Here is a 218,338-nt window from a genome sequence, read left to right as displayed (position 1 = left end):
GTGGTCGGCGATGCGTCCCTGCCGCCGACATTTGTTGGGAAAAGCTAAGGCGAAGCGCGCGCGCCAAGTCAACGTTAGAATCTACGCGCGAAGGCCCGATCCGGTTGCATCGAGCCGCGCTTCATCACCCAGCAAACGCCCGTAGAGCGTCACATAGGCGGCAATCATGTCGCGCTCTTCGAAAAGTTCGTGCGCGCGTCGGCGGTTCGCCTCGCCGACCGAGCGACGCAGGGCGGCATCGGAGCAGAGACGCGTCAGCGCGTCGCGCAAGGCCGCCTCGTCGCGTGCGATGAAGGGCAGGTTTTCGGGCGCGATCATTGCCGCCACGTCGCCGACATCGAGGCTCGCCACCGGCAAGCCCGCCGCCATCGCCTCGATCACCGCGATCGGTGCCTGTTCGCTCAGCGACGACAGGCCGAGAATATCGAAATGGCCGATCCAGCGGTGCGGTTTCTCCATGAAGCCGGGCAGGACGAAACGGTCGCCCCAACCGCAGGCGGCGGCTTGCGCGGCAATCGCCGAACGCTCCGGCCCTTCGCCGACGATGACCAGCCGTGCCTGCGCGCGGAGCGCGGCGGCTGCCGCGACCAGTGACGGCAGGTTCTTGACCTTGCGCAGGCCCGCGACGGTGCCGATCACGACATCGCCTTCGGTCGTTGCGAGGCCGGGAATCGCCTCGGTCGGCGCGCCGGTATAGGCGGCGACGGCGATCCCGTTGCGGATCATCCGCGTCCGCGACGCCGCGCCCCATTCGCGCGCGGCAATGCGTTCCAGCGTCCGCGACGGCACGACGAGCGCACTCGCGGTTTTGAGCGCAAGGCGGCGGAAGGCGTTGCGCTTCCAGTTGCGGCGAACGCTTTCGTCCTCGTTGAAACCGTCTTCGTGGTGGACCAGCGGCGGCAGGCCGCGCGCGGAGCGAAACAGCCGGTGCGCCATGACGACGTCCATCGCGCCCCAGTTGTACGTCAGGACAAGGTCGAAACCGCGCATGTAATCGGCCAGCGCGCGATACCGCCTGAGGCCGGGCTTGCCCTGGAGCGAGGGGGCATCGGTCGGGAAATCGACCGCGATGGCAGGATCGATCGCATCACGCGCGCCAAGCTCGCCGGGCATCGCCGAGAGGATCGTGTGCTGAGCGGTGGCGCCGAACGCGTTCATCAGCCGGACGGCGCGCGCCTCCTTGCCGCCCAATGAAAAGGTGCTGTGCGCGTGGAGGATGCGAACCGGTGTGCGCATCGCACCCGTCAACCCGGCGCTCCGCCATCGGCGGCGGCAAGCATCGCGTCGATCGCCGCGGCGGCTTCGGGCTCCTCGAGGCTCGGGGCATGGCCGGCATCGGCGACGGTGACGAGCGTCGCGCGGTTCATGTGCGCAAGCATCTTCGCAGCGGTGTCGGCCGAGAGGATATCCGAATTGGCGCCGCGCACGATGGCGACGGGAATATCGGCGAGCGCGTCGAGCGCGGGCCACAGATCGACGCCGGTCTCATTGCCCGGGACCGCGAAGGGCTCGGCGATCTTGGCGTCGTAATCGGCCGCGATCCGGCCTTCGCGCGTCAGGCTGTAGGCACGTTTGACGAGCCGCAACCAGTCGGCGATGCCGTTGTCGGGAAAGCGGTCGCGGCCCGCCTGGTCGGCAAACACGCGCGCTGCATGGACCCAGGTACGATAGGTGCCGCCCTGGCCGACATAGCCGCGGATCCGCTCGAGCCCGCCGGGTGCAACCTCGGGCCCGACATCGTTGAGGACGATGCCCGCGATGCGGCCGGGCAGCATCGCGGCAAGGATCATGCTGACGATGCCGCCGAGCGAGGTGCCGACGCAGGCGAAGCGCTCGAAGCCCAGCTCGTCGGCGAGCGTGACGACGTCCTGCGCATAGGTCAGCGGGACGTAGCTCATCGGGTCGGGCGAATAGGCGCTGTCACCGCGCCCGCGCAGGTCGAGCGCGACGACGCGTCGCCCGCCCGCCGCGATCCGCGCGGCGACATCCTCGAAATCGCGCGCGTTGCGGGTGAGACCGGGGATGCAGATGACGGGCACGCTTCCGGCTTCGTCTCCAGCGGCACGATAATCGCGATAGTGCAGGCGCAGCCCGTCGTTCGACCAGTAATAGCCGTCGCTGTAGGCAGCATCGCCGATCGGCGGGTCGATATCGGTTGCGGGAGCGTCCATGACCTGACCATATCGCCCGATGACCGCCGATAGACAAGCACAGACCTACGCGCCGCGCCGAACCATCCTCGAACTCGCCGAGATGATCGGCGAACCGGTGACCGCCGCCGCCTTTCCCGAGGCGACGCTGCGCTGGCGCAACGACCGCGCGGCGCACGGGGTTGGCCTCGAAAACCTGACCGATGCCAAGTGGTTGGCGCATTTCGGACGCTTCGAACCGTTGCCCGGAAGTCTCGAAGTGCCGCTCGCCCTGCGCTATCACGGGCACCAGTTCCGCGTGTACAATCCCGACATCGGCGACGGGCGCGGATTCCTTTTCGCGCAACTCACCGGCGACCGCTGCCGCCTGCTCGACCTCGGCACCAAGGGATCGGGCACGACGCCGTACAGCCGCAGCGGCGACGGCCGGCTGACGCTGAAGGGCGCGGTGCGCGAATTGCTCGCGAGCGAAATGCTCGAAGCGCTTGGCGTGACGACCAGCCGGACCTTCTCGATCGTCGAGACGCACGAGGAGCTGTGGCGCGGCGACGAACCGTCACCGACGCGATCGGCGGTGCTCGTGCGCCTCAGCCACGGCCATATCCGCATCGGCTCGTTCCAGCGGCTGGCGCACCAGGGCGACGCGGCGGGCATGCAGCGGCTGGCGCGCTATTGCCTCGTCCACCTGCACGGCCACGATGCCGACACGGTCGCGGGCCTCGACGACCAGGCGCTCGCCGGGGCGCTGCTGACCGAGCTGGTCGCGCGCGCCGCCGATCTCGTCGCGAGCTACATGGCGGCCGGCTTCGTCCACGGCGTGCTCAACACCGACAATATCGCGATCACCGGCGAGAGCTTCGATTACGGGCCGTGGCGCTTCGCGCCCAACTGGGCGCCCGCCTTCACCGCCGCCTATTTCGACCATAACGGTCTGTATTCGTTCGGACGCCAGCCCGAGGCGCTCCACTGGAATTGCGCGCAGCTCGCCATCGCGCTGCGGACGATCGCCGAGGCACCGCCGATGATCGCGATCCTCGAAGGCTTTGCCGATGCCTATCGCGCCGCGTTCGTCGCGCGTTTCCTGTGGCGGCTCGGCGTCGCGTCGCGCGGCTTCGACGACGATCTCGCGCTGGTCGCGGCCGCCGAGGCGATGATGGTCGCGACCGCGATGCCGATCGCCGATTTTTTCTTTGCCTATGCTGCCGGGCGCGGCGCGACGGGCGAGGCCGAGCGCGGTGAATTCGAGGGGATGCTGGCGGCCTATCGCCCGGCGCGCAATCTCGATGCGCCCTATTGGGCGTGCGCCACGTCGCAATCGATGCTGATCGACGAGGTCGAGGCGATCTGGGCAGCGATCGCCGAGCATGACGACTGGCAGCCGCTGATGGCCAAGGTCGCGGCGGTGCGCGACATGGGCGCGGCGATGGGTCGATTTGTTCCATCGGCCAGCGTCGGTCCTGAGTAGGCGCGAAAGCGCCCGGGCGGGCAGGGCCCTTCGATACGCGCCTTTGGCGCTACTCAGGGCAAACGGGCTTGGGGGAACGGGTAAGGATAATCGCGTCTGTGATGGCATCTTGGGTAACCTACGACCCAAACGCCTCCCACCAACCTCCGTTCGTCCTGAGTAGGCTCGCAGAGCCGTATCGAAGGACTGCGCGGCGCGCCTTTGCCGCTCCTCAGGGCGAACGGGTTTGGTGAGGGAATTGCGGCAGGACGTTGAACGCTACCGCGCGCGCACCTAATTGTCCTATTGGAACTACATCGCTCGGCCCGCTATGGAGGGGGCGGTCGCCTACCCGCCAGCTCACCAGCCCGCCCACCAGCCAGGATGCCGCATGACAGCCGAACTGATTTCGCACGAACCCGCAACGGGCGCCGAACTGTGGCGCGGGCCGATCGGTGATGTCGATGCCGAGGTGGCCGCGGCGCGCGGCGCATGGTCCGAATGGGCCGCGCAGCCATTCACCTATCGCGCCGAAACGATGCGCCGTTTTGCCAATGCGGTGAAGGCCGATGGCGACGAACTCGCCGACCTGATCGCGCGCGAAACCGGCAAGCCGTTATGGGAAGCGCAGACCGAGGTCGCATCGACCGCGAACAAGGTCGACATCTCGATCAAGGCGCATTCGGAACGCACCGGCCAACGCCGCGGCGAAGGCGCGATGAAGACGCGAACCGCGGTCCGGCACAAGCCGCACGGCGTGCTCGCCGTCCTCGGCCCGTATAATTTCCCCGCGCATCTGCCCAACGGCCACATCGTTCCCGCGCTGCTGGCGGGCAATACGGTGGTGTTCAAGCCATCGGAAAAGACCCCCGCGGTAGGCGAGAAACTCGTGTCGCTCTATCGCGCGGCGGGCGTTCCCGAAGGCGCGGTGCGGCTGATGATCGGCGGCCCCGCCGAGGGCAAGGCGCTCGCCAACCACGACGGGATCGACGGGCTGTTGTTCACCGGCTCGGCGCGCACCGGCCTCATTTTGAACCGTGCCTTTGCCGACAAGCCGGGCAAGATCCTCGCTCTCGAAATGGGCGGCAACAATCCGATCATCGTCTGGGACACGCCCGATATCGCGACCGCCGCGGTGCTCGTCGTCCAGTCGGCGTTCCTGTCGGCGGGCCAGCGCTGTTCGAACGCGCGCCGCCTGATCGTCCGCGACAGCATGTACGATGCGCTGATCAAGGAAGTGTCGGCGCTCGCCGGGCGGCTGATCATCGATCATCCGCACGCCGACCCCGCGCCGTTCATGGGGCCGGTGATCGACAACGAGACCGCCGAGGGGTTGATGGAAAGCTTCCTCTTCCTGCTGTCGAATGGTGGCAAGGCGATCCGCCACATGATCCGCCCCGACGAGACCAAGCCGTTCCTGACGCCGGGCATCATCGACGTCACCGAACTGGCCGAGCGCCCCGATATCGAGCTGTTCGGACCGCTGCTCCAGGTTGTCCGCGTCGAGACGTTCGAACAGGCGATCCTCGAGGCGAACGCCACGCGTTTCGGCCTGTCGGCGGCGCTGATCGGCGGCAGCCCGCAGCAATACGACCAGTTCTGGGCGAACATCCGCGCCGGCGTGGTCAACTGGAACCGCCCAACCAACGGCGCTTCGTCCGACGCGCCGTTCGGCGGCATCGGCCTTAGCGGCAATCACCGGCCGAGCGCCTATTATGCCGCCGATTATTGCGCCTTTCCCGTCGCCTCGAACGAGGCCGAGAGCCTGCGTGCATCGATCGGCGTCGGGCTGAAGCCGACCGAGGCCGAGGTGAAGGCGGCGGCGCAGGAATGAACTCCTGCCCTCTCCCCTTCAGGGGAGAGGAGCGAGACTTGTGAGCGGAGCGAATTAGTCGCAGCGGAGAGGGGCGAGGGCCGCGCCTCGATCACGCCGATGCGCCCCGCCAGCCCCTCTCCACTACGCTAGGGCAGCAAGCTGCCGAGCTTCGTTGCCTCTCCCCTGAAGGGGAGAGGGTGGATGGGTCAATCGTAGGTCACGCCCTGGTAGCCGTCGTCGACGAGGTCGCTGAAGCGCGTGATCTTGGGCTCGAACTTCATCTTTACCTTGCCGGTCGAGCCGTGGCGCTGTTTGGCGACGATCAGCTCGGCGAGGCCGAAGACGCGTTCCATTTCGAGCGCCCAGGCCTCGTGGTCGGCGTGGACCTTGACGTCGTCGCTGTCGATCGGCCGCTTGGGCTCGCGCGCGGCGACATAATAATCCTCGCGGAAGACGAACAGGACGATGTCGGCGTCCTGCTCGATCGAACCCGATTCGCGCAGATCCGAAAGCTGTGGGCGCTTGTCCTCGCGCTGCTCGACCGCGCGTGACAGCTGCGACAGTGCGAGCACCGGCACGCCCAATTCCTTGGCAAGCGTCTTCAATCCGCGCGAGATTTCCGAAATCTCGTTGACGCGGTTGTCGTTCGCCTTGCCCGAACCCTGGAGCAGCTGGAGGTAATCGACGACGATCAGGCCGATATCGTGCCGCCGCGACAGCCGCCGGGCGCGGGTGCGCAACGCGGCGATCGTCAGCGCTGGCGTATCGTCGATGAACAGCGGCAGTGTCTGGAGATCCTGTGACGCGCGGCTGAGCGACTGGAAGTCATCGCGGCTGATCTTGCCCATGCGCAGCGCTTCGCCCGAAATCCCCGATTGCTCGGCGAGGATACGCGTCGCGAGCTGGTCGGCCGACATTTCGAGACTGAAGAACGCGACCTTGGCGCCCATGTTCTTGTCGCGTTCGATCCCGTCGTCCTCGTCGCGGCGAAAACGCTGCGCAGCGTTGAACGCGATGTTGGTGGCGAGCGCGGTCTTGCCCATGCCGGGACGGCCGGCGAGGATGAGAAGGTCGGAGCCGTGCAGGCCGCCGATCTTCTGGTTGATGCTGGTCAGGCCGGTGGTGATGCCCGACAGGTGGCCGCCCGAATTGAGCGCGCGCTCGGCGATCTTGACCGCTTCGGTCGTCGCCTGCGCGAAGCTCTTGACCTTGCCGAGCTCCATGTCGCCGCCCGAGACGCGATAGAGCGCGCTTTCGGCCTCCTCGATCTGGCCGCGCGGATCGACCGATTCGCTCGTGTCCATCGCGTCGCTGACGAGCTGTCGCCCGACCGAGACGAGCTCGCGCAGCAGCGCGAGGTCGAAAATCTGCTGGGCGAAATCGCGCGCACCGATGAGGCCGGCGCCCGAGCCGGTCAATTGCGCCAGATAGCCCGTCCCGCCGACCGCCTTCATCGCCTCGTCGGCCTCGAAGAACGGCTTCAGCGTCACCGGCGTGACGGTCATGTTGCGGTCGAGCAGCGTCATCAGCTGGGTGAAGATGCGGCCATGGAGTGGCTCGAAGAAATGCACCGCGTTGAGCGGCACGGGCAGGTCCTCGGCAACGCGGTTGTCGATCAGGATCGCGCCGATCAGCGCGGCCTCGGCCTCGATATTGTGCGGCAGTTCGCGCACTTCGTCGCCCGAATCGGCGTGGCGTTCGGCGGCAAGGCGGACGATTTCTGGAACGGCGGTGCTCATCGCGATCTTATCGCGCGCCTCGCCTGCCCGATGCAAGGCTGGCGGCCCCCTGTGGAACGATTGTGGATAAGTTTGCACCCTTGCCCCCACCGCTGCGGCAAGGCATTGCCGCAAGCGTGAGCCAGCACCGCCTTATCGCCATCGATCTCGACGATGCATCGATCCTGCGCCGCAACGCCGATATCGAGCGCGAGCGCAGCGTTGCGATGTTCGATCTGCTCGAAAACAACAGCTTTGCGCCGTGCCGCAGCGTCGCACAGGGGCATGACGGTCCGTATCGCCTGCAGCTGTCGGTCCGCGAGGGGCGGCTGACGATGGCCATATCGCGCGAGGACGAGACGCCGCTCGAGACCGTCATCCTTGCGCTCGGCGGCTTCCAGCGGACGATCCGCGACTATTTCGCGATCTGCGAATCCTATTACCAGGCGATCGCGCAGGGCGGCGCCGCGCGCGTCGAGACGGTCGACATGGCGCGGCGCGGCATCCACGACAGCGCGGCGGAAAAGCTGCGCGAGCGGCTCGACGGCAAGATCGCTATCGACCATGCCACCGCGCGGCGGCTGTTCACGCTGATCTCTGTCCTGCACATCCGATGACGGGTCCCCTCGCATGACCGTATCGCGGCGCGCCCGGCGCTGGGCGATCGTCCTTGTCGTGCTGCTCGGTGCGGCGCTGGCGGCGGCGTATGTATATGCCCGGCAATGGCGGCCCGACCGTGCCGCCTATCCGGTCCAGGGCGCGACGCTGGGCGCGGCCAACGGCGATATCGCGATGGGGCGGCTGCATGCGGCGGGCGTTGATTTCGCCTATTTCGACGCGAGCGACGGGGCCAGGTTCCACGACGCGAATTACGATGCCAACCGCGCCAAGGCGCGCGCCGCCGGCATGCGCTACGGCGCCGTCCACCACTACGAGCTGTGCGCGATGGCGAGCGAACAGGCGGCCAATTTCGCTCGCTACGTGCCGCGCGACCAGGGCATGTTGCCGCCGATCTTGCGGCTCGATTTCGCCGGTTGTGCCCGCCGCCCGACGCGCGCGCTGGTGCTCAGCGAGCTGACCACCTTCCTCGCGCAGGTCGAGGCGCATGCCGGCCTGCCGATGATGCTGATGCCCGACGCCGATTTCGAGGAGGCCTATCACATCAGCGCCGCGTTCGAACGCAGCGTCGGGGTGATCGGCGATTTTCGCGAGCCCGATTACGCCGCGCGCCACTGGGCGCTGTGGCAGGCGAGCGACTGGGCGCGGCTCGACGGGGTGGATGGCGCGGTGCGCTGGAATGTGGTTTATCCCGGGCCATGAATCAGTCCGCCCCCCCGACCGACCCGCACGCCCATCGCGCCCGCCTGATCGACGCAGCGCGCGCCGCCGCGGCGCATGCGCACGCCCCCTATTCGCGCTTTGGCGTCGGCGCGGCGCTGTTGCTCGACGATGGCGAGATCGTCGCTGGCTGCAATTTCGAAAATGCCAGTTACGGCCTGACCTTGTGCGCCGAGACCGTCGCGCTCGCCAGCGCCAACGCGGCGGGCCAGCTGCGCCAGGTCGTCGAGATCGGCATCATCGGCGGCGTGCTTTCCGACGGCGCGATCAGCGGCAGCGCGCCCGTGCGCCCGTGCGGCCGCTGCCGCCAGGTGCTCAACGAGGCGGGCCAGCTCGCCGGTCGCGACCTCATCGTCCATTGCGCATCGGCCGACGGCAGCGCGATCGAGACGCACCGCCTGTCCGACCTCCTTCCCCTGCCCTTCGGCCCCGCCGACCTGGGCCTCGCCTGACCGGAGACGTTATCCCGCCATGAGCATTCTGTCCGACAAATGGATTCGCGAACAAGCGACCGAGCACGCGATGATCGAACCGTTCGTCGAGGCGCAGCGGCGCGACGGCTGTATCAGCTACGGCCTGTCCTCCTATGGCTATGACGCGCGCGTCGCCGACGAGTTCAAGATATTCACCAACGTCGATTCGTCGATCGTCGATCCGAAGAATTTCGATCCCAACAGCTTCGTCGACCGCAAGACCGATTGCTGCATCATCCCGCCGAACAGCTTTGCGCTGGCGCGGACGGTCGAATATTTCCGCGTGCCGCGCGACGTGCTCGTCATCTGCCTCGGCAAGTCGACCTATGCGCGCTGTGGGATCATCGTCAACGTAACGCCTCTGGAACCCGGTTGGGAGGGGCATGTAACGCTCGAATTTTCCAACACGACGCCGCTGCCGGCAAAAATCTATGCCAACGAAGGCGCCTGCCAGTTCCTGTTCCTCAAGGGCAACGAGCCGTGCGAGACGAGCTATGCCGACCGCGCGGGCAAATATATGGGCCAGCAGGGCGTGACGCTGCCCAAGCTCTAGCGCGGGCTCTAGCGCCACGACGCAACCGAATGCGAACCAAGTCGTTACACAGGCAGAAGGATCGCAACAGGGAGAGATAACGTGGCTGCACTGGGAACACTTTTCGCCTTTATCGGCCGGATCGGCCTGTCGCTGATCTTCATATTGTCGGGCGTCGGCAAGCTGATGAATCCCGAAGCGACCAACAGTTACATCGCGAGCAACCCCTATCTATCCTCGATGGGCTTCCTGCCGATGGCATGGGGCATCGGCCTGTTCGAACTGGTCGCGGGTGTGTTCATCCTGATCGGCTTCATGACGCGATTGACCTCGCTGCTGCTCGCCGGTTTCACGATCCTCGCCGCATTGTTCTTCCACAACGACTTCGGCGATCCGATGCAGCAGGCCAATTTCCTGAAGAACATCGCTATCGCGGGCGGCTTCCTTGTCCTGTTCGCCTATGGCAACACGCGTTCGAGCCTCGATTCCTATCGCGCGGCGCGCAAGGACCAGGCCGACCGCACGGTCGTCCACGAACGCGTCGTCCATGACGAGGCGCTCGGCAACGACCCCGTCGTCGTGACCGACCGCACAACGACGCGACACGACTGACTGGCGACCCTCCCACTGCTTGCATGAACGGTGCGCTGCCCCGTATAGGGCGGCGTTTCCGTATGGATAATTGACCCGATGATCGCGCGACTCTTCAAGTCGAAACGACCCCCTGCCCGCGCCCGCCCGAGCGTGCCCGATGGGCGGCGCGTGTACGCGATCGGCGACATCCACGGCCGCCACGACCTGCTCGTCGACCTGCTCGGCCAGATCGAGGACGACGACCGCAGCCGCGGCGCGGCGCAGACGACGATCGTCTTCCTCGGCGACCTGGTCGATCGCGGGCCCGACTCGCGCAGCGTCATCGAGACCGCCAAGGTGCTTGCCGAGAGCGAGATCGATGTTCGCTTCATCGCGGGCAACCACGAGGAAGTGTTTCTCCTGGCCGCGTCGGGCGATGCCAAGGCGACCAAGTTCTTCACCAAGATCGGCGGTCGCGAGACGATCCTGAGCTACCCGATTGCGGCCGAGGAATACGGCCTGCTCGAGCACAAGCAGCTCGCGCAGCGGCTGCTGACGCTGATCCCGCGCGATCATGTCGATTTCGTCGCCGGGTTCGAGGACATGGTGACGATCGGCGATTACCTGTTCGTCCATGCCGGCATCCAGCCCGGCCGCGCGCTCGACGATCAGCGCGGCGAGCACCTGCGCTGGATCCGCGACGAGTTCCTCGACGACGAGCGCGACCACGGCAAGGTCGTCGTCCACGGCCACACGATCTGCGAGGACGTCGAGATTTTCGACAACCGCATCGGCATCGATACCGGCGCCTATTGCAACGGCCGACTGACCGCGATCGGGCTCGAAGGCACTGAACGCTGGTTCCTCGGCGCGATCGGCGAAGAGCACCGCGAATGGCGCAGCGAAGGCGCCCGCGGCTAAGCGATCAGCGACTTCCGCCGGGCAGGTCTATCCGCGCGATCAATCCGCCGGCGTGCGCGTTCTCCAGCACCAGCCGCCCGCCTTCGTGTTCGACGATCGTCCGCGCGATGGCGAGGCCAAGGCCGGCGCCGCCGGTCTCGCGGTTGCGCGAGCTTTCGTCGCGCGCGAACGGCTCGACCAGCTCGGCGATCCGATCGGCGGGGATGCCCGGCCCGTCATCGGCGACGACGATCGCGACCTTGTCGGCGATTGTTTCGACCGAGAGCCGGGCCCGCGTGCCGTATTTGAGCGCATTGTCGACCAGGTTGCGGATCGCCCGCGCGAGCAGGTCGCGGCGCACCACGGCGATCGTCGCGGGACTGTCGCGGAAGGCGACGTCGCAATCCATGTCGCGATAATCCTGGGCGAGTGCATCGGCGAGCGCGGCAAGATCGGTCGCGGCGGGCTGTTCGAGCGAGCGGCCGGCGCGCGCCAGCGAGAGAATGTCGTCGAGCATCGCGGTGATCGATTCGATGCTGTCGATCATCCGCTGGCGCAGCGTATCGTCGGCGACGCTCTCGACGCGGACGCGCATCGACGCGAGCGGGGTGCGCAAATCATGGCCGATCGCGCCGAGCATCCGGTCCTTGTCGGCAAGCATCGCCGCGATCCGGTCGCGCATTGCGTTGAACCCGGCGATGAGATCGCGGACGTCGCCGGGGCCGCTGGTCGCAACGGGTTCGGGTCGGGCAAAGCCGACGGGTTCATCCATCGCGCGCGACAGCCGCTTGATCGGTTGCGACACGCGCCAGCCCATCCACAGGATCGGTCCAAGCAGCAGCAGGTAGATCAGCAGCGTCTGGACGACGAGGACGGTCGGGAAGCGGTGTTCGGGATACCAGACGAAGCTCCGCGCCACGACCCAGCGACCGTCGTCCATCCGCGCTGCGACGCGCACGACGCGCCCGACATGGCGGCTGTGCAGGACGATGCGCGCGGGTACATCGTCGATCTGCGTGACGCTGCGCACTTCGCCGAAGCTATAGGGCGAGGTGGCGAGGATCGCCGCGACGCGGCTCGACAAGGCGGGCCAGCGGTCGGTTTCAAGCCCCGGAGGGGGCGCGGGCAGGATCCGGACACGGCCGCGCGGTCCGTGGCCGGGCTGGCCATGCATCATGGTGGCACGATTGACGGGGCGCCGTGACGCCTGGCCGACGTCACTCGCATCGCGTTCGACCGCGCCGATGATCCGCGCCGCGCTGATCCCCGATATCTCGGAAATACGCGCCTCGTCGCGCGACGCCATCAGGAGGAACATGCTCAGCCCCTGAGCGATGAACAGCGCCAGTGCGGTGACGAGCAGCAACTGGCCGACCATGCTGCGCGGCCACAACGGCACGCGCCGTGTCGCCGCGCTCATGACGGATCGATCCGGGTGACCGAGGCGGCGAGCATATAGCCCCCGCCCCAGACGGTCTTGATCACCTGCGGTTCGCGCGGGTCGATCTCGAGCTTCTTGCGCAGGCGGCTGATGCGATTGTCGATCGCGCGGTCGAACGCTTCGCTTTCGTCGCCGCCGGTGAGGTCGAGCAGGCGGTCGCGGCTCATCACCTGGCGCGGATGGCGGACGAGCACTTCGAGCAATTCGAATTCGCCGCTCGACAGCGCGACGCTCACCCCCTGCTGGTCGATCAGGGCGCGTTCGCCGGGCTTGAGCACCCAGCGGTCGAAGGCAAAGCCGCCGCCGCCGACGTTCGTCGCCACACCGCCGCGCGCGACGCGGCGCAGGATGACGGCGATCCGCGCGACGAGTTCGCGCGGGCTGAAGGGTTTGCTGATGTAATCGTCGGCACCGAGTTCGAGGCCGAGCACGCGATCAACCTCTTCGGTCCGCGCGGTCAGCAGGATGACGGGAATGTCGAACGCTTCGCGGATATGGCGCGCGAGGCTGAGGCCGTCCTCGCCGGGCATCATGATGTCGCAGATCGCGATGTCGAAGCCGAGCGCGCCGAGCAGCGTGCGCGCCTCGCTCGCATCGGCGGCGGCGCTGACGCTAAAGCCGCGATCGGCGAGATAGTCGGCGAGCGGTTCGCGAATCGAGCGCTCGTCCTCGACGAGAAGCACGCGCACGGGTGACGGGCTGTCGGTCATGGCTGCGCAGCTATCATCGCGAACGGGTGGGTCATCGCTGTCCAATGGTCAAGAACGGGCATCATGATCGAGCGGCAGCGACCCCGTATGGGATCGCTGCCGTCGTCCTGTCCGGGCGGCTCGCAGGGGGACACAAGCCGCTCCGGGCAAATCGGGTTACTGGGCCGTACGCGCCTTGCGCTCTGCCATGTGCTTGGCGCGCATGGCGTCCATTTCGGCCTTGGTCACGACACCGTTCTTGTCGGTGTCGAGCATGTCGAAATGCTGGGCGGCTGCAGCGCGGGCCTCGGCCAGCGTCACGGCCTGGTCCTTGTTGGCGTCGGCCATGCCGAGCATGCCCATGCCGCCACCGCGATGGCCGCCCACCTTGCCGCCATGGCCGGCCATCATGCCGCGATGACCGCCGCGGCGTTTGCCCATGGCGTGTTCGCTATCATTGCCAGCCTCGGCGCGCATCTGTTCGCGCTTGGCCATGCGCGCGGCGTGCGCGGCATCCCATTCGGCGCGGCTGATGCTGCCGTCCTTGTTGGCGTCGAGTGCGTCCCACTTTTTCGCGCGCATCTGTGTCTGCATTGCCGCGCGGTCGGCCTTGTCGATCTTGCCGTCCTTGTTGACGTCGCCATGCGCAAACATCGTATCGACGCTGGCCATCATTTCGGCGCGAGTGATCTGGCCGTCATTATTGGCGTCGACCTTGGCCATATGGCCGCGTGCGCCGTCGCCGTGTCCGGCCTGCGCATAGGCGATGCCGCCACTGGCGAGGAGGGCTGCGGCGCCCAGTCCCATAACGATCTTTTTCATGTCGGATTCTCCAAATAAAGCGTGCGACTGCTCAATGGGGGCAGCCCTGATGCTGTCGGTTATGCCGATGGGGTGTTGCACCATTATGCCATATCGCCGGGCAAATGTCGCAAAGTGTGGCAGGCTGGCCCAGCCACGGGGGCCGAAGCGATGCGCATAATCGGGAGAAAATGGAGCGGGTAGCGGGAATCGAACCCGCCTAGCTAGCTTGGAAGGCTAGTGCATTACCACTATGCTATACCCGCTCGGTGCCAAGCCGCGCCCGATTGGCACGCGCGTCGCGATGAATCAAGCGGGTCATCGCCCGATCGGTGCGCCGTTGAGAACGAAACAGGAACGTGATAGCGCGCGACGATGGCCGAAAGCGACTCCCCCGATCCCCCGACGCCGGCGCCGCAACGCAAGATCATCCATGTCGACATGGACGCCTTCTTCGCCAGCGTCGAACAGCGCGACGATCCTTCGCTGCGCGGCAAGCCCGTCGCGGTCGGCGGGTCGAAGGCGCGCGGCGTCGTCGCGGCGGCGAGCTACGAGGCGCGCAAGTTCGGCGTGCGATCGGCGATGCCATCGGTGACCGCGCTGAGGAAATGTCCCGAGCTGATCTTCGTGCGCGGCCGGTTCGACGCCTATCGCGAGGTGTCGGCGCAGATCCGGGCGATCTTCGCCGATTATGCCGACGAGGTCGAACCGCTGAGCCTCGACGAGGCGTATCTCGACGTCACCTCGGACAAGGCGGGGGTCGGCACCGCGACCGCGATCGCCGAGGCGATCCGCGCGCGGATCAAGGCCGAGACGCAGCTCACCGCCTCGGCCGGGGTGAGCTATTGCAAGTTCATCGCCAAGATGGCGTCGGACCAGAACAAGCCCGATGGCATCTGCGTCATTCCGCCGCACAGGGGTGCGGCCTTCGTCGCCAGCCTGCCGATCGGGCGCTTCCACGGCGTCGGCCCCAAGACCGCGGCGCGGATGAACGCGCTCGGCATCTTCACCGGCGCCGATCTTGTCGCCAAGGACCTCGTTTTCCTCGCGCAGCATTTCGGCAGCAGCGCCGAATGGTACTGGCGGATCTCGCGCGGGATCGACGATCGCAGCGTCAAATCGAACCGCATCCGCAAGAGCTGGGGCACCGAGCGGACATTCGACAGCGACCTGACAACCCGAGAGGAACTGAGCGAGGCGCTCGACCGCATCATCGCGATCAACTGGGATGGCTCGAGCGCGCGCGGGGTGCGCGGGCGGACTATCGTGCTCAAGGTGAAATACGCCGATTTCCGGACAATCACCCGGTCGCACTCGCTGCCGCACCCGGTTCCCGACCGCGCCACCTTTGCCGCCACCGCGCACGGCCTGCTCGCAGCATTGCTGCCCGTCGAGAAAGGCGTCCGGCTGCTCGGCGTGACGCTGGCGGGGCTCGTCCATGACGAGACGGCCGATGACCCGGCAGCGTCGTCAGAACCGCGCCTGCCGCTGCTGTTCGACGACGAGGCGGAACCAAACGCGGCCTCAATGGCTATTTAGCCATGTTCGGATTGCTCGAAATCTGGGAGCCGGTCGCGCGCGGCGGCGTCCTGACGGTCGTCGCGCTGGCGTGGATCGTCGCGCTCGTGCGCATCATCGGCCTGCGGTCGTTCTCCAAGATGACCAGTTTCGATTTCGTCGCGACCGTCGCGGCGGGTTCGCTGCTTGCCACCGCCGCGACGTCGGACAGCTGGCGCGCCTATGTGCAGGCGCTGGTGGCGCTCGGCGCGCTGTTTGCGGCGCAATACATCATGGCGCGGCTGCGCCGGTCGTCGGAAGCTTTTGCCGCTGGGGTCGAGAACGAGCCGCTGCTGCTGATGCGCGACGGCGTGATGATCGAGGCCGCGCTGGCCAAGAGCCGCGTCGCGCGCAGCGACGTTATCGCCAAACTGCGCGAGGCCAATGCGCTCGACCTGGCGAAGGTCCGTGCGGTCGTGCTCGAAACGACGGGCGATATTTCGGTTCTGCACGGCGACCGCATCGATGCGATATTGTTAGAGGGCGTCCATGGCACCAAGGCCTAGCCGCTTGACGCACCTGCGGCGAACGCCCACGCTCGGCGTCTAACACAGGTCATCGACCTGTTCGCCAGCCGCGCCGCGTTCTTCGACCGGGAGAACCAGCGCTTGGCCGGCACCGCCTTGCCCCTGGAGGATTTATGCCGGTCACGCCGACCGTTCGGATTCAGCACAATGTGCTCGCACTCAACGAGCGACGTTTGCTCACCTGGCTCGCGGCACGCATGCCCGGCTGGGCCACCCCCGACAAGCTCACCGCGCTCGGGCTGACTGGCGCCGGGGTGGTCGGGGCCGGCTACGCGCTGTCGAGCGTCGATCCCATGTGGCTGTGGCTTTCGATCGTCGGCTTTTTCATCAACTGGTTCGGCGATTCGCTCGACGGCAGCCTGGCGCGCTTTCGCAAGATCGAGCGCCCCTTGTTCGGCTATTTCATCGATCACAGCAGCGACGCGCTGGGCAACATGATGATCATGGCGGGGATCGGGGCGAGCCCGTTCGTCCGGATGGACGTCGCGCTGTTCGGCCTCGGCGCCTACCTGCTGCTGTCGATTCACACCTTCCTCGCCGCGCGCGTGGTCGCCGAGTTCCGCCTGTCGTATCTCGCCGCGGGACCGACCGAGCTCCGGCTGGTGCTGATCACGATGAGCCTGGTGATGCTGGCGACCGCGCCGGTCGGCCCGGTGCTGGGCCCGTTGAGCGGCTTCGACCTGTTCATCGGCGGCCTTGGCATCGTGCTGTTCGTATTGTTCATCGTGCAGACGCTGGCGACCGCCAGGAAGCTGCTCAACCGCGACGCAAGCAACCGCGATTCGAGGGCGGGCTGAGCGCTCAGCCCGATTCGGCGATTCCGCTGGCATAGACGCTCGTGCGCGGGCGTTCGAACAGCTGCATCACGAGCGGTTCGAAAAACGACAGCGGGGCGTGGTCGTAATCGGGATCGAACGCGGTCTGGTCGTATTTCGCGCAGAATTCTGCCGTCGCCTCGAAATGTTCGTGGCCGCGAAACGCCTCGCGCGCATCGCTGTCGAGACCGATGTAATCGAAGAAATAAGTGCCCTGGAAAATGCCGTGGTGCGCGGTGATCCAGTGAAGCTCCTCGCTGACGAACGGCTTGACGATCGCCGCGGCGATATCGGGATGGTTGTACGCGCCGAGCGTGTCGCCGATATCGTGGAGCAGCGCCATGACGACATAGTCGTCGGGCCGGCCGTCGCGGTGCGCGCGCGTCGCGGTCTGCAGGCTGTGCGTCAGCCGGTCGACCGGAAAGCCGCCATAATCGCCGTCGAGCAGCTTGAGATGGTCGAGCACGCGCCGCCCGCCACCGGGCGCGAATTCCTTGTAATGGCCTGCGATGATATCCCAGTCGGCCTGCGTCCCTTCGTCCATCGAACGGAACTGCGCGCGGGAATGGGGATCGGCATCGGCCATCGGGATTCTCCTCTGGGCGGGAGGATAGCATCGTTCGACAAAAGGCGGCAGATTTTAACGCAGATGTCGTTGGGCGAACGCCCGTCCGGATCCCGATTTTAGATAACGTTCAAACGCGGCGGCCACGGCAGGCGATTCAAAATGGTGTTTCGAAACGAGCGTCCATGGCCTGAATTTCGATGTGTGGGGCGACTGGCCAGCATTGTGGGCCGCGAGCCGCTTGTCGGGATCGGCACATAGGCCGGTATAAAACTGATCGGGACATCGTTCGCTGCGCAGGATGTAGACCCAGTTCATCGCGACATTATGCCGCGCCAACCCGCCGTCGCCAAGGCTTTGGCGGGCAGCCTTCGCTCCCGGTGCATGGCGATCTTTGTGATATCCAGCCTCCTGGGCTGGCTTGCCAGCCGAAGCTCCCGCAGGGAGCGTCTGGTCGAGAGGGCCCGCCGTCGCCAAGGCTTTGGCGGGCAGCCTTCGCTCCCGGTGCATGGCGATCTTTGTGATATCCAGCCTCTTGGGCTGGCTTGCCAGCCGAAGCTCCCGCAGGGAGCGAAGGCTGGTGGAGCCGAGGGGGATCGAACCCCTGACCTCTACACTGCCAGCGAAGCCCACCAACGCAAAACTGCGCCAAATCGCGAATTACCGCCGAGCCAAAGCGCGAACGAGGCGAGAACGAAAGATGAAACGCGGTAACTTTTACCGCGTTTTTACCGCGTCGCCTATTACCGGCAGGTCAACCGGATGGACGGGGGCCGCTACTAGCAGGCTCCCATTCGGCCGCGGCAGCGCGACACGATAGCGACGCCACCGCCGTGTCGCGCAACAGCCGGCACGCGGAATCCAGCTTGCGCGCCACCGCCTTGCCCCAGTCGTCGCGGGCGTCGATCACCGCCTCGTATGCCGCCTCGCTTTCCAGCGCCGCGGCCGTCATCTCGGGACGATCGGCACGCTCGAACAGGTCAGCAGGCAGGCTCAGGCTTACCCTTGGCGCGGGCTTGCTGGCGCAGCTCGATACAAACGCGGCTGCGCTGGCGAGCACCAGGAGCCGCATCGGGAAGGTTCTCAGTCGCATTCTCCAGTTCCTTTCGCTGTTGATCGTCGATTGCCTGTCCGGCCTTCAGTTCCTCGCGTCGGCGATCGTCGGCTTTCCGCTCGCGATCGCGTTGCAAGGCATCGGCCTTCGCCTGGGCGACGGCCTGCTCGGTCAGGAGGTCGTTGCGGCCGTCGTTGTAGATCGCCGTATATGCCCACCACAGGCCCAGGATGACGGCGAGCGCGATCAACCCCCACGATGCCGCCTTGGCGACCTTCTCGCTGCAGCGCTTGACCAGCCATGGACCCAGAACAGGAATCAGGAACATCACACGTCTCCCTTGGTGTCGTCGGTAGGAACGGGCTGGTCGGGCCTGTTCACCACGTTCACGTCCTGCGTTCCCTCGTCGCTTTTCTTCGTGAACCATGCGGCCATAGCGAGGCCGACGAGCCCCTGAACGACGATGGCTTGGGCAAGCGTCTTGAACAGGTCCGCCTCGGCCAGCGTCCGGTCCCGGTAGAGCATCCAGAGGACAATCCCGGTGAGGATGAAGATGCCCGCACCAGCGGTCCCGCTTGGCGAGAGGCGGCTGATCTGCTTGTCGAGGAACTGCCAAAAATCCATCAGTCGGTCCTCATCATTTCCGCAATTCGGTTTGCTCGGGCCGGCGTCTGCTTCGCCCATTTCGACGCCAGCATGTTATTCGCCGCGTCTGCGAACCTGCCGTCTGCGACCATGCCCAGCGTATTCTTGAAACCGGCAAGGCCAGCCGCGCCAAGCTGGAAGCACATCGATGTGAGCGCTACCATTCGAGGCGTATTGCCCTGCACCTTCGCCCATGCTCGCTTAAGTCCGCTGTTCGTTTCCAGATCCTTGATCTTGTCCGCGATGTCGTTGGCGAGCAGCATGTTGACCTCGCTATCGGTCAGCACCCACTGGCGCACCGCTTGCCCCCTGCGGCCAGGATTGTTGGCGAGCAGCTTTTCTTGCTCGGCTGGCGTTATCCGCCCACCCTTGCGCTCATCGATCAGCCTTCCGACGCCGATGGTCCAATAGCCGAGATGGTCCTTATATGCCTCATGGCGGACCCCCTCTTCACGGCGCAGATGGTCTGTCGCTGCCAGGATGAAATCGGCAGGCGCGCAGATGGCGGTAGCCTCGGACTGCCCCACCTCAATGCCAGCCTTGGCGATGATCGCCGCCGCCGTCGCGGGTCCTGGCACACCATCATCGGTTACGCCCGCCCACCGCTGAATGACTTTCCAATCTTCGCTCATATCGTCCAGCCTTTCGAATATTGCTTCGCGCCCTCGAGCGCCGCTGCCCACGCATCGCCGCCGACGCGCGCGGCCTCGATCAGTGCGAGGAATTTGGTCCGCACATCGGTCAAATCGCGATCGAGCCCGTCGAGCGCAGAACTCGTCCGCGTCAGGTCATTCGACGTCTTCGCCAGCTGGCGCTTGCACTCGCGGCAGCTGCGACTGTGTGCGTCGATCAGGACTTGCGCCTCTGCCAATTCCTGCCGCATCCGCTCGATGTCTGAGTGCGCGAGCGTCAACGCGGTCCGCTGGCGATCGAAGGTATCGACATAGAACTTGGTCGCGATCTCGATCCGCTTGGTTTCGGCGTCGACGTCGACTTCGTGGCGCTTGGTGTCGGTGTCACGCAACGTGCGGTACATCGCCGCGACGAACACCAAAACAGCGCCGATCACGCTGACGACTTGCGCCCAGGGCGGCAAAATCCCATCCCACAGGCGCGTCATTTGCCCTGCGCCCGACGCTTGGCGAGTATGCTGATCGCGCGCTCGCGCATCATGTCGCTAAAAAATTGTGCCTCGCCTGTGCCCTCCACCGTGTCGAGGATGCAGAAATCGACCAGAGCGTCGATATGGTCCTCGTAAGGCAGCCATCGGCGCGCTTTTTGCGCGAAATACTGCAGTCGCTTGCGGACCATCAGGAACACGCCCACCGTGGAAATGAGGATGCACAGCGACACGAATGTCCAGATGCTCGAAAAGTCTCCCGTGCCGGTGATGAATGTCCGCAACTGGAACACCAGCCCGCCCGCGGCAAAACCGCCGACCAGGACGAGCGGCCAGTCGCCGATGACGAACCTTTGGGTCGCAACGCGGACAATCGAGGGGATGCACATGAATAGGGCGATCGCGGCGAGCAGGAGGTAGGTGACGCGCACGCCGATGATGAACTGGGCGAGCAGGGTGAGCGTGGGCGCGGAGGTCAACACGACCGGCTCCGGCCCATGCTCGGGCATGGGGGAGTGGAGAGCATCGGAAATTCCTTTCGTCGGGCGTTACGGTGCTGGCGCGGGCTCTGGCGCTGGGACCGGATCGGGTGCGTAAAGCTGCGATGGCGCCGGGTCGTCGCCAGCAACGGGCCATTCCGTCCCGCTCGGCGCTGCGAACCCGCCGACGCGCATCATCGCGCCGTAGATTGCCTCGAACCGCGCGCTGCCACCTTCGTTGGTTGACCAGCCCTGCCACTGGACATAGCGGGCCAGTTGCGCGGCCAGTATCTTCGCCGCCTGTGTCGCATCGCTTTTGCGCGCGAACACGATCTCGGCGATCGCGGGGAGCTTGTCGGTGAGGCCGATCTTGCCGCTCGCGGTCAGGATCATGTCGCGCAGTTCGACGGGCTGTTCGGCCAGTCCGCCGTCCGCGATGAACGACTGAATGACCATGTTGGCCTCTTCGTGGTTGGCTGGATAGTCCATCGTGTAATCCTTTCGCTTCTTCGATTTATGGGCGTGGCGTGGCATCGGTTGCCGCCATCAGGTTTTCGACTTTGGCTTCGAGTTCTTCGATGCGTGCCAGCATCGCGTCATGATCGCGGGCGGCGACGCGGCGCTCTCGAGCCGCGCGGCGCTTCGGGCATTTGGTCCACTTCTTTTTCACCGGATCGAGAACATGATCTTCGCTCGGCATGGTCTTGCCGCTGCAAATGACCGTCCAGCCCTCGTAACCGTCGAGATTCCCGACGACCTGAATCTCCCCGGTTTCGGGGCATTGGATCGTGTGGGTCATCCCTGCGCGCTCGCTTCGCCGGTGATGTTGATCGATTTGCTCGCCCCGCCGGTAATACGGGCCATCAGCCGGAACTTCTGCGATGTCCCGGCGGTCAGCCCGGTCTTGGTCGCGTTGCACGTCACCGATCCGGTGTTCCAGTTGGTGTACAACCCCGATCCGGCGTCGTAATCGACGGTCGGGTCAGGGCTGGAATTGACCTCGGTAGCGACATCGGCCCATGCGGTGCCGTTCCACCACTGCCACTTGAACGCGCAATCCCAGGTGCCGGATGGTGATGACTTGGCCCCCTTGAGCGTCAGGTTTGCGGCGGTCAGAGCAACCGATGTGCCGCCCGTCGTGACAGTCAGATCGCCGGTGACAGCCGCTGCCGTCGTGGTAGAAAACGTGATAAACGTCGTTGCGCTTGCGAGCGTGCCGCCAGTTCCGCCACCGCCAGGCGAACCTGCGCTGGCAGTTTTCTTGGCTACCTTGACTGTGAAAGGGTAGCTGCGCCCGCCATAGGCCGCCGTGATAAGCAGGACGGCCTCATTGCTCCCGAATGTCGGTATCGACAGCGCCCCGCTGCCCGTGCCGCTCATGCTCGCCGTGATAGTCCCGGTGATGACCGCAACTGCCCACGTGACGCCGCTGGTGTATGCCGACCCGTTCGATGGGGTCAGCTTGTATATCTGCGAAACCGGCAATTCGGTCGTCGAGCCGTCCGAGGCATACTGGACTTCGATCGCTGCCGGACCATCCGTAATCGTCTTGTTTACGTCGGCGTAGGTTTCTGGCTTGGTCGTGCCAGTGACCGCGGAAAAATCCGAACTGGTCGCGGTAGCGGCCTGGCCGTAGATCGTCGCGGCCTGACCCTGCGCGGTAACGAGGCCCGCGTTCGTGCCGCGCGTCACGCCGTCCTCGAGCAACAGATTGCCGCCCGCGCCGAGCCGCGCGCCGACCGTGGCGATCAGGCGCCGGAGATAGCCAGCCGGATCGTCTCCCTGCCAAACGACTGGACGCGTATATTCTGCGCGATGACCGTCAGTCGGATTCCAAGGAAAAAAGCGCATCCCTGCTTTTGTGGCGGCGGCGTCATGCTTAAACTCTGTGCCGGAGAGAAGTTTTGCTCCGGTCGCGGGGTCATAGATGCCAGTGACGCCCGAATAGCTGCCCGCATAAGCAGAGCCATGAACAAGCCCGATCCATAAATACCACTTATCGGCAACAACGCCCGAGCCGAACGACGATGCTCCATTGGGGAAGCGGATAGAGTCGAAGAAATACGGGTTGCCGTCAGTCACGCCGGCCAAGGTTTTAACGCCCGTTCCGACAGTATCTAATGCGGGTCCGAAATATCCATACGTCTCTTGACCAGCGTTATTGGCGGCGGGGTTCCGATAAAAGAAAGCCGATAGGAGCGGTTTCTTTGGGTCGAACCCGTCCTCGCCATCGACAAAGGCTCCGGTCGTTCCGCCCGCCGAGTAGGAGCCGCCGCTAACCTGGACACTACGCAATATGGTTTCGGTCGCGCCATCCGGCCCGATCGCGCTGACAAACGAGTTAAAGGATGCCCATGAGGGGTGATAAAATTGATCGCCGCTGGCCGCATGAGTCGCACCAATTCTCCAATTTGCCATATCGAGCAAGTTGTCGAACATTCGGGAGAGTGGGCGGCCGGTAATCTCGACGCCCCATGCGGCCGATGATTTCGTCGCGAACGTGCCTTGAGCGTATATCGTCGCGGCCTGGCCTTGAGACGTGACAACCGCCGCCTCGGTAACGGCAGTGGAGCCGTCGGCGCGAAACAGGAGGGTTAGCTTTCGATCGGTGATCCGCGATAGAGTGTCCAGGTTGCCCGACCCGTTGAGATATTGGGTGCGCGCGGTAACGGTTCCAGGCGTGATCGTCGTGTCTGTGACCCAGGGCGATTGCCCGAACACGGTCGCAGCCTGCCCAACCGATGTGACAACCAGCGCATCGGTCGCCCGCGTTGCCCCGTCGTCGCGATAGACCTGCCCCGTCGCGCCGAACTTGACCGAAACCGTAGCATCCACATCGGTCAGGCCCGCGCGCGTAAGCCGCACGACGCCGACGCCATTGGGTTGCAGGCCGATCCTGAAATTATCGAGTATCTTGCCGTTGCCGGTTCCGATGCCGGAAATCGCGCCGGTCGTGGTGGATACGCCGATGTTGGTGTTGATCAGCCCATCGTCCGCCTTGGCTGGGGGAAGCTTGCCGGTCACGCGACCGTCGGTGAGCGAGATATCACCCCCGATATCGTCAAAGGCGGGTGCCAACGCTCCGGTGGTCAATGGCCCGAGGATAAGCCGCGGCCCCGGCTCGCCGGCTACGACATAACTGACCGCAACCTGGTAATCCTCGCCGCTTGTCACGCCTGGAATTGTCCGCCGCGTCGTGCTGCGCGGAGATAGACCTGCATCGTTCCATTCGACGACGCCCACCTTGCGGTATTCGAACTTGATCGCGCTCGCGTAGAAATTGTCCGCTTCGCCAACTATGACCAGCGCGGGCTGGGTGACGCCGTTTGCGGACACCTCCCCGGCATTGAGTGCCCACGAACCCGGCGATGGCGCGGCAAGGACCGGAGGAACGGCATTGTCGTTCGCTACCGACCCGGGGTTGATCTCGTCGACCGCTGGATTCCAGTCGTAAATGCTGGACGAGATCTGGCGCAGCGCCAGCTTCATCTGCCACTTGTCGGTACGCGCATAGGAATCGATCCGGAACACGACGCGAGCGCCGCCGAAATGCCGTGCCGAGGTCCAGCCGATCCAGTCACCCTCTTCCAACCCGACGAAGCGGGCAGGGAGTGGTATCTTGCCCGTTTTCAGCAGCCGTCCCAGTCGTCTCGCGATTTCGCCGCAACGCTGCGCCTGTGTGTTCGAAGTCACGAGATCGAGCGGCAGCGGATACTCTCTTGGCCCGCCGTCTTCGATGACGTCCGCGTAAACCCGCCGGATCGGCGCGGTGTGCACCGCCCATTTCTGGTCTGCCTCGACATAGCGCGGAACCACCATGTTCTTCCATTCGGGGTCTGCCTCGCCCCGGAAATGCTCGACCTCGACCTCTTCCAGGTTGAGCAGGTCGCGATCGGTTATCTCTGCAACCACCGCCTGCGCATGACCCGGCACGACTTCGATCGAACCTTCGGGCTGCGCGATCACGCCGCCCATCGCCGCTGCGAACTTCTCCTCGGCATCGAGGAAGCTTTCCTCTGCCCCGATCGTGCCGTTGACCGTGTAGCGCTTCTCGGTCCCACCGTTCTTCAGCGTGACCGGCTCATCGCACAGCGCGGCCCAAACCATCGTCCGCTCGGATGGCGCCTCGATTTCGTTGAGGCCGCGCCCGATCAACAGCTGGTCGGGCTGGTCGACGCGATCGAGCGCATAGATCCCGCGCTGGTAATTGTACCGGCAGACCGCCGCGTTATCGTCCCATTCCCACGTCGACGGGACCGTCCAGCGATGCGCGCCCGCGCCGCCAGGCTGCGTGCTGTCCTTGGCGGGGTTGTAGAGCTTCTTGCCCTTCATCCGGAACAGGATGCGCGGACGCTGCCCCGACCAGGTCGGGTTCTCGACCTCTGCCTCATCCGCCTTGTACGCGACGACCGCACAGGAAACCCCGGCGCAATTGCTGGTGTTGGTCCACCCCGGCCCGTTCGCCGTGACGATGGAGGGCCACGTCTGCGTTTCCGTGCCCGGCAACCACCACACCGACAGCTGCCCGTTATAGCCGGCAACGGTCCCGTCACCCGCAAACGCCACATACTTGTCGTTGACGTAGATGCCCTCGAGCGACTCGCATTCGTGATCGGCCAGCGCATAGAGCACGACCTCCCAGTCGGTCCCGTATTGACCGCCATAGTTGAATGCATCGAGCAATCCGCCGCCGGTCGCCGCCTCGCCGAACAGGACCGTGCGCGGATGCTCGCCCAGCGACAGGCTGGTTTCCTGCGCCTGGCGTTCCTGTGTCTTTTGGGCGTTCCCCGACGGCTTGATCAGTGCCGATGCGGCCATCATCACGCCGTTGACGATCAGCGCCGGGTTGCCGGTTATTACGCCGACCACGATCATCGCCGCCGAAGCGACGAGCGTTAGGACCTTACTCATGGCGCGCCTCGGGCGCTGCGCGCCACGCCATCGTCATCATCGATCGCGGCACGCGGCGTGTTCCGCCCTCGCATGGCCCCGCCAGCGTCATCCCCTCGATCACCAGCAATGCAATGCCGAGATCCGGATCGGGGCAGCCGGCGATATCCCCGCGCATTGCCTGTCCCGGTGCGATCCGTTCGAATATCGCGTCTGTCGCCGCTTCAACGCCGCCAACGCGCTTCAGGACGCGCGCTGCGCCTCGCGCCGTCGACCATCGATGACCGATATCCGGCGCACGACCGAACTGCGCGCGGACTGCGCCCAGCGCGAAAAGGACACAGCAATTGCCGTCCCAGTCGAACGGCTTCGACTGTTCGAGATAGGCGCCCAGCGCCGCGAGGTCGCGCATCATAAGCGGTTGACGATCTTGCCCACGTCTCGAGCGAGCGACCCTGTTCCCGTTACGGCCCCGCCATTGACCACCCCCGATGCGGTGACCGGCCTCTTCCCGCCCCAATAGAGCTGCTTTTCGCCAGCATAGCTCACCAGCCGCATGCCCCCGTCGGTCGCCTTGATCAAACGCTGGTCGGCATCGGTGCGCATCCGGCCCGTGCGGCGCCCCAGCCCCCTGCCCGGGCTCTCCACCAACGCACTGATCGTCGCCTCGCCGCCCGACGTCTCGTTGACCGGCAAACGGTCCAGCCGCCCGCGCTGGTGCACCTTCGCATCGAGCAGCTGCGTCCCCGACCCGTCGAAGATCAGGGTCCAGAATGCCACGCCTGCCCCGCGCACCTCGTCCGCATCGAGCAGCTCGAGCACGTCTGGTTCTATCCCGCTCAGTGTCAGCGTCAAATTCTGCGCCGACCCGCCCAGCGACGCCCCGCCAACCAGCGCCAGCGCGCGGTCGCCCAGGGGCTGGTATGCATTGCCGTTCAGCGTCAGCACCCCGTGCCCGCCCCACACGCGGATTACCGGGCTGCACGCGATGTCCACCGCGCCGCTGACGATCGCCGTCCCGTCCTCGAGCGCGGCGATCGCCGCTGGGCTGTAAAGCTTCACGGCCTCAGGTCCTCGATCGCGCTGATCGTCCCGCCTTCGATCTTCATCATCGTTCCCAGCGCGCCAAGGCTGCTCTCGCCGCTCAGCAGCTTCATCCTGCACGCCGGTGTGTCGAGATAAGCGACCGCTCCGGCCGGCACGACCAACGTATCGATCGGGGGCTCGACGATCGCCGATGCCACCCCCGCGCCGCTGCCCACCGTGGCCACCACCACCCGCGCCAGCGCCCGGCGATCATACGACCCTGCGGACGATCCCGCCGCATCCCATTTCAGGCCGATATAATCGTTCAGTGACAGGGCAAAATTTGCTGGCAACCCCGATAGCGTGATCGCGGCATCGCCATTGGCGTCGATCGCCTGCGACCAACCCGAACATGCCCCCGTGAACGCGCCCCCGCCCGCCTTCACCATTCCGCCGAAACCGCCAGGATAGGCGGCCGGGAATGCGCGCGACCGGTCATGGGTCAGGAACGCGCGCTGCCCGCCCCGCAACCGTGCGAAGAACGCGCGAAGATTCTCTGCCGCTGCCGGCTCCAGGTTCGCGTTGAAACCCCATTTGGCCTTCCACAATGGCCGACCCAGCGTGACGCCCCCGACCCGGCCGCTGCGCTCTCCCGACATCGCGTCGAACCGTTCGGGTTCGAATTCCTGCGCCGTTGTTCCCGCGACTGGCATGGTCAGCAGCAACGCCATCAGCCCGCCCGCCCGTGCGTTCGCACCTGCATGTCGATTGCCCGCATCGCGCCCTGCTCGGCGATCCCCGGCGAGGCTGCCCTCACGACCCGCACCGATCCGCTTTCGATCCGCGCATCCAGCATCTCGTCCATCAGGCGGATCTCGACCACGCCGCCACCGCCATCGTTCGCTGGCTGGCCGCGCCGCACGTCCATGATCTCGCCCGAACTGACCGACGCGACCGGGTTGCCGTTCAGGCTCAGCGTATTGCGGTCGATCCCCGGAAATCCCTTGATCCGGAACGACCCGCCGCTGGCAAAGCCCGGCCGCGAGTTGTTCATTCCGGCCAATAGCGACGAGGGGTTGCTGCCTCCCGTGTTCATCCCCGCTCCACTGCTGGATACGGCACCGAAAATCGAGGTCGCAACTCCGAAGAGCGTACCGAGGATTCCGCCACCGCCCGAACTGCCGCTGGACGCTCGCGACAGCATCGATGCCAGGCCATCTGCCAACCGGTTCAACACGTTATTGAGTGCATTGAACATGCTTTCCTTCAGCCATGTCTTGAAAAAATCGCCCAGATTGCCGTCGAACGCCGCACGGAAACCGGCCTTTATGGTGTCGCGGAATGTTCCCTGGATGTAGGCCCGTTCCCGATCGAGGCCCTCTCGCGTCGCCTGGGCGACGGCATCGGACTCCGACAACTTGCCGTCGCGCATCAGCTCCGCGACGCGGTCCCTCCGGCGAAGGTCGGCCTCCATTGCTGCAATGCGGTTCGGATCGTCGCCACGCAGCCGGGCCAGTTCGATCTGGCGTTCACGCTCCTGATCGGCAAGCCGACGCGCGACAATCTCGGCACGGGCTTCTTCCAGGTGTGCCAGCGCGCTCTGCGCGAGCAATTGGGCGTCGACCAGGTCCTTGCCCTGTTGCTGGTAGAACAGGATCTTTTTCTCGATGAACTCTTCGTCCTCGAGCGCGCGCTGGTGAGCATAATCACCCCGCATCTCGGCCAGCTGGATGTCCAGGGCGCGCTCTTCCTGCGCGATCGCTTTGGCATTGGCCACTGCGCGCGCCTGGTCGATCTCGGCCATGTCCTTCTGCGCCGCCAGCCGTGCCTGGTCGAGGGCAAGCCCCGCGCGCTTGTACTGGTCGATCCGGCCATTGAGGTCCACCTGCCGCTGGATCGCCCGCTCGGCTTCGAACTCGCCACGCTCGCGCGCGACCGCGAGCGCTTGCGACAGGCGGATTTCCTCGCGCTGCGCCGCCAGTTCTGCTTGCGTTGGCCCCGTATGCGCGCGCCCTCGCGCCGTCCGCGATTTTTTGGGTGTTCCGGGCAGGGCATAGTCCTTTCCGTCCCCCGAGAACGCCCGCCCACCTTTTCCACCGGTGCGAGCCTTTATCTCAGCGAGGAATTCGGCTTGCGTTTGCGGTTTTTCGATGATGGGTTTACCCGCCTCGCCTTCATATCCGAGGAGCGCCCCGATCAGGCCGAGTGCATATGACAAGGTGGGCAACAGTCCCTTGATCTTGTTCGAAATCGAAATGACGGCCCGCGCGACAGCGTTCTTCGCCTTTTCCCAGGCGGTCTCCCACTTACCTTCGATCAGCAACGAAATGACATCGACGCTGTCCGCGACATAGTCGGTCAATATCCCCAGCAGATCGATGATCCCCTGGATCGCCGTGATGACCTCCAGCCCGCCGAGGCGGATCAACCAGTAGATCACGTCGCCGATCAGCCCGATCAGCTCGCCAAACAACTGCCCGATCTTGCTCGCCGCGAGCAGGTCGAAGGCGCGTCCGACCGATTCGAACAGTCGGCCCACCTTGCCCATCAACGCCTGCAGGGGAGGTCCGAGCGCCTTCTGCGCCTGCGCCCAGGCATCACCAAACGCCTTGACGATCTTGTCGCCGAATAGGGAAATCAACGTGATTGCCAGCCCGACAGGACCTAGAAAACGGAGGAACAGCGGCGCAATCCGCCCCAACACTGCTCCGATGACCTCCCAGCTCAACGCGAATTTGCTGAGCAGGACGAACGCCGTGCCGAGTGGGTTGAGCACCGCGCTTATAGCCAGGAACACGCCCCCCATCCTTACCAGCAACAGCGGTAGGACGAGTTTCGCCAGCGTCGAAAGCACCAGCATCGCAGGCCCTACCGCCACCGCCATGACTGCAAAATTGAATGCCAGATCCTTGACCGGCTGGGGCAGCTGCGACAGCCACTGGACCGCGCCCTGTGCCCAGCCGACGAAACGCTCTGCGATCGGCAATAGCTTCTGCCCGATTTCTTCGGTGAGCTCTTGGACGTTCGAACGGAGGGCACGTACGCGGTTGGCGAAACTGTCCGACGTCCGCTCGACATCGCCTTGCGCCACCGACAGCCCGTCGGCGATCAACGCGGCGCGCGACATGATCTTGCCTTGCTCGTTGAGCTCCTGCCCAACCTTGATCAGCCCCAGCTCGAGCCCCTTCGCCTTCACCTCTGCTTCCGATAGGAACACGCCAAACCGCCGCAACGGCTCCGCCTCGCCCGTCAGGCCAGCGCGAATTCGCTCCATCGCCTCATCCGGGCTGACATTGAAGAACGACGATGCATCCTGCGCAAGCTGCGCGAAGCTTTGCGACATGCTCGCCGCGGCTTCCTCTGTCGGTGCGGCCTGCTGCAGCAAGGGCCCGAACGCGAGCGCGAACTGCTTCATCTCCGTCGTTGACCGACCCAGCGTGTCACCGGTGGTCACGGCCCAGGCATTCATCGAATCCGCCATTCGGCCGAACGTGTAATCGTACGCCGACTGCAATTCCTGCGCATCCGAAGCAGCCTTGATGCTGAAGCCCCCCAGCGCCGCCAGCGGTGCGCTGATCCCCAGCGTCATTCGCTGGCCTGCCGATACCCAGGCATCCGCTACCCCGCCCGCGAACGCGCGCAACTTGCCGAATGCACCCTCGACATGCGCCGTCCCGCGGTCGAAATCGGTCAGGTCCCAACGTAGCGCGGCGTTGAGCGTGGCGATGCTGCCGGCCATTGCGAATTCCTGTCCTATTTCTGGTTTGCGTTGACCTGGTTGAGCGCCAAGCCCCACATCCGCGCATTGCGCGATGCCTCCGCCGGATCGTCGGCAGGCTGCTCGACAGCCTGCTTGTCTCCCGTCAGGCTATCGAGTGTCGGATAGTGATTGGGGTCGATCTGCGACAACAGCCCGGCGAACCATGCGCCCGTCAGGTGGAACCGTATTTCCCCTTCGATCCGCGCATTGACCCCGCGCAGCGCTAGGATCGTCGATCGCGGCGTCGCTATCCAGAACGCGTCTGGCGCGAACCCGCCCTGGCACCAGCGTTCGAAGATTTCTTCCCAGTCCCACCCGGCGCTTTCCGCTTCTGCGCGTTTCCCACCGCGCTCGCCGTTGCCGCGCCGCTCGTCGGCATTTGCGCGCCCTGCATCGCCTCGAGCACCGCGTTGCGAAAGCCCGCATCGCCGCTGAAGAACATGCCCAGAACGTCGTCTTCGCTGATATCAGGATGGTTCTGGCGCAGGCCACCGCACACCACCGCCGCCATGTGCGCCAGCTTGGGATTGCGCCCATTTTCCAGCGCCACGCGAAGCTCCTCGACGACATCGAGGATCGAATAGCCGAGGATGTTCTCCGCCTCGATCCAGACGCGGTTATTGAGGACCAGGAGATAATCCTGGCCCTCGTAAGTAAACCGCGCGCTGCCTTCCAACGCGTTGCCCATTATACGCTCGCCGCCTGGCTAAGCGGACCGGGCTGGCCGGTCAGCGTCGCCTTGCGGATACCGCCGAGCGGAGCATCGTCGGGCTCGTAGGACGTCAGGAACATCGATGCGGTGTTGTCCTGCGTCGTCCCGTCTTCCTCGACCGTCACAATCTTGAACGGACGCTTCTCGCGGCTGGCCAGATGCTCGAGGATCAGCGTGTCGGTCGCGCTGCCGGGCTCATACTTGATCGTTGCCTTGAGCTCGCCGACATCGCCGTGGCCGGGAATATAGGTCTTGACCTTGCCACTGTCGTGATCGGTCGATTCCTCCTTCGCGATCGACAGATTGGGCCGGTTGACGCTCATCAGCCCCTTGAGCTTGGTCAGCAGGGGCGTCGGTGCGCCGCTCGTGAGCCACAGCTCGGTTCCGTCCGCCAGGACGCCATCGCCTTCAGCCATGATAATTCTCCTTTATTGTGTTGGGGTAGTGGGCACGAAGAAATCGAGAACGGTGCGAAATACCTTGATGTTGCCGCCGATGTCCTCGGGCGGCATGTCGCGTTCGAACTGCAGCTTGCCGCGGTGGAAGCGCGTCGCGCCGACAACCTGCGCCATCTCGATGACCCCGATGATCGCGCGCGACATCCGCTTCGCCGAACCGTAGCTTAATCCAAAGCACTCGAACCGCACGCGCCGCTGCTGCAGGCCGCTCGGGCCCGCCTGGTCGTAGTCGCGCCCCGGTGAGACGATCGACAGGACGCATGCCGGAAACGAAGCGTTGGCATCCGATCGCCGCTCGATCCAGTCGACCGTCGGGCGCCCGTCATATTCCCCCGCCACCGCGGCTATCGCCGGGGCTGCGCGCAGTCGTGCAATCAGGTCCTCTTCCATGTCAGACCGCGGTCATGATCGTCTGGCCGACGCCTGCGCCGAGCACTTCGAACACCAGCGCCTCGTTGGCATCGATCGCCGGCAGCAGGAACGGCTCGGCACGCATCTTGACTGTCCCCATCTCCACGAACCAGGCATAGAACTGGCTCGATGTCAGCGGACCGACGAACGCCGCCCTGCCGTCGAAATACGCCTCGCCACCATCCGGCAGCGTCAGGCTGACCACGATGCTGTCGCGCAAGTCACCGCTTTCGACGGGCGCCAGGCTCCGGGCATCCTCTGCGACGGGCTCTAACGCCGCCAGCGCGCTTTCACCGACGCTGTCGTCGTTCACCGCCGCGCCGACGGTCCTGATATTGGCGATCGCCTCCTCGATCCCGCTCAGCGAGAAATCGAGCATCAGCCTGCCTGCTGAACCCCAAGGGTCGCTTCGATCGTCGCAATCATGTCGGCCTTGATGACCCGGCCATCCTTGCCCGTGCCTTCTCCCTCGGAAGGGAGGAGGATCGTGCGCTTGGCCGCGAATTCCTGGAGCTCGGCGACATCCATCTTGGCAAGATCGACCGGCGACGTCGCGTCCTCGACATAGCCGAACGCGATGTCGGCTTCGGGCTGCGGATGCTCATATTCGTCGCCCACCGCCTTCGCGTAGCGGGCGCCGAAAACATTGCCGTGCGGCTTCAATGTCCGGACCTTCATAAAGCTCTCCTCTGTGCGGTAAAATCCATGTCTTCGCGCTTCCACGGTACCGCGCTGGTGATGTCCCAGACCGCGCCGTCGAAATAGATGACGTGTTTCGTCGTGATGGATCTCGTCATCGCGTTCTGCAGCGTGCGGAATGTCGCTGGCAGGTCATTGCCCTCGATACCCGCCTCGCGCCTTTCCGAACCCGTGCCATAGGTGATCTTGGCCCATTCGCGCCCGACCTCGGCAAATCCAGTCCCCACGGGCTCGCCGAAGTCGTTCTCTGCGCTTGTCACCGCCTGGAACACGATCAGTCGGTCCCGCTCTCCCGCATCCATGGCGTCAGCCGATCACCGGCGTGCGAAACGCCGCCAACAGGGCCGTGACGCCGAACGGCACCTCGGTCACCACCTGCCCCGAAATCGTCGCCTCGCGCTGCTTGAACAAATGCCCCGTCAACAGCTTCACTGCCGACAGTATCGCGGGCGGAATGTCGGCCGCGCTGGCGTATCCCGCCGTGAACGTCACCGTCACCGAACCGGCGCCGTTCAGGACCGACGGCCAGCTGCTCCCGATCGCCGGGTAAAGGTGCCCGGCCCTGAACTGCCAGTCGGCCGGATCCATCGCGACAGCCGCCCCGCTGGTGTCGAACGTCGTGATCGCCGTCACGTCGGTCGCGGGAGCATACGGCAACCGGAACCGCGCCGGGAACCCGTCACCCGAATAGGTGAACGCCCGCGCCGACAGCGAGATCGCGCAGTACCGCTCGACCCAGTCGATCGCCGCATCGCGCAACGCCGCGATCAACGCGTCCTCGTCACCGTTGAGGACACGCAGATGCGCCTTCGCATCGTCCAGCGGCAGGACGGCCTCACCGTCGAACGGCTCGCTCTGGAGAGTGAACGTCATGTCGTGACCGGCGCTGCCGCCTTAGACCGCCTTGTTGTCGGGCGTCGGGGCCTTCTTGTTGCCCGGCGTTTTCGCCTTCTTGGCGGCAGCAGGCTTCTTCTTTCCGCTGTCGACCGGCGCGAGAATACCAGCATCGACCAGGTGCGCGACCACGCTCGGCTCGGCCGTGCGGGTGTCGCCCTCGGAATACTGCTTGTCGCCGCGGTGTTCGCGCAGCACCTTGAATTTCGCCATGATCAATCTCCCTTCTCGAACCGGCGCGACCGCGCGAGTTCGAGAAAAGGCGGGGCCGAAGCCCCGCCCGATCGAGTTAGCTATGTCGTTTAGACAATGCGGCCGAAGTCGCCGTAGATCAGCGCAGCCGGCGTGCGCGCGGCCAGCGCAAGGCGCTCTTCGGCGCGCATCGTGTACATGTTCTTCTCGAAGTCGTCTGCATTTTCGCTGGCGATCAGCACCTCGATGTCCATGCGATCGTACAGCCGCTGACGCTTGAAACCGCCAGAGAGGAACTTGTCCTCGGTCATCGCCGGAGTCGCAACCACCGGCTTGCCCCACAGCGTCGGACCGGCAAGACCCGTCGGGTTCGCGAAGATGTACGCGCCCTCGGTCGTCTTGGTCAGCTCGATGATCGCCCAGTCGATCGGGTTGAGCACGAAGCCGTCCGACGGATAGAGCGACAGCTCCGCCTGCAGTGCTGCCAACCGAAGCGTATCGATCTGCGTTTCCGCGGTAATCGCTCCGCCGGTCGGATCGGCATAGGCGGTCGCCTGCGGCACCAGGCCGTTCAGGTTTTCGCCCGTATTGTCGCCGAACAACAGCTGCGCTTCTTCGGTCAGCCTCAGGCCGAACCGCATTTCGCTGTCGACTTCGCCCTGCAGCTGGACGTCGTCGTCCACCGCCTGGCGTGTCAGCTTGGCGAGGTGAGCGATCGTCCGCACCGCAACCGACACCTTTTCCCAGGCGTAGTTCGAATACGGCTTGGCGGCGCTCTCGGCGACCGGCGCCGACTGGTTGTCGCGCACCGACTGGCGCATGTAATCGATCGACGACGAGCTGGTCGGAACGACATCGAGCAGGTCGCGAACGAAAAGGCCGCGGCGCGGCATCTGCACCGTCTCGCGATCGCGCATCGGCTCGACATCGGTGCTGGCCGACGTGATCGCCTTCATCAACAGCTTCATGCGACCGCCGCTGCCGCCCGATTTCATCGCCTTGTACTCGTCCGAACCGACGATCTGCTCGCCGTACGACTTCTGCCGCTCGGGCGTGCCGGGGCTGCGCGAAAGCTTCTGCTCGAGCGCATCATGCGTCGCGCGGATCGCTTCGACTTCGGTCAGCAACTTGTCGGCAGCGGCCTTGGCTTCCTTCGACAAATCCTCGCCGGCCTTCAGCCGTGCCTCAGCGCGGGTGGCGAATTCCTTGACGTCGTCGGTCGCCTTTTTCAGCGTGTCAGCCGCGGTCTTGAGATCCGCTTCGGTGGTCGGTGACGCGTCGCCGCCATCGTTCTTGCGGCCGAATTCACGAGCCGCGGGAAGGGCGAGGCCCGCCATCGCAAGCGACTTGAATCCGAGGCCTCCGACTGCTGCTGCGCCGGTCGCTGCCATCGCAACGTCGGGCGTGAAGATCATCGCGGCGACCGCGATGATCGCGATGATCATGTAACTGAGGTGTTTCATTTTACGCTCCAATTTCAGAGGGAAGGCAGCTGGAAATCAGCTACCGCACTGGTGAAGGCTTTCGCCGCACCACTGGCTGCCGCGCCCTCGGACTCGCTCCGGAGCAGGTGACCCAGGCCGCGATTGGCAACCGCTGCGGCCTGGGATTTGGAAAAGCCTGCCTCGCGCAGGTACTTTTCGAATTCGGGAAGTTCGGGCAGCTGGCCATGCGCCAGCTTCATCTTGACCGCTTCGATCCGCGCGTCGTCGCATGCGGGAAAGGTCACGAGCGATATCTCGACCAGGTCGAGCCGCTCGAGCGTGCGGATTTTCGTCTTTTCGTCGAAGCTCGATTCGCGGACCCAGTATCCGATCGACAGGCCGCTCACGATGCCGGCCTGCATCAGCTGCTGCGCTTCCTTGGCGCGGGCGACGCCGTCGATCAGCAGCCGTCCCGCGACCTTCAATCCGTGCCCGTCCTCGACGACTTCATCATAGGCGCCGATCGGCTCGCGCTCCATGTGCTGCCACAGGACCGGGATCTTGCGCCCCTTCGCCTGAAGCTCCTTCAAGCTGTCCGCAAACGCGCCTGGCGCCACGACCTCGTTATAGCTGTCGACGACACCGAAAACCGAACCGTATCCGGTGAAGGTGCCGTCCTCGGCCACGCCGTCCGCCTTCAGGTCGAGATCGAAGTCCCGCACTTTCAGCCTGCGCTTGGTGTCAAACATTGGTCGTCACTCCCTTGCCGGCATCGGTCAGTGGTACATTTTGCATCTGGATCCGCGCGACTTCGCCGCCTTCGATGGGGGGCAGGTTTTCCTTGGCGCGCACCTCGTTGACCGTCATCGCGCCGATGCCCGTCATTTCCTTGTAGAAAGTCGATCGCGCGGCCGTGTCGGCGCGCAGCAGCGACTCCAGGTTGAACTCCGCGAAGAACCGCTTGCGTTCCTCCGGCTTGAGCAATTGCCGCCCGATCGCCTTCTCGATGCGTTTCAGCCAGGGCCCGAGCGTGAACTTCTGAAACCCGAGCAGCTGCTGCTCGATCCCCGTCCCCCAGCTGGTCGACTTCTCGCTGTGCCCGATCATGAACGGAGGCACGCCGAAGAACCGGCAGATTTCCTCGATCGAGAATTTCCGGCTTTCCAGAAGCTGGGCGTCGTCCGCGTTCATCTGGACGGCCCCCCATTTGAATCCGCCTTCGAGAATGAACGGCCGGCCATGGTTGTCCGCGCCGGTGAAATGATCGGCGATGCGCTGCTTGACACTCTCGTACTGTTCCTCGTCGAGGAACTTGTCGTAATTGATCGTTCCGCTCGGACGCATCCCGTTGCGGAACATGCCCGCGGCAGATCGGTCTGCAGCGATGCCCAGGCCCAACGTCTCGCGTGCCGCTCCGAGCACCGACAATCCGCGCAGCGGTCCCCCGCCGAAACCCATGACATGGAACACGTCGTCTTCGGTTTTTTCGACCTCGGAACTCCCCTCGTGCCAGCGATACAGTCGCTGCCCGCGATCGCCACGGCCAACGGTGACGCGGCCCTTGATCGGTTCCAGCGCGACCAGTTGCCCCGAGGTCCCTCGATGCTTGAGCGCAAAGTGATCGCCAGCCAGCAACAGGCCGAGGACCATCTGTTCGAAATAGTCGACCGTAGTCTGGTCGGCATTCGGCGCATCGTGCAACACCGCATAGAGCGGATGCTCGCTTGCCGTGCGCCGCGTCCCGCCTTCGATCCGCTCGTACAGCGGCAAAGATAGCGACGCGATCGACGAGGCGAGGATGCGCGCGCAGGCGAAGAATGCCGCGAAGCGCATCGCCGTTTCCGCATCGACGCAAATATTCGCGCGCGACATGTCGCTCCCCATGCGCCCGGAGGCCGAAGCCACTTCGAACCCCGTGTCGGGGTATATACCTGTGAAGGCGAGCATGCGCCGGACAATTCCCATATCAGGCGCTCAACCGCTCCAGGTACCTGTCGAGTCCGCCATTATTGTCCCCTTCCGCAACCGGGTTCCGGCCCATCAGCGACACCGCGTTGAACATCGCGATCAACGGATCGATCTTGGCCTTTCCGGCCGTCTGTTTCGTGATCAGCACCGCATTGCCCCTTTGCTCCGTTTTCGCGTTGCCGACGCACCAGTTCATCAGCGCCTGGGGCGCATGGACGAATGTCCCGTCCTTCAACTTGCGCTCGAGGCCCCACACCGCGGAGGAGAGCCGAAACCCTTGTGCGATGCCGATCATCTGCGCTTCGGCTATGCCGCGACCGCTCAGCTCGTCGATCAGGGCGCCGACCCCTTGCGGGTCCAGCCCGACCGCGTTCTCCGCCGGCAACAATCCCAGCGTGTTCAATTCCTCGATGATATCCGCCAGGCCACGAATGTCCTCGGTCGGATCCTCGCACACCGTCAGGTCGCCTTCGTCGGCGAAGTCCTGTAGCCGCGCCGCGATTTCCTTGCGCTTGTCGAATACTTCCGGCTGCGCCCAGGCGTGTCCCCAGCCCAGCCAGTTCTTCGTTTCCCGGCACCGGCCGATCAGGCCGAGGCCCATAAGGTCGTCCAGCCCGCCCCCGTCGATGCCCGCGACGATGACCTCGCTCCGCGCGATCAGCTCCGCATAGCTCAGCGTCACGTCGACCGCGCGTGGCCACAGGTCGGCACCGATCCAGCGATCGCTGTGCAGTGCCAGCCCGATCTCGATGTTCAGGTGCTGCGATGCCCAGCGCCGTTCCTCGGCCTCGCCCTTTTCGCGCGCGGCCCTGAATTCCTTCTTCAGCCGGTCGACCGTAATCGAACGCCCCAGGTTGGGCAGCACCATCGGCCAGCATGCCGGGTCGCGCCACGGCTTTTCCTCGGCGATCTGCATCGCCTCGGGAAACTCGTACAGCATCGGCAGGACGCGGCCCTGCGGAATGCGGCCGTCGCGCACAGCCCTCGCATAGTCGAGCTCGGCCTTGAACGCCCCGGCAGGCGGCTCGTCCGACTGCGTCGTGATGAAGATCAGGAACGCTTCCGGGTTGGCGATCATGCCACCCCGCAATTGCCCGATCACGCGCGCCGCATGCGGCATGCCCGCCATCAGGTGCAGCTCGTCGATCAGCACGCCCGCGGGCTTCGCGCCCGTCGCCACCTTCAGGTCGAACGTCTTGACCTTCAGCCGCGCGTTGTTCGTCCGGTCGACGATCGTCTTGACGTGCTCCTGCACCTGGAACCGCTTCTGCAGATACCCGTCGGGATCCGCATCGATGATTCCCGACGCTTGCTGGAACGCCAGGTCGGCGATCTCCTGCGTCGGGCCAACCAGGACGAACTCCGCCCTCGGTCTCAAATTCATCAGCAGCGCGACGACCATGATCGCTGCGCCGTTTGTCGTCTTCGCGTTCTTCTTCGGCACGAGCTCGAACAGCTCGGGGACCATCCGCTCGCCATCGACCAGCGACCCGAAGATCGCCCGGACCATGTCGCGCGCCCAGTCGCCTGCAGCATCGGCGAACGCCGGTTGCCCCGGAACGTCCGGCAGGCGCAGCCGGTCGAAGATCGAGACCGCGCGTGACGCTTCGACTTCATCGAGCGGCAGATCGGGCAGCAGCGAGCGCTGATCGCGCAACCGCTGCTCCCAATCGGGGCACGAGAAGTCCCACTCTAGTGGATCAGGGGACCCCATCCGCTATCGCTTGCGCCCTCGCGGGCATCAATGATCGACTGCTCTTTCTTGCCGAGCTTCTTCGCCTTCGCCGGCACCGGCCGTTTCGCCGGCAGCGCCAGGTCATGCCGGTCGAGCCGCTTCCACAGCTTATCGATCGCCGACACGTTGCCCGCCTCGACCTGCTGGACCAGCGCGAGCAGCAGCTTCCCCTCGAGCCGCTGGCGCGACTCCAGCCGGAACTTCAGCTCGCGAAAATAATGTTTCCTCAGCGTAGGCGGCGTGATCGAAAGCGCCGCGGCAATCTGTTCCTCGTTCTTGTCGAACGCCGCCAACAGTATGACTTTCTGCCGGTTTTCGTCACTCGGCACATGCGGGGGCCGACCGCGCCGACCGAACCCCTCCGGGATCCGATCACCAAGCAGGTCAAAATCCCAATCACTCAAAAAAAATTCCCTGCGTTGGAGGGACGGAGGTCTAGGCGCTCCGGCCCTGTGGACTTTTCACCCCCCCCTATCGTCGCTGGGCAGCGCGCTCTTCGCGCTGCTTCACGCTGTCGTGACAAGGCGTCTTGCACAGCGTCCAGACGTTCTCTTCGTCGAAGAACAGCCGCTCGTCGCCCTTGTGAGGTCGGCGATGATCGGCGACCATCTCGGGGCTCGGCCCGACATGCCCGCACATCTGGCAGGTGAACGCATCGCGGATCAGCGCGCGCCATCGCAGCGCCTGCCATCGCGCAGTCTTGTACCATCGCCGCCAGGGCAGTTTGTCGCGAGCCGCGTCGATCTCGGCGCGCCCGGTCGGTGACTTGATCTTGGAGGAGGCGAGCGTTCCGATCCGAGAAGGCAACCGGGTCAGCCGTCCCATCGGCCTTGCCCCTTCGCGTTCGTACGTCACCGCCAGTGTGACTTCGTATAGCCCCATTCGGACCGATTAGTGAACACCACCCCTAGAAACCCTAGAAGCATTTTGGGGGGTTGACAGCTTCTACCCGCGTTTATCTGCGCGTTTTGGCTTTCCACCACCCGACTGATGGTCGGTTACCTGTTCACCCTTGCGTACGTTTTTAAATCAGGCAGACTGCGATGGTGAGTTTCCGCGAGGGACCTCACGTGAACGGACCGGCCGACGCAGCAACGCCGACCGGTCCATGGCAAGAATGCTCGGGTTGAGCGCTCAATCGGTGCCGATGTGCAAAATGCGCTTTTCGGTCGCGGCGGTCAACCTGGCACAACAAAGGAAGACGACGATGGCAAAACGCGCCAGAATACGCTGCATAAACAAGACGCCCCGCGACAACCGGTACGAGGCGATTACTCATTTCGGCTTCGAGGCCAACGGGATGTTCTACCGCTTCACGCTGGAGGATATGCTTAACCTGATCGATGACGGCTGGACCTTCTACACCGAAGAGGGCGGTCACGTCCGCGAAGTGCGGGCCTATCACTACCGCGGCAGCACGACCCGCTTCCTGCGGACCGATCCCGACAAGGACACGACCGACAACCTGCTCAGCCTCGACGAGTGTCCGATCGGTTGAGTGCCGCGACCCCGGGCGCGCGTCGCGTCCGGGGTCACCCCGCGTTCACCGCCATCGCCAGCCGCCCGATCGCCCGCGTGTAGCGCATGCGCAGCGCGTCGGCACCATGCGCGCGGCCCATCGGCGCGAGCAGCTTGCGCCACGGCACCCGCTTCGCCCCGCGCGCCAGCTCGGCGATCGCCAGGCACACTATACGCCGGTCGCCCTCGTCGGGGATCATCGACAGCCACTCGCTCGCCACGTCGCGCTCGCTGACCTCTCCGCGCGACAGCGGCATCGGCCGCACCGCGACGTCGCTCGATGCGCCGTCGCCTCCGCGCGCATCGTAATCGCCCGCGCGGACGTCACCAGTCGCCAGGTGCCAAGGCCCGTCACCGGCGAAGGGCCAGCGCCCGCCACCCGGCGATCGCCGCCACAGCTGCCACGCCTCGACCAGCGCCGCCTCGACATCGTCATAGGTCAGGAAGGCGCACTCGCCATCGACCGCGGTACCAGCGACGACGCTCATGCTGCCACCCGCGCAGCTGGCGTCAGCCGATCAGGCCCAGCGCCGTCAGCAACGGCCAGCCGACCAGCACCGCGATCGCTGCCCAGCCGAGCCAGCCGATCCACGCGCGCTCCGAAACGGGCTCTCGATCCGCGTCCATGCCCCGATGCTATCACCGGAAGGGTGGCGGAAGGAAGATGGAACCTTTGCCGGAACCATCGCCGATCCGCCAACCCCATAAGAATTAAAGGATAATGACTCTCTTCATATCCCTTTGGAAGGATTGGAAGGGTTATCATGTTTATTGTCTCGCGCATGCCTGAGCATGCGCGCGCACATATGAGGGAAAACATATCGCAAATCCTTCCAACCATTCCACACCCGCACGAAACCGCGCCCCGTCCCTTCCCGCAAAGCTTCCGCCACCCTTCCGGATGGAACCTTCCCTCAATCATCGAAGCCTCCACCATCGCGGGGGTCGGGGGCCGCGGGCGCATCGTCGGGCGGCGCGCGAGGCGCATCGATCGCGTCGATCTCGTCCTCCTCGATGCGCCGCACATTGCCCTCGTGGTCGAGGAAGTCGTCGGCCTGCCGGACCAGCTTCAATCCCATCCACTGGATCCCGTTCGACGCCTTCTTGATGAAGCCCTTGGCCTGCATCGCCTGCGAAAAACCCTTGTTCTTCCACTCATATTCGCCCGCGGCCTTCGCCCAGGCGACGAACACGCCATAGAGCACGCTGCTCTGCACGCGGCTGTCGGGGTCCATCTCGGTGCACATGCGCAGGAAGCGGGCCAACGGGTCGCTATCGTCGCGATATGCGGCCGTCGCGGCCTTCACCGCGTCGGGCTCGGTCAATCCATGGTCCATCCAGTCGATCAAACCCTCGACCAGCCGGTTGAGGATCCCTGCCCGCTCCAGCTTCAGCTTCCCGGGCAGGTCCTTGTCGCGCTCGCCGACCGGCAGATGCTGGTCCCACGGGACGAGCTTCAGGCGGCGCCAGATGCCCTCGTCGGTGCCCGGCACGTCGGGCCGGTAATTGCCCCCGATGGTCAGCTTGAACAGCGGGTTGAGGTCGAAAAACCCCTTGTGCAGCGCGCGCACGCTCATTGGCTCGCCGCCCGTCGCCGCCTTGACCAGCGCCTCGTTCAGCTTCGCCCCGCGCTCGGGCTCCGACGCGCGCAGCATGCGCACGCCTCCCAGTTTCGCCAAGTCGGGCGTCGCCTGGTCGCCGCGTTTCTTGATCCCCTGGTCGAGGAAGGTCTCGATGCCGATCGTGCCGGCATAATCGCCCACCGTGCCCGCCCATGCGTCGATGATCGTCGACTTGCCGTTCGCCCCGCGCCCGTACCAGAACTGCAGCTGCTGCTCGCCGACATGGCCGCACGCCGAATATCCGCCCCACTGGTGGAGGTATCGCCGCATCGCCGCGTCGGGCTGCGCCCACTCGATCACCGCGTCGTAAAGGGGACATTCGGCGTGCGGATCGTATTCGACCGGCGCCAGCTTGGTATTCAGGTCCTCGCGCCGATGCTCGCGCAACCGCACGATCGCCCGGAACTTGCCGTCGTCGTCGCGTATCCTCTCAAATCGAAGAGTTCCGTTGAGTGCGTTCACCGTGAAAGGATCGGTGTCGAATTCCTCAATCGCGACCGTCAGCCAGCGCTTGGCGAGGTTGGCGATACAGCCCAGCTTGCCCGCGCTCTCGCTCGACCGGCCCCATGCGCCCAATATCGTGTCGAATGGCTCGACCTTGCGACCCTTGTGGACCAGCCGGTTCATGCCGAGGTCGGCCGCTTCGGTGCGCCCATGCCCCTTGGCCTTTTCGATCCAGTAGATCAGGTCGGTATCGTCGCCCCAGCCCGTCTCGCGAATGCAGCGCGCCTCGTGCTGGATCGACCGGATCGTGTCGAACACCGCCGCCTGCACCTCGGCCGGCGTCGAATCCTGCTCCTGGTCGAGCACGCGCCAGCGCCGCCCGTCCCAGCCGAGCCAGCCCTTGGCCGTCGTGAAGCGGAAATCGTCCAGATACCGGTCGCGAAACCGCTCGGCATTGCCCAGGTCGGTCATCGGATGCGCGGCACAGCGCAATGATACGACAACCTGCCACGGATCGAAACCCTTGCGCTGCCCCGCCGCGAACGATCGCGCAATCTCGCGCGGCAGCTCCTCGAGCTCGAGCTTCGCGAGGAGCGCGGCGATAGCCGCCTCTTCGCCGACCATGTCCGCCGCGACGCGCTGCCCGACACCCCAGGCAAAGCGCTTCACCGCGTCATTGTCACCGCCGTCGACGAAGCCCGCGACCCGCGCAAGCCACGCTGCCCCGATCAACGCGACGCGCCCCCTTTCCTCGGCCGTCAGGCCCGCCAGCCTTCCATCCGGAACGATTGGAACGTCGTCCATGCTGGGGTCCGGGGTCGGAAACGCCGCGTCGAACCGCGTGCGCCAGGCGGCAAGATACTGCGCCCGCGTCTCGCCATCGCCGATCGATCGCGCAAGGCCGTCGAGGCGGGACCAGATACCGGCGATGGCCTCCGGCGATCGGGCTTCGCCCAAAGTGGTGCTTTGGGCGATCATGCTGTCGGCTCATTTAGCTGTCGCGGTCGCGCCGCTCCCGATAATCGCGGTAGTATTCGCCCATCGGCTCGCCGATCACCTTGCCGATGAAAAACACTCCCAAAACTGCGGAGCAAGTCACCGCCCACCCGTAAAAGCTTGAGGTCTCTAGTGTGAAACCGAGGCCGATGATCGCAATTATCGCGACCCTCAATCCGTGCGGGAACTGATACTCGTCGATCCGATGAGGCGAGATTCCAATCAAGACCCCGACAGAGAACAGATAGGTCATGAGGCTCAGAGATGGCATGCCTACCATGTTGCGCGCCTGTTTTATCAATTCCAAGTCGTAATTTGACTAGAGGTGTTTGCATCGCGGCAGTGTTCGTGCTGGATGCTACAAGAGGGGGAATATTATGCGCCGCGAAATCTCGATCGACAACGCTATCGGCTTCTATTTCGAAACGAATGAGGCCGTTCCCGCTCGCCTCGTCGCACGATTTCTGATCGAGGTTGACCGACTCGCGAGACTTCGGAGCCATTTCGGAAGAAATACTGTCGTAGAGATCGCGGAAATTCGGTCTGGCAGCGTGTGGGCCGACGTTCTGATCAACGGGGCGGCGCTGGCAGCGATCATAAAATTTGGAGTCGATATATCCGATAGACTGACTTGGAACCGCCCCAACCCGTTGAGTGATTCGGTCTCTATAATGGCGGAGAATTACTCGGTTGTTCGAGTGGACATTGTAACACGCACTGGAACGATAAGTGTCGATCGCGGGGATTTTCTTCCAAGACGAAACCGCTCTGATAAGAATTCTCGACGAAAAATACTGAAACGTGAACCTGACGTGGGACGCGGACAAACCGGCAAAGCAATTCTTAATAACGACGCATATGGGCCGGAATTTAGGAATGTTCGGCTGGTCATTCTTCGCGGATTCGATCCCCAGCTCGCGCGAGCGCCGCAAGATACTACGCTTATGGGAACAGCACACGTCGTAGGATCTGAGATTGTTTTTACAGCGGTATCCGGTGAGAGATATAATCTTTATCGGGGCGTAGGCGAGTGGCAGCAGGTGCCCGTCGATGTTCCGGTCGTCATTCGTGGTAGTGTCGTGACGCCGGAAAGTGGGGACGCCGTTCTCATTGTTGATGACAGTTTCATCGCGAGCCGCGTCAACAGTCCCCCTCCGGGCCAGTGAATATCCTCGTTTGATAGGCCGAATCACGCCGCTTCCCCCATAATCGCATCGAACAGGAATTCGTCGAGCGGTCGCGCCGCGTCGATCACCGCCGTCAGCGCCTTTTTGCATCCCTTGCGCGCCAGCCCGTCGGGATCCTCGCCCTCGGGCAGCATCGCGATCGCCAACGACCGACCTGGCCCGACGCCGGCAAGCGCGCGCTCGCACGCCCGCACCGCCGCAGCGCGGCCCGCGGCATCGCCGTCGAACATCAGGACGGGGACGTTGGAGACGCGCCAGGCGCGCTCAATCTGCGCCTCGGTCAACGCGCTGCCCATCGGCGCGACCGCCGCGAATCCGACGCGGTCGAGCGCCCACGCATCGAACTGACCCTCGACGACGACCAGCCGGCGCGTTTGCCGCGCCAGCGCCGCCGCGCGGTCAAGATTGAACAACGTCCGCCCCTTGTCGAACACCGGTCCGTCGGGCGAGTTGACGTATTTCGGACCCGCCACCCCACTTCCCGCTCGCCCTGGGCCTGTCGAAGGGTTTTCCACGCTCCGCGCGGCGAAGCCGATCACCCGTCCGCGCCCATCGCGCACCGGGATAGTGATCCGCTGCCACAGGAAATCCTCGTTTTTTTCGCCAGCGATCAGCCCTGCCGCACGCAGTTCTGCCTCGTCGGCCCCCGCCAACGCCGATCGCACCGACAGCGATCGGCCGGGTGCCCAGCCGATGCCGTATGTCGCGCACGCCTTCCCGTCCCAGCCGCGTTCCGCCAGATATTCGCGCGCCGCGCCGCACGCCTCCAATTGCCCCGCATAAAACGCCTGCGCCGCCTCGAGCAGCGGCAGCAATCCCGCCCGCCGCTCCTCGCGCTTCGCCGCCTCCGGCGATCGCTCTGGCATCGTCAGCCCCGCAGCCTCGGACAGCTGGCGCACCGCGTCGATGAACCCCATCCCGCCCGCATCGGTCAGCCACCGGATCGCGTCGCCATGCGCGCCGCACCCGAAACAGTGATAGAAGCCCTTTTCGTCGCTGACCGTGAAGCTCGGAGTCTTTTCGGAGTGGAACGGGCACAGCCCCTCGAACTCGCGCCCCTTGCGCACGATCTTGACCCGCGCCGAAACCAGCCCCGAAAGCACCGTCCGCGCGCGAATTTCCTCCAGAAAACTCTGCGGAATCGTCATGGCGCCATACCCCCCTTCAACAGCGCGAAATACTTGTTGTATTCCGTTGTTTTAATATTGACGCACCTGTTGTATTTCGTTATAATCGGAGCATGAAAACAGTCATTCTCTCGAAAGCCGCCAGCAAGGCGCTCGCCAAAATCCCCGCCAATGAAGCGGAGAAGATAGACGATAAGATTAAGCAGCTGGCTCTCGATGATGGCAGCCTCGCGAACAACGTGACGCGGCTTCAAGGGACCACCGCCTTCCGGCTTCGCGTCGGCGACTGGCGGGTCATTTATGACGACGACGGGATGACGCTCTCCATTACCGCCATCGGGGCAAGGGGGTCGGTTTACTGACCCACGATACGACCGTCCTACACTTCCCACCACGACCGGAGACTGACTATGACCATTGATACCAAAGGCGACATCGCCGCCCTGCTCGACCGCAAGGTCGCCCCCGACGCCAACGGCAACGTGACCATCCCGCTCGCCGAATATCAGGCACTGCTCGATGCCGCCGAAGACGCCGCTGATCTCGCTGCCGCATACGCCGGCCGCGCATCGATAGACGCCGACGGCGGTATCCCCGCCGAAGTCGACGCCGCTATTCGAGGCGGCAGGCACCCCATCGCTGCATGGCGTCGCTACCGCAAAATGACCCAGGCCGATCTCGCCGGAGCGACCGATCTCACTCAGGCGGGCATTGCGCGGATCGAGGCGCTCGATCCCGGTCGCGGCCGCGCCGAGACGCTCGATGCGATCGCCAAGGCGCTCGATGCACCGCGCTGGACGCTCGAACCTGCTCCGACCGACGATCCTGCCGAGATTACCAAGCGCAAGATCGCGCGGGCCTTCGACCAGGCGAACGCCGTCGAAGGCCGCTTCCTGCGCGCCGGCAACGCCAAAAGTCGCGCTGCAAGGCACCCTCGTACCGGTGAATTCATCGACCCCAGCGCTGCCGCGCGCATCAAGAAGTCGCCGCGTGGCAAGGAGGATTGAACGATGGTGCGATGGAAAGGGATCGGCGAAGGCCTTCTGGGCGGCCTCATAGCGGGAGCATTGCTGCTCGGCGCCTTTGTCCTGACCATCGGTCGGGCAGGCATCGACGGGGGCGACTGGTTTGGTTTCGCCGGCAACGTGGCGGGCGGCGCGATCGTCGCCTGGGCAGTACTCACGCTTGATCGCAGGCAAGCGAAACTGGCGTTGTTGAACGAGCGCGCCGCCGTTCTCGATGCGCTGATGCTCTTGCGTAGCCTGGTTCGCGAACCCGACCACGAGGCGCCGAATGGTCATCCCGTCCACCCGATTCTCGACGCAGAGCGGCGCGCCGAATTCATGATCGAACGCGCGGTGCGACTGACCCCCGGAGAATTGCTTGCGCTGGCAGATGTTCACGCCCTGCTTGAGGGTCACGAAAGTCAGACTCCGCGCATGACGTCGAGCTGGTGGTTCGAAAACCGCCAACCCGATGGTCGCGTGCCTCTGAATGGCAGGGGAATCCTGGTCGTCGAGAAGCTCAACGACGCCATCAAGGCCCTCGCCACGGGAAAGATCGCCTAAACCGCTCACGCCGCTGCCTCGATTCGTCGGCAAGCAGTTTCGAAATGCCTTGGATTATGCTCGATGCCGACGAAGCGACGGCCTTTTTCGATCGCCGCGACCCCCGTCGTGCCAGTACCCATGAAGGGGTCGCATACGCTGTTGCCAGCCGTATTCACTATGATCTTGCGCATCAGGTCGAGCGGCTTGACCGTCGGGTGGTTGAAGTCCTTCCGAGGAGCAGCCTTGCCGTCCCACGAACGCCGTTTCTCGACCATCGCGCCGTCCGGGTGAAAGCCTTCCAGCCATGCGTGAACATAGAATTCCAGATCGGGCTGGTAATGCCTATTTGCGACCGGCATCGGGTTCGATTTGCGCCAGATACAAACGGCATAGCGCCGGAACATTCCGGCAAGATGGGGTAGAAGCCGGTGTAGCTGGTCGTTGTGCGCAAAGACGATCACCGACGAGAACTGGAGCGGGTCGATAATTTTGATGTCGAAGCCGCAGTCTAATCCTTCGGCAACGATCTGATCCATGCCGCCTCGCACTTTGCGAAACTCGCCCCCCCCAGTGGCCTTGAAGTCGTAAGGTGGGTCGGTCACCAGTGCATCGAACCGACCCAATGCTGGCAACAGCTCATAGGCATCGCCGCAATATAGCTCGGCGCGACCGATCCGCACTGGCTCTAGCGGATGAACAGCGCCATCCTCGGCCAAAGTGCCACTTTGAACGAAAGACCTCACGCCGCACCGCCTATCGGCTGGCGAGCAGCTCCATTCGCCCGCGACCGTCGAACAGGAAGCGGTTGTGTCCCGCGCACCCCTCGGTGATCCGGCATGGCGGACGCCGGTCGACCAGCGAATATGTCCCGCTCGTCCGACTGCGCAGCGTGACCAGGTCGATATCGACCCAAGCATCGCACGTGTCGCAGCTGACACGCACCGTCGAGCCGCGCGCGATCAGCCCGTCGAGCGTCGTCGCCCAGTCGGGCAGGATCGATTCGGATTTCGCCATGCGCGAACCTGTGCGCCGACCCCGACGACCCGCGCAAGGCAAAAGAACAAAGCTGGAACAGGTCGCGCGTCATTCGCTCGCCTCGATCCGGTGCAGCCCAGCGCAGACCGCCTCGACCCGCGCCTCGACCCGGCGAAAGAAGTCGCGCGCCTCGGCCGCGCCGATCCGGTCGCCCGGCCCGACATGATCGGCAAAGAACGACACCTTCGACCGGTCGAGGATCGGTGCCATCGCCAGCGCAACGCCGAACCGCTCGGCCTGCCGTTCCTCGGCCATCGCTTCGTCGAACGCTTCGAACAGGTCCGATATCGCGGCTTTCTGTTCTTCGTTCAGCAACGGCGTGACCAAGGCAATGATGTCAGCAGCATCGCTCATTCGCCGCACCCGCGACCGATCTGGCCGTAGTCGTCGGCGTTGGTGAAGTCCTTCCAGTGGCGCCAACCCGCCTGCGCGCAATGAAAGCCCCATTGGCGAATACGCGGTCCGGTGATGAACAGCGTGAACGCCCGGGCGCCTTCGAACGGCAGCTCGAGCCGGTGCGCCGCCTTCGCCCTGCGAAAGACGATCGATCCGGGACCGCGCCAGACCTTGCGGTTGATCCCGCCTGCCTCGATCACATGCTCGAAATAACCGCCGGCAAGGACGATCGAGACGTTCCACCAGGGATGATCGTGCAACGCGCGATCCTCGTCGCTATGCAGCACGTCGTGATGATAGATGTTGAACAGCCGGTTGCGCGGGATAACCCACCAGCGACGGAGATAGTCGTTCCCGATCACGAAATCCGGCGCGCGCGATGCGCGCAGCCGCGAACACCGCGTCCAGAGCATCTCGTTCAATCGACCGGCAAGTTTCATATCGCTTCCTCCGCAAGATCCTCGGCCGCGCAATCGAGACCCATCTCGATCAGCGACACTGCGTATTGCAGCGGGCTGACCCCCGCCTTGGCCGCGCCCGCACAGGCGCGCCGCCACACCCCGTCCCAGCGCTGCTGCAGCGCGCGGCGCAGGTCGGCCGCATTTTCCATGCATTCTGCCTGGATCCTGAACGACAGCGACTGGCCGCTCGCCCGCGCCACCGCGACCGCCGCCTCGTCGGCGCGATCGACCGGTTCGTGCGGCGCCCGGATCATGTCCGCCCGCCGTCCGTCCATGTGTTGCCCGCGGACACGCTCGCGCCGCCCGGCCTGGTCGCGCGCCACCCGCTCGGTGATCGCCGCGACCTCGCCCTGTTTTGCATCCACCGCACTGCGCGCCAGCGCCGCCTGCCAGTCCGCGAACGGGCCCGGCTCGGCATATTGCTCGATGAACTGCTCCAGCCGACGCCCGAACCCTCGGTCGAACACGCGGCCCGTCGCCTCGAACCGCCTCAGCGATTCGAGCGATTGCCCGCCCTGCCGGTTGCCCGCCAGCGCCAGCGCGCGGACGAACGATTCCTGCGACCAGCCGGTGCGCGCGCGCCACGCCTTGACCCGCGCCGCGAGCAACGGGTCCGAATAGGCCGCGGCTTCGCGCTCGGGCGATCCCGCGCGCCCGTCGACCCAGCGCACCGACCGCAATTCCGCCCCGCACGCCGCGATCCGCACCTTGCGCCCGCGCGGCTGGCGCTCGACGATCATCTCGCCGCGCCCCTCCATCCGCGCGATCGCGTCGCGCACTGTCGAGAACGAGACGCCGCACGTCTTTCCCAGCGCGACATCGTTCGGCATCGCCAGCCCGCGCTTCGCCCGCGCCTTCACCGTCGCGATGATCGTCTCGCCGACGCTCGCCAGGTCGCGCGCTGGCCGTCGCCGCTTGGCGGATGGCGTGGCCGGGCCATCGGACCCTGCACCGCCACCCGCCGTCGCCGCCGCTCCAGTTGCGCGCGGGGCAGGAGAGCAACCCCCGGCACGCATCGACGGCGAAAGCCTGATCGCGTCCATCTCGACCTTCCCCGCCCAGCGCAGCGATCGCACTGCCGCGTCGAAATCCTTCAGCGTCACGCCCAGCGCCTTCGCCAGCGTACGCCGGTCGGCCGTCTCGTCGGCCTTGGCCTCGCGCAATGTCGCGACGATCCGGTCGGCCAGGTCGGGAGCCTTGCTCATCGCGCCGCCTTTCGTGAAAGGGTCGCGGGGACGGGGTCCAGGACGGGGGGATGTTCCGCCCCCGCCCCCGCTACCGGTCGCAGGAGGGTGGGTTGCCCGCGCCCGGATAATGCCGCCAACCCGCCGCGAAACGGCGATGACGGAATGAACAATTTGGTGCCGGACTTCATGCCGACCCCCGCTGCGTCGATCCCTGCGCCGTCCGCTTGCCCGTCGCCGCGATCGTCACGACCCGACCGCCCATCGCCGGCACCAGCACCGTGATCGCGCCGCGCTTCTTCAGCCGCTTGATCACGTCGCTCGCTGCCACTGGCGTATCGAGCCGCGCCAGCCGCGCCAGATCGGCATTCGATGGGCACGGTGCGTTGAAATTCGCCGCACGCTTCAGCGCGCGCAGGATGATGTCGTCGACCGATCCCTCTTCGGGCGGCGACAGCGCCGCAAGTGCGTCTTCGGCCCGGCGGTCGCTGATATCGCGGACCGCGCGCACCCTGCTCCGCACCGCATTCCACTCGAAACCCTTCGCCACTCTCTGCGACGAAAGCGTGACCAGTCCCGCATCGGCATATTCGCGCGCCAGCGTCACGACCGCAGCGGTCCGCGGCAGCACCGGCCCGTGCGCATAGACCAGCACGTCGCCAGCCTGCGCCGCCGCGCACCACGCCTCGAGCGCCCCTGCCTCGATCGCCATCGACAGCGGCCCGATCGAAATCGTCGGCACCTCGTCCACTATGATAGGTCCGCGCTGCGCCACGCCGTTCATCGTCCGCCCTCGGCGATCCGCGCGTCGAGCAATTGCCCCAGCGCCGCACAGCACCGCATCAGGTCGTCGAGCTCGCGCCGCACCTTGCCCGCCTCGACCGCGCTCAACACCTGGTCGTCGGCCAGCCCCGCGCGGATCGCGTTGGCGACATCGCCCAGCTCGCACGACAGGCTGACGACCGAATCGGCCAGCCCTGGAAGGTCGCCATCATGCGCCGGCAGCGGCACGAACACCCCGCCCGCCAGCTGGCACAGCAGCCGCGTCACCGCAGGATGCGCGGGATCGCCGCGCGAAATATCCTCGATCATCGCGATATCGCCGACCGTCGGCAGGTCGGAATCGTGCGGCGACTGGAACCGGCCATGCTGCGATTTCGACTTTCCCGTGATCTCCGCTGCCGCCTCGATCCCGCCGACCCCGCGCTGCATCTCGCGCGTTGCCGCGCACAGCCGGTGGAACAGCGTCCGCGACACGCTCATGCCGTCACCTGCGCATGATCGGCCGGGGAAATCGCCTCGCGCTTTCCCGATGACGCGGTTGCTGTCGGCGCGCTAACCCCGACAGCATGGGCGAAATCGCACACCTCCTGCGGCACCGGACCCGGCCAGTTCGCCGGATCGACGAGGAAGCGCGCGAACTTTTCGAGCATCTTGGTCGTGCAAGATGCGCCCTCTCCGGCGAGGCGGTCGAAAAAGCCTCCATGGTTGGCGACAATCTTCGCCGCTCGGCTCACGGGATCCCCCGTTTCCTGCGCCCAAAGGTCGGCGCAGCGCAACAATCGAGATTTCAGGTCCAATGAACGCACTCCCTACTCGTCGACTGACTTTTAGGGGTCTTTGTCCCCCGTCGTCAAGGGGATTGCTACCCTCTGGTGAAATCATCGGCAATGGGGATAATGCCCCCATGTCCAAACGCGCGGAAATACTGGCCAAACGCATCGGTGAGCGTCTCGATGAAATGGGTAAGACCGCCTATTGGCTGTCGATGCAGATTACCGATGGCAGCGACAGCAAGGCGATCGCAAACCTTGTGAAGCGTAAAGGCATGCCTCGCATCGAGCGCATGGAGGCGATCGCGAAGCACCTGAACGTTTCGGCCGACTGGCTTCTCGGAAAGACAGAAGTTCGCGAGATGGTTCGATCGGAGGTCGATCTACGCGACGTGCACCGCCATTTCGGCAGCGACTGGCCCGGGCAGGATCTACCGATCCTCGGCACCGGCCATTGTGGCGGCGCGACCTTCCCCAGCAATTCGAACGGCGATGTAGAGATCGAGACGACTCTCTTCGAACCAACCCACGTTATCCGCATGGTCTCACGCCCGCCTGCGCTTCAGGGCGTCCGAGAGGCTTATGCAATCTACTTCATGGGAGATTCGATGGAGCCCCGCTTTGAACGTGGCGACATGGGCATCGTCGATCCGCACCGGCCCGTCCGACCTGCCGACTATGTCGTCGTCCAGCTGAACAACGGGACCGACGACGATGTCGTCACCGTCCTCGTCAAGCGACTGGTCCGCATCACCGGCAATTTCGTCGAGCTCGAGCAGTTCAATCCCGCCCGCATCTTTCGCGTTGCCCGCACTCGCATCGCGCGGATGCATCGCATCATGCCCGCGGTGGACCTGTTCGGCGGGTGATCCGTCCGATTATTCGTAAGCGACCTCGATGACGGCCTCTTCCTGGACCACGTCGGGAAATCCGGCGACAACCACCACGCCCGGTGCCGGGCCCGGCAGGCCGCTCGCCTGAATACACGCCGCCGTCTCGAGGATGTCGCGCCTTCCCTCGTCGTCCAGACCGCGCCAGTTCGATCGCGATACGCCTGGTCGCGCGCCGCCATGCTCGACAATCCCGCGATCGCGCCAGTAACTGATCCTGTCCATGCAATAGCGCATGAGGGTCTGTTGCGGATCCGCGCTCGCTCGCGCATTGGCCTTCGCGAACAGCGACGCAGGCTCCGCCGCCGCGGGCCCGGATTGTTGATCGCTGCTTTCGGGCACCTCGGGCACCCCGCATGCCGCCAGACTCAAGGCAAGAGCGGCAATGCAGGCCATCCCCCTATTTGAACTGCGAAGACGCATAGTCCGCTGCCTTTTTGACCGCCTTGTCGATGCCCGTCTTGTTCGATCCGCCGAAGAAACCGCCGCTCACCGATCCTTCCGACCGGACTTGCGCCAGCAGCTGACCGTCAGGCCCGACGAAGTCCACTTCCATCACGATCTTCGACCCGCCGGCGATCCCCGCCGTAAGGTACCGCCCGACCTGGCTGCCTTCCTCGAATCCGATATAGCGATAGCGAACCGTCATCCCGTCGCCGCGCGCGAACAGGGGCGTGTCGCCCCCGAAGAACGCCTCTTCCATCTTACGCTGCGTGTACGTGATGTTTTCCGCGTCGACGGCCACCGTCGACTTGTCATACTCGACCGTCGCCGACTGGGTTCGATAGCTGGTGGTGTTCGGTTCCTCGACCATCAGAGCGCTATTCGCGCACCCCGCAAGCATAACTGCGGCGAAAGCCGTCCAAATTGCGTTTTTCATTGTGTTCCCCTCCAGTTGTTCCTTCCGAAGACAGCCCGAGCGACCGTGTTTGTCAATCGCAAAGGCGCTGCCCGGTCGCTGCACCGACCATTGACACTGGGTAAATGTCCCCCTTGACATAGGGGGATAGATACCCCTAATCATTCGCCATTCGATCAGCGAAAGGCGATTCCATGCTCAAGACCGATGCCAGTTTCCCCCATCCCGGCAGCTACGCGATAGAGCGCGGCGCCGACGGCACCTTCGACACCGGCCCCGGCATCCGCATCATCCGCGCGCAGGACGGCGCGACCGTCCTCGTCGGCGATCCGCTCCCCGGCGCACGCCGCGCCGACGCTGCCAGCGTCAACCGCACCGTCGCACTCGCCGACCTGCTCCCCGCCACGCGTGATCGCGCCATCGACCGTCGCTGCCCGACCGCGAGCGCGGCATGATGCGCCCGCCCCCCGCCGCCTTCATCGCCGGCGAACGCAGCATCGCCCTCGCCCGCTCGCGCCGCGCCGTCGCCACCGAACGCGCGCGCACCTATCGCCACACCGCGATCAACGAAGCTCTGCTCGACCTGCAGGCATTCTCCGTCATCGTCGCCGCGATCGTCATGGTCTGCGGCTCCACGCTCGCCCTCATCGACTGGCTCGCATCGTGAGGGACTGGTCGAAGAACGACTGGTCGATCGAAGACATCGACGCCCAACTGCCCCAGCCGCGCCGCTGCGAAGATCCGCGCCCGATCCGCGCCCGCGACCTCGCGCTCACCGCCCTCGTCATCGCCCTGATCGTCCTCGCGATGGTCGTCGACAACGCCAGCATTTGAAGGGACCGCCAATGCCTGCCGCCGCTTCCTCGCTCCACGAACGCATCGCCGCGCGCGCCCGCGCCGCCGACCTCGCCATCACTCCCGCCGGCGTCGCCGAAATCGACCGTCTGCTCGTCGAGGAAACCCGCGCCGCGATGCTCGAGAGCATGGCGACCCGGCTCCACACCGCAATCGAGGCCACAAGATGAAAAACAAGCTCACCGACCTCAACGACCACCTGTTCGCCCAGATCGAACGACTGTCCGACGAGGACCTGACCGCCGAGCAGATCGAGATCGAGTCGAAACGCGCCGACGCGATCGTCGACGTCGCCGACAAGATCATTGGTGGCGCAGCGCTGCAGCTCAAGGCCGTGAAAATCCTCGCCGACCATGGTGACCGCTTCAAACCGCAGCTGACCATGATCGGCAACCAGGCCGCGTCATGAAGGGCCAGCGCATCCTCTACACCGCCGACGAGCTCGCCTGGATCGAAGCGCACTGCGCGCTCGCCCGGCGCGCCCTTCATCGCAAGTTCGTCAGGCGCTTTGGTCGCGACGACATTACCGTCGATCACGTCAAGGCACTGTGCACGCGCAAGGGCTGGGCGACCGGTCGCGACGGGCGCTTCGACCCCGGACATATCCCGGCGAACAAGGGCAAGCCGATGCCCTATCACCCGAACAGCGCGGCGACCCGCTTCAAGCCCGGACACCTGCCCGCGAACGTCAAGTATCTCGGCCACGAACGCCTGTCGAAGGACGGCTATGTCGAGATCAGCGTCGCCGAAACGAACCCGCACGCCGGTTACGAGCGCCGCTACGTCCACAAGCACCGCTGGCTGTGGGAACGGGCGAACGGCCCCGTGCCCGACGGCATGGTCCTCAAGTGCCTCGATGGCGACAAGGCGAACACCGATCCAACGAACTGGGAGGCCATCCCTCGCGGCATGCTGCCCCGCCTCAACGGTCGGTTCGGCCGCAATTACGATGATGCACCCGCCGAGCTCAAGCCGCTGATCATGAAGATCGCCAGGCTCGAGCACCGCGCGAGGGCAGCGAAATCGCGCAATGATGGGGCAACCCCATGACCGCCCCCGCCCGCATCGACCTTGCGCCCGATCGCGCACCGCTCGCGGGCGCGGGCCGCTTCGACCTGGGCGAAGCGGGCGAGCTCGCCGCGCTGCTCGCGCACGTCGCCGACCTGATCCCCGAAATCGTCGCCAAACGCATCGACCAGGTCACCCGCCACGGCCACACCGCCGCGCGCGATGATGCCGCCCCCGCCGACGCGCTGGCAAAGGTCGCATACGCCTACGCCGGCGACGCGCTCGACCTGTCGGGCGGAGAGGATCCCGCGCGCATCGCGCGCTGCCGCATGAAACACATCAACGCCATCGCCGCCGGCTTCGCCGCCGTAGCGCGCATCGATCGGGCTGTCGCCCAAAGCATTGCTTTGGGCGAGGAAGAAGAAAGGAAATCCGCATGAGCGACGGCACAAAGATCGAATGGACCGACGCAACGTGGAACGTCGTCAACGGATGCTCGGTCACATCGCCCGGCTGCACCAACTGCTACGCGATGAAGCTGGCGGGAACGCGGCTCAAGAACCACCCCTCGCGCGCCGGGCTGACGCAGGACACGAAGGCTGGTCCCGTCTGGACCGGAGAGGTCCGCTTCAACGACAAGGTGCTGTCTGACCCGCTGCGCTGGAAGCGCCCGCGCATGATCTTCGTCTGCGCGCATGGCGACCTGTTCCACGAAAACGTCCCCGACGAATGGATCGACCGCGTGTTCGCCGTCATGGCGCTGTGCCCCCAGCACGTCTTCCAGCTGCTGACCAAGCGCCCCGAGCGGATGTGCGAATATTTGTCACGGCGCAAAGCCGGGAAACCGGTGCAAGCTCCTCTAGGTGACGGGACACTCGGCTATCACCCGTTCAATTGCGAAGTGCTGCCGCCGAGCAACGTCTGGCTCGGCACCAGCGTCGAGGACCAGGCGCGCGCCGACGAGCGGATCCCGCACCTTCTCGCCACGCCCGCCGCCGTCCGCTGGCTGTCGTGCGAACCGCTGCTCGGGCCGGTCGATCTGTCGGGCCTCATGTTCCGCGATGTCGAGTGTCCAAACTGGGAGATGGAGGGATCGCAGCCGCCGGTAGATCCCGAGACCGGGCAGCAAGAGTGCTGCTCATCATGCGATTGGACCGGTATAGTGGGCGAGCCAGCGATCGACTGGATCGTCGCAGGCGGCGAAAGCGGCCCCGGCGCGCGGCCCATGCACCCCGACTGGGCCCGCGCGCTGCGCGACCAGTGCGCCGCCGCCGACGTCCCGTTTTTCTTCAAGCAATGGGGCGATTGGGAACTTTCGCTCGATCGCGAGAGGGACGACCCCGACTGGCGCGCCGATTATTCCAACGATTACGTCGACCGCGGCAAGTCACGCTGGCTGAATATCGAGGGCGGGCGCGGCTTTCATGGCGACCGCTTCGTCGTCATGCGCCGCGTCGGCAAGAAAGCCGCCGGCCGCCTGCTCGACGGGCGCACCCACGACGCCATGCCGAGGCGCGCATGACCATCGCCGATATCGCCGCGGGCGAATATCGCCGCCGCGCGCACAGCGTCGCCCGCCTGCCGCAGCCGGTCGACGCTGAGATATCGCGACGCCTCACCATCTGGCGCGCGATCGCCTTCCACGTCGCGCAGGTCGGCGAGCCGGGCGGCATCGCCGCGGTCACGATCGAGGCGATGCGCGCCGAGGTATCGCTGGCCAACGACGCCGCGCTCGACCGGCACGAGGCCGCGCCCGCCGACGCCGCGCTGCGTGACCGCTCGCGCAACCTCCACCGCCTGTGGACCCATTTGCGCGTCACCCGCGACCTGTCGATGGCGGCGTTCGCATGACCGCCCTGCCCGTACTCGAGCGCAAATTCTTCAAGCGCGTCGACACCGGCCGCGGGATGAACCTCACCGCCGCCGATCTGGACCTGCTCATGGAAATCGGCGTAGGACGCTTGCTCGCCGACGCAGCAGACGAGATTCGCCGCAAGCAATGCCAGGAACGAAGAGAGCGCCGCCAATCTACAGCCGGGGAGGATATCGCCTCGACCGGCGACCCGGACGCGTCAACCTCGTCATCACCTGGTACGATACCGCCCGAAGTCGTGAGCGCAGCATTAGCGCGGGCTCGCCGGATGAGGGGGAAGCCAGCGAAGCGCTCGACCGCCTCTACCTCCAAAGCCGGGGCGCCGCCCCGCCAAGGCTCGGCACGCTCGTAACCGAGGCGATCGCCGACTATCGCGTCACCTGCACGCACAAGGCATCCTATGGCGCGATCTGCTCGCGCCTCGACGCCGTCATCGACTACGTCGCCGGGACCGATCCCGCGATTCTCTGCCGCTCGATCGACGAGGAATGGGTCGAGGGATTCCGCAAATGGTACGCGCGCGTTCCGATCGTCTCGCCCACCGGCGTTGAGCGCGAACGCTCGCTGTCGACGATCGAGGCCAGCGTTGCGCAGCTCGCCGCTGCGATCAACGCTCTTCCGGGAGAGGCGGCGCGGTTCAAGGCGATCCCGTCGACCGAGGTCAACGCGTCGCCGACGTTGCGCCTGACGATCGCGCAGCTCGCCTCGCTGTTCCGCTACGCCATCGCCCGGCCCGAGCGCGCGAATCTCGCCCGCTATTTGCGCGCCGGCGTCGCCACCTGGGCGCGGCCCGACGCGCTCTACGATATCTCGACCGATCCAAAGCGCCGCCAGTGGTTTCCCGAGGCGAACGTCCTCGCGCTCAACCCGCACGGCCGGCGACAGACCAAGAAATACCGCGCGACGATTCCCGTCGCGCGGCAATGGCGCGACGATCTCGACGCGACCGAGGGTTTCTATGTGGAGGTTGGCTCGATTCGCAAAGCCTGGCTGGCAATGATCGAAGAGCTCGGGATCTATCGCCGCGGCGAGACCGGCGAGAAGCTGCTCCGACGATCGGTGTCGCACCTGGCGCGCAAACGCATCGGCGAGGAACGCTGGCGCCAGGGCGAGATCATGCTCGGCCATCACAAGGCCAGCATTTCCGACCTTTACGCCCTGCCCGACCCCGCAAATCTGGGCCTCGCGCTGTCCGCGACCGAGGCGATCATCGACGACATCGAACACCGCACCCCCGGCGCGTTTACCGCGTTTTTACCGCGCAGCAAAACCGCGACCCCGAAGAGCCGCGACTGATTATCTAAGGATTTGAGGGGTTTGAATTGGTGGAGCCGAGGGGGATCGAACCCCTGACCTCTACACTGCCAGTGTAGCGCTCTCCCAGCTGAGCTACGGCCCCATCATTTCGCCCGCCGGTCTGGTTCCGGCCGGGCAGGCGCACGCCTTTATGCGAGCGCATCCGGCCATGCAAGGGGCACATCGCCCCGCGCATGGCCAATCAGCGAATCAGGTGTCTTCCTTGTCGTCGTCGCCCTTGCCCTTGACCACGCCAAGGTCGTCGTCGCCGCCAAGATCGACGTCGTTGTCGGGCGAATCATCGTCCTCATCGACATCGATGTCGAGATCGTCGTCGGCGACCTCGTTTTCTTTCTCTTCCTTGGCCTTGGCTTCCTTGTCCTTCTGATTCGCATCATAGGGCATGGTCTGCTTCGACTTCAGGACGGGCTCGGGCGTCCAGGTGTTTTCGCACTCGATGCAGACGACCGGGTCGTCCTTGCCGAGGTCGTAGAACCGCGTGCCGCATTTCGGGCAGGTACGCTTGCTGCCCCATTCCGCCTTCGCCATGTCGAGAAGATTCCATCTAGTTTGGTGAGATGCGGCATCGCCCGGATCCCGTGGGAGCCGCTCTGCCGCGAATTGGCGTGCGCCTTGCCAGAAGCGGGGGCCGCTGTCAAAAACCCTTTCGCGTGGGCGGGCCGTCGATTTGCCCCTGCACCCTCGCCCAGCACAGGAAGCCGTCATCACCCACGCCGCCGACACGCCTCGCCCGACCCGGTTCGCGCCATCACCGCCGCTTCTTGGCACGATTGCCGCGCCGGGCGACAAGTCGATTTCGCACCGCGCGATCATCCTTGCCGGGCTCGCAATCGGGACCAGCCGGATCAGCGGCCTGCTCGACAGCGGCGACGTCGCAGCGACGATCGGTGCGATGCGCGCAATGGGCGCGCGGATCGAACAGGATGGCGATGACTGGGTCGTCCAAGGTGTCGGCGTCGGCGGGCTGATGCAACCGGCCAGCGCGCTCGACATGGGCAACAGCGGCACCTCGGCGCGACTGCTGATGGGGCTGGTCGCGAGCCACGCAATCAGCGCGACCTTCATCGGCGATGCCTCGCTCAGCCGCCGCCCGATGGCGCGCGTCGCCGGGCCGCTCGCCGACATGGGCGCCGCGATAGACGTCGCGCCGGGAACGCGGCTGCCGCTCAGCGTGCGTGGGATCGCCCCCGCCATCCCCCTCGCCTATCGCCTGCCGATCGCCTCGGCGCAGGTGAAGTCGGCGCTGCTGCTCGCCGGGCTCAATACGCCGGGCGCGACGCGCGTGATCGAACCCGTCGCGACGCGCGATCATTCCGAACGGATGCTTGCCGCATTCGGCGCCGACATCGCGGTCGAAACCGATGGCGACGGCGTTCGCACCATCATCCTCACCGGCCGGCGCGACCTCAGCCCATGCGACCTGACGGTGCCCGGCGATATCTCGTCGGCCGCCTTCCCGATCGTCGCCGCGCTGCTGGTGCCGGAATCGCGCGTCACGGTAACCGGCGTCGGGATCAATCCGCGCCGCGCCGGATTGCTGCGCGTGCTGGGCGAGATGGGCGGCGATATCGTCCTCGCCAACCAACGCGATGTCGGCGGTGAGCCGGTCGCCGATATTACCGCCAGCCATTCGGCCTTGCACGGCACCGACATCGCGGCCGATCTGGCATCGGACATGATCGACGAATTCCCGATCCTGTTCGTCGCCGCGAGCATGGCGCACGGGCACACCGTCGCGCGCGGGCTTGGCGAGCTGCGCCACAAGGAGGCCGACCGGTTGGGCGCGATGGCCGCAGCGCTGGCCGCCTGCGGGGCGAGTGCGCGGATCGACGGCGACGACATGATCATCGACGGCAGCGGCGGCGCGCCCCTGCCCGGCGGTGCCACGATCGCCGCAAATCACGACCACCGTATCGCGATGAGCATGGCGGTCGCCGGCCTCGTCAGCCGCGACGGGGTGACGATCGACGACATGGCGAGTGTCGCGACGAGCTTTCCGTCTTTCGTGCCCCTCATCGAACGCCTACAGGCCGGGGCATGAGCATCATCACCCCGTTCGCCGCTGACCTGATCGGCTTTGCCGGCAGCTTCTGCATCGTCGCCGCCTTCGCTTATGCCAATTCGGCCAAGCAGATGAACAAGCTGCTGTTCAACATCGTCAACTTCGTCGGTGCCGCACTGCTCGCGATCTCGCTGACGGTGAATTACAACCTGCCGACGCTCGTCCTCGAGTTCGTCTGGATGGCCATCGCGCTCTACGGCATCGTCGGCGCGCTGAGCCGCCGCCGTTCGCGGCCTGCCGAAACGCGCTGATGATCATCGCCGTCGACGGACCGACCGCCAGCGGCAAGGGGACGATCGCCCGGGCGCTCGCGGCGCATTACCGGCTGCCGCTGCTCGATACCGGGCTGCTCTATCGCGCGGTCGGGGCACAGTGCGCCGCGCTCGGCCTCGATCCCGATGCCGAGGACGAGGCGGCGCGCGCGACCGATTTTGCCGACAGGCTGCTGACCGATCCGGCGCTGCGCAGCGAGGACGTCGGCGGGCTCGCCAGCCGCGTTTCGAAACATCCCGCGGTGCGCGCGGCGCTGTTGAAGCGCCAGCAGGATTTCGCCAACCAGAGCGGCGGCGCGGTGCTCGACGGGCGCGACATCGGCACCGTCATCGCCCCGCACGCCGACGCCAAATTGTTCGTCACCGCCAGCGTCGCCGCGCGCGCCGCGCGCCGCCATGCCGAGATGCTCGGCCGCGGCGAGGATGTGACGCTCGCCGCGATCGCCGCCGATCTTGCCGCGCGCGACGCACGCGACAGCGGTCGCGCGACCGCCCCGCTGACGCGCGCCGACGATGCGCTCTTGCTCGATACGAGCGATCTCACTATAGAGCGCGCCGTCGAGCAGGCGATTGTCCTGGTGGACGAGGCGCTCTCCGCCAAGCGGACGAGCGGCGTCGAATAGACTGGGCCAACCGGTCAAGCGACATGGCAACGATGGACCCACGCCCCCCGCAAGGGAGGTCGGTTTGTTCGCCATGGCGCGATTTGTCGCTTTCCGGGCCTCTTCCTCCATGATCGCGTGACCGGCTCTTCGGCGGCATGGGGTCGTCGGGGAATCTCTGGCCCTCAGACCTCGGGACTTGTCCCGATGGCCGGACAAACGAACGATTAGGACACTCTCACACATGGCCACTAAGGCAAACCCGACCCGCGACGATTTCGCGGCTCTCCTCAATGAACATCTCGGCGGCGAAGACGAAAGCTTCGAAGGTCGCGTCGTCAAGGGCACCGTCACCGCGATCGAAAACGATCTCGCGATCATCGACGTCGGCCTGAAATCCGAAGGCCGCGTCAGCTTGCGCGAATTCTCCGCGCCGGGCCAGCCGTCGACGCTCAAGGTCGGCGACGAAGTCGAAGTCTATGTCGATCGCGTCGAGAACGCGCAGGGCGAAGCGATGCTGTCGCGCGACCGCGCACGCCGCGAAGCCGCATGGGACAAGCTCGAGAGCGAGTTCGGCGAAGAAAAACGCGTCGAGGGCGTCATCTTCGGCCGCGTCAAGGGCGGCTTCACCGTCGACCTCGGCGGCGCCGTGGCCTTCCTTCCTGGTTCGCAGGTCGATATCCGCCCCGTGCGCGACGTCACCCCGCTGATGGACATTCCCCAGCCCTTCCAGATCCTCAAGATGGATCGTCGCCGCGGCAACATTGTCGTGTCGCGTCGCGCGGTGCTTGAAGAAACCCGCGCCGAACAGCGTTCGGGCCTGATCCAGAACCTCACCGAAGGTGCGGTCATCGAAGGCGTCGTCAAGAACATCACCGATTACGGCGCGTTCGTCGATCTCGGCGGCATCGACGGCCTGCTCCATGTCACCGACATGAGCTACAAGCGGATCAACCACCCGAGCGAGGTCATCAACATCGGTGACACGGTCAAGGTGCAGATCATCCGCATCAACCGCGAAACGCAGCGCATCAGCCTCGGCATGAAGCAGCTCGAGAGCGATCCGTGGGAAGGCGCAGAGGCCAAGTATCCGGTCGGCGCCAAGCTGTCGGGCCGCGTCACGAACATCACCGAATACGGTGCGTTCGTCGAGCTCGAAGCAGGTATCGAGGGCCTTGTCCACGTCTCGGAAATGAGCTGGACCAAGAAGAACGTCCACCCCGGCAAGATCGTCTCGACCAGCCAGGAGGTCGAAGTTCTCGTCCTCGAGGTCGATTCGGACAAGCGCCGCATCTCGCTCGGCCTCAAGCAGGCACAGTCGAACCCCTGGGCCGATTTCGCCGAGAAATACCCGATCGGTTCGACCGTCGAAGGCGAAGTCAAGAACGCCACCGAGTTCGGCCTGTTCATCGGTCTCGACGGCGACGTCGACGGCATGGTCCACATGTCCGACATCGCCTGGGGCATCTCGGGCGAGGACGCGCTCGCGCTTCATCGCAAGGGCGAGATGGTCAAGGCCGTCGTGCTCGACATCGATGACGAAAAGGAGCGTATCTCGCTCGGCATGAAGCAGCTCGAAAAGGGTGCTCCGGCAGTCGGCGGCGTCGGCACCGGTCCCAAGAAGAGCGAAGTCGTCACCGTCACCATCCTCGAAGTGCGCGATGGCGGGCTCGAGGTTCAGGCCGGCGAAGACGGCGCGACGGGCTTCATCAAGCGCGCCGATCTCGGCCGCGATCGCGACGAGCAGCGTCCCGACCGGTTCCAGGTCGGCCAGAAGCTCGATGCGATGGTCATCGGATTCGACCGTTCGAAGAAACCCAATTTCTCGATCAAGGCGATGCAGATCGACGAAGAGAAAAAGGCCGTGGCGCAGTACGGTTCGACCGACTCGGGTGCCTCGCTCGGCGATATTCTCGGCGAAGCGCTCAAGTCGAAGAAAACCGACTGATCGTTACGGAAAGCTAACGAAAAACGCCCGGAGCGAAAGCTTCGGGCGTTTTCATTTGATCTTAGGCGATAATTTTCGATGGTCTTAATTTGCATCAATCGGTCCATTATGGCATGGTTGCGTCATATCAGGGCTTGGGAAGCAACCTTATGATCCGGTCTGAACTTGTTCAAATGCTGGCCGACGACAACACCGACCTCCGTCACGCCGAGGTCGAACAGATCGTCGATATCTTCTTCGAGGACATCATTGCCCAGCTCGCCGCTGGCGGCCGCGTCGAACTGCGTGGCTTCGGCGCGTTCTCGACCCGCGATCGCAAGGCGCGCGTCGGTCGCAACCCGCGTACCGGTGAATCGGTCGACGTCCCCGCCAAGCGCGTGCCCTTCTTCAAGGCCGGCAAGGCGATGCGCGAGCGGCTCAACGTCAGCTAGACTTTCGCGCCCGGTCGAATTCTTTGCGTCATTGCGAGGAGCCGAAGGCGACGACGCAATCTCAGCGAAGCTGAAACCCTAGCCGTCGAGACCGACCTTGCGTGTAGGGCTAAGTCATCCTCGCGGGAGATTGCCGCGCGGCTCTGCCGCTCGCAATGACGGGTGGAGGGATGCGGCGGATGGCCGCCATCAGCTTTTCAGCCGGTATCCCGTCCGGAACATCCAGATGACGATGGCGAGGCACAGGCCGAGGAACAGCGCGAGTGCGCCGATGCTCGCCGCCATCGTCACGTCGCCCTTGCCGAAGAAGGTCCAGCGAAAGCCGCTGATCAAGTAGACGACGGGGTTGAACAGCGTCACCGTCTGCCACAGCGGCGGGAGCATCTTGATCGAGTAGAACGCGCCGCCGAGAAAGGTCAGCGGATAGACGACGAGCAGCGGGATGACCTGCAACTGCTCGAAACTCTGCGCCCAGATGCCGATCAGGAAACCGAACAGGCAGAAGGTCACCGCCATCAGGATGAGGAAGGCGAACATCGCAAACGGATGCGCGACGGGCAGGTCGACGAACAGGTGCGCGGTGGCGAAGATGACGAGCCCGACGATGACCGATTTGGTCGCCGCCGCGCCGACATAGGCGATCACGGTCTCAAGCGGGCTGATCGGCGCCGAGAGGATTTCGTAGATCGTCCCCGCCCATTTGGGCATGTAGATGCCGAAACTGGCGTTGCCGATGCTTTCGGTGAACATCGACAGCAGGATCAGCCCGGGCACGATGAACGCGCCGTATGGCACGCCGCCGATTTCGGTCATGCGGCTGCCGATCGCCGATCCGAAGACGATGAAATAGAGGCTGGTGGTGATGACGGGCACGACCAGGCTGGTCCAGAAGGTCCGACCGAAGCGCGCCATTTCGAAGCGATAGATCGCCCATACGCCGAGCAGGTTCATGGGTGCTTCTCCGCAGCGCTTTCGTGGACAAGATCGACGAAGATATCCTCGAGGCTGCTCTGTTTGGTGTTGAGGTCCTTGAAGCCGATATCGAGGTCGCTCATCGCGCGCAGCAGCGACGGCACGCCGGTCGCCTCGGCCTGGGTGTCGAATTCATAGACCAATTCGTGCCCATCGCCGGCAAGCGCGAGGTTCCAGTTGGCGAGCGCTTCGGGAATCGCGCCGAGCGGCTGGGCCAGGTTGAGCGTCAGCGTCTTGCGCCCGAGCTTCTTCATCAATGTCCGCGTTTCCTCGACGATGATCAGCCGCCCCTTGGCGATCACGCCGACGCGGTCGGCCATCTCCTCGGCCTCCTCGATATAATGCGTGGTGAGGACGATGGTGACGCCACGTTCGCGCAAGCCCCGAACCATTTCCCACATGTCGCGGCGCAGGTCGACGTCGACGCCGGCGGTCGGCTCGTCGAGGAACAGCAGTTCGGGTTCGTGGGAGAGCGCCTTGGCGATCATCACGCGGCGCTTCATGCCGCCCGACAGCTCCATGATCTTGGCATCGCGCTTGTCCCACAGGGTCAGGTCGCGGAGCAGTTTCTCGATGAATGCATCGTCGCGCGACCGGCCGAACAGCTTGCGACTGAAGCTGACGGTCGCGAGGACCGTCTCGAACGCGTCGGTGTGCAGTTCCTGCGGCACCAGCCCGATCAGGCGGCGGGCGGAACGATAGTCGGTGCGGGTGTCGTGGCCGAGCGCGTGCGCGCTGCCCCCCGACGGTGTGACGATCCCGCAGACCGCATTGATCAGTGTCGTCTTGCCCGCGCCATTGGGGCCGAGCAGCGCGAAAATCTCCCCGCGCGCGACGGTCAGGTCGACCGCGTGCAGCGCGACAACGCCGCTGGCATAGGTTTTGGCGAGACCGGATATGGCGAGCGCGGGGGTTGCGGGGGTGTCGGGGGCTGGCTGGGTCATGACGATGCTACATAGGGATTGGCCGGGCCGCATGACAGCCCCCATGAGGGACTTGACCCGCGCCGCGCGATCCGGCTTTGCTGGCCCGGCGCGCGGGCGTGGCGGAATGGTAGACGCAGCGGACTTAAAATCCGTTTTCCAACTGGAAGTGCGGGTTCAAGTCCCGCCGCCCGCACCAGTTTTGAAATCCTGTCCGGGGGACAGGATTTCAAAACTCGCGAAGGGAGCGCAGCGACCGAAGGGGTGTGAATCCTGTCCGGGGGACTGTTTTTGAAAACTCCCACAGGGAGCAAAGCGCCCGAAGGGGTGTCCTCGTCTGGCGAACAGGATTGTCGACCTCCCGCATAAGCGCCTAGGCAAGACCTCCCCCTGTCCGCGGTACCGGACGAACCTCGCATCGGGACGCGGCACGAACCATGTACAAGAGCGTCCAATATCTGCGCGGTCTGGCGGCGACGGCGGTCGTGTTCAAACACGCCGCGCATCCGCCCTACGAGCATGTGCTGGGCTATGGCGTCGACCTGTTCTTCGTCATTTCGGGCTTCGTCATGGTCGTTTCGACATCGGGTCGCGATATCGGCGTGGCGAAATTTCTCACCAAGCGCGCCAAACGGGTCCTGCCGATCTGGTGGGTCGCCCTGTTCGTCGTATGGCTCGCGGGGGTCGGTCGCGGCGATCCGCTCGACTGGCTCTCCTCGGCACTGCTGATCCCCTATGATCTCGAGACCGGCTACGGGATCGTATCATGGGGCGTGGGGTGGACGCTCGTCTTCGAAGCGATCTTTTACCTGCTGTTCGGCCTGACGCTCTGGCTGCGCCGACCGGTGCTCCTGCCGATCTTGCTGCTGGCGCTGGTGGCCTATGGCTTCGTCATCGGGCGGCCGGCGATCCCGGTCCTCAACGATGCGACGCATCCGCTCCTGCTGGAGTTCCTGTTCGGCGTCGCGATCGGCTCGTGGGTGGTGGCAGGACGGACCTTGCCGACCTGGCTCGCGCCGACCGGCCTGCTCCTGTTCATATTTTGCGTGTTCCTGCCCGACAGCGGAGAAGTCAGGCCGTTCTCGGCGGGCCTGCCGCTGGCGATGACGATGGCGGGAATGATCGCCTATGAGCAGAAGAACCGGATCGCCGACGTTCGCGTGCTGCATTTCGTCGGCGACGCAAGCTATTCGATCTACCTGTTCCATTATGTCCCGATCCTGCTCCTCGCCGGACGCCTGCCATGGCCTGCGCTGGCAATTGCCGGTCTTGGTGCCGGGGTGATCGCCTATCTCTGCGTCGAGCGACCGCTCTTGGTCGCAATGCGGCCGCGCCATATTGCGGCGGGCACAGGCGCCGCGACGCCGGGGCCATGAGCGCACCCGCGCCTTCATGCTTCGCTAGTGCGCCGCCGCCTACGAATGTGTATCGCCCGCTTATGCGCGCATCCCTTGCCCCCTTTCTTGCCCTCGGCGTTGCGCTGGCCAGCTGCAGCGCGCCGTCGAGCGAGGATGCCGCGCAGGTCGCGCTGATCGGCGGATCGCTCAGGATCGCCGATCCGACGACCGACCGGCTCGACGATGGCGACCGATTGCTGCTGCCCGCACTGTCGCAGGGACTGGTCGGATACGATTCCGACGGCAAGATCGAACAGGGGCTGGCCGAGGCGTGGACCGTCACCAACGACGGGCTGAGCTACATCTTTCGCATCGGTCCAGCGCACTGGAACGACGGTCGCGAGGTGACCGCCAAGGACGTCGCGAATATCCTGACCCGGCGCATCGCCAAGGCCAGCCGCAACCGCCTGTCGGGCGAGGTATTCGCGATCGAATCGATTCGCGCGATGACCGACAACGTCATCGAGATCCGGCTGGGCCAGCCCGAATCGGACCTGCTCGACCTGCTCGCCCAGCCCGAATTCGCGATCGCGTCCAAGCGCCGTGGCTGGGGACCGATGCGCGCGACCGCGGTCGGCGGCCACTGGTTGCTGTCGTGGGCGCCCGAGAGGTTGGGCGCGTCCGCGAGCGAAGACGACCTTCCCCCCGTCGCGCTGATCGACGTTGCGATCAACGCGCCCGATACCGCACTCGCGCGCTTCGGCCTCGGCGCCGCCGATGCGGTGCTGGGCGGGCGTTACCAGGATTTTCCCTACGTCCTCGCCTCGGGCATCGATACCAAGCAGCTGATCATCGATCCCGCGCACGGCCTGTTCGGCCTCGCCTTCGTCAACGAGCGCGGGTTTTTCGCCGCGAGCCAGAACCGCTCTGCAATCGCCAAGGCAATCGACCGCGACGCGATCGTCGGCGCCTTCGGCATCGAGGGCTGGCAGCCGCAGCTGGCGCTGCGCCCGAGCTATGCCGACACGCCGCCGGTCATCGCTCCGGTCCTGCCGCTGTGGAGTGATTCGCCGATGGCCAACCGGCGGATCGAGGCGCGCCGGACGGTCGCCGCCTGGCGCGCCGCGGGCGGAGCGCCGGTCACGGTGCGCATCGCCCTGCCCGACGGTGCCGGTTCGCGTATCCTGTTCGCATCGATCGAGGCCGACCTTGCCGCGATCGGGCTCGTCGCGAAGCGCGTCGCCTTGTTCGCCGACGCCGATCTCAGGTTGATCGACCAGGTCGCCCCGTCGGATAACCCGCTGTGGCTCGCGCACCGGCTGTCGTGCGACGGCGATGTCATCTGCGATGCCGAGATCGAGGCCAAGATCGCGCGCGCCGATGCCACCGCCGATATCGTCGATCGCAACGCGCTGCTCGCCGAGATCGACGCCGACCTGACCGGCTTCGTCCCCTATGTGCCGATCGCCACGCCGTTGCGCTGGGCGCTGGTCGCACAGCGGCTCGACGGCTATCGTGGGAACATCCGCGCGCGCCATTCGCTGGCCCAGCTGGCGCCCAGGCCGCAGTGAAGAACGGGAGATCCCAGCATGCGTGAACCAGACAACCGGCTCGATTCGCTCGCCGCCGCACTCAACGTCGATACGCGCGACCCCAAGGCGATCCGCAAGCGCATCGAGGCGCTTGAAATGATCCTTGAGCGCAGCATCGTCATCCCCGGGCTCGGCCGCCCGATCGGCCTCGACGCCGTCGTCGGCCTGATCCCGGTCGTCGGCGACCTGATCACCGGCGCGATGGGCGCCTACCTCATCTGGGAAGCGCGCAATCTCGGCCTGCCGAAATGGAAGCTCGCGCGTATGGCGGGCAATCTCGGCATCGATACCGTGCTCGGCTTCGTCCCGCTGGTCGGCGACGTGTTCGATTTCGCCTTCCGTTCGAACAGCCGCAATCTGAAGATCGTCACGCGCCACCTCGACCGCCACCATCCCGGCACGGTGACCATTGACCAATAGCCGCGCGATGCGCTTTAGCGGGCGCGCAAAGGGGATACTATGAACGACATCATCGACCGGCTCGAGGCGAAGCGCGCCGCCGCACGGATGGGCGGCGGGCAGAAACGCATCGACGCGCAGCACGCCAAGGGCAAGCTGACCGCGCGCGAACGGCTCGCGGTGCTGCTCGACGAAGGCAGCTTCGAGGAGCTCGACATGTACGTCGAGCACAATTGCGTCGATTTCGGGATGGAAACGCAGAAAATCCCCGGCGACGGCGTCGTCACCGGATCGGGCACGATCAACGGCCGGCTCGTCTATGTCTATTCGCAGGATTTCACCGTCTTCGGCGGTTCATTGAGCGAACGCCATGCGACAAAAATCTGCAAGGTGATGGACAATGCGATGAAGGTCGGTGCGCCGGTCATCGGCCTCAACGACAGCGGCGGCGCGCGCATCCAGGAGGGCGTTGCGTCGCTAGGCGGCTATGCCGAGGTGTTCCAGCGCAACGTGCTCGCGTCGGGCGTGATCCCGCAATTGAGCCTGATCATGGGCCCGTGCGCGGGCGGCGCGGTCTACAGCCCCGCGATGACCGACTTCATCTTCATGGTGAAGGATTCGAGCTACATGTTCGTCACCGGCCCCGATGTGGTGAAAACGGTGACCAACGAGGTCGTGACGCAGGAGGAACTGGGCGGTGCGGTGACGCACACGACCAAGTCGGGCGTCGCCGATGTCGCGTTCGAGAACGATATCGAGGCGCTGCTCGCGGCGCGCGACTTCTTCGATTATTTGCCCGAGAGCAACCGCTCAGAGGTCCCCGAGCGCCCGACCGACGATCCGTGGGATCGGCTTGAAATGGGCCTCGACACGCTGATCCCCGATAACGCCAACCAGCCGTACGACATGCACGAGGTGATCAGGAAGACGCTCGACGAGGGCGATTTCTTCGAAATCCAGCCGGCGCATGCGGGCAACATCATCGTCGGTTTCGGCCGCATCGAGGGGCGCACGGTCGGCGTCGTCGCCAACCAGCCGATGGTCCTCGCGGGCTGTCTCGACATCAATTCGTCGAAGAAGGCGGCGCGGTTCGTGCGCTTCTGCGACGCGTTCGAGATCCCGATCCTGACCTTCGTCGATGTCCCGGGATTCCTGCCCGGCACCAGCCAGGAGCTTGGCGGCATCATCAAGCATGGCGCCAAATTGCTGTTCGCCTATGCCGAGGCGACCGTGCCCAAGATCACCGTCATCACGCGCAAGGCCTATGGCGGCGCGTACGACGTGATGGCGAGCAAGCATCTGCGCGGCGACCTAAACTACGCCTGGCCGACCGCCGAAATCGCGGTGATGGGAGCCAAGGGCGCGGTCGAGATCATCTTCAGATCAGACGCGGGCAATGCGGAGAAGATCGCCGAAAAAACGAAGGAATACGAAGACCGCTTCGCCAACCCCTTCGTCGCGGCGAGCAAGGGATTTATCGACGAGGTCATCGTGCCGCACTCGACAAGACGGCGCGTGGCGCTGGGGCTAAGGAAATTGCGCAACAAGCAGTTGGAAAATCCGTGGAAGAAGCATGACAATATCCCCCTTTGACGAATGGCAAATCGGGATCAGCTTAGTCTTGCTAATCTCCGCAGTCTGGCAAAGCGTACGCGCCTACAGGACGGAGCGGACACGTTGGGAAGCTAAAGATGATATCGTCAAAGACGGATGGATCACCAACTACACCGAAAATCCATGGGCTTACGAAGATAAGCACGAGCAGGTCATGAAAGAGCGTCGCCGTGCAATTCTTAATAACGTTTTCCTTACGCCACTTCTAATTTTCGCTCCCGTAATCGTCTTAGCTATAACAAAGATAGACCTATGAAACTCGGCCGTCTCAACCATATCGGTGTCGCAACGCCGTCGATCCCCGACAGCATCGCCTTCTGGCGCGATGTCATGGGCGCGACGACGATCCACGAGCCCTTCGACATGCCCGAACAGGGGGTGAAAGTGTGCTTCGTCGATACGCCGAATTGCCAGATCGAGCTGATCGAACCGCTCGGTGCCGATAGCCCGATCGCGGGGTTCATCGCCAAGAACCCGGCGGGCGGACAGCATCATCTGTGTTTCGAAGTCCCCGATATCACGCAAGCGCGCGCCGAGTTCGAGGGAGAGGGCATGCGCATCCTCGGCCCCACGCGGATCGGCGCGCACGGCACCCCGATCTTCTTCCTCCACCCGCGCGACATGGGCGGCGTGTTGACGGAAATCATGGAAACGCCGAAATGATGGATTGCGCGCCTGCTCCCTCGCCCCTCTTGAGGGGAGTGATCGCATCTCGGGTCAAAATACTCCCCGGGTATTTTTCGACGATGCCGGGGGCATCGTCGACCCGAGGTGCGGTCACTGGTTGCGCAGACTTGGCGGCTCCGCCGCCTAGTCGCAGCTGGGAGAGGGGTATCGGCCTCTCGCTCATCCGCCCCCCTCTCCAACTTCGCCTAGGCCTATCGGCCAAGGCTGCGTATCCTCTCCCCTTTGCAGGGGTGAGGAGAGTGATCGCATGACCGAAAAAACCCCCACCCTCTCCGACTGGACCGCGCTTGCCGACAGCGAGGTGAAGGGCCGCGACCTGACCTGGCAGACGCCCGAGGGGATCGCGGTCAAGCCGCTCTACAGCGCCGCCGACACCGAGAATATCGACCCCGGGATGCCCGGTTTCGCGCCCTATACGCGCGGCGTGAAGGCGAGCATGTATGCCGGGCGGCCGTGGACGATCCGGCAGTACGCCGGCTTTTCGACCGCCGAGGAGTCGAACGCCTTCTATCGCCGTAACCTGGCCGCGGGGCAGAAGGGGCTGAGCATCGCGTTCGATCTCGCGACGCACCGCGGTTACGACAGCGACCATCCCCGCGTCGTCGGCGATGTCGGCAAGGCGGGGGTCGCGATCGACACGCTCGCCGACATGAAGATCCTGTTCGACGGCATTCCGCTCGACACGATGAGCGTCAGCATGACGATGAACGGCGCGGTGCTGCCGTGCCTCGCCTTCTACATCGTCGCCGCCGAGGAACAGGGGGTTTCGCAGGACCGGCTTTCGGGCACGATCCAGAACGACATCCTGAAGGAGTTCATGGTCCGCAACACATATATCTATCCGCCCGAACCCAGCATGCGGATCGTGGCCGACATCATCGCCTACACGTCCGAGCACATGCCGCGTTTCAATTCGATCTCGATTTCGGGCTATCACATGCACGAAGCCGGGGCGACGGCGGTGCAGGAGCTCGCCTTCACGCTCGCCGACGGCATGGCGTACGTCCGCGCGGCGCAGGAGCGCGGGCTCGATATCGACGCCTTTGCCGGGCGATTGAGCTTCTTTTTCGGCATCGGCATGAACTTCTTCATGGAGGTCGCCAAGCTGCGCGCGGCGCGCACGCTCTGGTCGAAGATCATCGCCGGATTCGGCGGGAATGCGCGCAGCCAGATGCTGCGCACACACTGCCAGACCAGCGGCGTGTCGCTGACCGAGCAGGACCCGTACAACAACGTCATCCGCACGACGATCGAGGCAATGGCGGCGACCTTTGGCGGGACGCAGTCGCTCCACACCAACAGCCTCGACGAGGCGGTCGCGCTGCCGACCGATTTTTCCGCAAGGATCGCGCGCAACACGCAGCTGATCCTCGCCGAAGAGACGGGCATGACCAACGTCGTCGATCCGCTCGGCGGCAGTTACTATGTCGAGGCGCTGACCAAGGCGCTTGCCGACGAGGCCTGGGCGCTGATCGAGGAGGTCGAGGGCCTTGGCGGCATGGTCCACGCGGTCGAGAGCGGCATGCCCAAGCAGCGCATCGAGGAAGCCGCCGCGGCGAAACAGGCGGCGGTCGACAAGGGCGACGCGGTGATCGTCGGGGTCAACAAATACCGGCTCGGCGAAGAGGCCGACATGGACACGCTCGACATCGACAATGCCAAGGTCCGCGCCGACCAGATCCGGCGGCTCGAACAGACGCGCGCCGAGCGCGATGAGGGCCAGGCGCAGGCGGCGCTGAAGGCGATCACGCTTGGAGCAAAGCACGCCCCCCTTTCCGCTCGCCCTGAGCCTGTCGAAGGGCCGTCAGCGCAGGGGCTTCGACAGGCTCAGCCCGAGCGGGATTTGGGCGACGCGCAACCCGGAGGAATCGAAACCAACCTCCTCGCTTTGTGTGTCGAAGCCGCCCGCGCGCGCTGCACGCTCGGCGAGATGTCGGCGGCGATGGAGGCTGCCTTCGGCCGCTACGACACCGTCCCCGTCCCCGTTACCGGCATCTACGGCAAGGCGTATGAAGGCGACGCCGATTTCGCGCGGATCGTCGATGCGGTCGCCGCCATCGCCGACCGGCGCGGCCGCCCGCCGCGCGTGATGATCGCGAAACTCGGCCAGGACGGCCACGACCGCGGCGCCAATGTCGTCGCCTCGGCCTTTGCCGACATGGGCTTCGACATCGTCCCCGGCCCGCTGTTCCAGACGCCGGAGGAAGCCCGCGACCTCGCGCTCGCCCGCGACGTCGATGCGATCGGCTGTTCGAGCCTCGCGGCGGGACACATGACGCTGATCCCCGAGCTGATCCGGCTGCTCAAGGACGCCGACCGCGCCGACATCAAGGTCTTCGCCGGCGGCGTCATCCCGCCCAAGGATTACGCCGCATTGCGCAAGGCGGGCGTCACCGGCATCTATGGCCCCGGCACCAACATCGTCGAAGCCGCTGCCGATTTGCTACAACTGATGGGGCATAATTTGCCGCCGAAAAAGGAATCTGCCGAGTGACCCAGCCCCGCACCGACTGGACCCGCGACGAGATCGCGGCATTGTTCGACCTGCCCTTCGCCGAGCTCGTCTTTCGCGCCGCCGAGACGCACCGCGAACACCACACGCCCGGCGAGATCCAGCTGTGCACGCTGCTCAGCATCAAGACCGGCGGCTGCGCCGAGGATTGCGGCTATTGCTCGCAGTCGGCGCATCACAATACCGGGCTCAAGGCCGAGAAACTGATCGACGTCGATGCGGTGATGATCGCCGCGCGCGAGGCGAAGACGGCGGGATCGCAGCGGTTCTGCATGGGCGCCGCGTGGCGCGAGCTCAAGGATCGCGACATGGACGCGATCGTATCGATGATCTCGGGCGTGCGCGCCCTCGGCATGGAAACCTGCATGACCCTGGGCATGATCGAGCCGCACCAGGCACGGCGCCTCGCCGAGGCGGGCCTCGATTACTACAACCACAATATCGACACCTCGCCCGAACATTATGGCGACATCATCACGACGCGGACCTTTCAGGATCGGCTCGATACGCTCGGTCATGTCCGCGATGCGGGGATGGCGGTGTGCAGCGGCGGGATCGTCGGCATGGGCGAGACGCGGTCCGACCGCGTCGGCTTCGTCCACGCGCTCGCGACGCTGCCGCGTCACCCCGAAAGCGTGCCGGTCAACGCGCTCGTTCCCGTGAAAGGCACGCCTTTGGGCGACATGCTCGCCGACACGCCGCTCGCCAAGATCGACGATATCGAGTTCGTCCGCACCGTCGCGGTCGCGCGGATCACCATGCCCAAATCGATGGTCCGCCTCAGCGCGGGCCGGGAAAGCATGAGCGAGGCGACGCAGGCGCTGTGCTTCCTTGCGGGCGCCAACAGCATCTTCACCGGCGACAAGCTGCTCACCACCGGCAACCGCGGCGACAGCGCCGACGCCGCGCTGCTCGCCAAGCTGGGATTGCGCGCGATGGAAAGCGCAGAGCCGATGCGCGCGGAGCTGGAGGCGGCGGAGTGATCCAACGATTTATCGTGATCGTTGCGCTGTTAATAGCATGGGCGTGTTTTTCACTGACCGCCTACGCGTGGATGCACACGGCGGGCGATCATTGTAAAGGTTTCGGCAATCTCTGGGCCGAGTGTATGGCGCCGCAGGGTCAGGTTTTGGTCCCAATATCAGCGCTCTTCATGATTTCGACTTTAGTGCTCGCTTGGATTGCCCTTCGCAAAGCTCCAACTTCGGACGATAAATAATGTTCAAAAAAATCCTCATCGCCAATCGCGGCGAGATTGCCTGTCGGGTGATCCGCACCGCAAAGAAAATGGGCATCGCGACGGTCGCGGTCTATTCGGACGCCGACGCGCGCAGCCCGCATGTCGAACTGGCCGACGAGGCGGTCCATATCGGCCCCGCTCCTGCCGCCGAGAGCTATCTTCTCGCCGACAAGATCATTGCCGCGTGCAAGGCAACCGGCGCCGATGCGGTCCATCCCGGTTACGGCTTCCTGTCCGAGCGCGAGAGCTTCGCCAAGGCGCTCGCCAAGGAGAAGATCGCCTTTATCGGCCCGCCGCCGAACGCCATCGCGGCGATGGGCGACAAGATCGAATCGAAGAAACTCGCGCTCAAAGCCGGCGTCAGCGTCGTTCCCGGCCATGTCGGCGAGATCGACGATACCGAACACGCCGTCAAAATCTCGGGCGAGATCGGCTATCCGGTGATGATGAAGGCCTCGGCCGGCGGCGGCGGCAAGGGCATGCGCCTCGCCTGGTCCGAACAGGACGTCCGCGAAGGCTTCGAGGCGACCAAGCGCGAAGGTCTCGCCAGTTTCGGCGACGACCGCGTGTTCATCGAGAAATTCATCGAACAGCCGCGCCATATCGAGATCCAGCTGATCGGCGACCAGCACGGCAGCATCGTCTATCTCGGCGAACGCGAATGTTCGATCCAGCGCCGCCACCAGAAGGTGGTCGAAGAGGCCCCCTCGCCCTTCGTCGATCCCGAGATGCGGCGCGCGATGGGCGAACAGGCGGTCGCGCTCGCCGCAGCGGTGGGATATTACAGCGCGGGCACGGTCGAACTGATCGTCGGCGCCGACAAGTCGTTCTACTTCCTTGAAATGAATACCCGGCTCCAGGTCGAGCACCCGGTAACCGAGGAAATCACCGGCATCGACCTCGTCGAGCAGATGATCCGTGTCGCCGCGGGCGAGAAACTGCCCTTCAGCCAGGACGACATCGTGCTCAACGGCTGGGCGATCGAAGCGCGCGTCTATGCCGAGGATCCCTATCGCGGCTTCCTGCCAAGCACCGGGCGTCTCGTCCGCTACGACCCGCCCGAGGAGGTGGATACCCGGCTTCGACAGGCTCAGCCCGAGCGGAGTGGGGATGGTAACCAACCTGACCCGCTCACCCTGAGCCTGTCGAAGGGCGAAGCGCGCGATGATCCATCACCAATGGTCATCCGCGTCGACGACGGCGTGCGCGAGGGGCTCGAGGTGTCGATGTTCTACGACCCGATGATCGCCAAGCTGATCACCTGGGCGCCGACACGTGAGGGCGCGATCGATGCGCAGATCGGCGCGCTCGACCGCTTCGAACTCGCCGGGCTCGGCAACAATGTCGATTTCCTCTCGGCGCTGATGCAGCATCCGCGCTTCCGTGCCGGCGCCATCACGACCAATTTCATCGCCGAGGAATATCCCGACGGTTTCGAAGGCGCCCCCGCGAGCGCCGAGCTCAAGCGCGGCCTCGCCGCGATCGCCGCCTTCGTCGCGACCGCCTATTCGGACCGCGCGCGGCTGGTCGACGGGCAGTTGAACGGCCCTCTAGAGCCGCCTTCTAGATGGCAAATCCGGTTGGGCGACAGCGACCACGACGTGGCGCTCGACGGCGACGACCTGACGGTCGACGGCACGCCTCTCGTCCTCGAGGCGATCTATTCGCCCGGCGACCGCGCGATCCTGGCCACCATCGACGGCGAAGAAATCGTCGTGCGGATCGCCAACCACCGCACCGGCTTCCAGCTGACGACGCGCGGCGCGAGCCACTTCGCGCGCGTCCTGCCCGCGCATGTCGCGCCGTTGGCCAAGCACATGATCGAAAAGGTCCCGCCCGATCTGTCGAAGTTCCTGCTGTGCCCGATGCCCGGCCTGCTGATGCAGCTCCATGTCGGCGAGGGCGACACCGTCGAGGCGGGCCAGCCGCTCGCGGTGGTCGAGGCGATGAAGATGGAAAACATCCTGCGCGCCGAAAAGGCCGGCACGGTCAAGTCGGTCAATGCCGTCGCGGGCGACAGCCTCGCGGTCGATGCGGTGATTCTCGAAATGGAATGACGTGCACCTGACGCACGATCCCGACGCGCCCGCCGCACCCCAGATCGGCTTCGACGATTTCCTCGCCGCCGACATTCGCGTCGGCACGATCGTCGCCGCCGAAGCCTTTCCCGAAGCACGCAAGCCATCGCTCAAGCTGCGGATCGATTTCGGTGCCGGCGTCGGGGAGAAGAAGAGCTGCGCGCAGATCGCGGCCAACTATGCGCCCGCCGACCTGATCGGACGACAGGTCGCGGCAGTCGTCAATTTCGCTCCGCGCCAGACCGGCCCGGCGATCTCCGAAGTGCTCACGCTGGGGTTCGCCGATGCCGACGGCAACGTCGACCTGTTCGCACCCGATACCCGCGTTCCGAACGGATCGCGCCTGTTCTGAACGCGATGGTTTCATCTGAAACCAGACGATTTTTATCGTTAATTTATTGTTGGTTATTTCGGATAGCTAAGAGGCGACGTCACTCTATCGGCGGATGTGCGATGGGCCACCAATATGCCTGGTGGGACGCCTGACCCGCGAAGGCTTCGCCTCTCGGGATCATCGATATTTTCGTCCCCCGGACGGGCGAAGTTGCGTGTGGGGAGACGCCTGACCCTTGAAGACTTCGCTTCTCGGGATCATTCAAAATCAGTCCCCCGGACTGGTTTTGAATGATGGTGGACAGGGCTGGATTCGAACCAGCGTACGGGAAACCCGGGCAGATTTACAGTCTGCTGCCTTTAACCACTCGGCCACCTGTCCAGATGTTCGCAGCGGTGAAACCACCGTGCTTGCGCCGGAATATTAACCCCGGCGCCGGGCGTGCAGGCGCCCCAATGGAGAAAGCGCCGTGGCGTGTCAATGCCGTCAAACCGGTCGCAAGGCGAATGCGCGCTTGCCTCACCGCCCCCGTGCGTTGCAAAGAACCCGTCATGTCACGTCGCAAGCAAACCTATCAGGTCAAGAAGGGCGCCCCGATCCGTATCTGGGGCCGCCATCCCGTCATCGCCGCGCTCGCCAATCCGGCGCGCAGCGTGCGCAAATTGTGGGGCACGCGCGAGGCGCTTGCCTCGCTCGACCTGCCCGCGACGCTGCCGATCACCTATAGCGAGGTCGCCGACCTTGCCCGGCTGATCCCCGGCGATACGCCGCACCAGGGGATCGTCGCCGAGTTCGAACCACTCGAAGACATCTGGCTCGGCGACGTGCTCGACCGCGAGGCGGGCGACAGCGCCGCCAGGCCCCGCCCGATCGTCATTCTCGACCAGGTCACCGATCCGCACAATGTCGGCGCGGTGCTGCGCTCTGCCGCCGCCTTCGACGCCTGCGCGGTCGTCACGCAGGATCGCCATGCACCGCCCGAATCGGGCGTCATCGCGCGCTCGGCCTCGGGTGCGCTCGAAATCGTGCCGTGGGTCCGCGTCGTCAATCTCGCCCGCGCGCTCGAGGAAATCGCCGAAGCCGAATATTGGCGCATCGGCCTCGCCGGCACCGCCGATACCGAGCTTTCGGTCGCGCTCGAAGGCAGCAAGCGGATCGCGCTGATCCTCGGCGCCGAGGGTGAAGGCATGCGCCACAACACGATGGCGCATTGCGACATGCTCGCCAAACTGCCGATCAGCCCGCGGATGGAGAGCCTCAACGTCTCCAACGCCGCAGCAATCGCGCTTTATGCGGTGGCGACCGCCAAGGGATAACCAATTTCGGGGGGAAATATCATGCGCAATCGAGTGACGTTTCTGGCCGCAATCGCGATTGCGCTCACCTTGGCCGCCTGTTTCATCGTTCCCGGCAAATTCACTTCGACCATCGATGTCGGGCGCAACGGCGCCTTCACCTTTGCCTATAAGGGCGAGCTGATGTTCGCGACGTCGCCCGCACTGATCCGCCAGGCGCAGGCCGACAGCGACGAAAAGTTCGTCGCGCAGTGCACCGACGAAGACAGCTTTGAAGACCGCAGCTGCAGCGACGACGAAATCGCCGAACAAAAGGCCGAATGGGACGAGGCCCAGGCCAAGAAGGCTGAAAACGTGGCCCGGTTCTCGGCGATGTTCGGCGGGATCAACCCTGCCGACCCCGCGACGATGGACGCCTTTGCCGCACGCCTGTCAAAGGAACAGGGCTGGAAATCGGTCGTCCACAAGGGCGACGGCGTGTTCGAGGTCGATTATGCGCTGACTGGCCGGCTCGACCGCGATTTCGTCTGGCCGATCTTCCCCGGGGTCGAGATCATCAAGCCGATCATCGCCATCCACCGCCGCGCCGACGGCTCGGCCGAGATCGGCGGACCCGGCCTCGCCACCGCCGACGACCAGAGCGCGCGCGCATTGGGCGGGCTCGGTCCCGATGCGCCCGGCGACAACGCCAATGCGCGCACCGAGGGGCGGCTGACGCTGACCACCGACGCCGCGATCCTGACCAACAACACCAACGACGGCCCGGCCAGGGCGGGGGCGCGTCAGCAGCTCGTCTGGGACATCACCTCGGGGACCAAGGTCGCGCCCAAGGCGCTGCTCAAGCTCGACTGAGCCCCGCGCGCTCAGTCTTCGGGGGCGATTGTCACCTTGAGGCCGTCGAGCGCGTCGGACACGTCGATCTGGCATGACAGCCGCGATCCCGCGGTCCGGTGGTCGGACGAATCGAGCAGATCGTCCTCGTCCTCGCTCATCGCGGGGAGCAGCGACAGCTGGGCATCGTCGACAACGACATGGCAGGTCGCGCACGAACAGCAGCCGCCGCAGAGCGCGAGCAAGTCGTCAAAGCCCGCATCGCGGATCGTTTCCATCACGCTATAGCCGGGCTTGGCTTCGACGGCGCGCTCGTTGCCCGCGCGGTCGGTCACATAAATCGTCGGCATCAATTATCCTGTCTGTAGCGGCTATGGCTTGGCATTGGCGGCCCGCCTATGGTGCGCGTCCACGCAAATCAAGGGGTGACGGCATGGGACTGACGGCAAAGCAGATACGGACCGATCTCGACGCGCTCGTCGCCGTCGAGCCGCGCTTCGCTCCCGCGCTTGCCGAGGCAGGCTATCCGCCGCCACGGATCCGTCCTCCGGGCTATGCAACGCTGCTCCGCACGATCGTCGGCCAGCAGGTCAGCGCCAAGGCGGCGACCGCGGTGTGGAACAAGCTCGAGGCGCATCTCGGCGAAGGCTGCCCGGTCGAGGCGATCGCCGCGTCGGACTTCGATGCGCTACGCGCCTGCGGGCTCAGCCGGCAGAAACAGGGCTATGCGCGAAGCCTTGCCGAACTCGTCATGACCGGCGACCTCACCTTCGACGACCTGCCCGCCGACGACGAGGAGGCGATCGCGCTGCTGACCAAGGTCAAGGGCATCGGTCGCTGGTCGGCCGAAATCTACCTGCTGTTCGCCGAGGGACGGCGCGACATCTGGCCCGCCGGCGACCTTGCCGTCCAGATCGACGTCGGCAAGGTCATGGGCCTTACCGAACGCCCGTCGGAGAAGCTCTGCCGCGCGCTGGCCGAGCCCTGGCGCCCCTATCGCGGCGCGGCGGCGATCTTCGCCTGGCACCATTACAGCATCGAGGCGATCTAGCCGCCCTCGTAAAGCACCCCTGAAGTGGGTTCAGAACACTTGTAAAGTTCCCTTTACTTGACAGGTCACGTGCCTGTGTATTATGCACATAATACACAGGGAGAATTGCTATGAAATCACTTCTATTGGGCGCCAGCATGCTTGCCGGTTCCGTCCTTTTGACCGGATGCACAAACATGGACCAACAGACCGCCCCGACAATGGTCGCCGCGCCGCAGCCGGCCGCGGCGGTCCCGCTGATCGAGCGCGCGGCGCTGTTCGGCAATCCGACCAAGACCAGCGCGCAATTGTCGCCCGACGGCAAGTGGCTGAGCTGGCTCGCCCCGCGCGGCGACGTGCTCAACATCTACGTCGCCCCGGTCGGCAATCCCGACGCCGCGAAACCGATGACCAATTCGACCGACCGGCCGATCCGCGGCTATGGCTGGTCGGGCGACGGCAAGACCCTGCTCTATGTCCAGGACAAGGGCGGCGACGAGAATTTCCTGCTGTACGGCATCGACGTCGCGAGCGGCGCCGAACGCACACTGACCCCGTTCGAAAAAACCCGCGCGCAGCTCCTCGGCACGTCGCACAAATACAAGGACGCCGTGCTCGTCGGGCTCAACAACCGCGACCCGCGCTGGCACGATGTCTATCGGCTCGACCTGACGACCGGCACGCTGACCGAGGTGATCAGGGGTGACGGCTATGCCGGCTTCCTTGCCGACGACAACCTCAACCTCAGGCTCGCGATGCGGCCCAACGCGGCGGGCGGGGTCGACTATTTCCGCGTCGTCGATGGCAAGGTCGAGGACAAGCCCTTCGGTTCGACCGAGCTCGCCGATTCGCTGACCACCAACCCGGCGGGCTTCACCAACGACGGCAAGACGCTGTACTGGATCGACAGCCGCGGTCGCAACACCGCCGCGCTGATCGCGCAGGATGTCGCCAGCGGCGACAAGCACGTCATTGCCCAGAGCGACAAGGCCGATATCGCCGGCGCGATGGGCAATCCCAGGACCGGGGTGATCGATGCCTATGCGATCAATTATCTCAAGCCCGAATGGACCGCGATCGATCCCGCTGTCGGTGCCGATCTCGATTGGCTCGATAGCCAGCTCGAAGGCGAGTTCGGGGTGAGCTCGCGGACCGAGGACGACAGCCTGTGGATCGTCGGCAACGATCCCGTCGTCGAGCCCGCCTCGACCTATCTGTTCGACCGCAAGGCAAAGACGCTGACCAAGCTCTATACCTCGCGTCCCGAACTGGTCGGCGCACCGCTCGTCGCCAAGCGCCCTGTCGTCATCAAGTCGCGCGACGGGCTCGACCTCGTCAGCTATCTCAGCCTGCCCAAGGCCGCCGATCCCGACGGCGACGGCACGGCGAATGCGCCGGTGCCGATGGTCATGGTCGTCCATGGCGGACCGTGGGGCCGCGACGGCTATGGCTTCAGCGCGGCACACCAATGGCTCGCCAATCGCGGCTATGCGGTGCTCAGCGTCAATTTTCGTGGCTCGACCGGCCTCGGCAAGGACTTCATCAGCGCGGGCGACCTCGAATGGGGCCGCAAGATGCAGGACGACCTGATCGACGCGATGGACTGGGCCGTGGCACAGGGCGTCACGACGCCCGACAAGGTCGCGATCATGGGCGGCAGCTATGGCGGCTATGCCACGCTCGCCGGCCTGACCTTCACCCCCGAACAGTTCGCCTGCGGTGTCGATATCGTCGGCCCGTCGAACCTCGAAACGCTCTTGAAGACGATCCCGCCATACTGGACCGCGATGGTCGAGCAGTTCCACCAGCGCATGGGCGACCCGCGCACCGAGGCCGGCCTGGCGATGCTCAAGGACCGCTCGCCGCTCTACAAGGCAGGCGATATCGTCCGTCCGCTGCTGATCGGGCAAGGCGCCAACGATCCGCGCGTCAACCAGGCCGAAAGCGACCAGATCGTCGCCGCGATGAAGGCGCGCGGGATCCCGGTCACCTATGTCCTGTTCCCCGACGAGGGTCATGGCTTCGCCAAGCCCGAAAACAACATCGCGTTCAACGCGGTCGCCGAGAACTTCCTCGCCAAATGCCTGGGCGGACGCGCCGAACCGATCGGCAAAACGCTGTCCGAATCGAGCGGCAAGATCGTCGAAGGCGCCGATTTCGTGCCGGGCCTTGCGACGAGCGTGGCGGGCGGCAGTTAGGCCAACGGGCGCGCGCACGGCATCGCGCCGTCGCGCGCCTATTCGGCGGCGACCGTTGCGACCGTTTCGACCCCGGGATTGAGCGCTTCGACCTCTTCGAGGAACGATCGCGGTTTCTTGAAGAACCTGCTCTTGCGATTGACCTTGAGGCCGACCGTCTCGGCCGCTTCCATCGCGAAATGGACGCAGTTGCGCTTGTTCAGATTATAGCTTTTCTGCGGCCGGTCGCGCCATTCGACGACCTTGGCCATCAGCCGCGCATAGCCCGCATCGTCGAGATGGACGGTGAAATGCGGATCGCTGCTCGCAACATATTTGGGCTCGACGCTTTCGACGATGCCGATCACCGATCCGAACAGGATCGCGGGCGACACGTTCTTCGCGGTGAAGCCGTAATTGGTGTCGATCACCTCGCCGGTCGCATCGATCGTGCCGTTGAGGACGATGAACGCGTGCGGGAAGCTGTCGCCGAATTCGTGGCTGTAGAATGTCACCGCGACATCGGCCCGCGCGGCGGACGGCACGAACAGCATCAGCGCGCCGAACAGAGCCATGACCGCCAATTGCATCTGCTTGATAATCATCGGCTTACAGGTCTCCCGCTCTCGACGCGCTTTACATGCCAAAGCGCCGACCCCATGTCCAACATCGCCTGACCGCGCAGCAGATGCCGCGGCAGGACGAGGGAGGGTGACATGGCACAGGCAATTTTCATTACCGGCGGCGGTTCGGGCATCGGGCGCGCGACCGCACAACGTTTTGCGCGCGCAGGCTGGTTCGTCGGGCTGGCCGACGTCGATGCGGCAGGGATCGCCGAAACCGCCGCGCTGCTTCCCGCAGGTCGGTCGTCGAGCCACGTCATGGATGTCCGCGACCGCGCTGCCTGGGCGAGCGCGCTGGCCGACTTCGCGCAAGCAACCGGCGGCCGGCTCGACGTCTTGTTCAATAATGCCGGCATCGGCCTTGGCGGCCAGTTTCCCGACCTTGCGCCCGACCAGGCCGAGCGGATGATCGCGATCAACTTCACCGGCGTCGTCAACGGCGTCTATGCGGCGCTCCCGCTGCTCGAACAGACGCCCGGCGCGGCGATCCTCAATACTGCATCGGCTGCCGCGATCTTCGGCTCGCCCGGCCTCGCAGTATATTCGGCGACCAAGTTCGCGGTGCGCGGCCTGACCGAGGCGCTTGATCTCGAATTCGCCGAACGCGGCGTCGATGGTGCGGGCATCAAGGTCCGCTCGTTGATGCCGAGCTTCATCGACACGCCGCTGCTCGACGTCACTGTCAGCGGGACCAACAGCACCTCGCGCGAACGCGTCCGCGCCGCGGGCCTCGAATTCACGCCGGTCGAACAGGTCGCCGACGCCGCCTGGGACGCGGTCCACGGCAGCAAGGTCCACACCGTCATCGGCAAGACCGCGAAAAAACTGCGCTTCGCCTCGCGCTGGGCGCCGTGGCTGCTCAAGAAACGGCGCAAGGCGATGGAGCAGGCCGCCGACCTGTCGGGCAGCAACCATTGAACCAACCGCTGCCCTTTGACGGCCCATCGACCGACGAGATGGAGGCGATGGCGCACCGCGCGATACAGGCAATGCCGCCCGAATTTCGCGCGCATCTCGGCCCCGTCGTCGTGCGCGTCGACGATTACGCGAAGCGCGACGTGCTCGACGGCTTCGGCATGACCAGTCCGATGCAGCTGTCGGGGCTCTACACCGGGCGGCCCGTCGGGATCAAAAGCGTCAGCGATTCGGGCGCGATGCCCGACATGATCCACCTCTACCGCCAGCCGATCCTCGCCGAAGCAAAGCAGCGCGGCATTGCCATCGAAACGCTCGTCGCGCACGTCCTCGTCCACGAGGTCGGCCATCATTTCGGCTTTTCCGACGACGACATGCACTGGCTCGAAGACCAGGCGGACTAGAGACCCTACCCTCTCCCGTTTGTCCTGAGTAGGCCCGCAGGGACGTATCGAAGGGTCTTTGCTGAACCCCAGCTCCGTTTGCCCTGAGTAGGCCCATAGGGCCGTATCGAAGAGCCTTCGCGGCTGCTCCACGCCCAACGCCGTTCGTCCTGAGTAGGCCGAAAGGCCGTATCGAAGGGCCATTTCCATACCGAGCGATACCAACCCTTCGATACGCGCCTATGGGCCTACTCAGGGCCAACGGGTGAGCGAGTTGCGCAGCCCTGTTCGGGCTGAGCCTGTCGAAGCCCGGTCTTTTCGACGGCGCATACAGTCCTTAGATACGCGCCTTCGGCGCTACTCAGGGCAAACGGAGGTGGGGTGGCTTATGCGAGCAATGCCTCGATCGCCTCCGCCATCGCGACATCGCGGGCCGACAGGCCGCCGGCATCATGCGTCGTCAGCGCGATATCGACGCGGTTATAGACGTTCGACCATTCGGGATGGTGATCCATCTTTTCCGCCAGCAGCGCGACGCGCGTCATGAAGGCGAAGGCAGCCGAAAAGTCGGCGAAGACGAACCGCCGCGTAAAGGCGTCGCGCACGCCGTCGTGGCACCAGTCGGAATGCGCGGCGAGAAACGCCTCGCGCGCGGCGTCGGACAGTTTCTCGATTGGCATCCCGGTTCTCCCGCTGGCGTTCGTGCGCGCCGCACCGTATTGAGCGCTGCCATGACGACCCGTCAATCGCCCAATGCCCCGCGCCACGACGCGATGATCGCATTCGACGCGGTCGCCTGCGTGCGCGGCGGCAATGTGCTGTTCGAAGACCTGTCGTTCGCTGTCTGCGAAGGTGGTGCCCTGCTCGTCTCGGGCCCCAATGGCGCGGGCAAGTCGAGCCTGCTGCGCCTCGCTGCGGGACTGCTCGATCCGGTCGCGGGCCGCATCAGCCGAAGCGCGACCACCGCGCTGACCGACGAACGCGCCGCGCTCGATCCCGAACAGAGCGTCGCGCGCGCACTGGGCTGGTGGGCCCGGCTCGACGGTGCGCCAGATGGCGCGGTCGACGCCGCACTGGCCACGCTCGGCTGCACCCACCTCGCCCCCGTCCCCGTCCGCCTGCTCTCGACCGGCCAGCGCAAGCGTGCCGCGCTCGCCCGCACGATCGCCAGCGGCGCGGCGCTGTGGCTGCTCGACGAGCCGGCCAACGGCCTCGACGCCGATGCCATCCCGCTGCTCGAGGCGGCGATCGCGCGCCACCGCGCGGCGGGCGGCGCGGTGATGGTCGCGACGCACATCGCGCTCGCGCTGCCCGATGCACAGCGGGTCGCGCTCGGCGCAGCGGTCCCCGCATGAGGCTGCTCGCCACCCTGTTCGTCCGCGATCTTGCGCGCTCGTGGCGCAGCGGCGCCTTGTGGCTCCCGGTCGGCTTCTACCTGCTCGTCGCGATGCTGTTTCCCTTTGCGGTCGGCCCCGATCCGGTGCTGCTCGCGCGGACCGGCGGCGGGATGCTGTGGGTCGCCGCGTTGCTCGCCGCGCTGCTGCCGGTCGATCGGCTGTTCGCCGACGATGCGCGTGACGGCACGCTCGACCAGCTCGCGCTGCGCGGCATCGGCGAGGAAAGCGTCGTCGTCGCGCGCCTTGCCGCGCACTGGCTCGGTTTTGCGCTGCCGCTGCTCGTCGCGACGCTGCCCGCCGCCGCGCTGCTCAACCTCGACGGGGCGACGCTCGCGCGGCTCGCGATCGGCCTCGCGATCGGCACGCCTGCGCTCGCCGCGCTCGGCGTGCTCGTCGCCGCGCTGACGCTATCGCTGCGCGGCGCCGGCGGGATCGTCGGCCTGTTGCTGCTGCCGCTGGCAGTGCCGGTGCTGATCTTTGGCGCGGGCTATGCCGCCGATGCGGGCGGGGCGCCGCTCAAGCTGCTCGCCGCCGCCTCGCTGTTCCTCGTCGCGATCACGCCGTTTGCGGCCGCAGCGGCGTTGCGCGCAGGGCGCAGCTAGGCGTTACGCCAGCGCGCGAAGATCGCGGTCGGCAGGACGAGCCCGCGCGCTTCCTCGCGCACGCCCAGTTCGCCGCATTCGACCGTGCCGGGAAGGTCGCCGAACGACTGGCGCATCAGTTCGCCGATCGCCAGCGCCGACAGTCGCACCGCATACGCGGTCAGGAAGACGCACGCCGAATCGGCATCGACCAGCCGACGGCAATCGGCGATCAGTCCGGGCAGGTCGTCCTCGAGCTTCCACATCTCGCCATCGGGGCCGCGCCCGTATTTGGGCGGATCGAGCAGGATCGCGTCGTAGCGCCGCTCACGCCGGACCTCGCGCGCGGCGAACTTGGCGGCATCATCGACGATCCAGCGCACCGGCCGGTCGGCCATGCCAGCCAGCGCGGCATTCTCTCGCGCCTGAGCGACCGATTTCTTCGACGCATCGACATGGACCATCGATGCGCCCGCTGCCGACAGCGCGAGCGTGCCGACGCCGGTATAGCCGAACAGGTTGAGTGCGGTCTTTGTTCGGCTAACGCCGGATACGGCACTTAAACACTCCCGCATCCAGTCCCAGACCGGCGCCATGTCGGGAAAAAACCCTAGGTGACGGAACGGCGTGCACTGCGCCTGGAACTTCACGCTGCGCCATGACAATGGCCAGCCGTCGAGCGGCACGTCGGTGTCGTAGAACCAGCGGCCGCCGCCATCGTCGTCCGATGCCGGCACGAATTCGCCATCGGCGCGCCAGTCGTCCTGCGCGGGGGCCCACATCGCCTGCGGTTCGGGGCGGATGAAGCGAAAGCGGCCATAGCGTTCGAGCTTGCGCCCGCCGCCGCTGTCAACGAGGCCATAGTCGTCCCAGGGCTCGCCGATCATCGTCACAAGGTCATTCATGCGCATGTCCTTAGACGATCAGCCGCGCGCCGCAACATAGGCTGTGACCGCAGCGACATCGGCGGGCAGGCGCACGACGCGTTCAGCGCCGGTCAGAGCATCGGCCAGCCGCGCCGGAACCGTCGGATCACGCCCCGTCGCGCGGCGCACCGCATCGGGAAACTTGGCGGGATGCGCAGTGGCGACGACCGCGATGGGATCATCGCCCCCGACGCTCTGAGCCGCCGCGAGCGCGATCGCGGTGTGTGGATCGATCGTCGTGCCGCGTTCGTCGGCCCAGCGCATAGCCGCGTCCATCGCCGCGGCATCGATCGCAACCCCGGTCATGTGCGCCAGAGCGGCGCGCTGTGCGTCGGTCAGGACGATCTCGCCCTCGCCTGCCAGCGCGGCCATCTGCCGCGCTACAACCGCGCCATCGCCGCCCGCTGCATCCCACAGGAGCCGTTCGAAATTGCTCGCAACCTGGATGTCCATCGCGGGCGCATCGGTCGCGCGCACCGCGCCGGGGCGATAGACGCCGTCGGCGAGCGCGCGTGCAACGATATCGTTGGCGTTGGTCGCAACGATGATGCGTGCGATCGGCAACCCCATGCGCCGCGCGGCGTGGCCGGCAAAGGCATCGCCGAGATTGCCCGTCGGCACGGCAAAACCGACCGCGGAATCGGGCGCGCCGAGCCGCAGCGCGGCGGTAAAATAATACACCGACTGCGCCGCGATGCGCAGCCAGTTGATCGAATTGACCGCCGACAGCCGGTGCTTCGCGACCAGCGCGGCATCGCCAAGCAGCGCCTTCACGATCCGCTGGCAATCGTCGAAGCTGCCGTCGATCGCGACCACATCGACATTGCCGGCCGCGACGCTCGTCATCTGGCGGCGCTGGACGTCGCTGATCCGCCCCTCGGGATAGAGCATGACGATGCGCACGCCCTTTTTCCCCGCGACCGCGTGGATCGCGGCCGATCCGGTGTCGCCCGATGTCGCGCCGATGATCGTCGTGCGCGCGCCGAAATGGCCGAGCATCGCACCGAGCAACTGCAGCGCGATGTCCTTGAAGCTCAGCGTCGGGCCGTGGAACAGTTCGAGGAGGGAAAGCCCATCGTCGAGCCGCCGCAGCGGCGTCACCGCGGCGTCATCGAACCCGGCATAGGCATCGCGGCACAGGCCAAGCAGCGTCGCATCGTCGATATCATCGCCGATGAAGCGCGCCAGCACGCGCGCGGCGGTCTCGGCATAATCGAGCCGCGCCATCGCGCTAAGTTCGTGGTGGGAGAAATGCGGCCAGACTTCGGGCATCCACAGCCCGCCGCCGGGCGCGAGGCCGCCGGTTACGACCGCGCGAAACCCCGCCGATCCCCCGCCGCGCGTGCCGACATAACGCACGCCTAGTCCGTCGCCGGCGCGGCGTCCGCCTTGGTCCAGCGCTGGCGCAGCGCAATGCCGTAGATCGCCAGAGCAATCGTCGCGAAGAAGAACCACTGCCACATATAGGCGATATGGTTGTTGGGGATGGCGCCAAGGTCGGGCGCGGCGTTGGGCTTCAGCCCGGCGACCGGGTCGGTCATGACGAGCATCGCGCGCGGCGGTGCGGCGCCCTGGATCCGGTCGATCAGCCCGCGATGATCGGGCGCGGTCGAGATCCAGCCGTGCACGGCGCCGCCGTTCCACAGCTGCTTGAGATTGGGCTCGTCGCTCGTCCCGACCTGGACGCTCGCGCCCGGCCCTTCGGCGCCGGTCCGGCAGTCGGCGATATAGCGCGTCGTGCCGCCGCCACCGGGTGCGCGGCCGCCTTCGGAGCGCCAGCCGACGACATTCAGGCAGACGAGGCTCGAGCGGCGGAACAGCGCGCTGTCGGGCACCGGTCCGAGCGCCGGGAACATCACATCGCTGTCCATCGCGATATTGCGTTCGTAGAGCGCGAGCAGCCGCTCCTTTTCGCCCGCGCGCTGGTATTGCCAGATGCCGAGCGCGATCATCGCGGCGACCGCCAGCGCGACGACGATCGTCGCAACGATCGGGATCGGCCGGCGCGGCTTATCGAGCGAATCGCTCATGGTTCGTCGTGCGGTACGATTCGCCCTTCGCGCGCGTCACGGCGATGTTCGGAGACGAGCAGCGCCGCCTTGGCAACGCGTGTGCCCCCGATCGTCAGCGCGGTGGTAACCGGGATCCAGATCAGTGCCTGGACCCAGAATGGCGGGCCGAACGCCACCTGGACAGTGATCGCGAGGCCGATGACCAGCGCGGTGATGATCAGGATGAGGAACGCCGCTGCGCCGTCACCGACATTGTAGCGCGAGAAATCGAGGCCGCAGACGCGGCAGCGATCGGCGAACTTGACCGGACCCGTGAACAGCGTCCGCTCGCCGCAATCGGGACACAGACCGAAAAGGGCAGCCGCGGCAAGGCCGGGCTGCCCTTTGCTGGTATCGGGAGGACCTTGCTCCATCTATCCGTGGACCGGTGCGCCCCAGCCGCCCCAGACATAGATCACCGCGAACAGGAACAGCCACACGACATCGACGAAATGCCAGTACCAGGCCGCCGCTTCGAAGCCGAAATGCTGGCGCGGGGTGAAGTCGCCCTTGTACGCGCGGACCAGGTTGACGATCAGGAAGATCGTCCCGACGAGCACGTGGAAGCCGTGGAAACCCGTCGCCATGTAGAAGGCCGAGCTGTAGTTCGACCCGCCGAACCCGAACGGCGCGTGCGCATATTCATACGCCTGGATGCTCGTGAAGATGGCACCGAGGATGATCGTCAGCCACAGACCGAGGATCAGGCCCTTGCGGTCGCCATGGATCAGCGAATGATGCGCCCAGGTGACCGTCGTGCCCGAGCACAGCAGGATCAGCGTGTTGAGCAGCGGCAATTCGAAGGCGTTGAGCACTTCGATACCCTTGGGCGGCCACTGCAACAGCGCCGATGCGCCGTCCTGGCCGATCATGTTGGTCACCGCGCCATCGACGAACTCGATCGGCGCAGGGAACAGCGAGAAGTCGAACCACGCCCAGAACCAGCCGACGAAGAACATCACTTCCGAGGCGATGAACAGGATCATGCCGTAGCGCAAATGGAGCTGGACGACGGGCGTATGATCGCCCGCGTGCGCTTCCTTGATCACGTTCGACCACCAGCTGAAAAACGTGAACAGCACCGCGGCAAGGCCAAGGAAGAAGACGTAGCCGCCGCCATTGGGCGCGCCGACATGGCCGCCATGCATCCACATGACGCCGCCGGCAGCCATCGTCAGCGCCGAAAAGGCACCGATCAGAGGCCACGGATCGGGGGCTAGAATATGATAATCGTGGTTCTTGGCACCGGCCATGAAACTGTCCCTGTTGCGTTGGTCGGGGCGGCGAAACACGCTACCCGCTCGATTGAAATTCGGGTTGGCTAACCCTCGGTGTCACCGTTCTTGGTGCGGTGGAAGGTATAGCTCAGCGTGATTTCCTCTATATCCCGGGTGTCGGGATCGTCCAGCAATTTCGGATCGACGAAATAGAGGACCGGCATGCGAACCTGCTCGCCTGCCGCGATCGTCTGTTCGGTGAAGCAGAAGCACTGGATTTTCTTGAAATACCTGCCTGCGGTGACCGGCGTGACGTTGAAGCTGGCGGTGCCGGTAATCGGTTCGCTGCCATTATTCTTGGCGATGAAAATCGCCATGTCGCGCGCGCCCAGGCTGACGGTGTCGGTGGGGTGTTCGGGCCGGAACTCCCACGGCAGGTCGCGATCGACGTTCGAATCGAAGCGGACCGAGATCGTCTTGTCGACGTACACCGGCACCTCGGCCGCCTGCGCCTCGTCGGCGCGGCCGGTCGTGCCGTTGAACCCGGTGACGCGGCAGAACATGTTGTAAAGCGGGACCGAGGCATAGCCGACGCCGACCATCGAGATCGTCATCGCGCCAAAGATAGCGGCGGTGCGCAGCTGCGGAGTCATGCGTTCTGCCTCATCCGTAACCTGCCCCGATCTTGACGATCGTGATCGCGTAGAACAGCGCGACGAGCGCGCCGAGAATCAATGCGGTGATCAGCGCGCGCGATTTCTGGCGGCGGCGATATTCCTTTTCGTCGAATGGATCGTTCATGGCACCACCTTAGCATCTACGACGAGGATCGCGAACAGCGCGAACAGGTAGAATATCGAATAGGCGAACAGCCGCTTTTCGGGGCGCATCGCCGCCGGCTCGGTCGCGCGGTTGGTGCCGACGCGGATCGCCAGCGCGACGAACACGAGGCTGAGCGCCGATGCGGCGACGCCATAGAGCGCGCCGGCAAGGTCGAGCAGCCACGGCGCGATCGCCACCGCTGTCATCACCAGGCTGTAGAGCACGATCTGGCGCCGCGTCGCGGCCTGGCCAGCGACCACCGGCAGCATCGGGATGCCCGCCTTGGCGTAATCGGAATTGATGAACAGCGCGAGCGCCCAGAAATGCGGCGGCGTCCAGAAGAAGATCAAGGCGAACAAGAGGACCGGCATCAACGTCACGTCGCCAGTCACCGCAGCCCATCCGATCAGCGGCGGGAATGCGCCCGCGGCGCCGCCGATGACGATATTCTGCGGCGTGCGCGGCTTGAGCCACATCGTGTAGACGACCGCGTAGAAAAAGATCGAAAAGGCGAGGATCGCGGCGGACAGCCAGTTGACCGCCAGCCCCATCAGCAGGACCGAGAACGACCCCAGGCCGACGCCGAAATGGAGCGCCGAGCTCTTGTCCATCCGCCCGGCGGGCAGCGGCCGCTGCGCGGTGCGCTTCATCTTGGCATCGAGGCCCGCCTCGTACCACTGGTTGAGCGCGCCCGACGCGCCCGCGCCCAGCGCAATCGCCAGGATCGCGGTAAAGCCCAGCACCGGATCGACGCTGCCCGGCGCGGCGAGCATCCCGCACAAGGCGGTGAAGACCACCAGGCTCATCACGCGCGGCTTGGTCAGCGCAAAGAAATCCCCCGCGCTGGCGGGCATGGCTGGCTGATATTCGGACACGCTGATGGTCATGGGGTTCCTGCCCCTCCGCGACGGGAGGGGCTATGTTCAGGCGATCTTCGGGAGCTGCTCGAACTGGTGGAACGGCGGCGGCGACGACAAGGTCCATTCGAGCGTCGTTGCGCCTTCGCCCCACGGATTGGCCGCAGCCTTGCGACCCGCCGCGAGCGACCAGATCAGGTTGACGAAGAAGATCAGCATGCCGGCCAACATGATCGAATAGCCCCAGGTCGATGCGATCTGGTTCCAGTGCGCATAGGCGTCGGCATAATCAGGATAGCGCCGCGGCATGCCCTGCTGGCCCAGGAAATGCATCGGGAAGAACAGGACGTTCACGCCGATGAAGAATACCCAGAAATGCAGCTGGCCGAGGAACTCGTTGTACATCTTGCCCGACATTTTCGGGAACCAGTAATAGAAGCCGGCGAACAGCGAGAACACCGCGCCGAGCGACAGCACATAGTGGAAATGCGCGACGACGTAGTAGGTGTCCTGCATGTACGTATCGACGCCGCCATTGGCGAGGACGACACCGGTCACGCCACCGACGGTGAACATGAAGATGAAGCCGATCGCCCACATCATTGGCGTCTTGAAGGTCAACGAACCGCCCCACATCGTTGCGATCCAGCTGAAGATCTTGATGCCGGTCGGGACCGCGATAACCATCGTCGCGGCGGTGAAGTACATCTTCAAATTCACGCTGAGGCCGGTGGTGAACATGTGGTGCGCCCACACGACGAAGCCGACGACACCGATCGCGACCATGGCATAGGCCATGCCGAGATAGCCGAAGATCGGCTTCTTGCTGAAGGTCGAGATGATCTGGCTGACCATGCCGAATCCGGGCAGGATCATGATGTAGACCTCGGGATGGCCGAAGAACCAGAACAGATGCTGGTAGAGGATCGGATCACCGCCACCGGCGGCATCGAAGAAGGTCGTGCCGAAATTGCGGTCGGTCAGCAGCATCGTGATCGCCGCGGCGAGCACCGGCAGCGCGAGCAGCAGGAGGAACGCAGTGACGAGGACCGACCAGACGAACAGCGGCATCTTGTTGATCGTCATGCCCGGGGCACGCATGTTGAAGATTGTGGTGATGAAGTTGATCGCGCCGAGGATCGACGACGCGCCGGCGAGATGCAGCGCGAGGATTGCCATGTCGACCGCGGGTCCGGCGGAGCCTGCCGTCGAAAGCGGGGCATAAACCGTCCAGCCGGTACCGGCACCGTTGCCGAGACCGCCCGGAACGAAGGTCGAGCCGAGCAGCAGGATGAATGCGGGGACGAGCAGCCAGAACGATACGTTGTTCATCCGCGGGAACGCCATGTCGGGCGCGCCGATCATGATCGGGACGAACCAGTTGCCGAAGCCGCCGATCATCGCGGGCATGACCATGAAGAACACCATGATCAGGCCGTGCGCGGTAACGAGGACGTTCCACAGGTGCTTGGCCTGCGTCAGCGAGCCCTCTTCACCGAGGAACTGCGACCAAAGGACGAGGTGCTGGATGCCGGGCTGGTTCAGCTCGATCCGCATCAGGCCCGAAATCGCGCCGCCGACGACACCGGCAAAGATCGCGAAGATCAGGTAGAGCGTGCCGATGTCCTTGTGGTTGGTCGACATGAACCAGCGCGCAAAGAACGACGGCTTATGGTCTGCACCATGGTCGTATTCCTGCAGGTGCTCGTGTCCGGCGGGGGCGTTGTCGGCGGTGATCGTCGTCATGGTAGTCGGCCTTTACTGGGCGGTGGCGGGCGCTGCGCGCTCGCCCGAATTGTTGGCATGGTCGTCGCCTACCGCAGTCGCGGCAGCTTCGCCCGAAGGCGCGGTTTCAGCCGGAACGTCGGGCTTGGCGAGGTCCTTGGCGCCGGCGCGATGACCGCCCTGGCGCGCGACCCACGCGTCGAACTGCGCCTGGGGCAGTGCCTCGACCGCGATCGGCATGAAGCCGTGATCGACGCCGCACAATTCGCTGCACTGGCCATAATAGACGCCGGGCTTGTTGATCTTGAAGGTCGTCTCGTTGAGCCGGCCGGGGACCGCGTCGAGCTTGGTCCACAGTGCGGGAACCGCGAAGCTGTGAATGACGTCCGACCCGGTGATCAGCAATTTCACCGTCTTGCCGACGGGAACGACCATCCGGTTGTCGACCGCGAGCTGGCGCGGCTCGCCCATCTTGGCGGCCTCTTCGGGCGGCAGCATTTTCGAGATGATCTCGGGAATGCCGTTGTCGGGATATTCATAGCCCCAATACCACTGGTAGCCGGTGACCTTGATCGTCACCGCATCCTTGGGCGCGGGCTTGTACTGCGCCGCGAGCAGCGACAGCGACGGATAGGCGATCGCCAGCAGGATGAAGACCGGGATCAGCGTCCACAGGATTTCGATGAAGGTGTTGTGCGACGTTTTCGACGGCACCGGGTTGGCGGCCGCGCGATAGCGGAACATCACCCACAGCAGCAGGCCAAGGACGAGCAGCGAGATGACGGTGATCAGCGGCAACAGGATCGAGTTCGACATCCAGTAGGCGTAGGCGCCGTTGTCGGTCACCTGCGGCTGGAAGTCGATTCCGCCCGGGGTCGGCTGGCCAACCCCGTCGACGGGCTTCAGCCGGAACGGATCGTTGGCGTAACCGGGCGCGGCGTCCGCGCCGGGCGCATTGGCCTGCGCCGCATCGGACGCGGTCGCTGCGGGCGAGACGGTCGTCTCGGGCGCACCGCCGGCGGCAGCGGGAAGCGGCGCGGTAACCGCACCCAAGGCAGCGGTGGCGGGCATGGCTGCGGCCGCCAGGCTCAATAAAATCGATGTGAGAATCTTCATGGGATTGGCTGTCACCCTGTTCTTCGGTTCACTGTGGGGGGCGTCGCTGGGGCAGGTTCATGCTCTCGCATGAGGCCTGCCGCTATGCCCTTCCCCCACGGCGGTTGCCGCCCTATAGACCCGGTTGCCGCTGGCCTCAAGCGCCAGAGGCCAAGAATCTTTGGCTATTTGCGATGGAGGCCCTGGCGGCATGACCGACGAGGATGTGCTCGACGAATTTCGTGTATCGGGCGCCTTGCTCGAAGGCCATTTCCTGCTCTCTTCGGGCCGCCACAGCGCACAGTATCTGCAATGCGCCCGCGTCCTGATGAATCCGGCACGGGCGGCGCGACTGAGCGACGCGCTGGCCGCCAGCCTGCCCGCCGATTTGCGCGATGCGCTCGACGCGGTCGTCTCGCCGGCGATGGGCGGGGTGATCGCGGGGCATGAAATGGGCCGCGCGCTCGGCCTCGACGCGATGTTCCTCGAACGCCCGACGGGCACGTTCGAACTGCGCCGCGGCTTCGCGCTCGAACCCGGTGCCAGGGTGCTGATGATGGAAGACGTCGTCACCACGGGCAAATCGTCGCTCGAGGCCATCGCCGCGATTCGCAGCGCGGGCGGCGAGGTCATCGCCGCCGCCGCGATCGTCGATCGGTCGGGCGGCGAAGCCGATCTCGGCGTTCCCTTCTATCCGCTGATCCGCCTCTCGGTGCCGAGCTATGCCGATGACGAGGTGCCAGCCGACCTCGCCGCAATCCCCGTGACCAAGCCCGGCAGCCGCGCCTGATGAGCATAGAAGGCCCGCACAAGCTGCGCCTCGGCGTCAACATCGACCACGTCGCGACGATCCGCAACGCGCGCGGCGGCGACCATCCCGATCCGGTCAAGGCCGCGCTGCTCGCCGCCGAATGCGGTGCCGACGGGATCACCGCGCATTTGCGCGAGGACCGCCGCCACATTCGCGACGACGATATCGCGCAGCTCATGGACACGCTCGAAATCCCGCTCAACCTCGAAATGGCGGCGACCGACGAAATGCTCGCGATCGCGCTGCGCCACAAACCGCACGCGGTCTGCCTCGTTCCCGAAAAGCGCGAGGAGCGCACCACCGAGGGCGGGCTCGATGCCGCTGGCCAGCACGACCTGCTCGCGCCCTATGTCGCACGGCTTGCCGATGCGGGCATCCGCGTCAGCCTGTTCATCGAACCCGCCGCGGCACAGCTCGACGCGGCTTTGCGGCTAGGCGTGCCCGTCGTCGAATTCCACACCGGCCGCTATGCGCATGTCACCGGCGAGGCGCGCACCGAAGAGCTCAAGCGCATCGCCGACATCGCCGCGCTCGCGACCAAGAACGGCATCGAACCGCACGCCGGCCACGGCCTGACCTTCGACAACGTCATTCCCGTCGCCGCGATCCCGCAGCTTGCCGAGCTCAACATCGGCCATTTCCTGATCGGCGAGGCGATCTTCGCCGGCCTCACCGAGGCAATCCTCGAAATGCGCCGCCTGATGGACGAAGCGCGGTGACGGGCAGCATGGCCGTCTCCTCCCCATATCCATGGGGAGGGGGACCATCCGCAGGATGGTGGAGGGGTCGACGCGCAAGCGGCAATCACGGCGCTAGCCCCTCCACCACGCTGCGCGCGGTCCCCCTCCCCGTACCGGGGAGGAATTGAAGATGATCGTCGGTCTCGGTTCCGACCTGTGCAACATCGAGCGGATCCAGGCGTCGCTCGACCGCTTTGGAACGCGTTTCGAAGCCCGCGTCTTTACCGAGGTCGAGCGCGCCAAGGCCGCGCGGCGCCCGTTCACCGCGGCGGGCACCTATGCCAAGCGCTTCGCTGCCAAGGAGGCGTTTTCCAAGGCGGTCGGAACCGGATTTCGCCGCGGCGTGTTCATGAAGGACATCGGCGTCGTCAACGCAGCCTCGGGCGCGCCGACGCTCGCTCTCGAAGGCGGTGCCAGACAGGCCTTGGAGCGAATGATTCCCGACGGTATGACCGCACATATCCACCTCACCCTGACCGACGACCATCCCTGGGCCCAGGCGCTGGTCGTCATCGAAGCCTTACCGACGGACCCCCAATCGCATGACTGACAGCACCCAAACCGATACCGACGGCAAGACCAACTGGTGGCGCGAACTGCGCAGCATCCTCGTCATCATCCTGATCGTGCTCGGCATCCACAGCTTCATCGCCAAGCCGTTCTACATCCCGTCGGGGTCGATGATGCCCAACCTGCTCGTCGGCGACCGGTTGCTGGTAACCAAATATCCCTATGGCTTTTCCTACGCTTCGGCGAGCTTCCACCTGCTGCCGCCGTTCAAGGGGCGCATTTTCGGTCATTTGCCCGAACGCGGCGACATCGTCGTCGTCGAACGGCGCAGCGACCGCGCCGACCTCATCAAGCGCGTCGTCGGCCTGCCCGGCGACACGATTGAGGTCCGCGACAGCGCGCTGATCATCAACGGCGTTCCGGTCAAACGCGAACAGCAGCCCAATCTCAGCCTGGCGATCGACGCCAACGACCCGTGCCTTGAAAGCACCTATCCCGGCGCGCGCGTCACCCATGGCGACGGCAGCGTCAGCTGCGACCTGCCGATCATCCGCGAAACGCTGCCCAACGGCGTCAGCTACAACACGATCGATTTGGAACGCGACAGCTATGCCGACAATTTCGGCCCCGTCACGGTGCCCGCCGACCATGTCTTCCTGATGGGCGACAATCGCGACCGCAGCGCCGACAGCCGCTTTCCCGGCCCGCTCGGCCTCGACGGGCCGGTCCCGTTCGAGAATATCAGCGGCCGCGCCGAATTCGTCACCTTCTCGCTGGACGGGAGTTCGCAGACGTTCAACCCGGTCAGCTGGTTCTCGGCGATGCGCGAAGGGCGTGCGGGGCTATCGCTCCGCGCAAAGCACGCTAAGCTGGCACCACCAGGAAAATAACCACGCCAGACAAGGGACATACGATGGCCGAGAGCGGAACCGACAACCGGCGCGAACAGCCCGGCCCGACCGAAATGCGCGATCCGGTCGTCCGGCGCGAGTTCCAGAAGGCGATGGTGTGGATCGGCCTCCTGGTGCTTGTCGCGATGGTCTGGTTTCTCGCCCAGCCGATCCTCCTGATCCTCGCCGCGATCGTGCTGGCCGCGATGCTCGACGGCGGCGCGCGCCTGCTCGGCCGGGTCCTGCCGATCGGACGCGGTTGGCGCTTGGCGATCGTCATCCTGGCCGCGGTCGGTTTCCTCGCCTGGATCTCGATCCTCGCCGGGGCACAGCTCGCGGCGCAGGCTGGCGAACTCCAGGCGACGATCGTCAAGCAGGTCGATACGCTCGGCCAGTGGGCGGCAGCGCGCGGCATCACCGACGGCATCGACATTGCCCAGATCAAGCAGCAGATGATGGGCTCGATCGGCAAGGTGACGACGTTCCTTGGCAACTTCGTCGGCGCCGTGACCAGCGCAGTGATGGCGTTCGTCCTGGCGATCTTCATCGCGATCGACCCGCGCCTTTACGAACGCGGCGTCGCGTGGATGCTGCCGATGAGCGAACGCGACCATTTCTATGGCACAATGGACAATCTGGGTTTTACGCTGCGCCGCCTGATGGCCGGGCGGCTGATCGGCATGGCGGTCGAGGGCGTCGGCACCTGGCTGCTGTTATGGGCCGGCGGCGTGCCGATGGCGGCATTGCTCGGCGTCCTCACCGGCCTGCTCGCCTTCATTCCGAATATCGGCGCGATCGTGTCGGGGCTGCTGATCGTCCTCGTCGGCTTTTCCGCCGGGACCGACACCGGCCTCTACGCGATCGGCGTCTATCTCGCGGTGCAGATGGTCGACGGCTATCTGATCGTTCCGATGGTCGCCAAGCGCGCGGTCGATCTGGCCCCCGCGCTGGTGCTCGGCGCGCAGATCCTGTTCGGCACCTTGTTCGGCATCCTCGGACTGATGCTCGCCGATCCGATCGTCGTGATGATCAAGGTCGCGCTCGAACGCGAATCGGCGCGCGGCAGCAAATCGGATCGCAGCGCGAAACGCGCCGCGAGCGGCGAGCGCAAGCTCGCCGCCGACCGAATCGCCAAGCGCGCGAACTAGGTCAGGCTTACTGGCCGGGCTGCGGCGGTCCGGCAGCACCGGGCGCGCCCGGAGCCCCGCCCTGCTGCTGCATCTGCTGCTGCATCATCTGCATCTGCTGCTGGAGCGCTTCGATCTCGGCGCGCGTCTTGAACTCGAGCAGGTCGACGTCGAAAACGAGGTCGCTGTTGCCCGGGATGACGACTTCGCCGGTCTTGGGATTGCGCTTTTCGTCGGCGCCGTAGCCAAGCTTGGCGGGGATCGTCAGCCGGTACTTGCCGCCCGCCTGCATCTGCGTGAGGCCCTTGGCAAAGCCCGGGATCATCTGCTGCAGGTCGAACGGCGTCTGCTTGCCGCTGTCGAATTCGGTGCCGTCGGCGAGCATGCCCTTGTAGTTGACCAGGACGACATCCTCGGCGGTCGGCGACGGGCCGGTGCCCGGCTTGATCGTCTCGACCGAGACACCCTGATAGGCCTGCGCGGTCCAAAAGGCACCGCCGATCGCCAGCGCGACGAGCAGCGCAAGGCCGATCCACAAGGTCCACAGCGAGGACGATTTGACGGGGCGCAACGGGACGGCGGTGATCGACACTGGGATTTCCTTCGGCAAATACTCTTGCGCGCGCTCCTAACCCGAGGCGCGCGCGCGGGCAAAGAAAAAGGCGCCGGACCGAAGTCCGACGCCCTTTTGGTGATTCGCTGAAGTGAATCCGGGGTCGCGCGGGGCTTAGCTGCCGTCGCGTTCCATCCGCTTGCGATCCATCTTGCGCGCGCGGCGAACCGCGGCGGCCTTTTCACGGGCGCGCTTTTCGCTCGGCTTCTCATAGTGCCGGCGCAGCTTCATTTCGCGATACACGCCTTCACGCTGCAGCTTCTTCTTGAGCGCGCGCAAGGCTTGGTCGACATTGTTATCGCGAACGATGATCTGCATAAATTCCCGTCACTCCAATCACTGCGAATTCGGTCGCCGCAGGGGCGTTTGGCCGAATCGATAAACTCTCGATAGCACGAATGGCTCGCAGATTATAGCGCGAGCCAAGGCTTCGTCGCAAAGACATGTTTGCGCCGTCCGCCGCGCTCCTAGCAACGCCCCCCCGCCGCATCAAGCGAAAAACGCGCGCGTCGGGTCTGGGGCGGCCGAGCATGCCGATGCGGCATGACCAAACACAGGCTGCGCGATCGCACGATGCGATCGCGCGACCACCGGGCAGCTTCCTGTTCCAAGAAACAATCTTGCGCTCTTTGGAAATAAAAACCGCATGCGACATCCAATGGTGGCGCCAGGTTCGGCGTGGCAATCTGCGATATTCGACTGCAGGCAGAATAATCGTGATGCCGCTATTTGCGGCTCGCGCGTTTTCTCTATAGTAAAGTCATCGTTAATGGTTTTATGTCGGGCAAAATGCCCGGGATCCGGGCGTCGTGCGTTGCATTTTGGGGAGAGATTCGATGAGAATGAGCAAATTGGGGGCCAGCCTGCTGGCCGGAGCAGCAATGGTCGCAGGTGCCGCACCGGCGCATGCACAGGCCAGCGACCCATTCTTGGGTCAGCTTGCCTTGGTCGGATTTACGTTTTGTCCGCGGGGCTGGGCAGACGCGAACGGTCAATTGCTGGCGATCGCCAGCAACACCGCCCTGTTCTCGCTTTTTGGCACTACCTATGGCGGTGACGGTCGCACGACCTTCGCACTGCCCGACCTGCGCGGACGCGTGCCGATCCATTTGGGGCAGGGCCCAGGACTGAGCAATTATACCCAGGGCCAGACGGGCGGTGTCGAAACGACGACGATGACGGTGGCCCAGATGCCGCAGCACACGCATGTCGCATCGGTCCAGACCGCGGGACCGGTAATGGCCAACCATCGGCGCGCCGACGGCGCGGCTTTCGGGGTCACGGCCGATAACACCTATGTCCGGCCGGGCACGCCGGTTGCCAGTTACGACATGGCCGCCGGGACCGTCGTCAACGCCAATGCCGGCAGTGGTCAGGCGCAGACCAATATCCCGCCCTATCTCACCATGCGATATTGCGTTGCGACGCAGGGGGTCTTTCCTTCGCGCAACTAGTGGCCGCGGGAGCTTGACTTGCAAGCGCCGGGACATCGCTTCCCAATCGATAAGCATATTGCTTGGCCTGATCCATGTCAGGAATACCTACGTCGCGGAGAAATTCGATGAGAATGAGCAAATTGGCGGCTAGTCTTCTGGCCGGAGCGGCCATGGTCGCAGGCACGGCGCCGGCGCACGCTCAGGCCAGCGACGCATTCATAGGTCAGCTCATGATCACTGGAGCCAACTTCTGCCCGAGGGACTGGGCAGAGGCGAGCGGCCAATTGTTATCGATCGCATCGAACTCCGCCCTGTTCTCGCTCCTTGGCACGACCTATGGCGGTAACGGAACGACCACCTTCGCGCTCCCCGACCTGCGCGGGCGCGTGGCGAACCATGTGGGACAGGGCCCAGGGCTGAGCAATTATGCTCTGGGCCAGACGGGCGGTGTCGAAACGACGACGATGACGGTGGCCCAGATGCCGCAGCACACGCATGTCGCATCGGTCCAGACTGCGGGTCCGGTGCTGGCCAATCACCAGCAACCCGACGGCGCGGCTTTCGGTGTCACGCTCGACAAGACCTATGTCAGGCCGGGGACGCCGGTTGCCGGTTACGACATGGCCGCCGGGACCGTCGTCAACGCCAATGCCGGCAGTGGTCAGGCGCAGACCAATATCCCGCCCTATCTCACCATGCGGACCTGCATCGCGCTGTATGGGATCTACCCCTCGCGCAACTAGGTTGACTGCGGCACGGCTGGTCACATGGGCCGGGGAACCATGCCCCGGCCCTTTTCGTGTCGGTCGCAGGCGCGAGCTGCAGTCTCGCGCATCAGCGCTCGAAATCGCGCGCGCGCCGCGCTATGCCGGTGATCAGCGAAAAGGAGTTCCCCATGGCCACCGCCCCTGCAATCGACCGCGCCGATACCCGCCCCGACATGTCGGACGCCGAATGGAAGGCGCGCCAGGAGCTCGCCGCCTGCTATCGCATCTTCGATCATCTCGGCTGGACCGAAAGCATCTACAACCACATCACGGTCAAGCTGCCCGATGAGCCCGGCGCCTTCCTGATCAACCCGTTCGGCCTGCTGTTTTCCGAAGTCACCGCGTCGAACCTGGTCAAGGTCGACATCGACGGCAACGTCCTCGACGGCAGCGATTACCCGGTCAATCGCGCCGGCTTCGTCCAGCACGCGGTGTTCCATCGCAACCTGCCCGACGCGCACGCAATCATCCACACGCACACGACGGCGACGATGGCGGTCTGCGCGACCGAGGCGGGGCTGCTGCCGACCAATTTCTATGCCTGCAACTTCATCGGCCGGATCGCCTATCACGATTTCGAAGGCGTTACCGTCCGCGACGAGGAGGGTGAGCGGCTCCTCAAGAACCTCGGCGACAAGCGCATCCTGATGCTGCGCAACCACGGCCCTGTCGTCATGGGCATGACGCTGCCGATCGCCTTCGTGCAATACTGGGCGCTGCAACGCGCGTGCGAGATCCAGCTCGCGACGCTGTCGATGGGCGCACCGATCCATGTCAGCCAGGAGGTCATCGACGTCCACCAGCGCGACATCTTCATGGCGCAGGCGAGCGCCGAACCCGGCCGCGCCGATTTCGACGCCTGGGTCCGCCGGATCGACAAGATCGACAGCAGCTGGCGCGAATAGCGCAATGACCGCGCTGACCGTCAACGACCGTCCGGTCGATTATCGCATGGACCCGGCGACGCCGTTGCTGTGGGCGTTGCGCGACGCGTCGAACCTGACGGGGACCAAATACGGCTGCGGCACCGGCGATTGCGGCGCATGTACCGTGATGATCGACGGCGAGGCGATCCGCAGTTGCCAGGTCAGCCTGGCCGATGTCGAAGGGCGCTTCGTGATCACCATCGAAGCGCTCAGCCGCGATCGTGGCCATCCGGTGCAGCAGGCGTTTGCCGAAAAACAGGTCCCGCAATGCGGCTTTTGCACCCCGGGCATGATCATGGCGATCGCCGTCCTGATCAAAAAGAATCCCAATCCGACGCGCGGCGACATCGATCGCGAGATCACCAACCTGTGCCGCTGCGGCTGCTATCCCCGCGTCTACGAGGCGGTCGAGCTTGCCGCACGCGTGGCACGCGGCGAGGAACGGATCGCCGCGGCACCGCCGCCGGGCATCTCGCCCGAGGATGCCGCACGCGCGGTGCCAGCGCTGACTCCCGAGCATTGATCGGCCTGTCACCGAACCAGCGGTCCAGTTCACCGCGAGTCCATCTACGCGCGCTTAACTATGTCGATACTGGACACTGTGTCCGCCCGGGAAGCGAAAACACAGGAGGCCTTGATGGCTTATAAATTGCTTGGCGGTCTGCTTGCAGCCGCAACCGTGTTGACCCCGCTCGTGCCCACTTATGCGGCAAGCGATACCGGGATCAGCGCACAAATCAGCAACCGCATCGCGCTCACCCAGCGCGACGACCGACGCGGACAGCGCGGCGACCGCTCCGAGCGCTCCACCCAGCGCGGCGAGCGATCGCGCGGTGAAGCCCGCCAGCAAGCGGCGCAGGCTCCACCAGCCGAAGCCCGCCGCGAGCGGCGCAGCGATCGGCGCGAAGATCGGCAGGACACTCGCCGCGAACGGCGCGGTGACCAGCGTAGCGCCACCCAGACCCGCGTGACGACGAACGATTATCGCCGCGGCGATCGTCAGGATAGGGGTCAAGACTATCGCCAGGACCGACGCGAGGACACGCGCACCACGACCCGCGATCGTTCGGGTGCAAACGCGGTCAACCGCTATCGCGACCAGCGCCGCACCGCCGACCGCCGCGATGCGCGTCGCTATGACGACCGCCGTGACGCGCGCCGCACCGAGAGCCGTCGCGACCAGCGCAACTGGAGCCGCGACTGGCGTCGCGACCATCGCTACGACTACCGCACCTATCGCAACAACCACCGCAGCACCTATCGTCTCGGTCGCTATTACGCGCCCTATCGCGACTATCGCTATCGCCGGCTCAACATCGGCTTTTCGATCGGTTCGCTGTTCTTCGGTAGCCGCTACACGATCAACGATCCGTGGCAGTACCGCCTACCGCCCGCGCACTACCCCTATCGCTGGGTGCGCTATTACGACGACGCGCTGCTCGTCGATACGCGCCGCGGCCGCGTCGTCGACGTGATCTACGGCGTCTTCTGGTAACGCCTCACGGCAATGCACGACGTTCGGGCCGGAAAGGAGACTTTCCGGCCCGTTTTCGTATCGCGGCTTGCATCGCCCCGGTGTCGGTTGCAGGTTCGCCGCGATCACGAACAGGGGGACGATTCGCATGACAATCGGAAAGCTTCTGGCGCATGGCTGCGCCGCACTATCGCTGGCGCTCGCGGCGCCGGCGCTGGCCGACACCACCGTCATCCACGCCGGCCATATCGTCCGCGATGCCGGCGCATCTTACGACGGCCCCGCGACGATCACCGTGACCGACGGCAGGATCGTCAGCATCGCGGATGGTACGCAGCCCGCCCCCGCAGGCGCCAAGACAGTCGACCTTGGCGACAAGACCGTGCTGCCCGGACTGATCGACGCGCACGTCCACCTCACCTTCGATCCCGGCGGCGACTATTGGCGCGAGGCGGTCGACCCGCCCGAATGGGACATGATCGTCGGCGTCAAGAACGCCCGCGCCACGCTGCGCGCGGGCTTCACCACCGTCCGCGACGTCGGCTCGGCCAAACTGACCGGATTCGCGCTGCGCCGCGGCATCGATGAGGGACTGGTCGAAGGACCGCGCATGCTCGCTTCGGGACCGGCGCTGTCGGTCATCGGCGGTCATGGCGATTCGACCGGCTTCCGCCCCGAAGTGCGCGAAGTGTTCGACCTCACCAACCTGTGTACCGGCGCGGTCCAATGCGCCGCCCGCGTACGCGAAGCGGTCGCGCGCGGCGCCGACCTCATCAAGTTCCACGCCACCGGCGGCGTCCTCAGCCAGGGCGACAAGAGCCTCGGCCAGGCGTTCACCGACGAAGAGATGAAGGCGATCATCGACACCGCGCACAGCCTCGGCGTCAAGGTCGCGGCGCATGCCCATGCCGATGCCGGCATCCTTGCCGCGACTCGCGCCGGCGTCGATTCGATCGAGCACGGCACCTTCGCCAGCGAGGCGACGCTGCGCGAGATGAAGAAGCACGGCACCGTCCTCGTGCCGACGCTGATGGCCTATACGGGCATCCGCGAAGGCCTAGCGCAGGACCGTTACACGCCCGCCGTTGCCGAAAAGGTCCGCATGACGCTCGGCGTCGTCGGCAAGGCGACGCGCATCGCGCATGATGTCGGGGTGACGATCGTTTTCGGGACCGACGCCGGCGTTTACGAACATGGCCGCAACGCGGGTGAATTTGCGTTGATGCGTGATCTCGGCGGCCTGTCGAATGCCGAAACGCTCGCCACCGCGACGACCGGCGCGGCCAAGCTGCTCGGTCTCGACGGCGAAATCGGTCGCCTCGCGCCCGGCTACAGCGCCGACATCATCGCGGTCGACGGCAATCCGCTCGCCGACATCCGCGACCTCGAACATGTCGACTGGGTCATGGTCCGCGGCAAGGTCGCCGACTGATCGACCAGCGGCGGGAGAGCGAAACCAGGCCGCCCTTGCCGCACGCTTCCATCTGTATTATGCAATCAATACACTTCGCTTCGAAAGGCCCGTCATGACCCTGCTCCGTTCTACCTCGATCCTCGCGCTCATGCTCCCGCTCGCCGCCTGCGCGACGACCGAACCGATGGCGGGCACTGGCGTCGCCGCGCAAACCAGCACTGCGGTAACTGCGGCGCAATCGGCGCAGTCCGAACACGACCGGATGTTCGCGATCTTCGCCGCCGATGATGAGGCGAACCTCAAGCGCAACCCGATGAGCGCATTATTTCGCGGCGACCTGCGCTATGCCGACCGGCTCGGCGACTTCTACACCGATGCCTATAACGATGCCGAACGCAGCGCGGCGCAGGACAATCTCAAACAGCTCGCGACGATCGACCGGGCCAAGCTCGATCCGACCGACAAGATTGTCTATGACGTCTATAAATATAACCAGGACGAGGCGCTCAAGGGCCTCACCCCCGAAATCCTCGCGCTGACCGACGTGCGGCCGATCAACCACTTTTTCGGCCTGCACACCTTCTATCCGACCTTTGCCAGCGGCAAGGGCGCAGCGCCGTTCAAGACGCTCGTCGACTACGACAACAGCCTCAAGCGCAACGCCGATTTCGTCAGGATTGTCGACCGTTCGATCGCGCGCTTCAAACAGGGCGAGGCATCGGGCGTCGTCGAGACCAAGCTGACGATCCGCAATGTCATCGACCAGCTCGATACCCAGCTCAAGATGCCCGTCGAGGAATCGCCCTATTGGGGGCCGATGACGCAATTCCCCGATGATTTTTCGGCTGCCGACAAGGCGCGGCTGACCGCCGCCTATCGCGCCAGCATTACCAACGACATCTATCCCGCGCTGACCCGGCTGCGCGATTTCCTGCGCGACGAGTATCTTGCCCAGGCGCGCGAGGGCGTCGGCCTCAAATACATGAAGGGCGGACCCGAGCTCTACAAGCAGCTGATCGAATCGACCACGACGCTGCCGCTGACCGCCGATTATATCCACAATCTTGGCCTCAGCGAGGTCAAGCGGATCACCGGCGAAATGGAAAAGATCCAGGCCGAGGTCGGCTACAAGGGCACGCTCAAGCAGTTCTTCCAGGCGCTGCGTGACGATCCCAAGCTCCAGCCCAAGACGCGCGACGAACTGACGCAGGATTATTACCGCATCGGCAAGGTCGTCGAGGCCAAGATCCCGACCTATTTCTCGCTCGTCCCCAAGGCGGGCCTCGAAATTCGCCCCTATCCCGAATTTCGCGAGAAATTCGAAGCCGGCGGCAGCTATGAACCGGGCACGCCCGACGGATCGCGCCCCGGCGTGTTCTATTTCAACGCCTATGACCTGCCGAGCCGCAATGTCATGGGCAACACTACATTGTTCCTCCACGAGGGTGAGCCCGGCCACCATTTCCAGATCAGCCTGGCGCAGGAAAACGAGGCGCTTCCGGCGTTCATGCGCTTCGGCGGCAACACCGCCTATGTCGAGGGCTGGGCGCTCTATTCCGAAACGCTCGGCTATCCGATGGGGCTCTACAAGGATCCCTATCAGCACATGGGGACGCTGTCGGACGAAATGCTGCGCGCGATGCGCCTGGTCGTCGATACCGGCATCCACGCCGACGGCTGGACGCGCGATCAGGCGATCCAGTACATGATCGACAATTCGCCGATGGGCAAAACCGACGCCACTGCCGAGGTCGAACGCTATATCGCGATCCCGAGCCAGGCGCTGGCCTACAAGATCGGCGCACTCTCGATCCTGCGGCTCAAGGACAAGGCGCAAAAGGCGCTCGGTGCCAAGTTCGACATCCGCGATTTCCACGCCCAGATCCTCGGCACCGGCGCACTGCCGCTGCCCGTGCTCGAAAAGAAGGTCGACGACTGGATCGCCGCGGGCGGCGGCGCCTAATTCCAAACCCTCTCCCCTTCGGGGGAGAGGCAGCGAAACTTGAGGGCGAAGCCCCTTGGTCGCAGCGCAGAGGGGGCGCCGAGCGCGTCGCCCATTGGAACATCGTGAATCCTCCGTGCGTTAGTGTTGCGAAGGCGCCGCCTCCGCGCGCCGCACGAACGAGGAGACACGTCATGGCGACGAACAGCGGCGACGGCCACCGCACCGGTTCGGTCGCGGGCCGCACCCAGGTCAGGAACCCCGCGACGGGCCACTATACCAAGCGCAACCGCGATCCCGGCAGCCCCGGCAATGGCGCGTTCATGGACACCAAGTCCGACACTGAACCGTTCAAGGGCGTCGCCAGGGAACCCGACGGCCGGCGCAGCTGAACCGAGGTCCTCTCCCTCTTCAGGGGGAGAGGATGGCGTAGCTTGGCGCGCGAGCGCCTAGCGAAGCCCGGAGAGGGGGCCGCGCCAGTCGCCCCCACCAATCCACACCCACCCCCAACCGGAAGCATCCCTATCATGGCCAACACCAACTCCAATCCCGCCAGCGCCCGCACCGGCGGCCCGAGCATCTCGAGCACCGGCGCGCCCTCGCAACAGAAGCAGGTCGATTCGCAGAAGGGCAGCGATGCCAACGCGACGGGCAAATCGCCGACCGATGCGCCGCGTGGCAACCCCGGCGACACGCGCACCGACGGCGGCAAGCAGCCGAACGATCCGGTCCAGAGTGCCGACCAGGGCTGATCGCGCTAAGCGCTTTCCTACACTTGGCGCGATCTGTACGATGCGCCCATGATCGTCGTTACCGCCTCGCCGTGCCAGATGCTCACCGCGCTCGCCAACACGGCAAAAGTCACGCTCAGGGTCACACCCGTGAACCCGTCCCTGGACGGTGTGAAGCGCGTGAACTTGCCGGGACTTCTGCGGCCTTGGACGGGTCGGCCGTCATGAGCGCGAATCACGCAGCGGCTATCCGGGTCGCACCCGCCAAGGTCGCAACGGTCCGCCCGCTCGACATCTTCGCGCGGACGGACTGGGTCGCGGTGACGCGCGTGTCGCGCTGGCATGGCATCTGGCTGATCGCGCACGCCTGGCTCGTCATCCTTGCCAGCATCGCGGTGACGCTCTGGTTATGGCAGCTATCATGGCCGTTCGGCCTGATCGCCGCGCCGGTGACCCTCGCGATCATCGGCGGCCGTCAGCTCGGTCTTGCGATCCTGATGCACGACGCCGCGCACGGGCTGCTGGTCAGGGACCGGCGCTGGAACAACCGTATCGGGCAATGGCTCTGCGCCGCTCCGATTGGCACCGACCTGCATGCGTACCGCGCCTACCACCTGATCCACCACCGCCATACGCAGACGCAGGCCGACCCCGATCTCGGCCTCAGCGCGCCCTTCCCCGTCACCCGCGCCAGCCTGCGCCGGAAATTCCTCCGCGACCTCACCGGCCGGACGTTTGCAAAGCAACGCTTGGCGCAATTCGCGACTGCATTTGACGGCGACACACCTGCCCCCGCCGATGCGACTGCGACCACCGACGACGAGCCCGCGTTGCCCGATACAGCCAATCTTTTCATTCGCCAGGCGACGCTGCGCTTCCTCGGTGTCCAAGCGATACTGCTGGGCCTCTCGCTCGCGATCACCGGAGGCGTCTGGCCGTTCGTTCTATGGTTCGTCGCGCTGGCGACGACCTTCCCCCTGTTCCTGCGCGTCCGCAACATTGCCGAGCACGCCTGCACCCCAACCGATTCGGGCGACCCGTTCAGCCATGCGCGCACCACCCGCGCGGGGATGATCGCGCGCGCGACGGTCGCGCCCTATTGGGTCAATTTCCACAGCGAGCACCACCTCTTCATGGGCGTGCCGTGCGCCAAGCTGCCCCGCGTCCACGCGCTGCTCGCCGCCGACCACCACGCCAGGATGACGATCGCGCCCAGCTATCGTGCGGTGCTGGCCTCGGTGGTGCGCCCGTAATGCCCGGTCAGTCGGCGACGAAGCGCCCCGCCTCGCGATCCTTGCGGGTACGCGACGGGTCGAGGACCTGGCCGTTCATCGCGACATAGACGCCCGGCGACAAGGTCTGCGCCGCGGCGAGCGCGAAGCCGATGTTGAACTCGGCATCGCTGTGCTTGAGCGTCGCGGGCTGCAGCGCGCCGGTCAGCACGACCGTCTTGCCCTCGATCCCGGCAAGCGCGCGTGCCGTCTCGACCATCGTGTCGGTGCCGTGGGTGACGAGGATCCGGGCCGCCTCGCTCGCCGCCACCGCTTGGCAGATCGCGGCGCGATCGTCGTCGGTCAGCTCGAGGCTGTCCTTGCGCATCAGCTGCGTCACCCGGTGCGGGGCATGGACGTTGTTGTCGCGCAGGATCGCGGCAACCGCGCTCGGTCCCACCTGGTACTCCGACAGGGCGTCGAAATAGACCTTGTCGATCGTCCCGCCGGTCGTGAAAATCTCGATCATTTCGTGTCCACTTTGCGGTTTTGTTCGATGATCTGGAGCAGCGCATCGATCTTCTGGTGCAGCCGGATGATCTCGAGCTCGGCGCGCAGGTTGACCTCGTAATCGTGCGCCGCGGCAATGCGATCCTTCGCCGATGCACGGTTCTGGCTCATCATGATGATCGGCGCCTGGATCGCCGCAACGGTCGACAGCATCAGGTTCAGGAAGATGAACGGATACGGGTCGAACGCCATCCCGACCTTGCCGAGAATCTCGCTGTTGAGCACCATCCAGCCAACCAGGACGAGGCCGAAGACGGTGATGAAGCCCCAGCTGCCGCCGACCGCGGCGACGCGATCGGACAGACGCTCACCGAAACTCGCCTCCGCATCGGCGATTTCGGCAACATCCTCGCTGATCGCGGTGTGCGAATGGATGCGTTGCACGACCTTGCGCTCTTCGTCCTCAAGCTCGCCGATCGTCTTGCCGAGCAGGTCCATCGCCAGCTCGTCGACAGTGCGTTTGGTCATGCGGCCTCCGCTGCTGTGAGTGCCTCCGCGATCAATTTGCGCGTATTGGCGATGCCGTACAAGGCGATGAAGCTGCCCATGCGCGGTCCCTGGCTCGATCCGAGCAGCGTTTCGTAGAGCGCCTTGAACCAGTCGCGCAGGGTGTCGAACCCGAACGCCTCGTCCTTGCCGATCTCGTAGACGATCGTCTGGATGTCTTCGGCGCTCGCGTCGTCGCCCAGACCGGCGAGTTCGCTGTCGAGCCGCTCGAGCGCGCCGACTTCTCCGCCGGCGGGCTTGCGCCTCGCCAGCCCGTGCGCGACGTGATCGCGATGATAGGCCAGCGCGTGGCCGATCAGCGCGTCGAGCTCGGGATGTGCCTGCGGTGACGCATCGGGCGCGTAGTTCTTGAGATAGGCCCAGACCTGGTCGCTATCGGCCTGTTCGCCCATCACCGCGACGAGATTGAGCAACAGCGAGAACGGCACCGGCATGTCGGCCGGCGGGACATCGCCCGAATGGACGTGATGGACCGGATTGCCGAGCCTCTTGTCGAGTTCCTGCGCGTGCCAGCTGCCGCGCATCTGGTGATATTCGTCGATCGCGCGCGGGATCAGCCCGGCATGGAGCTGCTTGGCCGACTTGGGATCGCGGTAGATGTAGAACGCCAGGCTGTCCTGGCTGCCGTACTTCAGCCAGTCTTCGAGGCCGAGGCCATTGCCCTTCGACTTCGAAATCTTCTCGCCCTTTTCGTCGAGGAACATCTCGTAAATCAGTCCCTCGGGCTTGCGCCCGCCGAGCACCTTGGCAATCTTGCCCGACTGGATGCCGCTGTCGGTCAGGTCCTTGCCGTACATTTCATAGTCAACACCGAGCGCGACCCAGCGCATCGCCCAGTCGACCTTCCATTGCAGCTTGGCCTGGCCGCCGAAGATCGACTGTTCGGTCGTGCCGGCATCGGGATCGTCGAAACGCACGATCCCCGCCTCGGCATCGACCACCGTGACCGGCACCTGCAGGACGACGCCGCTGACCGGAGAGATCGGCAGCACCGGCGAATAGGTTGCCGCGCGTTCGGCGCGCAGCGTCGGCAGCATGATGTCCATGATGCCCTGATAGTGTCGAAGCACGCCGCGCAGACCTTCGTCGAACGCGCCCGAGGCATACATGTCGGTCGAGCTGACGAACTCATAGTCGAAGCCGTAGCGGTCGAGGAAATCACGCAGCATCGCGTTGTTGTGCGCGGCGAAACTGTCATGCGTGCCGAACGGATCGGGAATGCGCGTCAGCGGCTTGCCGAGATGCTCTGCCAGCGCAGCGCCACCCGGCACATTATCGGGAACCTTGCGCAGGCCGTCCATGTCGTCGCTGAACGCGATCAGCCGCGTCGCCTTATCTTCTGGCTTGGCCCCGATCAGCGCCTCATAGGCGCGCCGCACCATCGTCGTGCGCAGCACCTCGTTGAACGTGCCGATATGCGGCAGGCCCGACGGCCCGTAGCCCGTTTCGAAGATCACCGGCGTCGCGGCGCCATCGGGGCCGGTCTTTCCGTCGGGATAGCGCTTGGCGATCCGGCGCGCTTCTTCGAACGGCCAGGCCTTGGAATTGCGGGCGGCGGTCTGAAGGTCGGTCACTTTACATGTTTCCTTTTCGTTCCACATTTGCGAGGGCAGCGCGGTGACGAGCCATCCCCTAGCCTACCCTGCGCTCCACGCAAGCCATGCGGGCATCTGGCTCGCCTCGCCCGATGGCGAGGTGCGCGAGGTCGCCAAGGGCGAAGCGATCGCGATCGCCGCCGAAACGCCGGTGATCCTGCTCAACGCGCCGCTGACCGGCCAGCGGCTCGGCTATCCCGAACTGTCGGGACTCGACCTGCTCGAACTGTTCGCCTTTATCCACCCCGCACGCTTCATGGTGCCGACCCCCGGCGGTCTCGCCCGCGCGCTCGGCATCGGCACCGAGCCGCCCGAGGACCGCGACTCGGCGCGGCTCTATCTCATCGCCGCGCAGAAACTGCTCGCCACGCTCGACGATTCCGACTGGCCCGAACGCGAAGGCGCGTGGACCGGGGCGCAATCGCTCTATCGCCTGCGCTGGCCGTGGGGCGCCGAGATCGCGCAGCGCATCGCCAAGCCCGAACGCGGCGAGCGCTGGCTGTTCTCGCGCCTCGCCGAGTGGGAAGAAAAACCTCCCCGCCCCGCCCCGCGCACCGTCGTGTCCGCCCCCGAAGCGGCGGTCGATCGCCTCACCGACCTCACCGGCAGCAGCGCCGAACTGCGCACCGGGCAACAGGATTACGCCCGCGCGACAAGCGCCGTCTTCGCCCCGCGCAAGGCGCGCGACCAGCCCAATATGGTCCTTGCCGAAGCGGGCACGGGGATCGGCAAGACGCTGGGCTATCTCGCTCCCGCCTCGGTCTGGGCCGAGGCTTCGGGCGGGCAATACTGGGTGTCGACCTTTACCAAGGCGCTGCAGCGGCAGCTCGCGCGCGAAACGCGCCGCCTCTATCCCGACGAGGCGAGCCACCGCGCCAAGGTCGTTGTCCGCAAGGGGCGCGAGAATTACCTGTGCCTGCTCAATCTCGAGGACGCGACGCAGGGCGGCTTTGCCGGGCGCGCCGCGATCCTCGCGCAGCTCGTCGCGCGCTGGGCCGCCTATAGCCGCGACGGCGACATGGTCGGCGGCGACCTGCCCGGCTGGCTGCCGACATTGTTCCGCCGCGCCGGCGCGACCGCGCTGACCGACCGTCGCGGCGAGTGCATCTATGCCGCCTGCCCGCATTACCGGAAGTGCTTCATCGAAAAGAGTGTCCGCGCCAGCGTCGACGCCGATATCGTCATTGCCAACCACGCGCTCGTGATGGTCAATGCCGCGCGCGGACGCGAGGCGGCGACGCGCCCGACGCGGCTGATTTTCGACGAAGGCCATCACCTGTTCGACGCCGCCGATTCGATGTTCGCCGCCGCATTGACCGGACAGGAAGCGATCGAGCTGCGCCGCTGGGTCATCGGTCCCGAGGGGCGCAGCCGCGGCCGTCGGCGCGGTCTCGCCGCGCGGCTCGGCGATCTTGCCAGCTACGACGAAGCGGGCGCGCGCGCGATCGCCGCCGCGGTGACCGCCGCCGAGGCGCTGCCGAGCGACGGCTGGCTCCAGCGACTCCAGGAAAACGCCGCATTCGGCCCGCTCGAGGCGCTCCTCGCGCAGGTTCGCAGCCTCGTCTACGCGCGCGACGCGAGCGCCAGTCGCAGCCAGGCCGACGCCGGCTACGGGCTCGAAACCGAAATCGCCGAAGTCCCCGGCAACCTGATCGACGCCGCCGCAACCGCCGCCAACGCGCTCGAGGCAATCCACCGTCCCTTGGTCCAGCTCGGCAAGCGGCTCGAAGCGGTGATCGAGGATGCGCCCGACTGGCTCGATGCGCAGGCGCGCGCCCGCGTCGAAGGCGCGCTTGCCAGCCTCGCCTGGCGGATCGACACGCTGTCGTCGTGGATCGCGCTCGTCGCGCGGATTGGCGGCCCTGCCGATCCCGACTTCGTCGACTGGTTCGCGCTCGATCGCAGCGATGGGCGCGAATGGGATGCCGGCATCCACCGCCACTGGCTCGATCCGACGCGCCCCGTTGCCGAAATCGTCCTCAAACCCGCGCACGGCGTCTTGATGACTTCAGCGACATTGCGCGCGGGCGGCGGCTGGGACGGCGCCGACGCGCGCACCGGCGCGGTCCATCTCGACCAGCCGCCGATCCATTTCGAGGCGCCGAGCCCGTTCGATTACGCCCGCCGCTCCGAAGTCCTGATCGTCACCGACATCAAGCGCGGCGACCTGCCCGCGCTGGCCGGCGGCTATGCCCGGCTGATCCTCGCCGCGGGCGGCGGCACGCTCGGCCTGTTCACCGCAATCCGGCGCCTGCGCGGCGTCCATGCGCGAATCGCCGACCGGCTCGCGCGCGAAGGCCTGCCGCTCTATGCGCAGCACGTCGATGCGATCGACACCGGCACGTTGGTCGACATCTTTCGCGACGATCCGCACGCATCCTTGCTCGGCACCGACGCCTTGCGCGACGGCGTCGACGTTCCCGGTCATTCGCTGCGCCTCGTCGTCATGGAGGGCGTCCCCTGGTCGAAACCCACCGTTCTCCACGCCGCGCGCAAGCTGGCCGCCGACGGCAGCGACTATGACGATCGCCAGATCCGCGCGCGCCTGGCGCAGGCGTTCGGGCGGCTGATCCGTCGCCGCGACGATTTCGGCCAGTTCGTCCTGCTGTCGTCGGCCGTGCCGTCGCGATTGCTCAATGCCTTTCCCGAAGGCACGCCGATCCGCCGCGTGACGCTCGACGAAGCCGCCGAGGCGGTCCGCACCTTCGCGCCAAGCCCGGTGGAGACTCGCGTCGAATCGGGCTAAAGGGGGTTTTCGCTGCGTGCGATTTGTTGCAAGGGCGCGCGCGTGCGGACAAAATGTCGGCGGGAGCGGACAATGAAATCCTTGACGCTGTTGAGGCATGCCAAATCGGGACTCGATAATCCCGCGCTGCGCGATTTCGATCGCCCGCTCAACGCGCGCGGGCAGAAAGCCGCGCGCAAGATGGGCGCGCATGCCCATGACCGGCTGATGATTTTCGACTGGGTCGTCGCCTCGCCCGCGCTGCGCGTTGAAGAGACGCTGGGCATTTTCCTTGCCGAACTCGAACCGCCGCGGCCCGACCCGGTCTGGGATCGCCGCGCCTATCTGGCGTCCGCCGCGACGTTGCTCGACATCATCCGCGAAACCCCCGATGACGCTAAGCACCTGCTGCTCGCCGGACACAATCCCGGGATCGAGGAACTGGCGCTGCGGCTGGCCGAAGGCCAGCGCGATACCGTCTATGCCAGCCTCGAGGAAAAATATCCGACCGGTGCGCTTGCCTGCCTGCGGCTCGACTGCATAAGCTGGAGCGATGCCGGGTTCGGCACCGGCACGCTCGAACGCTTCGTCCGACCGCGCGATATCGACCCGACGCTCGGCCCCGAATACTAGGCCGGGGCCCGGAAATCAGGCGGCGGCGAGAGCCTCAGCCAGACGCCGTCGTATCGCACGCAGCGGGGCCATGTTGCCAGGTGCCGACGCTGTCGGCGGCGGCGCCTGTGGCGCAGCTTTCGCCTCTGCTACCGGCGCCTTTTGCCCCGCGCCGCTGCGCAGTTCTTTCTGCGCGCCCTTGATCGTGAAGCCGCGCGTGTTGAGCAGCTCGTTGATCCGCTTGGCCAGCGCGACGTCGGCGGGCCGGTAATAGCGGCGATTGCCCGACCTCTGGAGCGGACGAAGCTCGGTGAACTTGGTTTCCCAATAGCGCAGGATATGCGTCGGCAGGCCCAGCTCGGCGCTCAGTTCGCCGATCGTCAGCATCGCGCCATCATCCTTGTCGATGGCGGCGGACATGCTGCTAGTTGCCCTGTGCGATCCGTTCGCGCATCGCCTGGCTGGCGCGGAACGTCATGACCCGGCGCGGCGTGATCGGCACTTCGACGCCGGTTTTCGGGTTGCGGCCGATGCGTTCGCCCTTGTCGCGCAACAGGAAGGTGCCGAAACCCGAGAGCTTGACCTGTTCACCGTCGCTCAGTGCGCCGCACATGCAGGCGAGGATATGCTCGACCATGTCGGACGCTTCGGCTTTGGAAAGCCCGACCTTGCGATGGATCGAGTCGCTCAGATCGGCGCGCGTCAATGTCCCGGTGCTCAAATCAACCCTCCCTCATCAAATTCACCTGATCCGCCATGTGTTAGCGCACCAAGAACCATCTGTAAATCGAGCCAGTCCAATCAGTAACGGACGACTGTTGCCCCCCAGGTGAAGCCGCCGCCCATCGCTTCGAGCACCAGCAACTGGCCGCGCTTGATCCGGCCGTCGCGGATTGCCGTGTCGAGCGCCAGCGGCACCGACGCCGCCGACGTGTTGGCATGTTCGGCAACCGTCACGACAACGCGCTCGATCGGCAGGCCGAGTTTCTTGGCGGTCGCCTCGAGAATGCGGATATTGGCCTGGTGCGGCACGACCCAGTCGACCTCGGACGCATCGACTTCCGCCTGTTCGAGCGCGATTCCCATGACCGAGGCGAGGTTGGTCACCGCATGGCGGAACACTTCGCGGCCCTTCATGCGAAGCTTGCCGACGGTGCCGGTGGTCGACGGTCCGCCATCGACATAGAGCAGCTCGCCATGGCCGCCGTCGGCATGGAGGCTCGACGACAATATGCCGCGTTCGCTGTCCTTTTCGGCCGACAGGACGACCGCGCCTGCGCCATCGCCGAACAGGACGCAGGTCGTGCGGTCCTCCCAGTCGAGGATGCGGCTGAAGGTTTCCGATCCGATCACCAGCGCGTGTTTCGCGGTGCCGGTGCGGATCATGCTGTCGGCGACGCCCATCGCGTAAAGGAAGCCAGAACAAACCGCACCGATGTCGAACGCAACCGCGTCCTGGATCCCGAGCAGCGCCTGGACCTTCGTCGCGCTCGACGGAAAGGTCTGGTCGGGCGTCGCGGTGGCAAGCACGATCAGGCCGATGTCGGAGGGTTCGAGCCCCGCTGCCGCGATGGCCTTGCGCGCGGCATCGGCGCCCAGTGTCGCGGTCGTTTCCTCAGGAGCGGCGATGTGGCGAAAGCGGATCCCGGTCCGCTCGACGATCCATTCGTCGGTCGTATCGACGGTCTCGGTCAGCTCGGCATTCGACACGCGCCGTGCGGGCAGCGCCGATCCGGTCCCGGCAATCACTGAGCGAACGGTCATGCGCGCGTCTCGCCGGCGCGGCTGCCGCCGAACCGCGCCAGATCCTCGCTGACCTGCCGCGTAATATCCTTTTCGACGAGCTCGGCGGCGACATGGACCGCGTTGGCGACACCCTTTTCGTTCGCGCCGCCATGGCTTTTGAGGACGACGCCGTTGAGGCCGAGGAAGACCGCGCCGTTATGGTTGTTGGGGTCGAGATGGTGCTTGAGCAGCTCGGTCGCCGGGCGCGAGATGAGGAAGCCGATCTTCGACCGGACCGAGCTGGCAAACGCGTTGCGCAGCAGGTCGGTCACGAAGCGCGCGGTGCCCTCGATCGTCTTCAAGGCGATGTTGCCCGAAAAGCCGTCGCAGACGAGCACGTCGATATCGCCGCGCGACATCTTGTCGCCCTCGATAAAGCCGGTGAAATCCATCGGCAGCTCGGTCGCGTCGCGCAATGCTGCGGCGGCATCGCGAATCTCGTCGGTGCCCTTCATGTCCTCGGTGCCGATGTTGAGCAGCGCGACGCGCGGGCGTTCGAGGCCCAGAGCGGTGCGCGCATAGGCCGCGCCCATGATCGCGAACTGGATCAGGTTGTTGGCGTCGCACTCGGTGTTGGCGCCGAGGTCGAGCATGACGAGGTCGTTGCTGCCAAGCGTCGGCAACAGTGCCGCCAGCGCCGGCCGGTCGATCCCCGGCATGGTGCGAAGCGCGAGTTTCGACATCGCCATCAGCGCGCCGGTATTGCCCGACGACAAAGCCGCACCGCAATCGCCCGATTTGACCGCCTGGATGGCGAGACCCATCGAGCTGTTCTTCGACTTGCGCAGCGCCTGGCTGGGCTTGTCGTCGCCGGTCACGACTTCGTCGGTGTGGAGGATGTCGGAGGCCGCGCGCAAATTGGGATGGCTGTCGAGCGCCGCCTTGATCCGCACCTCGTCGCCGACGAGCAGGAATTTCAGCCGGTCGTGGCGATGGCGTGCCAGCGCGGCGCCCGCCATCATGACGCGCACGCCAACATCGCCGCCCATCGCGTCGATTGCGATCCGCGGCGTCATGCCCACCGGCATATCTCCTTATTCTGGGTCAGCTGTCTGGCGGGCAAAAGCCCGGTTATTCGGGCGAGATGACTTCGCGCCCGTTATAATGACCGCAGGCATCGCACAAAATGTGCGGACGCTTCAGTTCGCCGCAATTGGGGCATTCCTGATACGCCTGGGGTTTCAGCGAGTCGTGGCTACGACGCATGCCGCGCTTCGACGGGGAAGTTTTTCTTTTGGGGACAGCCATTTCGGCACCTGCTCAATAATCGTTATGTGGATCCGTGTGCGTGCGCACGTAAGCCTCTCGACACGAAATGGCAACGGTCACCCCCATCAGGCGGCGTCATAGCCTCTTCGCGTGAATCAGAAGATTCGCTTGCCGTACCAGCGCGAGGCGCCGCCTATAACGCGAGGCTCCATTAGTGCAAGCCCCGGTTGCATGATCGCCCATACTCGGCCACGTTCATGCCTGTATAAATCTGGGGGAGTCCATCATGATGTTTTTGCCGATTACGCTGACGATCGCCGCTGCTGCCGCCTTGCTCAACCTGTGGTTGTCGATCCGCGTCGGGCGCGTGCGGATGAGTGAAAAAATCTCGGTCGGCGACGGCGGTAACGAAAATCTCATCCGACGGATGCGCGCGCAGGCCAATTTCCTCGAAAATACGGGCTTCGCGCTCGTCCTGATCGCGGCCATCGAACTCGCCGTCGGCAGCTCGACCATTCTCTGGCTGACCGGTCTGATCTATATCCTCGGGCGGATCGCGCATGCCTTTGGCATGGACGGCGGCAAATGGGCGACGGGCCGATCGATCGGGACGCTCACGACGATGATCATCCTGCTCGGCCTTGCCGCCTATGCGCTGTTCCTCGTCTATACCGGCCCGAGCGCGATGATCGCGCCGGCGAGCGCGGGCCACGTCGCCTGATCCTGCCCTGATCTAGCCCGCCATCGCCCGGTCACCGACGAACGGGTTGTTGGCGCGCTCATGGGCAAAGGTGCTCGGCGGGCCGTGGCCGGGGAGGAAGGTCGTATCGCCGCCGAGCGGCCATAGCTTGTGCGTGATCGCGTCGAGCAGGTCCTGGTGGTTGCCCATCGGGAAGTCGGTCCGGCCGATCGAGCCCTGGAACAGGACGTCGCCGACGATCGCGAGCTTCGACGGCGCGTGATAGAAGACGACATGGCCCGGCGTGTGGCCGGGGCAGTGAATGACGTCGAGCACGAGATCGCCGACGGTCACGGTTTCGCCGTCGCCAAGCCAGCGATCGGGTTCGAACACCTTGCCTGCAACGCCGTAATTGCGCCCGTCGTCCTCGAGCCGGCTGATCCAGAAGCGATCGGCCTCGTGCGGCCCCTCGATCGGCAGGCCAAGCTCTTTGGCAAGCGTGCCCGCCTCGCCGCAATGATCAATATGACCGTGCGTCAGCAGGATCTTTTCGAGCTCGACACCGTGTTGCTCGGCCGCTGCCTTGAGCCGGTCGAGATCGCCGCCGGGATCGACGAACGCCGCCTTGTTGGTCCTGGTGCACCACAGCAGCGTGCAATTCTGCTGCAACGGCGTGACGGGAATGATGGCGGCGCGCAGCGGCGGCAGGTTGGCTTCGGTCATCGCGCAGACATGGCGGCGGCAACCGCGAGTTGCAAGGCGGCGGTCAGCGCAGGATCATCGCGTCGTCGGCGATGCGCATCTCGGCGAGCTGGGCGAGGAACGACTGGCCGAGCAACGACATCGGCAGATCGGCATCGACCACCGCTGCGGCGACGTTGCGCCGTTCGATCCCGCCGATCCGCAGCCGGTCGATCGTCACGCGCTTGGTCCTGACCGGCCCGCCCGCTGTCTGCGCGGTCCCTGTGAACTCCGACGGAAACACCGATATGCCCGCCGCCAGCGCATCCTCGCGGCGCAGCACGACGAGGCTCGCGCCGCTGTCGATGACCATCGGAAAAGCCGCTCCGTTGACCACCGCCTGCGTCGTGAAATGGCCTTCGGGGCCGCGCGCAACGACGACACCGTCGCCCGATACGGCACGCGGAGCGGCAGGCGCTTGCGATCGTGACTGACCAGTGGGCGTTACCTCATTGATCGCGGCATCGCCTGCTTCACTGTCAGACGAGGTGCGCAGCCCCGGCCCGACGAAGAATGCGAGCGCGAGCACCGATCCGGCGAGGAACAGAAATCCTTTCACCGCCGGTCCTTATGAGTTCGGGTCGAGATCAATATTCGGGCGCGCGAGAGGCGCGCGCTTCGGGCGAATCATAGGCGGGCAGATCGACCAGGCTGCTGTCGCGTGGCGCGCGCACGGTCGAACGATGGGGCTGGGCAACGACGCTGCTGTCGTCGGTGGCGAACACGCGCTCGACCGGCTCAGGTGCCGACGGAGCGGCCGAATCGCCCGTCAACGCGCCCTCGTCGCTGCCTTCGATGCTGTTCGCGAGCTTGTCGTTAGTCGGCAGCGACGGCGCGATCACGAGGACCGCGACAAGGATGAATCCCGCCATCAGGATGACCGACCGTAACATGGCCGCAATCTTACGCGCGAATCGGTGGATATTGGGTAAACGCGTGCCCGCGCGTCAGGCCATCCAGCCGGGCCGTGCGACATCGGGGATATCCTCGACGCGCCGCCGCTCGACCGACACGCCAATATCCTGATAGGCGACCATCTGGCGCTTTTCCTCGGCCGCGGCGATCGGCACGACGACGAGGCGTCGGCTAACCTTGTTGCGCCAGTTCATCCGTGCGGTGTTTTCCTGGCCGACATAGCAGCCCTTCGAAAAGCTCACGCCGTTGAGCTCGCCGGAATTGGCCTCGAGCCACAGCGTCTTGTCATGGCCCAACTCGTCGCGGCCCTCGGTCACGCCGAGCGCGAGTCGGTGCGCGCGCCACGCGTCGTCGGCAGCGCCCTCGCCTGCCCCCTCGCCCGCCGGCGCCAACCAGCGCTGGCCGAGCGCGGCCAGCCGCGGATCGGGCGTATGCCCGCGCGCATCGGGCGACCAGTGCACCGCCAGGTCATCGACCGGCGCGATCGCGATCTTGCGGCGCAGGCGATAGAGACCCAGTCGTTTCGCCAGCTCGTCGCGATGCGCCGCCTCGCAATCGATCAGCAGCGCCGAATCGTCCGCGGGATCGGGCCAGATGAGGAAATCGAACAGCGCCTTGCCTTGCGGGCTAAGCAGTGCGGCCCAGCACGGCAGCGGCCCGTCGACGTCGTTGGTGACGAGGCCCTGGAGGAAACCGCGCACATCCTCGCCCGACAGGCGCAGCAGCGAGCGGTCGGCAAGGCGGGTCGCGGTGCAAGGCGTGGTGGCGGTCTGGGGGCTGGTTTCGGTCATGGTCCTTAGGTAGGGACTGGGACGTAGGGGCGAAAGACGCAGCGAGAGAATTGACCGCATGACCGACACGATCACCTTGCGCCGTCCCGATGACTGGCACGTCCACCTGCGCGACGGCGACATGCTCGGCCGCGTCGCCGGTGCCACCGCGCTCCAGTTCGCCCGCACGATCGTCATGCCCAATCTCGCCCCGCCGGTGACGAGCGTTTCCGCCGCGCGTGCCTATCGCGACCGGATCATGGCCGCATTGCCCCGCGACACACGCTTCACCCCGCTGATGACCGCGTACCTGACCGATGACAGCGACCCGCAGGAGATCGCGCGCGGCGCCGCCGAGGGCGTATTCACCGCGGCCAAGCTCTATCCCGCCAATGCCACGACCAACAGCGCGCACGGCGTCACCTCGATCGCCGCGATTCGCAATGTGCTTGAGGCGATGGAGGCGATCGGCCTGCCGCTGCTCGTCCATGGCGAAGTGACCGATGCCGATATCGACATTTTCGATCGCGAGGCGGTGTTCATCGACCGCGTCCTGGCGCCGCTGCTGCGCGACATGCCCGGCCTGCGCATCGTCTTCGAACACGTCACCACCGCCGATGCGGTCGCCTTCGTCGAAAGCGCCGATGCCGATGTCGCCGCCACGATCACCCCGCACCACCTCCACATCAACCGCAACGCGATGCTCGTCGGCGGGATCAGGCCGCACGCCTATTGCCTGCCCGTGGCCAAGCGCGAAGCCCACCGGCAAGCGCTGCGCAAGGCGGCAACGGGGACGAGCGATCGCTTTTTCCTCGGCACCGACAGCGCCCCGCATGAACGCGCGGCGAAGGAAAGCGCGTGCGGCTGCGCGGGGATTTTCAACGCGCCTTTTGCGATCGAAAGCTATGCCCAGGTGTTCGACGACGAGGGCGCGCTCGACCGGCTCGAAGCCTTTGCTTCGCTCAACGGCCCGGCCTTTTATCGCCTGCCGCCCAACGAAGAGCGGATCACGCTGAAACGCGGCGAGACCATCGTGCCCGATCTGGTCGACGGTATCGTCCCGTTCCACGCCGGCGAAACGCTCGGCTGGTCGCTCGCCTAAGCGGGCGTAACGCTCGCAATCGCATCGCGGCGCGACGCTTTCCACGCATCCCAGCTATAGAGGATCAGCCCCGTCCAGATCAGCGGGAATGCGATGAGGTGCGCGGTGGTCAGCGCTTCGTGGTAGAGTAAGACGCCGAGCAGGAACTGGATCGTCGGGGCGAGATACTGGATCACGCCGAGCGTCGCGAACTTCATCTTCTTGGCCGCGCTGGCGAACAGCACCAGCGGGATCGCGGTCACCGCGCCGCCGGCGATCAGCAACAGGTCGATATCGCGCGATTGCACGCCAAACGCGCCGCCGCCGACAAAGGCGAGCCAGACGAGAAAGCCGAGCGCGACCGGCGACAGGATCAGCGTCTCGGTCGCCATGCCGACCATCGGCCCGACCGGCGTCATTTTCTTGATCAGGCCATAAGTGCCGAACGATCCGGCGAGCGCCAGGCTGACCCACAAGGTGCTCAGCGCGCCCGCCGCCAGCACCGCGACACCGACCGCCGCCAGCGCGACGGCAAAGACCTGCGCCCGGCTCAGCCGTTCCTTGAGCACGACATAGCCGAGCACGACATTGAGCAGCGGATTGAGATAATAGCCGAGGGCAGCGGCGACGACATGGTCGTTGAACACCGCCCAGATATAGATCAGCCAGTTGATCGCGATCAGTATGGCCGTCGCACACAGCGTCGCCATCGACTTGCGTGTGCGAAGGACGGTGCCAAGCTCGCCGAGCCTGCCAAGGATCGCCAGTACCGCGATCAGCAACAATGCGCCCCAGACGATGCGATGCGCGACGACCTCGAGCGGCGCGACCGAGGTCAGCGCCTTGAAGAAGAGCGGCATCAGACCCCAGGAAACATAGGCGCCAAGCGCCTGCGGCAGGCCCGCTATGCCCTTGGTCGGCGGGGAAGCGCCGTGCGTCTGCGCAGCGCGCGCAGGCGTCTCGTCAGACAAGACCGCCGCCGAGCATCAGCCGCAGGATCGCGATGACGAGCACGATCAGGCAGAAATTGCGCCCGCCCTTTTTCGACGACAGCGCGCCGACCGCTATGCCGATAAGCGCGATCACGCCGACCAGCCAGTTGCCCATGCCGAGCAAAGGAAGGAACGACGGGATCGCGAGCAGCAGCGCGACGAGACCGATGAGGATCGAGAGAATGTTGAGCATGACGCTGCGCCTAGCGCCGTGTGCAGGCGACTGGCAAGCGAAAGCGAATGCGGCAATTCGTCGCTGCCGCGCCACGGCTCGTCGTCGCTGAACGGGCTGTCTAGCTGCGGTTCATCGAAAGGGTGTTGTCTGGCGGGGACAGCGCTCGCCGGGACCAAGGCGAGCCAGCAGGAGATACTTATGAAAACGCTCATCCTATCGCTCGCAGCCTTCGGCCTCGTCGCGCCGACCGCCGCTTTGGCCGACCCGCCCAGCTGGTCGCAATCCAACAGCTATCACAAAGGCAAGAAGCACAAGCATCGCTATCGCAGCTCGGCCAACCAGCGCGGCTATTACACCCAGGGTCAGGCCCAGCCACTGCGCGCCAACACGCGCGTCTGGCAGGGCGATGACGGACGCTATTATTGCAAGCGCGATAACGGCACGACCGGCCTGATCGTCGGCGGCGTCGTCGGCGGCCTGATCGGCAACGAGGTCGCGGGCCGCGGCGACCGCACGCTCGGCACGATCCTCGGCGCCGCCGGTGGCGCGCTGCTGGGTCGCGAAATCGACCGCCGCAGCGGCCGCAACCGCTACAGCTGCCGCTAACGCGCAGCTCCAATATCCCGTTGGGCAGGCATTCGCGCGCCCGACGGTTCAGAAGGCGCCTGTCCGGGTTACGCATGTCCGGCCAGGCGCCTTTTCGCATCTGCACACGGCGCACGCAGCGTGCCAAACTGGGAAGGGGCGCGCTGCGGTGGCAGATTCCTAACGACTTTTTAGCGTTTGGCGGTCAAGACTAACGCAAAGTTAAGGGAGTTTTCAGCCGATGCGCCGTTCCGATCGATCCGTTTCGTCCGCTCTTGCGATATCCGCCATGCTCGCGCTTCCGCTTGCTTTAGCGAGCTGCGGTCGCACCGCCAGCGACAGCGACGCGACCGACAACCAGTCGGATCCCGCCGCGCGCGCGGCGCTCGAAGACCCGATCATGGTCGATCCCGACCTCACCGAACAGTCGAACCGCAACGCCGTCACGACCGGCAGCAAGCCCGCGACCGGCGGCGTGCCGTTGTCGCGTCAGGCGGCGGTCGCCGATGCGGCGCAGGCCGACGCGGTCAAGGCCGTCGGCGGAAAACTGATGAGCGCGCCCGCTGCCAAAACGATGGAATGCGACAGTTGCGACGTCAACGAACCCGTCACGCTCGGCGCGCGCGCGGCACAGCAGAACGGAAAATGCGACGCAAAGCTGAGCTATGGCGCCGAATGGGCCGATCGCATGCCCGCCGCCTTTCCCGTTTATCCCCGCGCCACGCTGCGCGAGGCGGCTGGCGTAACGAGCGGCGAGTGCAACGTGCGGGTGATCAACTTCCGCACCGGCGCATCGCTCAAGTCGGTGCTCGATTATTATTACACCCGCGCCAAGCGAGCAGGCTATGACGGCGAGCACACCGTCAAGGGCCAGGAACATTATCTCGGCGGCACCCGTGCCAGCGACGGCGCCGCCTATGTCGTGATCGTCAACCATACCGGCGGCCTGCGCGACGTCGACATCGTCGCCAGCAACGGTCGGTAGATTCGACGCCTCCGCAACGGTCGGCAACGCACAAGAAAAAGGCCGCCCCGTGAGGAGCGGCCTTTTCTTTCGAATGCTTGGCGACGATCAGATGTCGTTGCCGAGAGCACCTTCGACTTCGCCCTTGAGCTGCTGCGCTTCGCCCTTGGCTTCCTGCTTCTTGCCTTCGGCGCGCGTCTCGGGGTTGCCGCTCTGCTGCTTCACATTGCCAATGGCTTCGTTGGTGTTGCCTTTGACCTTTTCGGTGAATTCACCCATTTTTCGTCTCCTGTCTTGTCAGGCAGCGCGTCATGCGCTGTCGAAAAGGAAACCGATCAAGGGCATGTTTGGTTCCGACGATTTGCGACTAACCGTTTGTCGCAAAACGGTTTCACAGGCGTAACGATCAAATCAGTCCGGCGAGCGGACTCGACGGGTCGGCGTACATTCGGCGGCCCATGCGACCGGCGAGATAGGCGTTGCGCCCGGCCTCGACCGCCTGCTTCATCGCGCGGGCCATGCGAACGGGGTCCTTCGCCTCGGCAATCGCGGTGTTCATCAGCACACCGTCGCAGCCGAGCTCCATCGCGACCGCCGCATCGCTCGCGGTGCCGACCCCGGCATCGACGAGGACCGGCACGCCCGCGCCTTCGACGATCAGGCGGATCGTCACGCGGTTCTGGATGCCGAGCCCCGATCCGATCGGCGCGCCGAGCGGCATGATCGCCACCGCGCCCGCCTCTTCGAGCTGTTTCGCCGCGATCGGATCGTCGACGCAATAGACCATCGGCTTGAAACCCTCGGCGACGAGCGTCTCGGTCGCCTTCAACGTCTCGCGCATGTCGGGATAGAGCGTGCGCGCTTCGCCGAGCACTTCCAGTTTGACGAGGTCCCAGCCGCCCGCCTCGCGCGCCAGCCTTAGCGTGCGGACCGCTTCGTCGGCGGTGAAACAGCCCGCGGTGTTGGGCAGGTAGGTGACCTTCTTCGGGTCGATGAAGTCGGTCAGCATCGGCGCATTGGGATCGCTGACGTTGACCCTGCGCACCGCGACGGTGACGATTTCCGCGCCCGACGCCTCGAGCGCGGCGGCGTTCTGCGCAAAATCCTTGTACTTGCCCGTGCCGACGATCAGCCGCGAGGTGAAGCTATGTCCCGCGACGGTCCAGCTATCGATATCGATTCCTGTCATCATCCACCTCCCACGAAGGTCACGATTTCGAAATCGTCGCCGTCCTCGACGATGACCTCGGCGAGCCTGGCGCGCGGGACGACCTCGAGATTGCGCTCGACCGCGACCTTGTCGGGCGACAGGCCGAGGTCGCGCGCCAGGTCGGCAATGCTGAGTCCTTCATAGACGCGGCGATGTTCGCCGTTCACGCGGACCGAGATGGTGTCGTCTGCCAATGCTGCTTTCCTTTGCGTCATGCGGTGCCGCCTGCATATAGGTAGGCAATGCCCGACCCCGCAACCGATGCCGGCACCGTCTTTGTCCTCAACGGGCCCAACCTCAACCTTTTGGGCACGCGAGAGCCCGAAATCTATGGTGCCGACACGCTCGCCGACATCGCCGCGATGCTCGATGCGCGCGCGTCCGATCACGGGCTGACGCTCGATCATCGCCAATCGAACCACGAGGGCGACCTGATCGACTGGCTGCACGAGGCACAGGCGACGGGTGCACGCGCGGTGATTCTCAATCCCGGCGGCTATACCCACACCTCGGTCGCGCTGCGCGATGCGGTCGCCGCCATCGCCCTGCCCGTCTGGGAGGTCCACCTCAGCGATCCCGAGACGCGCGAGGCCTTTCGTCATCACAGCCTTATCGCCGATGTCGCGGCGGGGCGGATCGCGGGTCACGGCGGCACAGGCTATCTGATGGCTCTGGACGCAATCGCCGCCGCCTGATAGCCGCCATTGCGATCAGGAAACGATGCCGTCCCCCGGACGTTGAAACGGGGTCCGACGCGCAGAAATAACAGGAAGCATCATGGCCGTAACACCAAAGGACCGACAGATGCAGGTCGATACCAAGCTTGTTCGCGAACTTGCCGAGCTGCTCGGCGAAACCGGTCTCACCGAGATCGAGGTCGAAGACGGCACGCGCAAGATCCGCGTCTCGCGCGGTGGCGGCGTCGCCCCCGCCCAGTACCAACCCGCACCTGTCGCGGCAGCGGCTGCAGCGGCACCCGCCGCCGCAGCCGCGCCGGTCGAACCCGCTGCCGATGCCCAAGCCGATGCAGTAAAATCACCGATGGTCGGCACCGCCTATCTCTCGCCCGAACCCGGCGCGCCCGCGTTCAAGGCGATCGGCGACAAGGTTGCCGCCGGCGACACGATCATCATCGTCGAGGCGATGAAGGTCATGAACCCGATCGTCGCGCCCAAGGGCGGCACGCTCAAGGCGATGTTCGTCGAAGACGGCACGCCGATCGAGTTCGACCAGCCGCTGTTCGTCGTCGCTTGATCGGCGCGCGCACATGAACTTCGAAAAACTCCTCATCGCCAATCGCGGCGAGATCGCCCTGCGCATTCACCGCGCCTGCCACGAAATGGGCATCAAGACCGTCGCGGTCCACTCGACCGCCGACAGCGACGCGATGCACGTCCGCCTCGCCGACGAGGCGATCTGCATCGGCCCGCCCTCGGCGACCGATAGCTATCTCAACATCCCGGCGATCATCGCAGCGGCCGAGATCAGCCACGCCGACGCGATCCATCCCGGCTATGGTTTCTTGAGCGAGAACGCGCAGTTCGCCGAGATCGTCGAGGCACACGGCATCGCGTTCGTCGGTCCCAAGCCCGAACATATCCGCATCATGGGCGACAAGGTCGAGGCCAAGCGCACTGCGGGCAAGCTCGGCCTGCCGCTCGTCCCCGGCTCCGATGGCGCGATCGAGGATATCGCCGAGGCGCGCAAGATCGCTGCCAAGATCGGCTATCCGGTGATCGTCAAGGCCGCCTCGGGCGGCGGTGGGCGCGGGATGAAGGTCGTTGCATCCGAAGACGAACTCGAAAGCCTGATGAGCCAGGCGCGTTCGGAGGCCAAGGCGGCATTCGGCGACGCCACCGTCTACATGGAAAAATATCTCGGCGATCCGCGCCATATCGAATTCCAGGTGTTCGGCGACGGCAAGGGCAATGCGATCCATCTCGGCGAGCGCGACTGTTCGCTCCAGCGGCGTCATCAGAAGGTCCTCGAGGAAGCCCCCTCGCCCGTCATCTCGTCCGAAGAGCGCACGCGCATGGGCGAAACCTGCGCCAAGGCGATGGCCGACATGGGCTATCGCGGCGCTGGCACGATCGAGTTTCTCTACGAGAACGGCGAATTCTTCTTCATCGAGATGAACACCCGCCTGCAGGTCGAGCATCCGGTGACCGAGATGATCACCGGCGTCGACCTCGTCCGCGAACAGATCCGCATCGCCGAAGGCAAGCCGCTGTCGGTCGCGCAGGCCGATATCGAGTTCAAGGGCCACGCGATCGAATGCCGCATCAATGCAGAGGATCCGCGCACCTTCGCCCCCTCGCCCGGCACCGTCACCGATTACCACGTCCCCGGCGGCATGCACGTGCGCGTCGATAGCGGCCTCTACCAGGGCTATCGCGTACCGCCCTATTACGACAGCATGATCGCCAAGCTGATCGTCTATGGCCGCAACCGCGAGGGCTGCCTGATGCGCCTGCGCCGCGCGCTCGAAGAGTACGTTATTCTCGGCATGAAGACGACGATCCCGCTCCACCAGGCGTTGCTCGACGATCCCGAATTCCAGAACGGTGCCTATACGATCAAGTGGCTCGAGGAATGGCTCGCCAAGAGCATCGCAGACGAAGCGGCGGAAGCGGCGGGGAAATAACCGCGCCGATCACTAGGGCCCCGAACGAGGATCGCGCATGACCGAGAATTTCACCTTCCCGGCGCGCGACGGCCAGATGCTGTCGGCGTCGCTCGAACGGCCGGCGGGCCGCATCCGGGCAACCGCGCTGTTCGCGCATTGCTTCACCTGTTCGAAGGACAGCCTTGCCGCGCGCTACGTCTCGCGTGCCCTCGCCGAGGCAGGCCTGGCGACGCTGCGCTTCGACTTTACCGGGCTCGGCAGCAGCGAAGGCGCATTCGCCGATAGCCATTTCGCGGGCAATATCGCCGACCTCAAGGCCGCCTGCGACGCCCTGTCCGAACGGCTTGCGCCGCCGTCACTGCTCGTGGGGCACAGTCTCGGCGGTGCGGCGGTGATAGCGGTGGCGAAGAACCTTCCCAGCGTGACCGCCGTTGCGACGATCGGCGCGCCGTTCGCGGTCGATCATGTCCTGTCGCATTTTCCCGACGGCACGGCGAAGGCACGCCGGGGCGAGGCTGCCGAAATCGAGATCGGCGGGCGCACGCTCGTCATCGACGCCGATTTCGTCGCGCAGATGCAGGGCCACGACCAGGCCGATCGGCTTGCCGACCTGAACCGCGCGCTGCTCGTCCTCCACGCTCCGCGCGACCAAATCGTCGGTATCGATAACGCTTCGCAGATTTTCGCTGCCGCCAAGCACCCCAAGAGCTTTGTCAGCCTGAATGATGCAAACCATCTGCTCACGCGCAAATCCGACGCACACTATGCCGCCGCTGTCATCGCCGCCTGGGCCGAACCCTATCTTCCGGCGGTCGCGCCCTTGCCCGGCGATCTTGCCGAAGGCCATGTCCGCGTCACCGGCACCGACGAGACATTCCTCCAGCATATCGAGGCATCGGGTCATTTGTTCGTCAGCGATGAGCCCAAATCGGTCGGCGGCGGCAATGCCGGCCCGACGCCGTATGACCTGCTGCTCGCGGGACTCGGCAGTTGCACCTCGATGACGATCCGGATGGTTGCGACGCGCGAGAATATCCCGCTCGAAAACGTGTCGGTCACGCTGTCGCACGACCGGCGTCACTGCGACGATTGCTTCACCGGTATCGAGGGCGCGAAAGGTGACAAGAAGGGGCGCCTCGACGTTATCGAACGCCATATCGTCCTGACCGGCGAGCTCGACGACGCGCAGCGTGCCAGGCTGCTGCGCGTCGCCAATCTGTGCCCGGTCCACCGCACGCTCGAAAACACGCCGGTGATCAAGACCGACCTCGCCGATCCCGCCTAGAAGCGCGCCTTCAGCGTGAAGCGTGCACCGATCGGCGCGCCGGTCGAGATGTTGTTGTCGTTGTGCGCGACGGGGAAATAGGTCGCGTCGGTGACGTTCTCGATATTGACCTGTGCCTCGATGCCGTCGGTCAGCCTGTAGAAGGCGGCAAGGTCGAGCCGGCCGTAACCGGGCAGCACCACTGCGTTCGACAGGTTGGCGAAACTCTTCGATTGGTACGACGCGCCGACGCCGAGGCCGAGACGATCGGTCGCCTGGTAGCGCGCCCACAGGCTGGCATTGTGCTTGGGCACCTGCGCGGTGCGTTTGCCCGCATCGTCGCCGCCAATGACCTTGGCATCGGTATAGCTGTAGCCCGCGGCGAGCTGCAGCGCGTCAGTCAATCGACCGGTCAGGCCCGCTTCGAACCCGCGGGTGCGCTGCTTGCCGGTGAGCACGACGGTCCCCGGAACGGGCCCCGCGGCGGTGCCGTTGGCGCTGTCGAGCTGATAGACGGCAGCAGTGGCGATCAGGCCCGGCCGCGCTTCCCATTTTGCCCCGATCTCGTAATTGCGGAACGTCTCGGGGTCGAGATTGGCGGTCGTCGGGCTGAGCGAGAGGAACTGGTCGCCCGATTGCGGCAGGTAGCTGACCGAATAGCTCGCATAGACCGATGCGTTCGCCGCCGGCTTGTAGATCAGGCCGACGCGCGGCGACCACAGAGAGTCGGTCCGCGACAGTGCCGCGCCCGAGACGAGGTCGACGGTGTCGAGCGCAAAGCGATCATGGCGCAGGCCGATAACAAGCTCGATCGCCTGGCCGATTTCGACCTGGTCCTGCGCATAGACCGCAAACACATCGGCCTGGCTCGTGCGGTCGCGGATGACCGGGCTGAAGCCAAATGAGGGGAACGTCACCGAATCGCCAAGCTGGCCATTGGACGTAGCAAAAATCGCGTTGCGGCGATTGTTGCGCGTGTCCTGGCGCGAGGCTTCGACCCCGATCAGGAGCGTGTGGGCGATGCCGCCGGTCGCGGTCTGCCAGACGAGATCGGCCTGCCCGACGACGTTTTCGCGCGCCGTCACGTCCCAATAGCCGCCAGCCTTGAATGCGCCGGTCGCCGGATCGACGGGGCCACCGGCATAGATGTTGCGATACATCTTGTCGTAATCGCCATAGATGCCGCGCACGTTGAGTTCGAGCGCGTCGGAGAAACGGTGGTTGAGCCGCACGCTGGCGACATGTGCGTCGAGCGTCGTCCGGTTGGTGTCGGGGTCGCCGAAAAATGTGTCGCGATGCCCCGCCAGTGGACGCCCGCCGAGCGAGGGCACGCCGCGATCGACGACGCGATCGTCATCGACATATTCGTAGCTGAGACCGAGCTTGGTCGCATTGCCGAGTTCGAACCCGGCGACTGGGTTGATCCCGAAACGGCGCCCGTCATAGGCGTCGCGGTGGTTGCCGAGCTCTTCGTAATAACCGTTGATCCGCGCCGCGCTGGAGAGCGTGCCGGTCGACAGCGGGACATTGACGTCGCCGCTGACATACCAGCTGCCAAAGGTATCGAGCGACGCGGTGGCGGCGGTGATCGCCTGGTCGGGCAGCGCGCTCTTGGTGACTCGGTTGACGACTCCGCCACCACCACCGCGGCCGAAGATCATCGCGTTGGGACCTTTGAGGATCTCGACGCGGTCGATATTGTAGAGGCTGCGGAAATACTGGACGTCGTCGCGCACGCCATCGAGATAGAAATCGGCGGTCGAATTGTTGCCGCGCAGCGTGATCTGGTCGCGATGCCCTTCGCCCTGGCCGCTGGTCACACCGGGCACGAATCGGACGAGGTCGGCGATCGAGCGGATGCCCTGGTCGGCGATCTGCTTGTTATCGATAATCGTTATCGATTGGGGCACGTCAATAACCGGAGTCTCGGTCTTGGTGCCCGCGCTGGTCTCGAGGACGACATAGCCTTGCCGCCTGGCGGTCACCAAAATGCCGTCGGCGGCCTGGACAGCGTCAGCGCCTGCGCCATCGGCGCGAGGAGGCGCCAACGGCGCGGATCCGCCGTCTTCGGCTTTGGCAAAGGCCGGCGCGGCGAGCGCGGCGGCGGCAATAGCGGTCGAAGTGAGGCGTACGGCGAAGGGTAGCAGTCTGGAGGTCATGAGAAGCTTTCGATTGGTGTGTGTGTAGGAGACATCCGCTAATGAGAGTCGTTCTCAATTGCAAGATCACTCTCGACATTGCGTCGCTTTTTTTGCTGCGCTATCGCAGTGCGCATGAAAGCAACGATCTGGCACAACCCGAATTGCGGCACCTCGCGTAAGACGCTGGCGATTCTTGAAGAGACGCCCGGGGTCGAGACGAATGTCGTCGAATATCTCAAATCGCCCTTCACCCGCGCCAAGCTCGAGCAGCTGTTCGCCGACGCCGGGATGACTCCCAAAGAGGCGCTGCGCACGCGTGGCACCGACGCCGACGAGCGCGGCCTTGCCGATGCGGACGACCATGCGATCCTCGATGCGATGGTCGCCAACCCGACCTATGTGAACCGCCCGTTCGTCGAGACCGACAAGGGCGTGCGCTTCTGCCGTCCGCAGGAAACGGTGCACGAGATTCTCTAGCCCCGCGCCGTGCGCGTTAACGAAGCACGCGCCGCCTGCGCCATATCCGTACCCGCATGGCGCCGGGCTTGCGCCGTCGCGCGAAGCGATTAGCGTCGCGTCATGCCAGCACTAGCGAACCGACCCGGCCGAACCGGCCTCCACCTGAGCCGCCCGGTTGCCACCGCGCTGACACTGGCGGCGACCGCGCTCGCCTTTGCTTTGTTCAACGAGCAGCAGCTCGTTCACGGTGTCCTCTATCGCCTCGCCGCGCACGACCCGCGCTCGGCCGCGATCAATTTCGGCGCGCTGGCGATCCAGGGCGGCCTCCTGTTCGCCGCGATTGCCTGGCTGCCGCGCCGCTGGTTCGGCATCGTCATCGCGCTCGCCGCACTCTCGGCCGCAATCGTCATGGGCTATCAGCAGGTGCTGCACGACCGGCTCGATACCGCGAGCCTCGCCTGGATGATCGGCGAGCGCCGCGAAGCAAACGCCGCTCTGGCCACCTTCGCCGTGCCGATCGTGATCGCCGGGACGCAATGGCTCGTCGCCATCATCGCCATTCTTGCCGCACGCCGACTGACGATCGGCTTTCGACACCGCGCCATCGCCCCGCTGGCATCGATCGTGCTCGTCGTCGCCTTTGCCTTCGCGCACATGCCCGCGCGCGCGCTCGGCTACGACACCGTGGGGTCCGAACGCGCACTCTATGTCTTCGGCGCACGCCTGATCCTCGCCGAACCCCCGCCGGCGCGCGCCAAGGTCGACCTGGCACCCGAGAGCGCCACCAAATTGCGCCATATCGTCTGGCTGGTCGACGAAAGCATTGCGCACGACGCCTATGCCCGCCTCGTCGCTCCCTCGCTCGCGCCCTACGCGCCGATCGACTTCGGTGAAGCGGCATCGATAGCCAATTGCAGCGCCCCGTCGAACGTCGCGCTGCGCGCGGGCGTCGATGTCGCAAACGTCTCATCGGCCACCGACCTGCGCGCGACCCCCTCGATCTGGGGCTATGCGCGCCGCGCGGGCTATAAGACGACACTGATCGACGGACAGGTCACCGGCGCGCCGCAAAACCTGCTGTTCGACCCCGAGCGCGCGCTGATCGACGATTATCGGCCTGCCGCCGACGGTCTCGACACCGACCGCGATATCGCCCGCACGATCAACCGGCAGATCACCCGCCCCGGCAAGAGCTTCACCTACGCCGTCCTCGAAGGCGCGCATTTCCAGTATCGCGACCATTATCCTTCGGACGCGCTCCCCGCCGATGCACCGCTGACCGCGCAATACGATGCCGCGGTCGGCTATTCGAAGCGCGATTTCTTCAGGACGCTGTTCGCCGGCGTCGACCGCGATGCGGTCGCGATCTTCTACACCTCGGACCATGGCCAGAACGTCCAGGACCGCGTGCCCCCGCATTGCAGCACCGCCCCCGTCCGCGCCGAATATTCGGTGCCGCTCGTCGCGCTGCTGCCGCACGACGCTGCCGCGGCCCTGTCTGGCACGAAGCCAACGGGGCACGACCACAGCCAGATCTTCCCGACGACCTTGTGGCTGATGGGCTATCCGCGCGGCGCGGTCGAGGCGCGCTACGACCATCTGCTCGATCGTCCGACCAAGCGCTACGTCACCTTTGGTCGTGCCGTCGTCCCGACCTCGGCGGGCGATGCGGTCGACGTCTCCGCCTCACCGCGCTTTCCCGGGCGCTAACTGCGCGAGACGATCCCACCGGCGACGCGCAACCGCGTCGCATTCTCGCTGACCGCAGCGAACAGCGTCGGCTCGGTGCCCGTCATCCAGACCTGCCCGCCATCGCTTTCGAGCCGCGCGAACAGCGCCGCGCGGCGCAGCGGATCGAGATGCGCCGCGACCTCGTCGAGCAACAGGATCGGGCGCTGCCCCCGCCGCCCAGCGATCAGGTCGCCATGTGCGAGGACGAGGCCGAGCAGCAGTGCCTTCTGTTCACCGGTCGAACATTTCGCCGCCGCCTGCCCGCTCGAACCGTGGCTGACCTGCAGGTCGTCGCGATGCGGCCCGGCGAGCGTCCGGCCCGCGCGCGCATCGCGCCGTCGCGACGTCGCCAGCAGGCGGCGCAGCGCCTCGCTCTCCCAACCCGCCTCGCTGTCGCCTGTGAGCGCCAGCACGGGCCGCGCGAAGGGACCGTCGGCGACCTCGTTGGCCGCGTCGGCGAGCGCGGCGACGAGATCGCGCCGCGCCGCATCGATCGCGGCACCGTGCGTTGCCATTGCGTCCTCGAGCGCGTCGAACCAGCCGGCATCGCCGCCGCGTTCCTCGGTCAGCAGCCGGTTGCGCGCGCGCATCGCCGCCTCATAGCGCGTCGCATGCGCGCCGTGTCCGGGATAGAGAGCGAGGACGAGCCGGTCGAGAAAGCGTCGTCGCGCGCCGGGCCCTTCGACGAACAGCCGGTCCATCGCTGGGGTCAGCCACAGCACCGACAGCCATTCGCCGAGCGCCGCCGCGGGGGCCGACGCACCGTTGACGCTGACCTTGCGCCGCCCGGGCGCCGAGGGCTCGATCGCGGTGCCCAGCGCGAGGTCGGCCTCGCCCTGCGGCGTCGTTGCCAGCCGCGCGGCGACGGCAAAGCCGCCGCTCGCACCCTCGCGCGCAATTTCGGGCAAGGCGGCGCGGCGCAGGCCGCGCCCGGGCGACAGCAGCGAGACCGCTTCGAGCACGTTGGTCTTGCCCGCGCCGTTTTCGCCGGTCAGCACGACCATCGCCGCATCGATGGCGATTGCGGCGTCGCGGTGGTTGCGAAAATCGGTCAGGCTGAGGCGGCGGATATACACGCCGACCGTCCTACTACGCGTGCAGGGGAGCGACTACGCCAAACACACGCGGCGATTTCGCGGCTTCTATAACGATTTTTTCGGGACGTAGCGAAATTGGCAGCGCGGAATCCTGCCAGTTCGCGTAATTTCCCATATATTGGCGCAACACGCGTTCTCTAAATATGGCTAAAATCGCCAACTGCTTATGAATAGGCGATTAATCGAAATTGGCACGTCCCATGCAGTGTATTTGGCATCGGGACGGATTGTCCGCCCCACCAGACAGGAGATACACCATGATCCGTTTCGCCACTGAAGAAGTCCGCACCGTCGCCATTGCCGCCTTCGCTTCGCTTTGCGTCGTCGCAATGTTCGCCGCTTCGGTTAGCGCCAATGCATCGGGTCTGGTGGCCTAATCGCCACCGACCCACCACCCCTGATTTCCAGGACAAGGACACCATGACCAACAACATCGAACCCCGCACCGAAGGTTTCCGGCTCGACCGCACGAGCGGCAAGCTGATGGGCGTTTGCGCCGGCCTCTCGAACAGGTTCGGCATCGACGCCACCCTGCTCCGCGTAGGCTTCGTCATCGCCACGCTCGCCGGTTTCGGCCTGCCCGTGGTCGCCTATCTCGCGATCGGACTGATCGCCGAAGGATAAGCCCCATTCGAACACCCACCGGGGCGAGCTTCTCGCCCCGCCAGAGGCCGACTGACCGCGCTAATCTGACATTCCTGCTGCGACCATCGGCGACACATAATCGGGTCGATGCGCGAATGGCATCGGCAGTTCGGCTCGCAAAGCCTCAAGTATATCCGCAAAGCTCGTTCGACACCGAAAGCCAAGAGTGGTTTCGGCATGCCGCGCATCATAAACGCGAGCGATGCTTGTCGGCAGTTTCCAGCCCTCCCGTTCGTAAAGAATTGGCGCGTCTGGAAAGTACCGGGCGACAACGTCTTCTGCATTGGACTTTAAGGCTTCGCAGTCCGAACGATCAAACGGCGTTGGTGCGCTTACGATCGATATGTCGAATCCGACGTCAGGTGCCCGTTCCAAGGCGGCGATATGCGCTGCGGCGGCATCCTCCACCGTCAACCGGCGATGGAGAAATTCATTGGCCTTGAGATTGGGGCCACTCAATTCGGTAAGCGTATCATCCTCCTCGGGAAAGAATCGCGCGGTGCGCAGGATGACACAAGGAAGATTGCGCTCGCGCGCGTAAAGGCGGCAAAGGCCCTCGGCCGCCAATTTGGTCACACCGTAGATGTTGCGCGGCGCCAGAGGCCCGCTGGTTTCGTCCAGCCACACCGCTGCCACCCCCCGCTCGGCGCGCACCGCTTCGGATATCATCAGTGAAGTGGTCGACGTGAAGACAAACCGATCATGGCCCGCCGCCGCCGCTATCGTGAGCAGGTTGAGCGTCCCCGCAATATTGACATCGACAAACTCCTTTTCGCCATGGCGCGCGATATCGGGCTTGTGCAAGGCCGCAGCATGAATCACCGCCTCAATCGAATGTTCGGTAAAGGCTTTTTCGATGATCGCGATATCGGCGACGGTGCCGACGATGTCGGTATGTTCGCCCGGCATTATGTCGAGGCCGATCGGACAATGCCCCGCGGTGCGCAGCATCGGCATCAGGTACCGACCTAGCCAGCCCGAGGAACCTGTTACCAATACCTTCATGCGTCGGTGTCTAATTCACTCGCGTCCAAACGAAAAGGGGCGAAACCTTGTGGTTCCGCCCCTGTTTCATGTCGTTGGCCAGCTTCAGCTCTCGCCGTTGCCTTCGCCGTCGCCGTCGGTCACGACCGCTGCCAGCGGATCGTCGCCGATGGCCGCTTCGACCGGCTGCTTGAGTTCGGCCTCATGCTCCTGCTCGGCCGTATCGGGCGCGATCAGCGCTTCCTGCATCTTGCGCCACTGGGCGCGCAGGGCGGCATCCTTGCTCGAAGCGGCAACGCGCATGCGGTTCATGCCGGCACCGGTACCCGCCGGGATCAGGCGGCCAACGATGACGTTTTCCTTGAGCCCGTTGAGCGTGTCCTTCTTGCCCTCGACCGCGGCCTGCGTCAGCACACGCGTGGTTTCCTGGAACGACGCCGCCGAGATGAAGCTGCGCGTCTGCAGGCTCGCCTTGGTGATGCCGAGCAGGACGGGCTTGCCGACTGCCTTCTTCTGCTTCTTGGTCAGCTTGGCGTTGATCTCGTCCATTTCCTCGTAATCGAGCTGCTCGCCCGCGAGGAGGACGGTATCGCCGCCGTCGGTGATCTCGACCTTCTGCAGCATCTGACGAACGATCGTCTCGATGTGCTTGTCGTTGATCTTAACGCCCTGGAGTCGATAGACTTCCTGGATCTCGCTGACGAGATATTCGGCGAGCGGCTCGACGCCGAGCACTTCCAAGATATCATGCGGATCGGGTGAACCGCCGACGAGGTTGTCGCCGCGCTTGACGAAATCGCCTTCCTGGACGTCGATAACCTTCGACTTGGGAACGAGATATTCGACCGGCTCGCCGCCGTTGATGCTGTCATCCTCGGGAACGATGGCGATCTTGCGCTTCGCCTTATAGTCCTTGAGGAACTGCACGCGGCCCGAGATCTTGGCGATGATCGCGTTGTCCTTCGGCTTGCGTGCCTCGAACAGCTCGGCAACGCGCGGCAGACCACCGGTGATGTCGCGCGTCTTGGCGGCTTCGCGGCTGACACGGGCAAGAACGTCGCCGCCCTCGACCCGGGCACCGTCTTCGACCGACAGCGTGGCACCGGGCGACAGCATATAGCGTGCCGCTTCGGTTTCGCCGTCGTCCGAACCTTCGGCGAGCAGCGTCAGGCGCGGGCGAAGATCTTCCTTCGACCGTGCGCCGGCACGATATTCGGTGACGACGCGCTGGGCGATACCGGTTGCTTCATCGGTCTGTTCGACGAGCGTCTTGCCGTCGAGCAGGTCCTGGAACTTCACGATACCCGACTTCTCGGTGATGATCGGCTGGGTGAACGGATCCCATTCGGCCAGACGTTCGCCGAGCGTCACCTTGCTGCCGTCTTCGATCAGCAGGTTGGCACCGTAAGGCAGGCGATGGACCGCACGTTCGCGGCCCTCGTTGTCGATGATCGCGATTTCGCCCGAGCGCGCGGTGACAATGCGCCGCTTCTTCTTGTCGACGATGCTCATCATGTCGCGATATTCGAGCGTGCCGTCGGCTACCGCTTCGAGGTTCGACTGCTCGTTGAGCTGCGCCGCGCCGCCGATGTGGAACGTCCGCATCGTCAGCTGGGTGCCAGGCTCGCCGATCGACTGCGCAGCGATAACGCCGACAGCTTCACCGATGTTAACGGGCGTACCGCGGGCGAGATCGCGCCCGTAGCACTTGCCGCAAACACCCATCTTCGATTCGCAGATCAGCGGGCTGCGGATCGCAACCGACTGGATGCCGATTTCTTCAATCCGCAGGATCGCCGCTTCGTCGAGCAGCGTGCCCGACTTGATCGGGTTCTTGGCATCCTTGGGATCGATGATGTCTTCGGCAGTCGTACGACCAAGGATCCGCTCGCCGAGCGACGCGATGGTCGAACCGCCCTGGACGATCGCCTTCATGTCGAGCGAACGGTCGGTGCCGCAATCTTCCTCGACGATCGTGCAATCCTGGCTGACGTCGACAAGACGACGCGTCAGATAGCCCGAGTTGGCCGTCTTCAGTGCGGTATCGGCGAGACCCTTGCGGGCACCATGCGTTGAGTTGAAGTATTCAAGGACGGTCAGGCCTTCCTTGAAGTTCGAGATGATCGGCGTTTCGATGATCTCGCCCGACGGCTTGGCCATCAGGCCGCGCATGCCGGCAAGCTGCTTCATCTGCGCCTGCGAACCACGAGCACCCGAGTGGGCCATCATGTAGATCGAGTTGATCGGCGCCATCCGGCCGGTCTTGGGATCGATCGGCTGCGCCTTGATCTTGTCCATCATGGCGTTCGCGACCTGGTCGCCGCAACGGCTCCAGGCGTCGATCACCTTGTTGTACTTTTCCTGCTGCGTGATCAGGCCGTCCTGATACTGCTGCTCGTAATCCTTCACCAATTCCTTGGTTTCGGCGACCAGCGTGATCTTTTCGTGCGGGATGATCATGTCGTCCTTGCCGAACGAGATGCCCGCCTTGAACGCGTGACGGAAGCCCAGGCCCATGATCGCATCGGCGAACAGGACGGTGTCCTTCTGGCCGGTGTGACGATAGACCTGATCGATGACGTCGCCGACTTCCTTCTTGGTGAGGAGGCGGTTGATCGTGTCGAACGGCACGGTGTGCGACTTGGGCAGGCATTCGCCGATCAGCATCCGGCCCGGCGTCGTTTCGACGCGGAGCATGAACTCCTTGCCGGCTTCGTCGGTCTGCGGGACGCGCGTCGTGATCTTCGAATGAAGCGTCACGGCACCGACGTGCAGCGCCTGGTGAACCTCGGCGATGTCCGACAGCATCATGCCCTCACCGGGTTCGCCATCGCGTTCCATGGTGAGATAATAGATGCCCAGCACCATGTCCTGCGAAGGAACGATGATCGGCTTGCCGTTGGCGGGCGACAGGATGTTGTTGGTCGACATCATCAGGACGCGCGCTTCGAGCTGCGCTTCGAGCGACAGCGGAACGTGGACGGCCATCTGGTCGCCATCGAAATCGGCGTTGAAGGCCGAACAGACGAGCGGGTGCAGCTGGATCGCCTTGCCTTCGATGAGGACCGGCTCGAACGCCTGGATGCCCAAACGGTGAAGCGTCGGCGCGCGGTTGAGCATGACCGGATGTTCGCGGATCACCTCGTCGAGGATGTCCCAGACTTCCTTGCGTTCCTTCTCGACCCACTTCTTCGCCTGCTTGAGCGTCATGCTCAAACCCTTGGCGTCGAGACGGGCGTAGATGAACGGCTTGAACAGCTCGAGCGCCATCTTCTTCGGCAGGCCGCACTGGTGCAGCTTGAGTTCGGGACCGGTGACGATGACCGAACGACCCGAATAGTCGACGCGCTTGCCGAGCAGGTTCTGGCGGAAGCGGCCCTGCTTGCCCTTGAGCATGTCGGACAGTGACTTCAGCGGGCGCTTGTTGGCGCCGGTGATCGTCCGGCCGCGACGGCCGTTGTCGAACAGTGCGTCGACCGATTCCTGCAGCATGCGCTTCTCGTTACGCACGATGATATCGGGCGCGCGCAGCTCCATCAGGCGCTTCAAACGGTTGTTGCGGTTGATCACGCGGCGATAGAGATCGTTGAGATCCGACGTCGCGAAACGGCCACCGTCCAGCGGCACCAGCGGGCGCAGTTCGGGCGGGATGACCGGCACGACTTCAAGGATCATCCATTCGGGACGGTTGCCCGAATCGATGAAGCTCTCGACGACCTTGAGGCGCTTGATGATCTTCTTGGGCTTCAGTTCCGACTTGGTCGTGGCCAGGTCTTCCATCAGCGCATCGCGCTCGCCCTCGAGATCGAGGTCCATCAGCATGTGCTTGACGGCTTCGGCGCCGATGCCGGCGGTAAAGGCGTCTTCGCCATACTCGTCCTGTGCTTCCATCAGCTCTTCTTCGGTGAGCAGCTGGAACTTCTCGAGCGCGGTCAGGCCAGGCTCGGTGACGATATAGGCTTCGAAGTAGAGGACGCGCTCAAGCTGCTTCAACTGCATGTCGAGCAACAGGCCGATGCGCGACGGCAGCGACTTGAGGAACCAGATGTGCGCGACCGGGGCGGCGAGCTCGATATGGCCCATCCGCTCGCGGCGGACCTTGGTTACCGTGACTTCGACGCCGCACTTCTCGCAGACGATGCCCTTGTACTTCATCCGCTTGTACTTGCCGCACAGGCATTCGTAATCCTTGATCGGACCGAAGATGCGCGCACAGAACAGGCCGTCACGCTCGGGCTTGAACGTGCGATAGTTGATGGTTTCAGGCTTCTTGATCTCGCCGAACGACCACGAACGGATGCGCTCTGGCGAGGCGATGCCGATCTGGATCTGGTCGAATGTCTCCGGCTTTGCGGCCGCCGGATTCGCGAAATGGGTGAGTTCGTTCATGGATCGAATTCCTCTTTGCCCCCGCGGCGTTTCCGCCAACGGGGGGCTTGATATCGTGATTACTCGGCGGCGTGCGGCAACTGGCCCATATCGTCGTCCTCGTCGCCATCGGTCAGCGACGACAGTTCGACATTGAGGCCCAGCGAGCGCATTTCCTTGACCAGCACGTTGAAGCTTTCGGGGATGCCCGCCTCGAACGTGTCGTCACCCTTGACGATCGCCTCGTAGACCTTGGTCCGTCCGACGACATCGTCCGACTTGACCGTCAGCATTTCCTGCAACGTGTACGCGGCGCCGTAGGCCTGGAGCGCCCAGACCTCCATCTCGCCGAAGCGCTGGCCACCGAACTGCGCCTTACCACCCAGCGGCTGCTGGGTAACGAGGCTGTAGGGACCGATCGAACGCGCGTGGATCTTGTCGTCGACCAGATGGTGCAGCTTGAGCATGTAGATATAGCCCACCGTCACCTGGCGATCGAACTTGTCGCCCGTCCGGCCGTCGTAAAGATCGACCTGACCGCTCTCGTCGAGCCCGGCGAGCTTGAGCATCGCCGAGACATCGGGTTCGCGCGCGCCGTCGAATACCGGCGTTGCCATCGGCACACCGTATTTCAGGTTCGACGCCAGCTCGACGATCTCGGTGTCGGTCCGCTCTTCGATCTCTTCGTCATAGTCGCTGCCATAGACGCGCTTGAGTTCGGCCCGCAGTGCCTCGGGGGGCTTGCCCGCCTTCGGATCCGGGTTGGCCTCGCGCCACGCTTCAAGCGCCCGGGTCACCTGCTGGCCGAGGCCACGCGCGGCCCAGCCGAGATGCGTTTCGAAGATCTGCCCGACGTTCATGCGCGACGGCACGCCCAGCGGGTTCAAGACGATGTCGACCGGCGTACCGTCCTCGAGGAACGGCATGTCTTCTTCGGGCAGGATGCGCGAAATCACACCCTTGTTGCCGTGGCGGCCAGCCATCTTGTCGCCCGGCTGCAGCTTGCGCTTCACCGCGACGAACACCTTGACCATCTTGAGCACGCCCGGGGCGAGCTCGTCGCCGCGCTCGAGCTTCTCGCGGCGGTCCTCGAACTTGTCGACGATCAGTTTGACGGCATCGTCATACTGCGTCTTGACGGCTTCGAGGTCGCTCTGGATCTTGTCGTCCTTGACCGCGAACTTCCACCATTCGTGGGTGTCGAGGTCGTTGAGCACGTCGAGCGTGATTTCTTCGCCCTTCTTGAAGCCCTTGGGCGCCGCGGTTGCGACCTGTCCGGGCAGCATTTCGCGCATGCGATTGAACGTCGCACGGTTGAGAATGGCGCGTTCGTCTTCGCGATCCTTGGTCAGGCGCTCGATTTCCTCGCGCTCGATCGCCATCGCGCGCTCGTCCTTGTCGATGCCGTGGCGGTTGAACACGCGCACCTCGACGACCGTCCCGGCAACGCCCGGCGGCAGCTTGAGCGAGGTATCGCGAACGTCCGAAGCCTTTTCACCGAAGATTGCGCGAAGCAGCTTTTCTTCAGGCGTCATCGGGCTTTCGCCCTTGGGCGTGATCTTGCCGGCAAGGATATCGCCAGGTTCGACCTCGGCACCAATGTAGACAATGCCCGCTTCGTCGAGGTTGCGCAGGGCTTCCTCGCCGACGTTGGGAATGTCGCGCGTGATGTCTTCGGGCCCGAGCTTGGTGTCGCGCGCCATGACTTCGAATTCCTCGATGTGGATCGAGGTGAAGACGTCGTCCTTGACGATGCGTTCGGAGATGAGGATCGAATCCTCGTAGTTGTAGCCATTCCACGGCATGAACGCGACGAGGCTGTTCTTGCCGAGCGCGAGCTCGCCGAACTCGGTCGACGGGCCATCGGCGATGATGTCGCCTTCGTTGACCAGATCGCCGACCTTCACCAGCGGACGCTGGTTGATGCAGGTGTTCTGGTTCGAACGCTGGAATTTCTGCAGCGTATAGATGTCGACGCCCGAACGGCCGGCTTCGATCTCGCCGGTTGCGCGGATGACGATGCGCAGCGCATCGACCTGGTCGACGACGCCGGCGCGACGCGCCGAAATCGCCGCGCCCGAATCGCGGGCCACGGTTTCTTCCATGCCGGTACCGACGAACGGTGCCTCGGCACGAACCAGCGGCACAGCCTGGCGCTGCATGTTCGATCCCATCAATGCGCGGTTGGCGTCATCGTTTTCGAGGAACGGGATCAGCGATGCGGCAACCGAAACCAGCTGCTTGGGGCTGACGTCCATCAGCGTCACGGTATCGCGCGGCGCCATGACGAATTCACCGCTTTCGCGGGCCGAAACGAGCTCTTCGACAAAGGTATTATCCTTGGTCAGTTCGGCGTTCGCCTGGGCAACAGTATGCTTCTGCTCTTCCATTGCCGACAGATAGACGACGTCTTCGGTCACCTTGTTGTCGATCACCTTGCGGTACGGCGTCTCGATGAAACCGTACTTGTTGACGCGGCTGAACGATGCGAGCGAGTTGATCAGGCCGATGTTCGGGCCTTCAGGCGTCTCGATCGGGCAGATGCGGCCATAATGCGTCGGGTGAACGTCGCGGACTTCGAAGCCCGCGCGTTCACGCGTCAGACCGCCTGGGCCCAAGGCCGAAACGCGACGCTTGTGCGTCACTTCGGACAGCGGGTTGGTCTGATCCATGAACTGCGACAGCTGCGACGAGCCGAAGAATTCGCGGACCGCGGCAACCGCCGGCTTGGCGTTGATCAGGTCGTTGGGCATCACGGTCGACACGTCGACGCTGCTCATCCGTTCCTTGACCGCACGCTCCATGCGCAACAGGCCGATGCGATACTGGTTCTCGAGCAGCTCGCCGACCGAGCGCACGCGCCGGTTGCCGAGGTTATCGATGTCATCGATGTCGCCCTTGCCGTCCTTCAGATTGACGAGCTCCTGGACCACCGCGAGGATGTCTTCCTTGCGCAGCGTCGTGACGTCGTCAGCGGCATCGAGTTCGAGGCGCATGTTGAGCTTGACGCGGCCGACCGCCGAAAGGTCGTAGCGCTCGGGATCGAAGAACAGGCCGTTGAACAGCGCATCGGCGGTCTCGCGCGTCGGCGGTTCGCCGGGGCGCATGACGCGGTAGATGTCGGACAATGCCTGGTCGCGATCCTCGGCCTTGTCGGCCTTCAGCGTGTTGCGGATCCACGGCCCCGTCGTGACGTGATCGATGTCGAGCAGGTCGAGGTTCTTGATCTTGGCGTTGTCGAGCTTCTCGAGGTTTTCAGGCGTAACTTCGTCGCCCGCCTCGATGTAGATCTCGCCGGTCTTGTCGTTGACCAGGTCGTGCGCCGAATAGCGGCCGAAGATTTCCTCGGTCGGGATCAGCAGTTCCTTGAGGCCGTCCTTGACCGCCTTGGTCGCGGCGCGCGGCGTGATCTTCTGACCCGCAGCGAAGACGACTTCGCCCGAGGCCGCGTCGACGATGTCGAACTGCGGCTTCTGGCCACGCCAGTTTTCGCTCGCGAACGGGATTTTCCAGCCGTCCTTGCCGCGCTCATAGGTGATGATGTTGTAGAACGTGCCGAGGATTTCCTCGTCGTCCATCTCGAGCGCCTGGAGCAGCGCAGTGACGGGCAGCTTGCGCTTGCGATCGATCCGGACGTTGACGATGTCCTTGGCGTCGAATTCGAAATCGAGCCACGAACCGCGATACGGAATGACGCGCGCGGCGAACAGGAACTTGCCCGATGCGTGCGTCTTGCCGCGATCGTGGTCGAACAACACGCCCGGGCTGCGGTGCATCTGCGAAACGATGACGCGCTCGGTGCCGTTGATGATGAAGGTGCCGTTGTGCGTCATCAGCGGCATGTCGCCCATGTAGACGTCCTGCTCCTTGATATCGAGCACCGACCGGGTTTCGGTCTCGGTGTCGACTTCAAAGACGATCAGGCGCAGCGTGACGCGCATCGGCGCGGCATAGGTAATCCCGCGCTGGCGGCATTCCTCGGTATCGAACTTGGGATCTTCGAGCTCGTAATGGACGAAATCCATCTCGGCGGTGCCGGCGAAATCGCGGATCGGGAAGACGCCGCGCAGCGTCTTTTCCAGGCCCGAGACGTAATCGATCGACGGATCGGACCGCAGGAACTGCTCATAGCTCTCGCGCTGGACCTCGATCAGATTGGGCATTTCCACGACTTCGTGGATGTTGCCGAACATCTTGCGGATGCGACGCTTGGCGGTCGCATCGAGCGTTTTGATGATCTTGCGCGAAGCGGTCTTCTTCGCCGCAGGTTTCGCCTTGGGTTTCGCCGGAGCCTTGGAAGCCATGGAATATAAAGCCCTTCTGGGTTCGATTCGGGTCGCCGCAGTCGTCGTTCGACTCGCGGTCGGATAGCTTTTGCGCATGCACAAACGCGAAAAGCCGCATGGCTCACGACCCCGATTTCCGGGGCGAACCTGCAGCTTTCACGCTATTTGAAGCCTGATCCCGATCTATTCATGAGCACTGCTGCGCGACGGCGGTGCCCGGCCCGAACGGGGTGGCGTTGGCAGCGATATAGGATTTGTGCGCCGCAGCGTCAAGCGCGCGGGCGGGTTGCAAGGCGGCACGAATAAAGAAAACGCCTGCCCGGCGAATAGTTTATCGCTCTGGGTTCATCTCACGGTAAAAGGCTTTGCGGCAATGGTCGCTTTTGCCGCCCCGATAGTGGAGAATCCCTGATGAACAGCAGATCGTTAGTCGTGATCGCCAGCGCCTGTATTGGTCTCGCCGCGCCGGCCGCGGCGCAGGAAGCATTCGTCGGCGCATATGTTCACGGCGTCGATACCCCCTTCACCCTCTACACCGGCGAAGGCGGCACAGACATCATGGCGGGCTATCGCTTTAAGCCCGTAGATCTCGGCTTCCTCGGCCATCCCGCACCATATGCCATGGCGTCGGTCAACACCGCGGGTGATACCGACTTCATCGCCGGCGGCTTTGGCTGGAAATTCGGCAATGGGCCGATCTACGCGCGTCCCGGCATCGGCCTTGCGGTCCAGGACGGCCCGTCCGAACGCTATGATACGACCGGACGTCGGACCGATCTCGGCAGTCCCGTGCTGTTCGTCCCGGAAATTGCGATTGGTGCCAACCTGTCGCCGCACGTCGCGCTCGAGGCGAGCTGGGTCCACATCAGCCATGCCCGGTTGTTCAACTGGCAACAGAATCCGGGCCTCGACATGATGGGCGCGCGGCTGGTGATCAAACTGCCCTGAGGTGCGCAAATCGGGCCTAATCGGCGATTCCATTGACCGGGATTTCGATTGACGAATATCGTATAATAACAACGCATTAGCCCTCTGCCCGCCCTGAAAACCCTAGGTTTTTCAGACAGTTTTCGCTTCGTCGCCGTTTGCCAACGGATCGTCGCGTCGGCCGCACCCGACCGTCCGATTGGGGGGTTGAGGATGGACTATGACCAAGAACCACACCCACTTTCGCCCCGCGATGACCGCGATTGCCGCTGTCCTCGCATCGACCCCTCTCGCCGTCGCGGCCCAGACCGTTCCGGCCGATGCCGGCACGCCGCCCGCCATGTCGGCGCCCGCCCCGGCCCCCGTTGCGCAACCGGTCATCATGACCGAACCCGTCGCGACCAAACCTGTCGCGACCACCGCGCCTGCGCCCGCTCCGCGTTCGACGATTGCACCCGAAGCGCTGCGCCAGATCGCCGATGCGGCTATCGCCGACGCGGCCGCAACCCCGGCTCCGCGTGCCAAGCAGGTCGCCAGCACGGCCGCGCCTCGTGCCGCACCCGTGACGCCGCGCAGCACTGCCACCACACCCAGCGCTGCCGATGAGACGATCGTACCCGTCGCCGCCGAGCTACCGGTCGAAGCTGTCGCCCCTGCACCGCTGGCCAGCGACACCGTGACGCCTGCCCCCGAAGCAGCGCCGCAGCAGACGATCTCGACCAACGACAACGCGCTCGTTACCGGCGGATTGATCGGCCTGGGCCTGCTCGGCATCGGCGGACTCGCCTTTGCGCTGCGTCGCCGTCGCTCGGACGAGGCGCTGCCCGCCGAACAGGGCTATGAGCCCGCACGCCGTGCCCAGCCTGTCGCCCAGCCCGCTGCCCCCGTTTATGCAGCAGCGGCAGCGCCGGTCACTCCCGCCCTGGTGCGCGCGCCGACGGCCCGTCCCGCGATTGCGGGCAGCCATGTCGAGCGCGCCATGCGTGGCCCGACGCCCGACAATCCCTTCCTCACGTTGCGCAAGCGCCTCGCGCGCGCCCGCTTCCTCGACAAGCGCGAAGGCGCGGGCGCGGCAGGCTTCGGCGGCATGCGCCCCGCGCTCGCCTGATCGCATCGCCCTCCAACGAAAAGGCCGCCCATCGGGGCGGCCTTTTTTGTTTGGGTGCGAGCCACAACGAAAAAGGGGCGATCCGTTGCCGGACCACCCCTTCCCATTCACGAGTGCTTCAAGACACCCGCAAAACTCGTGATGCTTAATTGAGCGAACCCAATCTTACTTAAGCTCAACGGTGCCGCCGGCTTCTTCGATCTTCTTCTTGATCTCTTCGGCTTCGGCCTTGTTGACGCCTTCCTTGATCGCCTTGGGCGCGCCTTCGACGAGCGCCTTGGCTTCGCCGAGGCCCAGCTGCGTGATCGCGCGGACTTCCTTGATGACGTTGATCTTCTTGCCACCGTCGCCGGTTAGGATCACGTCGAATTCGGTCTGCTCTTCAGCAGCAGGACCGGCAGCAGCGGCAGCAGCCGGAGCGGCGACAGCAGCGGCAGCCGAAACGCCCCACTTCTCTTCGAGCATCTTCGACAGGTCAGCAGCTTCCATCACGGTGAGAGCCGAAAGCTGGTCGACGATCTTTTCCAAATCAGCCATTATAATTCACTCCAATTTCTAAACGTTTCAAAGGGTTGTTAAAGTACGAAAGACTTATGCCGCGTCCTTGGCGGCATAGGCGCCGAACACGCGTGCCAGCTGACCGGCCGGAGCCGCGCTGATCTGTGCGAGCTTGGTCGCCGGCGCCTGCATGAGGCCGACGAGTTTCGCGCGCAGTTCGTCGAGGCTTGGCAGCGATGCCAGCGCCTTGACGCCATCGGCGTCGAGCATCTTGGCACCCATGGCGCCGCCGACGATCTCGAGCTTGTCGTTCGACTTGGCGAAGTCCACGGCAGCCTTGGCGGCAGCCACGGGGTCTTCCGAGCTCGCCAGTGCGACGGGACCGGTCAACAGGTCGGCAAGACCTGCATAATCGGTGCCTTCGATGGCGATCTTGGCCAGCTTGTTCTTCGACACGCGGAACTGCGCACCGGCCTCGCGGACTTTCGCCCTGAGGTCGGTCGACTGCGCCACCGTCAGGCCGAGGTTGCGGGTAACCACAACCACGCCGGCGGAGGCGAACGTCTCGCCGAGCGCGGCAACCGCCGCCTTCTTCTCGGTACGATCCATAATATGCTCCCATCTTGCACCGGGCAGACCCGATGCAGCTACTCAATCCGTCACGCCGCCTGGGCGACATGACGCGCGAAGGCATGGGCCAACGGCCCAGCCATCACGTCCAAAGGGGAGAGTAAGGCCGGTCGAGCGGACCATCAGGCCCATCGTCAACCGACGCGGCGGGCGAACCCACCTGAAACGCTACCCCGTCTTGGCTGCAAATTAAGGAGGAAACCTCCAGCAACTGTCTCGGACGGTACCGACGGGCAAGCCCGCCGGTGCGAGGGCGCTCTAGCGGATTGGGTGGGTGAGTCAACAGTGCATGAAAGCGTCGTCAGGGGGAAGACGAGACTGCGGAGGCAGCAAGCGCCCGACCTATCGGCCGAAAGCGTTGGCCTGATTAAGCGGAAAGCTTCGCTGGTGCAGGAATCGTTCGACCCATGCGTTCGGCCATGAAAGCCCATGTCAGCATGGCGCCTTCAACGCGCTCCAAAGCCTCCTGGCGGGTTTCGCCATCTGCCATGCAGCCCGGCAGTGCCGGAACGGTGGCAAGATAACCCCCGCCGTCTTCGTCGGAGAGGCGTTCTATCACCACCTGATAATCGCTAACGTGCATCGCTAACCTCCTCAGTTTCATCGCCGTCTTCAGCCGCGAGAACGGCATCGACGAACTCTACGAGACGCTTAATGTATATCCTCTTAATCGGCCTGTCACGCGGCACCGTAAGATGGTGCTCTTGAGAGGGGTGGGCAATACCGTAGTGAGACCCGCCACTCGGCTTTGCGAAGTCTATTCCAAAGCTGCGGCACAATGAGCCTACGTTCTCGATAGTCCAACCATCGGGATTCCGCCGCATCGCCTCAAGACGCTTTTCTTTTCTCGCCATATCGAGGAGCAGATTTACGGTTTTGCAGTCCGGGTCAAGGATACTTGTGGGAAGCAGTCGGGGTCGCCAGTATCTGCTTTAGAACCTCGTCCGCCTCTTTTTTATCGGTGTCAGCTATGGACATATCTTTTAATTACCGTGTGAAGCCCCCTTGGCGTCCTAGTGATCTGGCTGAACAATTTATGTCAGCCATTATATTCTGGAACCAGGCTGAGGCCAGCTTGAAGCAAATAGTACAGCTGCTGCTTGGGCAATCCTATGTCAGTCTCGCTGTTTCCGCTGAGATGGGGAACCGCTCGCTTACGCAGGCGATTGAGGCCGGTAGCCGACTCGATGAATTAAAAGAGATTGCGCCACACCTCCAGCATTTATGCAAAGGATTTGTGCTATTACTGGGATACCGGAATTTCTACATCCACGGCATCTACGCGACTGAGATCCATAACGGCGAACGCGTAGCTCGCATCCTTTCGGTGGACGGAAAGGGAAAGGCTCGGATTTTCAACCCTACCTTCGAGAGCAAAGACCTGCGCGTTTTCATCACCCATCTTCACAGTCTGATCGGTTACAGCGCAGCTATTCAGAAAGCACTTGGCGCAGACGGTGACGGCCTCGGGAACATGATTAAAGCCTACCAAGCATCTCTTATAAAGCCAGTGTGGCCACCTCAGCTAAAGAGAGTTCCGACAAATCTGCAAGCGCAGGTGAACCGGCCACTAGAAGCTCAGGGCTAATCTCAAAATACTCAACCTCATTAAGCACCTGCCTGTCCTGCATGATGATGTCACGGGTCGCTCCTACATCAAGCATATAATCGCCAAAAAAGGGCCGGAGGTTCGCACCCCCGGCCCTTCATGTCTCATGCGTCCAAGCCGCAGCCTGGACGAAAAGTTTTACGCGCCCGCGATGCCCGCGGTGTCGATCTTGAGGCCGGGACCCATCGACGAAGTCAGCGTGACCTTGCGGATGTAGCGGCCCTTCGAGCCAGCCGGCTTGGCCTTGGCGATCGCGTCGAAGAATGCCTCGGCGTTCTTCTTGATGTCGGCGTCGGAGAAGCTCGCCTTGCCGATGCCGGCGTGGACGATACCCTGCTTTTCGACGCGGAATTCGATCTGGCCGCCCTTGGCGTCCTTGACCGCTTGCGCGACATTGGGGGTCACCGTGCCGAGCTTCGGGTTCGGCATCAGGCCCTTGGGACCCAGGACCTTACCGAGCCGACCGACGACACCCATCATGTCGGGCGTCGCGATGACGCGGCCGTAATCGAGGTCGCCATTCTGCATGGCTTCCATCAGGTCCTCGGCACCGACGACGTCGGCACCAGCGGCCTTGGCCTCGTCGGCCTTGTCGCCGCGGGCGAAGACGGCAACCTTGACGTCCTTGCCGGTGCCCGAAGGCAGCGTGACGACGCCGCGGACCATCTGGTCGGCGTGGCGCGGATCGACGCCGAGGTTCATTGCGACCTCGATCGTCTCGTCGAACTTCTTCGAGGCATGTTCCTTGAGCGTCTTGATCGCCTCGGCAACGTCATAGAGCTTTTCGGCGTCGAGCTTGGCGACGATCTGCTGCTTCTTGGTCTGCTTTGCCATGATCTTAGCCCTCCACCACTTCGAGGCCCATCGAACGGGCGCTGCCTTCGATGATCTTCGTTGCCTGTTCGATATTGTTGGCGTTGAGATCAGCCATCTTCTGCTCGGCGATTTCGCTGAGCTGCGAACGCTTGATCGTTCCGGCCGAAATCTTGCCGGGCTCCTTCGAACCCGATTTCAGCTTGGCGGCTTTCTTGATCAGGAAGCTCGCCGGGGGCGACTTGGTCGTGAAGGTGAAGCTGCGATCGGCGAACACGGTGATCGTGGTCGGGATCGGCATGTTCTTTTCAAGGTCCTGCGTCGCGGCGTTGAACGCCTTGCAGAATTCCATGATGTTGACGCCGCGCTGGCCCAATGCCGGGCCGATCGGTGGCGACGGGTTGGCCGTCCCCGCGGGTACCTGCAGCTTGATATAGCCGGTAATTTTCTTCGCCATGAAATGGCTCCTTTCTCACTGTCTGGGCCATAGCCTTGGCGGCGGCCCATCATGTTAAGCGGTCAAACAGACGGGCATCACCCCATCCTCCCGCACGGATGCTCCCGAGGGAGCGCTTCGCGGGGCCGAGGCCCCGGGAAATTACTTGGCCAGCTCGACCTGTTCGAAATCGAGCTCGACCGGCGTGGCGCGACCGAAAATCGACACCGACACCTTGACCTTGGCCTTGTCGAAATCGAGTTCCTCGACGACGCCGTTGAAGCTGGCGAACGGACCGTCGAGCACCTTGACCTGGTCGCCGATTTCGTAATCGACACGGATCTGCGTCTTGGGCTTGGCCGCGGCCTCTTCCTTCGAATCGAGGATGCGCGCCGCTTCGGCTTCGGTGATCGGGATCGGCTTGCCGCTCGATCCCAGGAAGCCGGTGACCTTGGGCGTGTTCTTGACGAGGTGATAGACGTCGTCGTTCAGCGCCAACTTGGCGAGGACATAGCCCGGGAAGAACTTGCGTTCGGACTGGACCTTCTTGCCGCGGCGGACTTCGGTGACGGTCTCGGTCGGAACTTCGACGTCCTCGACCAGATGCTCGAGGCCGAGCCGCTTGGCTTCGGACAGGATCGCATCGCGAACCTTGCCTTCGAAACCCGAATAGGCGTGAATGATGTACCAGCGCGACATAGGTGCTTTATCCGTGACTTTAGGAAGCGAGGGCGATGAGGCCCGAGACGATCCAGCTGAACACAGCGTCGACGCCAAGGAAGAACAAGCCGAGCAACGCCGTCATGATCAGCACCATGATAGCGGTACGGACCGTGTCGGGACCCGTTGGCCAGACGACCTTCGCCGTCTCGGCCCGGACCTGCCGGATGAATTCGCCTGGATTGACCCTTGCCACCGTAATCGCGACCTTTGAAAATGCGTTATGCGGACGTTTTGGAGATATGCGCCGCCCCCCGCTCCGGTCGATACCGGGGCCGGGGAAGCGTCAGTCTCCCATGTCCGCGTGCCGCGCCATTTAGCGAGCGACGCCTGCCTTTGCAAGGCAAGTGTGCGAACGCCCGCCATGCGACTGTGCGCAACGGCGTAATGGCAGGAGTGCACGGACTCGAACCGTGGGCCCTCGGTTTTGGAGACCGATGCTCTACCAACTGAGCTACACTCCTGCAGCGGCGACGGCGCATAGCCGCGTGTGCGCTCGGGTTCAAGCCGCTAGCGTACCGATTTCGCCATTGCGGTCGCCGGCCCAAGTCTGCAAGCGGGCGCGATGACGCTCGCTCCCGACCTGTTGCTGCGTGCTTATGCGATGGGCATCTTCCCGATGTCCGACGATCGCGACGATGACGAGGTGTTCTGGGTCGAGCCCGAACGCCGCGCGATCCTCCCGCTCGACAGCTTCCGCCCCTCGCGCTCGCTCAGGAAAACCCTCGCCGCCGATCGCTTCGTTGTCACCGCCGACCGCGCCTTCGACCGCGTCGTCGCACTATGCGCAGAAGCCGCGCCCGACCGGCCTTCGACCTGGATCAGCGGCGAGATCGAACGCAGCTACGCCGCGCTTTATGCCATCGGCCACGCGCACTCCATCGAATGCTGGGACGGCGATCCGGCACGCGGCGGCGATCTCGTCGGCGGGTTGTACGGGGTCACGCTCGGCGGCGCGTTTTTCGGCGAATCGATGGTCAGCCGCGCGACCGACGCGTCGAAGGTCGCGCTCGCCTATCTCGTCGCACGCTTGCGCGTCGGCGGCTTCACCCTGCTCGATTGCCAGTTCATGACGCCGCATCTCGCGTCGCTGGGAGCAGTCGAAATCGACTGCGAAACCTATCGCCAGCGACTTTATTGCGCGGTGTCGGGCGCCGAATCGGTTCCCGCGGGCGCGTCGCTGCCGCCAGCACCGCCGTTCGCCGCGGCGGAGTTTGCCGTGTTCGACGATTTGGCCGCGGGCTTGGCGGCGTCAGTCGAAGGCTCGGCGGCAACGCCCGGGAAGCGCATCGTGCAGCTCTTGACGTAAACGTCGTAGATCGGGTGCTCGATGACGTTGCGCTCGGGGCGTTTCTGGAACAGCCATCCCGAAAAGACGCGCGTCATCTTGCTGTCGGCACCAGCGACGAACAGCCGCACGAAAGCACCGGTCTCGGCGGGCGTTTCCCAGGGCGGCGTCGTCTCGCACGCGCGCAGCTGGATGACGACCTTGTCGATCCGCCGCGCCTCACCGGGCTTCAATTCGATGTCCTGCGTCAGCCCGTTGCGCTTGTTGAGCAGGCCGAGCACCGCGGTGCGTTCGGCCATCGGCGTGACGCCGGGAATCGGGGTCGCCGCCTGCGCCAGCTTGGCATCGCGCAGCGATTCGGGGACTTCGGATCCACCCTTCTTCTGGTCGGGCAGGTCGCCGCCGCTACATGCCGAAACCAGCATCAGCGCGATCGACGCGGTGACCGCAAACCGGAACATCTCGGGCGCGCGCATTCAGCCCTCGGGCGACCAGGCTTCATAGTCGCCGGTCGCCGCGGCACGCACGCCGCCCGCTTCGAGCGCACCCTGCGGACGATAGGCGCGCGGCGTGCCGGTCAGATTGCCGGTCGGCGGCTTTTCCCAGATATGCGGCGGCGGCAGGAAGCTTTCGGGCACCTCGTCAAAGGTCCCGTGGATCCAGCCATGCCATTCGGGCGGGATCTGGCTGGCATCGTTGGCGCCGGCATAGATCACCCAGCGGCGCTTGCCGTCTTTGGCCATGAAATAGGTGTTGCCCGCGACGTCTTCGCCAACCTTGTTGCCGAATCGCCAGCTATTTAGCGCGGTGCCGATCGTGGCGCCGTCCCACCAGGTGAATATCTTGCCGAGGAAGCTCATGGCGCGGCGTTTAGCGCCACTGTCGTCCTGCTCGCAACCGAAAAGCCGCGCTCACGGCGTCGGCAACGTCCAGCTGACCGTCGCACCTTCATCGATTCCCAGCCGTTCGGCGGTGCCGCCCGCCAATTCGAGGACCGCCGCGACCTCGCCGCCGCTGGCGACGGGGACCTCTGACATCGGCACCGTATTCTCGGCGATCTTGTCGATCGTCCCGTCGCTGCGGACATAGACGATGTCGAGCGGGATCAGCGTGTTCTTCATCCAGAAGCTGGCGTATTTGGGCTGGGGAAAGGGAAACAGCATCGCCGCGTCGGGCGCCAGCGCCTTGCGGTACATCAGCCCCTGCTCCTGCTCCTCGGGGGTCCCCGCAACCTCGGTCGAAAACACGTGCGCCTTGCCGTTCTGCGTGACCGTCACCGGAATCACCTTGAGACCCGCCTCGCTGGTGACCGCCTCGGCATTGCCGCCAGTCGAACCGCACGCCGCCAGCGGCAGCGGCAGTATCGCCAGTGCCAGCACCCAGCAAAAGGGCGTCCGCCCGTTGATTGCTTTCATCGTCATCCTTCCATCAGCCTTTGCGCCACACGTGTCTCGTCGCCTTCGCGGGCGAGGTCGAGCAATCTTTTCGCCAGGCCGAACTCATGCCCCGCCCGGATCAGCGTGGCCAGCTGGCGCTGGCGCAGCTTGTCGTCGGGCGCGCTGTCGGCAAAGGGTCCGAAATGCCGCCGCCGGGCGAGCGCGACGATCGCACTGATTCGCTCGGCCTCGCACAGTTCGTCGGCCTCGCGGCGATCGCCTTCCTCGATTCCGTCGGCATAATACATGTTGGCGACGCGCCGCTTGCCATAGCCTCGTCTCAGCAGCGATCCCGCCTTCATCGTCGCATAGCCGGCATCGTCGATATAGCCGCGATCGGCCATCTGGGCGACGAGCGCGGCAGGATCGGCAGGCTGGGTGTCATTCCAGCCGCGTTCGCGCAATTTTCGCCCCAAATAGGTCCCCAGCCTCGCGCGCGTCGTCGCGAAGCGCGCGACATAGCTGAAGGCAAGCTCGCGCAAGCTCGCGGAATCGAGCGGTTTCGGGGGTGTTTTCTCTCGTCTATTGGTCACGCAACATAATTGTGCCACAGTCGGGCCCGAGTTTGAACGATACATTTAGACCAAAAGGGGTTCAGGAGCAGGATAGGCCGACATCGGCCTCTTACCGCACAGCGTCGGCCGATTTCGGGCGCGCGATCTCTATCGTTTTTCACCTTTTCAATTTCTGGAGCGTAATATCGGTGGCTATCCAAGCCGTTAACCCCGCCGGGCAGTCCGGTCGAAGCGCAGTCGCGCCGATCGCGACGCTCTCGCCGAACGCGACGAGCGCGCTCGCGCCGACCCCAACCGACGACGACCTGCCGCGCCGCTTTTCCGATTTCGCCACGCTTGGCGAAGCGCTCGATTATGCTGCGCGCGGCCGCCGCGGGCTCAATTTCCACGATCCACGCGGGACCTTGGTCCACAGCTATCTCTTCGCCGAGCTGCGCGACGACGCGCTGGCGATGGCGCACCGCCTCGTCGCGCACGGAATCGCCCCGGGCGATCGTGTTGCGCTGGTTGCCGAAACGGGTCCCGAATTCGCCGCCTTGTTCTTCGGCGCGGTCTACGCGGGCGCCTGGCCGGTGCCGCTGCCGATGCCGACCTCGTTTGGCGGCAAGGACCATTATATCGACCAGCTGTCGGTCCAGCTCGCCAGCAGCGACCCCAGCGTCCTGTTCTACCCGCCAGAGCTCGCCGAAATGGCCGCCGCCGCCGCCGACAAATGCAAAGTCGAAGGTATCGACTGGGACGATTTCGCCGCGCGCACGGTGAGCGAAGCCCCGCTGCCCGAACAGCGCCACGACGAAATCTGCTATCTGCAATATTCGAGCGGCTCGACGCGTTTCCCGCACGGCGTCGCGATTACTCACGCCGCGCTGCTCAACAACCTGTCGGCGCATTCGCACGGCATCGAGCTGCAGGACAGCGACCGCGTCGTCTCGTGGCTGCCGTGGTATCACGATATGGGGCTGGTCGGCTGCCTGCTCTCGCCGGTCGCCAACCAGGTTTCGACCGATTATCTGAAGACCGAGGATTTCGCGCGCCGGCCGCTCGCCTGGCTCGACCTCATCAGCCGCAACCAGGGCACGACGCTCTCCTATTCGCCGACCTTCGGCTATGACATCTGCGCACGGCGCATGTCGACGCAGATGAAGGCCAAGCACCGTTTCGACCTCGCGCGCTGGCGCGTTGCGGGCAATGGCGCCGACATGATCCGTCCCGACGTCATGCGCGCCTTCACCGTCGCCTTCGCCGCCGACGGGTTCGACGGCCATGCCTTCCTGCCGAGCTACGGCCTTGCCGAGGCGACCTTGGCAGTTTCGATCATGCCGCCGGGCGAGGGCATCCGCGTCGACATGGTCGACGAACACCTGCTCTCGGGCGCCGAACCCGTCGCCGGACAGCGGCCGCGCCAGCGCGCGATCGTCAACTGCGGCAAGGCGGTCAAGGACATGGCGATCGCAATTCGCGGCGCCGACGATGCCCCGCTCGACGACGGCGCGATCGGCAAGGTCTGGTGCAAGGGCCCGTCGGTCATGGCGGGCTATTTCCGCGACCCCGAATCGACCGGGGCGTGCCTCGTCGACGGCTGGCTCGACACCGGCGACATGGGCTATCTCAAGGACGACTATCTCTACATCGTCGGCCGCGCCAAGGACATGATCATCATCAACGGCAAGAACTACTGGCCGCAGGATATCGAATGGGCGGTCGAGCAATTGCCCGCGTTCAAGGCCGGCGACATCGCCGCCTTCTCGATCACCGCCGACAATGGCGAGGAAACGCCCGCGATCCTCGTTCAGTGTCGCACCACCGACGACGCCGAACGCGCCCGCCTGCAGGCCGAGATCAAGGACCGGGTGCGCGCGATTACCGGCATGCAGACGATCGTCGAGCTCGTCCCGCCGCGGACATTGCCGCGCACCAGCTCGGGCAAATTGAGCCGGGCCAAGGCGCGCGCGATGTATCTGTCGGGCGAAATCCAGCCATTCGCGATTGGGGCGTGATTGCAGTGGCTTCGCAGACCGGTGTCGTTTCGCAATCGTTTCAACAGCTAACCGAAATAGCTCAAACGATTTAATCGCGAAGTTACCCGCTTGATTACCCTTTTATAACCTTCACCCCCTAGTGACGGCTGCGTGAGAAATTCAGCCGACACAGATATCGCCCGCAACGACCTGACGCTTGGCGTCCTGTTCTCGCTGCGCGAGCCGAAAAATATCGACTGGGGGGTCATCCGCAGCGCGCAGATGGCACACGCCGACAGGTTGATCGCGGTTCGCGGCATGTCTGTGATGCTGATCGCGGCGGTCACCGGATTCCTTGTCCGCAACGCGGTAGCCCCGCTGACGCTCGGAATCTGGGTCGCAGCCTCGCTCCTCCTTGCCGGCTGGTCGTGGTACAGCCGGATCAACCGGCCAACGCGCGGCGCCGTCAACCAGACGCGCGCACCGATCTTCCTCGACGCGGCGATGGGCACGGCTTTTGCCTGCCTGTGGTCGGCGATGCTCTATTATTGCGCGCCCGGCCTGCAACCGGGCACCGCGATCGGTCTGTGGATCGTCGTTGCGACCTTCATGTGCGGCCAGATCGTCCTGCTCGCCGCCTTGCCCGCGACAACCTTTGCCTCCCTTCTGATAACCGGCCTCGGCGCCAGCGCGATGCTCCTGCGCCTCGACCATATGGTCGCAGCAGGCCTGAGTACGATCTTCACCGGCGTCTGCCTGGCGGCCGCGCTCCAGCTTGGCCGCGACTTCATCTGTTTCCGCACGACCGAAACCACGCTGGTCGATCGCCAGGAAACCGTCAGCCTCCTGCTGCGCGAATACGAGGAAAGCGCCTCCGACTGGCTGTGGCAGATCGACGCTTCGCGCCGCCTGATCCAGGTCAGCCCGCGCTTCGCCGAAACCTTCGGCAAGAAGCCCGCCGAGCTCAACGGCGTTCCCCTGCTCCAGGTTCTGGCCGGCGATAGATGGGATACCGGCAACCTGCCCGAGGCGCTCAACGAGCTGGTCGGCAAGATCCACCGCCGCGAGAGCTTCTCGAACCTGCTGGTGCCGATCCAGATCGGCGGCGACCTCCTCTGGTGGGAGCTTTCGGCATCGCCGCGTCGCAACGAGAATGGCCAGTTCACGGGCTTCCGCGGGGTCGGCTCGGACGTCACCCAGCAACAGGCCTCGGCCGCCAAGATCGACCGGCTGGCGCGTTACGACGTGCTCACCGGCCTGCCCAACCGGCTGCAGCTCAACGAAGCGCTCGGCAAGGCGATCGAGAACTGCACCAAATGGCGCACCCGCTGCGCCTTCCTGATGATCGATCTCGACCGGTTCAAGGCGGTCAACGATACGCTCGGCCACCAGGTCGGAGACAGCCTGCTCGCCAAGGTCGCCGGCAGGCTCCACAGCCTGATGGACGCCAACAGCATGTGCGGCCGGCTCGGCGGCGATGAATTCGGCGTGCTGATCTACGAGATCGAGGATCGCACGACGATCGACGCGCTTGCCAAGAAGATCATCCACATGCTGTCACAGCCCTATCAGATCGACCATCATACGCTCTATATCGGCGCCAGCATCGGCTCGGCGATCGGCCTGCGCGATGGCCGCTCGATCGAACTGCTGACGCGCAGCGCCGATCTTGCGCTGTACCGTTCGAAGGATCAGGGCGGCGGCGTCCATTACGGCTACGAACCGTCGCTCCATGCCCGCGCCGAGGAACGCCGCGTCATGGAACTGGCGCTGCGCAAGGCGCTCGAGCGCGGCGAATTCCACCTCAATTACCAGCCCGTCGTCCGCGCCACCGACGGCGTCATCGAAGGGTTCGAGGCGCTGCTGCGCTGGACCAACAAGGACCTCGGTCCGGTTTCGCCCGCCAAGTTCATTCCGATTGCCGAGGATACGCGGCTGATCGGCGCGATCGGCGAATGGGTCCTGCGCACCGCCTGCCACCAGGCGATGCTGTGGCCCGACCATGTCCGCATCGCGGTCAACGTTTCGGCCGAACAGCTCTTCCAGCCGACGTTCGTCGGTTCGGTCGTCTCGGCATTGTCGCACTCGGGCCTGCCGCCGTCGCGCCTCGAACTCGAAGTCACCGAAAGCGTCTTCATCAACGATTTCGGCGTTTGCACCGCGACGCTCGAACAACTCCTCGCGCTCGGCGTATCGCTCAGCCTCGACGATTTCGGCACCGGCTATTCATCGCTCGGCTATCTGCGCAAGACGCAGTTCTCGACGATCAAGATCGATCGCAGCTTCGTCCAGGGCGCGGCGCGCCAGGCGCCTGAAAGCCTCGCGATCATTCGCGCCGTCGTCGCGCTCGCCGATGCGCTTGGCATGTCGACCACCGCCGAGGGCGCCGAGACCGAGGCCGAGGTCGCAATGATCTGCGAACTGGGCTGCAAGAAGATCCAGGGCTTCTATTTCGGCCGCCCGATGCCCGGCGACGACGCCACCGAACTGTTCGCCCAGCACCTCCCCGGGGACGAAACACAGATCCTGCGCGAAGCGGGCTAGCTTTTCCGACGCTCGGGGAGCTGCTCGATCCGCCGCTCGATCCCGCGCCACAATTTGCCGAACGCCTTGGCTGCCGGTGTCGACGCCGCAAACGCGCCGACCGGACGTCGCAACGTCGCCATGCGTTCGACCACGCTGGCCATCGGGATGACCGGCCAGCGCGGATGCGCGGCAAGCATCGCGCGATGCTGAGCGCGCCTCATATCGACCATCGAATGGACCGGCAGGATCGGTGCCTGGCGACCGCGCTTGGCCGACATGTAACTGACCACCTCGTCGAACGCTCGCACCGACAGTGCCGACGGGATCACCGGCACGACGATCAGGTCGGCCGCGCGCATCACCTGCTCGGCGGTTTCGGTCAGGCCCGGCGGGCAGTCGATGACGATGCAGTCGTACGTCCCGCGCAACCGATCGATCAACTTGGCCAGCCGGCGCTTCTTGCCGAGCTCGAAGAACAATCGGTCGATCCCGCGCAGCGTCGTGTCGGCGGCGAGCAAGTCGAGCCCGGGGATCGTCGACGGCCGGATCAGCGCCGACGGATCGTCGCCATGCGCGAACAGCGAATCGACCGAAGCGGGGAGCTTGGTTGCCTCGGGCGCACCGATCAGGTGCGTCGCCGCCGCTTGCGGATCGAGGTCCCACAACAAGGTCCGCCGGCGCGACTGGACCGCAGCCGACCAGGCCAGGTTGACCGCGATCGTCGTCTTTCCGACGCCGCCTTTCAGATTGTAAACCGCGATTGCCGCCATCGGATCAGCCTAACGCCTCCGATGTTACGAACGCGTGACGGCGGGCGCCGCGGATATGGGCGTTATTCGCCGTCGTCGTCGCCGGTTTCGTACCAGGCCTCGACCGGGCCCGACAGCTTGATCGTCATCGGCTGGCCATAGCGGTCGCGGCTCTTGCCCGCGGCGACCTTCACCCAGCCTTCGGAAACGCAATATTCCTCGACGTCGTGGCGCTGGTTGCCCTTGAAGCTGATGCCGATGCCGCGCTGCAGCTTGTCGGCATCGAAGAACTCGCTGCCGGGATTGTTCGACAGGCGGTCGGGCGCAGCAACGCGCTTGGTATCGCTGCCAGCCTTCGTCTCGGCTTTGGCCGCTGTCTTGGTCTCGGCCTTGGCGGTCGTGTCTTTTTGATCGGTCATGTCAGTGTCCCTAGCGCGGCGCGCGAATCGAATCCAGCGGCGAAAAACCGGCCGGCCTCACGCCAGCCGATCCGCGCCACGCATCCTCGTCCGCGCTTAGGCGGCGACGCTGCGCTTGAATTTCTTGCGGTCGTTGGCGTCGAGGAAGCGCTTGCGCAGGCGGATGTGCTTGGGCGTCACTTCGACCATCTCGTCGTCGTCGATATAGGCGATTGCCTGCTCGAGCGTCAGCCGCTTGGGCGGCGTCAGACGAATGGCATCGTCCTTGCCGGTCGACCGGAAGTTGGTCAGCTGCTTCGACTTCATCGGATTGACTTCAAGATCGTCGGGCTTGGCGTTCTCGCCGATGATCATGCCTTCGTAGACAGCTTCGCCGGGCGACACCATCAGGATGCCGCGCTCTTCGAGGAAGCCGAGCGCATAGCCGACTGCTTCGCCGGTGCCGTTGGCGATCAGGACGCCGTTCTGGCGGCCCTCGATCGTGCCCTTGTACGGCCCGTATTTCTCGAACAACCGGTTCATCGTGCCGGTGCCGCGCGTGTCCGACAGGAACTCGCCGTGATAGCCGATCAGGCCGCGCGACGGTGCGCTGAAGGTGATGCGCGTCTTGCCGCCGCCCGACGGACGCATGTCGGTGAGCTCGGCCTTGCGGCGCTGCATCTTCTCGACGACGGTGCCCGAATAATCGTCGTCGACGTCGATCACGACGGTCTCATACGGTTCGGTCCGCTTGCCGTTCTCGTCCTCGGCGAACAGCACGCGCGGGCGGCTGATGCCAAGTTCGAAGCCTTCGCGGCGCATCGTCTCGATGACGACGCCAAGCTGCAGCTCGCCGCGGCCGGCGACTTCGAAACTGTCCTTGTCGGCGCTCTCGGTGACGCGGATCGCGACGTTCGATTCGGCTTCGCGGAACAGGCGATCGCGGATGACGCGGCTGGTCACCTTGTTGTCGCGGCTCTCGCGCCCGGCGAACGGACTGTCGTTGACCGCAAAGCGCATCGACAGCGTCGGCGGATCGATCGGCTGCGCGGCGATCGGCTCGGTCACGCTGGGATCGCAGATGGTGTTGGCGACGGTCGCGTTGGTCAGGCCGGCGAGGCTGACGATATCGCCCGCCTGTGCCTGGTCGACGGGGACGCGTTCGAGGCCGCGGAAGGCCATGATCTTGGTCGCGCGACCGACTTCGATGACCTTGCCGTCCATGTCGAGCGCGTGGATCGGCATATTGAGGTCGAGGCGGCCCGAATCGATCCGGCCGGTCAGGATGCGACCGACGAAATTGTCGCGGTCGAGCAGCGTGACGAGGAAGCGGAACTCGGCGTCGGGATCGACGTCGGGCTGCGGGACGTGGCTGATGATCGTCTTGAACAACGGTGCCAGCGTGCCTTCGCGCGCCTCGATGTCTTCGCTCGCATAGCCGTTGCGGCCCGATGCGTAGAGGACGGGGAAATCGAGCTGCTCGTCGCTTGCGCCCATGGCGACGAACATGTCGAACACTTCGTCGAGCACTTCGGCGGGACGGCCGTCGGGACGGTCGATCTTGTTGACGACGACGATCGGCTTGAGGCCCAATGCAAGCGCCTTGCCGGTGACGAACTTGGTCTGCGGCATCGCGCCCTCGGCGGCATCGACGAGCAGGATGACGCCGTCGACCATCGACAGGATGCGCTCGACTTCGCCACCGAAATCGGCGTGTCCGGGCGTATCGACGATGTTGATGCGCGTGGTTTCAAGGCCGGTATCGGGGCCGCCCGACGCGGTCTCGACCTTGCCGTGCCATTCGACGCTGGTGCATTTCGCCAGAATCGTGATCCCGCGTTCCTTTTCGAGATCGTTCGAATCCATCGCGCGCTCTTCGACGCGCTGGTTGTCGCGGAAGGTGCCCGACTGGCGGAACAGCTGGTCGACCAGCGTGGTTTTGCCGTGATCGACGTGGGCGATGATGGCGATATTACGAAGCGAGCCCGTGGAGGACATGAAAAATCTCTCAGTTTTTGAAAAGGCAAAAAGCCTCTCCAGTTCAGCGGAGAGGTTGGGGTGTGGCCAGGCCATTACCCGCGTTCGTGCGCGCCTTTAGCCGAGATTGTGCGTTGCGGCAAGCTTTGCCGTGTTCGCTTCGACGCGCTGTGCGCCCGGCGCGTTAACCGCCGCGCGCACCGCTCAGCGACAAGTCGTCGTCGCTCCGGGATCGAGATCGAGGCAGCGTCCATCGACCGCACCGGCGGGGAGCGTGAGCCCGATCACGCTCGCCAGCGTCGGCGCGATATCGACCGTCTCGACACCCAATGGCTGCTCGAACCCCGCCATGCCCTTACGCCAGAACAACATCGGCACGCGCCGATCGTAATCCCACACGCTGCCATGCGTCGCGACATAGCCCGGACCCGGATCGGCGATCGGCGTCACGCGCGGCTTGAGCACGACATACAGATCGCCCGAGCGCGGCGCGTAATGGTTCGCCTTGACCCGATCGATGATCGACCAGCTTTCGGGCGGTCCGGCCGGGACGGGTGCCGCCTCGATCTGCGCGCGGGTGAACACGTCGGCGACCTGCGGCTGGCGCGCGATTGCCGCGACGAGCAGGCCGGTCAGTTTCGCCCGCTGCGCGCCGGTCAATTTGCCATCGAGGTAGATCTCGCTGCCGTTGAACACGACGCTGCCCTCGGGCGTGCCTGCGGCCGCATTTGCTGCCTTGGCAATGGCGTCGCGGTCGAAGCTCTTGGCGATTCGCTGCGCATCGGGCGCGCCTTCCATCCGCGACCGTTCAGCCATGTCGAGCCCGCCATGATCGGCGGTCAGGACGACCATGTAATCGACCCCGGTGGCATCGAGCCGGGTCATGAAGTCGCCCAGGCTGGCATCGAGCGCCATCAGCTGGAGGCACATCTCGCTGCCCTGCGTGCCATAGCCATGGCCGATATAATCGGTCGCCGATGCGCCGATGCTGATGATGTCGGTGGTCGGCCCCTGACCGAGCTTCATGTCGTAGATCAGCGCGGTCGACAGCGCGAGCACCGCGGCGTCGAACTCGGGACTGTAGCGAAACGCCTTGGCATCGCCCGCCGCGCGGGCAAAGCGCCCTGCCCCCATGACGAGGCCGTCCTTGACCGCGATCGCGCGCGACCGGTCGGCGCACGCGTCGATCATCGGCGTCGCCGGTTGCGCTTCGGCAAGGCGGGCGGTCACCGCACGATTGGTCCGCGTAACGGCGCCGGGTTCGGCGCGCCCGGCGTAGCTGCGAAAGCGCTTGCCGTCCCACCACCACAGTTCGTCGACCTTGTGTCCGCCCATCATCACCGCGGCGCGGTCCTTGCCAGCGACCGAGACGACGCGCGTCGCCGGATTGGCCGCCTTCATCCGTTCGCCCAGCGTCGGGACTAGCAGGTGTTTGTCGCTGACGGTGTAATCGCTCGAAGTCGATCCCGCGACGCTTTCGTCCTCGGCGCAATAGACCGTCTTGTCGGCGCGCGCGGCGTTGAGGTCGATCCAGTCGTTGGCAACAATACCGGTCCGCGCGGGGTGATCGCCGGTCAGGATCGTCGAATGGCCGGGGCAGGTCTCGGTCGCGGAATGGCTCTGATAACCGCTCGGAAAGACGCCGCCTTGCTGCAGCCGCGCCAGCCCGCCGGTGAAGCGCGCGCGATATTCGGAGAACAGGTCGGCGCTGAACTGGTCGACCGAGATGACGACGAGCAACCTGGGCGGCTTGGCCGGCGATGCGGGCGTTTGCTGGGCGCTCGAAGGCACCGCCAGCGCGATGAAGGACAGGGCGGCAAGGGCGGCGAATCGCATGGGCGGACCTTCTCGTTTACGTTCCGGAAATCGGGGCCTGACTAGCATTGCACGCAGTCGTTTCGATGCCAAATTTCGCGGCGGATGTCGGCGAGGGTGTATGAGCCCAATAAAACAGCTTGTAAATCGCCGCCTCCCCCGCCATTTTAGCGGTGATGGCCGTCACGGCGCGGCACAGGCGAAAGAGGGATTATGGCAGACGATAGCGCGCAACCTGCGGCCACCAAGACCGCCACCGCAACCGACACGCTCGACGAGCTCAAGCTGACTCCGCCCGATCCCGTTCCCGTCGTCTCGCCGGCCAGGGCGTCGGGGCTCGTTTCGCTGTCGGTCGAACAGACCTCGAAGCTGGCACAGAAGGTCGACGGCTTCATCGACGACCTCGTCGCGCAGGACGTCAACAGCCCCGAATTCGGCAAGCGCGTCGACCTCATCACCAACATGGGCCGCGCCGAGATCATGAAGGCGGCGGGCCAGTCGAACCGCTTCCTCGACCGTCCGGTCCGCGCGATGGATCAGGAATCGGGCGTCGGCGCCGACCTGGCCGAACTGCGCCGCGTCATCGAGGATCTCGATCCCGGCAAGAAGGGCAACCTGCTCGCACCGAAAAAACTGTTCGGCATCATCCCGTTCGGGTCGAAGCTGCGCAATTATTTCGACGGCTACAAAAGTTCGCAGGGCCACATCGCACAGATCCTGAAAAGCCTCGGCAGCGGCAAGGACGAGCTGCTGATGGACAATGCCGCGATCGATACCGAGCGGCAGAACCTGTGGGCCGCGATGGGCAATCTCGAACAGATGATCCACATGTCGAAGACATTGGACGAACGGCTCGAGGAGCGCGCCGCCGATCTCGACGCGACCGACCCGGCCAAGGCCAAGGCGATCCGCGAGACCGCGTTGTTCTATGTCCGCCAGCGTACGCAGGACCTGCTCACCCAGATGGCGGTGACGGTTCAGGGCTATCTCGCGCTCGACCTCGTCAAGAAGAACAACGTCGAACTGGTCAAGGGTGTCGACCGCGCCAGCACGACCACCGTCGGCGCATTGCGCACCGCGGTCACCGTCGCCCAGGCGCTGGTCGGACAGAAGCTCGTCCTCGACCAGATCACCGCGCTCAACACGACGACTGCCCAGATCATCGATTCGACCGGCACGATGCTCAAGAACCAGACCGCGACGATCCATGAACAGGCGGCCAGCGCGACGATCCCGGTCGAGACGCTGCAGCGCGCCTTCCAGAACATCTACGACACGATGGATTCGATCGACGCGTTCAAGCTGAAGGCGCTCGATTCGATGAAACAGACGGTCCACACGCTGTCGAACGAGGTCGAAAAATCGCAAGGCTACATCGCCCGCGCCGAGGGCGCCGAAGAGGCCAAGCGGCTCGGCTCTTCGGCCCCGGCCAACAACCCGCTGGCGGCGCTCGAATGACGACATCGACCGACATCGCAGTCCACGACGCGCGCGCCAGCATCGAACGCAGCCGTGACCGCCGCGCCAATCACAGCGTCGGGCGCAAGTCCAAGCAGCTCAAGATCAAGCATGCCTGGCAGAAATTCACGCGCTTCTTCATCGCTGCCGCGGTCATCATGGTCGCCGCCGGCGTCATCGGCGCGGTGCTCAACGGCATCGGCTTCTGGGGCGTGATGATCGTTGCGCTGGCGATTCTCGGGGCCGGCGGCGTGTTCGCCAACTGGCCCAAGCTGCCCGAGGCGACGCGCGACACGCTGCGCCAGACCGACCTCGGCCGCCTGCCCGCGCAGACCGAACTGTTCCTCGAGGCGCAACGCCCCGCGCTGCCGCCGCCCGCGCGCACGCTCGTCGACGGCATCGGCGCGCAGCTCGACCAATTGTCCGACCAGTTGCGCGCGCTCGATCCGCAGGAACCTGCCGCACTCGAGGTCCGTCGCCTCGTCGCCGAGGACCTGCCCGAACTCATCACCGGCTATCGCCGCGTGCCGCTGTCGCTCAGGACCAAGGAAATCAACGGTCGCAAGGCCGACGACCAGCTGATCGACGGGCTGAAGCTGATCGAACGCGAGATCGGCACGATGACCGAACAGATCGCCAGCGGCGACCTCGACCGACTCGCAACGCGCAAGCGCTTCCTCGAACTCAAATACGACGGCGACGCCGCGGCGGAGTGAACCTCCGCCCCGGCATAGCGCAGCGCGTCAGACCGTGTCGGGATAGATCGGTTTGATGTCGGTCGGGATGGCGGCCATGCCTGACAGCACCGCCTCGGCCTGCGCGTCGAGATGCGCGTATTTGGCGAGGAACGCTTTCATTCCGGCATAATCGCCGTCGCCCTGGCGCGTTACCAGCTCATTGAGCAACGCCGACAGGCCCGCCTCCATCTTGTCGTAATTGACGACATAGCGGCCCTTCGATGCATCCCAGGCGAATGCGCCCTTCTCCTTGAGATAGCTGTACTGGACCGCCGCGCCGCGTCCGTGCGCCTCGTCGATGCCAAAGCGCACTGCGCGGAAAATCCCCGCGAAATAAGTGCTGAGCAGCTGCTCGCGCTCGGCGATCGGCATTTCGCCGCGCTTCATCAGATAGAGGATCGTCCACACGCCCATGACGTCGGCCTTGCACTCCTCGCTCGCCGAATATTGCTCCTTCAATTCGGCGCCGACCGTCGTGTCGCGTCCGCCAACCTTGATGATGCCGGGCCCGAGGCTGTGCGACAGTTCGTGGAACAGCGTCTCTGCGGTCATGTATTTCTTGACCACCTGGCCCGCCTGCGCCGGGGCGAGGACGCGCTCGGCGATCGGTTCGAGGATGCGGTCGTATTTCGCGCCGAGGACGTTGGCGAGGATCACCTTCTTGGCGCCCTTGGTGCTGCGCACGCGCTCGTCATTGGGCAGGTTGAACGCGATCGTCTGGACGCCCGAGACATTGTCGCCGCCGCCGCGCACCTGGTCGGCGACGAGGATCGGCGAATTGAACGGGCGATTGGCGTTCTTGTACTTCGCCGCGACGGGCAGGTTCGCCTCCATGTCGGGGAGCAGCGCCTTGTAGTGCGACAGCTTGGCCGATTCGCTCGGGCTCTGCAGCGTGATGAACGCCTCGAACGCGGTCTTCTGGCCATAGAGCCGGTCGGTATAGACTTCGTACGGCCCGATCACCGGCTCGATCGGCGTATCCTTGATATCCATCCAGGCGAGCTCGCTCGGGTAATAGTCATTCGTCCGGAACGCCTGCGCGCGCAGCGTGAGGAATGTCTTGAGGCTGGCATTGCTGGTGATCGCCGCGGCCTGTTCGAGATAGCGCGCAGCGGGCTCGAGCCACGGCTGGTATTCCTGGCTATAGGGCACCGCAACGAGCTTCGCCCCGTCGCGCTTGACGACGGTATAGCCGTCCATCAGCGCGTCCTTCTGCTTGGGATTTTTGGCGATATACGCGTCGAGTTCCTGCTTCGACAGGTCGACCGGATAGAAGCCGGCACCCTCGGGCGCGGTGATCGATCCGAAGAACGGCTTGTAGCCGTCGAGCTGGTTCCACGGCCCGTTGTTGATGTCATAGAGCGCGAGCAGCCGCGCCTTGTCGGGGCCTGTACTCGCCAGGATCTGCTGACGGATCGCCGGGTTGGCAGCGTAATACTGGCGCTGGTAGATCTCGCTCATCAGGTCGGCGGCCTTGATCAGCAAATTGACGACCTGGCGCTCCTCGCCGGTGAGGAAGCTGGTGTCGGGGTTCATCTTCACCGTCGCGAACTTGGCCAGCTCGGCGTCGAGCGCGGCGCTGTCGGCGCTTGTCGCACCCGTCGTGCTCGCCGCATCACCGCCAGCCATCGTCGTGCAACCGCCCGCGGCCAGCCCAGCTGCCAATGCCGTGCCCGCCAATATCGCCGTCATTACCTTGCGCATCGAAACTCTCCCGTCGAAATCATATCGCTCGCGTAGCGAACGCATGAACCGGGCGAAAGGGTTCGTGGCACACGATTGGCCGAAACGTGATCGCGATGCGGACGAACGACAAGCACCTTGATGAGCAACAGCACCGCGCGATCGCCGCGCAATCAGCATCGCAACGCTGTTTCCAAGTCAAAGCGTTGGAGGACCGCCTTCCTCAGCCACGGCCCCCAGTTTTGCGAGATACGCATGCATCTTCGCCTCGGCATCCGGGCTCAACGAAACAAAGACCCGTCGCGCGTCGTCTGGGTCGCGCTCACGCACCAGCAATCCCGCCTTGGTCATGTTCTTGACCCACCTGAGTGCAGTGGTTTGCGGAACCGTACACGCCAGACACAGGCTCGATGTCGAAACCGTGCGTTGCTCAAGCTTGGCGGCGGTCAAATCCAGCAGGATGTCCCATGCCGGGTCGGTGAACCAGTCCGCCGAGAAGTAGCTGCTACGCAATTTGCGATGGCGGATGAGCGCGCGGATAAACGGCGCGGTGACGCCGCCGGGCGAGCGCACGTCTTGGACGCCATTACAGCGCGAGGGTGATTGTCGGACGTCATCGCCAATCGGGTTTTTTGGCCGTCTCGAGGGCATTATGTCCGCGATTATCTCTCGCAGATTGCGCACCTCATCGGCGATTTTGTCGATCGCTAGGAGAGGGGCTGGGGGCATTTGTCGAATCTCCGCCCCTTCCACGTCGCATAAATCACCAGACCGATCGTCGGATAGGCCCAGAACCCCTGGGACATCGAATATACCCTCGCTTCGATCATCCCGTGATCGAGCGAACGGGCCAGATGCGTCATCAGGTTTACCAGCTGCCAGGCTGCGATCCAAAGTACCCATGTGCGAGATCCCCGCATTGCCAAGATGTAAAAGATTAGGAAAACCGATACATCTACAGCGACTTGCGCGATCAGGACGTTGGCAAAGTGATCGCCGGTTATTCGTTGAACCGCGATCGTCGCCAGCGTTCCGTACATGATCGTGCTGGCTGCCACGCGTTCGGAGGCACGCCCTGCTGCCCACGCGAAGCCGAAGCAAAAAATCGCGAGCGCCATGTAGATGTAACCGATCATGCCGCCGCCGATTTCATGAACGACGACGGCAGTCCGGCGACATTAGCTTGCCTGGGCGATCGATCGTTCGACATCGTTCGCACTATGGCCAATCGTCGGCAGCTTGTCTCCATCGCCGAACGCTACGGTTTGGTTGCGCATACCCAGTTGGTCGCGCACCGCGGCGAGGCTTTCATGAAGGGAAACGGCGCTCTGTCGTCCTGCCACCAGCGCGCCCAGTATTCCGGCCGCCTGATCGAAGGCGGCTTGGCCGACGACCGCCGATACGCCTGCGTTGATGCGCGCCTGGGGTAACGCGGACGCCATTTCGCCGGCGGCAAGGATCCCCTCGTCGATCGCCCGTTCGAGCCTGAAAAGATTCTTGGCGACATTTGCAGCCGCTGCTTTTCGTTCGTTCAACATGATTTCCCCTTCCGGCGCATGGCCGAACTGGGGCTAGATTCGGGATGAAAGCGCCAGCATCGCGGTCAGCAACGTGCCGATCGCCACGGCCGAGACGATTGCGAATATCACAATCACTGCCGTTCGCTTTTGCCAGCTCCACTCCGATATATCGCCCCAAGCAGAGAGCAGTTCGTTGTCGACTGGCAGGAGGCTCGAATTGATTCCGCTGACATGCGGAATGGATACGGTTCCATCGGTCGGTCGGGTGGCACTGCCCTCTACGCCTGCCTCGACGATGCCGGTGTGCTCGTGAAGATCGGCTGGAACGAGGGCCAGAACAGGGGATACCAACGATTGGTAGGCGGGCGAGGACCGCACGAGGATGCCGCACTGGAAGCGATCCGACACGCCGATCTTGCGCATCGCGTCCTTGATGTATTTATCGACCGTGTGGTTCGACAGGTTCAATGTCCGGCCGATCCGCTTCGAATCCATGTTCTTGCTGGCCAGCGCCAGGCACTCGGCTTCTCGTTGCGTGAGCAGGCCGGGTGGCAACTGGTCGAAGATCGGCATTTGGTCCATTCGAAAACCGATATCACGAGTCGCACGTTATCTCCAATATGGACTGGCCAGAGCGATTTGACACCAAACCCGTCCCTATCATTTGCGTGGCCTGGTGACACAATTTGCCCCCGACCCGCCGGCCCGGGAATGAACCGGCCGGCAATCGGCAAGACATCGCGCGAAGCGATTATCCCACGAGACGCGCTGACCAGCGCGCTGAAAATTCCAGTTTGTCGGGGTAGGGAAATGCTGGATGCCCCGTGAGGATTCGAACCTCAATAGACGGAGTCAGAGTCCGTAGTCTTACCATTAGACGACGGGGCATCGTGCTGGCGCGGGGGCGTTTTCGCCCCTGTCCTGCGGGCTGGCCGATTAGAAGCGCACGAGCGCGAAGTCAAGCCGCAGCGCGGCAAACTGCCCGTGTTCCGCGTGAAGCCTTGCGCCGCCGCCAAAGCCCGCTAGCATCACCCGCGACGCACGGCATCGCGCCGTCTTGAGTGCGAGCGTGCGCCACTGGGGAGGGATGCCCATGCGCCATGTCGCCATCGTCGGTTCGGGACCGGCGGGTTATTACACCGCCGAAGCCTTGCAAAAAAAGCTCGGCGACGATGTCCGCGTCGACATCATCGACCGGCTGCCCGTCCCCTATGGCCTGATCCGCTTCGGCGTCGCGCCCGATCACCAGTCGATCAAGGCGGTCTCGCGCCGCTATGAAGGCGTCGCGCTGAGCGACAGCGTCCGCTTCGTCGGTAATGTCAACGTTGGCCCGGACATCTCGATCGCCGAATTGCTCGACCTTTACGACACCGTCGTCCTTGCCACCGGCGCGCCCAATGATCGCGCGCTGACGATCCCCGGCGCCGACCTGCCCGGCGTGATCGGCAGCGCCGCCTTTGTCGGCTGGTATAACGGCCATCCCGACTTCGCCGATCTCGATCCGCCGCTGTCGGGTGCGTCGGCGGCGATCATCGGCAACGGCAATGTCGCGCTCGACGTCGCGCGGATCCTCGCCAAGACCGGCGCCGAATTCGGCGGGTCGGACATCGTCGGCCACGCGCTTACCGCGCTTCAGGATAGCAATATCCGCCATATCAGCATCCTCGGCCGGCGCGGCCCGCACCAGATCGCGATGACGCCCAAGGAGCTCGGCGAGCTCGGCCACCTCGCCAATGCCGCGCCGCGCGTCGACCCGACCGACTTCCCGCCCGAGGGCGACGATGCGCTGCTCGAACCGGGCATGCGCAAGTCGGTGACCCACCTGCGCAATTTCGCCGCCGATCCCGTTGCCAAGCCCAAGACGATCGATTTCGACTTTTTCGCGATGCCGATCGCGATCGAGGGCGACGGCCGCGCCGAACGCGTCGTGATCGAACGCACCCGGCTCGACGACGCGCTGCGTTCGGTCGGCACCGGCGAGACCTACACGATCGACGCCAGCCTCGTCGTGACCTGCATCGGCTATCAGACGCCGCCGATCGAAGGCGTGCCCTATGAACATGGCCGCGGCCGTTTCGCCAACGACGAGGGGCGCATCCTGCCGCACCTCTATTGCGTCGGCTGGGCGCGGCGCGGCCCGACCGGAACGATCGGCACCAACCGCCCCGACGGCTACGACGTCGCCGAACAGATCGCGAGCGAACCCGCGGTGCCGCCGCATCCGGGGCGCGAGGCGCTCGACCGGCTGCTCGCCGCGCGCAACGCCAACATCGTCACCTTCCGCGACTGGCAGCGGATCGAGGCCGCCGAAATCGCCAACGCGCGAGCCGGCGCCCCGCGTGAGAAGTTCACCGACATCGCCGCGATGCTTGCCGCGCTCGATCGCTAATCGCGACGCGGGCTTCCTCGCTTCTAGTGCTCAACCGTTGCTTAACCATTTGTCGCTAGGGTTGATGGCCGGTGCCGCTGGAGAAACGCGATGACAGCCGACCAAGCAAACAACGACCCGCCCGCCGCCGATGGCGACCAACGCGATGAAACGCGCCTGCCCGTCACGATGGAAGCGAAATGCCGCGAATATGGCAGCTTTCGAACCGAGGTCTATCTGATCGATCTCTCGGCCAAGGGCTGCAAGGTCGAAACCAGCCTTCGCATCCGTTCGGGCCAGCGCGTCTGGCTGACGCTGGCCGGGCTCGAAACCCGCGAGGCGCAGGTCCGCTGGTCGGGACGCGGGTCGATGGGCTGCCAGTTCGACGAGCCACTGCCTGACGCCATCCTCGCCCAACTGGCCAGCACCGCGGGTGGCACAAGCCATGCTGATCCACGTTAAACACCCCTTTTTAAGAGGTTTATCGCAGTAGGGCGCCATGTCCAGCTTCCCCAATCCGAACAGCGATTACCTGTCCGCCGCCGCCGCGGCCGCTCGCCCCGGCCGCGAACAGCGCGACGACACCCGGCGGCTGGTTTCTGCGTCGATTTCGTTCCGCCAGCCCGGCCGCAAGGGATCCATGGTGTCGTTGCGCGACGTTTCGGCGACCGGCTGCCGCTTTACCAGCTATGTCCAGCCCGCCATCGGTCAGCGGATCTGGATTTCGCTTCCCGGCCTCGAATCGCTCGCCGCGACGGTGCGCTGGGTGACGGGCAACGATTGCGGCTGCGAGTTCGACCGCGCGCTTTACCCCGCGGTGCTCGAATCGGTCATGATGCGGATCGGCCAACGGCCTTCCTGAGATTGCCCGGCCTGAGATTGCCCGGCCTGAGATTGCCCGGCCTGAGATTGCCCGCTTCAGCGCCGATCGCCAGACCCGCATTGACCGACGAGATTGCGACGCGCCATTCCCACAACGGCGATTTGTCGCTACCAGCGCGGAATCATGAAACCCCTGATCCTTGTCATGCTCGGCGGCGGCCTCGGTGCCGGCCTGCGCCACCTCGTCGGCAAGCTCGCGCTTGGCGCGCTCGGACCCGCGCTGCCGTGGGGGACATTCGCGGTCAACATCCTCGGCGGCCTCGCCATGGGCCTGCTCGTCGGCGCGCTCACCCGCTTCGGTGAAACCGGCGTGCCCAGCCAGGCCAACGATCTGCGCCTTCTCCTCGGCGTCGGCCTGCTCGGCGGCTTCACCACCTTTTCGGCGTTCAGCCTAGAGGCCGCGCTGATGATCGAGCGCGGCCAGCTGCTGCTCGCCTCGGGCTATGCGATTGGCTCGGTCGTCGCCAGCATTGCCGCTCTGTTCCTCGGCCTCGCACTCATGAGAGGCATCGCCTGATGGCCGACCCCAAGACCCCTGCGTTCAGTGACGACGTTCGCCAGTTCACGATCGCTCCCGACGACGATGGGATTCGCCTCGATCGCTGGTTCAAGCGGCATCTGCCCGACACGTCGTTCAACGTCGTCTCGCGCTGGGCACGAACCGGCCAACTGCGCCTCGACGGCGCGCGCGCAACCCCGGCGACGCGGATTGCCGCGGGCCAGCAGATCCGCGTGCCGCCGGCCGAAGCGCCCGCCGCTTCGACCCGCCCCGCGCGCGTCCGCGAACCGCTGTCGGCTGACCAGGAAGAATTCGCGCACAGCCTCGTCGTCCACCGCACCAGGCACGCGCTCGTCCTCGACAAGCCCCCCGGCCTTGCCACCCAGGGCGGCACCGGCACCAACGAGCATGTCGACCAGTTGCTCGACGCGCTGTCGTTCGAGAGCGAGCATCGCCCGCGCCTCGTCCACCGGCTCGACAAGGATACCTCGGGCGCGCTGCTCGTCGCGCGCAGCCCCCGTGCCGCTGCAGTCTATTCGAAGAACTTCGCCTCGCGCAGCGCGCGCAAGGTGTATTGGGCAATCGTCATGGGCCTGCCCGCGGTGCCCGACGGCGTGATCGACCTGCCGCTGTCGAAACAGCCCGGATCGGGCGGCGAGAAAATGCACGTCGATGAAGAAAACGGCGCCGCGGCCAAGACGCGCTATCGCGTCATCGACCGCGCCGGCAAACGCGCCTCGTGGGTCGAACTGCAGCCGTTTACCGGCCGCACACACCAGCTGCGCGTCCACATGGCGGCGATCGGCCACCCGATCGTCGGCGACGGCAAATATGGCGGCCGCGATTCGTTCCTGACGGGCAGCATCAGCCGCAAGCTCCACCTCCACGCGCGCCGCCTCCGGATCGACGGCCCCGACCGCGAGAAGATCGACGTGACGGTCGAACCGCCGACGCATTTCGCCGCGACGCTCGACGCGCTCGGCTTCGACCGCCAGGTCGGCGACATTCCGTTCGACGACGCACCGCCGCAGGAAACGCGCGCCGAGAAAAAGACCTTCGCCAAGGCGCACGCCAAGCAGGTCCGCAAGGCCAAGCGCGGAGAGAGGCGCTCGCGCAATGAACGCCCCGACGCGACCAAGCCCCCCCGCCGCAAGCCCGCCGCGCCCGGCGGCCGCAAACCCTGACGAGAGCGCCATGACCGACGACGACAGCCTCGCCAAACAACGCTTCGCCACGCTCGGCCTGTTGCGCTTTTCGGGCGTTGCGGTCGCGATCGTCGGACTGCTCCTGCTCGGTGAGAAACTCTCGCTGGTCGGACGTTCGGCCGACCGCCTGCTCGGCGGCGGCATCGTCATCATCGGAATCCTGATGGTGCTGATCTTCCCCCCACTCCTCGCGCGGCGCTGGAAAAGCTCCGACCGGTCATGAAGCGTTTCTATCGCGCGGCAACGATCGCGCCCGCCGAAGCCGGCGGCTTTGCGATCCACCTCGACGGCAAGCCTTTGGTTACGCCGGGTCGCACGCCTCTCAACCTGCCGACACGCGCGCTCGCGCTCGCGGCAGCGCAGGAATGGAACGACCAGGGCGACGACATCGACCCGCGTTCGATGCCGCTGACCGGCCTAGCCAACGCCGCGATCGACCGCGTCGCACCCGAACGGGATCGCTTCATCGACGGGCTTGCGCTGTTCGGCGAAAGCGACCTGTTATGCTACCGTGCCGAGACGCCCGACGCGCTGGCGGCGGAGCAGGCGGCGCTGTGGAACCCGATTCTCGACTGGTCCGAACGCAGCCACGGTCACCGATTCGAAATCACCCGTGGCATCCGTCATGTTGCCCAGCCGACCGAGACGCTCGCCGGGCTGCGCAATGTGCTCGCGTCGCTTGACGATTACCGCCTCGCCGCGCTCCACCCGCTCGTCACGATCGGCGGCTCGCTCGTCACCGCACTCGCGCTCGCCGCGGGCGCGATCGACGGTGATAGCGGCTGGACGGCGGTGACGATCGACGAGGCCTGGCAGGAACGCCACTGGGGCAGCGACGACGAGGCCAGCGCGGCGCTGGCGCTCAAGCGCGCCGAATGGGACAGCGCGCTCCGTTTTCTCGCGCTGCTCGACTAAAACCGCCTCAATCGTCGAAGTCGGGCGCGCGCTTCTGCATGTTAGCCGCGATCGCTTCCATCTGGTTCTTCGATCCGAGCAGTTGTTGCTGCTCATGGCTTTCGTTGAGCAGGATCTTGTCGGCGTCCTTGTCGGGCGCCGCGTTGGCGAGCCGCTTGATCGCCCGCACCGCCTGCGGATTGCGCCCCGCGATCTGCGTCGCCAGCGCCATCGCCGCTCCATGCGGATCGTCGTCGATCCGGCTGACGAAGCCCATGGCAAGGCCGTCCTCGGCGGTGAATTCGCGGCCCGTATAGGCCAGCTCGCGCAGATGGTCGTCGCGCACGCGGCCCTTCCACAAAGCAAAGCCCGCCATGTCGGGAACGATGCCCCATTTGATCTCCATCACGCCCAGCCGCGTACCCGGCGCGGCAATCACGCTGTCGGCGCCGCTCATGATCTGCAACCCGCCGCCAAAGGCGATTCCCCGCACCGCCGCGATCACCGGCATCGGCAGCGTCCGCCAGCCCCAGGCGACGTGCTGGAAGATGTTGGCGGCGCCGTGGCTGCGCTCCATGATGTCGGCAGGCGCGTCCATGCTGCCCATGCTGGCGAGGTCGAGCCCGGCGCAGAACGCGCGTCCCTCGCCCGACAGGACGACGCAGCGAACATCCGCCGCGGCGGAGAGGCGTGCGAGCACCGCCTCGATGCCGTCGAACATCGCGGGGTCGAGCGCGTTGAGCTTGTCGGCGCGCGTCAGCCGCACATCGGCGACACCGCCGCTCAATGTCATCGTTACGCGATCGTGAAACGTTTCGGTCATGGGGCCTCCCTGGCGCGATATTCGTCGACGAGCAGGCGTTTGTACAGTTTGCCCGTCGCATGGCGCGGCAGGCTGTCGCGGAAATCGAACCGGCGCGGCACCTTGTACCCGGCCAGCTCGGCGCGGCACCAGGCTTCGAGTTCTTCGGCCAGCGCATCGTCGCCCGCAACCCCGGGCGCCGGCTGGACGACTGCGACGACGCGCTCGCCCATGTCGTCGTCGGCCACCCCGATCACCGCGACATCGTCGACCGCGGGGTGGACGATGATGCGGTCCTCGATCTCGCGCGGATAGATGTTCACCCCGCCCGAGATGATCATGTAGCTCTTGCGATCGGTGAGGTAGAGATAGCCCGCCTCGTCGAGCCGTCCGACATCGCCCAATGTCGACCAGCCCTTGGCGTTCTGGCTGGCGCGCGTCTTTTCGGGATCGTTGTGATAGGCGAACGGCGTCGGGCTCTCGAAATACACCAGCCCCGTTTCGCCGACCGGCAGCTCGTTGCCATCCTCGTCGCAGATATGGACGATGCCGTGCATCGCGCGCCCGACCGACCCGGGCCGGTCGAGCCATTCGGTCGAATTGATCGCGGTCATGCCGTTGCCTTCGGAGCCGGCATAATATTCGAACACCACCGGCCCCCAGTAATCGATCATCGCGTGCTTGACCGGGACCGGGCACGGCGCGGCAGCATGGATCGCACAGCGCAGGCTCGATGCGTCGTGCGCGGCGCGCTCCGCCTCGGACAGCTTGAGGATGCGGACGAAATGCGTCGGGACGAACTGCGCATGCGTCACGCGATAGCGATCGATCGCCGCCAGCGCCTGGCCGGCATCGAACTTGTCCATCAGGACGACCGTCCCGCCGACGCGGTGGACCGTCATCGACCAGCGCAGCGGCGCGGCGTGATAGAGCGGCGACGGCGACAGATAGACCATCTCCTCGACAAAGCCGTAGAGGCCGCGCGCGAGCATCTCGAGCACCGGCGTCGCGCTAATGTCGGGATCGTCGGGCAAGGCGACGCGAATGCCCTTGGGCCGCCCCGTCGTCCCCGACGAATAGAGCATGTCGGTGCCCGCGCTCTCGTCGGCGATCGGCGCGCTCGGCATCGCGTCAAGCGCCGCGCCGAGATCGTCATAGCCCGCCGCCGCACCGTCCAACATCAACAGCGGGCAAATCGCGGCGAGCGGCGCGACGGTTTCGGCGAGCGATGCGCCCGTCAGCAACAGCTTGGCCGCGCTGTCCTCGATCATGTAGCGCATCTCGGCACTGGTCAGCCGCGTCGGGATGCAGACGAAATAGAGCCCGGCGCGCTGTGCGCCCCAGACCAGCGGATAATAGATCGGCAGGTTTTCGAGTGCGATGGCGACGACATCGCCGCGCTGCAGCCCGCGCGCGCGCAGCAACTGCGCCACCTGGTTCGACTGCGCCTCGAGCGCGGCATAGCTCATCGTCTCGCCGCTGGGGGCAAATATCACCGCCGGGCGGTCGGGATGGGTGGCGGCGTGCTGGCTTGGATGCATGCCGCATCCTGCTGTGCGCGCGCGCGGCGGTCAAGCGCGCGCCCGTCGATCAGCCGATCGGCAACCCATCGGGCGTGCTCGCCAGCGCATAGCCACGCGCCTTGGCCGAGCGCAGCATCGCCCAGTCGAAGCCATGGTCGATCCGTTGGCGCAGGCGCGAGACATGGACCGCGACGCTGTTGGTCCCCGGATCGAATGCCTGGCCCCAGACCCGCGCCCGGAGCGTCTCGGTGGCGATATACCGATTGGCGCGCCGGGCGAGATAGATCAGCAGCTGGTATTCGCGCGCGGTCATCGCGATCGGCCGTCCGGCGCGCGTCACCTGTCGGTCGATCGGATTGATCACCAGCGGTCCGCGCACGATCGGCAAGGCCGACAGCGCGACGAGCCGCCCGAGCGCCGCGATTCGGACTGAAAGTTCGCGCGGATCGCCCGCCTCGTCGAAAACATCATCGGCGCCGCTTTCGAACGCGCTGATGCACAGCGCCAACTCATAGTCGCGCAGCAGCACGATCAGCGCCACCGCCGGATGCGCCGCACGCAAACCTGCCAGCGCCGCACAGCGCTCGCCGCTCCCGTCGAACCCGCGCACCAGCGCCACCGGCCCGTGCGTAGCGGTCTCGTCGAGACAGGCGAGCTCGACCGGATAGGCCCACAATTGCCCGCAGCAATATCGCGTCGCCGGATAGGTCATTCCCTATCTTGGATGGATCGCCGCCGCTTGACCAAGCGCCGACGCGTCCGGATCGGTCTCGAATTCGAGTCCCTTCGCCGTGCGGACCGCGCACGCTGCGACGAGCGCGCTGTCGCTCGCGCCAAGTCCGACGAACCAGGCGTGGCGCGCCGCGGCATCGGGCAGCGTCGCGGCGATCGCGCGCGCCGCCGACCAGCGCATCCGCTCGCAGCGATGCGACGCGACGAATTCATGCGCCAGGTCGCACCCGTTCGGATCGAAATGCACCGCCACCGCGAGCAGGGATTCGCTCGCGGCAAAGCTGATCGGGCGGATCACCGAGCGGTCCTCGACGTCGATCAGATACTGGTTGCGCCACGCGATTCCCGGCGACATCTGCATGACGTTGAGCGAAATCGACAGGCTCTCGGGCGGCCATTGGCAGTGGATGTCGATTCCCGCACGATAGAGCAGCATCCGCCCCTCATGCAGCGCAGACCGCTCGATAAAGCGCAGCGGCACCGCCTCGCCCGGATAGCCCGTCAGCACGCCGTTATCGCCACCCTCGCCATAGTCATAATAGTCGCTGACATAGCCGGGCCCGCAATAACCGACGGTCAGGAAATCGAAATTATGGTCGTGCGCGCGGCCGTAGAAATAGGCGTGTGCGCCATTGGCGCGGACCTCGGCGTCGTCGCTCGCGGGCCAGATATTGGCGCGCACCGCATAAAGCCCGCGTGCCTGGTGCAGCATCACCACCTGCGGTCCGTAGCGATTGTCGCTCAGCTGGCTGGCGCAATGCGTCTTGAGCTCGGCGATCATCGCCTGCGCGAGGAAATCGCGGTTGCGCGCGAGCCCGCCGAGCGCTGGCGCGGCGTCGCGCGGATCGATCGCCCCGTCGGCATCCCTGGGCAGGCCGTCGATCGCGACGATGAAGTTGTCGAACGCGATCGCGGCCCGCGGCGGGTTGGCGATCGCGACCGGCATCAGGCCGCCAGCGGCCGCACGAGCCGCAGCGCCGCCAACGCAGCGCAGCGGACTTCGCGATGCCGATCGGACCGCGCCATCCGCGCCAGCGCGGGCAGCGCGGCCTCGGCATCGATCGCCAGCCAGGCGCGCATTGCGTGCCAGCGCAGCGTGAAGACCTCGCTTTCCACCGCACTTGCGAACGCGGAGGCCGCATCGCGCCGCGCCATCGTGCGCAGCGCGCTGACCATGATCTGTGCGCGCGCATCGGCCTCGGACGCCATCGTCATGCCCTGGTATCCGCCGCCCGGCCAGCGATAGCGCCGCGCGGGCAGCGGCGACGCGCCGCGCCATTCGACGCGCACCAGCGGCACCGGCCCCGCTGCCTCGACGATCCGGAACGCCTCATGTTCAGACGCGGTCATCAGCCAGTCGCCCGCTGCCATCGTCCACCGGCCCAGCAACCGGCACGGCGGCGCGCTGCCCGCTGCGAAGCCGTGGCGCCCGCCGGGCCCCGACGCGCAGCGATAGCGTTCGATCGTCACCGGCGAGCTTGCGTGAAAGACCGTCAGCCGATGGCCCGCGCCAAAGCCGATCGTCGCGTCCTCCGACCGGTCGGCATCGACCACCAGCAGCATCGCGGTCAGCCGGGCATCGCGATGGAGGACAACGCCGTGCGTGCCGTCCTGCGCGATGCCCGCGAGCCGCGGCTCCGCGCTGCCACCTTCGGCAATCCGCGCCAGCTCGGGCGCCAGGCGCCGCGCCAGCCCATCCCGATCGCTCAGCGCGGCGGCGAGGCGCGCAACCGCCCGGCGATCGCGCGGGTCGCGCGTCCGGCGCAGCACCGCGTCGATCGCCCCGCACGATTGCGCGCTTTTCCGCGCCATCGATCGGCCTAGTCGCCCGATCCGGTAATCACCGCGATGATGATGTCGACGACATCACCCGCGGCCTGGCTGGTGGGCGATGGCGGCGCCGACGCTGTGATCGAATCGAGTTCGGGCAGCTGCGCGATATCGAGGTGTTTCATATCCTTGTCCTTTCGGTTGGCGAAGGCCAGGACATCGCCGCCGCGGACCGCCCGATCAAATTAACATTACGTTATGTTGGCATCGCCCGGTGTCCGGGCTACCGCTGCGCGCGATGACCGAAGCTCCACCCTCCCCCGAATCGCCGCCCGCGTTCGACGCCGAGCGCTTTTTCAAGCGGATGGGCTCGGTCGGGCATAACGGTACGCTCGATATCCAGTGGCACGGCGCGGCCGACGACTGGGTCGAACTGCGGCTGCCGTGGCGCGACGCGTTGATCGGCGACGAAGAGGCGCGGCTGATGGCCTCGGGGCCGATCTTCACGCTGATGGACAATGCCACCAGCCTCGCGATCTGGCGCAAGATGAAGGCGTTTCGCCCGCAGGCGACGCTCGATTTCAGGATCGACTATATCCGCCCGGCGGGCAGCGGGCGCGACGTCATCGGGCGCGGCGAATGCTATCGCCTGACGCACTCGATCGCGTTCGTTCGCGGCATCGCGCACGACGGCGACGCCGACGATCCCGTCGCGCACTGCGCCGGCACCTTCATGTTCACCGGCCCGGCCTGGTCGCTGTGACGATGCGCAAGCTGCCCCCGTATGCCGATCTTCTCGGTGTCACGCTCGCGCCCGCCGACAGCCGCGCAACGCTGATGATGCCGTTCGGTGGCCAGGTGCTCGGCCGGCCGGGGTTTCTCCACGGCGGCGCGATCGCCGGACTGCTTGAACTTGCCGCGTTCGCCTCGCTCGAACTGGCGATCGCCGATCTCGATCCGCAGCCCCGGATCAAGCCGATCAACATGACGATCGACTTCATGCGCGGCGGGCGCGAGGCGATGACCTATGCGCGCGGCACCGTCGGACGGCTCGGTCAGCGGATCGCCAATATCGACGTCGTCGCGTGGCAGGACGACGAGGATCGCCTGATCGCGCGCGCGCACATCAACTTCCTGCTGGCAGGCTCGGCGAGCGCCTAGCTCAGCCGGTCGGGTCTAAGTCAGCCAGTCCGGAACGCGCTCGGCGCCCATGATCGTCTGCGCCGCGATGCGATCGGCGACGACCGCATAGCGATCCCCGTCGACCAGCACTTCGGGGACCAGCGCCCGGCTGTTGTACGTGCTCGCCATTGTCGCGCCATAGGCGCCCGCGGTGCGGAATACCGCCAGATCGCCCTCACCGACCGCGTCGATGTCGCGCGCCATCGCAAAGGTATCGCCGCTTTCGCAGACCGGCCCCGCGATGTTGGCGATCATCCGCTCGCCGCTCGGCGCGACCGCCGCGAAATCGTGCCACGCGTCATAAAGCGCGGGTCGGGCAAGGTCGTTCATCGCCGCATCGACGATGACATAGGGATGGCGCACACCCGGCTTGACCCACAGCACCTTGGTCAGCAGCACCCCGGCATTGCCCGCGATCACCCGGCCGGGTTCGAACATGAGTTCGACATCCCAGCCCTTGGTCGCGCGCGTGACCATCGCGCCGTAATCGGCGGGGCTCGGCAAGCTCTCGCCTTCGCGGTACGGCACGCCGAGCCCGCCGCCGAGATCGACATGGCTGATCTCGTGGCCGGCGGCGCGCAACTCAGCAATCAGCCGCCCGACAGATGCATAAGCGGTTTCGAGCGGCCTCAAATCGCCGAGCTGGCTGCCGATATGGATCGCCACGCCGCGCAGCGCGAGGCCCGGCAGCGCCGCGAGCCGCGCATAGATCGCGGGCGCGTCGGCGATCGCGACGCCGAACTTGTTATCGGCCTTGCCGGTCGAGATCTTGGCGTGCGTGCCCGCATCGACGTCGGGATTGACGCGCAACACCGCCGGCGCGCGCAGCCCGCGCTGATGCGCGATTTCGGCGAGCGCGACGCCCTCTGGCTCATGCTCGAGGTTGAACTGGCCGATGCCGCTGTCGAGACCAAAAGCCAGCTCCTCGCGCGTCTTGCCAACGCCCGAAAAGACGATGTCGTGCGCGGGCATGCCCGCCGCCAGCGCGCGCGCCAGCTCGCCACCCGAAACGACGTCGGCGCCATAGCCCATATTGGCGAGCACGCGCAGCACCGCGAGATTGGGATTGGCCTTGATCGCATAGGCGAGGTGGATCTTGCCGAGCCCGCTCAGGCCTTCACGAAAGACGCGCGCGTGGCGCTCGAGCGTGGCGCGCGAATAGACATAGACCGGCGTGCCGACCTCGGCCGCGATGGTATCGAGCGCGACGTCCTCGGCAAACATCCGGCCGTCACGATAGGAGAAATGGTCCATCGGTCAGCCCGGCGGCGGCAGGTCGAAGGGATCGTCCTGGCGTTCCTCGGACTTGGTCAGCGGATCGTCGCTGCGCCGCGGCCGCGCCTGCGTTTCGGGTTCGATCAGCTCGGCGACGGTCGGCGTCTTGGCCGCACCAGCGGGCGCGACGGGCATCGATTGTCCCGCCTTCGGGCGCAGGTCGACCTGGTTGCCGCAGGCTGCCAGCGTCAGGACCGCGACGGTCGTCAGGGTCAGTCGTGCTCTCATTGTCAGCGCTCCATTCCCAGGGCTTCGCGCGCCTGCGCGACCCGCTTGGCGACCTCGCTTGGCGCGGTGCCGCCGTGGCTCGTCCGGCTGGCCAGCGATCCCGCCAGCCCCAGCGCATCGCGCGCCGATCCGGTCAGGCGCGTATCGATAGCAGCCAGCGTCTCGGCATCCAACTGTTCGAGCGTCCCGCCGCGCTCTTCGGCGGCGCGCACGACGCGTCCGACGATGTGATGCGCCTCGCGAAACGGCACCCCCGCCTCGCGCACCAGCCAGTCGGCCAGGTCGGTCGCGGTGGCGTGGCCGGTCGTCGCCATTTCGGCCATCCGTGCGGTCTCGAAAGTGCATTCGGCGACCATCCCGGTCATCGCAGCGAGCGACAAAGCGAGCAGGTCATAGGCTTCGAACACCGGCGGCTTGTCGTCCTGCATGTCCTTGGCATAGGCCAGCGGCAGGCCCTTCATCGTCATGACGAGCGCGGTCATGCAGCCGGCGATGCGCCCGCTATGCCCGCGAACGAGCTCGGCGGCGTCGGGATTGCGCTTTTGCGGCATGATCGAGCTGCCGGTCGAGAAGCTGTCGGACAGCGTGACGAACCCGTATGGCTGCGATGCCCAGATGATCATCTCTTCGGCGAGCCGTGACAGGTGCAGCGACGTCTGCGTTGCCGCCATCAGGAAATCGAGCGCGAAATCGCGATCGGATACGGCGTCGAGCGAATTGTCGGTCGGCGCGTCGAATCCCAGTTCGCTCGCGACCGCGGCGCGATCGAGCGGGAAACTCGTCCCCGCGAGCGCCGCCGAGCCGAGCGGGCAGCGGTTGAGCCGCACTCGCGCATCGGCAAAGCGCGACCGGTCGCGCGCCGCCATCTCGTAATAGGCCATCAAATGATGGCCCAACGTCACCGGCTGCGCCGCCTGCAAATGGGTGAAACCCGGCATCGGGGCGGCGGCATGTTCATCGGCGCGCGCGACCAGCGCGCGCTGGAAGGCGCTGATCCCGGCATCGACCTGGTCGATCGCGTCGCGCACCCACAGGCGGAAATCGGTCGCCACCTGGTCGTTGCGCGACCGCGCGGTGTGCAGCCGGCCCGCCGCTTCGCCGATCAATTCGGTGAGGCGTGCCTCGACATGCATGTGGATGTCCTCGAGCGCGAAATCCTCGACGATGCCGCGTTCGGCATATTCGCGTGCAATCGTGTCGAGACCGCCGAGAATCGCCTCGCCGTCGGCCGACGAAATGATGCCCTGCGCGACCAGCATCCGGGCGTGCGCACGACTCGCGGCGATGTCCTGGCGCCATAAGCGCTTGTCGGCAGGGATCGAGGCGTTAATCTCACGCATGACCGCCGACGGGCCGCCGGCGAACCGGCCGCCCCACATCGCATTTGCCTCAGGAGTATCCGCCATCAACCGTCTCGATTTTGCTGTGCCCGCCGCCCTGCTGCTCATGGCGGCCGCGCTGACGGGCTGCGATACGCAACCGCGCGACGACGGGCAAGCCGAACCCGAAAGCGTCGTCGAGACCGAGGTCGACAGCGCGCTGACTTACCAGATCGACCGCAGCCATGCCGATGAGACCGCTCCCGCGGCGCTGTTCACCGCGCCCGACGGTAAGCCCGCCAGGCTCGCCGATTTTCGCGGCAAGCCGCTGGTCGTCAACCTGTGGGCAACGTGGTGCGCGCCGTGCATCAAGGAAATGCCGACGCTCGACGCGCTGGCCGTGCGCGAGGGCGAGGCGGCAACGGTGCTCGTCGTGTCGCAGGACCTGACCGGCGAAAAGGCGGTCGCGCCGTTCTTCGCGCAGCGCAAGTTCAAGCGACTCGAACCCTATCTCGACACCGAAAACGCGCTCGCCACCGCGCTTGCCGCGCAAACGCTGCCGGTCACGGTGATCTACGATGCCAGGGGTATCGAGGTCGCGCGCGTCGTCGGCGCGATGAGCTGGGACGGCGACCGCGCCGCGGGATTGCTCGACGAAGCCGACAAGGCGACGCAAACGGCAGGTTAACCTTCGCGCCGCGCCTGTTCCGTCGAGGGACATGCCCAAAAAAGCTGCAGCTTTCGCGCCATTCCTGACGTATTAGGATCGCGGGGCGAAGTTCGTCTTGCCCCGCGCTTTTTGCAACCAGATGGGAACCGCCCGACACGATGCCGACCCCGGCCAGCCTTGACCTGACCCGCCGCGTCGCGGCACCGCGATCGTCGCGGCGCTCGACGCTGGTCGTCGCGGTCCTGCTGATCATCGCGATGTCGCTGGCGCTCACCGCCAATGGCCGCGCCGCGAGCAGCTATCGCGTCAGCGTGCCGGTCCAGCTGAAGCCTTATGATCCCGACCGCTGGGCGCTGCTGACCGCGAACGATTATGCGACCGCCCGCGCGATCGATCCCAGCCTGCCCGACCCCTTCGCGCTGCCCAGCGATCCGGTCGTCGATCCCGACCAGATCCGCCAGGAAGCCTTTGTCGGCCCCGCCGCCAAGCCCTATCGCTTCGTCGGCGCTTCGGCGCAGGACCGCAGCCGCGCGCTCTACTGCCTGACCGCGGCGATCTATTACGAGGCCGCCTCGGAAAGCGACGACGGTCAGCGCGGCGTCGCCCAGGTCGTCCTCAACCGCGTCCGCCACCCCAGCTTCCCGGGCAGCGTCTGCGGCGTCGTCTTTCAGGGTTCGGACCGCACCACCGGTTGCCAGTTCAGCTTCGCCTGCGACGGATCGATGGCGCGCCGCCCCGCTGCCGCCGCCTGGGCGCGCGCCGCGCGCGTCGCCGGCACCGCGCTGGCTGGCAAGGTCGATCCCGCGGTCGGCCTCGCAACGCATTACCACACGCAGGCGATCTGGCCGCGCTGGGGCAAGTCGCTCGTCATGACCAACGTCGTCGGCGCGCACATCTTCCACCGCTGGCGCGGTCGCTGGGGTGAGCTTGCCGCGTTCAGCCAGCCCTATTCGGGCATCGAGCCGACGCCCGGCCCCTATCGCCCCGTCGCGCTCCAGCTCGCCGGCAAGAGCGCAGTTCCCGCCGCCGTCGACAGCGTGCCGTTCTCCGCCGTGGCAAGCCCCTCGGTTGCTACCGCGCCCGAAACCGCGCTGGCATCGCGCCGCGCCGCAGCCGCGCCTGCTGCCGCGCCCGAGCCCGAATATCGCGACCCTGCGCTCGCCAAATCGGGCCAGATCAAGGACAAGTTCAGCACTTCGGGCGAATGGATCGCCAGATAGGCGTTTGCGTGATAGCCTCGCGCCATTGCTGAGGAGGATCGCATGGCTGTCGTCGCAATGGGTGGATTGTTCTTTCGCGCGGACGATCCCGACGCGCTTTCGGCCTGGTATCGCGATCACCTCAATGTCGGCGCGGGCTGCGCCGCCGAGGGCGCGGGCGAGGCCGAGGACTATAGCTGGATCGTCCGCGGAGGGCCGATGGTGTTCGCGCCCTTCCCGCGCGACAGCGACTATTTCGCCGCCGACAAGCAGTTCATGATCAACCTGCGCGTGACCGCTCTCGACGCGCTGGTGGCCAGCCTCGAAGCCGCAAACACCGCGGTCATCCGCAAGGCCGAATGGGACGATCCGGCGATCGGCCGCTTCGCCCGGATTCACGATCCCGAAGGCAACGCCATCGAACTGTGGGAAGCGCCCGGAGACGCGAGTTAGCGCCCCTGGCTGCGCCAGCGGTGGACGACGCGTTCGAGCATTTCCTCTTCGCCGCCCGAATCCTGCCACAGCTTGGAAAACAGCGGGTCGCTCGACGCGGGCCGTTTCTCATCGGCGAGCGTATCGAGCGCGATGCGGATCGGGATGGCGACGCCCTCGCCGCAGATGATGCATTCGCGGTTGCGCAGCGCGGGGATCGAATCGATGAAGCCGCGCGACCCCTCGGGCATCGCTGCCTTGACGAAGTCCTGGTCGCGATCGTTGTTGAGGCGCATCGCGATGATCGTGCCGCACTGCGACAGCACGCCTTCGGCCAGATCGGACGGACGCTGCGTGATCAGGCCGAGTGAAACGCCGTATTTACGGCCTTCCTTGGCGATCCGCTCGAGGATCTTGCGGACCGACTGGCCGCTGCCGATCGTCGATGCCGGGATATAGCGATGCGCTTCCTCGCAGACGAGGAGGATCGGCCGCTGCGTCTCGTTGCGCGACCAGATTGCGTAGTCGAACACCATCCGGCTGAGCACCGCGACGACGACCGAGGTGACGTCGGACGGAACGCCCGAGACGTCGATGATCGACATCGGCTTGCCGTCGGACGGCAGGCGGAAAATCTTGGCGAGGAAGGCGGTCATCGTGTCGGCGACGAGCATCCCTGAGAACATGAAGGCATAGCGCGGGTCGTTGCGCAACTCCTCGATCTTGCCCTTGAGCCGCATATACGGCGCCGACGAAGTCGACTTGTCGAGCCGACCCATCTCGTTCTGGATGATGTTGAGCAGGTCGCTGAGCAAATACGGGACCGGCGAATCGACGGTCAGCTTGCCCATGCCCTCGGCGGAGCGCGATTTCGACCGCGCCTGCAGCAGGCACTTGGAAAGGATGTCGCAGTCGGCCTGACGGTCCTTGCCCTCCGAGGTGACGAACACTTCGCAATGCTCCTCGAAATTGAGCAGCCAGTAAGGCAAGGCCAGGTTGTCGACGTCGAACAGGGCGCCCTGGTTCTTGAACGCCGCGGCATATTCGCCGTGCGGATCGATCATCACGATATGGCCCTGCGGGGCCATTTCGACGATCTTGTGGAGGATGAGGGCGGCGGCGGTCGATTTGCCGGTACCGGTCGATCCCAAAAGCGCGAAATGCTTGCCGAGCAGCGCATCGATGTAGAGCGCGCCGCGAATGTCCTTGGTCGGATAGACCGTGCCGATTTCGACGTGCGGCCGCGCATCGGCGGCATAGACCTGCTTGAGGTCGAGGCTGGTCGCGGCATAGACCTCGCTGCCCGGCGTCGGATAGCGCGTGACGCCGCGGCGGAAATTGAAAATGCGCCCGGTCAGTTTTTCCTCGTCGCCCTCGCCAAGAAAGTCGATCTGCGCCTGGATGACGCCTTCGGCACGGTTGGTCATCTTCTGCGAGCGGATATTGGCGAGCAACCACAGATTGCCGATATGGATCTTGATCTGGCTGCCGACCTGCCCGGCCATCGCGACGGCAGGATCGTCATGATCGCGCAGCGCGTTGAGCCTGCCGAGATCGATCAGGATCTCCGAACTCGACCCCGAAATCTGCATGACCTCGCCGATACAGATGCCGATCGAACCCGTTGTCGGGATGCCGACCTGCGCTGCCCCGGTGGCGTTGGCGGTGGCGCGCGTCGGAAAGGCCTGGGCGCGCGCGGGCTGCGAACTCGTTGGCTCGCTGCCCTGGGTTTCGGCCCTGAAATCCTTGCCGGCCATGTCCATCGATAATTCCCCCCGGGCAAGCGTCATGAATGTGCCTTGGAGGGCGACCTTATAAGCGCGGCGTAAAGAAACGATTTACTCGGCGGCCGATTCGTTGCGCCGGTCAACGACGGCCGAAATAGGCGCTCGCGGCATAGCCAAAGGCGAGCGACAGCAGGATGGCGACCAATCCGTAGAAAAAGCCGAATTTCTGCGCGGCCATGGCAATAAACCGCTCGAACCCGGTCTTGCGCACGGTAATATCGCGCGATGCGACCGCCAGCACCTTGCCGTGCGATATCAGGAACGTTTGCGCGGTAATGCCGCCGACCGGAACGCGCGCCGGGACCGTCATCGACGCACGGTACAAAACCCCCTCGCGGATCGAAACCGCGCTCGCGTCTTCACTGTAGATGCGCGTGCGGCGGTTGAGGTCAATCAGGCCGGTTTCGAAGCGCTGCAGCTGGTCGGGCGAGGTAAAACCGGTCGGTGACAATTGCAGGTTGTGCAGGCCCAGCTCGTAGATCGCGGCGGTGCGCTCATCGACGATGTCGCTGATCGGGCGTGACGATCCGATCGCGTAATAGCCGGGGGCAGAGCGCATGCCGACCGCTTCGGCATTCATCCAGATGCCGCCGATCTGGCGCTTTTCGCGGATCGTGATCGGCACCGACGGGCCTTTGAGCACGATCACGATATCGACGTCTTCGTCGGGCAGTTTGCGGTCGGGATAGAGGATCGCCCCGAACAGCAGGATCGTCTCGCCCGCGAAACTGTAGCGGATTTCGATGTCGCTTTGCGAAACGTCGGGCACCAGTTGTGGATCGGCGGCCGCTGCGGGCCCCGCGCGAAGGATCAGCACGCCGAGCAGCAGCAGGATGGCTGGCATCCGCATCATGGCGCCTGCACCGAATAGATTTCGTCGGGCCGGATGCCCAGGCCCCAGGCCATGCGCGCCGCGACGAGCAGCACGATCAGCGACAAGGCCAGGCGGAGATATTCGGGTTTGACCTTGACCGCAAAGCGCGCACCGAACTGCGCGCCGACGACGCTGCCCAGCAGCAGCAGGACGGCCAGGACAAGGTCGACCGCATGCGTCGTCAGGCTGTGCGTCATCGTCGAGGCCATCGTCACGAAGACGATCTGGAACAGCGAGGTGCCGACGACGACCTGCGTCCCCATGCCGAGCAGGTAGAGCATCGCGGGAATCAGGATGAACCCGCCGCCGACGCCGAGCAGCATCGTCATGACCCCGGTCAGCGCGCCGAGCAGCAACGGCGCGATCGGTGAAATATAGAGGCCCGAACGATAGAATCGCCAGCGCATCGGCAACGCCGCGACGAGCGGATGATGACGGCGCCGCTTCACCCGGACGGGCTTGCCGCCGCGCACGGCGCGCACCGCGGTAAACGATTCGCGCGCCATCAGCAGGCCGATCGTCCCGAGCAGGAGGACATAGCCCAGTCCGATCACGGTATCGATCTGGCCAAGCGCGGTGAGCAGGCGGAACAGCCATGCGCCGAGCAGCGATCCCGCAATGCCCCCCGCAACGAGCACGCCGCCCATGCGAAAATCGACACCGTCGCGGCGCATGTGCGCCATCATTCCCGATACGCTCGCGCCGGTCACCTGCGATGCCGCCGATGCCGCGGCGACGGTCGGCGGGATGCCATAGAAAATGAGCATTGGCGTCGTCAGGAAACCGCCGCCGACGCCGAACATGCCCGACAGGAAACCGACCAGCCCGCCCAGCCCGATGATCACCAGGGCGTTCACCGATAGGTTGGCGATGGGCAGGTATAGATCCATGGGCCGGTATCCGCTGTGTCGGCGTCGGCGGGCTGCCGCGACTGCCGCCCCTGCGGATAGAGAAGAAAGCTGTGCGGGGGAACCGTGCGTCGCACGGCGACGGCTATTTCATCCCCCCTGCCGACGCCGCGAAGGACCCAGCGCCTAGAACGAGAAGGCCAGCGTCATCGCCGGACCGCTTTTCGGCTCGGCACTGCCGCCGACCCGCTCGCGCCAGTCGAGCGACAGGCGACCGTGGACGCCATCGTCATACTGCGCTTCGATCCGCGGCCCGATATCGACGCGCGATGCACCCGGCTGCGCCCCGATCCAGCCGCCGCCCCCTGCCGACAGGCTCAGCGGACCGCGCGCGGCGATCTGGTGCCGTGCCACAATCGCGGCATCGACGAACGGGACCGTGCGCCGCAATCCGACGATCCCTGCCTGGCCATAGGCTTCGGTCGCCAATTGGGTGCGATCGCCCGCGGCAAATCCGCCGCTGACGAACAGCGCCATCGCATCGCGTCCCGCCGCATTGGCGGCAAAGCGGCGCTCGGCATGCGCGGCTAGCGGCAGGTCGCCAAGCGCGACCTTCACCCCCGCGGCAATCTCCGCCTCGCCGCCGTCGACCAGCGCGCGGCTGGCGCGGACATACGCGCGCGGCGAGGCCTCTCCGCCCAGCCGATATTCGATCAGAGCGCCCGCCTGCGACGCGCCATAGCGGGCGATCGGCGCGCCCCGATCGATGGCGCTACCCGGTCTCGCCAGCAGCCATGCCGAGGCGGCCCAGCGGCGCGATCCCGAGGTCAGCGGCACTTGATCGGGCTCGGCACCGGCGATGCCCATGCCGGTCGTTGCCCCGGCCGGTGTTCGACGCGTCACGCTCGATGCGATTTGCGGGTCGCGGTAGCCGGCACGCCAATCGCCCGGACGCCAGCCGTCCTCCGTGGCACGACGATGGGCGAAGCTCCACTGTCCGCCCAGGGCGGCCAGCCGCAGCCATTTGTCGAATGACGCGCCGCCGTTTCCGCCCGAGAGCGGTGCGCTCTGCACGGCGCGTGGCGGTGACGGGGCGAACCGCGTCGTCATGGCCGGCACGGGGGGTGCGAACCCGGCTTGCGAGAGCGCTGGCGACCCACCGACAGGCTCGCCGACACTGTGCGCAAGCGGCCATATGACCGCGGCGGGCGGCTCGATCGGTGATGCCTCGAGAACCACCCAGGACGCCCGAATGAAGATCCACAACATGACGACGCCAACCACCATGATCAGCGGCTGGCCGGAAAAACCGCGGCGCTCGAACGCGATCGGACGCAAATGCCGGGTCAAGAGCGGATCCGCTCGATCCTGAGCGGCACTGCGCTCGTGACATGCGGGGTCTTGTCCCAGCGCAGCTGGGCACCGCACAGCGCCTTGATATACAGGACCAGAGCCCGGTGAACCGCGACCACCGAGACGACATTGGACACGAACGCCCGCGGGACTGCGCGCAACCCTTCGGCCCGTCCGTAAAGCCGCGCGGTGCACACGAAGCGCATCGCCAGTCGCCAGACCAGGACAACGCTGCTGGCCGCCAGCAAGGGCCCCATCAAGGCGGGAACTGGCGCCTGCTCGATGCCGAGAAACGCCGTGGTCGCTTGGCTCGACACGAGCAGGACAGCGCCCAGATAGGCCGCGATCGTGACGATGGCGGACAACACCGTGCGCCGGTCGCGCCACAGCATCCAGTTGCTGGCGATGTGCCGCCGGTTCCAGCCGCCGGCCCAGCCGATCCGGTCCCAACCCGATAGCGCGATCCCGGCGATCCAGCGGGCCTTCTGCCGGACCGACGATTCGAGATCGGCGGGGAAATGGCTGCGCACCGCGATCAGCGCTCCGTCGGGACCGCGTGCGCGGAAGAACGTCGATGGCAGGCCCGCCTGCCCGATCGCGAGCCCCATCTCATAGTCCTCGACCAGGCTGTCGGCGCAGAACGGGTCGCCACCACCGGCCATCATGGCGATCGCATCGCGGCGGAACGCGCAGCCGACCCCGGCGGCGGGGATCGGCGCACCGATCCGGTGGCGAACGATGATATCCTTCTGGTGCGCTTCGGCGAACTCGTCGCAATAATGGCCCGCGATCCACGCGCCGCGGCCGGGGATCAGCGGGATCACCGGCAGCTGGACGAAGGCGTGATCGTACAATGCGCGGTCGAACGCTGCCAGTTCGGCGGGATCGACGAAATCCTCGGCATCGTGAAGGATTATCGCGTCGTACCGGTCGCCTTCGATCGTCTCGTCGGCACGCAACGCGCGCCAGATCGCGTTGAGGCAATCGGCCTTGGTTGTCGGGCCGTGCCGGGCGTGGATGACGATCCGGATATTGGCGTCGAGCGCGGCCTGCGCCGCAACGCGCAACAGCGTCGCGCCGTCATTGGCATAGACCCCGACATAGATCCGGTACGGCTCGCCGCGCCATGCCGCGCTGGCATGCGCCAACGTCCCGCCGATCACCTCGGCCTCGCGCCAGGTCGGGATCAGGATCGCCATCCGGTGCGCCAGCGGGCGCCCGCGCACCACCTTGCGGGCCGGTGCGCGCATCGTCCGATTGCCCAGCCACAGCGCATCGATCAGCATGTCGCCAAGGCCGAACAGCAGGATGAAGACTGCGGCGAACAGCAGGAGCTCGACGCTGGTGGCGCGCATCGCAACCGCCAATCCGGCAAGGATTCCATCGCCCCCAAGCGCCCAGTTCGGCATCGACCTGTCCCCCTCGGTCGGGAGTATTGGCGCGCTAAACGATTAAATCAACAGCAATAACAACGGCTCCTGCCCGATTGCACCCGACGCGGGGTTGACCCATGCGGCTGCGCGGCTAGTCATCCGCACGACATTCAAAGGGGACAAGCTTGTGAACGAACCGCGAAAAAGGACCGGATCTCAGTCGGCGCTGCGCGATTTTCTGTCGAGCGAAGCGGCTGGCGGAATAGTCCTGCTAATTGCCGCAGGACTGGCGCTATTCATCGCCAACTCGCCGTTCGCCGAAAGCTACTTTCACTTCACACATTGGCAAATCGGGCCGACGCTGACCGACCGACTCGGACCGATGACGACTCATTTGTGGGTCAATGACGGGTTGATGGCGATCTTTTTCTTTTTCGTCGGTCTCGAGATCAAGCGCGAATTCATCGACGGTCGCCTGTCGAGCTGGCGTCGGCGGCGATTGCCCGTCGTGGCGGCCGCAGCGGGCATGCTGTTGCCAGCAGCCATCTACCTCTTCCTGACGCGTGACTTTTCCCGACTGGCCAATGGCTGGGCGATACCTGCAGCGACCGACATTGCCTTTGCCATCGGTGTCCTCGCGCTGCTCGGCAAGCGCGCGCCGACCTCGCTCAAGCTGTTTCTCGTCACCGTCGCAATTGTCGACGACATGGGCGCGGTCGCGATCATCGCGCTCGCTTATACGCAATCGCTCAACACCATCGCGCTGCTTGCCGCCGCCGCCATTCTGGCAGTGATGTACGTCCTCAATCGCAACAACGTGCAAAAGCTTTGGCCCTATCTGCTGCTGGCCGCCGCCTTGTGGTTCGCAGTGCTGTCGTCGGGGGTCCATGCGACGATCGCCGGCGTGCTCGCCGCGATGATGGTGCCGATCATCCGCACGCCCGGTCATCCCGACAGCAAGGTGTCGCCGCTCCACATCCTCGAACATCGCCTCGATGCATGGGTCGCCTTTGCGATCGTGCCACTGTTCGGTTTCGTCAATGCGGGCGTGTCGCTCGCCGGTATTGGCGCCGACGAGATCCTGGCCCCGCTTCCGCTCGGCATCGCGGCGGGCCTGTTCATCGGCAAGCAGCTCGGTATTTTCGGCAGCGTCTGGCTGATGGTCAAGATCGGCTGGGCCAATCGCCCGCGCGGCGCGACCTGGCTGCAGGTCTATGGCGTCGCCCTGCTGTGCGGCATCGGCTTTACGATGAGCCTGTTCATCGGCGAACTCGCCTTCCCTGGCGCAGGCGAACAGGCGGCTCTCCTGCGCGAGGAAGCCAAGATCGGCATCCTGATGGGCACGATCCTCTCGGCAATCGTCGGCTTCCTTGTCCTGCGCTTTGCGCCCTTGCACGAGCGGCACGAAGAGATCGAAGCCGAAGAGGCCGAAAAGGACGACGCCCAGCGCGAGTGACGTTCTCCACTCATTAAATCCTGCACTTCTCCGTTTGCGCTAACCTATGACACGCCAAGAGACCCGGTTTCGGTAAAGGCTGCGCACAGCCTGGCCAGATTCATCGAGCGCTGGATGAAATCGCGCCCGCTTTCGCAGCTTTTCACAAACCGTGCTGCCAAACTTGGGATCGTTGGTCACCGACTGGACATAGCAATTCTCGACCTCGCCAACTTTATTGACCACAAGGACAAACGCGACGTTTGAGTCTTCATCATTCAATCCCGATGGATAATCGTCAGGCCCGAGCCACCCACCGGGACTGCCGATAGGTTTCGCGTCAGTTTTCACATGTTTCAATTCTGAAGGTTCGAGCCCCCAACTACGTACTAGATCATCCAGGCAGGTTCGCATCGCTGCCATCGGTTGGGCCATCGGCCCCGTCTGAAGCCGATAAACGTCGTGGTTGGGCAAAGTTAGCGTCAGACTATCAATCGCCGCTTCTTGCTGAGGCGTAATCTCGGCATCCTGGCCGGGATCGGAAGATAAGGAACGAGGAATTAGACTTTGCCGTCCCAAAAACAGCAGCGGCAGCCCCTTTTCGCCAATCCGACCGATGTCCGCCTTGACTTTGCGAGCCGAAATTTCGTTTCCGAAAGCCAAGGTGACCGTTCGCGCATTCGCAATCCGCAGCGGCCTTCCTAAAAGCCGCAACTCGAAAACGTTAGTCAGGCCGTAACCATTGAATTGCGCTACGATAGTCTGATCGCCCTCTCCGAAGCTACGCACAAGCTTGCAGCTCGTGGTATCATAGTCGAGAACCCATTTGCTGGTCGGCGCTAACTGCGTGACGACATTCTTTGCGTCAGCGGATGGCGATAGAAAGCAAGTAATCAACAAACCGAAACAAAAGGTCGAGTGCCGCATTAAATTTCTCCCGGAGCCTTAATTAGCCAAGGTCGAACAATTCGGCAATCTCGCTTCTGATTATAGTTTATCTGTCAATTCCGGGACGATCTGGAACAGGTCACCCACCAGGCCCAAATCGGCGACCTGGAAGATCGGGGCGTCCTCGTCCTTGTTGATCGCGACGATCGTCTTGGAATCCTTCATGCCGGCAAGGTGCTGGATCGCGCCCGAAATGCCGATCGCGATATAGACTTCCGGCGCGACGATCTTGCCGGTCTGGCCGACCTGATAATCGTTCGGCGCATAGCCCGCATCGACCGCCGCACGGCTGGCACCGATCCCGGCGCCGAGCTTGTCGGCGAGCGGCTCGAGCAGGTCGTGGAACTTCTCGTTGCTGGCAAAGGCGCGCCCGCCAGAGACGATGATCTTGGCGCTGGTCAGCTCGGGACGCTCGCTCTTTGCGATTTCCTGGCCGACGAAGCTCGAAAGTCCCTTGTCACCGGTCGTTGAGACCGCCTCGATCGTGCCCGAGCCGCCGTCAGAGGCTGCCTTGTCGAACGCCGTACCGCGCACGGTGACGACGAGCTTGGCGTCGCTCGACTGGACGGTGGCGATGGCGTTGCCGGCATAGATCGGCCGGGTGAAGGTCTTGTCGCCGTCGACCGAGAGGATGTCCGAAATCTGCATGACGTCGAGCAACGCGGCAACGCGCGGCGCAACGTTCTTGCCGGTCGTCGTCGCGGGCGCGACGAAGGCATCGTGATGGCCCATCAATTCGACGATCAGCGGCGCGATGTTCTCGGCCAGCGCATGGTCGTAGGCGGCATCGTCGGCGACGTGGACCTTGCCGACGCCGGCAATCTTGGCAGCCGCAGCAGCGACGCCATCGACGCCCTTGCCGGCGACGATCAAATGGACTTCGCTGCCCATTTCGCCGGCAGCGGTAACCGCGCTCAGCGTGGCGTCCTTGACCGTGCCGTTTTCATGTTCGACCCAAACGAGCGTTTTCATATCAGGCGACTCCCAGGGCTTTGAGTTTGGCAACGAGCTCGTCGACATCGGCGACCTTGATCCCCGCTTGTCGAACGGGCGGTTCTACGACCTTGAGCGTCTTCAAACGCGGCGCGATATCGACGCCGTAATCTTCGGGCGTTTTCTGCTCGAGCGGCTTCGACTTCGCCTTCATGATGTTGGGCAACGAGGCATAGCGTGGCTCGTTGAGGCGCAAGTCAGTGGTAACGATCGCGGGAAGCTTGAGCTTGACCGTCTCGAGCCCGCCATCGACCTCGCGCGTGACATCGACGCTATCACCCTCAACGACGACCTTCGATGCGAAAGTGCCTTGCCCCCAGCCAAGCAGCGCAGCGAGCATCTGCCCCGTCTGGTTGCTGTCGTCGTCGATCGCCTGTTTGCCGAGGATGACGAGCTGCGGCGCTTCGGCCTCGACGACCTTGGCGAGCAATTTCGCTACCCCCAGCGGTTCGACGGTCTCATCGGTCTCGATCAGGATCGCACGGTCGGCACCCATCGCCAGCGCGGTGCGCAGCGTCTCGGTCGCCTTGGCCGGACCGACCGAAACCGCGATGATCTCTTCGGCGGGGCCTTTTTCCTTGAGCCGGATCGCCTCTTCGACGGCAATCTCGTCGAACGGGTTCATGCTCATCTTGACGTTGGCGAGATCGACGCCGCTGCCGTCGGCCTTGACCCGCGGCTTGACGTTATAATCGATCACCCGTTTGACGGGGACGAGGATTTTCATGTCGGTTCTTCTCCTAACCTTCCCTCTCCCCTGGTGGGAGAGGGTTGCGTAGACTTGGCCCGTCAGGGCCTAGTCGTAGCTGGGTGAGGGGGAGCGGTCGTTCCGACCGCGCGAGCCCAATGGCTCGCTCACCCTCTCCAACTGCGACTAACCAGCAAGCTGGCAAGTCTTCATATCCTCTCCCCTCAAGGGAGAGGAAAAAACTCTCACGCCGCCTTTTTAACCTCGGCGACGATCTTCTTGGCGGCATCGCCCAGATCGTCGGCGCTGACGATCGGCAGGCCCGAATTGGCGAGGATCGCCTTGCCCTTGTCGACATTGGTACCTTCAAGCCTAACCACCAGGGGCACCGAAAGGTTCACTTCCTTCGCCGCGGCGACGATGCCGTCGGCGATGATGTCGCATTTCATGATCCCGCCGAAGATGTTGACGAGGATGCCCTTTACCGCCGGATCGCTCAAGATGATCTTGAACGCCGCGGTGACCTTTTCCTTGCTCGCGCCGCCACCGACGTCGAGGAAATTGGCCGGGAACGCGCCGTTCAGCTTGATGATATCCATCGTCGCCATGGCAAGGCCGGCGCCGTTGACCATGCAGCCGATGTCGCCGTCGAGCTTGATATAGGCCAGGTCGTGCTTCGACGCCTCGACCTCCATCGGGTCCTCCTCGCTCTCGTCGCGCAGCGCGGCTATGTCGGGATGACGGAACAGTGCGTTCTCGTCGAACGACACCTTGGCGTCGAGGACGAGGATCTTGCCATCGTCGGTTTCGACCAACGGGTTGACCTCCAGCATCGCCATGTCGCTCTTGACGAAGGCGGTATAGAGCTTCTTGACGGTGTCGGCCGCCTGCGCGGCGAGGTCGCCCGAAAGCTTCAGGACGTCGGTCGCCTTCTTGGCGTCGGCGTCGGTCAGGCCAGTCGCCGGATCGATCGTGATCGTCTCGATCTTTTCAGGCGTATCGTGCGCGACAGCCTCGATATCCATGCCGCCTTCGGTCGAAACGACCATCGCGATGCGGCCCGATGCGCGATCGACCAGCATCGACAGGTAGAATTCCTTGGCGATGTCGGCACCGTCGGTAACGTAGAGGCGGTTGACCTCCTTGCCCTCGTCCCCGGTCTGGATCGTCACCAGCGTGTTGCCGAGCATGTCCTTGGCTGCGGCCTCGACCTCGTCAATCGAGTGCGCCAGGCGGACGCCGCCCTTGGCGTCGGCTGCCAGTTCCTTGAACTTGCCCTTGCCGCGGCCGCCGGCATGGATCTGCGCCTTGACGACGTAGAGCGGCCCGGGCAGCTTCTTCGCCGCAGCGACCGCCTCGGCGACGCTCAACGCGGGATAACCGGCGGGGATTGCAACGCCAAACGTCTTCAATACGTCCTTGGCCTGATATTCGTGGATGTTCACGCGGATCTCCGTGCCTGTGGGAATTGACGAGAACGACTCTGCGCCCGCGTCTCGGTTGGCCGCGCTTAAGCACAAGCCGGCCGTCAAGAAAAGGGCGAGCGCTAACCGAGCGCGCAGATTCCAGCCGATGTCGTGGCGACAGCCAGAATTTCGGGATCCTTGAGCGCGCGAACGTCATAGAGGAACCGTTCGAGCGAAATCTGGCTCAACCGATCGTCCTTGAGGTTGGCCAGCCCGCCGAGCCGTTTCATCTGGAGCAGCGACAGCCGGTCGGCCATTCTTTGCGCCATGCACGACGCCATCGGCCGCGACAGGCCGGCATCGATCAGGCCGCTACGCAATCGCGATTCGGGGGTTGCGCAGCTGCTGAGCAGCGCGGCGAGCACTGCTACCGCGACAAGTTTCGCTCTCATGGTCACGATATCCTTCATTGAAATGCCTCGCCTTCGAAGCGGTTTGGCCGAGACTAGTCGTGGCCGCAACGCGCGTCGAGAGGATCTGCGCTTGCCAGCGCACCGAGCCGGCGGCAAGCTGCAGCCATGATGAAAAAATCCGCACTCACCGCCGTCCTCGTTTCGCTGTCGCTGACCGCGTGCGCCATGCCGACCGAACCGCGCGTCGAATATCTCGGCCCCGCAGCGAGCCCTCGCCCAACCGCGATCGCCAGCCCAGCGCGCCTGCGCGCCGACGTCGAAAAGCTCGTCTCGTTCGGCACCCGCCATACCTTGTCGAGCGCGACCGATCCGGTCCGCGGCATTGGCGCGGCCCGCAAATGGGGTTTTGAGGAGTTCGAACGGATTTCGGCGGCGTGCGGCGGCTGTCTCGAGGTCACGACGGTCAAGCGCCGGATGACCGGGCCGCGGATCCCCGACGGTGTCGAGATCGTCGATGTGCTGGCAACGCTGCGCGGCACGGGCGATCCCAACCAGGTCGTGCTGATTACCGGCCATATCGACAGCCGCGCGAGCGACGTGATGGACGCGGCCAGCGACGCGCCGGGCGCCAATGACGACGGCTCGGGCACCGCGTTGGTGATCGAGGCGGCGCGACTGCTGAGCAAGCGGCGGCACCACGGAACCATCGTCTTTGGTCTTTTGACCGGCGAGGAACAGGGCCTGTTCGGCGGGCGGCTGATTGCCGAACATGCCAAGGAACAAGGCTGGAATGTCGTTGCGATGCTCAACAATGACATCGTCGGCGGGACCCACGGCCAGAATGGCAGCATCGTCGATGACCGCGTCCGGGTGTTTAGCGAAGGCATTCGCGACGCCGAGGACCTCACGGCGCAGAAGGTCCGCCGCCAGAACGGGGGCGAGGACGACGGCCCCAGCCGCGCGCTGGCCAAGGCCGCAATCCGCGCGGCGCACCTGAGCCGCAGCCCGCTCGAAGTGCTGGCGGTCCGCCGGCCCGATCGGTTCGGACGCGGCGGCGACCATTTGCCCGCGCTCGAATACGGCTTTCCCGCGATCCGCTTTTCAGTCGGCGTCGAGGACTACGACCACCAGCACCAGGATGTCCGCGTCGAGAACGGGATCAAGTACGGCGACACCGTCGACGAAATGGACTTCGCGTATCTCGCGCGCGTCACCAACCTCAACGTCGCGCTGGCCGGCGAGCTTTCCGACGCGCCGCCACCACCCGCCACGGTGACGCTCGAAGGCGCGGTCAGCAGCGATACGACGGTTCGCTGGATGCCCGTCGCCGGCGCCGATCATTACCGCGTCTACTGGCGCCGCGCCGATCGCCAGATCTGGTCCGACCACCGCGACACCAAGGCGACCGAACTGGTCCTGAAGGACGTCATCGTCGACGACAATTTCTTCGGCGTGGCGAGCGTCGCGGCCAATGGCGAGGAAAGCATCGTCGCCTTTGGCGGCCAGGCGCCGCGCTGATCGCCTAGCGTTCGCCCAGCCAGTGGCGCCGCGCGAACCAGCCGAGCAAGGATAAGGTGATCGCCGCGCAGACGCCCAGGATGATCCAGAAACCCTGGATATCCTGTTCCCAGGGAACGCGCGTGTTCATCCCGAACAGTCCGGTGATGAAGGTCAACGGCAGGAAGATGAGCGCGACGATCGACAGCAGCAGCGAGCGCCGGTCCAACTGCTCGGCGCGCAGGTCGGTGAGCTCCTCGGAAATCAAGGCGCTGCGCTCTCGCACCGACTCAAGCTCTTCGGCCATCCGTGCAAACCGGTCCTGCGCCGCGCGGAGATGCTCACGATCGTCCTTCTCGACCCATTCGGCCGAGGTGGTCGCCAGCGCTTCAACTGCGTGCAGCTGCGGCACGATAAAGCGACGATAGGCGATCGCTTCCGACCGCGCTTTCGCCACGCGCCGCCGTACCGCATGCGCGCGCTTGGCATCGAGCCGCCCCTCGCAGAAATCGATCGTGTCGCCAAGATCGCCAACCTTGGGATCGAGCCGTTCGGACATGTCGCGGGCGAATTCGGCGAGCAAGTCGCCGGGCGTCGTGATCTCACTCGCCAGGAAGCATTCGACGACGGGTTCGAGCGAAGCGCTCGTGCGAAAGCTGACCGACATGATGCGCCCTGCCGCCGCCCAGAACCGGATCGAAGTCAGCGGATCGGGATCGTCGTCGGGCGTCGCGCCAAGCCCACGCAGGTTGACCAGCGCACCTTCGTCGACGAATTCGGTTCGCGGGCGGGTTTCGCGCGCAATCAGCGCGCCGCGTACGGTTTCGGGCAGGCCCGACTGGCGCGCGAGCCACGCCTTGTCGCCCTCATCGCGCCCATCGAGGTGAAGCCAGGAAAATTCGTCTTCGGTTGAAAGGTCGCGTGCCTTTGCGCCCTGCGTTTCGACCGGCTTGCCGTTGACGATCTGGAGGAGCCGCGCCATCACCGCGAATTAAGGCGAATCGGCGAAGCTGGCAAAAGAAAAGAGCCGGCAGGATTGCTCCTGCCGGCTCCTGCCCCCCCGGGTAGGGTCTCGTGAAACTCAGGCGACGGCGGCGACTTCGATCTCACCGTCTTCGGCATCGACGTCGCGCAGGACATAGCCGCGGCCCCAGACCGTCTCGATGTAGTTTTCGCCACCGCATGCGAGGCTCAGTTTCTTGCGCAGCTTGCAGATGAAGACGTCGATGATCTTGAGCTCGGGCTCGTCCATCCCGCCATACAGGTGGTTGAGGAACATTTCCTTGGTCAGCGTCGTGCCCTTGCGCAGCGAAAGCAGCTCGAGCATCTGGTATTCCTTGCCGGTCAGGTGGACGCGGTTGCCGTCGACCTCGACCGTCTTGGCATCGAGATTGACCGCCAGCTTGCCGGTGCGGATGACCGATTGCGAATGGCCCTTCGAGCGCCGCACGACCGCCTGGATCCGCGCCACCAGCTCTTCGCGGTGGAACGGCTTGGTGACATAGTCGTCGGCGCCGAAGCCGAAGCTGCGGACCTTGGAATCCATTTCCGAAATGCCGCTGAGAATGAGGACCGGCGTCTGCACCTTGGCGACGCGCAGTTTCTTGAGCACGTCATAGCCGTGCATGTCGGGCAGATTGAGGTCGAGCAGGATGATGTCGTAATCGTACAGCTTGCCGAGATCGAGGCCCTCTTCGCCGAGGTCGGTCGTATAAACGTTGAACCCCTCGGTCGACAGCATGAGTTCGATGGCCTTGGCCGTAGTCGGCTCGTCTTCGATCAAAAGAACGCGCATCGTCTAACCCCTTTTCCCCGGTCGGCAGCCGCGTTACCGCGCTTCGCCTGACCCGTGTGAATTGTTAACCATGAAAGCTATGAAGGCGAAAGGTTAATTTTGTCTTTAATCCTATGAACAAAAAGTTGACGCGGGCAGCGCCTCCCGCCGCTCTTGCACCTGTTGGCGCCGCCCCCATCTTGCTTTCTTGCGATTTGCCAGAAGGACTTGCGATGATCGAACGACGCCCATTCGACAGTCTCGGCCATGCCGACCATGGCTGGCTCGACGCCCGACACCACTTCAGCTTTGCCGGTTACCATGACCCCGCACGGATGGGCTGGGGCGCGATCCGCGTATGGAACGACGACGCTATCGGACCGCGATCGGGCTTTCCGCCGCATTCGCACAACGACATGGAAATCATCACCTATGTCCGCACCGGCGCGATCACCCATCGCGACAGCATGGGCAACGAGGGACGCACTGCCGCTGGCGATGTCCAGGTGATGAGCGCCGGCACAGGCGTCACGCACAGCGAGTTCAATCTCGAGGACGAAACGACGACGCTGTTCCAGATATGGATCCTGCCATCGCGTGGCGGCGTGCCGCCCGCCTGGGGCCAGCGCGAATTTCCCGCAGGCGATCGATCGGGCCAGTTCGTTACCCTGGCGAGCGGGATCGATGGCGACGAAGACGCGCTTTCGATCCGCGCCGATGCCCGGGTCGCCGGGGCGACGGCGGCAAAGGGCGAGACCCTGGTCTATGACACGGCGCGTAGCCGGCATGTCTATCTGGTGCCGGCGACGGGGCGGATCCGTATCGACGGCATTGAGTTCGGCCCGCGCGACGGGGCCGCGATTACCGACGTCGATTCGCTGTCGATCGAGATACTCGAAGACGCCGAAATCGTTCTCGTCGATGCGCTCTAGCTGCTGAAAGCGGCCTCGGTCGCGGCCGATCCCGCAACAACCGCAGTCAGCGCTTCGAAACAGCTCCGATCGATCGCCTTGTCGACCTCGCTCGCCATGATCGACAGCGCCTTTTCGGGCGTCATCGCCTTGCGATACGGCCGGTCGGCGGTCAGCGCATCGTAGAAATCACACGTCGTGATGATGCGGGTTTCAAGGCTGATTGCGTGCTCGTCGAGACCCAGCGGATAGCCCTTGCCGTCGAGCCGCTCGTGATGGGCCGCGGAAATCGGTGCCATGTCGTCGAACGCCGAGATCCGCCCGAGGATCGTCTGCGTGTGGGCGGCATGGTCGCGCATCACGACCCATTCGTCGTCGTCGAGCTTGGCCGGCTTGTCGAGGATCGTGTTGCTGACGCCGAGCTTGCCGATGTCGTGGAGCAAGGCACCCCGCACCAGCCAGCGACGCTTTTCTAGCGGGTAATCGAGCGCGATCGCGAGGCGCAGCGCATAATCGGCGACGCGACCGCTATGGCCCGCCGTATAGGGGCTTTTCGCATCGACGACTTCACCGAAAGCAAAGGCGATATCGTCAAGATAGTCCTCGTCGACCGCGATCATGGCGTGCGCGGGTTCCAGCGCGAACAGCGTCAACTCGATATCGTCGGCCGACAGCGCCTCCCAGAAGCCCGGCCGCGCCTGGACCTTTTCGAACAGCATGACGAGTGCGGGATCGAACCAGCTCCCGCCGTGCGAGACGATTTCACGCAGCGCGATGGCGGGACCGCCGGCATGGTGGAAGACGTCGGCGACCTGCGCGAGCAACGCGATGCGCGCGTAGAGCGGTATCGCATCGCCGGCCAGACCCAGCGGCTTGCCTGAACCGTCCCAATGTTCGTCGAGCGAGCGGATCCCGTCGGCGACCGCGTCGGAAAAGCGCAGCTGCTTGGCGATATCGGCACCACGCGTGCAGCGCGTCTCGATCAGCTGGCGCGAATATTCGGGTCCGTTGCGCAATATGTCGAGGATCGCGAGCGGGCGCTTGATCAGTCCTGCATGGGTCCCGGTATGCGAGAAGACGAACTTGAGGACATCGCCAAGGTCGCCGGTGACGAACTTGAAGTCGCGTTTGAAGCTGCGGTCGTCGGTCTGGTAAAGTTCGCAAATTCGCGCGGCGTTGCTGCTGCAGCCGAGATCCTTGAGCAGCACGGCGTAATAGAGGTCGGCAAAAGCCTCGTCGGGCAAGCCGAGCTCCTGCGCGATCTGGCACGCGATCCAGCAGGCACGCACGCAATGCCCCACGGGCTGGCCTTCGGTGATGTCTAGCGCATAGCTGAACGCACCAAGGATTTCCGCGCGTGATATCATTTGCTTGGCAGGGGACTGGGTAAAACTCTCGTGGGCCAGGTGCATCGTGGGTGCCTTCTGCAAGCTCGAAATCTATTTCACCAAACGCCTAGGTGATCAGGTCTGACGATTGCGTAAACGCACCGTCGACCCTTCCCATCGGGCCGCGTTCCTGCCAGAGGAGCGCCATGCTATCCGACCGTGTCCTGTTCATCGATGGCGAGGCGATAATCCTCGACAAGCCGGCCGGCCTGCCCGTCACGCCGCCGGTCAATGGCGGCATGAGCATCGAGAATTATCGCGAGATGCTGTCGTTCGGCTTCCATCGCTGGCCCAATGCGGTCCACCGGCTCGACCGCGACACCTCGGGCTGCCTGCTCCTGTCGCGCAACCCCAAGGCGATGAAGCGTTTCCAGCGCGCCTTCGAGGAACGCCGCGTCGCCAAGCGCTATGTCGCCGTCCTCGACGGCATTCCGAGCGGCGATGGTGGCACGATCGACCTCCCGCTCGGCAAGGTCTCGACGCGCGAAGAAGGCTGGCGGATGGTCGGCGATCCGGCGGGCAAGGCAGCGGTGACGCACTGGATGCTGTTGCGCGTCCTCGACAATCGCGCGCTCGTCGCCTTCACGCCGGAAACCGGCCGCACGCATCAGATCCGCGTCCATGCCGCAGAGGGCCTCGGTGTCCCCGTCGTCGGCGATCCGGTCTACGGCAGCGGCACGCTGGGCAAGAACGGCATCATGCTGCTGCACAGCGAATGGATCCGCGTGTCGCGCGACGGCAAGCCGCCGGTCGAAGCACGTGCACCTTTGCCCGCAACCTTCATCAACGCCGGATTTGCCGACGATGACGTACCGCCTCCCTGACAGCGCCTGCAGCGAGAGCTTCCTCGCCGCGTCGGGGCCCGGCGGGCAGAACGTCAACAAGGTCGCCACCGCGTGCCAGCTGCGCGTCGCGGTATTCTCGCTAGGCCTGTCGCCCTCGGTCTATCAACGGCTCAAAACGCTCGCCGGGTCGAGACTGACGAGCCAGGGCGAGCTGATCATCACCGCGCGCCGCTTTCGCAGCCAGGAATCGAACCGCGAGGATGCCCGCGCGCGTGCCGAGACGCTGATCGCCAAGGCGCATGTCCGCCCTGCAGTCCGCCGCAAGACCAAGGTCAGCCGCGCCGCCAAGGCACGCCGCGTCGACAGCAAGAAAAAGCGGGCGACGGTCAAATCCGGGCGTGGCAAGGTCCGGCTGGACTAACGCGTGCGCCGCCCCATCTAGGACCCCCAATATACTAGGAATGACCATGTTCGACTTTGCCATCGATACCGAAGACCGCAGCACTTTCTATGCCGAACTCGCCGACGCGGCCGACGCGCTGACCGCGGGCGAAAGCGACGCCATTGCCAATATGGCCAACGTCTCGGCGCTGATCTGGCAACTGGTGCCACGGCTCAACTGGGCCGGTTTCTATCGGCTGGTCGGCCCAAACAGCGGAAACGACAGTAACGGCGAACTCGTCCTCGGCCCGTTCCAGGGCAAGGCCGCGTGCATCCGCATCCCGCTCGGCAAGGGGGTCTGCGGAACCGCAGCTGCCGAACACGCCACCCAGCTGGTCGACGACGTGCACAGCTTCGCCGGTCACATCGCGTGCGACGCCGAAAGCCGCGCCGAGCTCGTCGTGCCCGTCGTCACCAATGGCCGGCTTGTCGCAGTGCTCGATCTCGACAGTCCCGAACCCGGCCGCTTCGACGCCGAGGATGCGACCGGCATCGAACGGCTCGTAGCCCGCATCGCCGATCGGCTTGGCTGACCCGAATCGGGACTCTCGGGCGCGAAACGCTCGCCTTGGAACGATTTTCTTGATAAACGCGGCGTTAACATTTTGCGCCGTCCAGTTCGCCTGGGAGCGCCTGTTATCAGGGGATTAACCATGCGAAGCGCTTTGTTGCTGGGAGTTGCCGCCGTTGTCGTGCTGTGGGCCAATCCCGTCCACGCCGACGATTCGCCGCGCGTCGTGATCGTTCAGCGCGGCGTGGACTATGGCCTGGCGCCCCCCGTCGATGCGCGCGTTTACACCGGTCGCGACGATCGCCAGATCACCGAGGCCGACTATCGCGAGCGGTGGACGGGCGGTTGGGAGGGCCAGTGGGCGGCCGATGGCACGTCGTATAACGGCACCTTTCGTGGCACCTACCGGCCCGATACCGCTTATGGTTATGGCGATGCCGATCCCTATCGCTACGGCTACGGCTACGCTGACGAACGCGTCGCTGGCGATGATGTCTATTACGCTCAGGTCGACGACTATCGCGGCGCGCCGCGCTACGCGCAAAGCAGCTATGATGCGCGCGAGATGGAGCGCCTCTGCGGCGGCGACGCCACCGTCGGCGGCGCGGTCGCTGGCGCCGCGATCGGCAGCGCCGTCGACCGCCAGCGCTGCGAGGCGTGGCGCGCAGGCTATCCCCGTACGCGCCGCGTCATGGCACGCGGTTCCGCCTATCCGGGTTACGGCTATGCCTATCCCGCTTATTATTATCCGACCGCACCTGCCGTCGTGACGACGGTGATCATCGAGGGCGGCGGGACGGTCGTGGTGAGATAAGCCTGGTCGATCGAGCTGGGTCGCCAAAAGACATCAAGCATGGCAAGCTGGGCGGCGGAGCAATTCGCCGCCCCTTTTTCGTGCCGCTCAGACGTTCAGGCGCGCCGCGTGCCAGGCGACATGCTCGGCCATGAAGGTCGAGATGAAATAGTAACTGTGATCATAGCCTTCTTGCAGGGTGAGCGTCAGCGCGATCCCCGCCCGTTCGCACGCCTCGCGCAGCAGTCCGGGACGCAGCTGCTCGTCAAGGAACTGGTCGGCGCTGCCCTGGTCGACCAACAACTCGTCCACCCGCGCCCGGTCTTCGATCAAGGCAACCGCGTCATACGCGCGCCAGGCATCGCGATCGTCGCCGAGATAGGCACCGAGCGCCTTGTGTCCCCAGGGAACCTGCGACGGCGCGACGATCGGCGCGAGCGCACTGATCGAGCGATAGCGACCGGGATTGCGCAGGCCGATCGTCAGCGCGCCGTGCCCGCCCATCGAATGGCCCATGATCGATTGCCGCGCGCCATCGACGGGAAAATGCGCCGCGATCAGCGCGGGCAGTTCGTCCTCGATATAGCTGCGCATGCGGAAATGCTGTGACCAGGGCGGCTCGGTCGCATCGACGTAGAAGCCTGCACCCTGACCGATATCGTAGCCCTCGGCATCGGCCACGCCAGCGCCGCGCGGGCTGGTGTCGGGGGCGACGAAGACGATGCCGTACTGCGCACATGCTGCCCGAAATTCGCCCTTTTCGGTAACATTCGAATGATCGCAGGTGAGGCCCGAGAGATAGGTCAGGACGGGAAGCTTATGCGTGGGCCGATGGTCCGGAACGAACACCGAAAAGGTCATCGGCGTGCCGGTGGTCTTGCTTTCGTGGCGATAGACGCCCTGGATCCCGCTATGGCTTTTCGTCTCGCTCAGCGTTTCGATCATCGATTCCCGTCCCATCATAATTGCGTCCAGCCGACCGCCAGGCTGGCGATCAGGACCAGCGTGCTTGCGGTCAGCGCGATCGCGGCGCTGCGCCCCTTGCCGCGCGCATAAGCGAGCGTCACACCGATCTTCACCGCCATGTTGGCAACCACCGTGCCGCCGATCGCGATCGCTGCCAAGGCCGCACCGATCGCTTCGGGGCGCAATCCTCCCGCGGTGACGATCGAGGCATCGACGTCCATCGATCCCATCAGGAACAGCAGCAGCGCGATCCCCTGTTCGCCGAACTGGCTTTCGGCCCAGCGTGCGCCGACCGCCGCGATGGCGACGAAGGCTAGGAAGCCAAGCGCGGGGACGAGCGCGATCGGATTGCCGGGAGGGGCACCGCCCTCGCTTTTCTCGGCGCGACGATAGAGCCAGATGCCCGCAACCCATGCGACGATGAGCGCGGGTGAAATAACGATCGCGAAGGGCAACAGCATCCGCGGCGCGAGCACGGCGACAAGGACAATGACGCGCAGATACATGACCGCAGTCGCCAGCGCGATGCCCGCTGGCTCGGCGCTACCGCCCTCGCCCGCGCCCAGCCGCTGCGCGAGCGACTGGGTCACTGCGGTCGAGCTGTAGGCGCCGCCGATGACCGCGGTCGCGATCGTCCCGCGCTTGGCACCGAAGACGCGGTTGGCGACATAACCGATGAACGAAAAACCCGTCACGAGGATCACGACCCACCATAGATGCGCCGGGTTCCACGCATCGTAAGGGCCCATGTTGCGATTGGGCAGGAACGGCAGCACCGCCAGCGCGATCACCGCATAGCGCGCGAGCGCGCGAATATCCTTTTCATCGAGCCGCGCGACGAAGCCGTGCAAGTCCTCGCGCAGCGCGAGAATGACGACGACGATCGCGCTCGCCGCCAACGCCAGCCCGATCTCGCCGCTTCCGGCGAGAAAGGACGCCGCTATCGTGGCCATCGCGGCAACCGGGCTGGTCGCATCGGCGCGCGTCTTGAGCTGGGGTGCGTAAGCGAACGCCAGCGCCGCGACGAGGCCGGCGACCAGGGCCCCGGCAACGATTGGCTGGGCCGCCCCGACGAGACCGGCGATTGCGCCGACCAGCCCCATCAAGGTGAAGGTTCGCACGCCCGCAACGCGCGTACCGTCGCGCTCCTTGCGCAGGCTGAAACCGCGCTCGATCCCGACGAGCGCGCCGATCGCCAGCCCCGCACCGAGGCGGACCGCTTGGTCGGCCCACGGTTCGAGACCGGAAATCATCGGCGCGTCGATCGTGCCCGAATCGCGATCACGCGACCCGTTTGAGGGCGCACAACTTGTTGCCGTCGGGATCGCGCAGATAGGCGAGATACAGCTGAACGCCGCCGCCTTCGCGAATGCCCGGGGGATCCTCGATCGCGGTGCCGCCATTGGCGACGCCGGCCTTCTCCCACGCGTCGGCCTGTTCGGGCTCCATCGCGAAACCGATCGTACAGCCGTTGCCGTGCGTCGCGGGCTTGCCGTCGATCGGCGGGGTGACGAGGAACGATGCGCCGTTATGGCGATAGGCGATCCGGCCCTTGGGATCGATCACCCCCGGCTTGGCGTCCATCGCGGCGAAAATCGCGTCGTAGAATTTTTTCGAACGATCAATGTCGTTCGAACCGACCATCATATGGCTGAACATTGGCGCTTCCTTCTTCAGTAAACCACGACGGAGCGGATGCTCTCGCCGGCGTGCATCAGGTCGAAACCCTTGTTGATCTCGTCGAGCGAGAGGACGTGGGTGATCATCGGGTCGATCTCGATCTTGCCGTCCATATACCAGTCGACGATCTTGGGCACGTCGGTTCGTCCGCGCGCACCGCCGAACGCGGTTCCGCGCCAGTTGCGCCCGGTGACGAGCTGGAACGGGCGCGTCGCGATTTCCTTGCCCGCCTCGGCGACGCCGATGACGATGCTCGTCCCCCAGCCCTTGTGGCAGCATTCGAGCGCTTGGCGCATGACGGTCGTGTTACCGGTGCAGTCGAAGCTGTAATCGGCGCCGCCGTCGAGCATCGCGACGAGGTGCGCGACGACGTCGCCGACTTCATTCGGATTGACGAAGTCGGTCATGCCGAACTTGCGGCCCCAGTCTTCCTTGTCGCCGTTGAGATCGACGCCGACGATCCGTCCCGCACCCGCCAGCCGCGCGCCCTGGATAACGTTCAGGCCGATCCCGCCGAGGCCGAAGACGACGACATTGTCGCCGGGGCGCACGTCGGCGGTATTGATCACTGCACCGACCCCCGTCGTGACGCCGCAACCGATATAGCAGGCGGGCTGGAACGGCGCGTCCTTGCGGATATTGGCCACCGCAATTTCGGGCAGGACGGTGAAGTTCGAAAAGGTCGAACAGCCCATGTAATGGAAGATCGTCTCGCCCTTGTACGAAAAGCGCGACGTGCCGTCGGGCATCACCCCGCGCCCTTGCGTCTCGCGGATCGCGCTGCACAGGTTGGTCTTGCCCGAGAGACACATTTTGCACTGGCGACATTCGGGCGTGTAAAGCGGGATGACATGGTCGCCGGGCACGACGCTGGTCACGCCCGCACCGATTTCGCGCACGATCCCGGCGCCTTCGTGGCCGAGCACGCTGGGGAACAGGCCTTCGCTATCGAGCCCGTCGAGTGTGTAGGCATCGGTATGGCAAATGCCCGTCGCCATGATCTCGACGAGCACCTCGCCCGCCTTGGGCCCTTCGAGATCGAGTTCGACGATCTCGAGCGGTTGCTTGGCTTCGAAGGCAACGGCGGCACGCGTTTTCATGGGATAGACGTCCTTTAGTGATTCCTGGCTTTGCACTCGCGCTCAGGCTGAGCTTGTCGAAGCATTGGGTGCGCGGGGCAAGTGCGGGATATTCAAAGCCCTTCGACAGGCTCAGGGTGAGCGGTGTGGAGGTAGGCGACGGTTGCACGGCATTGTCAGTGCAATCAACACTCGACCACGCTCACCGCCAAGCCGCCCTTCGACGTTTCCTTGTATTTCGATCGCATGTCGCGCCCGGTGGCGAACATTGTCGCGATGACCTTGTCGAGGCTGACCATGTGCGTGCCGTCGCCGATCATCGCAATGCGCGCAGCGTCGATCGCCTTGACCGCGCCCATCGCATTGCGCTCGATGCACGGGATCTGCACGAGCCCGCCGATCGGATCGCAGGTCAGGCCGAGATTATGCTCCATGCCGATCTCGGCGGCATTTTCGATCTGCGCATTGCTCGCGCCGAGCGCGGCGGCGAGCCCCGCGGCGGCCATCGAGCAGGCGACGCCGACCTCGCCCTGGCAGCCGACCTCGGCGCCCGAAATGCTCGCATTGCGTTTGTAGAGCGCGCCGATCGCGCCGGCGGTGAGCAGGAAAGTGCGCACGCCTGCTTTGTCACCATCGTAGAATTTCTCGTACAGGCGGATCACCGCGGGGATGATCCCCGCCGCGCCATTGGTCGGCGCGGTGACGACCTGCCCGCCCGCCGCGTTCTCCTCGTTGACCGCCATCGCCCACAGGTTGATCCAGTCCATCGCGGCCATCGGATCGTTGGCACGGCGCAGCCGCTTTTCGTCGAGATCGTCGGCGATCTGAGGCGCACGCCGTTTGACGTTGAGCCCGCCGGGGAGGATGCCGCCCGAGCAACAGCCGCGATCGATCGAGGCCGCCATCGCTGCGGCGACATGGTCGAGCCGTGCCTCGATATCGCCGTCGGGATCGCGTGCACGCTCGTTCGCCATGACGATTTCGGCAAAGCTCAGCCCCTCGCGCTCGCCGATCGCGAGCAGCTTTTCGCCCGAGCAGAAATCGTACGGGACGGGCACATCGGTCGCAGCGCCGCTGGTTGCGTCGTCGATCTCGTCCTCGTTGACGACAAAGCCGCCGCCGATCGAATAATAGGCGCGCCGCACGAGGCTGGAGCCGTCGTGATCGAACGCTTCGAACGCCATCGCATTGCTGTGATATTTCTGTTTCTGGCGCGTGTTGAAACGGATGTCGCGCGCCGGATGGAAGGCGACGTCGCGCCCGCCCATCAGCGGCAACAGCCCCTCGGCATTGGCGCGCGCCCAATGGCCTGCGATCGCTTCACCGCTCGTCGTATCGGGACGCTCGCCGGCGAGCCCGGCGGCGACCGCGGTGTCCGATGCATGGCCCTTGCCGGTCAGCGCGAGCGAGCCGTAGAAATCGACCACGAGATGCGCGACGCGATCGCTGAACCCGTTTTCTGCGAGCCATGCGCCAAAACGCCCGGCCGCGACCATCGGCCCGGTGGTGTGCGAGCTCGAAGGGCCCACGCCGATCTTGAACAGTTCAAATACGCTAATCGCCATGGCGCGCGTGGTAGCGCGTCGTGCGCGTCGGCGCGAGACGCAATTTCCTTGCGCGCCTCGTTTTGGCTGCCACTATGTCCGGCAAACGCAAATCATATCCCAGGGGAAATTCTATGCGCCGTTCTGTCACACTCTTGCTCGCCACAGCCGCTTTCGTCGCCACGCCGGCATTCGCGCAGCTGCCGCCCGAACAGCAGGACAAGCCGGTCGAACAGACGCAGGCGCCCGAGAACGAAGTCCTCGACGCCGAGGCCAAGCCCGTTGCCCTGCCCGTCCCCGGCAGCGGCACGCCCGCGCCCGCCGCGCAACAGGCCGTCGCGCCAACCGCGGCACGTGATACGTCGAAATGGGATGTCGATAATCCTCCCTACGGCACGATCCGCCAGGTCGCGATCCACACCGACCAGGGCAGCTGGATGGATGTCGATGTCAGTCCCGACGGCAAGCGAATCGCCTTCACGCTGCTCGGTGACATTTATACGATGCCGATTACGGGCGGCACGCCGACGCGAATCTCTTCGGGCATGGCGTGGGAAGTCCACCCACGCTGGTCGCCCGACGGCAGCCGGATCGCCTTTACCTCCGATCGCGGCGGCGGCGACAATATCTGGATCATGAACGCCGACGGCAGCGACAAGCGCCCCCTGACCAACGAAAAATTCCGCCTGATGAACCAGCCGAGCTGGTCGCCCGACGGCCGCTATATCGTCGCCAAGAAGCATTTCACCACCGGGCGGTCACTCGGCACCGGCGAGATCTGGCTCTATCATGTCTCGGGCGGCAGCGGCATCCAGCTCGTCAAGCGGCCCAACGAATCGTTCCAGAAGGAACTGGGCGAGCCGATCTATGCGCCCGACGGCAAGCACATCTATTTCACCAAGAACGTCACTCCGGGCAACACCTTCATCTATGCGCAGGATTCGAACGGCGACCTGTTCGACATCCTCGAATACGACATCGATACCGGCAAGACCGAGACCGCGGTATCGGGCCTCGGCGGTGCAGTGCGTCCGACGCCATCGCCCGACGGCAAGATGATCGCCTTCGTCCGCCGCGAGGAGACCAAGTCGAAACTCTACGTCAAGGACCTCGTCTCGGGCGAGGAGCGCAAGATCTACGACAATCTCGACCAGGACGTGCAGGAAACCTGGGCGGTCACCGGTGTCTATCCCAATATGGACTGGACCCCCGACAGCAAGTCGATCGTCTTCTGGGCCGGCGGACACATCAACCGCGTCGATGCCGACGGATCGAACGCGCGCGTCATTCCCTTTGCGATCAACGACACGCGCGGCGTGATCGATGCGCCGCATCCGGTGATCGACGTCGCTCCCGCCAGCTTCACCACCGCGATCCCGCGTTTTGCCGCAGTCTCGCCCGACGGACGCCAGGTCGTCTTCGAAACGCTCGGCAAGCTCTACGTGAAATCGCTCAGCGGCGGCTCGGCAAAGCGGCTGACCAACGACGACAGCGGCCTCGAATTGTATCCCGCCTGGTCGCGCGACGGACAGTCGCTCGCCTTTGTTCGCTGGACCGATGCGGGCCTCGGCCGCATCGTCGTGACCGGACCGAACGGCGGCAAGGCGCGCAATGTGACCAGTCAGCCGGGCCATTATGCGCGTCCGCAATTCTCGCCCGACGGCAAGACGATCGTCTTCGAAAAGCGCGAGGGCGGCTATCTCACCTCGGGGCGCTGGTCCGAAGATCCGGGCGTCTATCGCGTTGCCGCATCGGGCGGCACGCCTAGCCTCATTGCCAAGGGCACCGCCGAGCCTCAGTTCGGCGCGACGAGCGACCGCGTCTTCATGGTCGCCAGCGACGACGGCAAGCAGCAGCTGATCAGCACCGACATGAATGGCGAGACGCGCCGCGTCCACGCGGCGGGCGAACTGGCGAGCGACTTCATCGTTTCGCCCGACGGCGAATTCGTCGCCTTCAAGCAGAATTACGAAGCCTATGTGATGCCGATCCTGCCCGGCACGCAATCGGTCGATGCATCGATCGGTGGCAACGCGCTGCCGACGACGCGCGCGAGCAAGGGCGGGGCCGAGTTCATCAACTGGTCGATGGACGGCAAGCGGCTGAACTGGTCGATGGGGCCGACGCTCTACACCGTCGATCGCGCGGCGATGTTCACGCTCGCACCGCCGCAGCCCGACGCGCCCAAGGACGCGCTGCCCGCCTTCACCCCCCCGACGCGCGGGGTGTCGCTGGCGATGACCGAACGGGCCGACAAGCCGACCGGGACCTACGCGCTGACCGGCGCGCGGATCGTGACGATGGCGGGCTACGATCAACAGGTGAAGGACGGCGCGATCATCGATGACGGCGTGATCGTCGTTTCGGGTGACCGCATCGTCGCGGTCGGCCGGCGCGGCGAAGTGCAGATCCCGTCAGGCGCGAAGACGATCGACGTCAGCGGCAAGACGATCATTCCCGGCCTCGTCGATGCGCATGCGCACGGCGCGCAGGGTGAGGACGGGCTGGTGCCGCAGCAGAACTGGTCGCTGGTCCAGAACCTGGCGCTCGGCACGACGACGATCCACGATCCGTCGGCGAGTTCGGACGAGATCTTCCACGCGTCCGAAATGCAGCGTGCAGGCAAGCTGCTGGGCCCGCGCATCTTCTCGACCGGAGAGATCGTCTATGGTGCCAAGGCACCGGGCATCTATGCCGAGATCAACAGTTATGACGACGCGCTCGCGCACATCCGCCGGATCAAGGCGCAGGGCGGCCATTCGATCAAGAACTACAACCAGCCGCGCCGCGAGCAGCGCCAGATGGTCGTTGCCGCGTCGATCGCCGAGAATATGGAGGTCGTCGCCGAGGGCGGCTCGCTCTTCGGCATGGACATGACACTCGTCGCCGACGGCAATTCGACGCTTGAGCATAACGTCCCGCTGATGGTGTTCTACGACGACGTCGTCCAGTTCTTCGGCCAGTCGACCACCAACAACACGCCGACGCTCGTCGTCACTTATGGCGGGCTGGCAGGCGATCCCTATTGGCGTCAGGCGACCGACGTGTGGAAGAACCCGCTGCTGATCCACACTCCGCCCGCGATCCTGCGCGCCGCCACGGTGCGCCGGACCAAGGCCCCCGAAGAGGATTTCGTCGACGACGACAATGCCCGCGAGGCGCACAAGCTCGCCAATGCCGGGGTCAAGATCGCGATCGGTGCGCATGGCCAGCAGGCAGGCATCGGATCGCACTGGGAAATGTGGTCGTTCGTTCGCGGCGGTTACACGCCGGTCGAAGCGCTCGCAGCGGGCACGATCGTCTCGGCGCGCTCGCTGGGGATGGACAAGGACATCGGCAGCATCGAGCCCGGCAAGCTTGCCGATCTCGTCGTCCTCAACGCCGACCCGACGACCAACATCCGCAACTCGGACCAGGTCGCCGAGGTCATGCTTGGCGGGCGCCTCTACGATTCGCGCACGATGAACGAGGTCGAGACGGGCAATGCCAAGCGCCTGCCCTATTATTGGGAAGGGACTTCGGACGGTGGTCGGACATCGGTCGGGATGGGGCATGGCGATGGCGGTGATTGATTGGCAGGGATGACTGCTATGACGGGCACGCCCGACGCAATCATTGTCGGTGGCGGGCATAACGGATTGGTTTGCGGCCATTATCTCGCGCGCGCGGGACTGCGCGTGCGTATTCTGGAAGCGCGATCGATCGTCGGCGGGGCGGCGGTGACCGAGGAATTCCATCCCGGTTTCCGCAACTCGACCGCGAGCTATACCGTTAGCCTGCTTCAGCCCAGGGTGATCGCCGACATGGCGCTCGAACGCCACGGCTATCGCGTGATCGAGCGGCCGATCGCGAATTTCCTGCCGCTGCCCGACGGCGATTACCTCAAACTCGGCGGCGGACTGGCGGCGACGCAGGCCGAGTTCGCGCGCTTTTCCAAGGCCGATGCGCAAGCCCTGCCCGCCTATTACGCGATGCTCGAAGGCGTCGCCGACCGGCTGCGCGCACTCGCGCTCGAATGCCCGCCCAATATCGGCGGCGGCTGGCGCACGATGGTCGCGGCGTGGCGCCAGGGCCGGCCGATCGCCAAGTTGCCGATCGAGGCGCAGCGCGACATGATCGACCTGTTCGCCAAATCTGCACGGCAGTTGCTCGA

242 protein-coding genes, 6 tRNA genes and 3 pseudogenes (1 of these 251 cut by a window edge) are annotated in these 218,338 nt (G+C 65.1%); 109 read left to right on the top strand and 142 right to left on the bottom strand.

All coding sequences use genetic code 11. From position 1 onward, the window contains the following. Positions 1-81: 81 nt before the first annotated feature. On the bottom strand, positions 82-1,236 hold the full coding sequence (locus tag FSZ31_RS04565) for a glycosyltransferase family 4 protein (protein WP_147121834.1): 1,155 nt from the start codon (positions 1,234-1,236) through the stop codon (positions 82-84). Between the two features lie 8 nt (positions 1,237-1,244). Beyond that, entirely contained in the window at positions 1,245-2,171 is a 927-nt protein-coding gene (locus tag FSZ31_RS04560) for an alpha/beta fold hydrolase (RefSeq protein ID WP_147121833.1), read from the bottom strand. 19 nt (positions 2,172-2,190) lie between these two features. Between FSZ31_RS04560 and FSZ31_RS04555 the strand changes: the two genes are divergently transcribed. Further along, complete coding sequence (locus FSZ31_RS04555; protein ID WP_147121832.1) at positions 2,191-3,615, top strand: protein adenylyltransferase SelO family protein; 1,425 nt, start codon at positions 2,191-2,193, stop codon at positions 3,613-3,615. Between the two features lie 370 nt (positions 3,616-3,985). Continuing rightward, positions 3,986-5,428 carry a succinylglutamate-semialdehyde dehydrogenase gene (astD, locus tag FSZ31_RS04550; RefSeq protein WP_147121831.1) on the top strand — a complete coding sequence of 481 codons (1,443 nt, stop codon included), beginning with the start codon at positions 3,986-3,988 and terminating at the stop codon, positions 5,426-5,428. Between the two features lie 188 nt (positions 5,429-5,616). On the opposite strand, the gene FSZ31_RS04545 is transcribed toward astD, so the two are convergent. Continuing rightward, positions 5,617-7,149, bottom strand: a complete 1,533-nt coding sequence (locus tag FSZ31_RS04545; protein ID WP_147121830.1) for a replicative DNA helicase — start codon at positions 7,147-7,149, stop codon at positions 5,617-5,619. Positions 7,150-7,265: 116 nt separating this feature from the next. Here FSZ31_RS04545 and FSZ31_RS04540 point away from each other — a divergent pair, with 116 nt between their 5' ends. The 6 genes from FSZ31_RS04540 to FSZ31_RS04515 all read left to right on the top strand — a co-directional run bounded on the left by FSZ31_RS04540 (position 7,266) and on the right by FSZ31_RS04515 (position 10,965). Then, positions 7,266-7,745 (top strand): UPF0262 family protein, encoded by a 480-nt coding sequence (locus tag FSZ31_RS04540; protein ID WP_147121829.1) that lies wholly within the window; start codon positions 7,266-7,268, stop codon positions 7,743-7,745. 13 nt (positions 7,746-7,758) lie between these two features. Further along, complete coding sequence (locus tag FSZ31_RS04535; protein ID WP_147121828.1) at positions 7,759-8,448, top strand: glycoside hydrolase family 25 protein; 690 nt, start codon at positions 7,759-7,761, stop codon at positions 8,446-8,448. Continuing rightward, positions 8,445-8,918 (top strand): cytidine deaminase, encoded by a 474-nt coding sequence (locus tag FSZ31_RS04530; protein ID WP_147121827.1) that lies wholly within the window; start codon positions 8,445-8,447, stop codon positions 8,916-8,918. The genes FSZ31_RS04535 and FSZ31_RS04530 overlap by 4 nt, the downstream gene beginning before the upstream one ends. Positions 8,919-8,937: 19 nt before the next feature. Continuing rightward, on the top strand, positions 8,938-9,492 hold the full coding sequence (gene dcd / locus FSZ31_RS04525) for a dCTP deaminase (RefSeq protein WP_147121826.1): 555 nt from the start codon (positions 8,938-8,940) through the stop codon (positions 9,490-9,492). A gap of 81 nt (positions 9,493-9,573) precedes the next feature. Next, positions 9,574-10,083 carry a DoxX family protein gene (locus FSZ31_RS04520; protein ID WP_201739118.1) on the top strand — a complete coding sequence of 170 codons (510 nt, stop codon included), beginning with the start codon at positions 9,574-9,576 and terminating at the stop codon, positions 10,081-10,083. Positions 10,084-10,161: 78 nt separating this feature from the next. Then, a complete protein-coding gene (locus FSZ31_RS04515; RefSeq protein WP_147121825.1) occupies positions 10,162-10,965 on the top strand; it encodes a metallophosphoesterase family protein in 804 nt (267 codons plus the stop codon). A 4-nt stretch (positions 10,966-10,969) separates the two neighbouring features. Here the strand turns inward: FSZ31_RS04515 and FSZ31_RS04510 are convergent, their stop codons facing one another. The 4 genes from FSZ31_RS04510 to FSZ31_RS04495 all read right to left on the bottom strand — a co-directional run bounded on the left by FSZ31_RS04510 (position 10,970) and on the right by FSZ31_RS04495 (position 14,141). Then, the gene (locus FSZ31_RS04510; protein WP_147121824.1) at positions 10,970-12,364 is read right to left on the bottom strand and encodes a HAMP domain-containing sensor histidine kinase; all 1,395 of its coding nucleotides are present in this window, start codon (positions 12,362-12,364) and stop codon (positions 10,970-10,972) included. After that, positions 12,361-13,095, bottom strand: a complete 735-nt coding sequence (locus tag FSZ31_RS04505; RefSeq protein WP_147121823.1) for a response regulator — start codon at positions 13,093-13,095, stop codon at positions 12,361-12,363. Before FSZ31_RS04505 ends, FSZ31_RS04510 begins: the two co-directional genes overlap by 4 nt. Positions 13,096-13,251: 156 nt before the next feature. Then, positions 13,252-13,896 carry a dockerin type I domain-containing protein gene (locus FSZ31_RS04500; RefSeq protein ID WP_161595944.1) on the bottom strand — a complete coding sequence of 215 codons (645 nt, stop codon included), beginning with the start codon at positions 13,894-13,896 and terminating at the stop codon, positions 13,252-13,254. A 171-nt stretch (positions 13,897-14,067) separates the two neighbouring features. Next, a tRNA-Gly gene (locus tag FSZ31_RS04495) sits at positions 14,068-14,141 on the bottom strand. 109 nt (positions 14,142-14,250) lie between these two features. Between FSZ31_RS04495 and dinB the strand changes: the two genes are divergently transcribed. The 3 genes from dinB (at position 14,251) to FSZ31_RS04480 (ending at position 16,756) form a co-directional block, all read left to right on the top strand. After that, positions 14,251-15,414, top strand: coding sequence for a DNA polymerase IV (gene dinB / locus FSZ31_RS04490; protein WP_147121821.1), 1,164 nt, complete (start codon positions 14,251-14,253; stop codon positions 15,412-15,414). 2 nt (positions 15,415-15,416) lie between these two features. Continuing rightward, a complete protein-coding gene (locus tag FSZ31_RS04485) occupies positions 15,417-15,938 on the top strand; it encodes a DUF421 domain-containing protein (protein ID WP_147121820.1) in 522 nt (173 codons plus the stop codon). A gap of 134 nt (positions 15,939-16,072) precedes the next feature. Continuing rightward, complete coding sequence (locus FSZ31_RS04480; RefSeq protein WP_236643659.1) at positions 16,073-16,756, top strand: CDP-alcohol phosphatidyltransferase family protein; 684 nt, start codon at positions 16,073-16,075, stop codon at positions 16,754-16,756. A gap of 4 nt (positions 16,757-16,760) precedes the next feature. On the opposite strand, the gene FSZ31_RS04475 is transcribed toward FSZ31_RS04480, so the two are convergent. The 11 genes from FSZ31_RS04475 to FSZ31_RS04425 all read right to left on the bottom strand — a co-directional run bounded on the left by FSZ31_RS04475 (position 16,761) and on the right by FSZ31_RS04425 (position 25,269). Beyond that, positions 16,761-17,360 carry an HD domain-containing protein gene (locus tag FSZ31_RS04475; protein ID WP_147121819.1) on the bottom strand — a complete coding sequence of 200 codons (600 nt, stop codon included), beginning with the start codon at positions 17,358-17,360 and terminating at the stop codon, positions 16,761-16,763. Between the two features lie 54 nt (positions 17,361-17,414). Then, on the bottom strand, positions 17,415-17,657 hold the full coding sequence (locus FSZ31_RS04470) for a GIY-YIG nuclease family protein (protein ID WP_147121818.1): 243 nt from the start codon (positions 17,655-17,657) through the stop codon (positions 17,415-17,417). A 436-nt stretch (positions 17,658-18,093) separates the two neighbouring features. After that, on the bottom strand, positions 18,094-18,291 hold the full coding sequence (locus FSZ31_RS04465) for a hypothetical protein (RefSeq protein ID WP_147121817.1): 198 nt from the start codon (positions 18,289-18,291) through the stop codon (positions 18,094-18,096). 28 nt (positions 18,292-18,319) lie between these two features. Then, positions 18,320-18,724, bottom strand: coding sequence for a hypothetical protein (locus FSZ31_RS04460; RefSeq protein WP_147121816.1), 405 nt, complete (start codon positions 18,722-18,724; stop codon positions 18,320-18,322). Further along, positions 18,721-19,017 carry a hypothetical protein gene (locus FSZ31_RS04455; RefSeq protein ID WP_147121815.1) on the bottom strand — a complete coding sequence of 99 codons (297 nt, stop codon included), beginning with the start codon at positions 19,015-19,017 and terminating at the stop codon, positions 18,721-18,723. The genes FSZ31_RS04460 and FSZ31_RS04455 overlap by 4 nt, the downstream gene beginning before the upstream one ends. Beyond that, complete coding sequence (locus FSZ31_RS04450) at positions 19,017-19,670, bottom strand: glycoside hydrolase family protein (RefSeq protein ID WP_147121814.1); 654 nt, start codon at positions 19,668-19,670, stop codon at positions 19,017-19,019. Before FSZ31_RS04450 ends, FSZ31_RS04455 begins: the two co-directional genes overlap by 1 nt. Further along, positions 19,667-20,158: a hypothetical protein gene (locus FSZ31_RS04445; RefSeq protein ID WP_147121813.1), complete on the bottom strand. Its 492-nt coding sequence runs from the start codon at positions 20,156-20,158 to the stop codon at positions 19,667-19,669. The genes FSZ31_RS04450 and FSZ31_RS04445 overlap by 4 nt, the downstream gene beginning before the upstream one ends. Further along, positions 20,155-20,637: a hypothetical protein gene (locus tag FSZ31_RS04440; RefSeq protein WP_147121812.1), complete on the bottom strand. Its 483-nt coding sequence runs from the start codon at positions 20,635-20,637 to the stop codon at positions 20,155-20,157. The genes FSZ31_RS04445 and FSZ31_RS04440 overlap by 4 nt, the downstream gene beginning before the upstream one ends. A gap of 69 nt (positions 20,638-20,706) precedes the next feature. Next, on the bottom strand, positions 20,707-21,126 hold the full coding sequence (locus FSZ31_RS04435) for a hypothetical protein (protein WP_147121811.1): 420 nt from the start codon (positions 21,124-21,126) through the stop codon (positions 20,707-20,709). Between the two features lie 25 nt (positions 21,127-21,151). Next, on the bottom strand, positions 21,152-21,436 hold the full coding sequence (locus tag FSZ31_RS04430) for a hypothetical protein (protein ID WP_147121810.1): 285 nt from the start codon (positions 21,434-21,436) through the stop codon (positions 21,152-21,154). Then, the gene (locus tag FSZ31_RS04425; protein ID WP_161595943.1) at positions 21,433-25,269 is read right to left on the bottom strand and encodes a phage tail protein; all 3,837 of its coding nucleotides are present in this window, start codon (positions 25,267-25,269) and stop codon (positions 21,433-21,435) included. Before FSZ31_RS04425 ends, FSZ31_RS04430 begins: the two co-directional genes overlap by 4 nt. Between FSZ31_RS04425 and FSZ31_RS12795 the strand changes: the two genes are divergently transcribed. Then, on the top strand, positions 25,246-25,536 hold the full coding sequence (locus FSZ31_RS12795; protein WP_161595942.1) for a hypothetical protein: 291 nt from the start codon (positions 25,246-25,248) through the stop codon (positions 25,534-25,536). The two genes, FSZ31_RS04425 and FSZ31_RS12795, sit on opposite strands and share 24 nt — an antisense overlap. Before the next feature lie 4 nt (positions 25,537-25,540). Here FSZ31_RS12795 and FSZ31_RS04420 read toward each other — a convergent pair whose 3' ends face one another. From FSZ31_RS04420 to FSZ31_RS04335, 19 genes are all read right to left on the bottom strand, one after another. Further along, positions 25,541-25,942 (bottom strand): DUF6950 family protein, encoded by a 402-nt coding sequence (locus tag FSZ31_RS04420; protein ID WP_147121808.1) that lies wholly within the window; start codon positions 25,940-25,942, stop codon positions 25,541-25,543. Then, the gene (locus tag FSZ31_RS04415) at positions 25,939-26,589 is read right to left on the bottom strand and encodes a hypothetical protein (RefSeq protein ID WP_147121807.1); all 651 of its coding nucleotides are present in this window, start codon (positions 26,587-26,589) and stop codon (positions 25,939-25,941) included. The genes FSZ31_RS04420 and FSZ31_RS04415 overlap by 4 nt, the downstream gene beginning before the upstream one ends. Further along, a complete protein-coding gene (locus tag FSZ31_RS04410) occupies positions 26,586-27,284 on the bottom strand; it encodes a hypothetical protein (protein ID WP_147121806.1) in 699 nt (232 codons plus the stop codon). Before FSZ31_RS04410 ends, FSZ31_RS04415 begins: the two co-directional genes overlap by 4 nt. Beyond that, positions 27,284-30,292 (bottom strand): hypothetical protein, encoded by a 3,009-nt coding sequence (locus FSZ31_RS04405; protein WP_147121805.1) that lies wholly within the window; start codon positions 30,290-30,292, stop codon positions 27,284-27,286. Before FSZ31_RS04405 ends, FSZ31_RS04410 begins: the two co-directional genes overlap by 1 nt. A gap of 14 nt (positions 30,293-30,306) precedes the next feature. Further along, the gene (locus FSZ31_RS12790; RefSeq protein WP_161595941.1) at positions 30,307-30,462 is read right to left on the bottom strand and encodes a hypothetical protein; all 156 of its coding nucleotides are present in this window, start codon (positions 30,460-30,462) and stop codon (positions 30,307-30,309) included. 98 nt (positions 30,463-30,560) lie between these two features. After that, a complete protein-coding gene (locus FSZ31_RS04400) occupies positions 30,561-31,001 on the bottom strand; it encodes a hypothetical protein (RefSeq protein ID WP_147121804.1) in 441 nt (146 codons plus the stop codon). Further along, positions 31,001-31,441, bottom strand: coding sequence for a phage tail protein (locus FSZ31_RS04395; protein ID WP_147121803.1), 441 nt, complete (start codon positions 31,439-31,441; stop codon positions 31,001-31,003). The genes FSZ31_RS04400 and FSZ31_RS04395 overlap by 1 nt, the downstream gene beginning before the upstream one ends. Positions 31,442-31,453: 12 nt before the next feature. Continuing rightward, a complete protein-coding gene (locus FSZ31_RS04390) occupies positions 31,454-31,873 on the bottom strand; it encodes a hypothetical protein (protein WP_147121802.1) in 420 nt (139 codons plus the stop codon). Between the two features lies 1 nt (position 31,874). Continuing rightward, entirely contained in the window at positions 31,875-32,273 is a 399-nt protein-coding gene (locus tag FSZ31_RS04385) for an HK97-gp10 family putative phage morphogenesis protein (RefSeq protein ID WP_147121801.1), read from the bottom strand. Continuing rightward, a complete protein-coding gene (locus tag FSZ31_RS04380) occupies positions 32,273-32,572 on the bottom strand; it encodes a hypothetical protein (protein ID WP_147121800.1) in 300 nt (99 codons plus the stop codon). Before FSZ31_RS04380 ends, FSZ31_RS04385 begins: the two co-directional genes overlap by 1 nt. Further along, positions 32,569-32,895 carry a phage head completion protein gene (locus FSZ31_RS04375; protein WP_147121799.1) on the bottom strand — a complete coding sequence of 109 codons (327 nt, stop codon included), beginning with the start codon at positions 32,893-32,895 and terminating at the stop codon, positions 32,569-32,571. Before FSZ31_RS04375 ends, FSZ31_RS04380 begins: the two co-directional genes overlap by 4 nt. Before the next feature lie 4 nt (positions 32,896-32,899). Beyond that, entirely contained in the window at positions 32,900-33,466 is a 567-nt protein-coding gene (locus FSZ31_RS04370) for a head-tail connector protein (protein WP_147121798.1), read from the bottom strand. 21 nt (positions 33,467-33,487) lie between these two features. Continuing rightward, entirely contained in the window at positions 33,488-33,700 is a 213-nt protein-coding gene (locus FSZ31_RS04365; RefSeq protein WP_147121797.1) for a hypothetical protein, read from the bottom strand. Between the two features lie 89 nt (positions 33,701-33,789). Further along, a complete protein-coding gene (locus FSZ31_RS04360) occupies positions 33,790-35,142 on the bottom strand; it encodes a phage major capsid protein (RefSeq protein ID WP_147121796.1) in 1,353 nt (450 codons plus the stop codon). A 14-nt stretch (positions 35,143-35,156) separates the two neighbouring features. Further along, entirely contained in the window at positions 35,157-35,852 is a 696-nt protein-coding gene (locus FSZ31_RS04355) for an HK97 family phage prohead protease (protein ID WP_147121795.1), read from the bottom strand. Further along, positions 35,845-37,050 carry a phage portal protein gene (locus FSZ31_RS04350; RefSeq protein ID WP_161595940.1) on the bottom strand — a complete coding sequence of 402 codons (1,206 nt, stop codon included), beginning with the start codon at positions 37,048-37,050 and terminating at the stop codon, positions 35,845-35,847. The genes FSZ31_RS04355 and FSZ31_RS04350 overlap by 8 nt, the downstream gene beginning before the upstream one ends. 19 nt (positions 37,051-37,069) lie before the next feature. Then, complete coding sequence (locus FSZ31_RS04345; protein ID WP_236643658.1) at positions 37,070-38,728, bottom strand: terminase large subunit; 1,659 nt, start codon at positions 38,726-38,728, stop codon at positions 37,070-37,072. A gap of 35 nt (positions 38,729-38,763) precedes the next feature. Beyond that, the gene (locus FSZ31_RS04340) at positions 38,764-39,210 is read right to left on the bottom strand and encodes a hypothetical protein (RefSeq protein ID WP_147121792.1); all 447 of its coding nucleotides are present in this window, start codon (positions 39,208-39,210) and stop codon (positions 38,764-38,766) included. Between the two features lie 67 nt (positions 39,211-39,277). Beyond that, complete coding sequence (locus tag FSZ31_RS04335; protein ID WP_236643657.1) at positions 39,278-39,688, bottom strand: HNH endonuclease; 411 nt, start codon at positions 39,686-39,688, stop codon at positions 39,278-39,280. A gap of 325 nt (positions 39,689-40,013) precedes the next feature. Here FSZ31_RS04335 and FSZ31_RS04330 point away from each other — a divergent pair, with 325 nt between their 5' ends. Continuing rightward, positions 40,014-40,304, top strand: a complete 291-nt coding sequence (locus tag FSZ31_RS04330; RefSeq protein ID WP_161595939.1) for a DUF3892 domain-containing protein — start codon at positions 40,014-40,016, stop codon at positions 40,302-40,304. Between the two features lie 34 nt (positions 40,305-40,338). Here the strand turns inward: FSZ31_RS04330 and FSZ31_RS04325 are convergent, their stop codons facing one another. The 3 genes from FSZ31_RS04325 to FSZ31_RS04315 form a co-directional block, all read right to left on the bottom strand. After that, positions 40,339-40,812 carry a hypothetical protein gene (locus FSZ31_RS04325; protein WP_147121789.1) on the bottom strand — a complete coding sequence of 158 codons (474 nt, stop codon included), beginning with the start codon at positions 40,810-40,812 and terminating at the stop codon, positions 40,339-40,341. Between the two features lie 426 nt (positions 40,813-41,238). Then, complete coding sequence (locus FSZ31_RS04320) at positions 41,239-43,368, bottom strand: DNA primase family protein (protein WP_147121788.1); 2,130 nt, start codon at positions 43,366-43,368, stop codon at positions 41,239-41,241. 13 nt (positions 43,369-43,381) lie between these two features. After that, the gene (locus FSZ31_RS04315) at positions 43,382-43,639 is read right to left on the bottom strand and encodes a hypothetical protein (RefSeq protein ID WP_147121787.1); all 258 of its coding nucleotides are present in this window, start codon (positions 43,637-43,639) and stop codon (positions 43,382-43,384) included. A gap of 124 nt (positions 43,640-43,763) precedes the next feature. Between FSZ31_RS04315 and FSZ31_RS04310 the strand changes: the two genes are divergently transcribed. Next, a complete protein-coding gene (locus FSZ31_RS04310) occupies positions 43,764-44,552 on the top strand; it encodes a hypothetical protein (protein ID WP_147121786.1) in 789 nt (262 codons plus the stop codon). A gap of 23 nt (positions 44,553-44,575) precedes the next feature. On the opposite strand, the gene dnaG is transcribed toward FSZ31_RS04310, so the two are convergent. Next, positions 44,576-45,721, bottom strand: coding sequence for a DNA primase (dnaG, locus tag FSZ31_RS04305; RefSeq protein ID WP_147121785.1), 1,146 nt, complete (start codon positions 45,719-45,721; stop codon positions 44,576-44,578). Between the two features lie 92 nt (positions 45,722-45,813). Between dnaG and FSZ31_RS04300 the strand changes: the two genes are divergently transcribed. Genes FSZ31_RS04300 through FSZ31_RS04290 form a run of 3 tightly spaced genes read left to right on the top strand, consistent with a single transcriptional unit; the run spans position 45,814 to position 47,268 of the window. Further along, positions 45,814-46,062: a type II toxin-antitoxin system RelE family toxin gene (locus FSZ31_RS04300; protein WP_147121784.1), complete on the top strand. Its 249-nt coding sequence runs from the start codon at positions 45,814-45,816 to the stop codon at positions 46,060-46,062. Positions 46,063-46,110: 48 nt separating this feature from the next. Further along, a complete protein-coding gene (locus tag FSZ31_RS04295; protein ID WP_147121783.1) occupies positions 46,111-46,707 on the top strand; it encodes a helix-turn-helix domain-containing protein in 597 nt (198 codons plus the stop codon). Between the two features lie 60 nt (positions 46,708-46,767). Beyond that, positions 46,768-47,268 (top strand): hypothetical protein, encoded by a 501-nt coding sequence (locus FSZ31_RS04290; protein WP_147121782.1) that lies wholly within the window; start codon positions 46,768-46,770, stop codon positions 47,266-47,268. A gap of 5 nt (positions 47,269-47,273) precedes the next feature. Here the strand turns inward: FSZ31_RS04290 and FSZ31_RS04285 are convergent, their stop codons facing one another. The 8 genes from FSZ31_RS04285 to FSZ31_RS12785 all read right to left on the bottom strand — a co-directional run bounded on the left by FSZ31_RS04285 (position 47,274) and on the right by FSZ31_RS12785 (position 51,843). Further along, complete coding sequence (locus FSZ31_RS04285) at positions 47,274-47,930, bottom strand: DNA-methyltransferase (RefSeq protein ID WP_236643656.1); 657 nt, start codon at positions 47,928-47,930, stop codon at positions 47,274-47,276. A gap of 73 nt (positions 47,931-48,003) precedes the next feature. Further along, a complete protein-coding gene (locus FSZ31_RS12985; protein ID WP_236643655.1) occupies positions 48,004-48,264 on the bottom strand; it encodes a hypothetical protein in 261 nt (86 codons plus the stop codon). A gap of 69 nt (positions 48,265-48,333) precedes the next feature. Continuing rightward, positions 48,334-48,639, bottom strand: coding sequence for a hypothetical protein (locus tag FSZ31_RS04280; protein ID WP_147121780.1), 306 nt, complete (start codon positions 48,637-48,639; stop codon positions 48,334-48,336). Beyond that, positions 48,636-49,121, bottom strand: coding sequence for a hypothetical protein (locus FSZ31_RS04275; protein WP_236643654.1), 486 nt, complete (start codon positions 49,119-49,121; stop codon positions 48,636-48,638). The genes FSZ31_RS04280 and FSZ31_RS04275 overlap by 4 nt, the downstream gene beginning before the upstream one ends. Continuing rightward, a complete protein-coding gene (locus FSZ31_RS04270; protein WP_147121779.1) occupies positions 49,118-50,347 on the bottom strand; it encodes a hypothetical protein in 1,230 nt (409 codons plus the stop codon). The genes FSZ31_RS04275 and FSZ31_RS04270 overlap by 4 nt, the downstream gene beginning before the upstream one ends. A 166-nt stretch (positions 50,348-50,513) precedes the next feature. Further along, complete coding sequence (locus tag FSZ31_RS04265; protein WP_147121778.1) at positions 50,514-51,110, bottom strand: hypothetical protein; 597 nt, start codon at positions 51,108-51,110, stop codon at positions 50,514-50,516. Beyond that, positions 51,107-51,589, bottom strand: coding sequence for a phage regulatory CII family protein (locus FSZ31_RS04260; protein WP_147121777.1), 483 nt, complete (start codon positions 51,587-51,589; stop codon positions 51,107-51,109). The genes FSZ31_RS04265 and FSZ31_RS04260 overlap by 4 nt, the downstream gene beginning before the upstream one ends. After that, positions 51,586-51,843: a hypothetical protein gene (locus FSZ31_RS12785; protein ID WP_161595938.1), complete on the bottom strand. Its 258-nt coding sequence runs from the start codon at positions 51,841-51,843 to the stop codon at positions 51,586-51,588. The genes FSZ31_RS04260 and FSZ31_RS12785 overlap by 4 nt, the downstream gene beginning before the upstream one ends. A gap of 125 nt (positions 51,844-51,968) precedes the next feature. Here FSZ31_RS12785 and FSZ31_RS04255 point away from each other — a divergent pair, with 125 nt between their 5' ends. Further along, the gene (locus tag FSZ31_RS04255) at positions 51,969-52,748 is read left to right on the top strand and encodes a S24 family peptidase (RefSeq protein ID WP_161595937.1); all 780 of its coding nucleotides are present in this window, start codon (positions 51,969-51,971) and stop codon (positions 52,746-52,748) included. Positions 52,749-52,757: 9 nt separating this feature from the next. On the opposite strand, the gene FSZ31_RS04250 is transcribed toward FSZ31_RS04255, so the two are convergent. Together FSZ31_RS04250 and FSZ31_RS04245 are read right to left on the bottom strand one after the other, a co-directional pair. Further along, on the bottom strand, positions 52,758-53,120 hold the full coding sequence (locus tag FSZ31_RS04250) for a hypothetical protein (RefSeq protein ID WP_147121775.1): 363 nt from the start codon (positions 53,118-53,120) through the stop codon (positions 52,758-52,760). 49 nt (positions 53,121-53,169) lie between these two features. Then, positions 53,170-53,583, bottom strand: coding sequence for a hypothetical protein (locus FSZ31_RS04245; protein WP_147121774.1), 414 nt, complete (start codon positions 53,581-53,583; stop codon positions 53,170-53,172). A 239-nt stretch (positions 53,584-53,822) separates the two neighbouring features. Between FSZ31_RS04245 and FSZ31_RS04240 the strand changes: the two genes are divergently transcribed. The 10 genes from FSZ31_RS04240 (at position 53,823) to FSZ31_RS04200 (ending at position 58,660) form a co-directional block, all read left to right on the top strand. Next, positions 53,823-54,083, top strand: coding sequence for a hypothetical protein (locus FSZ31_RS04240; protein ID WP_147121773.1), 261 nt, complete (start codon positions 53,823-53,825; stop codon positions 54,081-54,083). Next, complete coding sequence (locus FSZ31_RS04235) at positions 54,080-54,295, top strand: hypothetical protein (protein WP_147121772.1); 216 nt, start codon at positions 54,080-54,082, stop codon at positions 54,293-54,295. The genes FSZ31_RS04240 and FSZ31_RS04235 overlap by 4 nt, the downstream gene beginning before the upstream one ends. Beyond that, positions 54,292-54,462, top strand: coding sequence for a hypothetical protein (locus FSZ31_RS12780; RefSeq protein ID WP_161595936.1), 171 nt, complete (start codon positions 54,292-54,294; stop codon positions 54,460-54,462). The genes FSZ31_RS04235 and FSZ31_RS12780 overlap by 4 nt, the downstream gene beginning before the upstream one ends. A gap of 11 nt (positions 54,463-54,473) precedes the next feature. After that, complete coding sequence (locus FSZ31_RS04230; protein WP_147121771.1) at positions 54,474-54,653, top strand: hypothetical protein; 180 nt, start codon at positions 54,474-54,476, stop codon at positions 54,651-54,653. Beyond that, positions 54,650-54,892: a hypothetical protein gene (locus tag FSZ31_RS04225; protein ID WP_147121770.1), complete on the top strand. Its 243-nt coding sequence runs from the start codon at positions 54,650-54,652 to the stop codon at positions 54,890-54,892. Before FSZ31_RS04230 ends, FSZ31_RS04225 begins: the two co-directional genes overlap by 4 nt. Then, complete coding sequence (locus FSZ31_RS04220; protein ID WP_147121769.1) at positions 54,889-55,533, top strand: HNH endonuclease signature motif containing protein; 645 nt, start codon at positions 54,889-54,891, stop codon at positions 55,531-55,533. Before FSZ31_RS04225 ends, FSZ31_RS04220 begins: the two co-directional genes overlap by 4 nt. Continuing rightward, the gene (locus FSZ31_RS04215) at positions 55,530-55,931 is read left to right on the top strand and encodes a hypothetical protein (RefSeq protein ID WP_147121768.1); all 402 of its coding nucleotides are present in this window, start codon (positions 55,530-55,532) and stop codon (positions 55,929-55,931) included. The genes FSZ31_RS04220 and FSZ31_RS04215 overlap by 4 nt, the downstream gene beginning before the upstream one ends. Beyond that, a complete protein-coding gene (locus FSZ31_RS04210; protein WP_147121767.1) occupies positions 55,928-57,013 on the top strand; it encodes a phage Gp37/Gp68 family protein in 1,086 nt (361 codons plus the stop codon). Before FSZ31_RS04215 ends, FSZ31_RS04210 begins: the two co-directional genes overlap by 4 nt. After that, positions 57,010-57,342 (top strand): hypothetical protein, encoded by a 333-nt coding sequence (locus FSZ31_RS04205; RefSeq protein WP_147121766.1) that lies wholly within the window; start codon positions 57,010-57,012, stop codon positions 57,340-57,342. Before FSZ31_RS04210 ends, FSZ31_RS04205 begins: the two co-directional genes overlap by 4 nt. 148 nt (positions 57,343-57,490) lie before the next feature. Next, the gene (locus FSZ31_RS04200; protein WP_236643653.1) at positions 57,491-58,660 is read left to right on the top strand and encodes a hypothetical protein; all 1,170 of its coding nucleotides are present in this window, start codon (positions 57,491-57,493) and stop codon (positions 58,658-58,660) included. 27 nt (positions 58,661-58,687) lie between these two features. Here the strand turns inward: FSZ31_RS04200 and FSZ31_RS04195 are convergent. Next, a tRNA-Ala gene (locus FSZ31_RS04195) sits at positions 58,688-58,763 on the bottom strand. A 107-nt stretch (positions 58,764-58,870) separates the two neighbouring features. Continuing rightward, positions 58,871-59,209, bottom strand: coding sequence for a TIGR02300 family protein (locus tag FSZ31_RS04190; protein WP_147121765.1), 339 nt, complete (start codon positions 59,207-59,209; stop codon positions 58,871-58,873). Between the two features lie 175 nt (positions 59,210-59,384). Here FSZ31_RS04190 and aroA point away from each other — a divergent pair, with 175 nt between their 5' ends. The 5 genes from aroA (at position 59,385) to FSZ31_RS04165 (ending at position 63,996) form a co-directional block, all read left to right on the top strand. Beyond that, on the top strand, positions 59,385-60,722 hold the full coding sequence (gene aroA / locus FSZ31_RS04185; RefSeq protein ID WP_147122544.1) for a 3-phosphoshikimate 1-carboxyvinyltransferase: 1,338 nt from the start codon (positions 59,385-59,387) through the stop codon (positions 60,720-60,722). After that, positions 60,719-60,994 carry a CBU_0592 family membrane protein gene (locus tag FSZ31_RS04180; RefSeq protein WP_201739117.1) on the top strand — a complete coding sequence of 92 codons (276 nt, stop codon included), beginning with the start codon at positions 60,719-60,721 and terminating at the stop codon, positions 60,992-60,994. The genes aroA and FSZ31_RS04180 overlap by 4 nt, the downstream gene beginning before the upstream one ends. Then, entirely contained in the window at positions 60,994-61,638 is a 645-nt protein-coding gene (gene cmk, locus FSZ31_RS04175; protein ID WP_147121764.1) for a (d)CMP kinase, read from the top strand. Before FSZ31_RS04180 ends, cmk begins: the two co-directional genes overlap by 1 nt. Positions 61,639-61,861: 223 nt before the next feature. Further along, on the top strand, positions 61,862-63,565 hold the full coding sequence (gene rpsA, locus FSZ31_RS04170) for a 30S ribosomal protein S1 (RefSeq protein WP_147121763.1): 1,704 nt from the start codon (positions 61,862-61,864) through the stop codon (positions 63,563-63,565). Between the two features lie 149 nt (positions 63,566-63,714). After that, positions 63,715-63,996 (top strand): integration host factor subunit beta, encoded by a 282-nt coding sequence (locus FSZ31_RS04165; RefSeq protein WP_147121762.1) that lies wholly within the window; start codon positions 63,715-63,717, stop codon positions 63,994-63,996. Positions 63,997-64,185: 189 nt separating this feature from the next. Here FSZ31_RS04165 and FSZ31_RS04160 read toward each other — a convergent pair whose 3' ends face one another. Together FSZ31_RS04160 and FSZ31_RS04155 are read right to left on the bottom strand one after the other, a co-directional pair. Then, on the bottom strand, positions 64,186-64,947 hold the full coding sequence (locus tag FSZ31_RS04160) for an ABC transporter permease (protein ID WP_147121761.1): 762 nt from the start codon (positions 64,945-64,947) through the stop codon (positions 64,186-64,188). Then, positions 64,944-65,912, bottom strand: a complete 969-nt coding sequence (locus tag FSZ31_RS04155) for an ABC transporter ATP-binding protein (protein ID WP_147121760.1) — start codon at positions 65,910-65,912, stop codon at positions 64,944-64,946. The genes FSZ31_RS04160 and FSZ31_RS04155 overlap by 4 nt, the downstream gene beginning before the upstream one ends. Before the next feature lie 92 nt (positions 65,913-66,004). Between FSZ31_RS04155 and FSZ31_RS04150 the strand changes: the two genes are divergently transcribed. The 11 genes and pseudogenes from FSZ31_RS04150 to FSZ31_RS04100 all read left to right on the top strand — a co-directional run bounded on the left by FSZ31_RS04150 (position 66,005) and on the right by FSZ31_RS04100 (position 77,702). Then, positions 66,005-66,090 (top strand) — tRNA-Leu (locus FSZ31_RS04150). 238 nt (positions 66,091-66,328) lie between these two features. Next, on the top strand, positions 66,329-67,267 hold the full coding sequence (locus FSZ31_RS04145; protein WP_147121759.1) for an acyltransferase family protein: 939 nt from the start codon (positions 66,329-66,331) through the stop codon (positions 67,265-67,267). Next, positions 67,264-68,265 (top strand): annotated as a pseudogene (locus FSZ31_RS13100) (ABC transporter substrate-binding protein); the annotation flags it as partial. The gene FSZ31_RS04145 and the pseudogene FSZ31_RS13100, both read left to right, overlap by 4 nt. 552 nt (positions 68,266-68,817) lie before the next feature. Beyond that, entirely contained in the window at positions 68,818-69,240 is a 423-nt protein-coding gene (locus FSZ31_RS04135; protein ID WP_147121757.1) for a DUF4112 domain-containing protein, read from the top strand. A gap of 39 nt (positions 69,241-69,279) precedes the next feature. Continuing rightward, positions 69,280-70,812: an acyl-CoA carboxylase subunit beta gene (locus FSZ31_RS04130; RefSeq protein ID WP_147121756.1), complete on the top strand. Its 1,533-nt coding sequence runs from the start codon at positions 69,280-69,282 to the stop codon at positions 70,810-70,812. Further along, the gene (locus FSZ31_RS04125) at positions 70,793-71,089 is read left to right on the top strand and encodes a hypothetical protein (RefSeq protein WP_147121755.1); all 297 of its coding nucleotides are present in this window, start codon (positions 70,793-70,795) and stop codon (positions 71,087-71,089) included. The genes FSZ31_RS04130 and FSZ31_RS04125 overlap by 20 nt, the downstream gene beginning before the upstream one ends. After that, on the top strand, positions 71,086-71,496 hold the full coding sequence (gene mce, locus FSZ31_RS04120; RefSeq protein WP_147121754.1) for a methylmalonyl-CoA epimerase: 411 nt from the start codon (positions 71,086-71,088) through the stop codon (positions 71,494-71,496). The genes FSZ31_RS04125 and mce overlap by 4 nt, the downstream gene beginning before the upstream one ends. A gap of 271 nt (positions 71,497-71,767) precedes the next feature. Beyond that, entirely contained in the window at positions 71,768-74,014 is a 2,247-nt protein-coding gene (gene scpA / locus FSZ31_RS04115) for a methylmalonyl-CoA mutase (protein ID WP_147121753.1), read from the top strand. Beyond that, positions 74,011-75,015, top strand: coding sequence for a biotin synthase BioB (gene bioB / locus FSZ31_RS04110; RefSeq protein WP_147121752.1), 1,005 nt, complete (start codon positions 74,011-74,013; stop codon positions 75,013-75,015). The genes scpA and bioB overlap by 4 nt, the downstream gene beginning before the upstream one ends. 235 nt (positions 75,016-75,250) lie before the next feature. Further along, positions 75,251-77,329 (top strand): acetyl-CoA carboxylase biotin carboxylase subunit, encoded by a 2,079-nt coding sequence (locus FSZ31_RS04105; RefSeq protein ID WP_147121751.1) that lies wholly within the window; start codon positions 75,251-75,253, stop codon positions 77,327-77,329. 1 nt (position 77,330) lies between these two features. Further along, positions 77,331-77,702, top strand: a complete 372-nt coding sequence (locus FSZ31_RS04100; protein ID WP_147121750.1) for a tRNA-binding protein — start codon at positions 77,331-77,333, stop codon at positions 77,700-77,702. 276 nt (positions 77,703-77,978) lie between these two features. Here the strand turns inward: FSZ31_RS04100 and FSZ31_RS04095 are convergent. Then, positions 77,979-78,065: transfer RNA gene (locus FSZ31_RS04095), tRNA-Tyr, on the bottom strand. Between the two features lie 170 nt (positions 78,066-78,235). Here FSZ31_RS04095 and FSZ31_RS04090 point away from each other — a divergent pair. Beyond that, a complete protein-coding gene (locus FSZ31_RS04090) occupies positions 78,236-79,000 on the top strand; it encodes a TrmH family RNA methyltransferase (RefSeq protein ID WP_147121749.1) in 765 nt (254 codons plus the stop codon). A gap of 21 nt (positions 79,001-79,021) precedes the next feature. Beyond that, a complete protein-coding gene (locus FSZ31_RS04085) occupies positions 79,022-79,831 on the top strand; it encodes a hypothetical protein (protein ID WP_147121748.1) in 810 nt (269 codons plus the stop codon). A gap of 11 nt (positions 79,832-79,842) precedes the next feature. Here FSZ31_RS04085 and FSZ31_RS04080 read toward each other — a convergent pair whose 3' ends face one another. Beyond that, complete coding sequence (locus FSZ31_RS04080; protein WP_147121747.1) at positions 79,843-80,160, bottom strand: 2Fe-2S iron-sulfur cluster-binding protein; 318 nt, start codon at positions 80,158-80,160, stop codon at positions 79,843-79,845. Between the two features lie 83 nt (positions 80,161-80,243). Here FSZ31_RS04080 and FSZ31_RS04075 point away from each other — a divergent pair, with 83 nt between their 5' ends. After that, on the top strand, positions 80,244-80,861 hold the full coding sequence (locus FSZ31_RS04075; RefSeq protein WP_147121746.1) for a DNA-3-methyladenine glycosylase family protein: 618 nt from the start codon (positions 80,244-80,246) through the stop codon (positions 80,859-80,861). Between the two features lie 176 nt (positions 80,862-81,037). Further along, positions 81,038-83,038, top strand: coding sequence for an alpha/beta hydrolase family protein (locus FSZ31_RS04070; RefSeq protein ID WP_201739116.1), 2,001 nt, complete (start codon positions 81,038-81,040; stop codon positions 83,036-83,038). 38 nt (positions 83,039-83,076) lie between these two features. Here the strand turns inward: FSZ31_RS04070 and FSZ31_RS04065 are convergent, their stop codons facing one another. After that, positions 83,077-83,622 carry a hypothetical protein gene (locus FSZ31_RS04065; RefSeq protein ID WP_147121744.1) on the bottom strand — a complete coding sequence of 182 codons (546 nt, stop codon included), beginning with the start codon at positions 83,620-83,622 and terminating at the stop codon, positions 83,077-83,079. 111 nt (positions 83,623-83,733) lie between these two features. Here FSZ31_RS04065 and FSZ31_RS04060 point away from each other — a divergent pair, with 111 nt between their 5' ends. Together FSZ31_RS04060 and FSZ31_RS04055 are read left to right on the top strand one after the other, a co-directional pair. Then, positions 83,734-84,558, top strand: a complete 825-nt coding sequence (locus FSZ31_RS04060; RefSeq protein WP_147121743.1) for an SDR family oxidoreductase — start codon at positions 83,734-83,736, stop codon at positions 84,556-84,558. Continuing rightward, entirely contained in the window at positions 84,555-84,959 is a 405-nt protein-coding gene (locus FSZ31_RS04055) for a metallopeptidase family protein (RefSeq protein WP_328592388.1), read from the top strand. The genes FSZ31_RS04060 and FSZ31_RS04055 overlap by 4 nt, the downstream gene beginning before the upstream one ends. A 365-nt stretch (positions 84,960-85,324) precedes the next feature. Here FSZ31_RS04055 and FSZ31_RS04050 read toward each other — a convergent pair whose 3' ends face one another. Continuing rightward, on the bottom strand, positions 85,325-85,618 hold the full coding sequence (locus FSZ31_RS04050) for a 4a-hydroxytetrahydrobiopterin dehydratase (protein WP_147121742.1): 294 nt from the start codon (positions 85,616-85,618) through the stop codon (positions 85,325-85,327). 51 nt (positions 85,619-85,669) lie between these two features. On the opposite strand from FSZ31_RS04050, the gene ccmA reads away from it, so the two are divergent. Further along, the gene (gene ccmA, locus FSZ31_RS04045; protein WP_147121741.1) at positions 85,670-86,293 is read left to right on the top strand and encodes a heme ABC exporter ATP-binding protein CcmA; all 624 of its coding nucleotides are present in this window, start codon (positions 85,670-85,672) and stop codon (positions 86,291-86,293) included. Continuing rightward, on the top strand, positions 86,290-86,937 hold the full coding sequence (gene ccmB / locus FSZ31_RS04040; protein ID WP_147121740.1) for a heme exporter protein CcmB: 648 nt from the start codon (positions 86,290-86,292) through the stop codon (positions 86,935-86,937). The genes ccmA and ccmB overlap by 4 nt, the downstream gene beginning before the upstream one ends. Here ccmB and FSZ31_RS04035 read toward each other — a convergent pair. The 10 genes from FSZ31_RS04035 to coxB form a co-directional block, all read right to left on the bottom strand. Next, entirely contained in the window at positions 86,934-87,821 is an 888-nt protein-coding gene (locus FSZ31_RS04035) for a class I SAM-dependent methyltransferase (RefSeq protein ID WP_147121739.1), read from the bottom strand. The two genes, ccmB and FSZ31_RS04035, sit on opposite strands and share 4 nt — an antisense overlap. A gap of 18 nt (positions 87,822-87,839) precedes the next feature. Further along, positions 87,840-89,201 carry a threonine synthase gene (gene thrC, locus FSZ31_RS04030; protein WP_147121738.1) on the bottom strand — a complete coding sequence of 454 codons (1,362 nt, stop codon included), beginning with the start codon at positions 89,199-89,201 and terminating at the stop codon, positions 87,840-87,842. Positions 89,202-89,203: 2 nt separating this feature from the next. Next, a complete protein-coding gene (locus FSZ31_RS04025; RefSeq protein ID WP_147121737.1) occupies positions 89,204-89,872 on the bottom strand; it encodes an SURF1 family cytochrome oxidase biogenesis protein in 669 nt (222 codons plus the stop codon). Next, positions 89,869-90,267, bottom strand: coding sequence for a DUF983 domain-containing protein (locus FSZ31_RS04020; RefSeq protein ID WP_147121736.1), 399 nt, complete (start codon positions 90,265-90,267; stop codon positions 89,869-89,871). Before FSZ31_RS04020 ends, FSZ31_RS04025 begins: the two co-directional genes overlap by 4 nt. After that, the gene (locus FSZ31_RS04015) at positions 90,268-91,146 is read right to left on the bottom strand and encodes a cytochrome c oxidase subunit 3 (RefSeq protein ID WP_147121735.1); all 879 of its coding nucleotides are present in this window, start codon (positions 91,144-91,146) and stop codon (positions 90,268-90,270) included. Positions 91,147-91,214: 68 nt separating this feature from the next. Then, positions 91,215-91,763 (bottom strand): cytochrome c oxidase assembly protein, encoded by a 549-nt coding sequence (locus FSZ31_RS04010; RefSeq protein ID WP_147121734.1) that lies wholly within the window; start codon positions 91,761-91,763, stop codon positions 91,215-91,217. 10 nt (positions 91,764-91,773) lie between these two features. Then, on the bottom strand, positions 91,774-91,911 hold the full coding sequence (locus FSZ31_RS12885; protein WP_201739115.1) for a hypothetical protein: 138 nt from the start codon (positions 91,909-91,911) through the stop codon (positions 91,774-91,776). Beyond that, the gene (locus tag FSZ31_RS04005; protein ID WP_147121733.1) at positions 91,908-92,819 is read right to left on the bottom strand and encodes a heme o synthase; all 912 of its coding nucleotides are present in this window, start codon (positions 92,817-92,819) and stop codon (positions 91,908-91,910) included. The genes FSZ31_RS12885 and FSZ31_RS04005 overlap by 4 nt, the downstream gene beginning before the upstream one ends. A 36-nt stretch (positions 92,820-92,855) precedes the next feature. Continuing rightward, complete coding sequence (gene ctaD, locus FSZ31_RS04000) at positions 92,856-94,535, bottom strand: cytochrome c oxidase subunit I (protein WP_147121732.1); 1,680 nt, start codon at positions 94,533-94,535, stop codon at positions 92,856-92,858. A gap of 12 nt (positions 94,536-94,547) precedes the next feature. Further along, positions 94,548-95,630, bottom strand: coding sequence for a cytochrome c oxidase subunit II (gene coxB, locus FSZ31_RS03995; RefSeq protein ID WP_147121731.1), 1,083 nt, complete (start codon positions 95,628-95,630; stop codon positions 94,548-94,550). A gap of 190 nt (positions 95,631-95,820) precedes the next feature. On the opposite strand from coxB, the gene pyrE reads away from it, so the two are divergent. From pyrE to FSZ31_RS03970, 5 genes are all read left to right on the top strand, one after another. Beyond that, a complete protein-coding gene (gene pyrE / locus FSZ31_RS03990; RefSeq protein WP_147121730.1) occupies positions 95,821-96,399 on the top strand; it encodes an orotate phosphoribosyltransferase in 579 nt (192 codons plus the stop codon). Beyond that, entirely contained in the window at positions 96,399-97,139 is a 741-nt protein-coding gene (locus tag FSZ31_RS03985; protein ID WP_147121729.1) for a pyridoxine 5'-phosphate synthase, read from the top strand. Before pyrE ends, FSZ31_RS03985 begins: the two co-directional genes overlap by 1 nt. A 151-nt stretch (positions 97,140-97,290) precedes the next feature. Further along, positions 97,291-97,710: a holo-ACP synthase gene (gene acpS, locus FSZ31_RS03980; RefSeq protein WP_147121728.1), complete on the top strand. Its 420-nt coding sequence runs from the start codon at positions 97,291-97,293 to the stop codon at positions 97,708-97,710. Further along, positions 97,703-98,560, top strand: a complete 858-nt coding sequence (gene lepB, locus FSZ31_RS03975) for a signal peptidase I (RefSeq protein ID WP_147121727.1) — start codon at positions 97,703-97,705, stop codon at positions 98,558-98,560. The genes acpS and lepB overlap by 8 nt, the downstream gene beginning before the upstream one ends. A gap of 23 nt (positions 98,561-98,583) precedes the next feature. Next, positions 98,584-99,708, top strand: coding sequence for an AI-2E family transporter (locus tag FSZ31_RS03970; protein ID WP_147121726.1), 1,125 nt, complete (start codon positions 98,584-98,586; stop codon positions 99,706-99,708). A 7-nt stretch (positions 99,709-99,715) separates the two neighbouring features. Here FSZ31_RS03970 and FSZ31_RS03965 read toward each other — a convergent pair whose 3' ends face one another. Continuing rightward, on the bottom strand, positions 99,716-100,279 hold the full coding sequence (locus FSZ31_RS03965; protein WP_147121725.1) for an FKBP-type peptidyl-prolyl cis-trans isomerase: 564 nt from the start codon (positions 100,277-100,279) through the stop codon (positions 99,716-99,718). A 135-nt stretch (positions 100,280-100,414) separates the two neighbouring features. Continuing rightward, positions 100,415-100,618, bottom strand: a complete 204-nt coding sequence (gene rpsU, locus FSZ31_RS03960) for a 30S ribosomal protein S21 (protein ID WP_147121724.1) — start codon at positions 100,616-100,618, stop codon at positions 100,415-100,417. 524 nt (positions 100,619-101,142) lie between these two features. Between rpsU and FSZ31_RS03955 the strand changes: the two genes are divergently transcribed. The 10 genes from FSZ31_RS03955 to FSZ31_RS03910 all read left to right on the top strand — a co-directional run bounded on the left by FSZ31_RS03955 (position 101,143) and on the right by FSZ31_RS03910 (position 110,243). After that, positions 101,143-101,754, top strand: a complete 612-nt coding sequence (locus FSZ31_RS03955) for a phage tail protein (RefSeq protein ID WP_236643652.1) — start codon at positions 101,143-101,145, stop codon at positions 101,752-101,754. Between the two features lie 212 nt (positions 101,755-101,966). Continuing rightward, positions 101,967-102,479 carry a phage tail protein gene (locus FSZ31_RS03950; RefSeq protein WP_236643651.1) on the top strand — a complete coding sequence of 171 codons (513 nt, stop codon included), beginning with the start codon at positions 101,967-101,969 and terminating at the stop codon, positions 102,477-102,479. A gap of 152 nt (positions 102,480-102,631) precedes the next feature. Beyond that, on the top strand, positions 102,632-103,408 hold the full coding sequence (locus FSZ31_RS03945; RefSeq protein ID WP_147121722.1) for a class II aldolase/adducin family protein: 777 nt from the start codon (positions 102,632-102,634) through the stop codon (positions 103,406-103,408). Positions 103,409-103,412: 4 nt separating this feature from the next. After that, complete coding sequence (locus FSZ31_RS03940; RefSeq protein WP_147121721.1) at positions 103,413-103,952, top strand: (2Fe-2S)-binding protein; 540 nt, start codon at positions 103,413-103,415, stop codon at positions 103,950-103,952. A gap of 114 nt (positions 103,953-104,066) precedes the next feature. Next, positions 104,067-104,924: an RcnB family protein gene (locus tag FSZ31_RS03935; protein ID WP_236643650.1), complete on the top strand. Its 858-nt coding sequence runs from the start codon at positions 104,067-104,069 to the stop codon at positions 104,922-104,924. Positions 104,925-105,051: 127 nt separating this feature from the next. After that, positions 105,052-106,335 (top strand): metal-dependent hydrolase family protein, encoded by a 1,284-nt coding sequence (locus FSZ31_RS03930; protein WP_147121719.1) that lies wholly within the window; start codon positions 105,052-105,054, stop codon positions 106,333-106,335. A gap of 94 nt (positions 106,336-106,429) precedes the next feature. After that, a complete protein-coding gene (locus tag FSZ31_RS03925; RefSeq protein WP_147121718.1) occupies positions 106,430-108,280 on the top strand; it encodes a DUF885 domain-containing protein in 1,851 nt (616 codons plus the stop codon). Between the two features lie 173 nt (positions 108,281-108,453). Beyond that, positions 108,454-108,651 carry a hypothetical protein gene (locus FSZ31_RS03920; RefSeq protein WP_147121717.1) on the top strand — a complete coding sequence of 66 codons (198 nt, stop codon included), beginning with the start codon at positions 108,454-108,456 and terminating at the stop codon, positions 108,649-108,651. A gap of 135 nt (positions 108,652-108,786) precedes the next feature. Then, a complete protein-coding gene (locus FSZ31_RS03915; RefSeq protein WP_147121716.1) occupies positions 108,787-109,011 on the top strand; it encodes a hypothetical protein in 225 nt (74 codons plus the stop codon). 203 nt (positions 109,012-109,214) lie between these two features. Beyond that, the gene (locus tag FSZ31_RS03910) at positions 109,215-110,243 is read left to right on the top strand and encodes a fatty acid desaturase family protein (RefSeq protein ID WP_147121715.1); all 1,029 of its coding nucleotides are present in this window, start codon (positions 109,215-109,217) and stop codon (positions 110,241-110,243) included. A 7-nt stretch (positions 110,244-110,250) separates the two neighbouring features. Here the strand turns inward: FSZ31_RS03910 and FSZ31_RS03905 are convergent, their stop codons facing one another. The 3 genes from FSZ31_RS03905 to FSZ31_RS03895 are packed head-to-tail and all read right to left on the bottom strand — an operon-like array spanning position 110,251 to position 112,852. Next, entirely contained in the window at positions 110,251-110,730 is a 480-nt protein-coding gene (locus FSZ31_RS03905; protein ID WP_147121714.1) for an asparaginase domain-containing protein, read from the bottom strand. Further along, positions 110,727-111,239 carry a DUF1003 domain-containing protein gene (locus tag FSZ31_RS03900; RefSeq protein WP_147121713.1) on the bottom strand — a complete coding sequence of 171 codons (513 nt, stop codon included), beginning with the start codon at positions 111,237-111,239 and terminating at the stop codon, positions 110,727-110,729. The genes FSZ31_RS03905 and FSZ31_RS03900 overlap by 4 nt, the downstream gene beginning before the upstream one ends. After that, positions 111,236-112,852, bottom strand: coding sequence for a lysine--tRNA ligase (locus FSZ31_RS03895; RefSeq protein ID WP_236643649.1), 1,617 nt, complete (start codon positions 112,850-112,852; stop codon positions 111,236-111,238). Before FSZ31_RS03895 ends, FSZ31_RS03900 begins: the two co-directional genes overlap by 4 nt. A gap of 43 nt (positions 112,853-112,895) precedes the next feature. Between FSZ31_RS03895 and FSZ31_RS03890 the strand changes: the two genes are divergently transcribed. Next, positions 112,896-115,619 (top strand): ATP-dependent DNA helicase, encoded by a 2,724-nt coding sequence (locus FSZ31_RS03890; RefSeq protein WP_147121711.1) that lies wholly within the window; start codon positions 112,896-112,898, stop codon positions 115,617-115,619. Positions 115,620-115,691: 72 nt separating this feature from the next. Beyond that, on the top strand, positions 115,692-116,231 hold the full coding sequence (locus FSZ31_RS03885) for a SixA phosphatase family protein (RefSeq protein WP_147121710.1): 540 nt from the start codon (positions 115,692-115,694) through the stop codon (positions 116,229-116,231). Positions 116,232-116,246: 15 nt separating this feature from the next. On the opposite strand, the gene FSZ31_RS03880 is transcribed toward FSZ31_RS03885, so the two are convergent. The 5 genes from FSZ31_RS03880 to rpmF form a co-directional block, all read right to left on the bottom strand. Then, entirely contained in the window at positions 116,247-116,618 is a 372-nt protein-coding gene (locus FSZ31_RS03880; protein ID WP_147122539.1) for a MerR family transcriptional regulator, read from the bottom strand. Positions 116,619-116,634: 16 nt separating this feature from the next. After that, a complete protein-coding gene (locus FSZ31_RS03875) occupies positions 116,635-116,931 on the bottom strand; it encodes an integration host factor subunit alpha (RefSeq protein WP_147121709.1) in 297 nt (98 codons plus the stop codon). Positions 116,932-117,011: 80 nt separating this feature from the next. Next, positions 117,012-117,974: a beta-ketoacyl-ACP synthase III gene (locus FSZ31_RS03870; protein WP_147121708.1), complete on the bottom strand. Its 963-nt coding sequence runs from the start codon at positions 117,972-117,974 to the stop codon at positions 117,012-117,014. Next, positions 117,971-119,011, bottom strand: a complete 1,041-nt coding sequence (gene plsX / locus FSZ31_RS03865) for a phosphate acyltransferase PlsX (protein WP_147121707.1) — start codon at positions 119,009-119,011, stop codon at positions 117,971-117,973. Before plsX ends, FSZ31_RS03870 begins: the two co-directional genes overlap by 4 nt. Before the next feature lie 55 nt (positions 119,012-119,066). After that, the gene (rpmF, locus tag FSZ31_RS03860; protein WP_147121706.1) at positions 119,067-119,243 is read right to left on the bottom strand and encodes a 50S ribosomal protein L32; all 177 of its coding nucleotides are present in this window, start codon (positions 119,241-119,243) and stop codon (positions 119,067-119,069) included. Between the two features lie 247 nt (positions 119,244-119,490). On the opposite strand from rpmF, the gene FSZ31_RS03855 reads away from it, so the two are divergent. Continuing rightward, positions 119,491-119,925, top strand: a complete 435-nt coding sequence (locus tag FSZ31_RS03855; protein ID WP_201739112.1) for an MAPEG family protein — start codon at positions 119,491-119,493, stop codon at positions 119,923-119,925. A 12-nt stretch (positions 119,926-119,937) separates the two neighbouring features. Here FSZ31_RS03855 and FSZ31_RS03850 read toward each other — a convergent pair whose 3' ends face one another. Genes FSZ31_RS03850 through ygfZ form a run of 4 tightly spaced genes read right to left on the bottom strand, consistent with a single transcriptional unit; the run spans position 119,938 to position 122,330 of the window. Next, complete coding sequence (locus tag FSZ31_RS03850) at positions 119,938-120,606, bottom strand: MBL fold metallo-hydrolase (RefSeq protein WP_147121705.1); 669 nt, start codon at positions 120,604-120,606, stop codon at positions 119,938-119,940. Positions 120,607-120,649: 43 nt separating this feature from the next. Beyond that, positions 120,650-121,183 carry a retropepsin-like aspartic protease family protein gene (locus tag FSZ31_RS03845; protein ID WP_147121704.1) on the bottom strand — a complete coding sequence of 178 codons (534 nt, stop codon included), beginning with the start codon at positions 121,181-121,183 and terminating at the stop codon, positions 120,650-120,652. Positions 121,184-121,211: 28 nt separating this feature from the next. Then, positions 121,212-121,517, bottom strand: coding sequence for a hypothetical protein (locus FSZ31_RS03840; RefSeq protein ID WP_147121703.1), 306 nt, complete (start codon positions 121,515-121,517; stop codon positions 121,212-121,214). Between the two features lie 54 nt (positions 121,518-121,571). Beyond that, positions 121,572-122,330 (bottom strand): CAF17-like 4Fe-4S cluster assembly/insertion protein YgfZ, encoded by a 759-nt coding sequence (ygfZ, locus tag FSZ31_RS03835; RefSeq protein WP_147121702.1) that lies wholly within the window; start codon positions 122,328-122,330, stop codon positions 121,572-121,574. A gap of 58 nt (positions 122,331-122,388) precedes the next feature. Between ygfZ and pyrC the strand changes: the two genes are divergently transcribed. Further along, positions 122,389-123,411 carry a dihydroorotase gene (gene pyrC / locus FSZ31_RS03830; RefSeq protein WP_147121701.1) on the top strand — a complete coding sequence of 341 codons (1,023 nt, stop codon included), beginning with the start codon at positions 122,389-122,391 and terminating at the stop codon, positions 123,409-123,411. Here pyrC and rarD read toward each other — a convergent pair. After that, positions 123,408-124,361, bottom strand: a complete 954-nt coding sequence (gene rarD / locus FSZ31_RS03825; RefSeq protein ID WP_236643648.1) for an EamA family transporter RarD — start codon at positions 124,359-124,361, stop codon at positions 123,408-123,410. The two genes, pyrC and rarD, sit on opposite strands and share 4 nt — an antisense overlap. After that, on the bottom strand, positions 124,354-124,575 hold the full coding sequence (locus FSZ31_RS03820) for a hypothetical protein (protein ID WP_147121700.1): 222 nt from the start codon (positions 124,573-124,575) through the stop codon (positions 124,354-124,356). Before FSZ31_RS03820 ends, rarD begins: the two co-directional genes overlap by 8 nt. 180 nt (positions 124,576-124,755) lie before the next feature. Here FSZ31_RS03820 and FSZ31_RS03815 point away from each other — a divergent pair, with 180 nt between their 5' ends. Together FSZ31_RS03815 and FSZ31_RS03810 are read left to right on the top strand one after the other, a co-directional pair. Continuing rightward, entirely contained in the window at positions 124,756-125,163 is a 408-nt protein-coding gene (locus FSZ31_RS03815) for a glycine zipper 2TM domain-containing protein (protein ID WP_147121699.1), read from the top strand. Positions 125,164-125,431: 268 nt separating this feature from the next. Continuing rightward, complete coding sequence (locus FSZ31_RS03810; protein WP_236643647.1) at positions 125,432-126,127, top strand: hypothetical protein; 696 nt, start codon at positions 125,432-125,434, stop codon at positions 126,125-126,127. Positions 126,128-126,214: 87 nt separating this feature from the next. Here the strand turns inward: FSZ31_RS03810 and FSZ31_RS03805 are convergent, their stop codons facing one another. Beyond that, positions 126,215-126,385 (bottom strand): CsbD family protein, encoded by a 171-nt coding sequence (locus tag FSZ31_RS03805; protein ID WP_147121697.1) that lies wholly within the window; start codon positions 126,383-126,385, stop codon positions 126,215-126,217. 127 nt (positions 126,386-126,512) lie between these two features. Continuing rightward, positions 126,513-127,531: pseudogene (thiS, locus tag FSZ31_RS03800) on the bottom strand (sulfur carrier protein ThiS). 27 nt (positions 127,532-127,558) lie between these two features. Here thiS and aroQ point away from each other — a divergent pair. From aroQ to FSZ31_RS03775, 4 genes are all read left to right on the top strand, one after another. Continuing rightward, on the top strand, positions 127,559-128,011 hold the full coding sequence (gene aroQ, locus FSZ31_RS03790; protein WP_147121694.1) for a type II 3-dehydroquinate dehydratase: 453 nt from the start codon (positions 127,559-127,561) through the stop codon (positions 128,009-128,011). Positions 128,012-128,120: 109 nt separating this feature from the next. Further along, on the top strand, positions 128,121-128,570 hold the full coding sequence (gene accB / locus FSZ31_RS03785; protein ID WP_147122534.1) for an acetyl-CoA carboxylase biotin carboxyl carrier protein: 450 nt from the start codon (positions 128,121-128,123) through the stop codon (positions 128,568-128,570). Between the two features lie 13 nt (positions 128,571-128,583). Next, positions 128,584-129,960: an acetyl-CoA carboxylase biotin carboxylase subunit gene (accC, locus tag FSZ31_RS03780; protein WP_147121693.1), complete on the top strand. Its 1,377-nt coding sequence runs from the start codon at positions 128,584-128,586 to the stop codon at positions 129,958-129,960. 37 nt (positions 129,961-129,997) lie between these two features. Next, positions 129,998-131,227, top strand: coding sequence for a bifunctional alpha/beta hydrolase/OsmC family protein (locus FSZ31_RS03775; RefSeq protein ID WP_147121692.1), 1,230 nt, complete (start codon positions 129,998-130,000; stop codon positions 131,225-131,227). On the opposite strand, the gene FSZ31_RS03770 is transcribed toward FSZ31_RS03775, so the two are convergent. Then, on the bottom strand, positions 131,224-133,365 hold the full coding sequence (locus FSZ31_RS03770) for a TonB-dependent receptor (RefSeq protein WP_147121691.1): 2,142 nt from the start codon (positions 133,363-133,365) through the stop codon (positions 131,224-131,226). The two genes, FSZ31_RS03775 and FSZ31_RS03770, sit on opposite strands and share 4 nt — an antisense overlap. 114 nt (positions 133,366-133,479) lie before the next feature. Here FSZ31_RS03770 and arsC point away from each other — a divergent pair, with 114 nt between their 5' ends. Then, on the top strand, positions 133,480-133,824 hold the full coding sequence (gene arsC, locus FSZ31_RS03765; protein ID WP_147121690.1) for an arsenate reductase (glutaredoxin): 345 nt from the start codon (positions 133,480-133,482) through the stop codon (positions 133,822-133,824). A gap of 102 nt (positions 133,825-133,926) precedes the next feature. Then, a complete protein-coding gene (locus FSZ31_RS03760; RefSeq protein WP_147121689.1) occupies positions 133,927-135,516 on the top strand; it encodes a sulfatase-like hydrolase/transferase in 1,590 nt (529 codons plus the stop codon). On the opposite strand, the gene recF is transcribed toward FSZ31_RS03760, so the two are convergent. Then, positions 135,513-136,613: a DNA replication/repair protein RecF gene (gene recF / locus FSZ31_RS03755; RefSeq protein WP_147121688.1), complete on the bottom strand. Its 1,101-nt coding sequence runs from the start codon at positions 136,611-136,613 to the stop codon at positions 135,513-135,515. The genes FSZ31_RS03760 and recF overlap by 4 nt on opposite strands. 441 nt (positions 136,614-137,054) lie before the next feature. Between recF and FSZ31_RS03750 the strand changes: the two genes are divergently transcribed. Further along, a complete protein-coding gene (locus FSZ31_RS03750; protein WP_147121687.1) occupies positions 137,055-137,258 on the top strand; it encodes a PspC domain-containing protein in 204 nt (67 codons plus the stop codon). A 60-nt stretch (positions 137,259-137,318) separates the two neighbouring features. Here FSZ31_RS03750 and FSZ31_RS03745 read toward each other — a convergent pair whose 3' ends face one another. The 3 genes from FSZ31_RS03745 to rpoB all read right to left on the bottom strand — a co-directional run bounded on the left by FSZ31_RS03745 (position 137,319) and on the right by rpoB (position 146,935). Beyond that, positions 137,319-138,284: an NAD-dependent epimerase/dehydratase family protein gene (locus FSZ31_RS03745; RefSeq protein WP_147121686.1), complete on the bottom strand. Its 966-nt coding sequence runs from the start codon at positions 138,282-138,284 to the stop codon at positions 137,319-137,321. A gap of 84 nt (positions 138,285-138,368) precedes the next feature. Next, entirely contained in the window at positions 138,369-142,652 is a 4,284-nt protein-coding gene (gene rpoC, locus FSZ31_RS03740) for a DNA-directed RNA polymerase subunit beta' (protein ID WP_147121685.1), read from the bottom strand. A gap of 59 nt (positions 142,653-142,711) precedes the next feature. Further along, positions 142,712-146,935: a DNA-directed RNA polymerase subunit beta gene (rpoB, locus tag FSZ31_RS03735; RefSeq protein ID WP_147121684.1), complete on the bottom strand. Its 4,224-nt coding sequence runs from the start codon at positions 146,933-146,935 to the stop codon at positions 142,712-142,714. Positions 146,936-147,328: 393 nt separating this feature from the next. On the opposite strand from rpoB, the gene FSZ31_RS03730 reads away from it, so the two are divergent. Together FSZ31_RS03730 and FSZ31_RS03725 are read left to right on the top strand one after the other, a co-directional pair. Continuing rightward, positions 147,329-147,865, top strand: coding sequence for an acyloxyacyl hydrolase (locus tag FSZ31_RS03730; protein ID WP_147121683.1), 537 nt, complete (start codon positions 147,329-147,331; stop codon positions 147,863-147,865). Between the two features lie 199 nt (positions 147,866-148,064). After that, on the top strand, positions 148,065-148,952 hold the full coding sequence (locus FSZ31_RS03725) for a hypothetical protein (protein ID WP_147121682.1): 888 nt from the start codon (positions 148,065-148,067) through the stop codon (positions 148,950-148,952). Between the two features lie 165 nt (positions 148,953-149,117). On the opposite strand, the gene rplL is transcribed toward FSZ31_RS03725, so the two are convergent. The 3 genes from rplL to FSZ31_RS03710 form a co-directional block, all read right to left on the bottom strand. Continuing rightward, positions 149,118-149,489, bottom strand: a complete 372-nt coding sequence (gene rplL / locus FSZ31_RS03720; protein WP_147121681.1) for a 50S ribosomal protein L7/L12 — start codon at positions 149,487-149,489, stop codon at positions 149,118-149,120. A 54-nt stretch (positions 149,490-149,543) separates the two neighbouring features. Then, positions 149,544-150,059, bottom strand: a complete 516-nt coding sequence (rplJ, locus tag FSZ31_RS03715) for a 50S ribosomal protein L10 (protein WP_147121680.1) — start codon at positions 150,057-150,059, stop codon at positions 149,544-149,546. A 388-nt stretch (positions 150,060-150,447) separates the two neighbouring features. Beyond that, positions 150,448-150,663, bottom strand: coding sequence for a type II toxin-antitoxin system HicB family antitoxin (locus FSZ31_RS03710; protein ID WP_147121679.1), 216 nt, complete (start codon positions 150,661-150,663; stop codon positions 150,448-150,450). 387 nt (positions 150,664-151,050) lie between these two features. On the opposite strand from FSZ31_RS03710, the gene FSZ31_RS03700 reads away from it, so the two are divergent. Further along, positions 151,051-151,668 (top strand): hypothetical protein, encoded by a 618-nt coding sequence (locus tag FSZ31_RS03700; protein WP_147121677.1) that lies wholly within the window; start codon positions 151,051-151,053, stop codon positions 151,666-151,668. Between the two features lie 159 nt (positions 151,669-151,827). On the opposite strand, the gene rplA is transcribed toward FSZ31_RS03700, so the two are convergent. The 5 genes from rplA to FSZ31_RS03675 all read right to left on the bottom strand — a co-directional run bounded on the left by rplA (position 151,828) and on the right by FSZ31_RS03675 (position 154,122). Next, positions 151,828-152,523: a 50S ribosomal protein L1 gene (gene rplA / locus FSZ31_RS03695; RefSeq protein WP_147121676.1), complete on the bottom strand. Its 696-nt coding sequence runs from the start codon at positions 152,521-152,523 to the stop codon at positions 151,828-151,830. 4 nt (positions 152,524-152,527) lie between these two features. Then, a complete protein-coding gene (rplK, locus tag FSZ31_RS03690) occupies positions 152,528-152,959 on the bottom strand; it encodes a 50S ribosomal protein L11 (protein ID WP_147121675.1) in 432 nt (143 codons plus the stop codon). A gap of 141 nt (positions 152,960-153,100) precedes the next feature. Next, positions 153,101-153,637, bottom strand: coding sequence for a transcription termination/antitermination protein NusG (gene nusG, locus FSZ31_RS03685; RefSeq protein ID WP_147121674.1), 537 nt, complete (start codon positions 153,635-153,637; stop codon positions 153,101-153,103). A 19-nt stretch (positions 153,638-153,656) separates the two neighbouring features. Beyond that, positions 153,657-153,854 (bottom strand): preprotein translocase subunit SecE, encoded by a 198-nt coding sequence (gene secE, locus FSZ31_RS03680; protein ID WP_147121673.1) that lies wholly within the window; start codon positions 153,852-153,854, stop codon positions 153,657-153,659. A gap of 192 nt (positions 153,855-154,046) precedes the next feature. Beyond that, positions 154,047-154,122, bottom strand: a tRNA-Trp gene (locus tag FSZ31_RS03675). Positions 154,123-154,223: 101 nt separating this feature from the next. Between FSZ31_RS03675 and aat the strand changes: the two genes are divergently transcribed. After that, on the top strand, positions 154,224-154,967 hold the full coding sequence (gene aat / locus FSZ31_RS03670; RefSeq protein ID WP_147121672.1) for a leucyl/phenylalanyl-tRNA--protein transferase: 744 nt from the start codon (positions 154,224-154,226) through the stop codon (positions 154,965-154,967). A 44-nt stretch (positions 154,968-155,011) separates the two neighbouring features. Here aat and FSZ31_RS12980 read toward each other — a convergent pair. From FSZ31_RS12980 to FSZ31_RS03650, 4 genes and pseudogenes are all read right to left on the bottom strand, one after another. Further along, positions 155,012-155,245 (bottom strand): annotated as a pseudogene (locus FSZ31_RS12980) (DUF2155 domain-containing protein); the annotation flags it as partial. 177 nt (positions 155,246-155,422) lie between these two features. Further along, on the bottom strand, positions 155,423-155,806 hold the full coding sequence (locus tag FSZ31_RS03660; protein ID WP_147121671.1) for an NADH:ubiquinone oxidoreductase subunit NDUFA12: 384 nt from the start codon (positions 155,804-155,806) through the stop codon (positions 155,423-155,425). Positions 155,807-155,857: 51 nt separating this feature from the next. After that, positions 155,858-156,361, bottom strand: a complete 504-nt coding sequence (locus FSZ31_RS03655; protein ID WP_147121670.1) for a DUF192 domain-containing protein — start codon at positions 156,359-156,361, stop codon at positions 155,858-155,860. A 2-nt stretch (positions 156,362-156,363) separates the two neighbouring features. Then, positions 156,364-156,864: a regulatory protein RecX gene (locus tag FSZ31_RS03650; protein WP_236643646.1), complete on the bottom strand. Its 501-nt coding sequence runs from the start codon at positions 156,862-156,864 to the stop codon at positions 156,364-156,366. Between the two features lie 278 nt (positions 156,865-157,142). On the opposite strand from FSZ31_RS03650, the gene FSZ31_RS03645 reads away from it, so the two are divergent. After that, positions 157,143-158,894 (top strand): fatty acyl-AMP ligase, encoded by a 1,752-nt coding sequence (locus tag FSZ31_RS03645; protein ID WP_147122533.1) that lies wholly within the window; start codon positions 157,143-157,145, stop codon positions 158,892-158,894. 132 nt (positions 158,895-159,026) lie between these two features. Then, positions 159,027-161,399, top strand: coding sequence for a putative bifunctional diguanylate cyclase/phosphodiesterase (locus FSZ31_RS03640; RefSeq protein WP_236643645.1), 2,373 nt, complete (start codon positions 159,027-159,029; stop codon positions 161,397-161,399). Here the strand turns inward: FSZ31_RS03640 and FSZ31_RS03635 are convergent. The 4 genes from FSZ31_RS03635 to FSZ31_RS03620 form a co-directional block, all read right to left on the bottom strand. Beyond that, positions 161,396-162,151, bottom strand: a complete 756-nt coding sequence (locus FSZ31_RS03635; RefSeq protein ID WP_147121668.1) for a ParA family protein — start codon at positions 162,149-162,151, stop codon at positions 161,396-161,398. The genes FSZ31_RS03640 and FSZ31_RS03635 overlap by 4 nt on opposite strands. Positions 162,152-162,213: 62 nt before the next feature. Beyond that, positions 162,214-162,549, bottom strand: a complete 336-nt coding sequence (locus FSZ31_RS03630; RefSeq protein ID WP_147121667.1) for a DUF3297 family protein — start codon at positions 162,547-162,549, stop codon at positions 162,214-162,216. A gap of 96 nt (positions 162,550-162,645) precedes the next feature. Further along, positions 162,646-164,526 carry a translational GTPase TypA gene (gene typA, locus FSZ31_RS03625; RefSeq protein WP_147121666.1) on the bottom strand — a complete coding sequence of 627 codons (1,881 nt, stop codon included), beginning with the start codon at positions 164,524-164,526 and terminating at the stop codon, positions 162,646-162,648. A gap of 183 nt (positions 164,527-164,709) precedes the next feature. After that, complete coding sequence (locus FSZ31_RS03620; RefSeq protein WP_147121665.1) at positions 164,710-166,341, bottom strand: alkaline phosphatase family protein; 1,632 nt, start codon at positions 166,339-166,341, stop codon at positions 164,710-164,712. A gap of 192 nt (positions 166,342-166,533) precedes the next feature. On the opposite strand from FSZ31_RS03620, the gene FSZ31_RS03615 reads away from it, so the two are divergent. Both FSZ31_RS03615 and FSZ31_RS03610 read left to right on the top strand, forming a co-directional pair. Then, the gene (locus FSZ31_RS03615; RefSeq protein WP_147121664.1) at positions 166,534-167,778 is read left to right on the top strand and encodes a toxic anion resistance protein; all 1,245 of its coding nucleotides are present in this window, start codon (positions 166,534-166,536) and stop codon (positions 167,776-167,778) included. Continuing rightward, complete coding sequence (locus tag FSZ31_RS03610; protein ID WP_147121663.1) at positions 167,775-168,494, top strand: hypothetical protein; 720 nt, start codon at positions 167,775-167,777, stop codon at positions 168,492-168,494. The genes FSZ31_RS03615 and FSZ31_RS03610 overlap by 4 nt, the downstream gene beginning before the upstream one ends. 27 nt (positions 168,495-168,521) lie before the next feature. On the opposite strand, the gene FSZ31_RS03605 is transcribed toward FSZ31_RS03610, so the two are convergent. The 7 genes from FSZ31_RS03605 to FSZ31_RS12775 form a co-directional block, all read right to left on the bottom strand. Next, complete coding sequence (locus FSZ31_RS03605; protein ID WP_147121662.1) at positions 168,522-170,219, bottom strand: dipeptidyl-peptidase 3 family protein; 1,698 nt, start codon at positions 170,217-170,219, stop codon at positions 168,522-168,524. A gap of 177 nt (positions 170,220-170,396) precedes the next feature. After that, on the bottom strand, positions 170,397-170,771 hold the full coding sequence (locus FSZ31_RS12975; RefSeq protein ID WP_236643644.1) for a MarR family winged helix-turn-helix transcriptional regulator: 375 nt from the start codon (positions 170,769-170,771) through the stop codon (positions 170,397-170,399). A 134-nt stretch (positions 170,772-170,905) separates the two neighbouring features. Next, entirely contained in the window at positions 170,906-171,334 is a 429-nt protein-coding gene (locus FSZ31_RS12970) for a hypothetical protein (RefSeq protein ID WP_236643643.1), read from the bottom strand. Positions 171,335-171,376: 42 nt separating this feature from the next. Next, complete coding sequence (locus tag FSZ31_RS03595) at positions 171,377-171,736, bottom strand: hypothetical protein (protein WP_147121660.1); 360 nt, start codon at positions 171,734-171,736, stop codon at positions 171,377-171,379. Between the two features lie 33 nt (positions 171,737-171,769). Beyond that, positions 171,770-172,291 (bottom strand): helix-turn-helix domain-containing protein, encoded by a 522-nt coding sequence (locus FSZ31_RS03590; protein WP_161595933.1) that lies wholly within the window; start codon positions 172,289-172,291, stop codon positions 171,770-171,772. A 241-nt stretch (positions 172,292-172,532) separates the two neighbouring features. Further along, a tRNA-Gln gene (locus FSZ31_RS03585) sits at positions 172,533-172,606 on the bottom strand. Positions 172,607-172,654: 48 nt separating this feature from the next. Beyond that, positions 172,655-172,813 carry a hypothetical protein gene (locus FSZ31_RS12775; protein ID WP_161595932.1) on the bottom strand — a complete coding sequence of 53 codons (159 nt, stop codon included), beginning with the start codon at positions 172,811-172,813 and terminating at the stop codon, positions 172,655-172,657. Between FSZ31_RS12775 and FSZ31_RS03580 the strand changes: the two genes are divergently transcribed. The 7 genes from FSZ31_RS03580 to FSZ31_RS03550 all read left to right on the top strand — a co-directional run bounded on the left by FSZ31_RS03580 (position 172,812) and on the right by FSZ31_RS03550 (position 177,587). Next, positions 172,812-174,107, top strand: a complete 1,296-nt coding sequence (locus tag FSZ31_RS03580; protein WP_147121658.1) for an FAD-dependent oxidoreductase — start codon at positions 172,812-172,814, stop codon at positions 174,105-174,107. The two genes, FSZ31_RS12775 and FSZ31_RS03580, sit on opposite strands and share 2 nt — an antisense overlap. Before the next feature lie 90 nt (positions 174,108-174,197). Next, positions 174,198-174,548, top strand: a complete 351-nt coding sequence (locus tag FSZ31_RS03575; protein WP_147121657.1) for a PilZ domain-containing protein — start codon at positions 174,198-174,200, stop codon at positions 174,546-174,548. 37 nt (positions 174,549-174,585) lie between these two features. Continuing rightward, complete coding sequence (locus tag FSZ31_RS03570) at positions 174,586-174,948, top strand: PilZ domain-containing protein (RefSeq protein ID WP_147121656.1); 363 nt, start codon at positions 174,586-174,588, stop codon at positions 174,946-174,948. 144 nt (positions 174,949-175,092) lie between these two features. Continuing rightward, the gene (gene crcB, locus FSZ31_RS03565) at positions 175,093-175,485 is read left to right on the top strand and encodes a fluoride efflux transporter CrcB (RefSeq protein WP_147121655.1); all 393 of its coding nucleotides are present in this window, start codon (positions 175,093-175,095) and stop codon (positions 175,483-175,485) included. Further along, positions 175,485-176,651 (top strand): RluA family pseudouridine synthase, encoded by a 1,167-nt coding sequence (locus tag FSZ31_RS03560; RefSeq protein WP_147121654.1) that lies wholly within the window; start codon positions 175,485-175,487, stop codon positions 176,649-176,651. Before crcB ends, FSZ31_RS03560 begins: the two co-directional genes overlap by 1 nt. 10 nt (positions 176,652-176,661) lie before the next feature. Next, entirely contained in the window at positions 176,662-176,895 is a 234-nt protein-coding gene (locus FSZ31_RS03555; protein ID WP_147121653.1) for a hypothetical protein, read from the top strand. Further along, a complete protein-coding gene (locus tag FSZ31_RS03550; RefSeq protein WP_147121652.1) occupies positions 176,892-177,587 on the top strand; it encodes an ATP12 family chaperone protein in 696 nt (231 codons plus the stop codon). Before FSZ31_RS03555 ends, FSZ31_RS03550 begins: the two co-directional genes overlap by 4 nt. Positions 177,588-177,594: 7 nt before the next feature. On the opposite strand, the gene FSZ31_RS03545 is transcribed toward FSZ31_RS03550, so the two are convergent. Genes FSZ31_RS03545 through FSZ31_RS13025 form a run of 6 tightly spaced genes read right to left on the bottom strand, consistent with a single transcriptional unit; the run spans position 177,595 to position 182,578 of the window. Further along, positions 177,595-178,389, bottom strand: a complete 795-nt coding sequence (locus tag FSZ31_RS03545) for a crotonase/enoyl-CoA hydratase family protein (protein ID WP_147121651.1) — start codon at positions 178,387-178,389, stop codon at positions 177,595-177,597. After that, a complete protein-coding gene (locus FSZ31_RS03540; protein WP_147121650.1) occupies positions 178,386-179,909 on the bottom strand; it encodes an acyl-CoA synthetase in 1,524 nt (507 codons plus the stop codon). Before FSZ31_RS03540 ends, FSZ31_RS03545 begins: the two co-directional genes overlap by 4 nt. A 49-nt stretch (positions 179,910-179,958) precedes the next feature. Then, positions 179,959-180,603, bottom strand: a complete 645-nt coding sequence (locus FSZ31_RS03535) for a winged helix-turn-helix domain-containing protein (RefSeq protein ID WP_147121649.1) — start codon at positions 180,601-180,603, stop codon at positions 179,959-179,961. Positions 180,604-180,606: 3 nt separating this feature from the next. After that, positions 180,607-181,569 (bottom strand): transposase, encoded by a 963-nt coding sequence (locus FSZ31_RS03530; RefSeq protein ID WP_147121648.1) that lies wholly within the window; start codon positions 181,567-181,569, stop codon positions 180,607-180,609. Next, a complete protein-coding gene (locus FSZ31_RS03525) occupies positions 181,569-182,435 on the bottom strand; it encodes a HEAT repeat domain-containing protein (protein ID WP_147121647.1) in 867 nt (288 codons plus the stop codon). The genes FSZ31_RS03530 and FSZ31_RS03525 overlap by 1 nt, the downstream gene beginning before the upstream one ends. An 8-nt stretch (positions 182,436-182,443) precedes the next feature. Beyond that, a complete protein-coding gene (locus FSZ31_RS13025) occupies positions 182,444-182,578 on the bottom strand; it encodes a hypothetical protein (protein ID WP_268934253.1) in 135 nt (44 codons plus the stop codon). A gap of 113 nt (positions 182,579-182,691) precedes the next feature. Here FSZ31_RS13025 and FSZ31_RS03520 point away from each other — a divergent pair, with 113 nt between their 5' ends. Then, positions 182,692-183,156 (top strand): PaaI family thioesterase, encoded by a 465-nt coding sequence (locus tag FSZ31_RS03520; protein WP_147121646.1) that lies wholly within the window; start codon positions 182,692-182,694, stop codon positions 183,154-183,156. Positions 183,157-183,158: 2 nt separating this feature from the next. Beyond that, complete coding sequence (locus tag FSZ31_RS03515) at positions 183,159-183,554, top strand: PaaI family thioesterase (RefSeq protein WP_147121645.1); 396 nt, start codon at positions 183,159-183,161, stop codon at positions 183,552-183,554. Positions 183,555-183,569: 15 nt separating this feature from the next. Here FSZ31_RS03515 and lysA read toward each other — a convergent pair whose 3' ends face one another. The 3 genes from lysA to argH are packed head-to-tail and all read right to left on the bottom strand — an operon-like array spanning position 183,570 to position 186,457. Further along, a complete protein-coding gene (lysA, locus tag FSZ31_RS03510; RefSeq protein ID WP_147121644.1) occupies positions 183,570-184,829 on the bottom strand; it encodes a diaminopimelate decarboxylase in 1,260 nt (419 codons plus the stop codon). A gap of 3 nt (positions 184,830-184,832) precedes the next feature. Then, positions 184,833-185,078 (bottom strand): hypothetical protein, encoded by a 246-nt coding sequence (locus FSZ31_RS03505; protein WP_147121643.1) that lies wholly within the window; start codon positions 185,076-185,078, stop codon positions 184,833-184,835. 2 nt (positions 185,079-185,080) lie between these two features. After that, complete coding sequence (gene argH / locus FSZ31_RS03500) at positions 185,081-186,457, bottom strand: argininosuccinate lyase (protein ID WP_147121642.1); 1,377 nt, start codon at positions 186,455-186,457, stop codon at positions 185,081-185,083. Between the two features lie 46 nt (positions 186,458-186,503). On the opposite strand from argH, the gene FSZ31_RS03495 reads away from it, so the two are divergent. The 3 genes from FSZ31_RS03495 to FSZ31_RS03485 all read left to right on the top strand — a co-directional run bounded on the left by FSZ31_RS03495 (position 186,504) and on the right by FSZ31_RS03485 (position 188,719). Further along, the gene (locus tag FSZ31_RS03495; protein ID WP_236643642.1) at positions 186,504-187,085 is read left to right on the top strand and encodes a TlpA family protein disulfide reductase; all 582 of its coding nucleotides are present in this window, start codon (positions 186,504-186,506) and stop codon (positions 187,083-187,085) included. A gap of 140 nt (positions 187,086-187,225) precedes the next feature. Further along, a complete protein-coding gene (locus FSZ31_RS03490; RefSeq protein ID WP_147121640.1) occupies positions 187,226-188,287 on the top strand; it encodes a cell wall hydrolase in 1,062 nt (353 codons plus the stop codon). A 42-nt stretch (positions 188,288-188,329) separates the two neighbouring features. Next, positions 188,330-188,719, top strand: a complete 390-nt coding sequence (locus FSZ31_RS03485) for a VOC family protein (RefSeq protein WP_147121639.1) — start codon at positions 188,330-188,332, stop codon at positions 188,717-188,719. Here the strand turns inward: FSZ31_RS03485 and FSZ31_RS03480 are convergent. The 5 genes from FSZ31_RS03480 to FSZ31_RS03460 form a co-directional block, all read right to left on the bottom strand. Continuing rightward, positions 188,716-190,488 carry an ATP-binding protein gene (locus tag FSZ31_RS03480; RefSeq protein WP_236643641.1) on the bottom strand — a complete coding sequence of 591 codons (1,773 nt, stop codon included), beginning with the start codon at positions 190,486-190,488 and terminating at the stop codon, positions 188,716-188,718. The two genes, FSZ31_RS03485 and FSZ31_RS03480, sit on opposite strands and share 4 nt — an antisense overlap. Before the next feature lie 76 nt (positions 190,489-190,564). Continuing rightward, the gene (locus tag FSZ31_RS03475; protein ID WP_147121638.1) at positions 190,565-191,335 is read right to left on the bottom strand and encodes a TIGR02186 family protein; all 771 of its coding nucleotides are present in this window, start codon (positions 191,333-191,335) and stop codon (positions 190,565-190,567) included. Then, complete coding sequence (locus FSZ31_RS03470) at positions 191,335-192,249, bottom strand: sulfite exporter TauE/SafE family protein (protein ID WP_147121637.1); 915 nt, start codon at positions 192,247-192,249, stop codon at positions 191,335-191,337. The genes FSZ31_RS03475 and FSZ31_RS03470 overlap by 1 nt, the downstream gene beginning before the upstream one ends. A 144-nt stretch (positions 192,250-192,393) precedes the next feature. Next, a complete protein-coding gene (locus FSZ31_RS03465) occupies positions 192,394-193,317 on the bottom strand; it encodes a hypothetical protein (protein WP_161595931.1) in 924 nt (307 codons plus the stop codon). A gap of 236 nt (positions 193,318-193,553) precedes the next feature. Continuing rightward, positions 193,554-194,915 (bottom strand): glycosyl transferase family protein, encoded by a 1,362-nt coding sequence (locus FSZ31_RS03460; protein ID WP_161595930.1) that lies wholly within the window; start codon positions 194,913-194,915, stop codon positions 193,554-193,556. A gap of 205 nt (positions 194,916-195,120) precedes the next feature. Between FSZ31_RS03460 and nhaA the strand changes: the two genes are divergently transcribed. Next, positions 195,121-196,389 carry a Na+/H+ antiporter NhaA gene (gene nhaA / locus FSZ31_RS03455; protein WP_236643640.1) on the top strand — a complete coding sequence of 423 codons (1,269 nt, stop codon included), beginning with the start codon at positions 195,121-195,123 and terminating at the stop codon, positions 196,387-196,389. 39 nt (positions 196,390-196,428) lie between these two features. Here nhaA and FSZ31_RS03450 read toward each other — a convergent pair whose 3' ends face one another. The 5 genes from FSZ31_RS03450 to FSZ31_RS03430 all read right to left on the bottom strand — a co-directional run bounded on the left by FSZ31_RS03450 (position 196,429) and on the right by FSZ31_RS03430 (position 200,855). Then, the gene (locus FSZ31_RS03450; RefSeq protein ID WP_147121634.1) at positions 196,429-197,295 is read right to left on the bottom strand and encodes a hypothetical protein; all 867 of its coding nucleotides are present in this window, start codon (positions 197,293-197,295) and stop codon (positions 196,429-196,431) included. 60 nt (positions 197,296-197,355) lie between these two features. Continuing rightward, positions 197,356-198,288, bottom strand: a complete 933-nt coding sequence (locus FSZ31_RS03445) for an electron transfer flavoprotein subunit alpha/FixB family protein (RefSeq protein ID WP_147121633.1) — start codon at positions 198,286-198,288, stop codon at positions 197,356-197,358. A gap of 1 nt (position 198,289) precedes the next feature. After that, positions 198,290-199,036 carry an electron transfer flavoprotein subunit beta/FixA family protein gene (locus FSZ31_RS03440; protein WP_147121632.1) on the bottom strand — a complete coding sequence of 249 codons (747 nt, stop codon included), beginning with the start codon at positions 199,034-199,036 and terminating at the stop codon, positions 198,290-198,292. A gap of 206 nt (positions 199,037-199,242) precedes the next feature. Then, complete coding sequence (gene sucC / locus FSZ31_RS03435) at positions 199,243-200,442, bottom strand: ADP-forming succinate--CoA ligase subunit beta (protein ID WP_147121631.1); 1,200 nt, start codon at positions 200,440-200,442, stop codon at positions 199,243-199,245. Positions 200,443-200,543: 101 nt separating this feature from the next. Then, positions 200,544-200,855 (bottom strand): hypothetical protein, encoded by a 312-nt coding sequence (locus tag FSZ31_RS03430; protein WP_147121630.1) that lies wholly within the window; start codon positions 200,853-200,855, stop codon positions 200,544-200,546. Between the two features lie 129 nt (positions 200,856-200,984). Here FSZ31_RS03430 and FSZ31_RS03425 point away from each other — a divergent pair, with 129 nt between their 5' ends. Continuing rightward, positions 200,985-202,334: a M28 family metallopeptidase gene (locus FSZ31_RS03425; protein WP_408021643.1), complete on the top strand. Its 1,350-nt coding sequence runs from the start codon at positions 200,985-200,987 to the stop codon at positions 202,332-202,334. A 4-nt stretch (positions 202,335-202,338) separates the two neighbouring features. Here FSZ31_RS03425 and FSZ31_RS03420 read toward each other — a convergent pair whose 3' ends face one another. Both FSZ31_RS03420 and ctrA read right to left on the bottom strand, forming a co-directional pair. Continuing rightward, positions 202,339-203,295 carry a CorA family divalent cation transporter gene (locus FSZ31_RS03420; RefSeq protein WP_147121629.1) on the bottom strand — a complete coding sequence of 319 codons (957 nt, stop codon included), beginning with the start codon at positions 203,293-203,295 and terminating at the stop codon, positions 202,339-202,341. A gap of 99 nt (positions 203,296-203,394) precedes the next feature. Beyond that, complete coding sequence (gene ctrA / locus FSZ31_RS03415; protein ID WP_147121628.1) at positions 203,395-204,108, bottom strand: response regulator transcription factor CtrA; 714 nt, start codon at positions 204,106-204,108, stop codon at positions 203,395-203,397. Positions 204,109-204,320: 212 nt separating this feature from the next. On the opposite strand from ctrA, the gene FSZ31_RS03410 reads away from it, so the two are divergent. Beyond that, positions 204,321-205,019, top strand: coding sequence for a pirin family protein (locus FSZ31_RS03410; protein WP_147121627.1), 699 nt, complete (start codon positions 204,321-204,323; stop codon positions 205,017-205,019). On the opposite strand, the gene FSZ31_RS03405 is transcribed toward FSZ31_RS03410, so the two are convergent. After that, positions 205,016-206,365 carry an HD-GYP domain-containing protein gene (locus FSZ31_RS03405; protein WP_236643638.1) on the bottom strand — a complete coding sequence of 450 codons (1,350 nt, stop codon included), beginning with the start codon at positions 206,363-206,365 and terminating at the stop codon, positions 205,016-205,018. The genes FSZ31_RS03410 and FSZ31_RS03405 overlap by 4 nt on opposite strands. A gap of 167 nt (positions 206,366-206,532) precedes the next feature. On the opposite strand from FSZ31_RS03405, the gene FSZ31_RS03400 reads away from it, so the two are divergent. From FSZ31_RS03400 to FSZ31_RS03385, 4 genes are all read left to right on the top strand, one after another. After that, complete coding sequence (locus FSZ31_RS03400) at positions 206,533-207,210, top strand: RluA family pseudouridine synthase (RefSeq protein ID WP_147121625.1); 678 nt, start codon at positions 206,533-206,535, stop codon at positions 207,208-207,210. Next, the gene (arfB, locus tag FSZ31_RS03395; RefSeq protein ID WP_147121624.1) at positions 207,191-207,592 is read left to right on the top strand and encodes an alternative ribosome rescue aminoacyl-tRNA hydrolase ArfB; all 402 of its coding nucleotides are present in this window, start codon (positions 207,191-207,193) and stop codon (positions 207,590-207,592) included. The genes FSZ31_RS03400 and arfB overlap by 20 nt, the downstream gene beginning before the upstream one ends. Before the next feature lie 46 nt (positions 207,593-207,638). After that, complete coding sequence (locus tag FSZ31_RS03390) at positions 207,639-208,145, top strand: GAF domain-containing protein (RefSeq protein ID WP_147121623.1); 507 nt, start codon at positions 207,639-207,641, stop codon at positions 208,143-208,145. Between the two features lie 120 nt (positions 208,146-208,265). Beyond that, complete coding sequence (locus FSZ31_RS03385; RefSeq protein ID WP_147121622.1) at positions 208,266-208,937, top strand: hypothetical protein; 672 nt, start codon at positions 208,266-208,268, stop codon at positions 208,935-208,937. Positions 208,938-209,024: 87 nt separating this feature from the next. Here the strand turns inward: FSZ31_RS03385 and fghA are convergent, their stop codons facing one another. The 5 genes from fghA to FSZ31_RS03360 all read right to left on the bottom strand — a co-directional run bounded on the left by fghA (position 209,025) and on the right by FSZ31_RS03360 (position 214,206). Beyond that, positions 209,025-209,879 carry an S-formylglutathione hydrolase gene (gene fghA / locus FSZ31_RS03380; RefSeq protein ID WP_408021639.1) on the bottom strand — a complete coding sequence of 285 codons (855 nt, stop codon included), beginning with the start codon at positions 209,877-209,879 and terminating at the stop codon, positions 209,025-209,027. Continuing rightward, positions 209,876-211,135 (bottom strand): MgtC/SapB family protein, encoded by a 1,260-nt coding sequence (locus tag FSZ31_RS03375; protein ID WP_161595929.1) that lies wholly within the window; start codon positions 211,133-211,135, stop codon positions 209,876-209,878. The genes fghA and FSZ31_RS03375 overlap by 4 nt, the downstream gene beginning before the upstream one ends. A 28-nt stretch (positions 211,136-211,163) precedes the next feature. Then, entirely contained in the window at positions 211,164-211,541 is a 378-nt protein-coding gene (locus FSZ31_RS03370; RefSeq protein WP_147121619.1) for a VOC family protein, read from the bottom strand. Between the two features lie 14 nt (positions 211,542-211,555). After that, positions 211,556-212,662, bottom strand: coding sequence for an S-(hydroxymethyl)glutathione dehydrogenase/class III alcohol dehydrogenase (locus tag FSZ31_RS03365; protein WP_147121618.1), 1,107 nt, complete (start codon positions 212,660-212,662; stop codon positions 211,556-211,558). Between the two features lie 164 nt (positions 212,663-212,826). Beyond that, positions 212,827-214,206, bottom strand: coding sequence for an L-serine ammonia-lyase (locus FSZ31_RS03360; RefSeq protein WP_147121617.1), 1,380 nt, complete (start codon positions 214,204-214,206; stop codon positions 212,827-212,829). A 113-nt stretch (positions 214,207-214,319) separates the two neighbouring features. Between FSZ31_RS03360 and FSZ31_RS03355 the strand changes: the two genes are divergently transcribed. After that, a complete protein-coding gene (locus FSZ31_RS03355; RefSeq protein ID WP_147121616.1) occupies positions 214,320-217,757 on the top strand; it encodes an amidohydrolase family protein in 3,438 nt (1,145 codons plus the stop codon). An 18-nt stretch (positions 217,758-217,775) separates the two neighbouring features. Then, a protein-coding gene (locus tag FSZ31_RS03350; RefSeq protein ID WP_147121615.1) for a phytoene desaturase family protein crosses the window boundary here: on the top strand, positions 217,776-218,338 show its start. Its footprint extends 1,021 nt past the window's final position; 563 of the gene's 1,584 nt are visible here — the first part of the coding sequence; it begins with the start codon at positions 217,776-217,778; the stop codon falls past the right edge of the window.

Source organism: Flavisphingopyxis soli (assembly GCF_007995095.1).
Classification (GTDB): Bacteria; Pseudomonadota; Alphaproteobacteria; order Sphingomonadales; family Sphingomonadaceae; genus Flavisphingopyxis; species Flavisphingopyxis soli.
The sequence above is the reverse complement of the archived record's forward strand: the minus strand, read 5'-3'. Positions and strand labels throughout refer to the sequence as shown.

Excerpts from the sequence above, each read along its gene's own strand:
- FSZ31_RS04330 (WP_161595939.1), top strand. The coding sequence starts at position 40,014 with ATGGCAAAACGCGCCAGAATACGCTGCATAAACAAGACGCCCCGCGAC.
- FSZ31_RS04455 (WP_147121815.1), bottom strand. The coding sequence starts at position 19,017 with ATGGATTTTTGGCAGTTCCTCGACAAGCAGATCAGCCGCCTCTCGCCA.
- FSZ31_RS04320 (WP_147121788.1), bottom strand. The coding sequence starts at position 43,368 with ATGATCGCCCAAAGCACCACTTTGGGCGAAGCCCGATCGCCGGAGGCC.
- FSZ31_RS04230 (WP_147121771.1), top strand. The coding sequence starts at position 54,474 with ATGCCTGCCGCCGCTTCCTCGCTCCACGAACGCATCGCCGCGCGCGCC.
- FSZ31_RS03770 (WP_147121691.1), bottom strand. The coding sequence starts at position 133,365 with ATGACCTCCAGACTGCTACCCTTCGCCGTACGCCTCACTTCGACCGCT.
- FSZ31_RS03480 (WP_236643641.1), bottom strand. The coding sequence starts at position 190,488 with ATGACGCTTGCCCGGGGGGAATTATCGATGGACATGGCCGGCAAGGAT.
- accC (WP_147121693.1), top strand. The coding sequence starts at position 128,584 with ATGAACTTCGAAAAACTCCTCATCGCCAATCGCGGCGAGATCGCCCTG.
- FSZ31_RS03970 (WP_147121726.1), top strand. The coding sequence starts at position 98,584 with ATGGCCGAGAGCGGAACCGACAACCGGCGCGAACAGCCCGGCCCGACC.
- FSZ31_RS03760 (WP_147121689.1), top strand. The coding sequence starts at position 133,927 with ATGCCAGCACTAGCGAACCGACCCGGCCGAACCGGCCTCCACCTGAGC.
- FSZ31_RS03985 (WP_147121729.1), top strand. The coding sequence starts at position 96,399 with ATGAGCATAGAAGGCCCGCACAAGCTGCGCCTCGGCGTCAACATCGAC.
- FSZ31_RS04210 (WP_147121767.1), top strand. The coding sequence starts at position 55,928 with ATGAGCGACGGCACAAAGATCGAATGGACCGACGCAACGTGGAACGTC.
- FSZ31_RS04380 (WP_147121800.1), bottom strand. The coding sequence starts at position 32,572 with ATGAAGGTCCGGACATTGAAGCCGCACGGCAATGTTTTCGGCGCCCGC.
- FSZ31_RS03420 (WP_147121629.1), bottom strand. The coding sequence starts at position 203,295 with ATGGCGCGGCTCCTCCAGATCGTCAACGGCAAGCCGGTCGAAACGCAG.
- FSZ31_RS04300 (WP_147121784.1), top strand. The coding sequence starts at position 45,814 with ATGAAAACAGTCATTCTCTCGAAAGCCGCCAGCAAGGCGCTCGCCAAA.
- FSZ31_RS03815 (WP_147121699.1), top strand. The coding sequence starts at position 124,756 with ATGAAAACGCTCATCCTATCGCTCGCAGCCTTCGGCCTCGTCGCGCCG.
- FSZ31_RS04265 (WP_147121778.1), bottom strand. The coding sequence starts at position 51,110 with ATGAACGGCGTGGCGCAGCGCGGACCTATCATAGTGGACGAGGTGCCG.
- FSZ31_RS03405 (WP_236643638.1), bottom strand. The coding sequence starts at position 206,365 with ATGATATCACGCGCGGAAATCCTTGGTGCGTTCAGCTATGCGCTAGAC.
- FSZ31_RS04350 (WP_161595940.1), bottom strand. The coding sequence starts at position 37,050 with ATGCTCGCCTTCACAGGTATATACCCCGACACGGGGTTCGAAGTGGCT.
- arsC (WP_147121690.1), top strand. The coding sequence starts at position 133,480 with ATGAAAGCAACGATCTGGCACAACCCGAATTGCGGCACCTCGCGTAAG.
- FSZ31_RS04090 (WP_147121749.1), top strand. The coding sequence starts at position 78,236 with ATGTCACGTCGCAAGCAAACCTATCAGGTCAAGAAGGGCGCCCCGATC.
- rpsA (WP_147121763.1), top strand. The coding sequence starts at position 61,862 with ATGGCCACTAAGGCAAACCCGACCCGCGACGATTTCGCGGCTCTCCTC.
- FSZ31_RS04565 (WP_147121834.1), bottom strand. The coding sequence starts at position 1,236 with ATGCGCACACCGGTTCGCATCCTCCACGCGCACAGCACCTTTTCATTG.
- rplJ (WP_147121680.1), bottom strand. The coding sequence starts at position 150,059 with ATGGATCGTACCGAGAAGAAGGCGGCGGTTGCCGCGCTCGGCGAGACG.
- FSZ31_RS04145 (WP_147121759.1), top strand. The coding sequence starts at position 66,329 with ATGTACAAGAGCGTCCAATATCTGCGCGGTCTGGCGGCGACGGCGGTC.
- scpA (WP_147121753.1), top strand. The coding sequence starts at position 71,768 with ATGACCGAAAAAACCCCCACCCTCTCCGACTGGACCGCGCTTGCCGAC.
- FSZ31_RS03810 (WP_236643647.1), top strand. The coding sequence starts at position 125,432 with ATGCTCGCGCTTCCGCTTGCTTTAGCGAGCTGCGGTCGCACCGCCAGC.
- FSZ31_RS04480 (WP_236643659.1), top strand. The coding sequence starts at position 16,073 with ATGCCGGTCACGCCGACCGTTCGGATTCAGCACAATGTGCTCGCACTC.
- FSZ31_RS04335 (WP_236643657.1), bottom strand. The coding sequence starts at position 39,688 with ATGGGGCTATACGAAGTCACACTGGCGGTGACGTACGAACGCGAAGGG.
- cmk (WP_147121764.1), top strand. The coding sequence starts at position 60,994 with ATGATCATCGCCGTCGACGGACCGACCGCCAGCGGCAAGGGGACGATC.
- FSZ31_RS03485 (WP_147121639.1), top strand. The coding sequence starts at position 188,330 with ATGGCTGTCGTCGCAATGGGTGGATTGTTCTTTCGCGCGGACGATCCC.
- FSZ31_RS03945 (WP_147121722.1), top strand. The coding sequence starts at position 102,632 with ATGGCCACCGCCCCTGCAATCGACCGCGCCGATACCCGCCCCGACATG.
- FSZ31_RS04325 (WP_147121789.1), bottom strand. The coding sequence starts at position 40,812 with ATGAGCGTCGTCGCTGGTACCGCGGTCGATGGCGAGTGCGCCTTCCTG.
- FSZ31_RS03850 (WP_147121705.1), bottom strand. The coding sequence starts at position 120,606 with ATGACCGAAGCCAACCTGCCGCCGCTGCGCGCCGCCATCATTCCCGTC.
- FSZ31_RS04430 (WP_147121810.1), bottom strand. The coding sequence starts at position 21,436 with ATGACCCACACGATCCAATGCCCCGAAACCGGGGAGATTCAGGTCGTC.
- FSZ31_RS03535 (WP_147121649.1), bottom strand. The coding sequence starts at position 180,603 with ATGACCTATCCGGCGACGCGATATTGCTGCGGGCAATTGTGGGCCTAT.
- ctaD (WP_147121732.1), bottom strand. The coding sequence starts at position 94,535 with ATGACGACGATCACCGCCGACAACGCCCCCGCCGGACACGAGCACCTG.
- FSZ31_RS03910 (WP_147121715.1), top strand. The coding sequence starts at position 109,215 with ATGAGCGCGAATCACGCAGCGGCTATCCGGGTCGCACCCGCCAAGGTC.
- FSZ31_RS03630 (WP_147121667.1), bottom strand. The coding sequence starts at position 162,549 with ATGACCGATCAAAAAGACACGACCGCCAAGGCCGAGACCAAGACAGCG.
- rpoC (WP_147121685.1), bottom strand. The coding sequence starts at position 142,652 with ATGAACGAACTCACCCATTTCGCGAATCCGGCGGCCGCAAAGCCGGAG.
- FSZ31_RS03940 (WP_147121721.1), top strand. The coding sequence starts at position 103,413 with ATGACCGCGCTGACCGTCAACGACCGTCCGGTCGATTATCGCATGGAC.
- FSZ31_RS03745 (WP_147121686.1), bottom strand. The coding sequence starts at position 138,284 with ATGAAGGTATTGGTAACAGGTTCCTCGGGCTGGCTAGGTCGGTACCTG.
- FSZ31_RS04445 (WP_147121813.1), bottom strand. The coding sequence starts at position 20,158 with ATGACGCGCCTGTGGGATGGGATTTTGCCGCCCTGGGCGCAAGTCGTC.
- FSZ31_RS03885 (WP_147121710.1), top strand. The coding sequence starts at position 115,692 with ATGAAATCCTTGACGCTGTTGAGGCATGCCAAATCGGGACTCGATAAT.
- FSZ31_RS04270 (WP_147121779.1), bottom strand. The coding sequence starts at position 50,347 with ATGAGCAAGGCTCCCGACCTGGCCGACCGGATCGTCGCGACATTGCGC.
- FSZ31_RS04070 (WP_201739116.1), top strand. The coding sequence starts at position 81,038 with ATGGACCAACAGACCGCCCCGACAATGGTCGCCGCGCCGCAGCCGGCC.
- FSZ31_RS03635 (WP_147121668.1), bottom strand. The coding sequence starts at position 162,151 with ATGGCGGCAATCGCGGTTTACAATCTGAAAGGCGGCGTCGGAAAGACG.
- FSZ31_RS04310 (WP_147121786.1), top strand. The coding sequence starts at position 43,764 with ATGCGCCGCGAAATCTCGATCGACAACGCTATCGGCTTCTATTTCGAA.
- ygfZ (WP_147121702.1), bottom strand. The coding sequence starts at position 122,330 with ATGACCGAAACCAGCCCCCAGACCGCCACCACGCCTTGCACCGCGACC.
- ctrA (WP_147121628.1), bottom strand. The coding sequence starts at position 204,108 with ATGCGCGTTCTTTTGATCGAAGACGAGCCGACTACGGCCAAGGCCATC.
- FSZ31_RS03520 (WP_147121646.1), top strand. The coding sequence starts at position 182,692 with ATGACCGAAGCTCCACCCTCCCCCGAATCGCCGCCCGCGTTCGACGCC.
- FSZ31_RS03530 (WP_147121648.1), bottom strand. The coding sequence starts at position 181,569 with ATGCCGGTCGCGATCGCCAACCCGCCGCGGGCCGCGATCGCGTTCGAC.
- dcd (WP_147121826.1), top strand. The coding sequence starts at position 8,938 with ATGAGCATTCTGTCCGACAAATGGATTCGCGAACAAGCGACCGAGCAC.
- FSZ31_RS12775 (WP_161595932.1), bottom strand. The coding sequence starts at position 172,813 with ATGGGCATCCCTCCCCAGTGGCGCACGCTCGCACTCAAGACGGCGCGA.
- FSZ31_RS12985 (WP_236643655.1), bottom strand. The coding sequence starts at position 48,264 with ATGGCGAAATCCGAATCGATCCTGCCCGACTGGGCGACGACGCTCGAC.
- FSZ31_RS03840 (WP_147121703.1), bottom strand. The coding sequence starts at position 121,517 with ATGTTACGGTCGGTCATCCTGATGGCGGGATTCATCCTTGTCGCGGTC.
- FSZ31_RS04475 (WP_147121819.1), bottom strand. The coding sequence starts at position 17,360 with ATGGCCGATGCCGATCCCCATTCCCGCGCGCAGTTCCGTTCGATGGAC.
- FSZ31_RS04560 (WP_147121833.1), bottom strand. The coding sequence starts at position 2,171 with ATGGACGCTCCCGCAACCGATATCGACCCGCCGATCGGCGATGCTGCC.
- FSZ31_RS03545 (WP_147121651.1), bottom strand. The coding sequence starts at position 178,389 with ATGACCGAAACGTTTCACGATCGCGTAACGATGACATTGAGCGGCGGT.
- FSZ31_RS03710 (WP_147121679.1), bottom strand. The coding sequence starts at position 150,663 with ATGCACGTTAGCGATTATCAGGTGGTGATAGAACGCCTCTCCGACGAA.
- FSZ31_RS04200 (WP_236643653.1), top strand. The coding sequence starts at position 57,491 with ATGCCAGGAACGAAGAGAGCGCCGCCAATCTACAGCCGGGGAGGATAT.
- coxB (WP_147121731.1), bottom strand. The coding sequence starts at position 95,630 with ATGAAGATTCTCACATCGATTTTATTGAGCCTGGCGGCCGCAGCCATG.
- FSZ31_RS03570 (WP_147121656.1), top strand. The coding sequence starts at position 174,586 with ATGTCCAGCTTCCCCAATCCGAACAGCGATTACCTGTCCGCCGCCGCC.
- FSZ31_RS03365 (WP_147121618.1), bottom strand. The coding sequence starts at position 212,662 with ATGAAAACGCGTGCCGCCGTTGCCTTCGAAGCCAAGCAACCGCTCGAG.
- FSZ31_RS03475 (WP_147121638.1), bottom strand. The coding sequence starts at position 191,335 with ATGCGGATGCCAGCCATCCTGCTGCTGCTCGGCGTGCTGATCCTTCGC.
- FSZ31_RS04370 (WP_147121798.1), bottom strand. The coding sequence starts at position 33,466 with ATGACGTTCACTCTCCAGAGCGAGCCGTTCGACGGTGAGGCCGTCCTG.
- FSZ31_RS04385 (WP_147121801.1), bottom strand. The coding sequence starts at position 32,273 with ATGCTCGATTTCTCGCTGAGCGGGATCGAGGAGGCGATCGCCAATATC.
- FSZ31_RS04155 (WP_147121760.1), bottom strand. The coding sequence starts at position 65,912 with ATGACCCAGCCAGCCCCCGACACCCCCGCAACCCCCGCGCTCGCCATA.
- FSZ31_RS04125 (WP_147121755.1), top strand. The coding sequence starts at position 70,793 with ATGACAATATCCCCCTTTGACGAATGGCAAATCGGGATCAGCTTAGTC.
- FSZ31_RS03430 (WP_147121630.1), bottom strand. The coding sequence starts at position 200,855 with ATGAGAGCGAAACTTGTCGCGGTAGCAGTGCTCGCCGCGCTGCTCAGC.
- FSZ31_RS04010 (WP_147121734.1), bottom strand. The coding sequence starts at position 91,763 with ATGACTCCGCAGCTGCGCACCGCCGCTATCTTTGGCGCGATGACGATC.
- FSZ31_RS04485 (WP_147121820.1), top strand. The coding sequence starts at position 15,417 with ATGTTCGGATTGCTCGAAATCTGGGAGCCGGTCGCGCGCGGCGGCGTC.
- FSZ31_RS03730 (WP_147121683.1), top strand. The coding sequence starts at position 147,329 with ATGAACAGCAGATCGTTAGTCGTGATCGCCAGCGCCTGTATTGGTCTC.
- rplL (WP_147121681.1), bottom strand. The coding sequence starts at position 149,489 with ATGGCTGATTTGGAAAAGATCGTCGACCAGCTTTCGGCTCTCACCGTG.
- FSZ31_RS03375 (WP_161595929.1), bottom strand. The coding sequence starts at position 211,135 with ATGATTTCCGGTCTCGAACCGTGGGCCGACCAAGCGGTCCGCCTCGGT.
- FSZ31_RS04275 (WP_236643654.1), bottom strand. The coding sequence starts at position 49,121 with ATGAAACTTGCCGGTCGATTGAACGAGATGCTCTGGACGCGGTGTTCG.
- FSZ31_RS04165 (WP_147121762.1), top strand. The coding sequence starts at position 63,715 with ATGATCCGGTCTGAACTTGTTCAAATGCTGGCCGACGACAACACCGAC.
- FSZ31_RS03360 (WP_147121617.1), bottom strand. The coding sequence starts at position 214,206 with ATGGCGATTAGCGTATTTGAACTGTTCAAGATCGGCGTGGGCCCTTCG.
- FSZ31_RS03615 (WP_147121664.1), top strand. The coding sequence starts at position 166,534 with ATGGCAGACGATAGCGCGCAACCTGCGGCCACCAAGACCGCCACCGCA.
- FSZ31_RS03575 (WP_147121657.1), top strand. The coding sequence starts at position 174,198 with ATGACAGCCGACCAAGCAAACAACGACCCGCCCGCCGCCGATGGCGAC.
- FSZ31_RS03465 (WP_161595931.1), bottom strand. The coding sequence starts at position 193,317 with ATGACGACGCGGTTCGCCCCGTCACCGCCACGCGCCGTGCAGAGCGCA.
- pyrE (WP_147121730.1), top strand. The coding sequence starts at position 95,821 with ATGACCGACGAGGATGTGCTCGACGAATTTCGTGTATCGGGCGCCTTG.
- FSZ31_RS04365 (WP_147121797.1), bottom strand. The coding sequence starts at position 33,700 with ATGGCGAAATTCAAGGTGCTGCGCGAACACCGCGGCGACAAGCAGTAT.
- FSZ31_RS04215 (WP_147121768.1), top strand. The coding sequence starts at position 55,530 with ATGACCGCCCCCGCCCGCATCGACCTTGCGCCCGATCGCGCACCGCTC.
- FSZ31_RS04390 (WP_147121802.1), bottom strand. The coding sequence starts at position 31,873 with ATGGAAGAGGACCTGATTGCACGACTGCGCGCAGCCCCGGCGATAGCC.
- FSZ31_RS03935 (WP_236643650.1), top strand. The coding sequence starts at position 104,067 with ATGGCTTATAAATTGCTTGGCGGTCTGCTTGCAGCCGCAACCGTGTTG.
- arfB (WP_147121624.1), top strand. The coding sequence starts at position 207,191 with ATGACGTACCGCCTCCCTGACAGCGCCTGCAGCGAGAGCTTCCTCGCC.
- FSZ31_RS12970 (WP_236643643.1), bottom strand. The coding sequence starts at position 171,334 with ATGATCGGTTACATCTACATGGCGCTCGCGATTTTTTGCTTCGGCTTC.
- pyrC (WP_147121701.1), top strand. The coding sequence starts at position 122,389 with ATGACCGACACGATCACCTTGCGCCGTCCCGATGACTGGCACGTCCAC.
- FSZ31_RS04025 (WP_147121737.1), bottom strand. The coding sequence starts at position 89,872 with ATGAGCGATTCGCTCGATAAGCCGCGCCGGCCGATCCCGATCGTTGCG.
- FSZ31_RS04400 (WP_147121804.1), bottom strand. The coding sequence starts at position 31,001 with ATGGGCAACGCGTTGGAAGGCAGCGCGCGGTTTACTTACGAGGGCCAG.
- FSZ31_RS03805 (WP_147121697.1), bottom strand. The coding sequence starts at position 126,385 with ATGGGTGAATTCACCGAAAAGGTCAAAGGCAACACCAACGAAGCCATT.
- FSZ31_RS04315 (WP_147121787.1), bottom strand. The coding sequence starts at position 43,639 with ATGACCTATCTGTTCTCTGTCGGGGTCTTGATTGGAATCTCGCCTCAT.
- argH (WP_147121642.1), bottom strand. The coding sequence starts at position 186,457 with ATGTGGGGCGGCCGGTTCGCCGGCGGCCCGTCGGCGGTCATGCGTGAG.
- FSZ31_RS03925 (WP_147121718.1), top strand. The coding sequence starts at position 106,430 with ATGACCCTGCTCCGTTCTACCTCGATCCTCGCGCTCATGCTCCCGCTC.
- rplK (WP_147121675.1), bottom strand. The coding sequence starts at position 152,959 with ATGGCGAAGAAAATTACCGGCTATATCAAGCTGCAGGTACCCGCGGGG.
- FSZ31_RS03920 (WP_147121717.1), top strand. The coding sequence starts at position 108,454 with ATGGCGACGAACAGCGGCGACGGCCACCGCACCGGTTCGGTCGCGGGC.
- FSZ31_RS04450 (WP_147121814.1), bottom strand. The coding sequence starts at position 19,670 with ATGAGCGAAGATTGGAAAGTCATTCAGCGGTGGGCGGGCGTAACCGAT.
- FSZ31_RS04375 (WP_147121799.1), bottom strand. The coding sequence starts at position 32,895 with ATGGATGCGGGAGAGCGGGACCGACTGATCGTGTTCCAGGCGGTGACA.
- rpoB (WP_147121684.1), bottom strand. The coding sequence starts at position 146,935 with ATGGCTTCCAAGGCTCCGGCGAAACCCAAGGCGAAACCTGCGGCGAAG.
- FSZ31_RS03620 (WP_147121665.1), bottom strand. The coding sequence starts at position 166,341 with ATGCGATTCGCCGCCCTTGCCGCCCTGTCCTTCATCGCGCTGGCGGTG.
- FSZ31_RS03655 (WP_147121670.1), bottom strand. The coding sequence starts at position 156,361 with ATGAAAGCAATCAACGGGCGGACGCCCTTTTGCTGGGTGCTGGCACTG.
- FSZ31_RS03490 (WP_147121640.1), top strand. The coding sequence starts at position 187,226 with ATGCCGACCCCGGCCAGCCTTGACCTGACCCGCCGCGTCGCGGCACCG.
- FSZ31_RS03915 (WP_147121716.1), top strand. The coding sequence starts at position 108,787 with ATGGCCAACACCAACTCCAATCCCGCCAGCGCCCGCACCGGCGGCCCG.
- FSZ31_RS04060 (WP_147121743.1), top strand. The coding sequence starts at position 83,734 with ATGGCACAGGCAATTTTCATTACCGGCGGCGGTTCGGGCATCGGGCGC.
- rplA (WP_147121676.1), bottom strand. The coding sequence starts at position 152,523 with ATGGCAAAGCAGACCAAGAAGCAGCAGATCGTCGCCAAGCTCGACGCC.
- FSZ31_RS03820 (WP_147121700.1), bottom strand. The coding sequence starts at position 124,575 with ATGCTCAACATTCTCTCGATCCTCATCGGTCTCGTCGCGCTGCTGCTC.
- FSZ31_RS03425 (WP_408021643.1), top strand. The coding sequence starts at position 200,985 with ATGAAAAAATCCGCACTCACCGCCGTCCTCGTTTCGCTGTCGCTGACC.
- FSZ31_RS04065 (WP_147121744.1), bottom strand. The coding sequence starts at position 83,622 with ATGATTATCAAGCAGATGCAATTGGCGGTCATGGCTCTGTTCGGCGCG.
- FSZ31_RS03660 (WP_147121671.1), bottom strand. The coding sequence starts at position 155,806 with ATGAGCTTCCTCGGCAAGATATTCACCTGGTGGGACGGCGCCACGATC.
- astD (WP_147121831.1), top strand. The coding sequence starts at position 3,986 with ATGACAGCCGAACTGATTTCGCACGAACCCGCAACGGGCGCCGAACTG.
- FSZ31_RS04435 (WP_147121811.1), bottom strand. The coding sequence starts at position 21,126 with ATGGACTATCCAGCCAACCACGAAGAGGCCAACATGGTCATTCAGTCG.
- FSZ31_RS04465 (WP_147121817.1), bottom strand. The coding sequence starts at position 18,291 with ATGACGGCCGCGGCGCTGGAAAGCGAGGCGGCATACGAGGCGGTGATC.
- FSZ31_RS04005 (WP_147121733.1), bottom strand. The coding sequence starts at position 92,819 with ATGACCATCAGCGTGTCCGAATATCAGCCAGCCATGCCCGCCAGCGCG.
- FSZ31_RS04500 (WP_161595944.1), bottom strand. The coding sequence starts at position 13,896 with ATGAAAAAGATCGTTATGGGACTGGGCGCCGCAGCCCTCCTCGCCAGT.
- aat (WP_147121672.1), top strand. The coding sequence starts at position 154,224 with ATGACGCTCGCTCCCGACCTGTTGCTGCGTGCTTATGCGATGGGCATC.
- FSZ31_RS03605 (WP_147121662.1), bottom strand. The coding sequence starts at position 170,219 with ATGCGCAAGGTAATGACGGCGATATTGGCGGGCACGGCATTGGCAGCT.
- FSZ31_RS03855 (WP_201739112.1), top strand. The coding sequence starts at position 119,491 with ATGATGTTTTTGCCGATTACGCTGACGATCGCCGCTGCTGCCGCCTTG.
- FSZ31_RS03555 (WP_147121653.1), top strand. The coding sequence starts at position 176,662 with ATGACCGACGACGACAGCCTCGCCAAACAACGCTTCGCCACGCTCGGC.
- mce (WP_147121754.1), top strand. The coding sequence starts at position 71,086 with ATGAAACTCGGCCGTCTCAACCATATCGGTGTCGCAACGCCGTCGATC.
- FSZ31_RS03950 (WP_236643651.1), top strand. The coding sequence starts at position 101,967 with ATGATCACTGGAGCCAACTTCTGCCCGAGGGACTGGGCAGAGGCGAGC.
- FSZ31_RS04050 (WP_147121742.1), bottom strand. The coding sequence starts at position 85,618 with ATGCCAATCGAGAAACTGTCCGACGCCGCGCGCGAGGCGTTTCTCGCC.
- FSZ31_RS03930 (WP_147121719.1), top strand. The coding sequence starts at position 105,052 with ATGACAATCGGAAAGCTTCTGGCGCATGGCTGCGCCGCACTATCGCTG.
- FSZ31_RS03355 (WP_147121616.1), top strand. The coding sequence starts at position 214,320 with ATGCGCCGTTCTGTCACACTCTTGCTCGCCACAGCCGCTTTCGTCGCC.
- FSZ31_RS04035 (WP_147121739.1), bottom strand. The coding sequence starts at position 87,821 with ATGAATGACCTTGTGACGATGATCGGCGAGCCCTGGGACGACTATGGC.
- FSZ31_RS04015 (WP_147121735.1), bottom strand. The coding sequence starts at position 91,146 with ATGGCCGGTGCCAAGAACCACGATTATCATATTCTAGCCCCCGATCCG.
- FSZ31_RS04085 (WP_147121748.1), top strand. The coding sequence starts at position 79,022 with ATGCGCAATCGAGTGACGTTTCTGGCCGCAATCGCGATTGCGCTCACC.
- FSZ31_RS03900 (WP_147121713.1), bottom strand. The coding sequence starts at position 111,239 with ATGACCAAACGCACTGTCGACGAGCTGGCGATGGACCTGCTCGGCAAG.
- dnaG (WP_147121785.1), bottom strand. The coding sequence starts at position 45,721 with ATGACGATTCCGCAGAGTTTTCTGGAGGAAATTCGCGCGCGGACGGTG.
- FSZ31_RS03400 (WP_147121625.1), top strand. The coding sequence starts at position 206,533 with ATGCTATCCGACCGTGTCCTGTTCATCGATGGCGAGGCGATAATCCTC.
- ccmA (WP_147121741.1), top strand. The coding sequence starts at position 85,670 with ATGACGACCCGTCAATCGCCCAATGCCCCGCGCCACGACGCGATGATC.
- lepB (WP_147121727.1), top strand. The coding sequence starts at position 97,703 with ATGACTGACAGCACCCAAACCGATACCGACGGCAAGACCAACTGGTGG.
- FSZ31_RS03515 (WP_147121645.1), top strand. The coding sequence starts at position 183,159 with ATGCGCAAGCTGCCCCCGTATGCCGATCTTCTCGGTGTCACGCTCGCG.
- FSZ31_RS03725 (WP_147121682.1), top strand. The coding sequence starts at position 148,065 with ATGACCAAGAACCACACCCACTTTCGCCCCGCGATGACCGCGATTGCC.
- FSZ31_RS03580 (WP_147121658.1), top strand. The coding sequence starts at position 172,812 with ATGCGCCATGTCGCCATCGTCGGTTCGGGACCGGCGGGTTATTACACC.
- FSZ31_RS03410 (WP_147121627.1), top strand. The coding sequence starts at position 204,321 with ATGATCGAACGACGCCCATTCGACAGTCTCGGCCATGCCGACCATGGC.
- FSZ31_RS04220 (WP_147121769.1), top strand. The coding sequence starts at position 54,889 with ATGAAGGGCCAGCGCATCCTCTACACCGCCGACGAGCTCGCCTGGATC.
- FSZ31_RS03470 (WP_147121637.1), bottom strand. The coding sequence starts at position 192,249 with ATGGATCTATACCTGCCCATCGCCAACCTATCGGTGAACGCCCTGGTG.
- rpmF (WP_147121706.1), bottom strand. The coding sequence starts at position 119,243 with ATGGCTGTCCCCAAAAGAAAAACTTCCCCGTCGAAGCGCGGCATGCGT.
- FSZ31_RS04420 (WP_147121808.1), bottom strand. The coding sequence starts at position 25,942 with ATGATGCGCGACCTCGCGGCGCTGGGCGCCTATCTCGAACAGTCGAAG.
- FSZ31_RS03450 (WP_147121634.1), bottom strand. The coding sequence starts at position 197,295 with ATGCGGCACTCGACCTTTTGTTTCGGTTTGTTGATTACTTGCTTTCTA.
- fghA (WP_408021639.1), bottom strand. The coding sequence starts at position 209,879 with ATGATGGGACGGGAATCGATGATCGAAACGCTGAGCGAGACGAAAAGC.
- FSZ31_RS03610 (WP_147121663.1), top strand. The coding sequence starts at position 167,775 with ATGACGACATCGACCGACATCGCAGTCCACGACGCGCGCGCCAGCATC.
- FSZ31_RS04295 (WP_147121783.1), top strand. The coding sequence starts at position 46,111 with ATGACCATTGATACCAAAGGCGACATCGCCGCCCTGCTCGACCGCAAG.
- FSZ31_RS04135 (WP_147121757.1), top strand. The coding sequence starts at position 68,818 with ATGCGTGAACCAGACAACCGGCTCGATTCGCTCGCCGCCGCACTCAAC.
- FSZ31_RS03460 (WP_161595930.1), bottom strand. The coding sequence starts at position 194,915 with ATGCGCGCCACCAGCGTCGAGCTCCTGCTGTTCGCCGCAGTCTTCATC.
- FSZ31_RS04405 (WP_147121805.1), bottom strand. The coding sequence starts at position 30,292 with ATGGCCGGCAGCATCGCCACGCTCAACGCCGCGCTACGTTGGGACCTG.
- typA (WP_147121666.1), bottom strand. The coding sequence starts at position 164,526 with ATGTCCTCCACGGGCTCGCTTCGTAATATCGCCATCATCGCCCACGTC.
- FSZ31_RS04410 (WP_147121806.1), bottom strand. The coding sequence starts at position 27,284 with ATGGCGTTGCTGCTGACCATGCCAGTCGCGGGAACAACGGCGCAGGAA.
- ccmB (WP_147121740.1), top strand. The coding sequence starts at position 86,290 with ATGAGGCTGCTCGCCACCCTGTTCGTCCGCGATCTTGCGCGCTCGTGG.
- FSZ31_RS04130 (WP_147121756.1), top strand. The coding sequence starts at position 69,280 with ATGAACGACATCATCGACCGGCTCGAGGCGAAGCGCGCCGCCGCACGG.
- FSZ31_RS04245 (WP_147121774.1), bottom strand. The coding sequence starts at position 53,583 with ATGGTCGAGGAACCGAACACCACCAGCTATCGAACCCAGTCGGCGACG.
- FSZ31_RS04190 (WP_147121765.1), bottom strand. The coding sequence starts at position 59,209 with ATGGCGAAGGCGGAATGGGGCAGCAAGCGTACCTGCCCGAAATGCGGC.
- FSZ31_RS03370 (WP_147121619.1), bottom strand. The coding sequence starts at position 211,541 with ATGTTCAGCCATATGATGGTCGGTTCGAACGACATTGATCGTTCGAAA.
- aroQ (WP_147121694.1), top strand. The coding sequence starts at position 127,559 with ATGCCCGACCCCGCAACCGATGCCGGCACCGTCTTTGTCCTCAACGGG.
- FSZ31_RS04075 (WP_147121746.1), top strand. The coding sequence starts at position 80,244 with ATGGGACTGACGGCAAAGCAGATACGGACCGATCTCGACGCGCTCGTC.
- FSZ31_RS04470 (WP_147121818.1), bottom strand. The coding sequence starts at position 17,657 with ATGAACTGGGTCTACATCCTGCGCAGCGAACGATGTCCCGATCAGTTT.
- FSZ31_RS04080 (WP_147121747.1), bottom strand. The coding sequence starts at position 80,160 with ATGCCGACGATTTATGTGACCGACCGCGCGGGCAACGAGCGCGCCGTC.
- FSZ31_RS04535 (WP_147121828.1), top strand. The coding sequence starts at position 7,759 with ATGACCGTATCGCGGCGCGCCCGGCGCTGGGCGATCGTCCTTGTCGTG.
- FSZ31_RS03595 (WP_147121660.1), bottom strand. The coding sequence starts at position 171,736 with ATGTTGAACGAACGAAAAGCAGCGGCTGCAAATGTCGCCAAGAATCTT.
- FSZ31_RS04205 (WP_147121766.1), top strand. The coding sequence starts at position 57,010 with ATGACCATCGCCGATATCGCCGCGGGCGAATATCGCCGCCGCGCGCAC.
- FSZ31_RS03440 (WP_147121632.1), bottom strand. The coding sequence starts at position 199,036 with ATGAAAATCCTCGTCCCCGTCAAACGGGTGATCGATTATAACGTCAAG.
- FSZ31_RS03550 (WP_147121652.1), top strand. The coding sequence starts at position 176,892 with ATGAAGCGTTTCTATCGCGCGGCAACGATCGCGCCCGCCGAAGCCGGC.
- lysA (WP_147121644.1), bottom strand. The coding sequence starts at position 184,829 with ATGGACCATTTCTCCTATCGTGACGGCCGGATGTTTGCCGAGGACGTC.
- FSZ31_RS04510 (WP_147121824.1), bottom strand. The coding sequence starts at position 12,364 with ATGAGCGCGGCGACACGGCGCGTGCCGTTGTGGCCGCGCAGCATGGTC.
- FSZ31_RS03560 (WP_147121654.1), top strand. The coding sequence starts at position 175,485 with ATGGCCGACCCCAAGACCCCTGCGTTCAGTGACGACGTTCGCCAGTTC.
- FSZ31_RS04020 (WP_147121736.1), bottom strand. The coding sequence starts at position 90,267 with ATGGAGCAAGGTCCTCCCGATACCAGCAAAGGGCAGCCCGGCCTTGCC.
- FSZ31_RS03390 (WP_147121623.1), top strand. The coding sequence starts at position 207,639 with ATGTTCGACTTTGCCATCGATACCGAAGACCGCAGCACTTTCTATGCC.
- FSZ31_RS03525 (WP_147121647.1), bottom strand. The coding sequence starts at position 182,435 with ATGGCGCGGAAAAGCGCGCAATCGTGCGGGGCGATCGACGCGGTGCTG.
- FSZ31_RS03445 (WP_147121633.1), bottom strand. The coding sequence starts at position 198,288 with ATGAAAACGCTCGTTTGGGTCGAACATGAAAACGGCACGGTCAAGGAC.
- FSZ31_RS04545 (WP_147121830.1), bottom strand. The coding sequence starts at position 7,149 with ATGAGCACCGCCGTTCCAGAAATCGTCCGCCTTGCCGCCGAACGCCAC.
- crcB (WP_147121655.1), top strand. The coding sequence starts at position 175,093 with ATGAAACCCCTGATCCTTGTCATGCTCGGCGGCGGCCTCGGTGCCGGC.
- FSZ31_RS04180 (WP_201739117.1), top strand. The coding sequence starts at position 60,719 with ATGAGCATCATCACCCCGTTCGCCGCTGACCTGATCGGCTTTGCCGGC.
- FSZ31_RS03775 (WP_147121692.1), top strand. The coding sequence starts at position 129,998 with ATGACCGAGAATTTCACCTTCCCGGCGCGCGACGGCCAGATGCTGTCG.
- FSZ31_RS03905 (WP_147121714.1), bottom strand. The coding sequence starts at position 110,730 with ATGATCGAGATTTTCACGACCGGCGGGACGATCGACAAGGTCTATTTC.
- acpS (WP_147121728.1), top strand. The coding sequence starts at position 97,291 with ATGATCGTCGGTCTCGGTTCCGACCTGTGCAACATCGAGCGGATCCAG.
- FSZ31_RS03700 (WP_147121677.1), top strand. The coding sequence starts at position 151,051 with ATGGACATATCTTTTAATTACCGTGTGAAGCCCCCTTGGCGTCCTAGT.
- rpsU (WP_147121724.1), bottom strand. The coding sequence starts at position 100,618 with ATGCAGATCATCGTTCGCGATAACAATGTCGACCAAGCCTTGCGCGCG.
- FSZ31_RS12885 (WP_201739115.1), bottom strand. The coding sequence starts at position 91,911 with ATGAACGATCCATTCGACGAAAAGGAATATCGCCGCCGCCAGAAATCG.
- FSZ31_RS03750 (WP_147121687.1), top strand. The coding sequence starts at position 137,055 with ATGACCAACAACATCGAACCCCGCACCGAAGGTTTCCGGCTCGACCGC.
- FSZ31_RS03505 (WP_147121643.1), bottom strand. The coding sequence starts at position 185,078 with ATGAGAGCACGACTGACCCTGACGACCGTCGCGGTCCTGACGCTGGCA.
- FSZ31_RS03385 (WP_147121622.1), top strand. The coding sequence starts at position 208,266 with ATGCGAAGCGCTTTGTTGCTGGGAGTTGCCGCCGTTGTCGTGCTGTGG.
- FSZ31_RS04360 (WP_147121796.1), bottom strand. The coding sequence starts at position 35,142 with ATGAAACACCTCAGTTACATGATCATCGCGATCATCGCGGTCGCCGCG.
- nusG (WP_147121674.1), bottom strand. The coding sequence starts at position 153,637 with ATGTCGCGCTGGTACATCATTCACGCCTATTCGGGTTTCGAAGGCAAG.
- FSZ31_RS04280 (WP_147121780.1), bottom strand. The coding sequence starts at position 48,639 with ATGAGCGATGCTGCTGACATCATTGCCTTGGTCACGCCGTTGCTGAAC.
- FSZ31_RS04515 (WP_147121825.1), top strand. The coding sequence starts at position 10,162 with ATGATCGCGCGACTCTTCAAGTCGAAACGACCCCCTGCCCGCGCCCGC.
- FSZ31_RS13025 (WP_268934253.1), bottom strand. The coding sequence starts at position 182,578 with ATGAAACACCTCGATATCGCGCAGCTGCCCGAACTCGATTCGATCACA.
- FSZ31_RS03540 (WP_147121650.1), bottom strand. The coding sequence starts at position 179,909 with ATGCATCCAAGCCAGCACGCCGCCACCCATCCCGACCGCCCGGCGGTG.
- FSZ31_RS04105 (WP_147121751.1), top strand. The coding sequence starts at position 75,251 with ATGTTCAAAAAAATCCTCATCGCCAATCGCGGCGAGATTGCCTGTCGG.
- plsX (WP_147121707.1), bottom strand. The coding sequence starts at position 119,011 with ATGACGCCGCGGATCGCAATCGACGCGATGGGCGGCGATGTTGGCGTG.
- dinB (WP_147121821.1), top strand. The coding sequence starts at position 14,251 with ATGGCCGAAAGCGACTCCCCCGATCCCCCGACGCCGGCGCCGCAACGC.
- FSZ31_RS04355 (WP_147121795.1), bottom strand. The coding sequence starts at position 35,852 with ATGTTTGACACCAAGCGCAGGCTGAAAGTGCGGGACTTCGATCTCGAC.
- FSZ31_RS03955 (WP_236643652.1), top strand. The coding sequence starts at position 101,143 with ATGAGCAAATTGGGGGCCAGCCTGCTGGCCGGAGCAGCAATGGTCGCA.
- FSZ31_RS03590 (WP_161595933.1), bottom strand. The coding sequence starts at position 172,291 with ATGCCGATCTTCGACCAGTTGCCACCCGGCCTGCTCACGCAACGAGAA.
- FSZ31_RS04160 (WP_147121761.1), bottom strand. The coding sequence starts at position 64,947 with ATGAACCTGCTCGGCGTATGGGCGATCTATCGCTTCGAAATGGCGCGC.
- FSZ31_RS04555 (WP_147121832.1), top strand. The coding sequence starts at position 2,191 with ATGACCGCCGATAGACAAGCACAGACCTACGCGCCGCGCCGAACCATC.
- FSZ31_RS04395 (WP_147121803.1), bottom strand. The coding sequence starts at position 31,441 with ATGGCTGAAGGCGATGGCGTCCTGGCGGACGGAACCGAGCTGTGGCTC.
- accB (WP_147122534.1), top strand. The coding sequence starts at position 128,121 with ATGCAGGTCGATACCAAGCTTGTTCGCGAACTTGCCGAGCTGCTCGGC.
- FSZ31_RS04225 (WP_147121770.1), top strand. The coding sequence starts at position 54,650 with ATGAAAAACAAGCTCACCGACCTCAACGACCACCTGTTCGCCCAGATC.
- FSZ31_RS03870 (WP_147121708.1), bottom strand. The coding sequence starts at position 117,974 with ATGACCGTTCGCTCAGTGATTGCCGGGACCGGATCGGCGCTGCCCGCA.
- FSZ31_RS04235 (WP_147121772.1), top strand. The coding sequence starts at position 54,080 with ATGATGCGCCCGCCCCCCGCCGCCTTCATCGCCGGCGAACGCAGCATC.
- FSZ31_RS04240 (WP_147121773.1), top strand. The coding sequence starts at position 53,823 with ATGCTCAAGACCGATGCCAGTTTCCCCCATCCCGGCAGCTACGCGATA.
- FSZ31_RS04505 (WP_147121823.1), bottom strand. The coding sequence starts at position 13,095 with ATGACCGACAGCCCGTCACCCGTGCGCGTGCTTCTCGTCGAGGACGAG.
- FSZ31_RS04260 (WP_147121777.1), bottom strand. The coding sequence starts at position 51,589 with ATGAGCGTGTCGCGGACGCTGTTCCACCGGCTGTGCGCGGCAACGCGC.
- FSZ31_RS04530 (WP_147121827.1), top strand. The coding sequence starts at position 8,445 with ATGAATCAGTCCGCCCCCCCGACCGACCCGCACGCCCATCGCGCCCGC.